Here is a 230,686-nt window from a genome sequence, read left to right on the forward strand (position 1 = left end):
GGAGGTCTTGATCACGGCTCGGTAGCGATGCTGCTCCCCCTTCCGAATACGCGGCGGGTTTTGGAGGCCAAGCCGTTGATAGAGGGTTTTGACCGCAGTCGGATCCGGGTGCTCGATCACGAACTCGACAAGTGTCAGGTCGAGGTTCGTCATCGTCATGGCAGGATGTCCTTGCGCCCCCCAATCGATAACTGATGGTGCGACGCCGTCCATCGGCAATGATCCGTCAGAAGGCATCGAGAAGGACCAGATACGCCCCCCGCGCGACACTCGTATTTTCTGCCCAAGGATAGCTCCATGAGCAGAAAGGACTGTGTCGATGTTACTCGTCCGGACGACCCATCCTCGAAGACGATGCCCGGCATCCCACGCATGTTTGACAACGGCCGGATCGCTCAAGTCAAACCAACGAGCGCGTCCGGGACCTTCCGCAGCCGGATCAATGGCTATGACCTCCAGGAACACATCATCGCCCAAGCGCACGAGCAGATTATGGGTTCCCATCTCTGGATGGTTGCCTCCGAACGGCATGTCGACACCAAGCAGATTGCGGACATGCTCAGCGCCTGCTTCCAGGGTGGGGGCAATGATTGTCAGGTGGTCGAGTTGCAATGGAGACTCCCTTTCGTGCGGCTTGCGAGCTTTCGCGGCATGCAGGGCAGCAGCTTGAGCATGCCCTGTCCGATGGCTCGATGGATCGCATCATCTCGCGCATCGTCAGCCAGACGACGGTGACAGTCGATCAAGCCTGAAGCGGTGATTGGCCGACGGATACCCGAAGCACTCGATGCGTGAGGCGAGAGCGTCATTTCTCGCCGACCTTACTTTCCCATGCGCGGGCATGAAGAACGTTGCATATTTGATAGTTGAAGCTGCTGAAGAACTTCGTGAAGCCAAGCCTTTTGGCTTCGATGTGCTCGGGATGGCTTTTCCATTCGCGAAGCGCCTCCTCGGATTCGAACTCCACGATGGTCACTCTTTCACCGTCCTCCCCGACAAACCCTTTGTGAGACACGTAGCCGGGAACGGTGCGCGCCAGCTCACCCATGCGCTTTGCCATCACGCCGTATTCTTCTTGAGCCTGCGCGTTGAGACGGGATCGAAAGACTGCGACGATCATGGAACATTAGCCTCTGCAAACGAAGTGAAAGCGCGGGCTCGCGTCGTCGCGATCTAGACCGCCTCCCTGCGCAACAAGCGCACTATTGGGGGGCAGAAAGGCATCAATCAAATGCATATTGCAGATTATGATTATGTTCTTCAATTATGATCGAGCTTGGCCTTCATCTCCTTCGCCAGCAGCTCGATCGCTGGGTCGAAGCGACCAGGAACCGCGTTCCGGATCAATGTCACCGTCGCGGATACTTGGAAGTCCGCCACGTTGAGGGCCTGCAGGTGGGTCCGGTATGGGCTTCGTTCAAATTGCCGGTATGGCACGAGCCCCAGCCCGCCACCGTGGGCAAGGAGCGACAGCTGGAGGTCTTCGCCGAAGACTTCAGCCGCTACCTGAATGAGGAGGTTGTGCCTGTCAAACGCCCGCTCCAGCGCGGCACGGCAGCCGCATCCGCGGGGATTGAGGAACCAGCCCTCTTCCGACAAATCACGCAGCCGCCAGGGGCTGCCGTCTCGCCTGTTCGAGGTTCTCGAAGAAGAGACGACGACCACCAGCTCGCTCCCCAGGGAAACGCGCAACAGGCTGGTTGGCACCGTATGTGCGTCCGTCAACAATCCAACGGCGCAATCGATCGCGCCGCCGCGGACTTCCTCGATCAAACCGACGCTCCAGTTTGAGCTGACCTGCATCCGAATCAGGGAGAACGATCGCCGCACGGCATCGAGCGGAGACGTCAGAACCATTTCGGCCAACCCGTGAGCCACGCCCACCCTCAGTTCGCCGGCAGGATTGGTGGCGCTTGTCGCGCACGCCTCCAGCTCCGCGACAGCGACGAGAACACGCCGACAATATTCGAGCACGTGGTTCCCATACGCTGTCAGAATCGCTGGCTTCACCGAGCGATCGAATAAAGGGTCTCCGCCGAGGGCGGCCTCAAAATTCTGAATACGTCGCGTTGTTGCTGGCTGCGTCAGATTGAGGCGGACCGCAGCACGATTGACCGAACCCGTCTCTGCCACCGCAACAAACGCTTGAATATCCTGAATGTTCATGAATGAAGAGCATAAACTGGCAATGTTTATGCGGCAAATGCATTATGGCGTTGCCTTCGTCGAGCGCGGCGTGGACGATCGCCACCAGTTCCGCTTCATCGTCTCGCCCGAGGACGGCGCGGACCTGTCCGACCTCACCGCCTATACACGCGACCTCATGGCCCAGGTGGAAACCGATCTCGGCACGAAGCTCGATTGGGTTGCGGTCAATCACCACAACACCGGCCATCCGCATGTCCATGTCATCGTGCGCGGCGTGGACGAGCTGGGCCAGAACCTCGTCATCAACGGCGACTATCTCGCCAACGGCATCCGCTAGCGGGCGAGCGATCTGGCGACGCTTGAACTCGGCCCCGTCACCGAGATCGAGCAGAGCCGCAAGCTCTCGGCCGAGATCGGTCAGGACCGCTACACGCACATCGACCGCGCCATGACCGAGGAAGCCGAGGACCGCTTCCTCGACCTGCGCCATGAGCCGGCCGATCATCGTCGCCAGTTCGACCGGACGCTTCGCCTGCGCCGTCTCGCCAAGCTGGAGAAGATGGGGCTCGCCACCGAGCACGCGCCGGGCGTCTGGGAACTCAGCGAGCGGATGGAACCGGCGCTGCGCGAGCTGGGCGAGCGCGGCGACATCATCCGAAACATGCACAAGGCGCTGAAGGCCGACGGCACGGAGCGCGATCCGATGACCTTCCAGATTCACGATGCCGCGCCCGAAGTCCCGATCACCGGCCGCGTCGTCGACAAATATCTGACCGACGAGCTGGGCGAGAACCTGACCGTCGCGGTCGACGGCATCGACGGGCGCACTCATTATGTCGCCGGCCTCGACCCGGCCCGCGTCGAGGATGCGCGGATCGGCAGCGTCGTCGAGATCGGCCCGGCCGAGAACGCGAGCCGCCCGTCCGACCGCACCATCGCGGGGATCGCCGAGGGCGGCGTCTATCGACCGAGCCGCCATCTTGAACAGGCAAAGTTCGAGGGCCGCGTTCCGGGCGGCGACTATGAAGGATATGTCGATGCGCATGTGCGCCGGCTCGAAGCCTTGCGCCGCGCCGGGATCGTCGAGCGGATCGACGCCGAGCAATGGCGCATCCCCAAGGACTTCGAGAACCGCGCCGCTGCCTATGATGCCGGTCGCAACCGGCAGGCCAATATCCGCATCCTATCGGTCGCCCGGCTCGAGCAGCAGATCGGCGCGGACGGCGCGACCTGGCTCGACCGGCGGCTCATGTCAGCGGAAACGTCCGACCTTGCGCCGACCGGATTCGGCCAGCAGGTGCGCGACGCGATCGACCGCCGCCGTGCGCATCATATCGACCGGCGTGACGCTACGCCCGGCCCCAACGGCGGGACGCTCTATCGGCGCAATCTTCTCGCTAAGGCGTCATCCGCGGATAACTACGTCGTAGGATCGGGATTTGGTTCGATGGTGTAGTTCCAGTCGCCGTGAAAGTCATGGCGTTTGAGCTTGATTGCCTGGAGCTCGGCATCCGAGACTTTGACGCCGGCCGGATAGGTGTTGGGATCGAGTTGGCAGCGTACGGTCAAGCCCGCCTCGGTGGTGGTCGCGGCGATCAGCTCGACGATGACCTTGTGACTGACCAGAGCCTTGCCGCGCCAGTTGGCGGTGATGAACGAGAACAGGCGGTGTTCGATCTTGTTCCACTTGCTGGTGCCCGGCGGCAGGTGACACACGGTGATCGGCATGTGCAGTTCGTCGGCGAGTTCCTGCAGTTGCAGTTTCCACGGGACTGTCAGGAATTCTGTGCGCGAGGCCCGTTTTCGTCACCGACCGACGAACCGTTCGCCGAAGACAATGGCGAATTGGGTCTTGGCCTCGAACCACTCGCGCGGCGGTCGTTTCCATTCCTCGGCCGCGTGGTTCAGAACCAGATATAGCAGCTTCATGGCGGCGTCGTCATTGGGGAAATGGCCCCGGGTTCGGACGGCGCGCCGCAGCTTGGAGTTGAGCGCCTCGATGGCGTTTGTGGTGTAGATGATGCGGCGCACGCCCTCAGGGAAAGCAAAGAACGGAATGACCTGTTGCCAATTGCGCCGCCAGCTCTGGGCGATCGCCGGGTAGCGCTGGCCCCAGTGACCGGCCTCGAACGCCTCCAGGGCCTGCAGGCCGGCCTCGGCGTCCATGGCCCGGTAGATCGCCCTGAGCGCCGGCACGACCGCCTTGCGGTCCTTCCACGACACGAACTCCAGGGAATGGCGGATCAGGTGCACAATGCAGGTCTGCACCACGGTCTGGGGAAAGACGGCGTTGATCGCCTCGGGAAAGCCCTTCAGCCCGTCGACGACGGCGATCAGGACGTCGCCGACGCCGCGGTTCTTCAACTCGTTCATGACGCGCAGCCAGAACTTGGCGCCCTCGGTCTGTTCGATCCAGATGCCCATGACCTCCTTGGTGCCGTCGGGCAGGATGCCGAGCGCGATGTAGACCGCCTTGTTGCGCACGAAGCCCTCGTCGCGGATCTTGACCCGAATGGCATCGAAGAAGACGACGGGATAGACCGCGTCCAGCGGCCGGTTCTGCCATTCGGCGACCTCCTCCAGCACCGCGTCGGTGACCGCCGAGATCAGGTCCGGCGAGACCTCGATGCCGTAGAGCTCCTCCAGATGGCCGCGGATCTCGCGCACCGTCATGCCGCGCGCATACATCGAGATGATCTTGTCGTCGAAGTCGGGAAACCGCCGCTGGTACTTGGCGACCAGCTTCGGATCAAAGGTGCCGGCCCGGTCGCGCGGGATCGCCAGCGTCATCTGTGACGTCCCCGTCAGCACCGTCTTCTTCGAATGCCCGTTGCGGCGATTGGCGTTGCCGTCGGCACCTTCGTCCGCCAGGTGCTCGTCGAGCTCGGCGTTCAGAATGCGCTCCGAAAGCGCCTTCTTCAGGTCGTCGAGCAGACCGTCCTTGGCAAACAAATCCCTCGGATCACGACCGGCAAGCAGCTGATCCAGCAGTTCTTTCTCGATAGCCATGTGATGATTCTCTCCTTTCCATCATCATGGCCTCACGCACAAAATTTTCGACACTCCCGTTTCCACAACCGCACCCGTGAGCCATTGCTGCCGCCCCCGTCGGCGGTGATCGTCAGGCGCGTAGCGTCGGGGTAGCGCTCGCGGCCCATTTGCACCCACCAACTGCGAATGGCGTTGATCGCGAAGGCCGCCGTGTCGTGATCGATGCCGACGCTGACCCAGCCGGTGTTGTCGGCAATATCGTAGACGCCGTAGGGGACGGTGCGCCCGAGCTCCGGGATGACGAAGTCGTGTACCCGCACCTGCGGCGGCGAGCCTTGGGGATGCCATTCGCGCCCGGCGTTCTTGAAGTCGCCGACCAGTTCCTTCTTCTTGGTGTCCACCGAGATCGCCGGTTCGCCGGCGGCCAGCGCCGCCTTCACCTGGTCGTTGATGTAGTGGAACTGGGCGTCGCGATCGGGATGGTTTGTCCCCTCGCGTGTCTTGCGGTTGGCCTGCAGCCGATAGCCGAGCTTGTGCAGGAGTTCCCACACCAGTGTGCGGCCGACCTGATGGCCCATGTCGCACAGCGCATGGGCGAGCTTGCTCAGGCTCTTGCAGGTCCAAAGCAGAGGTGACTGGGGATCGCCCCGCGTGTCGGGCTCGACCAGCGCCCGCAGATCGTCAATCAGGCTCGGATCCGTTGCGCTCTTCAATTTGCCGCCAGCCCCGGGCCGGCGCACCCGCCCAGGATCGATCACCTCGCCGTTGCGCACCTCGCGCAGCGCCCGGCCAATGGTGCTGGGGGCGATGCCGGTGGCGCGCGCCACCGCCGCGATCCCTCCGCGCCCCGCCGCCAGCGCCTCTGCCGCCGCAAAGCGCCGCCGAGACCGCTCGTCGAGCACTGGACGAAGCGTCTCAAACCGTTGGCGAATGGCTGATTCGTCGATCACACCGAGACGCTACAACCCGCTCCCCACAAACGGAATCCCACAACCAACCGCCCGTCATCACAATCGATTCATCAATCAACGAATGACGCCTAAGCTGCGCGCGCGGGAGATCGAACGCATCGGCGGCGAGCTGGCCGCGAGCAAGGGCCTGCCGTTCCGCGCCGCGACCGATGGCGAGACCGTCTCCGGCAAGTTCACCGGCACCGTGCAGCTATCGAGCGGCAAGTTCGCCCTGGTCGAGCAGAGCCATGAGTTCATGATGGTTCCGTGGCGGCCGGTCATCGACCGACAGCTCGGCCGGGAGGTCATGGGCGTTGTGCAGGGCGGCTCTGTGTCATGGCAATTGGGTCGCCAGAGAGGAATTGCCTTGTAGCGCCAACTCGAGGGAGCGCCTATGTCGAGATTCTCGCGCGCTGTGCGCTCACACGTGACCAGAAGCCGATTTCGAGCCGTCACTTCTCACAAAATTCATGCAGGTAAACGAGCAACTCGATGTCTGGCGCACCGGGCAAGAAGATTGGCCGATAATTTTCTCAGCCCCTTCAAACGCGCATCAGCCAATCGACAAAAGTATTCCCCGCGGCGACCTGCGCATTGTGGCCGTTGATATAGGCGGAACGCACTTCACTCGGCCTGAAACCATATCGCGCCTGGAATTGCCGGCTGAAGGCGGTGGCGTTGGTAAAGCCGTATTCGTAGGCGATCGAACTGATCAGCTTGCGCTCGCTCGATTTCGCCAGGGCATGCTGGCACGCCGCCAATCGGCGGTTCTTGATGAATGTTGCAACGCCGCCGTGCTTTTCGAAGAGATAGTAGAGATTGCGCCGGGATAGACCGAGGCGCGCGCAGATCATGTCCGGCGTGAGATCGGGCGATTTCAGATTCTCGGCGATGAAACGCCGTGCCCGATCGAACTGGATTGCCGCGATCGGCGCCCTGGCGGCCTCCAGGGTTGTCGGCGTCTGACGAACCATTGCCCTGACGAGTGCCCCGAAAGCCTCGGTCACGGCAGCCGCATCCGTGACCGTCAGCATGTGTGCTCGGTCTTTCACGGACAGGAGAAAATCGGCGATGATTTGAGACAGCGGCCCCATGACGCGCAATTGCGAGGCCCGGTCGAGCTCATCTGCAACATCCCAGAAGTCATCGCGACTGAAGAACAGGCTGGAATACTCCGCAACCTCCATTTTCGCGACAAAGGGTGTCGCGTAAGAGTAAAGAACGAGGTCATCGGCCTTCGATTCGAAGCCTTTTCGGTCGCTATCGACCGCAACACTTCCCCGGGTCACTACAGCCAAACACCAGTGATCAAGCTGTGACCGACGAACGACATTGCTACCATAGTCGACCATCATGGGCGGCAGCGCATAATTGCTCAGGAATATCGACCCCAATTGATAGAGTTCCGAGCTCGCAAGAAAGCCTGCGCTGCGCGGCCCGTCAGGTTCAAGATCGGCCATTCCCTTGCTGAACGCACACCAGGCGTCAAACTGTTCGTGCGGCCTGAAAGACTCTGTTGAGAATCTATGGCTCGAAATCGGCACACCTTCCTGCGTCATCTGCTTTTCAAGCTCATTAAAATAATCTGCCAGAGACAATCCATAAGAATTCGGCTTTGTGCGATCAGTTGATTTGCTACATCACTGATCCTGCTTCACGATTGCCGATTTTCAGCCCATCTTTCGTAAGTTAGATCATTCCCAAGATCACCACTATTGCTCGACATTGACGGCATGCTCCCTGAGCGCGATCCGGTATGGCTGTGCCAGCACCTGCGCCAATTGCCTTTGACGGGCGCCGACAATCGAACGGTCCTGCCACCGCGCTATAGCCGACGGAACATTGGTCGGACAACTCTTGAACGGGCGAGGTTTCCTTCCAGCAACACGGCCGGTCATACCTCCACCGAGGAAATCAGCGAGTTAGATAGCCACAGCCACGGTACTACGTGGAAACGACCGCCTCGACATCACGTCGTAACGCAAGGCCGCGCCTCCAGATGACGAAGGGCATGGTCAGTAACCAGGCAGTAATCGAATAGATGACGGCAGGCACGGTTGTGTCGGGCAAGCCGGCGCTTGTACCGGCGACCAGCAGTCCCACCGCAATCCCCAGAGACCCATTCTGGGTTCCTGACTCAATTGCGATGGTTGTTGCGTCCCTTGCACTCAACCCCGCGACATCGGCGGTGACTAAACCGATGGCGAGCAGGATTGCATTCAGTGCGACAAGTGCGGGCCCAAGAGACCAAATGTTGAGCGCGAACACATCCCAATTGGCGACAATGGCGGCCAGAATCAGAATAAGGAAAAGCCAGAAGGCAAGGCGGGAGATCCAGGGAGAAGCCGTTTCGACAAAGCGAGGGGAAGAGTGGGTCAATACCATACCAAGGCCGACGGGGAGCGCCGTTAGCAGGAATACCTGAACCCCGAGAGCCGTGACGTTGATGGGCGGCGCCTCAGCGCCGAGAAAATGGGCGGCGCTCAACGCCACCACCAGCGGCAATGTGACGATGGAAACCAGCGAGATCACCGCGGTGAGCGAGATGGACAACGGGACGTTGCCTTCGGCAAACTTGGCTGCAGCATTGACAGGACGCCTCCCGGACACGCTGCCAGGATCATAAGCCCGAGCGCCACCCCTGCTGGCAGATCGAAAAGCTTCGCAAGTGCGAAGGCCACGAGGGGAACCGCGATCAGTTGGTTCATTGCGCCGATGCTGAAGGCTTTGGGCTGTGCCGCTATAAGCGCGAAATCACGCGGTCTGAGACCGAGCCCCAGCGAAAACATGATGACGGTCAAAATGATCGGCAGGACAACTTCAATAAGCATGTCGACTCCCAAATAAAGTACATCATCGACGATTCTTCCAGTGAGGTCATCTACAGCGGCCTGATGAAGCCAACAAGCGGTCGTCAATCCAAGGATTGTTCCGCGTCCTCTCGGGGTAACCCCTCATGCTCTCGACGAGCAGGGAACGAGGATTCACGCTCGGTAACGGATTGGTTCTGGTCGCGCTTGCTTTGCTGTTGATCAGGCCACGCCTGCGCCTGGTGCGCAGAAGTGCGTTTGCACGCGCCGCCATGCTGGCGGTGCCGCCTATGCCGGCGAATTCCTGCTCGTTCCCGCTGCGGCCACGTCGCTGTTTTTTACCTGCCCGGTCATGAGCGTTGCCGACACTCTTCTGGAGTGGTGCGGCACCCGAAAGTGATCCGGCCGGCTAGCTGTCGGGCGTACCTTACTCTCGCTTCGATTCGCGGATTTTTGCTTATCAGCCAATGACCTGTCGGCGAAAATCGATACGCCGATGACGCGGCTCGACGCGCCAACTGACGTTGCGTGCATCTCTACTGCCATTGGGTGCAAACACCGCCTGCCCCCGTAGTGCGCTCCCCAGAACACCGCTTATCGAGGCAAGAATGCGCGCAGGCTGACACCCTGTTGCTTGCGCGCGGCTGTGGGTCCGCGCGCAGTTTTTGGGCGCTGCGTGGGCCGGAACGGCATTGAACACCGTGTGCCCGAAGGAATTCTTGTGAGCAGCACCCCGATTTTGAAAAGCCGAAGCATTCTCCTTGCTGCGTTGATGACCTCGACGGCGCTGGTGGGTATCGCCTCGATTGCGGCCCATGCGGCGGACAAGATCGTCGATGGCGGCGCGGTGGAAACCATCACGACTACCGAGACGTTCGATAACGTCACCGTCGGCGATACCGGCACCGGCACGCTGACCATCGAGAGCGGCGGCGCGGTGAGCAACGTTTTCGGCAGCATCGGCGATTCCGACGGTGGCACGGTGACGGTGACCGGCACTGGTTCCACCTGGGCCAATTCCGATGCCTTGCACATCGGCTTAGGCGGCACCGGCACGCTGACCATCTCGGATGGCGGCGCAGTGAGCAACGCCAATGGTTTCATCGGCACACTTACCGGTTCCGCCGGCACGGTGACGGTGACAGGCGCGAACTCCACCTGGACCAGTTCCGGGAATCTGATCGTCGGCAACCAGGGCACCGGCTCGTTGACCATCGCGGACGGCGGCGCGGTGAGCAACAGCACCGGCAGCGTCGGCAACAGCATCGGCACGGGCACAGTGACGGTGACCGGCACTGGTTCCTCCTGGACCAATTCCGGGTTCCTGTTCGTCGGTGACGAGGGCACCGGCTCGTTGACCATCGCGGACGGCGGCGTGGTGAGCAACACCATTGGCATCATCGGCAGCGACGACGGCATCATCGGCAGCGACAACAGCGGCACGGGCACGGTGACGGTGACCGGCGCCGGTTCCATCTGGACCAATTCCTCGAGCCTGACCGTCGGCAATGTCAGCACCGGCACGCTCACGATCGCTGACGGCGGCACGGTCAATGCGAATAACAATCCAGTGGTCATTGCCAATGAAAGTGGCTCCACCGGCACGCTCAATATTGGCGCGGCGGCGGGTGACGCGGCGGTGGCGGCGGGTACGCTGAACGCGACCACACTTTCCTTTGGCGATGGCACCGGCGCGCTCAATTTCAATCATACCGATGCCGGTTACGACTTCGACGCCGCAATCACCGGCGATGGCACGATCAACCAGATCGCTGGCGTCACCAACCTGACCGCCGACAGCTCCGGCTTTATCGGAGATACAAACGTCACCGGCGGTAAACTGGTTGTGAGTAAAGCGCTGGGTGGCTCCGTGGTGACCGTGAACGGCGGCACGCTCAGCATTGAAGGCGGCACACTGAGCAACGCCACTGGTTTCATCGGCAGAGTTAGCGAATCCTCTGGCACGGTGACGGTGACGGGCGCGAACTCCACCTGGACCAATTCCGGAAATCTGTTCGTCGGCAATCAGGGTGCGGGCACGTTGACCATCGCGGACGGCGGCGCGGTCAACAACGTCACTGGTCTCATCGGCAACGGCGGCTCGGGCATCGGCACGGTGATGGTGACCGGCACCGGCTCCGAATGGACCAATACCGGGTTCCTGCGTGTCGGCAACGAGGGCGCGGGCACGTTGACCATCGAGAGCGGCGGCGCGGTGAGCAACATCACTGGCATCATCGGCGATAACGACGGCGGTACGGGCACGGTGACGGTGACCGGCGCTGGTTCTTCTTGGACTAATTCCGATCTGTTCGTCGGCAACGGGGGTACGGGCACGCTGACCATTGCGGACGGTGGCGCGGTGACCAACACCACTGGCAGCATCGGCGATTCCACCGGCGGCACGGGCACGGTGACGGTGACCGGCGCCGATTCTAGCTGGACAAATTCCTTAAACCTGACCGTTGGCAATTTTGGCAACGGCACGCTGACCATCGAAAGTGGCGGCGCGGTGAGCAACACCCTTGGCATCATCGGACAAGAAGACGGCAACACCGGCTCGGTGACAGTGACCGGTACAGGTTCCATCTGGACAAATTCCGCGGGACTGCGCGTTGGCGGCTCGGGCACCGGCACGCTGACCATCGCGGACGGTGGCACGGTGAGCAGCAATATCAGTGGCTCCGGCACCAGTGGCTTCATCGGTACCTCCGACAACAGCACGGGGACGGTGATGGTGACTGGTGCCAATTCCAACTGGACCAATTCCGGAAACATAATCATCGGCAACTCCGGCACCGGCACGCTGACCATTGCCGATGGGGGTACCGTCACTGCGAACTCGGGCAACGGCACAGTGACCATTGCCGCTGGTTCTGGCTCCACCGGCACACTCAATATCGGTGCGGCGGCGGGGGGGGGCGGCGGCAAGCGCGGGTACGCTGAACGCTGCCACACTTGCCTTCGGCGCTGACACCGGCACGCTGGTCTTCAACCATACGGGAACGGATTATGACTTCGACGCGGTAATCACCTCTGGCGCAGGCACTGCTACGATCAACCATCTTTCGGGCGTCACCAATCTGACGGCTGATAGCTCCGGGTTTACCGGCGATACAAACGTCACCGGCGGCACGCTGGTGGTGAGTAACGCGCTCGGTGGCTCCGTGGTGACCGTGAACGGCGGCACGCTCAGCATCGAAGGCGGCGCGCTGAGCAATGCCACTGGCATCATCGGCGATTTCGACGGTGACACGGGCACGGTGAGCGTGACCGGCAGCGGCTCTACCTGGACCAATTCCGGGACCCTGACCGTCGGTTTTGAAGGCAACGGCACGCTAACCGTCTCGGATGGCGGCGCGGTGAGCAACGTCACCGGCTTCATCGCCAGAGAGGTCGGCTCCACCGGCGCGGTGACGGTAACCGGCACCGGCTCCAGCTGGACCAATTCCGGAACCCTGACCGTCGGCGGCGAAGGAGCAGGCACGCTGACCATTGCTGACGGCGGCGCGGTGGTCAGCAACGGAACTGGCCTCATTGGTGCCTCCATCAGCGGCACGGGCACGGTGACAGTGACCGGTGCCAATTCCATCTGGACCAATAACGGGAGCCTTTCCGTCGGCAACTTGGCCGCCGCTGGCACGCTGGCCATCGCGAACGGCGGCTTGGTGGAGAACACCTCTGGCACCATCGGCAGCGATAGCAGCACGGGCACGGTGACGGTAACCGGCGAGAACTCTACCTGGGCCAATACCTCGAGCCTGTTTGTTGGCAACCAAGGCACCGGTACGCTGACCATCGAGGACGGCGGCGCGGTGAGCAACGAGTCTGGCTTCATCGGCGATGGCGTCGGCAGCACGGGCACAGTGAAAGTGGCCGGCACCGATTCCAGTTGGACCAATACCGCACTGACTGTCGGCAACGAGGGTGCGGGCACGCTGACGATTGCCGATGGCGGCGCGGTGAGCAGCAGCTCTGGCTTCCTCGGCAACGAAAGCGGCAGCACCGGCACGGTGATGGTGACCGGCGCCAATTCCACCTGGATCAATACCGGGGAGCTGCGCGTCCGGCAATGCCGCCACCGGCACGTTCACGATTGCCGATAGTGGCGTTGTAAGCAACACCAGTGCCAGCATCGGCGGCGGGTCGAATAGCACGGGCACGGTGACGGTGACCGGCGCCGGTTCCAGATGGACCAATTCCTCGAACCTGACCGTCGGCGAATTCGGCACCGCTACGCTGACCATCGAAAGCGGCGGTTCTGTGAGCAACGCTTTCGGCAGCATCGGCAGCCGCACCGGCAGCATCGGCACGGTAACGGTGAACGGTACCGGCTCCTCCTGGAACAATGCCGGGCTCCTGTTCGTCGGCAGCGAGGGTGAGGGCACCCTGACCATTGCTGCCGGCGGCGTGGTGAACAACACCGCTGGCTTCATTGGCTCCGTCGGCACCGGCACGGTAACGGTGACCGGCATGGGTTCCGCCTGGACGAATTCCTCGGGCCTGTCCGTAGGCTTCGACGGCACCGCCACGCTGACCATCGCGGACGGCGGCTCTGTGAGCAATGCCATTGGCGTCATCGGCACGAATACCGGCAGCACGGGCACGGTGACGGTGACCGGCACCGGTTCCAAATGGACCAATTCGGGAAACATGCGCATCGGCAGCGACGGCACCGGCACGCTCACGATTGCTGATGGCGGCACGGTCGATGTGGTTTCGGGCGGTGGCGCGGTGGCCATTGCCTTTGCAGATGGCTCCACCGGCACGCTCAATATCGGTGCGGCGGCGACCGACGCGGCGGCAGCGGCGGGAACGCTCGAAGCGGCGACGCTTGCCTTCGGCACTGGCACCGGCATTCTTAATTTCAATCATACCGCAACGGCCTATGACTTCGACGCGGCAGTCTCCGGCTCCGGAACGATCAACCAGATCGCGGGCGTCACCAATCTGACGGCCGACAGTTCCGCCTTTACCGGCACAACGACCATCACCGGCGGATTGTTGAGCGTGAACGGCTCGCTCGGTGGCGCGGTGACCGTATCGGGCGGCACGCTCGGCGGTTCGGGCACGCTTGCGGGCTCTGTCTCCGTCACCAATGGCGCAATCGCCGCCGGCAATAGCCCCGGAACGCTGACCATCGGCGGCGATCTTACGCTTGCTTCTGGTTCGTCTCTCAATTTCGAGCTGGGCAGCCCCTCCGGCACGGCGGGTGTGGATAGCGATCTCATCAATGTCGGCGGCAATCTCACGCTCGATGGGACATTAAACGTCACCGATGCAGGCGGTTTCGGAGCCGGTCTCTATCGCCTTGTCAATTACGACGGTACGCTCACCGACAACGGGCTCGAGATTGGCGATGCGCCGAATGGCTTCGGCAGCTCCAACCTCACCGTGCAGACGGCGACGGCAAATCAGGTGAACCTGCTGGTCAATGCGCCGTTCGCCTCCTTCTGGGATGGTGCGAATACCAGCGCCAACAACGCCGTAGATGGCGGGTCGGGCACATGGAGCGTAACCGGCAATAACTGGACATTTGCGGACGGCAGCGTCAACGGCGTTTTCGATCCATCGGTGTTGCTGATCTTCTCGGGAACGGCGGGCACGGTGACGGTGGACGACAGCGCGGGCGCCATTTCCACCTCCGCCGGCATGCAGTTCGCCGCAGACGGCTACACGATTACCGGCGACGACATCGCGCTCACTGGTGCGACGGCCTTCCGTGTCGGCGACGGCACAAGCGCCGGGGCGGCGTTCACCGCCACCATCGCCTCCAACCTCACAGGTGCTGGTTCACTCAACAAAACCGACCTCGGCACGCTGGTTCTGACCGGCGCCAACACCTACACCGGCGGCACGACGATTTCGGCGGGCACGCTGATCGGCAACGCGACAAGCCTGCAAGGCGACATCGTCAACAACGCAGCACTGACCTTCGATCAGGGCACCGCCGGCACCTATGCAGGCGTCATCTCCGGCACTGGCGCGCTGACCAAGGCCGGCGCGGGCGCACTGACGCTGAGCGGCGCCAACACCTACACCGGCGGCACGACGATTTCGGCGGGTACGCTGATCGGCAACGCGACGAGCCTGCAAGGCGACTTCGCCAACAACGCAGCACTGACCTTCGATCAAGGCATCGTCGGCACCTATGCAGGCGTCATCTCCGGCACTGGCGCGCTGACCAAGGCCGGCGCGGGCGCACTGACCTTGAGCGGCGCCAACACCTACACCGGCGGCACGACGATCTCGGCGGGCACGCTGATCGGCAACACGACGAGCCTGCAAGGCGACTTCGCCAATAACGCTGCACTGACCTTCGATCAGGGCACCGCCGGCACCTTCGCAGGCGTCATCTCCGGCACTGGCACACTGACTAAGGCCGGCGCGGGCGCACTGACCCTGACCGGCGCCAACACCTACACCGGCGGCACGACGATCTCGGCGGGCACGCTGATCAGCAACACGACGAGCCTGCAAGGCGGCATCGCCAACAACGCTGCGCTGACCTTCGACCAGGACACGGCTGGAACCTTCGCTGGCGTCATCTCCGGCACCGGCGCGCTGACCAAATCCGGCACGGGTGCGCTAACGCTGACCGGAAACAGCTCAGCCTATGCGGGAACAACCGATCTCGCAGCGGGTCTTCTGGCTGTGAATGGTTCGCTCGGCGGCGCGGTGACCATATCGGGCGGCACGCTCGGCGGTTCGGGCACGCTGTCGGGCAATGTCTCCGTTACGAACGGCGCAATCGCCGCCGGCAACAGCCCCGGCACGCTGACCATCGGCGGCGACCTTTTGCTTGCCTCTGGCTCGTCACTCAACTTCGAGCTTGGCGGCCCCACTGGCACGGCGGGTGTGGATAGCGACCTGATCGTGGTTGGCGGTGGCCTCACCCTTGACGGCACGCTCAATGTCACCGATGCGGGAGGCTTCGGAGCGGGTGTCTATCGTCTCATCAACTATAGTGGTGCTTTGACCGATAATGGCCTCGATATCGGCACTAGGCCCGCCGATTTCCTTGCCAGCGACCTTACCGTGCAGACTTCGGTCGCCAGTGAGATCAACCTCATCGTCAGCGGACCGTCGGGCCTGTCATTCTGGGACGGTGCCAACTTGACTGCCAATGGCGCTATCGATGGCGGCTCAGGCACGTGGAACGCCACCGACACCAACTGGACGAATACCACCGGCACCACCAATGGCACTTTCAATGCCGGCGTGCTGCAGGTGTTCCAGGGAACGGGTGGAACCGTCATCATCGACAATACCGGCGGCGCGGTCACAACCTCTGCCATGCAGTTCGCCGCCGATGGTTACACCGTCGCCGGCGACGACCTGACGCTAGCCGGAGCCGCGACCGTCCGTGTCGGTGACGGCACGGCGGCCGGTGCAGGCTATACCACCACCATCTCCTCCAGCCTGATCGGGACCGGATCGCTGGAAAAGACCGATCTCGGTACGCTGATCCTGACCGGCGCCAACAGCTATTCGGGCGGCACGACCATTTCCGGCGGCACTCTGGTTGGCAACACGACGAGCCTGCAAGGCGATATCGTCAACAACGCTGCGCTGACCTTCGACCAGACGAGCACCGGCACCTATGCCGGTGTGATCTCCGGCAGCGGTGCGCTGACCAAGGCCGGTGCGGGTGAACTGATCCTGACCGGAAACAGCTCGGCCTATGCGGGCACGACCGATATTGCAGCGGGTCTGCTCACCATCAACGGCTCGCTCGGCGGCACGATAAACTTCTCCAGCGGCACGCTGGGCGGCTCCGGCACGCTGGGCAACGTCACCATCGCGTCGGGCGGCACGCTGGCGCCCGGCAACTCCATCGGCACGCTCAACGTCGTCAACATCACCCTTGATGCCGGTTCGACCTACACGGTTGAACTCGACGATGGCGGTTTTGTCGCTGGCACCAACAACGATCTTGTCAACGCCACCGGTAAAGCCACGATCAATGGCGGCACGGTGCATGTGACGCCCGAAAACGGAACCGACGACGGCACGACCTACACGCCCGGCACCTATACCATCCTGACGGCGGCGGGTGGCGTGACGGGAACGTTTGACGCGATCTCCGATGACTACGCCTTCCTCAATTTCGCACTCGGCTATGATGCGAACAATGTTTTCCTGACGTCCTCTCTTGCGACGGCGGGCTTCTGCCTCACCGGGATGACGGCCAATCAATGCGCAGCGGGCAACGGTGTTTTCTCGCTGGATAGCGGCAGTCTGTACACGGCGGTGCTGAACCTCTCCAACGCCGAGGTGTCCGGCGCTCTGGACCAGCTTTCCGGCGAAGTCCATGCCTCGGCAAAGACCGCAATGATCGAAGACAGCCGCTTCCTGCGTAACGCCGTCAATGATCGCATCCGCGCCGCCTTCGACGGCGTCGGCGCTTCCGGCGGGACGGTCACGACCTATGGCGATGGCGGGCTACAGGCGGCGGCGACCACGGATCGCTTCGCGCTCTGGGGCCAGGGCTTCGGCTCATGGGGGCATACCAACGGCGACGGCAATGCCGCGCGCCTCAGCCGTTCAACCGGCGGCTTCTTCATCGGCGCCGACGCTCCCGTCTTCGACACTTGGCGCTTCGGCGCGGTCGCGGGCTACAGCAGCACCAGCTTCGACGTGAAGGATCGCTTCTCTTCGGGCTCGAGCGACAACTACCATGTCGGGCTTTACGGCGGCACGACCTGGGGAGATCTCGCCCTGCGCACCGGCGTCGCGTACACTTGGCACGACATCTCGACCTCGCGCAACGTGTCCTTCACCGGCGTCAGCGACAGCCTGAAGGGCGACTACAACGCCAGCACCACGCAGGCGTTCGGCGAACTCGGGTACCGCGTTGCCCTTGGCAGCGTCGCCTTCGAGCCTTTCGCCAACCTCGCCTATGTGGGCCTCGATACGGATGGGTTCACAGAGAAGGGCGGGGTTGCGGCGCTGTCGGGGGCAAATGGCTCGACCGATACGACCTTCACCACGCTCGGCCTGCGCGCCTCGACCACGTTCGACCTGAACGGGGCCAGCCTGACAGCGAAGGGTATGCTCGGCTGGCGGCACGCCTTCGGTGATGTCGCCTCCGAGACGGCGATGCAGTTCGGTGGCGGCAACACCTTCACGATCGCCGGTGTACCGATCGCTCGTGACGCCGCGGTCGTCGAAGTCGGCCTCGACTATGCGATCTCGCCATTCGCAGGCGTCGGCGTCTCCTATTCGGGCCAGTTCGGCGACGACCTCGCCGACCAGTCCTTCAGGGCAAACTTCAACGTGAAGTTCTGAGGCACGCGGCCAATCGATAACAGAAGGCCCGCTGCGCTGACGCGGCGGGCCGGGTTCAACAATCGTGGTGCCTTGCGCCTCGACAAATTTCAGGGTGATCATGACCATGCCTGCTGACGTCCAGCCACTCCCGCTTTTCTACAGGGACCCCGTTCTCCTTCGGTTTGAGGAGCACGGCGATGTCGGCCTCGCGCCGACCGGCCATTTCGGCTTCACGCGCAAGGCCGTTGCCATTCCGCTCTGCATCGGCGAGTTCGCCGCCGCCATGCGTCACTTTCCGATCGTCTTCGCGATGGATGAGCAAGCCTCGCCAATCGCCCTGGTCGGCATCCGGCGCGACTATAACCTCTTCGTCGAACAGGACGGAGGCTGGAAGGCGGGCAGCTACGTGCCGGCCTATATCCGCCGCTACCCCTTCATCGTCACCGAGACCGCAGACAAGTCGCAGCAAATGCTCACCGTCGATCGCGCCTCTGAGCGCTATGTCCCATCGGTGTCCGAGCATCCCGACGCCGAGCGCGTGTTTAAAGAAGCTGGCGGACCAACGGCGACAGCGCAGTCGGCCATGGCGTTCTGCCAAGCCTATCACACAGACTATACCCGCACAGTCGCCTTCGGTCGGGCGCTGATGGAAGCCAAGGTGCTCGAGCCCTATCATGCCGACTTCCGGCTCCCCGATGGATCACAGCATCATGTAAACGGCTTCTACGCCGTTGATGAGAAAGCGTATCGCGCGCTTTCAGCCAAGACCCTCGCCGACTGGCACTCCAAGGGCTGGCTCGACCTCGTAACCCTTCATCTCGCCTCGCGACAGAGCTTTCAGAACCTGCTCGACCTCAACGCGCAGCGCGCCAACGAACGAAAGGCGCTCGCATGATGAGCAAGAAACGTGTTCTCGGTTTTTCCACGGTCGCAACGCTCCTGCTCGGCGGAGGCGTAGCGCTCTATGCCATGCCGGGGATCGCCGTTCCCGACGAGGCGCTGGCCGCCTCGACCAAGGGCCTGCTTGCCGATCCGGCCCCGCAACGGTTCGAGATCGCTCAAGCTCAGGCCACAGGAACCTCCACCCTGCCGGGCGGCGCGTCCTCGCTCAACGAAACCTATCGCGACTGGCGCGTCGCCTGCGCCCAGAAGGGCACGGCGAAGCAATGCGCCATGTCGCAGGCCCAGGCGCACCAGAATGGTCAGCGCGTGCTTGCCATCGAACTTGGTGCCCCGGCCGGCAACACCGTCTCTGGCACGCTCGTCCTGCCGTTCGGACTGGCGCTCGATTCCGGCGTGATCTTCCAGATCGACGACAAGCCGGCGATGCAGCCGGTTCGTTTCCGCACCTGCGTCCCGGCCGGTTGCCTCGTCAATATCAGCTTTGACGCGGCGACGATCGTCGCTCTTCGTGCCGGCACGGCCCTGAAGATCAAGGCGACCGCCGACGGCGGCGCGGCCACGCCGTTCTCCATCTCGCTCCAAGGGTTCGGCACCGCCCTAGACCGCGTGGCGACACTCGCACGCTGAAGGCGATCGAATCCTTGGAGAGCGAACCCCACCCCTACGCCTCCCAGGAAAGGCTCCCGCGATCCTGCTTCGGTAAAAGTCGCTGGAGCCTTTCGCTCGCGCGGTTCGGGTGAGCGACGATGCGGCGTCTCAACAAACTCTCGGAGACCTGGCAGGCACCCGCGCCAGTCGGAACCAATGGAACCGCCATGCCGGGCCTTCCCGGGTTTGATCTCGGTGGGCCGCAGGCCCAACCCACGGCGCAGGACAGGCAGCTCGCCTTCCTCAACGCCGCGACCGACCGGCGCACAGTCACGCCCGATCGCGTCACGCCGCCGGCATCGCCCTTCGTGCTTCAGGCCGGGGCGGTCATATCGGCCGCGCTCATCACCGGCATCCGTTCCGACTTTCCGGCCAGATCACCGCGCAGGTCACGGAACATATCTACGACAGCCCCACGGGGCGCATTCTGCTCGTGCCGCAGGGCACACGTATCATCGGCCAGTACGACAACAACGTGCAGTTCGGGCAGCGCCGTGTCCTGCTCGTCTGGAACAGGCTCATTCTGCCCAACGGCCGCTCCATCGTGCTCGAACGCCAGCCCGGCACCGACACGCAGGGCTATGCCGGGCTTGAAGATGGCGTCGATTATCACTGGTGGGATCTCGCCAAGGCCGCCGGCCTCTCGACGCTCCTCTCCGTAGGGGCCGAACTCGCCGTCGACGATCAGGACCGGCTGTTGCGCGCCATCCGCAACGGCGGCCATCGAGGACCGCTTGCTCGATCCCGACCGGCTGGAGAAGCTGCTTGGGACCGTCCTCGGCCGCCGTGAGGATCAGGCCGACCGACGCCGGCAGCACATCGCCGAACTGGAGCGGCGGGCGGTCGAATCGGACATGCGCCTCAAGCGCCTCTACGACGCCATAGAGGCCGGCGTTGCCGATCTCGACGACCCGGCGCTCAAGGAGCGCATCGCCGGCCTCAAGGTCATCCGCGATCAGGCGCGAGCCGATGCCGACCGGGCACAGGCGCTGCTCGACAGTCCCGGCCATAGCGCCATCACCCCGACGATGATCCTGGGCTTTGCCCGCCGTGCCCGCGAGCGCATCCGGGGCAGCGAAGGGGGCTATCGGCGGGATCATCTGCGCGCCTTGGCGCAACGTGTCGAAGTCGCGGACGACGCGATCCGCATCATGGGATCGAAGACGGAACTGCTAAGGACGCTTGCTGCTGGCCAAGTGCGGCAGTCGGCGGCTGCTGGCGTGCCCAGAAGCGGACTGAAGTGGCGGAGGGAGTGGGATTCGAACCCACGGTGGGGTCGCCCCCACGCCGGTTTTCAAGACCGGTGCCTTAAACCGCTCGGCCATCCCTCCAAGGTGTCATCCGCGTGCTGCATGGACACGAAGCAAAGTCGGCTCGATGTCCGTCTGCCTTCGAGCCACCTCGTGGCCTCGGCTTTAGCGCCCGCCCGATTGCTTCGTCAACCGTCGGCGTCGGTCCGTCGCGCAATCTGTCTGCAATCCGAGCGGTGAAGGGCGAATCGCGCCGGGACGCATGGGGCTTTGGGCGCAGTGCCCTATGCAACTAACAGGCTGCTTTGGTCGCCGCGTTGCATGTCGTTTTTGGAGATTTTTGATGAATCGAATGAAATATGCCGGCCCCAAGACGTAGGATCGAAGCAAAAACCATGCTCTTCAGAGGCGATAGAGCAGATAGTGCATGGACAGAAGGACATGACAGTCATACGTTATTTTCAAGGGGAAAGGCAGGCGATTCATCGAAAGGATGAACATTGGACGCTGTTTTCCTGTCGAACCAGATCCAGGGCATTGTCGAAAGGGAACTCGGCAATTGCGAAAGGGCAATCAAGCAAGGCAATACCAAGCGTGCCTTGTCCGACCTCGAGGAGATCAAGAAAAAGCTCCTGACCTTGTCTGCCCATATGCGCATGACCGCGAAGTAGTCAGCCCGGGTTTCACGCCTGGATTCGGGCGAGCCGAAAAGCGGGCGCCCTCCGCCGGATCGTCGCCGCGGGCAGGCTGGAGCAATTGCGGCGATACTTGCCACATTCTTGCCGGTTTCCCGCCATAGTCGATTAATAGGCTGCTAAACAATTCCTGCGCATCAAGAGAGATGGGGTGAGCGCAAGCAGCAGGAGCTTGTGTTCGAGTTGGACCGCGTTCGCGGTTGCGCCAAGGGAAATGCCCGGGGACGTTTTCGGCATGATTCCATCGACGCGCGGGCGTTTCTACCGCACTTCGTCTGTCATCGTATTTGCGGTTTCCGCGGCCTTCCTGGCCGGTTGTGCTGCGTCCACGACGAAGAGCATGACCAACACCAAGCGTTCCAAGGAGTACTTCTCCGAAACCGAATATGGCGTGAAGGCCAGCCCGCGCGTGACCGACAAGCGCTCGCGCCTTCCACGCGGCGGCGGCCGCGATCAGCTCGGCCGGCCATACAAGGTGCGCGGCGTCTGGTACTATCCCAAGGAAGACAAGAGTTACAAGAAGGTCGGCGGCGCCTCCTGGTACGGCGACGCCTTCCACGGAAGGCTGACGGCCAATGGCGAGATCTACGACCAGACCCACCTGACGGCGGCCCATCCGACCATGCCGCTGCCGAGCTATGCCCGCGTCACCAACATGAAGAACGGCAGCTCGGTCATCGTGCGCGTCAACGATCGCGGGCCCTATCACAGCGGCCGCATCATCGATCTTTCCCGGCGCGCCGCCGAGATGCTCGACTACAACCATGCCGGCATCGCCAAGGTGAAGGTCGAATATGTCGGCCGTGCTCCGCTCGACGGCCAGGACGAGCGGTACCTCATGGCTTCCTACCGGCCCGGCAACAAGGCGCCTGATCCGTCCGACGGCCTGCCGACCGGCGTCATGATCGCGATGAACGGCACGACGCCAAGCGGCGCGGGCGGCTCGACGGCGGCCTTCCCCGGAACGCTGACCGACGCCGCGCCGCAGCAGGCGCTGGCCGCGCTCCAGGAGCCCGCCGCTATCGGCCTCGCCTTGCCGGATCATGGCCCGATCGCGCCCGAGCGGCCGTACGATGCCGCGGCCGAGCCGCAGACGCAGGTCGCCTTCGCCGTGATGTCCTATGCCGACGAACGGGTGAAGGCGGCGAGCCAGGCATTTGCAAGGCTCGATGGCAGCGGCCCATCGAACGACCGGATCGTTGCGTCGTGGAAGATGCAGAGCGGTGCAGCGGCTGGCGAGGGCAGGCATGCGGCCTATGTCGCGGTCGGCACCTTCGCATCCCAGGGCGAAGCGGACAGGTTGACGAAGGCCCTCTCGGCCCATGGTCGCGCTTCGCTGGAGACGTCGGAGCTCGATGGCCGCGCCTGGTATACGGTCAACCTCTATGCCGACGGCCGGGCGTCGCTAGACGATCTGCTCGAGGCGGCATGGGCCAACGGGGCCCCGGATGCGATGACGATCCGCAACTGATCCGAGCCCTGGCCCGGGATCCGGGCAACCATCTCGCCGGCGTCGGACCAAGCCTGGGAGCCGTCGCCACAAGACGTTGATCCGCGCGTCACGCTTGCCAGCCTGACATGGCGCGGGCTATCAGTCTATCGACGGGCAGGACACGACTTCGCATGGCATTCTTCAGGATCGTCGCGTCCCGGGCGCTGGCTGTTCTTCTCGTGTCGCTTCTGCTCCTCGCGCCGGTCAGGGCGCAGCTCTTCGAGACGCGCGCCACCCAGGCCTTCATGATCGATGCCGACACAGGCACCATCCTGTTTTCCAAGGACCCCGACAAGCCGATACCGCCAGCCTCCCTTGCCAAGCTGATGACGATGGAAGTCACGTTCGATGCGCTGAAGTCGGGGCGTTACAAACTCGAAGACAGCTTTGTCGTCAGCGAGCATGCGTGGCGCACGGGCGGCGCTCCGTCCGGCACCTCCACGATGTTCGCGGCGCTGAAATCGTCGGTCAGGCTGGAGGATCTGATCCAGGGCGTGATCGTGCAGTCGGCCAATGACGGCTGCATCATCATCGCGGAGGGCATGGCCGGCTCGGAGGAGAACTTCGCCGCCATGATGACCGAGCGAGCGCGGACCCTCGGCCTGAAGACCTCGGTGTTCAAGAATTCCACGGGTCTGCCGGCGGAGGGCCAGGTGGTGACGGTTCGCGAGCTGACGCAACTCGCCCTCCACATCTGGAGCACCTATCCGGAATATTACAGATACTATTCCCAGCGGGATTTTACCTGGAACAAGATCTTTCAGCGCAACCGCAACCCGCTGCTGGCCATGGACATCGGCGCCGACGGTCTGAAGACCGGCTATACGGAAGAGTCGGGCTACGCGATCGTTGGCGCGGTCAGCCGCGGCGGCCGCCGCGTCTTCGCGGCCATGAGCGGCATGAGCAGCGATCGTGAACGCGCCGAGGAAGCCCGCAAACTGCTCGATTGGGGCATCGACGCCTTCGAGCGCAATCAGATATTCGATGATGGCGAGGTGGTCGGCGAGGCGCAGGTCTATGGCGGCGAGAAATCCACGGTGCCGCTCAAGGCCAGGGGGCCTGTCGCGATCCTGGTGCCGATCGCGAACCGCGACAAGATCATTGCGCGCATCGTCTATGAGGGCCCGCTTGCGGCGCCCGTCGGGCCGGGCGTCCGGGTCGGCTCGCTGAAAGTCTGGATCGGCGACAGTCTCAGCCAGGAAACGCCGCTCTATACGGCCGAAGCGGTGGGGCTGGGGTCGCTCCATCGGCGCGCCCTCGATGCGATCGCCGAACTGGCCATTGGTTGGATTCGGTAGGGTGGCGCGCCGTCGGGGCGCGCTCCGATCGTCGCCTCGACGGTGTGCGATCAGATCGACCGTGGACCTTTTGGCCTCATCCAACTAAGACACCACGATCGGAAGGGCGCCCCGTCACGAGCGGGCCGCTCCGCATCGAAGCTGGCTACCGCCCACGCGGCGGAAGCCGACCGGCATGAACGGGAAGGCCGCCTTGGCGCGAGGTTTCTTCATTACTTTCGAGGGCGGGGAAGGGGCCGGCAAGTCCACCCAGATCGCACGGCTCGCCGAGAGGCTGCGCGGCTGCGGCCATGCGGTGCTGGTCACTCGCGAGCCGGGCGGCTCGCCCGGGGCCGAGGCCGTGCGCCATGTGCTGTTGTCGGGCGCTGCCGAGGCCTTCGGTCCGATCATGGAAGCGTTCTTGTTTGCGGCCGCTCGCTCGGACCATGTCGAGCAGGTGATCCGGCCTGCGGTCGGCAACGGCGCGATCGTGCTCTGCGACCGGTTCCTCGACTCCTCACGGGTCTATCAGGGCGCCTCCAACGACCTCGACCAGGCCTTCATGGCCAGGCTGGAAGCGGTGGCGATCAACGGCATGATGCCGGATCTGACATTGATCCTCGACCTTGATCCGGAAGATGGGCTGAAGCGTGCCGCGGCGCGGCGCGGGCAGGGGGAGGTCGACCGGTACGAGAAGGAGACGCTCGATGTGCACCGCAAGCGGCGCGACGCCTATCTCGCGATCGCCGAGGCCGAGCCGGAGCGCTGCGTGGTGATCGACGCCGGCGGAAGCGCGGACGAGGTGGAGGCGGCTGTCGCTGCGACGGTATTCGCCAGGCTGGAGGCGCAGGGCGAGGGCAAGGCGGCGGTGGAGGCCTGATGTTCGAACGGATAGCTCCGGAACAGCATGACACGCTGGACGGCATCCCCGAACCCGCGGAGAACCCGGTGCTCGTCGGCCACCACGAGGCGCGCGACGCGCTGGCGTCGGCCTATCACGCCGGCAAGCTTCCGCATGCCTTGCTCTTCGTCGGCCCGCAGGGCATCGGCAAGGCGACGTTCGCCTTCCACTTCGCCTATCATCTGCTCAGCCATGTCGACCACCGCCTTGCGCCAAAGCGGCTGGTCTCGCCGGACGTCTCTTCGTCCCTATTCCGGCAGATCGCCAACGGCGCACATCCGTCGATCCTGCACCTGACGCGGCCGCTCAACGACAAGACCAAGAGCTACAAGAGCGCGGTGACCGTGGACGAGATCCGCAAGGTGAGCCGCTTCCTGTCGCTGACCTCGCATGACGGCGGCTACCGCGTCGTCATCGTCGATCCGGCCGACGACATGAACACCAATGCCGCCAACGCCTTGCTGAAGAATCTAGAAGAGCCGCCGGCGCGCACGCTTTTCGTGCTCATCGCCCATTCGCTCGGACGACTGCTGCCGACCATCCGCTCGCGCTGCCAGATCGTGAGGTTCAACCCGCTTGCCGACAACGAGGTGCTGGCGGTGCTCGGCGGCTTCGATACGGGCCTGCCGGCTTCGGAGACCGAGCGAACCGAGCTCCTGGCCAACGCGTCCGGCAGCCCGCGCACCGCGATTCTCCTCACCCAGTATGGCGGGCTGGAGATCGCCGGCGCGCTCGACCAGTTGTTGCGCGAGCCGAGAGTTCCGGTCGCGCAGGCGCACAAGCTTGCCGAAGCGGTGGCTGCGCGCGACCAGGCCATTGCCTTCTCGCTGTTCAACGACCACACCCTGGAAGTGGTCGCGACGGCGGCCACCGCCGCCGCGCGGGATGGGGAAATCGAGCGGGCGGAGAGATTTTCGCAGGCCTGGCAGGATTTGCGCATTGCGATGAGCGAGGCCGACACTTACAATCTCGACCGGAAACAACACGCGCTGAACATGATCTTTCGCCTGCACGACACGCTCCGAATGTGACGCCGCTTCCGGCGCGGGATGGCTATGGCCGTCCCGATGCGCTATCTCCCGCCCGATCGATTGACCGCCCTGCCAACGGCTTCACACATGTCACGCGAAAAATTCTATATCACGACCGCTATTTCCTATCCGAACGGCAAGCCGCATATCGGCCACGCCTATGAGATGATCGCTACCGATGCGCTCGCGCGCTTCCAGCGCCATGACGGCAAGGACGTGTTCTTCCTGACCGGCACGGACGAGCACGGCATGAAAATGGTGCAGACGGCCCGCAAGGAAGGCCTCACGCCGCGCGAGCTCGCGACGCGCAACGCCGCCGAGTTCAAGCGCATGGCCGGCGTGCTCGATATCTCCAACGACGACTTCATCCGCACGACGGAAGAACGCCACTATGCCGCCAGCCAAGCGATCTGGAAGGCGATGGCGGCCAATGGCGACATCTACAAGGGCGGCTATGCCGGCTGGTATTCGGTGCGCGACGAGGCCTATTACGGCGAGGAGGAGACGGAGCTGCGCGACGACGGCGTGCGCTGCGGCCCACAGGGCACGCCTGTGGAGTGGGTGGAGGAGGAGAGTTACTTCTTCCGGCTCTCGGCCTATGGCGACCGGCTGCTTGAGCTCTATGAGAAGCATCCCGGCTTCATCCGTCCCGCGGAACGTCGCAACGAGGTGATCAGCTTCGTCAAATCAGGCCTGAAGGACCTGTCGATGTCGCGCACGACGTTCGACTGGGGCGTGCCGGTTCCAGGCGACGAGAAGCATGTGATGTATGTCTGGGTGGATGCGCTGACCAACTACATCACCGGCGTCGGTTACCCCGACGAGAAGGCCGAGCGCTGGCGCTACTGGCCGGCCGACATACATGTCATCGGCAAGGACATCGTGCGATTCCACGCCGTCTATTGGCCGGCATTCCTGATGTCCGCGGGCATCGAGTTGCCGAAGCGCGTGTTCGGCCATGGCTTCGTCTTCAACCGCGGCGAGAAGATGTCGAAGTCGGTCGGCAACGTCATCGATCCCTTCGCCCTGGTCGACCACTACGGGCTCGACCAGGTGCGCTATTTCATGCTCCGGGAGGTGCCGTTCGGCCAGGACGGAAACTACAGCCATGAGGCGATCGTCAACCGGACAAACGCCGACCTTGCCAACGGCATCGGCAATCTGGCCCAGCGCTCGCTGTCGATGATCGCCAAGAACTGCGGCGGCGTCGTGCCGGAGCGCGGAGCCGTCACCGATGCCGACCGGGCGATCCTCGAACAGACCGGGGCGGCGCTCGTCGCTGCCCGCAAAGCGATGGCGGAGCAGGGCATCCATCTGGCGCTGGCGGGAATCTTCTCCGTCGTCGCCGAAGGCGATCGCTATTTCGCGGGCCAGGAGCCGTGGGCGCTGAAGAAGACCGACCCGGCGCGCATGGCGTCGGTGCTCTACACGACGGCCGAACTCGTGCGGCGGCTGGCCATATTGTGCCAGCCCTTCGTCCCGGGCTCGGCGGCGAAGCTGCTCGACCTGCTCGCCGTGCCGGCGGGGAAACGCGACTTCGCCCATGTCTCGGACGCCCATGCGCTGACGCCGGGGACGGCGCTGCCGACGCCCGAGGGCGTGTTCCCCCGCTATGTGGAGCGGCCGGAACAGGCCTGAGAAAGCATGCTCGTCGACAGTCATTGCCACCTCGACTTCCCCGATTTCGACAGCGAGCGCGACGCCATCATCGCGCGCGCTGCCGAGGCGGGTGTGGGCCGCATGGTCACCATTTCGACGAGGGTGCGGCGCTTTCCGGCGATCCGCGCGATCGCCGAACAACATGAGCCGGTCTATTGCTCCGTCGGCACGCATCCGCACAATGCCGGCGAGGAGGCCGACGTTACCACCGACGAACTGATCCGCCTTGCTGAGCATCCGAAGGTCGTGGCGATCGGCGAGGCCGGCCTCGACTATTTCTACGATCGTGCGCCGCGCGATGCGCAGGCCAAGGGGCTGCGTGTGCACATCGCGGCGGCAAGGGAGACCGGGCTGCCGCTCGTCATCCATTCGCGCGATGCCGACGACGACATGATCGCGATCCTGGAGCAGGAGACGGGGAAGGGGGCGTTTCCCTTCGTGCTGCACTGCTTCTCGTCCGGCCGGAAGCTCGCAGAAGCCGGCGTGAGGCTCGGCGGCTATGTGTCCTTCTCCGGCATCCTGACCTTCCGCAAGTCGGAGGAATTGCGGGCCGTGGCGAAGACCGTGCCGCGCGACCGGCTGCTGGTCGAGACGGACGCTCCCTACCTGGCGCCCATGCCTTTCCGGGGGAAGCGCAACGAGCCGGCCTTCGTCGCCCACACGGCCGGCGTTCTCGCCGACACGATCGGCGTCGACAGCGGCGAGATCGCCCGTCTCACCACCGACAATTTCTTCCGCCTGTTCAACAAGATGCCGCGCCCTGCGGAACAAGGCGCCTGAACATGGTCGCCGACCGCCTCCGCCTCACCATCCTCGGCTGCGGCTCGTCGCCGGGGACGCCGCGCATCACGGGCGACTGGGGGCGGTGCGATCCGGCCAACCCCAGGAACCGTCGCACACGGGCGTCTGCGCTGCTCGAACGCGTTTCGGCGTCGGGAGGCGTGACGCGCATCGTCATCGACACCGGTCCCGATTTCCGCGAGCAGATGCTGATGGCGGGTGTCAGGAACCTCGACGCTGCCGTCTACACGCACGCCCATGCCGACCATATCCACGGCATCGACGACCTGCGGGGCTATGTGCTCGAACAGCGCCGGCTGATGGACGTCTATGCCGACGGGCCGACCTCGCATCGCCTGTTCGAGGCTTTCGGCTATTGCTTCGAGACTCCGGCCGGCAGCGCCTATCCGCCGATCCTGCGCGCCAATCCGATCGACCATGACGAACCGGTGGTGATCGCAGGCGCCGGCGGCGCGCTCGTGCTGGAGCCGTTGCCGCAGATCCATGGCGATATCATCTCGCTGGGTTTTCGCGTCGGTGGCCTGGCCTATTGTCCCGATGTCAGCAATTTTCCCCCGACCACGGCCGAACGGCTGAAGGGCCTCGACCTGCTGGTCATCGATGCGCTGCAATACCGGCCGCATCCGAGCCATCTGTCCCTTGCCGAATCGCTGGAATGGATCGACCGTCTCGGCCCGAAGAAGGCCGTGCTCACGCATATGCATATACCGCTCGACTACGAAACGGTGCGCGCGGATACGCCCGACCATGTCGAGCCGGCCTATGACGGCATGGTTTTGGAGCTGCCTTGTGAATGACGGAAATGACGGCGGGCGCCGGAAACAGGCGAAATCGGGCAGCGTCGAGCGTGTGAGCGAGGCCGCGCGCGACGCCGGCCTGGACATCGAGATCCGCCGTATGGGCGCCTCGACCCGGACAGCGGAAGAAGCAGCCGCCCAATGCGGCTCGACTGTCGCGCAGATCGTCAAGTCGCTGGTTTTCCAGGGAGAGCAGAGCGGCAAGCTCTATCTCTTCCTCGTTTCAGGCGCGCGGCAGCTCGATATCGCCAAGGCTGGCTCGCTCGCCGGCGAGCCGCTCAAGCGCGGCGATCCGCGCCATATCCGCGACCTGACGGGCTTCGCCATCGGCGGGGTCTCGCCGATCGGTCATCTGATCGCGATCCCCGCCTTTGCCGACGAGACGCTGCTGGGCTTCGACCGCGTATGGGCCGCGGCGGGCGCCCATGATGCGGTGTTCGCCGCCGAGCCCAGGGCACTGCTGGCTGCCGCGGGGGCGACTGTCGCCGACCTCGCGGCCGTCGGCTGACAGCTTCCTCGGGAAACGTAGGTCGTCCCCGGGTGAGACGGACCGGTCACGTCTACGCATCGTCACCGATGGGTCGGTTGTCTGCGTCTCGACCACTTGGGAAAGCGCGCCCACTTCTTTCGCGGGCTTTCCCGGACAAGCTCCGTTCATGGATCGCCGTGGAAAGCTCGGCGCAAAGAAACGCACGAAAATCTCCGGGAGCGTCTTGTCTGTCCGGCGCGGAAATGACCACAATACGAAGCACCGTCGAAGCGACCGTTGCGCGCATCCTCGCCGAGAACCGCCAGAACCTGGGGAAACGCCATGTCCACCAGCCATGATCTCGATGGATTGATGAAATTCCTCCGCCGCGAGGAATGGAGCGAATGCTTCGACGAGATACTGGACGAGCATCTCGGGCCGGTTCTTGACGTCAGTGAGATCGAGGCCGAGGATCTCGCGGAAATCCTTGGCGAGGACTGGGCCGCGGCGATCTGGGGATGCGCCTTCGAAGATTTCCTCACCCAGGATTTCGACGTTGCCGGAGTTAATATCGTCGATGAATATCTGAAGCGCCGCGGCTGGAAGGAAAGCGCAATCGAAGGCCTATATGAAATCGCTCCGCTCTTCGGTCATGAGCCTTTACGAAGTCAGCGACGTGGTTCCGGGGCAAGCTTTCATGGCACGCGACCTCATTCGAGGCGGCGAGCGGATCGCCGTCAGCGAGAGATCGGCAACCAAATCCTTGAAACAATGGGACAAGCTCGCGGCCAGGATCGTACCCGTCATGGGGAAGAACGTTCTTGCCGGAGGTCTGTTACATTTCACGCCTACGGCCACCGATATTCTGTTGGACAGCTTGCGACGCGCGTTCGGCAAAAGGAACAGCAAGAAGCTGCCCGTCATAGAGGATGAGGACCTGCGGGCAGCCGCATCGATGTTCTCCCTCACATGGCTGACGGACACACTCGATCGCGTCCTGACCGACCCTACCGTTGAAAATTCGGACGGCGACGAAATCGAGTTTCACGACGTCCGCTTTCCGTTCGCTGCCGGCGTGACGCAGAAGGACGTGGCTGGTCGGCTGGATGCCATACCAGCATTGTCGAGGGAGAATGCGAATTTCTGGAATTGGCTGGAGGACGAACCAGCAAGTCAGACCGAAACAAGGCTCGGTGAAGGAGTGCGTCTCGACACCGCGATAGACAGCGGTCTGTGTGTCCTGGGCTATCTGGAGTTGAAGGACCGCTCGCTGCATCTGTCCACCAATTCGTCGGCGCGAGCTGCCAAAGGGACGGCCATCGTCCGGGAGGCTCTCGGAGATCTCGTCCGCACTCCGCTCACGGAGATTCGAACCGTCGCGCAGATGATGGCGGAGAGGCCCGCCGGCAATCCGCAACCAAAAACACCCGCCATTCCGCCTGAGATCGAAGAAGATGTCGTCCACCAGTTCCTGGACCGGCACTATCGCGAAACGCTCGACGAGCCTGTCGAAATGCTGGGCAACAAGACGCCCCGTCAGGCCGTGAAGACGCCAAGCGGCCGCAGGCAGGTTGCCGACTGGCTCAAATATCTCGAGAACCAGAACGCCAGACGACCCGATCCTTCCGACCCCATGGCGACATACAGTTTCGAATGGATGTGGGAGGAACTCGGCATCCAGGATCTGCGGCAGTAATCCCGTCCTGCCTTCGTGTCGCGGGGAAGCGGGCCGTCAGAAGGACAAGAACATTGAGACAGAGGGTCATCGTGTGCCCGGTCATTCAGAACGAGGGCGCCTACCTCCTGTGCAAGATGCCGCGCGACCGGGGCGTATTTCCAGGACAATGGGCGCTTTCTGGTGGCGGCCTCGAACCGGGCGAGACAGTCGAGGCGGCCCTGTTTCGCGAAATCCGCGAAGAGCTGGGCGAGGGGCTTCGAATAGAGAAGGTCGTCCCTTGGACGTTCAGGGACGACATCCGGAAGAAGACCTATGCGGATGGATCGATGGAGGAGATCTATATGATCTACCTCATCTTCGACTGCCAGGCCGGCAACCGCGATGTCCGTCTGAACGACGAGTTCGAGGACCATGCCTGGGTGCGGCCGGAGCAGATGAGAGATTACGATCTCAACGACGCGACCAGAACAACATTAGCCGCCAAAGGCCTTCTGTGATTTCCGGTTCAAACCGGATCTGTTGCTTGCGACCTCAAGCAGTGAAGGGTCATTCCGGGTGCACGGCTGGCCGTCGTTTTTTTAGAGTCCCCGATAGGGGATCAGGAAACCCCACGCCTTTAGGCGGCTGGGATGGTGCCGTTTCCGTTGTAGATTGGCCGGATGGAAGCGTACAAGCACGGCGACCACACGGTCTGGGACTGCAAATATCAGCTGTCTGGGTGACGAAGTATCGCTACGCGGCGCTTGGAGGTGGGCAACCGGTGCCGGGCGCTTCTGCGCGAGACGGCGCGCACGGGGTGGTCATTCATGCCGGGTCCATCAATCGCGACCATGTGCACATGCTGCTGTCGATCCCGCAGCGCCTAGCCCGCCCCCTCATGCCTATATCGTCGACCGACGGCTGGCCCGCGCGCTGATCGCCGCCTGCGCCGAAGATCTGAGCGCCGTCGCCTTTGCGACCGGCTTTTCCTCGCACGCGCATCTCGCCACCGCGTTTCGCCAGAGGCTCGGCCTGTCTCCAAGCGCCTTTCGCCGGAGCCTTGCCGGCGGTGGGGTCGCCGCGTCCCACGGGGCAGTGTTGCCGACCGGCCCGCGACCGGCTCGGTGATCCGGTAAAAGGGGACGTGCCGGGCAAGTTTTTGCCGAAGACGGCCGGACGATCGGCAAGATTCCGCCGACCGTCATGCGCAGCTTTCCCTCCGTTCATTTGAAAACAATCACTTAGAGTTGGCCCGTCTCTTGCTGGGTGGGCATCACGCGAATCCGTTCCGGAAGGAAGGCCGCGTCGATCATGCATGAATGGGAGGAATCTCTGTGAATCACATACTGAAACGCGCCGCCATCGCGGCAATCGCCAGCACGTCCATCGTCCTTTCCGCGGCATCGGCGAGGGCGGACGAGTTCATCAACATCCTGACAGGCGGCACGTCGGGCGTCTACTACCCGCTCGGCGTCGCTCTTTCCAAGATCTACGGCGAGAAGATCGAGGGTGCACGCACGCAGGTTCAGGCGACGAAGGCTTCGGTCGAGAATCTCAACCTGTTGCAGCAGGGGCGGGGCGAACTCGCCTTCGCGCTCGGCGACTCCGTCAAGCTCGCCTGGGACGGCAACACGGAAGCCGGCTTCCGGGCGCCGCTCGATAAGCTGCGCGGCATTGCCGCCATCTATCCGAACTACATCCAGATCATGGCGTCGAAGGAATCCGGCATCACGACTCTCGCCGACTTCAAGGACAAGAGCCTTTCCGTCGGCGCGCCGAAGTCCGGCACCGAACTGAACGCGCGCGCCATCTTCGCCGTCGCCGGCATGAGCTACGACGATCTCGGCAAGATCGAATACCTGCCCTTTGCCGAGTCGGTCGAACTGATGAAGAACCGGCAGCTCGACGCGACACTGCAGTCGGCCGGCCTCGGCGTTTCGTCTTTCAAGGATCTCGCAACCTCGGTCGAGGTGCAGATGGTCACGATCCCCGATGAGATCGCCGTCAAGCTCGGCGCGCCCTATGTCGCCGCGACCGTGCCGGCTGGCACCTACCAGGGGCAGGACAGCGACGTGAAGACGGTGGCGGTCGTCAACTTCCTCATCACCCATTCCGACGTTTCGGATGAAACGGCCTATCAGATGACCAAGCAGCTCTTCGAGAACCTGCCGGCTCTGGAGGCTGCCCACAAGGCCGCGGCGAATATCCGCATCGAGGATGCGCTTTCGGGCATGCCCGTTCCGCTCCATCCCGGCGCGGAACGCTTCTACAAGGAAAAAGGCCTGCTCTAACCGCGATGGGCGGCGTCTGCGTCCAGCGACGCCGCCCGCAGCTCGGATTTTCGGGAGGAATCCATGCTCGACAATACCAAAGACCAGAACCAGGCCGCCGGCGCGGCGCTGCATGGGCACGACGCGCTGACCCAGGCCTTTCCGAAGACCTGGGACGGCCGGATCCTGTTTGCGATCGCGCTTGCCTTCTCAATTTTCCAGATCGCCACGGCCGCGCACTTGGTCGACCTGCCGAGTCAGCTCGTGCGTGCGGTTCACGTCGGCTTCGTCACGGTGCTTGTGTTCCCCTTGCTGGCGGCGCTCGCCGGGCGGGGCGGGCTTGCGAAGACCTTTGCCTGGGCGCTTGCCTTGCTCGGCGCGGCGGTCGCCTTCTACCAGTGTTATGATTATACGGCCCTGCTCATGCGTGCGGGCGATCCCCTGCCGCGCGACATCGCCGTCGGCGTCGTCGCTATCGGCGTCGTCTTCGCCGCCGCCTGGGCGATCATGGGACCGGCGCTGCCGATCATTTCCGGCCTGTTCCTCGGTTATTGCCTGTTCGGCGAATACCTGCCGGCGCCGCTCGATCATCGCGGCTATGGCTTCGCCCAGGTGATCGATCACATGGCCTACGGGACCGAGGGCATCTACGGCATCCCGACCTTCGTGTCGTCGACCTATATCTTCCTCTTCATCCTCTTTGGCGCCTTCCTGGAGAAGGCCGGCATGATCCGGCTCTTCAACGATGTCTCTCTGAGCTTCGTCGGCAACCGACGCGGCGGCGCGGCCAAGGTGGCGATCATCTCGTCCGGCCTTATGGGCACCATCTCGGGATCCGGCGTGGCGAATGTCGTCACCACCGGCCAGTTCACGATTCCGTTGATGAAACGGTTCGGCTACCGGCCGGCCTTTGCGGGCGGCGTCGAGGCCACGGCCTCCATGGGCGGGCAGATCATGCCGCCGGTGATGGGCGCCGTCGCCTTCATCATGGCCGAAACGCTCGGCGTCGAATACCACGAGATCGTCAAGGCGGCGATCATCCCGGCCGTGCTCTATTTCGCTTCCGCCTTCTGGATGGTGCATCTGGAAGCCGGCAAGCACGGGCTGCTCGGCCTGCCCAAGGGCGAGTTGCCCTCGGCAGGGGCGGCGATCGCCGAACAATGGTACCTGGTCCTTCCCCTGGCGGCGCTCGTCTGGCTCCTGTTCTCGGGCTATACGCCGCTTTTCGCGGGCACGGTCGGGCTTGCCTTCACGACCCTGCTCATTCTCGGCAGTTCGGTCGCGCTCGGTCTTCCGGGCGGCGTCATCCGGGTCATCTTCTGGATCGGCCTCGGCCTGGTGGCGGCTTCCTTCTTCCGCTTCGGCATCGGCGTGGTCATCGGCGCACTGGCGCTCCTGATCGGCGTCAACGCGCTCTCGAAGGGCGGCCGTGCAACCCTCATGATCTGCCGGGACGCGCTTGCCGAAGGCGCCAAGACGGCCTTGCCGGTGGCGATTGCCTGCGCCCTCGTCGGCGTGATCATCGGCACGATGACGTTGACGGGTGCTGCCAACACCTTTGGCCAGTTCATCGTCTCCGTCGGCGGCAAAAGCCTCTTCCTGTCGCTGCTCCTGACGATGGTGACCTGCCTCGTCCTCGGCATGGGCATCCCGACAATTCCCAACTACATCATCACGTCGTCGATCGCCGGACCCGCCCTTCTGGAGCTCGGCGTACCGCTCATCGTCAGCCACATGTTCGTGTTCTACTTCGGCATTCTCGCGGACCTGACGCCGCCGGTGGCGCTCGCCTGTTTCGCCGCTGCGCCGATCGCCCGCGAAAGCGGGCTCAGGATCTCGATCCAGGCGATCAAAGTGGCGGCGGCCGGCTTCGTCATCCCCTTCATGGCCGTCTATTCACCGGCACTCATGCTCCAGGACGGCGGCTCCATGGCTGCGGCCGTCGGCTATCCGGCCGCCGTCGCATACATTGTCGTCAAGACAGGTCTTGCCATCGGTCTGTGGGGGGCGGCGGTGATCGGCTTCGTCGCTGTCCGGCTCTCGGTTGTCGAGCGGGTGCTCGCCGCCGCGGCCGCCTTCACTCTATTGGCGGCACTGCCCTTGACGGACGAGATCGGCTTCGCGCTTGCGGCCCTGTTCGCATTGCTGATCTGGTGCCGGGCGCGCTCGGGGAGCGGCAAGCCGGTGCCGGAAGCCGCGTGACCGCCCTGGTCTGCATTGTTGCCGGCGGCAAGGCTGTCGCCTTTGCCGCCGCCGTCTTCACGCTCGCCTGGACGCATTGGGTCGAGAAGAGCCGGTGGCAGGAGCGTTGGGTTTCCACGTCACAGGGCTTTGTCCTTGAGGAGGCGCGCGTCCAAGGTTCGGGTGCGGGCATGGAGCCTGGCGAAGACGCCTGCCGCGAGGGCGACTGGTGGGTCTGGACCCCGCGTCTTCCGCCGCTTCCCGAGCTGGTCCTTGCAGCCTCTGGCGCAACCGCCTCCGGCTGGACGCTCTGCGATGCCGATGAATGCCGTGAGCTCGGAGGGCGGGAACAGCAGCCGGTCGTCCTGCAGCACTGTGACAGGCAACGGCCGTAAGGATCTTGCGCGTCTCGTGTTCTCCCTTCAGACAGGAGGCGCTACATTCGATGCAACGGACAATTCCAAGGCAAGTCGGCCCGACAATGGCGCGCAACATCGGCAGGATGACGGTCCTGATGCTGGTCGTGACCAGCATTGCGCCATTCGTCGCCTACCACCTCGCAAGCGTCGCGGCAATCGGCGCCCTGGAGGGGCAGCTTCAGCGAAGCCTCGTCCTGACGAATAGGGCAATCGAGACCGAGATCGAGCGCTTCCGTTATCTGCCTCTGATTCTCGGCGAGGATGCCCGCATACGCGCTCTTGCCGAAGGCGAACGCAGCCCGGCCGTTCTTGAGGCCGCGAACCGTTATCTCCGGACCGTGGTGAAACAGGCCGGCGCAGCCGAGCTCTACGTCCTCGACGACCGCGGCATCGCGCTTGCCGCGAGCAATTTCGCGACGAGCGAAAGTTTCGTCGGTCACGACTACGGCTTCCGCCCCTATTTCCAGGACGCGCTTCGCACGGGAGAGGGGCGCTACTACGCGATCGGCGTCACAACCGGGAAGCCCGGCTATTTTCTCACCTCGCGGATAGACGTATCCGGTCATCCGCCGATCGTCGCCGTCGTCAAGGCTGATCTGCTGCCGCTCGAATTGACCTGGGAGGCCGCGGGCGTCCAGACGGCGATTGCCGACCGTTGGGGTATCGTCTTTCTCTCCGGCAACCCGGATTGGAAATACCGGCCGCTGACAGCGCTTTCCGGCGAGGCCGTCGAACGGCTCTCGAAGGAGCGAACTTACGAGGGCGCCAATCTCGCCGCGACGAAACCGATCCTGCCTTCGGGCGTCATCCCGCCCGCGGGCGAAGCGGACGCACCGGCGATTCAGGTGGAGGAGGGCGGGCAGCAACTCCTGGCGAAGTTCTCCGTGGTCGAGCCGGACGGTTGGCCGGTGCTGGTGGCAACGAGCATGCGGGACACCGGCAAGATCGCCGGCTTCTGGGCGCTTGCGGCGCTGATCGCCGGCCTCGTTTCGACCAGCACGCTATACTTCCTCCATCAGCGCGCGCTCATCATCCGGATGCGGCTGCGCCAGGGCGACATCCTGGAGCGGAAGGTCGCCGAGCGCACGCGGGACCTCGCCCGCGAGATCGACATGCGCAAGCGGACGGAGGACGAGCTTCGCCGCGCACAGGAAGGGCTCATCCATTCCGAGAAGATGGCAGCCCTTGGGCGGATGTCGACAGCAATCGTGCATGAGGTCAGTCAGCCGCTCGCGGCGCTTGAGGCGACGCTGGCGACGGCCGGCGTGCTGGCCGAGAAGGAGGAGGCGGGAAAGGTCGGCGCGATGCTCCTCGACGCGCGAGCCCTGGTCAAGCGCATGCAGCGAACTGTCAAGCACCTGAAGACCTTCGGCCGGAAGGGGGCGTCCGATCTCGAAGCGGTCGATATCGACGTCGTTATCCGCAACGCGCTCGATCTCGCCGCGCCCCGGGCCAAGACCCTCGGCGTCGTGCCGACCATCGATACGCCGGGGATAGCACCGGTCGTCGTTGCCGTCGCAGTGAAGCTCGAGCAGGTGATGCTCAACCTGATCTTGAATGCGCTCGATGCGGTCGAGGGCAGGCAGGCACCTTCGGTCACCGTCCGGCGGACCACGGAGGCCGGGCGAGTGAACGTCACGGTGATCGACAACGGGACCGGCATCGCACCGGAACACCGTGATCGTGTCGCCGAACCGTTCTTCACCACCAAGCTGACAGGCGAGGGGCTCGGCCTCGGCCTTTCCATCGCGACTGCCATCGTGCAGGAATTCGGCGGCGAGATAACCTTTGCGGAGGCTCCTGGCGGCGGTACGATGGCCACGGTTTCCATGCCGGTGGGCAAACGCTCCGCACGTCCACTCGAGGCAGCACAATGAGCCGCGGACATATTCTCCTTGTCGACGACGACCGCGATCTCCTGAAGGCGGCAACCAACTGGCTGGAGGTCAGCGGGTTTGCCGTTTCCGCCTTCCATCGGCCCGAAGAAGCCTATCAGCAACTGATGCGCGACGAGCCGGATGTCGTGGTGAGCGACATCCGCATGCCGGGCATAGACGGCATGACGCTTCTGAACTCCATCATCAAGATCCGCAGCGATGTGCCGGTCATCCTGATGACAGGCCACGGCGATGTTACGCTGGCGGTCAAGGCGATGAAACAGGGAGCGGAGGACTTCATCGAGAAGCCCTATGATGCCGAGCATCTGCTTTCGCTGCTCGACAAGGCTATCGAGAAGCGCCGGATGAAGCAGGAGATCGCCCGCCTTCAGGGCCTGGTCCATGAGGGGAGCGGCGGCTCGGAGATCATCGGCGACAGCCCGGCCATGCGCGATCTTCGCAGCCGCGTGGAGATGCTGGCGGATCTCGACATCGACGTCCTGGTCATCGGCGAGACCGGCTCCGGCAAGGAACTCGTCGCGCAGGCCCTGCATCGGCAAGGCCGCCGCCATGCCGGACCTTTCGTCGCGATCAACTGTGCCGCCTTGCCGGAGAGCATCTTCGAGAGTGAGGTCTTCGGCCATGCGAAAGGCGCCTTCACCGGCGCGCTCTCCGACCGGCAGGGCAAGTTTGAGCATGCCGACGGCGGAACCATCTTCCTCGACGAGATCGAGTCGATGCCCGTGGGACTGCAGGCGAAAATCCTGCGTGTGCTGCAGGAACGCGTGATCGAGCGGCTCGGCGAAAACCGCCTGCGGCCGGTCGATGTGCGCGTCGTCGCCGCAGCCAAGAGCGACCTATCTGGCGAAATCGCCGCGGGACGGTTCCGCGAGGATCTGTTCTACCGGCTTGCGACCGTCGATGTGCGCATTCCGCCGCTTAGGCAGCGCAAGGACGATATCGGCCTGCTCTTCGGTCACTTCGCCTCGCTCGCCGCCCATCGCTATGGTCGCGCCGAGCGAAGTATGTCCGCCGATCTCGTGGCGAGGCTGCGGCAGGAGGAATGGCGCGGCAACATCCGGGAGCTCAAGGCGCGCGCCGAGCGCTTCGCCCTGGGGCTTGATGGGGCCATATCAAGCGGGGAAGCCGAGCCGACCGACGATCCCCTGACCCTGCCCGAGCAGTTGGCCGACTTCGAAGGCGACCTGATCCGCCGGGCGATCGAGGACAGCGACGGCAATACGGCCAAGGCGGCGGCAAGCCTCGGGATTCCCCACCGCACCCTCAACGAGAAAATAGCCCGTCTTGGCCTGAGAGAACGGCGGGGAGAGCCTTCGAGCGAGGCTGCGAAATGATACCGGGCTTGCTCATGCGGCGTGCCCCTGGGTGAGCGAGCGAACGAGCATGAGGCCGGCGACGAGACCGAGGAGCGAAAGAGCGAGCGACGCGGCCGCGTAAATCGCCGCCATCAGCCCTTGTCCGCGCTCCCGGAGGCCGATGGTGTCGAGCGAGAAGGTGGAGAAGCCGAGCACGCCTGTCTGCAAACTCAAGCGCTTCAAGCGCCACGCCCAACGCTGCGAGAAGACGAAGCGAGACTTCGCATCCCTGGTCGCTCTCACCGCCGGCTTCATCTTGGCTTGATCCGTCCACACGGCCTGGCTTCAGACAACTGAAGCCCTGAGTTCCTCGACGGTCAAGCGGAGGATGTTGGACACTGTCTTGCCATTGAAAACGACGCCGACAATTCGAAACTGGGCTATCTCAGGCGCGAAGCGAATTACGGCCATATCCGCAATGTTGGTGGGCAGATGGCGTTCGGGCAGAATTGCCGCGCCCAATCCCATTTGAAGCAACGCGAGAACCGTTTCTTCCGAATTTGCCTGCGCGACGATCGCCGGTTCTGCTCCCGCGGCCGTGAGACTATCCCGAAACCACCGATAGCGTATGCAATGCGGTCGGTCGATCAGATCCAGGCCGTCAAACGCGTCCAATCCGATCTCCTTGCTGAACCGCAATGGGTGCGACGCTGGTACAGCGAGGACGTAGTCTTCGCGCCACAACTCGTTGAAGCCTCTACGCGATTGTCCAACTCCGATCGCGACAATCGACATGTCCGCCTCACCCTCGCTTGCGCAAAACGAGATACGCAAGCCGGGACGACGCCGACATAGGAAGTCGAGCAACGGACGGACTGCGGCAAGAATAATGTCCGGCTGCAGATGGAGTTTCAGAATCGTGTGGTCATTGGCCGAGTTGATCTCACGCTCGATAGCCCGGGCATGCGCGAGCAGATCAACACTGCGGCGATAAAGACGCTCGCCTTCCGGCGTGGGCGTGCAGCCACGGCGGTTACGTTCGAACAGGCGGCATCCGAGCCTGCCCTCCAGCGACTGCAACGCATTTGTGATCGACGGTTGCGCGATATGGCAACGCGTGGAGGCGGCGGTGATGCTGCCCTCTTCATAGGTGGCGACGAAGTAGGTGATCGCACGCAGGTCTAACATAACGATTTTATGGTCATATGATAGCAATAGCATATTTTATCGATACGTCAGGCTGAGGTAAACCCCTTCTGCCCCGCAGTGGCGGCCAGAAGGAAAGGAACCTTGTATGCCTGCAATCGATAACCTGCTGCGCGCATTCGAGCGCGGCGACCTGGAGAGTATGGATGCGGTAACGACAGATGATTTCGATCTTCGGATCGAGCACTATCGTGGTGACGACGTGGATGTCTCTTGGCAGCGCTGCCTCGGCCGCGCCGAATTCCACGCGGTCCTTCAGCGCCTGGCGAGCGAAGTGTTCGAGGGCGGGACACGCATCCTCTCTCTTGACACGCAGGAGCTCGGCAACGGTTGGACGCTTTCGAGTTTTCGTCAGCAGTTCCTTTATCCCGTGCGCAACCGCGAAGTCATTGGCCAGACTTGGATCCTCGCCCACGAAAGCGATGGTCGGATCGATTATTTCCGAGAGATTGCGACGCCCGTCGAGAATGTTCTCGCGTGATTGCAAGATGGTATCCGGGCATCTCGTCCGGATACCACGCAATCAGAAGCTGTCGAGATCCCCCTTGGGAACTGAGGCCGCAACGCCGGAAAGAGGTCGTGATGTGCCACGGCGTCGGCATCTACGGGGAAGGCCCCGCAGCCGGGCCGAGACGAAATCAATGTGCGTCGGCCCTCAACCTGGTCGTCACCGACATCATCATTCACTGAAACACGATCTATACCGGCCGCGTCGTCGATGCTGTGCGCGGGCAAGCCCGCGCTCGAGCTGCTGGCCCGTATTGAACGCGAACTCCCGGTCCGGCTCGATCGGGAAGTCGCCGACCGCGTCGTCCGTCATGGCGATCCCTGCATGCCGAACTTCATGGTTTCTCGTGCGAACCTCCGATGCACGGGCATGATCGATCTCGGGCGACTCGGAGGAGGGGACCGCTATGCCGATCTGGCCTTGATGGTTGCGAATGCCGGGGGGAACTGGACGATAAAGGCTCAGGCCGAGCAGGCTTTTTCAATCCTGTTCGACACTCTGGGGATCGCGAGACCGGACAACGAACGACTTGCCTTCTCTCTCCGGCTCGACCCGCTGACCTGGGGCTGATACTACATCGACCGTCCCAGCACCGCTTGGGCTCCAAGGGCCCATTGCAACGATTTGTGGAGGATGCGATCCTTCCGGGCATGAGCATCACTCTTAGGCAACTCCCGGGAGAATACGCGGTTTCGCGTCTGGAAAATCACCCTTCCAGTCCCATTGTGGGCCGATGGCGACGGGTTCGTCAGCATAAGCCGCACCGATGACGAACTATCCGTCGTGTGCCAGCGTGAGCGTGTGCCCGATGGCGTCAAGTTCGATGACGGCTGGTCGTGCTTCAAGCTTCAGGGGCCGTTCGGATTCGGCGAGACCGGCATCATCTTGTCGGTGATCGAGCCGTTGTCCTCGAACGGCGTCGGCGTGTTCGTCGTGTCGACCTTCGATGGCGACCATCTTCTGGTGAAGACGACGGACGCGGAAAAGACCCGCACGCTTTTGCGCCAGGCCGGTCACCTGCTCGTCTGAAGGGGAACGGTGGGCTGGTCCCGTCAGCAACGGCGGTTCAGATGGAAGCAGGCGCGGCCGCACGCATTTCGACGCGGCACGGGGCAAGCGCCTCGATCAGAACCGCCGTCTCTTCGCCAACAGAAACACCGCCAGTACGCAGCACAGCAGGCCAAGGAATGATGGCAGCCCCTGATGTCCGATCAGTTGCATCGCCAGTCCCGTCGCGGGCGAGCCCACGATGCCGCCGGTGCCCCATACGAACGCGAAGGCCGCTGTACCGGCGACCAAGGCTTGACCGGTGAAACGCTCGCCGAGCTGGATCAGCGACATGGTGTAGATCCCGAACGAGACCCCGCCCCAGACGAAAACGACCGGCCAGACGAGCCAGGTGTTGAAGATCGACGGCAGCAGCAGGCAGCCGGCCAGCGAAGCCAGGACACAGAATAACATCGTCCGCGTCGAGCCAGACTGTTCGGCCAGGCGCCCGAGCAGAATCTGCAGCGCGGCATTGCCTGCGATGAAACTGCCGATAAGCGAAGCCATACGCTCCTCGGCGCTGCCGAGCGCGGCGCCATAGACAGCGAACAAGGAAAGCAGGACCTGCTCGAAGGCGGCTGCTGCAAAAACCGCGAACAAGAGGAGCGGCGCCAGTGCGAAGAAGCCGACGACCGATGTTGCCCCGCCTTCATGCGGCATGCCAGGCAGGCGCGGTACGACCGCAAGCACGATCAGGCCGCAAAGAAGGAAGGACACGATGCCGATCATGAAGGGCGGCCAACCCTGCGTGCCGACCAGGCCGAGCGACAGCGGGCCGATGGCGACGCCGCCCGAAACGACCGACGAATAGAGGCCCATGATGCGGCCCCGGCGTGACGCGGGCGCGATCGAGATCAGCCAGGTTTCGCTGATAACGTAAAGCGGGTTGGCGAAGAAACCGAGCAGGAAGCGGAGCGGCATCCAGGCCCAGACGTCCTGCATCAGGGCAATCGCGATCAGGGTGAGCGCGGCCAGGATCGAACACAGGATCGCAAGCCGCGTCCCGCCCACTCGCCGCGCCAGCGCCGGAATGAGGGGCGCGGATACGACGAAACCCAGCGGCGTCATCGCCGCCGACAAACCGATCAGGCCTGATGTCATTCCCTGCCGCTCCAGGATGAAACTGAGCAGCGGATAGGTCAGCCCCTGTGCCACGGCGAACACCGTGACGGTCGCGATGATGCCCGCCATCGCGGCCCATGGCATCCGATTCTCTCGCGTCGCGCTTTCGGCAGACTTCGCGCCGCCAAATTCCGGCAAGAGCCGGCGAACCACCACGGCGCGCGGAAACTGGCGATCCCGTATCATTGGCCGCCTCATGCCTGCCAGAAGGGCTTGGCGATCTCCGCCTCGACCTGCCGTCTCGTCAGGCCGATATCGTCGATCAAATGGGGATTGGCCCGCGACATCTGCTCGAGGTCCCAGCGAAAGCGTTTCCGCTCTTCCCAGGTCGCGATAATGCTTCGCAGGGTTGCCAGGTGCCGACGCGACACTTCCGCCGGTCCCACGGGCGCTCCCGGCCGCGCTGCCTGGTGCGGGGCCGACGCGAGGGTATCGTTCATGGCAACCTCCATATGGTTTGAGGGTGCTGGGGCAGCCCCTCGCTCGGACAGAAGCTGCGGGATACGAACGGCGGCGTCATTAAGCTCGCCCGAATAGTTCCAAAAACTTCCAAACCGGCTATAGATGCGCCGCATGCAGGGATCGCGCTTTGCCTTTGGTCCGTTCGTGCTCGATCCGGGTGCCGGAACGCTCCTTCGGAACGATGTCCCCGTTGCCGTCGGCTATCGCGGGCTGAAGCTGCTTGCGGCGCTCGTCGGACGATCCGGCGAGATCCTGGCCAAGGTCGAGCTGATGGACGCGGCGTGGCCGGGCACGGCAGTGGAGGAAGGCAACCTCACCGTCCAGATTGCGGCGCTGCGAAAGCTGCTAGGTCCGGCCGCCGACGGCGGTGAATGGATCGCCACGGTTCCGCGCGTCGGCTACCGCTTCACGGGGGCAACGGAAACGCTCGGTGGCGCGAAGCGAAAGCATTTGCCGCTGCCGGACAAACCATCGATAGCCGTGCTGCCCTTCGTCAATGTCGGCAACGATCCCGAGCAGGAATCGTTCGTGGATGGGTTGACCGAAGACCTGATCACCGACCTCTCCAGGTCAGGCCTGTTCGTCATCGCGCGCAACTCGGCCTTCGCCTACAAGGGAAAGGCGATGGACGTGCGCGGAATCGCTGAGGAACTCGGCGTACGCTACCTGCTGCAGGGCAACGCACGACGCGCCGCGGGGCGCGTGCGCATCAATGCCCAACTGGTCGACGCAGCGAGTGGCGATCATCTCTGGGCGGAACGTTTCGATCGCAGCCTGGAGGATATCTTTGCCGTTCAGGACGAGGTCACGGGCAAGATCGTGGAGGCGTTGCTCGGACGGCTGCGCACACCGCCGCCGCGCAACCGGCCCAAAAATATCGAGGCCTATGATCTCTGCGTGCGGGCGCGCAAGCTGATGGATGATACGCCGCAGACGGCCCGGGAAGCGCATCTGATGCTCACGCGTGCGGTTTCGCTCGATCCGGGATATGCCGAGGCCCATCGCTGGCTCGCCATGAACCACTGGATGGGATGGGTGCATAGCGGCGGACCGGCCGAATCCAGCCGCAGGGTTGCCTTGGAACTGGCGCGCAAAGCCGTTGCGATCGATCCCAACGATGCAGGTAGCCGCTGGGTCCTGGCGTATCTGCTTGCCTATGAGCGCAGCTTCGCCGAGGCGGATGCGGAATTCGCCAGGGCGATCGAACTCGACCCGAACGAGGCCGACACCTGGGCGGCGTTATCCGACATTGCGGTCCTTGCCGGGCGGGTCGAGGAGGGCCTCGAGCACAGTCGCAAGGCGTTCCGGCTGAACCCGTTTCCGGCAAGTTGGTACTATCTGACGCTCGGCCAGGCGCAATATGCGGCCGGCGAATACGAGGCTGCCGTCGAGACACTGCGCAAGGACGAGACTTATCGTACGAGCTCACGCCGTTTCCTGGCGGCAAGCCTTGCCCAACTGGGCCGGCTCGACGAGGCGCGCGCAGAGGTCGAACTTTTTTTGGTCGCCAACCCGCATTTCACGACCCGCCACTGGGCCTCGACGGAGCCGTTCCGCGACGCTGCGACGCTCGAGCATTTCGTCGATGGCTTCCGCAAGGCGGGTCTTCCGGAATGACGCGCCGACCAGAGGGTAGGGCGCGGCAAAGTGCGACAGTGACGCGCCTTCCTGGTGCCGACCAGAGCCGACGATCGGGGCGTCAGCTGGTTGGGATTGCGCAAGCACGACCAGCCAACTTCCGGCTATAGCTCTGAGAGCCTGAAAGCGAGAGGCGGCCGGGTTTCAAACCTGCCTGACGATGGTGCCGATCACATTGACGAGAAGGCGCGCGGCGGTCAGGGCCGACAGGCCGTCAATGTCGGCGGGAGGATAGAGTTCGACAAGGTCGAATCCTGTGATCCTGGCCCGCCTGCCGAGGCCCGCGATCAGGTCGATCACCTGCGTGTAGGTGAGGCCGCCGGGCGTACGCCCAGCCACGCCCGGCATGATGCCGGGATCGAGGCCGTCGCAGTCGAGGGTGACGACGATCCGCGCTCCTTTCGGAATATGCCGGAGAGCGGCTTCGACGCCCTGGGCGTGAACCTCGCGGGCGGTCACGAAGCGGGCGCCATAGTGCCGCGCCGCTTCGATTTCAGTGAGACGTGCGCTGCCCACGCCACGGATGCCGACCTGCACGATGCCGGCGACATGTGGCATCTCGCTCGCTCGGCGCATCGGGTTCGAATAGCCGTAGCGTTCGCCATGCAACTCGTCGCGCCAGTCTATATGGGCATCGATCTGCAGGACCCAGACCGGGCCGTGATCCGCAAAGCCGGCGAGGAAGGGAATGGGCACGGAATCGTCGCCGCCGAGCAGGATCGGTACGGCCGCCAATGCCAGGACCTCGCGCGTCTTCGCCGCGATCCGGGCCCGGTTGCCGGCATTGTCATGCATGGTGGTCGGGATGTCGCCGGCGTCGACGCAGCAGACCGGCTTGCCGTCGAACAGCGGGCCGCCGAGATCGAAATCCCAGTGCTCGACGAGCGCGGCATCGATCTGGCTCGCGGCGCGGATAGCGTCGGCGGCCAAGGCATAGCCACTGCTGTCCTTGCCGGGATAAGTGCTGCCGTGACCGGCTCCGAAGATCACCGCACGGGGCATGCGGCCTTCCGCGAGGCGATCGGGAAAGCCGAGAAAGGAAGGTGAGGCGGTCATTTCTTGATTGGCCTTGATGATGGTTTAGCCGAAATTTCGGTGTTGCCGGTAAAACTTTATCTTGGTGAGAGGCCATCGAGCAGGAAGCCGAGGCCTTTCCGGAAAGCACCATCCCAATCGTCATCCAACAGCAGCCGGGAGCGTTCGATTGTCGCGTAGCGTTCGCTGAGGCGTGCAAGGCGCTGCTGCGCGGCGGCCCTGTCGTCGTCCGAGAGGTCGAAGCTCGCCCGGGTGATGGTGGCGCCCATCACATAGTTCCAGAGCGACCATATCGCGACGTTCAGATCTGCGTCCGCTACACCGGCTCTGGACAAGGTCTTGCTCAGCAGTTCCAGGCGACTGAGGATGTTCGGGCCGAGCGCACGGCGCGGCAACAGCGATGTCGACCAAGGATGGCGCAGCATGCTGGCGCGCCAGTCTTCGAGCATGTCAACGACTTCTCTACGCCAGTCTTGAGACTCAACCATTGGCGGCGGTCCGCGATAATCGAGCACAGAGTCGAGCGCCAGATCAAAGACATCCTCTTTGTTGTCGACGTGCCAATATAGGCTCATCACGCCCGAGCCGAGGCGATCGGCCAGCCGACGCATCGTCAATCCGCCAACTCCTTGAGCGTCCAGCAGTTCTACCGCGGTCGCCACGATACGCTCCCGAGAGAGAGGCGGCTCACTGCGCGGCTCCTGCACGGGCTGGAGCCACTCACTCATCCGTTGAGACCGTTTGCGCCGGGCGCCGCTACGTTTGGCTGCCATCCGTCTTCCTCGCTGTTCAGAACGTCGATTTTGACCGGCAACGCGACGAATGTCGATCTGGAACGATTGACTCGTACGTCGTACCATACGATGACTCGTACACCGTATGAGTCGTCGCATGGGCGATACGGTTTCAGGTTCAATCATGCCGACCGCGGGGGGCGCTCGCAGTCCGCAGAGCCAAGAGAAAATCATGTCACGCGCAATCGAGCATCTGTTTATCGGAGGGCTAATCATCATGACCCTGGGAGTTCCCACTGCCACGACGGCGAACGAGAATGATCGCAAGCTGACCATCGTCAATCCACAAGACCTCTACGACCCGTCGCCGAATGGCTACAGCACGGCGGTGATCACGCCCCGCGAAGCCCGGGTTGCCTACATCTCCGGACAGGGCGGCCAGGACAGCACGGGAGCCTTGTCGCCCGACTTCGCTCTCCAGGTTGAGCAGGCCTACGCAAATTTGCGCACCGCACTCGATGCACTCGGTGCCAGGCCGGATCAGGTCGCCAAGCTCACGGTCTTCGTGGTCGATCACGATATGTCCAAGCTCGAGGTGTTGACCAAGAGCGTCAAGGAAATGTTCGGCGAGGCGCTGCCGGCACAGACATTGATTCCCGTGCCCAAACTGGCGGTCGACGGCATGCTGTTCGAAGTGGAGGCCGTGGCCGTGCTTGATTAGCGGGGGCGGTGCGTCGGAATCATCGGCATCGCTTCGCTAGGGCAGGGTGATGCCGTCACGCCTCACCTCACTACAGCTACAAGTCGCATAAGATAGATTATGGAACTGAAAGCCGTGACCCTGGCTTGGTGCCAAGCCAATCGCCCTGGGTTTTTCTCCCGTGGCTCGACTGGTCGAACACGTGCTGCATGGCCAATGGTCGCTTCCAATAGGTCACGCGACCGTCGGCCGGTCGCGAGGTTGTGGTTTCTCGGACACAGAGAGCGCCGCGATCTTCTGCCAAATGGTTGGGCCGTATGCGGCGGGTCGATCTCGAAGGCCGATTACCGATCACCGCCAAACGGGCCCATCGGCGGCGATCGTGTCCGTTCGCAACATCAATTCGTCCGTAACCTTATTGTTGATCGACAAGGTATTGTTCATAGGCCACAATTTGGGCGTCATTGCCATAGGTCGCAAGATGCTGGCGCCGGTAGACCTGCCTTGAAGGAAGTGATTGCGCTGTCGTCCATAATTGCCTGAAAATACGACAAAAGTCCGATTCTCTAGACGGTACTGGCCGATCGGCTGCCGCGGATGACTTGGCTCGACCGGCGAGGGGTTGAGTACGGGCTTGCCGCCCTTCCCCGCACTCGCTGGCCGCGAAAGCCCGTCGGGAGCCCGCACACCCCGCGGACGGCAAGGAGCCTGCGGCTCTTCAGCGCGCGCTGATTTGGCGTTTGCGTGCGGAGGCAATCTTCTCTAGAGCCTCGCCGATCCGACCATCGAGGAATCCATTGATGACTGCCAGGACGCCAGAAAGCCGCGGTACGCTCGAGGTCAGCGTGCCGGTCTTGTCGAAGACCACCATGTCGATCTCGGCCAGGCGCTCGATGCCTGAACCGTCCCTCACCATGATCCCGTTCTCGAACAGGCGTCGTGCGGCCACGACCTGCACGATCGGGACGGCGAGGCCCAGGGCGCAGGGGCATGTGATGATCAGCACCGCGATGGCGACGCCGATCGATCGATGCCAGTCGCCGGTTGCCGCCATCCATCCCAGGAACGTCAGGAAGGCGGCGGCGTGGACGACAGGCGCGTAGAGCCGCGCGGCGCGATCGGCAAGCCGCCGGTAGCGCGCCCGCCCGCCTTCGGCGGCCTCCATGAGGCGGACCATCTCCGCGAGGAACGATACTTGCGCGCCGGCTTCGGCGACAATTGTCAAGGGCCCTGAGAGGTTCAGCGTTCCGGCGATGACCGGCGCGCCGACCGCAACGCGCTGCGGGCTGCTTTCCCCGGTCGCGATCGCGCAATCGAGTTCGGAGGCCCCCTCCTCCACCCTGCCGTCGACCGGCACGCGGTCGCCGATAGCAAGCCGGATGCGCATTCCAGGTCTTATCTCGTCGACAGGAAGATAGTCGAGGCTGCCATCCGCCCTCAGGACCGTTGCACCGCGCGGAGCCAGCCGCATCAGCCCGCGCACTGCAGCGCGCGCTTTCTCACGCATCATCTGATCAAGAACGCGACCGATCAACAGAAAGAAGATGAGGGATGTCGCCGCGTCGAAGTAAGCGTGCTCTCCATTGTGCATGGTGTCGTAGAGGCTGAGGCCGAAGGCCAGTACGACACCGATTGATATCGGCACGTCCATATTGGTGCGGCCCTTGCGAAGAGCGCCCCAGGCGGAGCCGAAGAAGATCGACCCGGAATAGAGGAGAGCTGGCAGGGCCAGGAGTGCCGATATCGAATGGAAGGCATTACGGGTCTCGGGGTCTGCACCGGACCACACGGAGACCGAGAGCAGCATGATGTTCATGGCGCAGAAGCCTGCGACGGCGAGCGCCCGGACCAGACGCGACAGCTCGGGATCGCCGGTTTCGGCGCTTGCGTCGAACAGATGCGCGGAATAGCCGAGCTCAGCCAGGGGCTCGATCAAGGGCGGAGGCTCTTCGCCGCGCCATTTGATCGCCACGCGTCGGGTCGACAAGTTCACCCGCACTTGGGCCACATCCGGCAAACGCCCGAGCCCGTTTTCGATCGCCCGGATGCAACTGGCGCAACGGACGCCGGGGACCGAAAGGTCGGTCTGCCTGAGGCCATCTTCGAGGGCGCGGCTTGCGAGCCGGATCTCCTCGCGCCGCGGCGCGCCGCCCAGATCGGCGCCGGCTTCGGCGCCAGGCGCGCAACAGCTCAATGGATCGCCCGGTAGCTGTGCCAGGTTGCGTGGCCGAGTAGCGGAAACACCACGATCAGGCCGAGCAATCCGGTCGCGACGCCGAGCAGGAACAGCACCAGCACGATGGCTCCCCAGGCGAGCATCACGGGCAGGTTGTTCCAGACCAGCGAGATGCTCGTGCCCATGGCGGTGAAGGCATCCGTCCGTTCGTCGAGCAGCATGGGCACGGCAAAGGTACTGATGGCGAAGGAGAAGGCGGCGAAGAGCCCGCCAACGACCGAACCGACGAGCAGCATGCCCCAGCCTTCCGGAGTCGTGAACAGCATGGCCGCGATATGGTCGAGGCCCGGGAACGGCCTCAGGCCGAAGAACAGGGCGTAGATGATCACGGCGGCGCGCATCCAGGTGAGCATCAGCAGGCAAAGGATCGCGCCGGTGTACCAGACCTGCGCGCCGGATGCGGCATTGACGAAGATCATGCGGCTCAGCGCGACCGGTGTGCCGGCTTCGATGTCACGGCTTTTCTGGTAGAGCCCGATGGCGAGCAGCGGCCCGACCACCATGAAGCCCGCAAGCGCGGGAAACAGGATGTAGTCGATCCCGAGCGCGAAAAGCCCCCATATGATGGCGATCGACACGGCAAAGACGGCCAGGCCGTAGAGAAGGCTCGGGCCGGGTTGCGTGGTCAGATCACGCCAGCCGGCACGCAGCCAGTCGAATGCGGCGCGAGCCGGCAGGTTCCGGCGCCGTCTCTCGCTGAGCGGCGGAAGCGCGGTACCGGTTTGATCGATGGTTCCCATGCCGTACTTCCTCCTAGCAGGCCGGCTTGGCCGCCCTGAAGGCGCCCGGCTCCCCGGCAACCTTCGCATGCGGCACGCAGTCGGGCTGCGAGCCGACCGCGACATAGACCAGATGCACATTCGCCCCGGCCACCAGGGCAATGCCGACGGCGGCGATCGCCAGGGCGAGCAGCCTCCAGTTGATCCGTGGCGAACCCGTTTCGGCCGGCGCGCTCATTTCGCCGCGCTTCCCAGCGTGCTCACATAGAGCGCCAGGATCTTGATATCGAGCGGCGAGAGGCGGCTTCCCCAATGGGGCATATGTCCCTGCCGTCCCGAATAGACCGACGTGTAGATGGACTGCGTGTCTCCGCCGTAGATCCAGTGGTCGTCGGTGAGATCGGGTGCTCCGACGTCCTGCTTGCCCTTGCCATCGTCGCCGTGGCAGGCGACGCAATTGGCAATGAAGACCTCCTGCCCGGCCTTGATCTGGTCCGTATCGCCTCCGCCTTGCGACAAGGATTGCACATATGCCACGACATCGCCGATCTGCCGTCTGTCGAGTACGCCGTCCTTGCCGAAGGCCATCATCTGCGAAACGCGAGTATCGGGATCGGTGGAATTGATACCGACCCGGATCGTTTCCGCGATCGCTTCCGGGCCACCGCCCCACAGCCATGCCTTGGCTGCCAGGGATGGGAAGCCGGGCCCACCGGTGGCGGCCACGCCATGGCAGACCGCGCAATTGTCGTCGAACAGCGTGCGTCCGGTCTCGCGCACTTTCTGCATTAGCGCCGGATCGGCTTCGATCTGGGCATAACCCTCCGCCGTGACGCGATCGGTCCACGCGGCGCGCTCAGCCGCGGCTTCCTCGACCTGCCTGGCCACGACTTCACGCTGGTCGTTTCCGAGCAGCCCCTTCGTATAGGTCGACCACAGTGGCCATGCCGGCATCAATATCCAGTAGATCACCGCAAAGAGCGTCCCCGCCGCGAGGAAGAACAGCACGATACGAGGCACCGGTGTGTCCAGTTCCTCGATGCCGTTCCATTCATGTCCCGTGGTCATGCGGCCAGTGACGGGATCCTGCTTGCCTAGCTCCACGGCTTGTCGTCCTTGTCCAGGATGCTGCGCTTGGCGCGGTCGAAGCGCTTTTTATTGGAAGGCCAGAATGCATAGACCAGCACGCCGATCGCCAGGGCGATCAGGTAGAAAAGGCCCCAACTCTTCGCGAAGCCGACGACGGACTCATGATCGATTTCCATGGCGTCATTCCTCCACCTTGGCGGCCTGACGCTGCGCGGCATCGGTCAGCCGACCGAGTATCTGGAGATAGGCCACGATCGCATCCATCTCGGTGACCTGCGCGGCATCGCCATCGAATGCGCGCACCGCGGTGGCTTCACCGTAACGTTCGGTGACCCCGCTGGAGAAATTGCTGTCAGGCGTCGCCTGACCGTAGGCGTCGTTGGCGGCACTGTCGATCATTTCCTGGGTGTACGGCACGCCGACCGCCCTCTGGGCGGCGAGATGCTCGCCCAGATCGTCGATCTTCAGGGGATTGCGCGCGAGCCAGCCATATTTCGGCATCACCGATTCCGGCACAACGTCGCGCGGGTTGATGAGGTGGGCGACATGCCAGGCGTCAGAATATTTGCCGCCGAGGCGGGCAATGTCGGGCCCGGTGCGCTTCGAACCCCACAGCATCGGATGATCATATTTGGATTCCACGGCCAGCGAGTAAGGACCGTAGCGTTCGACCTCGTCGCGCAGTGTGCGGATCATCTGCGAATGGCAGGCATAGCAGCCCTCGCGGATGTAGAGGTTGCGGCCGGCGAGTTCGAGCGGCGTATAGACGCGCATGTCGGGCGCCTGCTCGACGGTCTCATCGATGGTGAAGAGCGGCGCGATCTCGACGAGCCCGCCAATGGCGGACACGCCGACGATGGCCAGCACGAAGCCGATGGCGCTGCGCTCCAGCTTGCGATGGAATTCGGGCATCGCGGTCACTCCCCGGCCTGCAATGCGCCGGCGGGCGGCGCGACGGGTTCGTCGGGCTCGCCCTCGGTTGTCGCGAGATCGCCGCGGGCGCTGCGGATGGTCATCCACACATTGTAGGAGCCCACCAGCGCGCCGAGCAGGAAGAGCAGGCCGCCGATGGTCCGCGCAATGTAGTAGGGGTGCATGGCGACAAGCGAGTCGATGAAGGAGAAGGCCAGCGTGCCGCTCTCATTGTAGGTGCGCCACATCAGCCCCTGGATGATGCCGGAATTCCACATCGCGAAGACGTAGACGATGGTGCCGGAGAGCGCCAACCAGAAGTGGACTTCGACCAGCTTGGGAGAATACATCGCCTCCCGCTTCCACATCCACGGCACCAGGGCATAGATCGAGCCGAAGGTGATCATGGCGACCCAGCCAAGCGCGCCAGCGTGGACATGCCCGACCGTCCAGTCGGTATAGTGAGACAGGGAATTGACTGCGCGGATCGCCATGAACGAGCCTTCGAAGGTCGACAGGCCATAGAAGACCGCGGCCACCATCATGAAGCGCAGCGTGGCGTCGTCGCGCACCTTGTGCCAGGCGCCGTTGAGCGTGGCGAGCGCGTTGCCCGCCGACGCCCAGGACGGAACGAGCAGTACGACCGAGAACGTCATGCCGAGCGTCTGCACCCATTGTGGCAAGGCCGTGTAGTGCAGATGGTGCGAGCCGGCCCACATATACATGAAGGTGATGCCCCAGAAGCTGATGATGGAGAGCCGGTAGGAGAAGATCGGCCGGCCGGCGCGCTTCGGCAGGTAGTAATACAACATGCCGAGAAAGCCGGCGGTGAGGAAGAAGGCCACGGCATTGTGGCCGTACCACCACTGCGTCATCGCATCCTGCACGCCGGAGAAGAGCGAATAGCTCTTGGCATGGCTGAACGACACCGGCACGGCGAGATTGTTGACGATGTGCAGCACCGCCACCACCAGGATGAAGGCCATGTAGTACCAGTTGGCGACGTAGATGTGCGGTTCCTTCCGGCGCGCAAGCGTGCGTATGTAGATCAGGAAATAGACGACCCAGACGACCACCAACCAGATATCGGCATACCACTCCGGCTCGGCATATTCCTTGGATTGGGTGAGGCCCATCAGGTAGCCACTTGCGGCCAGGATGCAGAACAGGTTGTAGCCGAGCAGGACGAACCAGGGGCTGAGCTGGTCGGGCAGCCTTGCGCGCGAGGTGCGCTGCAGGACGTGGAAGGATGTCGCGATCAGGGCGTTGCCGCCGAAGCCGAAGATGACGCCACTCGTATGGACGGGCCGCAGGCGGCCGAAGCTCGCCCAGGCGGCGTCGATGGTCATGTCGGGCCATGCCAGCAGCGCGGCCACCCATACGCCGACGGCCATCCCGATCACGGCCCATATCATGGCCAGCACGATGCCGACTTTCGTCGGGTCGTCGTAGTAGCGCGACAGCCGTGTCGCGTCCGGCTCCGCAGCATAGTAGGCGGCCAGCACGACGAAAGCGACGATGCCGGCGAAGGCGAGCACGACGAAGCCGTGCGCTCCCAGCGGATCGTTGCGCCCGGCCGCGGCCATGGCCAGGCCGCCTAGTCCGAGAAGGGCGAGAACGACCAGCGCAAGCTGCCGTTCGCCGATCGTGAGCCGTGAGGCCATGGACATCCCTTCCCCTCCTCTCAAGCCGCGTGCGTGTCGATGCCGAGAAGTGTTTCCAGCGCCGTCCTGTTTCGGACGACGTCGGCAAGCGTGTATCTGTCGAGAACCGCGAGATAGGCGGACAGCGCCTCGCCGAACATGCCCTTGAGCCGGCAGGCCGGAGAGATGGCGCAGCAGCCTCCGTCCCCCTGAAGGCACTCGACGAGGGCAAACTCCTCCTCGGTGGCCCGCACCAGCGCACCGATGCTGATCTCTGCCGGGAGCTTGGCGATCCGGATGCCGCCAGCCCTGCCGCGGACCGTGGCGATCAGTCCGAGCTTGCGAAGCTTGAGCGCGACCTTGCGCAGGTGGTTGCGCGACAGTTGATAGGCCTCGGCGACGTCGCCGACCGTGGAGACGCGGCCAGGGCGCATGGCCAGATAGATCAGCATCCGAAGCGCATAGTCGGTGTGGAAGGTCATCCGCACGGCATGCTCTCCCCTCGATAAGCCGCCGAAGACGAAGCCGTCCGGACAACGCCGCTGAAATGAGAGCCGGACGGCCCAGTGAGCACACGAGACGGGAGCCATGCCGAATGGACGGCACAGAGGAACACGTTCAGCCTGCGGCCGCCAGCCAAAGTCCATGTTGCCTCTCCAAACAACCTGGATTGCGGTTCCCGACGACTGCCCGCCTTGCCGGCGCGCAACGGATTCGATGGAGATTGTGTCATCACGTCTTGCAGCTGTCGATGGCGATCCCGCGCGCGAATTTAAATGGTATTCTATTTACCACTTTTGGCGCGCCGACGGACTTTGGCCAGCGCGCAAAAGGTCGCATGCATCGACCCGGCGCGGGCGGCTCGACGTCTCAGGCCGACCCGGACGCACCGGCGGCGAATGGACTATGAGAGGTCAATCTGATCCGCTGGCAGCGCCATCTTCCAGCGCCTCAGGTCTCCGTGCCGAGGTCCTCGAAACGGCAGAAATAGGTGGTTCTGTCGGTCGTGTCGCCATCGAGCGGAATGCCGCGCAGGATGACCGTCACGATCTCGCCGCCCGGTTTCGCGATGACGGTGCCTTTGATCACGACATCCTCATGATCGTCCGGCGTGAGCTCGAACGGCGTCTCGCCGTCGCGCGTCTCGCCCAGCCTGACATCGCCGAAATCATAGTCGCCCTCGGCCGCATAGGTCGGTTCCATGCGCGTCGGCGACAAAAGCAGGAAGAAGGACCCCGCTGCCGGATCGTTCTGGGGGATGGTGCCCCACAGCGACATCTCCGCCTTTTCGCGGGTCGGCTGGACACGGGCGACAAGGTCGCGGCAATCCTGATCCGATTTCGGCCCGCCGGGCTCCGGATACCAGAGATAGGTGCCGACGGGCGAATTGCTCCCGGGCTGCTGGGCAACAGCGGAGCCGGGCAGGATAAGGGTTGCAAGCAGCATCGCGGCCAGGCGCCGCGAAGGGCCGCCCTGCCCTGATCTTTCTCCTTGCCTCACCGGCGGCCTCCTTCCCTCGGCGTCAACGGCCGTCGCGCGGCACCGCCTCGACGGGCACGGTCTTGTCGACGACCTTCTGCCGGTGGAAGATGAACAGGCCGGCGAAGACGATGACGCCCGACCCGATCAGGATCTGGGTATCTGGCACATCGCCGAAGAAGATCAGCCCGAACACGGCTGCCCATAGCAGCAGGCTGTATTGCAGCGGCGCGAGCGTCGAGGCCGGCGCGAGCTTCAGGGCACGCGTGATCATGAGATGCGCGGCGCAGGAAACGATGCCGAGCAGCAGCATCGCGAAGAGGTCGAGCGCCGTCGGCGTCCGCCAACTGCCGATGGTGAAGGCCAGTCCCGCCACAAGGGCGCCCAGCGTCTGCCAGGTGACCAGCGTCGTGTCGCTGGTCGCTCTCAGCACGCGGTTCATGACGAGGCTCAAGGCGAAGCAGAGACTGCCCACGAGGGCGAACAAGGAGGCGAGTGACAGCGACGCCGAGGACGGCCGCAGCGCGATCACCACGCCGCCGAATCCGGCCAGGATCGCCACCCAGCGGCGCCACCCGACCTTCTCGCCGAGGAACAGATGCGATATCGCCGCCACATAGATGGGGCCGGCCATGTAGAAGGTCATGACGTCGGCGAGCGGCAGATAGGCGACGGCCGTGTAGAACAATCCGGTGTCCGCCGTCGCGGCGACGACGCGCAGCAGTTGCAGGCCTGGACGTTCGACTTTGAACAGGGCGCTTCCGCTCTGCCGCGCGATCATCGGACAGAGCACGATGAAGGCGCCGATCGAACGGATCAGCAGCACCTGGCCGACCGAAAAGCTGGCGACCAGCCATTTGCCCATGGCGTCGTTCAGCGCGAACAGGAAGTCGCCCAAAAGCATCAGCAGGATGCCGGCGAGAACGACGTTTGAGCCGGCACGGAAGAACGGGGTACGCGCAATCATCATGTCGGGCCGGCGCTGTGTGAAAGACGGAGCGGCTTCGCCGCCGCGCCGCTTTGCCATCCCAGATACGCCGGGCCAAATCAAGGCATCTTTTTGCGATACTCGGCACGCCGCAGACCGGCGCGACGCGCGGCCAGACCGAGCCGCGATCGTCCGTGGAAACGCCGGCTCAGTCTCGAAGGGGCAGGCCTCGCTGCGGGGTTTGCCCGGCGGCGTGACCGTCGCCGGGCGATCGCGGGTCAGTGATGGTGCGCCGAAACGCTCTTCATGCATTCCGACAGCAGATCGCTGGGCGCCGCGCGGCTCAAGTCGCCCATGCTGAGCATGCCGACCATCCGCATGCTCTTGTTGATGACGGGCAGTCTGCGGATCTTGAGTTCTTCCATATGCCGGACGGCCTTGGCGAGATCGTCGTCCTCACGGCAGCAATGTATGCCCGAGGTCATGACGTCGCGCGCCGTGGCTTTCCGACCGTCGAAGTCTTCCTCCGCCAGCCCGTTGCAGACGATGTCCCGGTCGGTGACCATACCGATCAGCCGGTCGTCTTCTCCGATGGGGATTGAGCCGATATCCTGATCCCGCATCAGCTTTGCGAGCTCGGCGACCGGCGTTTCGGGGCTGACCCATTCGACGCCCCGATGCATTGCGTCCTTGACTTTCATGGCGGCTCTCCGTTGCAGGAGTTGATGTGCTGGATGCACTGCTTTCCGCCCTCTCCGTGCCAATCCTAACGCGGAGCGGCGGCGACGGCCAATGACAATTGGTTTCGGAAACCGTATTCCTCTTTCCCGACTGGCAGGGTGAATACGGGTGTCACAATAGCGTTAGAAAATCAGAGTGTTACCGCACCGCCGGTGTCTAACATCTCGTATTCACTCGAGCGGGGAGCGGATGCCGCAACCGCAACGCTAGCTGATCGGCAGCGCGAAGGGAGTTCCCTCGAAAGCCTCCGCTCCGCGGCCGATTGCGGCAATCGCAGCGACCATTCGGCCGTCGCGCCTCAGCAGATCGTCCGCCAGGTCGACCAGCAACAGATTGGGCGTCGCCGAAGGCGACAGCGCTCGCAGCGTGCGGGCGAGCTCGTGCTCGTCGCGCCCGGGCGCCAGCGCCGCGGCAACGATGTAGGCCGCGGCCGTCGAGCGGCTGATCCCGGCGAAGCAGTTGATCACCAGCGGCGCATCGCGATCCCAGCGCCGCGCGAAATCGAGCAGCGCCTCGACATGGGCGCGGCCGGGCGGTGTCAGGCCGTCCTCCGCCGCGACGATATCGTTCATGGTCAGCCACAGGTGGTTTTCGGCGGCGATCGAGGCCGGCCGCCCGAATTCTGTTCCTGCAGTAAGAAGCGAGACCAGATGCCGTGCACCTGAAAACGTCACGGTCCCCTCGACCCTCGTCATGGGACAGACGTGGATGGTGGCCGGCATTGCCATTGCTCCTTGTCCGGCGCGCCCATCGAACACGAAAGGGGCACCGATACGATGAACGGCCGCATCGTCGTCGCCGAAAACCGATTCCGATTCGCGGGCCGATACGGTAGAGGCCATTGATATGGCCCTTCATCGGCCGCACGGGAAGCAGGAACGAGAGGTAAACCGGGATCATGCAGCCATCGAAAGACATAGGCCGGCTCCTCGAGATCATGGCTGCCCTGCGCACGCCTGTCACCGGCTGCCCATGGGACGTCGAACAGACCTTCTCGACGATCGCGCCCTACACGCTGGAGGAGGCCTACGAGGTCGCCGATGCGATCGAACGCGGCGATATGGACGACCTGCGCGAGGAACTCGGCGATCTCCTGCTGCAGGTGGTCTTCCACGCCCGGATGGCCGAGGAGCAGCGGGAATTCGACTTCGGCGACGTGGTGAAGACGATCACGACCAAGATGATCCGTCGTCATCCGCACGTCTTCGGTGATGCCGAGGCGCGCGCCGCCGGCTCCGCGAAAGGCATGTGGGATCGCATCAAGGCCGAGGAGAAGGCCGAAAAACACGCTGCTCGTCTGGCGCGGGGCCGCGATCGGGAGGATCACGGCAGGGGGTACCTCGACGGCGTTCCCGTCGGACTGCCGGCCCTCACCCGCGCGCTTAAGCTGCAGCAACAGGCCGCACGCGTCGGTTTCGACTGGAAGGATGCAAAGCCGATCCTCGACAAGATCGAGGAGGAGATCACCGAACTGCGCGAGGCGATGGAGAAGGGCGATACGGCAGCCGTCACCGACGAATTCGGCGACGTGCTGTTTGCCCTGGTCAATTTCGGCAGGCATCTCGATATCGACGCCGAGACCGCCCTTCGCGGCACCAATGGGAAGTTCCGCTCGCGGCTGCACCATGTCGAGAGGGCGCTCGAGGCGCGGGGCAGCAGCCTGGAGGCGGCCGATCTCGATGAGATGGAAGCCCTCTGGCAGCAGGCAAAGAAGGCGAAGTAAGGCGACTTAGCCTCTGTTTTCCTTTCTCAATCGGCTTTCGATCTCGCTCCTGGCCATGGCTGTGGCCTTGAGCGATAGGGTCACGCTGCCGTCGTTGCCGTCCTTGCGTTTGATTACGTCGCCGTTGCGGTAGAGCCAGTCGATCAGCCCGAGCTGGTTTGGCGCGAGCTTCACCACCATCGGCTCGAGCGTGCCGGCGACACGCTCCTCGATTGCCGCAAGCAACGTGCCGATGCCCTCGCCCGTGGCTGCCGAAATCGCGACCGGAGGCGCGCCGCGTCCGCCGGCGGCCTCGGCGAGCAGCCTTTCACGATTGGCTTCGTCGAGGCGGTCGATCTTGTTCCAGACCTCGATGACGCGATTCGTATCGGAAGCGTCGACGCCGAGATCGGCAAGGATCTGCTCGACGTCCTCGGACTGCGCGGCCGTGTCGGGATCCGAGATGTCGCGAAGATGGATGACGAGTTCGGCCTCGACCACCTCCTCCAGCGTCGCCCGGAAGGCCGCCACCAGGTGGGTCGGCAGGTCGGAGATGAAGCCGACCGTGTCGGACAGGATCACGGTCGTGCCGTGCGGCAGCCGCAGGCGCCGCAGTGTCGGGTCCAGCGTCGCGAAAAGCATGTCCTCGGCCAGCACGCCGGCGCCGGTCAGTCGATTGAACAGCGTCGATTTTCCGGCATTGGTGTAACCGACGATGGCAACGACCGGAAACGGTACTTTCTTGCGCTTGGCGCGATGCAGGTCGCGCGTGCGGCGCACCGTTTCCAACTCGCGCTTCAGGCGAAGGATCTTCTCCTGCAGGATGCGGCGGTCGGCCTCGATCTGGGTTTCGCCCGGGCCGCCGAGGAAGCCGGCGCCACCGCGCTGCCGCTCCAGGTGGGTCCAGCTCCGTACCAGCCGGCCCTTCTGGTAATTCAGATGGGCAAGATCGACCTGGAGCGTGCCCTCCTTGGTGCGCGCCCGCCGGCCGAAAATCTCGAGAATGAGGCCCGTCCTGTCCAGCACCTTGGCGTTGAGCGCCTTTTCGAGGTTGCGCTGCTGCACCGGCGTCAGCGGATGATCGACGATGACCAGTTCCGCCTTGGTGTCCTTCACGATCACCGCGAAATCGTCGACCTTGCCGCTGCCGAGCAGAGTGGCCGGGCGCGGATCCGCGATCGCGACGATCGCCGTGTGAACTGGTTCGAGATCGATCGCGCGGGCGAGGCCGACGGCTTCGTCGTGCCTCGCCTCGGGGGAACGCGCCAGGCGGGGCCTGCTTTGCGAATCATCGGCGCGTCCCGGCCGCGTCAGGACCGGAACGATGACGACCGCGCGCGTGGTGGCGGCGGCGCCGGAAAGCTCCGCCGCCTCGCCGGCGCTCATGCGCCCGCCCGCGCCTTTTTCATCGACCAATCAAGCGTCCCGGCCGTTGTCCTCACCATCGAACATCTGAACCGGCTGGCTCGGCATGATGGTGGAAATGGCGTGTTTGTACACGAGCTGTGAGTGCCCGTCCCTGCGCAGAAGCACGCAGAAATTGTCGAACGAGGTAACGACACCTGTCAGTTTAACGCCGTTAATCAAGAAAATCGTAAGAGGGTTCTTGCTCTTACGAACCGAGTTCAGGAAGAGGTCCTGCAGATTTTGCGATCTTTCCGCCATTTTTTTCTTTCGCCATCCCCAAACGTCTTGCGGCTAGTAGCGACTCAATATCCTACCCATGTCAAGCACGCATGTCCTGCGCGGCGCGAGCCAGACAAGCAAAACGTGATGGTATGTGTCCCTGCCACCTAAGCGGTTATCAGGCCTTGATTTTTTCCGCAATGTCAAAAAACGCGTGACGCAATGAAAGTGCAACTGAGCCGGGATGGCCGTTGGCGACGGGCGTGCCGTCGATGGTCACGACCGGCATCACGACCATGGTCGCGGCGGTGATGAAAGCCTCCCTTGCCTGCTTGGCCTCGGCCACGGTGAAGGCCCTTTCCTCGACCTCGAGACCGAGCTTCGCGGCGACGTCGATCACCGTTGCGCGCGTGATCCCGCGCAGGATCCCGTGGTCGGCCGGTCGCGTGACGAGGCGGCTGTCCCTGGTCACGATCCACACATTGGTGGACGCGCCTTCCTTCACGGTTCCGTCCGGATCGACGAACCAGGCCTCCTGGGCACCGACGGACCTCGCCTGCTGGCGGGCAAGCACATTCGGCAGGAGGCCGACTGTCTTGATATCGACACGGTCCCACCGGTTCTCCGGCACGGTGATGACGGCGAGCCCGGTCTCCGCCTTCTTCGCGGCCGCGGCCGGATCGCTGCGTTTTGCCGTCACCACCAGCGCGGGCTTTACGCCGGGCGCCGGAAAGGCGTGATCGCGGGGCGCGACGCCGCGCGTCACCTGCAGATAGACGAGGCCGTTGACCACGCGGTTCCTGCGCACCACCTCGCGCATGACCAGTTGCAACGCCGACCGCGTCATTGGCCAGGCGATCTGGAGCTCGGACAAGGATCGGTTCAGCCGGTCCAGATGCCTCGTCATGTCGACAATATAGCCGCGCGCCACTTCGCAGACCTCATAGACGCCGTCGGCGAACTGGTAGCCGCGATCCTCGATGTGAACGGCCGCCTGCGCATGGCGGATATAGCGGCCATTGACATAGGCGATGCGCGGCATGGGCGTTCCTTCTCGTGGCGCGGGGGTTTCGACCCTGTGGTAAGGCGATTCGGGCGGCGGGTGCGCGTTAAAAACGAGCGCTCAGAAAAACTCCAGGCTGACCCGGAACAACTGCTCAACCTGTTTCACCTCGTCGGCCAGGGCGAAGATGACGACCCGGTCCTTGGGCTTGATGCGGACAGCGCCGCTGGGCTTGATGACCTCGCCGCCGCGATAGATCGCACCGATACGCACGCCATGCGGCAGTTCGAGATCGCGGAGCAAGGGACCGACCAGCGGCGAGGTCTCGAGCGCCTCGGCCTCGATGATCTCGGCTGCCCCCTTCTGCACGCTGTGCACGGCGCGGATGCGGCCCCGGCGCACGTGCTGGAGCACGCGGGAGATCGTGACCGCGCGCGGATTGACATAGGCGTCGATCCCCAGCGTCCTGGTGATGTCGTGGAAGGCGGGATTGTTGATCAGCGCGAGATTGGCCTTGCAGCCCAGCCGCTTGGCCATGGCGCTGGCAAGGATGTTGACCTGGTCGTTGTTGGTGAGTGCGACCATCAGGTCGGCATCATGGATGTCGGCTTCCTGCAGCAGCTTCTGGTCGAGGGCGCTGCCTTGTAGCACGACCGAGCGCCTCAGTTCGTCGGCGATCGCGACCGCGCGCTCGCGCCCGCTCTCGATGATCTTCACGCGCGTGCGGCTCTGGCGCTGCTCCAGGGTTCGCGCGACATGCAGTCCTATATTGCCGCCACCGGCGATCACGATGCGTGTCGCTTCCTGCTCCTCGTGGCCGAACAGCCCGAGAGTGCGGCGGACCTGGTCCTTGGTGGTCACGACATAGGCAAGGTCGCCGGCGACCAGTTGGTCGGACGAGCGCGGGACGAACAGCGTGCCGTTGCGCGTGACGCCCACAACCGTCGTGGGAAGGTCCGGGAACAACTCGCTCAACTGCGCGAGCGGCGTGTTGATGACGGGGCATTCGTCCTGGCATTCGATCGCCAGCATGGCGATCTTGTTGTCCGCGAATCCGACGACGTCGGTCGCCCCGGGCAGCGCGATGCGGCGAAGCACCATCTCGGCCACTTCCAGCTCCGGCGAGATGATCACGTCGATCGGCAGGTGCTCGCGGGAGAACAGGTTCTGGTAGTGCGGACGCAGATAGGATTGCGCGCGGATTCGGGCGATCTTGGTGGGAACGTTGAACAAGGCGTGCGCGACCTCGCAGGCGACGATGTTCACCTCGTCATAGAGCGTCACCGCGATCAGCATGTCGGCCTGCTGGGCGCCGGCCAACTCGAGCGTGTCCGGGTGGGCGCCGTGGCCCACGAAGCCGCGCACATCGAGCGAATCGCGAATCGCCCGGACCAGTTCGGGCGACGTGTCGATGACGGAAACGTCGTTCTTTTCCGCCGCAAGGCGTTCGGCGATGCCGTAGCCCACCTGCCCCGCGCCGCAGATGATGACCTTCATGGCAAGCTAACCCGCATTGTTTCCTCTGGCCCCGCCGGCTCGCGACGTCGGTAGCGCGACGCGGAGCGTCGGGCAAGGACGCCGACAAGCCGCCCGAGTGTCATACGCCCAGCGACTTCAGCTTCCTGTGGAGCGCGGAGCGCTCCATTCCGATGAACTCGGCCGTGCGGGAGATGTTGCCGCCGAAGCGGTTGATCTGGGCGATCAGATATTCCTTCTCGAACAACTCACGGGCCTCGCGCAGCGGCAGGGCCATGATGTGCTGGTCGGACTGGCTGGGCGCGCGGGGCATGACGTCGCCGATCTCCGAGGGCAGCAGGTCGGCCGTGATCGGCGTCTCGACGTCGTCGGCGCGCACCAGGATCATCAGTCGTTCGATGTTGTTGCGCAACTGGCGAATGTTGCCCGGCCAGTTGTGTGCCTGGAGTACGGCCAGCGCATCGTTGCCGATGCGGCGCGGCTTGATGCCGGCCTGCCGCGCGATCTGCCGCATGAAATGGTCGACGAGAAACGGGATATCCTCGCGTCGTTCGGAGAGCCCCGGCACCGTCACGGGTACGACGGCGAGGCGGTGGTAGAGATCCTCGCGGAACTGGCCTTCGGCGATCATGGCTTCGAGGTTCTGGGCGGTCGAGGAGATGATGCGCACGTCGACCTTGACGCGTTTCGTGCCGCCCACCCGTTCGAATTGCTGGTCGACGAGCACGCGCAGGATCTTGCCCTGCGTCTCGCGCGGCATGTCGGCGACCTCGTCGATGTAGAGAATGCCGTGATGCGCCTCCTCCAGCGCTCCGACTTTGCGCTCGCCGCCGTTGGATTCGGTGCCGAAGAGCTCGATTTCCATGCGCTCGGGCGTGATTGTCGCGGCGTTGAGCGTCACGAACGGCCCGCTTTGGCGGGTGGACGCGGCATGGATCGCGCGCGCCACCATCTCCTTGCCGGAGCCGGACGGTCCGATGATCATGATGCGGCTGTTGGTGGGCGCGACCCGCTCGATCGTCTGGCGCAACTGGCTCATGGCGACGGAAGTGCCGATGAGATCGAAAGTCTCGCCGCTGCGCTGCTTCAGGTCTGAAACCTCGCGTTTCAGCTTCGACGTCTCGAGAGCGCGTTCGGCGATCAGGATCAGCCGGTCGGCCTTGAAGGGCTTCTCGATGAAGTCGTAGGCGCCGCGACGGATCGCCGAAACGGCGGTTTCGATGTTGCCGTGGCCCGAGATCATCACCACGGGCAGCTCGGGGTGGATCGCCTTGATCTGATCGAGCAGCGCCAGGCCGTCGAGCTTGGAGCCCTGCAGCCAGATATCGAGGAACACCAGTCGCGGCACCCGTCCGGCGATCGACGCCAGCGCGCTGTCGCTGTCATGCGCGGTGCGGGTTTCATGGCCCTCGTCGCTCAAAATGCCCGCGACGAGCTCTCGGATGTCTTCTTCGTCATCGACGATAAGGATGTCAGACGCCATTGTCGACCTTTTCAGCTTCCTTCGGGCCGACCGATCCGGCCTCGCCGTTGCCCGGCTGGGCGGCGGCGGCAGGCAGAACCATGCTGATCATGGCCCCTCTCCCGTCGTAAAAATCCTGGGGCGCATCGTGCAGTTCGAGTCGCCCACCATGGTCCTCGACTATCTTTTTGACGATAGCGAGGCCGAGGCCTGTGCCCTTCTCGCGCGTCGTCATATAGGGCTCCAGCAGCCTCTGCCGGTTCTCGCGCGGCAACCCCTTGCCGTTGTCGATCACGTCGACGCGGATCATGTTGCCCTGTCGGGCGGCGCGGATGCAAATCATGCCCGGCTCGGCGCTCTCGCGCCCGGCCGCCTCGATTGCCTCGGCCGCGTTCTTGATGACATTGCCGAATGCCTGGCTCATTAGCCGGCTGTCGAAGGTGCCCATGAGCGGCTCGGTGCCGAAGCTGCGCTCGAATGCGATGTCGGAGCGGCTGACCTCGACGAGGAAAGAGGCCTCGCGCAGCGCCTCCCGGAGGTCCAGCACCTGCATGTCGGGCTTGGGCATGCGGGCGAAGGCCGAGAACTCGTCCACCATCCGTCCGATGTCCTCGACCTGGCGGATGATCGTGTCGGTGCATTGGTCGAAAACCTCACGGTCCTCGGTGATCACCTTTCCGTAGCGGCGGCGGATCCGCTCCGCAGCAAGCTGGATCGGCGTGAGAGGATTCTTGATTTCATGGGCGATGCGGCGGGCGACATCGGCCCATGCTGACGAGCGCTGCGCCTGCACGAGGTCCGTGATGTCGTCGACGGTCACCACGCGCGACTGAGAGTCCGTTTCGGTCTCCGCGTCACCTTGCTCGATCGTGACCTGCACGTTGAAGGTGCGTTCTGCGCCGCCGCGATAGAAAGTGACCTGCTCGCGATAGACCGGCCGCCGCGAGTTGCGGCCGATCTCCAGCACCCGGCCGACATGCGGCAGGATGGTGGAGAGGTTCTTTCCGACCGACGCCTCGGCCGAAATCGCCAGCATTGTCTCGGCCGACCGGTTGACGATCGTTACGATGCCGTCGGGATCGACGCCGATGACGCCGGCGGTCACGCCGGCCAGCACGGCTTCCGAGAAGCGCCGGCGTTCGTCGACGAGGTCCTTGGCGGTCAGGATCTCGTCCCGCTGCGATTTCAGCTGCAAGAGCATCTTGTTGAACGTGTCGCCGAGCGAGGCCACGTCGCCGTCGCTGGCGCGGACCGGGACCGAGACGTCGAGATTGCCGGTTGCGACCTCGTCTGCGGCTCCGATCAGCTGGCGGATCGGTCGGACAAGCCGGTCGGCGACCGCGATGCCGGTCCAGATCGCCGACAAGACCACGACGAGCGTAAGACCGAGATAGAGCATGGCAAAGGCGAGTTGCGTGGTGCGCCGGTTCGCTTCGAGCCCCCGATACTCGTCGGTGTTTGCGCGCACGATCTGGCGGGCACGGATCACCTCGGGGTCGACCAGCCGGATCGTGTAGAGATAGGTGTCGGGGATTTCGCGCAGCTTGACGATCGCGCCGACGATGTTTCGGGTTCGCGGCTCGATCAGCACCGTTTCGCCATTGCCGGCCTGTTGCGCCGCCCCCGACGGCGGATCCGGCATCGGAAAATCTGCATTGGTAAGAGCGGCCATCACCAGCGAGCCGTCTTCCGTGATCAAGGCGGCATGAGCGAGCGCGCGGCCGATCGCCTGCTGGGTCAACAATTCCCGGAAGCCGGTCCGGTCGAGATTGTAGAGGGCTCTCGCCCTGTCGAGGTCGTTGGCCATCGACAGCGTCGTGCCCTGCAGGTTGCGGGCGTTCTCCTGCACATAGGCTTCCGCGATCGATAGCGACGAGTTGATGATGGCCTTGGTGCGCAGTTCGAACCAGCGATCTAGCCCGATATCCAGCGTAATCGAGGCGATGATCGCGACCATCAGCGCGGGGATAGCGGCCACGAGCGAGAACATCGCGACGATGCGCACATGCAGCCGCGATGCGGCCTTGCCGCGCTTGCGCGCAGCCGAGATGCGATGGACCTCGCGTGCGATAAGGCCGACCAGCAGCAGGATGAAGACGGCGTTGATGCCGATCAGCGACAGAGTGGTCGCCTCATCGGGCACGATCGGCGTGACCCCGACCAGGATGGCGAAGGACACGGCCGCGGTGACCAGCGCGGCGACGATGGTCACGACACCAGGCAGCGCCAGAAGGCGGCGCCCCTCGGTCGTCGCCGATCCGGGGATGCCCGGTCCGGGAATCGTCTGCATATCGGTCGTCATTCCGCCAATCGAACCCTCACCAGCGTTGGATGTATGCAACGCATTGTGGCGATTGTGCAACATCTGCGCCATCGCGACGAAATCTCGTACGCTCCTGTCCGTCCCCGTGCCCTCAGCCGGGGCCCTGGTGCGTCGGTCGGGGAAACGCATGGCGTCGACGTCACGGCCAACGCACCTCTTCCCGAGAGTGTTCAGCGGTTTCTGGAAACAGAGACGTGCGCCGAAATCAAGGAGCCGGCAGGGTATCGCGCGGATTTGGGCTGGGGGCGCCTCGTAGTGCGGCCTCAGGCCGATCTCGAGGCCCGGTAGACGTTCACGCCGAGCTCGCGGATCTTCTTGCGCAACGTGTTGCGGTTCAGGCCGAGCAGTTCCGCGGCCTTGATCTGGTTGCCGCGGGTGGCGGTCATGGAGGCGAGCACCAGCGGATACTCGACCTCGGCCAGGATACGCTGATACAGCCCCGGCGGCGGCAGGTCGCCGGGAAACGAGGCGAAATACCGCTGCAGATAGTGTTCGACCGCCTGGCTGATCGACAGATCCTCAGGCAGCAGATTGCCGCCTGGCGCGACGGGCGAATCGACCGTCCTCAACTCGGATTCGATTATCTCCTGCGCGATCTCGTCCTGGGGATAAAGCGCGGCCAGGCGGCGGATCAGATTCTCCAGCTCGCGCACATTGCCCGGCCATGGATAGCGCTTCATCAGTTCGATGCCGCCGCTCGAAATGCGCTTCTTCTGCAGCCCTTCGCTCTCCGCCTGCTTGAAGAAATGACGAACCAGATCGGGAATGTCCTCGGAGCGTTCCCGCAGGGCCGGCAGGCGAAGCGGCACGACGTTCAGGCGATAGAACAGGTCCTCGCGGAACAGGCCCTGGCCGATCAGGTTGCGCAGGTCCTTGTTGGTGGCCGCCACGATGCGAACGTCGGTCTTGATCGGTGTCCGGCCGCCCACCGTGGTGTATTCGCCCTGCTGGAGCACGCGCAGCAGCCGGGTCTGCGCCTCCATCGGCATGTCGCCGATCTCGTCCAGGAACAGCGTGCCGCCGTCAGCCTGTTCGAAGCGGCCGGTCGAGCGATGCTGCGCGCCGGTGAAGGCGCCCTTCTCGTGGCCGAACAGTTCCGATTCGATCAGGTCGCGCGGAATGGCCGCCATGTTGATGGCGACGAAGGGACCGTTCCGCCGCCGGCCGTATTCGTGCAGCGCCCGCGCGACCAGCTCCTTGCCGGTGCCGGACTCGCCGGTGATCATGACGGTCAGGTCCGTCTGCATCATGCGGGCGAGCATGCGGTAGATGTCCTGCATGGCGCCGGAGCGGCCGACCAGCGGCATGGCCTCGAGCTGTTCCTCGCCGCGCTGATCGGCGAGCGGACGCCGCGGCTCGGACAAGGCGCGGCTGACGATGTTCAGCAGCTCGGTGAGGTCGAAGGGCTTCGGCAGGTATTCGTAGGCGCCCGTCTCGGAGGCGCGTATCGCGGTCATGAAGGTGTTCTGCGCGCTCATGACGATGACGGGCAGCTCCGGCCGCGCCTTCTTGATGCGCGGCAACATGTCGAAGGCGTTCTCGTCGGGCATCACGACGTCGGTGATGACGAGATCGCCCTCGCCCGCCGCCACCCAGCGCCACAGCGTGGCGGCGTTCGAAGTGACGCGCACCTCGTGGCCCACCCGCGACAGCGCCTGGTTGAGCACGGTCCGGATCGCCGCATCGTCGTCGGCGACGAGAATATGTCCGCGAGCGGTCATCGTGCGGGGCTCCCCTCGGCGTCGTTGTGTCCGGCGGCTTCCTTCCAGGCGGGCATCAGGATGCGGAAGGTCGTGCCGCGCGGCGTGGAATCGCATTCGATGACGCCGCCATGTTCGCCGACGATCTTGGCCACCAGAGCGAGACCAAGGCCGGAACCGTTCGGCTTGGTGGTGATGAAGGGATCGAAGAGGATCGGCAGGATGTCGGGCGGCACGCCGTGACCGTTGTCGTGGACGCGGAATTCGAGCGGCAGCGACACGCGGTCCTGCGTTCCGGGCACCGAAACCCGGATGCCGGGCCGGAAGGCGGTCGAAAGCGTGATCTCGCCGGGGACGTCCCTGTCGATCGCCTCGGCCGCGTTCTTCACCAGGTTGAGAAAGACCTGGATGAGCTGGTCGCGATTGCCGTGCACCGGCGGCAGCGACGGGTCGTAGTCCTCGATGAAGCGGATGTTCCGGGCGAAGCCGTTCCGGGCGATGGCCTTCACATGGTCGAGCACGACATGGATGTTGACGGGATGGCGGTCGATCGGGCGTTCGTCGGAGAACACCTCCATGCGGTCGACCAGCGACACGATGCGGTCGGTCTCGTCGGTGATCAGCCGGGTAAGGGCGCGGTCATCGTCCGACACGGCGCTTTCGAGGAGTTGGGCAGCGCCGCGGATGCCCGACAGCGGGTTCTTGATCTCATGCGCCAGCATCGCCGCTAGCCCGGTGACGGAACGCGCCGCGCCGCGATGCGTCATCTGGCGGTCGATCTTGTCCGCCATAGAACGCTCCTGGAACATCACCACGACCGATCCCGGCAACTCGGCCACCGGCGAGACATGGATGTCGACGATCTTGTCCGCGCCGAGGCGCGGCGAGGATATGTCGACCCGATATTCGTTCACGGGAGCATGGCGTTCGCGCACCTGCTCGACCAGTGCCAGCAAGGGGCTGCCGAAAGGCGCAAAGCGCTCCAGCGTGTTGCGCGCCAGCACCGCTGCGCTCGACCGGAAGAAATCCTCGGCGTCGGCATTGGCATAGGTGATCGCGCCGTCAGGCCCGATCATGATCACCGGATGGCGGATCGTATTGAGCACCAACTGGGCGGGGTCGAATGTCGGTGCTCTCTGGGCGGCGGCTATGCTCATGCGACTTTCCTCAACTGACCGTTTTCCGCCGCGCGGCCGAAGACCCTGCGCAGCCCGGCGACGACATCGGCGGGGTCGGTGCCCGTCATGATCCTCGCGCGTTGATCATCCGATACATTTCCGGCATGGCGGCCGAGATACCAGCCGAGATGTTTCCGCGCCTGGCGCAGTCCGCTCTCGGTGCCGTAAAGCGCGAGCATGTCCTCGTAGTGGGCGACCACATAGGGGGTCATGTCTTCCGCCGCGGGGATGTTCGGCTCGATTTCGGCGCCCGCCGCATGCGCGATCGATCCGGCGAGCCAGGGCGCGCCGTAGTGCCCGCGCCCGACCATCACGGCGTCGGCGCCCGATTGCTCCAGAACGGCCGCCGCGTCCTGCGGCGTCGTGACGTCGCCATTGGCGACGACGGGGATCGATACTGCCTGCTTGACCCGCGCGATGGCGCGCCAGTCGGCCTTGCCCTGATAGAACTGGCAGCGGGTGCGCCCGTGTACCGTCACCATGCGCACCCCGGCTTGCTCGGCGCGCCGGGCGAGCATCGGCGCATTCAGCGCCCCCTCGTCCCAGCCGAGCCGCATCTTGACCGTGACGGGAACATCGACGGCGCCGACGACGGCGTCGATCAGGGACAGCGCATGGTCGAGGTCCCGCATCAGGGCTGATCCGGCGAGGCCGCCGGTCACCTTCTTGGCCGGGCAGCCCATATTGATGTCGATCACGTCGGCGCCCTCGCCCGCCGCGATCCGCGCGCCCTCGGCCATATGCTGGGCCTCGCGCCCGGCGAGCTGGACCATGTGAACCGGCAGGCCCGAATGGCGCAGGCGCTGGCCCGCCCCCGCCCGGCCCCTGGCGAGTTCGCCGCTTGCCACCATTTCGGACACGACGAGACCAGCGCCGTGGGCGTGGGCCCGCAGCCGGAAAGGCTCGTCGGTAACCCCTGACATGGGCGCCAGGAACACCCGGTTTCGGATCGTCACGCCCCCGATGTCGAGCGGTTTCGTCAGTTTTTCCAGATCAGCCATGCACAATTTCAGGGCAGTTCGGTTGCCTGCACGTTTTCTAGACAGTTTCGATTTTTTGTGCAACTGCGAACTACGCAGGTTTCGGAAAAGTGTCTCGCGGTTTTCCGACGAGAACCTGCGGCAGGACTCGCTGCCAGGCAGGCGACGCGTGGGCGAAACCACACAAGCCTGCCTGGCTCGAAAATGCGGCGAATTCGGGTTTGCGCTGGCCTTTCCACGATCGCCGAACTAAGCCTCACGTCATGAACGGGAAAGCAGACCTGAGCCGCGGCGAAGTCGCGGTGGTGATTGTGGCCGCGGGCCGCGGAGAACGTGCCGGACAGTCGGCCGAGGGGCCGAAGCAATACCGCAGGATCGGCGGACGTCCGATCATCGCGCGCACCATCGAGGCCTTTGCCGGCCATCCGGGCATCGGCCCGATCGTTGTGGCGATCCACGCCGACGATGGCGCGATGTTCGCCGAAGCCGTCGGGCCGCTGGCGAAACGCGTCGCGACCGTGGAAGGCGGCGCCACGCGTCAGGAATCGACGCGGCGCGCGCTGCTCGCCCTGGCCGAGGCGCATCCCTGGGCCGTGCTGATCCATGACGCCGTTCGGCCCTTCGTCGACGCCGAACTGATCGACCGCACGATCGAAGCGATGTCGGATGCGTCGGGTGCATTGCCGGCGGTTCCCGTCTCCGACACGCTGAAGCGCGAGGCGCCCGGCGGGACGGTTCTCGAGACGGTTCCCCGCGCCGGGCTGCATTCGGCCCAGACTCCGCAGGGATTTCCGTTCCGGAAGATACTCGATGCCCATGAGAAGGCCTTCATGGCCGGCCGGAGCGACTTCACCGACGATGCTGCGATCGCCGAATGGGCAGGTATTGCGGTGCGGCTGGTTCCCGGCTCACCCGACAACGTAAAGCTCACCTGGGCAAAGGATATCGCCTTGGCGGATCAAAGACTTTCAGGGCCGCAGGCCGCCTTCCCCGACATTCGCACCGGCAACGGCTACGATGTCCATGCCTTCGAGCCGGGGGATCATGTCGTTCTTTGCGGCGTTAGGATTCCCCACGGCAAATGCCTTTCCGGCCATTCCGATGCCGATGTCGGGCTTCATGCGCTGACCGACGCGCTGCTCGCGACTTGCGGTGCCGGCGACATCGGCACGCATTTCCCGCCCTCCGATCCGCAATGGCGCGGGGTGGCTTCGCGCCTCTTCGTGGAGCATGCGGTTCGGATCGTGCGCGAGCGCGGCGGCCGCATCGCCAATGCCGACATCACCCTGATCTGCGAGGCGCCGAAGGTCTCGCCGCATCGCGCGGCCATGACCGAGGCCCTCGCTTCCATGCTCGGCATCACGCCCGACAGGATCTCGGTCAAGGCCACCACCAATGAGCGGCTGGGCTTCGTCGGCCGCGAGGAAGGTATCGCGGCGATCGCGACCGTGAGCGTGGCCTATCCCGGCAGCGTGCCGGCATGAGTGGCCGGCGCGAGCTTGCGGAGAAACTGCTTGAGGCCTGCCGCGCGCACGGGATCATGCTGGCCACGGCCGAATCCTGCACAGGTGGCCTGATCGCCGGCGCGCTGACCGACATAGCCGGCTCGTCCGACGTCGTCGACCGTGGCTTCGTCACCTACTCCAATGCCGCGAAGATGGAGATGGTCGGCGTTTCCGCCGCGACGCTCGATGCGTTCGGCGCCGTTTCCCGCGAGACGGCGGTGGAGATGGCGGCGGGCGCGCTTGCGCGTTCCCATGCCGGCATCGCGATCGCGGTGACCGGGATCGCCGGGCCCGGAGGCGGATCGGCGGAAAAGCCGGTCGGGCTGGTGTGGTTCGGTATCGCTTTGCGCGGCCGGGCCGTTGCGGCGGAGCAGCGGCTGTTCGAGGACAAGAGCCGCGATTATATCCGCGAGGAAACGGTGAAGGCGGCGCTTGCCCTGGCTATCGCCGCCCTGGATGGGCTTCACCCGCAGTGACGGACCGGGATTGCCGGCAGCCAGATCTCCATGGCTTCCCGTCGCTGGGTCGGAGATGCGGTAGTCGCGCTGCGCTGCGAGACGCTCGGCAACGGCGGGAGCGAACTGGCCGCCGCGACGAATGTCCACCGGGAAAACGCGATGGTCGAGCGCCATCTCCTTCAGCGCAAAGGCTGCCTTGCGGGCCATCGGAGGGCCTCCCGGTCTGTGGGAAGCGATCATGGTTCGACCCGTTCGGCCGCTGTCCAGTCCAGGTTTGGCGCCGCCGACAGGCGATGCCTTGCGTTGTCCGCGATGCGCGCGATGATCGCGGCGGCGGGCAAGGCCTCGCGCACAAGGTCGACCGCCTCGCCGACGATAACCGCGGCGGTGTCGGTGTCGCCTGCTGCCGCCGCGCGGGCATAGCGCGCACGTTCGTCGGGTCCGATCCCCGTGGGATCGGACCGCCAGCGCTCGTGGAAGGCGTTACGGCGGGCACGAAGCGTCCAGGGCGCGGGCCAGGCGATTCCACGCGCGGCGTCAAAGACCGAACTGCGCGCGGTCTCGTCTCCGACCGTTCGCAGCGTGGTCGCCTTGGCGCGTGGATGGGCAAGCGACTCCTCCGCAGCGTAGAAGGCTGTGCCGCAGAGCACTGCGTCCGCTCCGAGCACGAGCGCGGCGGCCATCGTTCGCCCGTCGGCGATGCCCCCTGCCGCCACGAGCGGCAAATCGCCGATCGCATCGCGCACGGCCGGTAGGAGTGCCAGCGTCCCGCGCGCTGCGCCATGACCACCGGCCTCGCCGCCCTGTGCCACGATCACGTCGGCGCCCTGCGCTGCTGCCTCGCGCGCTCCGGCGACGGTCTGGATCTGGGCGAAAAGCGGGATACCGGCGGCGCGGATGCGCTCGGCGAAAGGCGCAATGTCCCCGAACGACAAAAAGACCGCGCGCGGCCTGTGCCGCATGACAGCGTCGAGGAGGGCCGGCCGCTCCGCCAGCGCCCAGGTGATGAAACCGACCCCGACCGGCGTGTCGGCGGCGGCCTTCAATTCCTGCGCGACCCAGTCCGGGTCGCAATAGCCCCCGCCGATGAAGCCAAAGCCGCCAGCGCGACTCACGGCGGCAGCGAGCGCTCCGCCGCTGACCTGAGCCATGGGCGCAAGCAGGATCGGCACGGAGAGGCCGAGGCGCCGCGTCAGCACCGCCGCGCGCGTCATGAGCCGTGCGCCCGGCGCGCTTCGGCCGCCGATCTGCGGCGGAACTCCTCCACCGGAAGCCCACCGATGCCCCAGTTGGCCATCTCGACTTCGTCGATCACGACGACGGTCGTGGCGGGGTTCTTGCCGAGCACCTCGACCAGAAGCTCGCTCGCCCCCTTGATGAGCCGCGCCTTCTGCTCGGCGGTGGCGCCGTCGCGGGTGATCTTGATGTTGACATAGGGCATGGGTCACTCCGTGTCCGAGGCGAGGTTTGGCAGCGTTTCGTAGTGGAAGACCTTGGCGACGATCCGCCAGCCCGCCGCCGTGTGGATGAAGCTGAGGAAGTCGCTGAAATGACGCTCGCCGATCGCACAGCGTGCCTGGACGAGAGCCGTTTTCTCCCCGGCGAAGGTTATTGCGACCACTTCGTCGCGTCGCGCCTCGCCGCGGGCGGCCGGAGGTTCCCGCGCCGCGACGATCGGGAAATACTCCTTCATGCCTAGATTGATGGCCTCCTCGCCGGTCGCGCAGACGTAACGAGCGGCGGGGTCGAAGACCTTCGCCAGCCGGTCCACGTCGCTCAGATAGAGGCCGTCGAAGTAAAGCTGCATCTGCGCCTCGATGCGCGCGCGTGCCTGTTCCATCTGGCAGCTCCCGGGGGGTTGGTGCGGTCCGCCCGGAGCGGTGGGATCTGCTCGTGCAATCATGCCGCCAGCCCCTCGCGCTCCAGCACCTCGCGGACCTTCGGCCGGTCGGCGATCCGCGCTATGTAGTCGCGCACCCTCGGTCGCGAGGAAAGGTCGAAGTCGATGATTTTCGCCCAGGAGACGACGACGAAGGTATAGGCGTCGGCCACCGTGAAGGTTTGCCCCATGATGTAGGGCCGCCCGTCCGCGAGCCGCTTCTCGAGCGCGTCGAAGCGCTTGGCCAGCTTTGCCAGCGCCTGGTCCTTCAGCGCCCCCTCGGGCTTCACCGGGGCGAAGAATGGGCCGAAGGATTTGTGCAACTCGGAGGCGGTGTAGTTCAGCTCCGCCTGCAGCCGGACACGGTCGAGCGTTCCGTTCGCCGGCGCGAGCCCCGTCTCGGGTTTCAGGTCGGCCACGTATTGCAGGATCGCGGGGGCTTCGAGCAGCACCTCGCCTTCGTCGAGCTCGAGTGCGGGCACATAGCCCAGCGGGTTGATTTTGCCGTAGTCGCCGCCTGTCTCGGTCGTCTTGTTCGTCAGGTCGACCTTCTCGATGCTGTGGGCAAGGCCCGCCTCGTTCAGCGCGATATGCACAGACTGCGAGCAGACCCCGGGGCTGTAATAGAGTTTCATCGGCGTTTCCTTTCCTGTTCCGGCCCTGTCGGCCATGGAGCTTTAGTAAGGAAATCAGGTTTTCTTTGTAAACGTGCTATCCTTGTGATACCTCGCTTTCGAGTTTCCGATCGGTAACCCCGGAGGTGCCGCCATGGCCTTGAAGATGCGGAAGAACAAGGCGCCGAAGGTGCCCGAGGCCTGTCCGCTGCTGGAGTGCATGGCGATAATCGGCGGCGCCTGGACACCGAACATCATCTGGTATCTGCGTGGCGGGCCGCGGCGGTTCAGCGAACTGCGCGCCGACATCCCCCAGGTTTCTCCCAAGGTGCTGACGACGCGCCTGCGCGAGCTCGAGGAATGCGGCGTGATCGAGCGCCGGGTGATGCCGACCTCGCCGCCGTCGGTTGAGTACGAACTGAACGAGCTCGGCCAAAGGCTGGTGCCGGCGATCGAGGCGATTGCGCAGGTTGGCGAGGAGCTCAAGCGCCGGGCGGCCGCCGTCGTTCCAGCGGTCGCCGGGACCCCGCGGCTGAAGCACTTCCGGGCGAGCCGCGCCGCCCCTGGCGCCGATGCTGCCGAATGATGGCAAGGGCCCGGCGGCGCCGCCGCCGGGCCGCTTCCTCAGCCTGCCCGGGCGCGACGGGCGGGAAAGTCGATGTCGGTGGCGGCGACATGGTTGAGGTAGTTGGTGAAGATGTTTGCCACTACGTTGCCCACCGTCTCGACGATGTCGGCGTCCGACAGGCCCGCCTTGCGCGCCGCCCTCAGATCGGAGTCCGCAACCATCCCCCGTTCGGCGGCGATGGCAACCGCCAGCCCTAGGATCGCCGCCGTGTGCGGATCGTCCGACCGGCCCGCGAGATGCGCCTCGATCGCCTCGGGCGGGACCTTCAGCCCGGCCGAGATCGCGGCATGGGCAGAGGCGCAGTAGTCGCAAGCATTGGCGCCGGCCACCGCCAGCGCGACCGCCTCGCGGGTTCGGGTATCGAAGCGGCCTCGACCGAGCGCCTCGCCGAGCCCGAGCAGGGCGTTCAGGACGGCGGGCTGGTTTGCCGCGACGCGGTAGAGGTTCGGCACCATGCCGATCTTGCCCTTGATGGCGGAAAATAGCGCCGCTGCCTCGGGGCCGGCGGTGCTGTCGGAGACTTGCGTGATGCGTGCCATGGATATGTTCCTTGCTTGGTCTTTTTTGCGGATCAGGCCGAGGCCATGACGGTTTCGGGCTTCGACAGCGCGACGACGGTCACGACCGCGACGCCGTTCAGGTAGTAGTAGGCGGCGTCGAGTCCGGAAAAGCCGAGCGCGGAGGGCAGAGCGAGGAACAGCACCCCCACCGCCAGATCGACGGCGAGATGCAGCCGATACGGCAGCAGCCGGATCAGCCCGAACTGATGGTCGGTGAACACGGTCAGCAGCAAGGCCGCGACGCCGACAATTGGCGAGACCACGAGGGCAAGCGAGTTCGAGGCGCCGAGGCCGAGCAGGAAAGGCAGTGCGATCAGCGCTGCCGCGACCGGATAGTCGAGCCAGGCATGGATGGTTTTGGTGACGAAGCGCATGGCGCGGGTCCTTTCGACGGAGTTTCAATCAGGGCGAGTCATTCGCCGCGCCACCTGATTACGTCGAACAGACCGGACGATGAATTTCAGAAAGTCCGCTGGATATTGCAGATCGTCCGAAAGATGGAACGGTCGATCAAGCCGCTCGGGGCCTGCCCTGGCTCGTCTGCCGGAAAGCGGCAGGGGGCAGTCCGATTTCCTTGCGGAACACCCGGCTGAAGGCCGACTCCGAGGCATAGCCCGACACTTCGGCCGCCTCGGCGACGCTGAGTCCCCGTGTTGTCAGCGCCTCGCGCGCGATCTGCATCCGCCAGGACGTGACATAGCCCATCGGCGTGACGCCAAGCCGCGTGGTGAAACGCTCGGCGAAGCCGGTACGCGACAGTCCCGCCTCCCGGGCAAGCGCTGCGACGGTCCAGTCGGCGGCAGGCTGCCGATGGAACGCCGTCAGCGCCCGCGCAAGGTGGGGGTCGGCGAAGCCGGCGATGCCGTTTTCGGGGCCCTGGGCCTGCTCGATATATGCCCGGATCGCCTGGGCGAAGATCGCCTCGGACATCTTGAGCGCGATCAGGTCGCCGCCGAGCCGCGCGCCCCCGGCCTCGGCGCCGATCACCTTGAGCGTCGCCTCGAGCCATGGGCCGGCCTCCTCGCCATAGCCCCTTAAGTGGATGAAGGGCGGCAGCCTTTCGAACAGCAGGTGCCGCGAGCCCTCGGCCAGTGCGAAATGTCCGCAGATGAGCTGGGTGTCCTGCGGGTTTTCCTCGCCGCCCCAGACGAGCGTGCCATGTCCGGGAAAGCCGGAGCGCGCGAGCACATCGTCGAGCGGCAGCGCCTCTTCAGGGCCCGCATACCGGCAGGACAGCACATGTGCGGTCCCGTGTGGGATGACGATCAGGTCGCCCTGCGCCAGGTGGACGGGCATGCGCTGCCCGTCTATGCGCACCAGCGCCTCGCCCCGGTGCGCGAAGTGAAAGCGTGCCACGTCGCGGAAGGCAGGCACACGCACGCCCCAGGGTTCGGTGAAGCTCGTGCGGAAGTGGAGCGTGCCGCGGAGCGAGAGCCGGGTGAGGATGTCGCTGAGGAGGTCCAACATGCAGCCAGGGACTATACAGGGTTGTGCGCAGTCGTCCAGATGCTTGGACGAACTCGCATCCATTGCGGGCTTATGGGCATCAACAAGCCAACACATTCGGCCGGCGATGCGTTGGCCCCGCCCGCGGCGGGCCACTTGCGCCTGAGGCCGGACCTCGGTTCGCGCTGCAGGGACTTCGGCGCTCTTCCTGTGGCACGTGGGAGCGACCCCGGCTCGCCTCCAAGCCCGCATGAGTGCCCCCTTCGGCCCCGGAATGCTCGCACGCCGAAAGTCGACATGCCGGAGACGGCTCGCGCCCCCTCCATCCACGATGGTGTTCCGGGGCCGGGCGATCTGTCTCACCCGGGATTCGCCGAAATCGGCAGGCTGCGTTTGCGCCATCGAAGATAGGGGATCGAGACGAGCACCGAGGCGACCACATAGGCTGCAAGGATCACCATCGTCTTCGGCCCCCTGAAGGTCGTCGCGACGATCACGGCGATGCCGACATGTCGGGTCACGCAGGCGATGGCGAGTGCCGTCCGATCACCCGGTTCGGGGCCTCCGAACAGGTGGCCGATCGCAAGCGCGATCAGCATCAGCGCAACCAGCGCAGACATCCCCGTCGCCTGGATTTCGAGCATAAGCCGCCAGTGGAGCACGAGCAGCAGTACGCTGGCTGCAGTCAGCCCTCCCCCGGCGATGATCGTCGCCCTGTCGGCATAGCGCGCCGTCAGGTCAGGCAGGAGAGCCCCCAGAGCCATCCCCGCCGCCAACGGCAGCAGGAACGACTTTGCCAGCGACGTGGCCACGTCGAGGGAGGAGATATCCGCCGCGACGTCGAAGTAGCTGGCGAGTGCGGCCACCCACAGGGGAACGACCACGATCGCCAGAAGCGAGGTCGTTACGACGAGGCTGAACGAATATTCCGGACTGCCGAACTTTTCGAGCTTGCGGGGCAGCAGCGGCGCGCCTGCCGAAACGGCCAGCACCAGCAATGCGGCCTTGGCGCCGGGAGCCAAGGGCCATGATACGGCGATCAGCCAGGCCGCCAGCGGAACCATCACGAACATCGCTACGAGCGAACGCATCAACAATGCCGGTCGCCTTGCGAGATAGAGGATGTCGGAGAGCCTGGCGCCCATTCCGATCGCCAGGATAAGAACCGCCATTGCGGCCTTGATCAGCAGCAAGAGGGTCAAGGTCATGGTGAAATCAGCTCCCGTTTGCCGCTTGCGGCGCAACGCCCCGGAAGCCGGGACGGGACATCGGCAGATCGGGCGGCCGCGGCCAACCCGCCCGAGGTTGGGAACGCCGGCCGACACCGCCGGTGCCTACGACACGCTCCCGCAACGAGCAAATCAACGAACCGGCGAGCAGGAATGCGGCCTGCCGATTCCTGCCCGGCACATTGCGTTCGGCTGGATCGGCATTGCCCGCCGTCACCCGCATGGCTGCCACCGTCCTTTCTTCCGGATCCAGGCTGCTCTGCATGATTAGTCGATCGCGAAAGCCGCGCAAGAACCGCTGCCTGCCGAGTCCCGCAACGATCGGCCGTCGCTTCAAGAGATGAAACGCAACTCCAAGGCTTTCGTGGAGATGAACCCCTCGGATCGAAAGTGATCGCGTTGTGCGAGAGACCTGGTGCGAGAGACCTGCTCAATGCCGGCTTCCATTGCCCCTAAGTCCAACTTCCGGAGCGTGGCTTTTTCACTAGCATGGCCCGGACGGTATCGGCCGATTGCGTCGCGCGATTTGCACTGGCCCACAGCCAGCCGCCACAATCAGGAGGATGGCATTGTCACGCACGACATCTCGCTTGACCATCACCGGCTCTCGTACGCCGGCAGTGGTTGCCGTCAACTCGTCCGCGGACGGACGGCCGGTTCATGCGATCTTGTCCGCGCGACTGAAAAGTGACGGTTCGGCAGAGGCAGGTGCGTCCTCCATCTGTATGAACCTCAGCGAGGTATTGAGGCTGAGCTCTATTGGAGGCCGGCTGCGATGCTGATTGATATTCTTGTGATCAACGCTAGTATTTATGTGGCGATCGGCAAGTTGGCGAACACGGCGGCCAAGGGGCGAGGTTCACCATGACACGTTGGGGTTTGGTATTGCGGGTGGCGGCTGCCTCCGCGGGTCTGGTCTTTGCAGCCGTGCCGTTTTCAACCGTCTTTGCGCAGCAACAGGCGGCAACGGCCGATGCCACGGCCGACACGTCCGCGCCGGCTCCACTCTCCGAGGACGAGTTGGAGGTTCTCGTGGCGCGCATCGCGCTTTATCCGGACGAGCTGATCGCCGTGATTTCGGGCGCTTCGCTCTATCCGCTGCAGATCGTCGAGGCCGAGCGCTATCTCGAGCAGTATGCCAAGGACAAGAGCCTGAAGCCCAAGGATACTTGGGATGGAAGCGTGGTTTCGCTGCTCAACTATCCCGAGATCGTCAAGATGATGAGCGACGATCTCGACTGGACCCAGCAGTTCGGCGATGCCCTCGCCTACCAGCAGAAGGATGTGCTGATCGCCATCCAGCAACTGCGTGAGGAGGCGGTCGCCAAGGGCATCATCAAGACCGACGACAAGGTCAAGGTGGTCGAGGAGAACGACAACATCGTCATTCAGTCGGCGAGCACCGAAAAGGTCTACGTGCCGCGCTACGAGCCGGAGATGCTCTACGAACCGGGCTATGCCGTCGCGCCGATCTCCTACTATCCCGAGCCCTACCCCAGCTACTGGTATCCGACAGCGACCTTCTTTGCCGCGGCTGTGACAGGGGCGGCCTGGGCCGCAGTCGTCGATTGGGACGATTGGGGCGTGTGGGGCGGCCGCTGGGGCAACGACGTCGACATCGACTGCAACGGTTGCTTCAACAACCGCGATTTCAACGGCAAGGTCAATTTCAACGATGTCGACTGGAAGAATGTCGATCGCTCTAAGATCAACATCGACCGCAACCAGTTCGCCAAGTTCGACCGCACCAACGTCAAGAACCGCATCGAGAAGAACAGCACGAACAGCATCCGCAACCGGGCGTCGAACATCAGGAACGAGCGCAAGCCTGGGGGCGCGGGCAGGACCGCCAACGTGCAGGATGTCCGCAAGAGCACGCTCGAGGGCTTGAAGGCCAAGCCGGATCTGAAGAGGCCCGACGGGGGCAATATCAAGAGGCCCGACGGCAAAAGGCCTGACGCCTCGAAGGCCAATCTGAACAGGTCGAGTGTCAAGAAGCCGACCAATGTCAAGCGGTCTTCGGGCAAGGCAAAGCCGGCAGCTCGTGCAGATAACCGGCCCAAGAAGCCGTCCGGTCTTGGCCATGTCGGTTCCGGGAAAAAGCAGAAGATCGCCTCGAACCGCGGCGCCAAGGCCATGGGCGGCGGCGCACGCGGCGGGCACAGAGCGGCACCGCGCGGCGGTGGCGGGCGCCAAATGGCCGGGCCACGCGGTGGCGGCGGCCACAGGTCCGTCCATCGTGGCGGCGGCGGACGTCGGCGCTGAGCAGGAGGACATGACCATGAACGCCACCCGCATGTTGCTTCGCTCGCTGACGGCCACCGCCCTCGTTTCCTTGCCGTTGGCGTTCGGCTCCGTCGTGTCCTTCGCGCAGCAGGACGACGGCATATCGTCATTCGCCGCGGCTATGGAGCCGCCGCTTTTCGACACGCCGTCGGCCGCGATCGAAGCCTTCAAGGCATCGCTCGCGGTCGACGATTTCGACGGGCTTGCAAAACTGCTCGGCCTCGACGCGGCCAAACTGAAGGCGGAGGAAAGCACGAAGGAGACCTTCGAACAGATCCGGCAGGGCGCGGCCAGGCAGGTGGTTGTCCAGGATCTGGGCGACCGCCAGTTGCTCCAGATCGGCGACAGGCTCTGGCCGCTGCCCTTTCCGATCGTGAAGGACGACGACGGCAAATGGTATTTCGATACCTATGCGGGGCTGGAGGAGATCATCAACAGACGCGTCGGCGAGAACGAGCTGGAAGCGATTTCGACGCTGCGCGCCCTTGTCGAGGCGCAGGAGGAATATTCCGCCGACGACCACGACGGCGACAGCGTGCTCGAATACGCCCAGAAGCTGATCAGCAGCGAGGGCGCCACCGACGGGCTTTACTGGCCGCCCGACCAGGGCGACGGCGAAAGCCTGATCGGCGAGTTCGCCGACCAGGCGGCATTGGGTAAGGCCAGGCAAGGCGAAGGCTATTTCGGCTATCGCTTCCGCGTTCTGACCGGCCAGGGCGACAATGTCGCCGGGGGGCGTTACGACTACGTCATCAACGGCAACATGATCGCTGGGTTCGGGCTGGTGGCCTGGCCGGTGAAGTACGGCGAAACGGGCGTCCACACTTTCGTCGTCAACCGGAACGGCGTCGTCTACGAGGCCGATCTTGGCGAGGAGACCGAAACCATCGCGACAGGGATCAAGCGGTTCAACCCCGACCAGAACTGGGACGTCGTCGCGGATTGACCAGTCGCGACTCGACGGTCACGCATTAGATTGTGGCGCCGGACATGTCGCAAGAAACATTTCGACCTGTCCGGGCGGCACGGCGCTTCGGTCAACCTTTCTCTGGGTCCAAGGTCGATCGTCTCCTTCCCTGCTTGAGGGCGTAGCGTTGGGTTCCCACGGAACAACGCCAAGGGAGATCAGACCGAGAATACGAGACAGATAGACGAATATCAGCCTTTCGCTACCTTTCCGGCCATCCTCTCGACGGAAACCTCGTGGTTCGCACAGCCGCAATCGGCGAATGCGCTGATATTCGCGATGGTGGTCTCCGCGATGTTGGTACCCTTGTGAAGAAAGCCTGATGGCCCGTGACAAGGACGTTGGGAAAGGTGAGTAGGCGCGCGAAAACGTCATCCGGGATGAAACGGTCGGAAAGGTTCTCGAAGAACAGGTCGCCTTCCTCCTCGTAGACGTCCAGCCCGAGGCTGCCGATGATCCCCTCCTTCAGTCCCTTGATCACGGCGCGGGTGTCCACCACGGCGCCGCGGCTGGTATTGATCAGCATCACGCCGCGTTTCAGTTGCGGCAGCGTATCGCTCCTGATCATGTGATGGGTTTCCGGCGTGAGAGGGCAATGCAGACTGAGGATGTCGGATCGCGCGAAGATTTCCGCACGCGAAATATACTCCGCACCCAGCGTCTCGCAGGCTGGATTAGGCATGAGGTCGTTTGCAAGCAGCCTGCAGCCGAATCCTGCCATGATCCCCGCGAATGCTTCGCCGATCTTGCCGGTTCCAACAATGCCGACTGTCTTGCCGTGAATGTCGAATCCCAGCAGCCCCTCCAGGGCGAAATTCCCCTCGCGAACCCGGTTGTAGGCACGGTGGGTTTTGCGGTTCAGGGCAAGGATCAACGCCGTCGTGTGCTCGGCAACGGCGCAAGGTGAATAGGCTGGAACGCGTGCCACCCTGATGCCCAGACGGCGGGCTGCTTCGAGATCGACATTGTTGAAGCCAGCGCTGCGCAACGCCACGAGTCTGATACCGAGATCTGCGAGGGCCTGAAGGACCGGATTGCCGAGATCATCGTTGACGAAGGCGCAGATCGCTTCGGCGCCCTTTGCCAAGGCAGCGCTATTGGAGGAAAGCCGGACTTCAAGAAACTGCAGGTCGTGTCCAACGCTGTTGTTCGCCGCTTCGAGGAATTCGCGATCGTAGGATTTGGTGCTGAACACTGCAACTTTCATAACGGTGGCCTCTGAAAGTTTTCCTTGGCGAACAGACCGGCATTTGTGTTGGCCGAGCCGCTATCGAAGAACGCTCGCCGCGTCGGGGCCCCCTGGCGATCGTTTCCTGTCGCCTTTCAGACTGCATGGCCGGCAACACCCGTTGAACCCGACCTGTAGGCACCACTGACACTTCCTGCAGTACCGCAGAGTTCCTTTCTTGGAACCTATAGAGGCCTTAGCAACAACCGCTCGGCAAGATCGACGTCACTTGAGCCAGCCGCCAGTGAACCCGGCACGACGCAATCCGGCAACAACATAGGGGCACTCGCGCATCAACCGCCACAGAACACCGGTCCGATGGTTCTCGATCATCAGTACGATAGGACCCTGATTGAGTCCGAAGTGCCAGGGCGACACCCACCAGCCATAGGGGTTTCCCGGCTCGCCCGGGTGCGTCGGATTGAAGGCTGCCTTGAAGCCGTATTTGTTGAACATTGTCAATTTGGCCTGATGGACGCAAAAGTCGATCGCCTCCAAGACGATTTCAGGGGCGAACGGCAGGGAGGCAACAACTGCCCACGGCGCAAGCGTGCCGTCGTCTGGCCCATAAGGGACGCCTCGTGCGGCATAGTCGTAAAACTCCCGCTGGATGCCGTTGAGCTTAAGAGTGCCAGGGCCGGGCCCCTCGCTCGCCGTTATGCCCCAGCAACATTCGCGGTAACCCTTGAACTTGCGTGGGTTTTCGATCGCGTAACATCGCTGGACATAAGTTGCGCGGCGGCTGTTCTCGAAATAGTCGATGCCCTTCTCGCGCATGAAAGCGTCCCGGATCCCGCGGAAGTCGATCCAGACATGGGACAACTGGTGAGTGAACAGCGGGCCGGCATAGAGGTACTCATAGCCGTAACAGTTCTCCCAGCGATAGGTCGACGTCCAGGCAGCATAACTGCTTTCCGGGAGCGGGTGGGTGGGCGAGCCAAGGCCCAGGATGTAGAGCATCAGAGCTTCGTCGTAGCCCTCCCAACGATACTTGAGAAAACCACTCTCGGGTGTCCAGCCATGCGTCACCGTTGATCCCTGGTTCTGCGCCCACTGCCAGTCGGCCCGGCGATAGAGACCGTCGGCAAGCGCGTGGATTTCCTGTTCGGCGTCGACTTCGGCACCGAAATAGGCCGCCGCCGCCAAAGCGCCCGCTAACAGAAAGGCGCTATCGATCGTCGACAGTTCGCATTGCCAGGCGCGCCGACCGGTCTGCATATCGAGGAAGTGATAGTAGAAGCCATGGTACCCGGTGGCGTCGGGTTCCGGTCCCTGGGCGCTGGTCGAGAAGAAGCGCAGCGTGGTAAGGATCCTTGCAACGGCGTCGGGTCGCGTCATCAATCCGCGTTCGACAGCGACGGGATAGCAGGCAAGAGCGAGGCCCGTCGCGGCGATGCTGGCCGGCCAACCCGCGGCGGTCTTGTCAAGTATAAGGCCGTTGGCCGGGTTCACCTCGTTGAGGAAATAGTCGAAGGTCTCGCGCTGCAGCAGTCTAAGCGGGAGTGTCGAAAATTTTGTGCGTGAGGCCATGATGATGGAAAGGAGAGAATCATCACATGGCTATCGAGAAAGAACTGCTGGATCAGCTGCTTGCCGGTCGTGATCCGAGGGATTTGTTTGCCAAGGACGGTCTGCTCGACGACCTGAAGAAGGCGCTTTCGGAGCGCATTCTGAACGCCGAGCTCGACGAGCACCTGGCGGACGAAGGTGCCGACGGCAACGCCAATCGCCGCAACGGGCATTCGAAGAAGACGGTGCTGACGGGGACGTCACAGATGACGCTGGCGATCCCGCGCGACCGGGCCGGCACCTTTGATCCGAAGCTGGTCGCCAAGTACCAGCGGCGGTTTCCCGACTTCGACGACAAGATCATCTCGATGTATGCGCGCGGCATGACGGTGCGCGAGATCCGCGGCCATCTGGAGGAGCTCTACGGCATCGAGGTCTCGCCGGACCTGATCTCGGCGGTCACCGACGCGGTGCTGGAGGAGGTCGCCGAATGGCAGAACCGGCCGCTGGACGCGGTCTATCCCGTCGTCTTCTTCGATGCCATTCGGGTCAAGATCCGCGACGAGGGCTTCGTGCGCAACAAGGCGGTCTACATCGCGCTCGGCATCCTGCCCGACGGCACCAAGGAGGTCATGGGCATCTGGATCGAACAGACCGAGGGCGCCAAGTTCTGGCTGCGCGTCATGAACGAGTTGAAGAACCGCGGCGTCGGCGACGTCCTGATCGCCGTCGTCGACGGGCTGAAGGGCTTTCCCGAGGCGATCAACGCCGTCTTTCCCCAGACCGTGGTGCAGACCTGCATTGTGCACCTGATCCGCCATTCCCTGGAGTTCGTGTCGTGGAAGGACCGCAAGGCGGTCGTGCCGGCGCTCAGGGCGATCTACCGGGCCATGGACGCCGAGGCCGGCCTGCAGGCCCTGGAGGCGTTCGAGGCCGGTCACTGGGGCCAGCGCTACCCGGCGATCGCCCAGAGCTGGCGGCGCAATTGGCAACAGGTCATTCCGTTCTTTGCTTTCCCTGAGGGCGTGCGCCGCATCATCTACACCACAAACGCCATCGAGGCGCTCAACTCCAAGCTGCGGCGCGCCGTCCGAACCCGGGGCCATTTCCCCAATGACGACGCCGCCATGAAGCTGCTATATCTGGTTCTGAACCACGCGGCCGAGGAATGGAAACGACCGCCGCGCGAGTGGTTCGAGGCCAAGACCCAATTCGCCATTGTCTTCGGCGAACGGTTCGTCGGTCGGTGACGAAAACGGGCCTCGCGCACAGAATTCCTGACAGTCCCGTCTAAGCTCTTCCTCAGCCGAGTTTCGCTTCATTGTCATGGCCCACGTCCCATAGCTTGCGCCGACTCCCCTCCGGCGCGAAAGTCACTCGCCGCCACGGCAGGGGTCCTACCGCACCTGCCGCTCGGCCACGGCAACCCCGTCCTTGACCCGGTCGCTCGCATGCAGCACGACGCGATCTCCGGCGCCAAGACCGGCCAGCACCACTGCTGTCCGGTCGTTCCGCCGGCCGATCTTGACCGCTATTGTGCGTGCACGCCCATCCTTGACCACAAAGACGGCCCAGTCCTCTCCCTGCCGAAACAGGGCCGCCACCGGCACGGTCAGAACATCCTCAGCCCTCCAAGTGGTGATGTGCACGATCACTCGAAAATCGTGCCCGAGCGACGACCACGCTTCGGGTGGGTCGACAAAGTCGATGGTCGTTTGAACCCTTTGTTCCTCGATACCGAGGGCGGAGACCTTGAGAAAGCCCGCCGGGTCGACGCGGGTCACCCGGCCCTTGATGGGTGGGCCACCCCAGCCATCGATCCGGACGGGTGCACCGGGCTTGATCCGGACGGCGTCGGTCGAGAGCAGGTCTGCCACGATTTCGAGATCAAGCGGATCGCCGATCGCTATCAGAGGATCACCTGCCTGCACGACCGTTTCGCTCTCCTGAACGATCCTCAGAATGCGTCCCGTAACGGGAGAGCGCAGCTGGATGCAGCAGCTGGGATTCTCTCGCGAAGCTGCTTTTGACGGTTCGCCGAGGCGCGCGGCGACGCTGGCTCGCTCGTTTCGCCGGACTTCGAACTGCGCCTTGGCGCTGGCCAATACAGCCTCATTGGTTTCGACGTCCAGCTTCGCCTTGTCCAGGAATTGGAGCGAGATAGCCTCGGTGCGCATGAGCGCTTCTGCTCGCTTCAACTCCGAGCGCGAAAATCCGAGTGCAGCCTCGATCCGGCGGACTTCGGCTTGCGCAAGCGTCACCGCCGCGTCGGCCGCTGCCAATGCCGCCTGCAGTTCTTCATGGGTTCGGGCATCATGAAAGCTCGGCACGGTCGGTTGCATCACCGCCACGACGGTTTCATCATCGATGACCTGGTCCCCCACATGGCGCGGCGGTGAGATCCTAAGCACCTTTCCAGTGATCGGTGCCGACACCGTGTAGACGTGCCGCACTTGCGTCTTGCCCTCATCGTCGATGGTGACCTCCATAGGACCTTTCGTGATTGTCGCGAGGTCGACTGGAAGCGGTCGTGGCCATGCGAACCAGACGGCGCCGGTGACCAAGACACCCAGAGCCGCAACCCAGGCAGGTCGCTTCATCCATTTCGTGTGCATGGCTCAGTCTCGCGTTTTCAGGATCTCCACAATGTCCAATCGGTTTACGCGCTCACGAACGACGAGCGCGGAGAACAATGCCGCGGCAGCCACCATTGCGCTGGCAACGACATAGGTGGACGGCTCAACGACCAACGGAGCCCGCATCAACTCGCCGGCCATGTTTTCCTCCAGCGTCCAGGCGAGGCCGTAGCCGATGGCCCAGCCCATGGGCTGCGCGAGCAGCGTGAGTAGAGCAAGCTCAAGCAGAAGGATGCGCAGCACGCCGCCTTTCGTGAAGCCGAGTACGCGCAAAGTGGCCAGTTCGCGCGCCCGCTCCGACAGCGAAATCCTCGCGGTATTATAGACCACCCCGAAGGCGATCACAGCCGCGAGCCCGGTGTAGATGTTTGCCATCGTGGTCACCAGCACGGCCAGCGCTTCACGGAAGTTCGCAAGCGATACCCGCTGCAGAGCTATGCCGCTGACCGCCGGCAGCCGCCTGACGGCATCGTAAAATTGGTCACGTGCGTTCGGATCGAGGCTTACGCTCACGGTGTTGACTGCCGGCGCCTCCCGCATCAAGCGAGCCAGCGCATCGGCCTCCATTATTCCCTGGATGCCGAAATAGTCCTCGATCAACGCGGTCACCGGCAGCGAAACGGTCCGGCGTTGCCCTTCCAGCAGATCGACTTCGACGAAGTCGCCGACGCCTGTCCCGAGAACCTGCGCAAGCCAGCTCGAGATTGCCAGCCCGGTCCCGGGAAGGACCACGGGATTGAGGTGCGTGTCGATGATCCGGCTAAGGTCGGAATCGTTCGGCCTGCCGCTGATCGTTGCTCGGCGCTCGATGTTTCCTTTCCGTATCCGGGCGGGAACTTCCCGATAGGGCTCAGCCGCGAGGACGCCGGGCAGCCGCGCAATTTGATTGACGACGTTCCGCGGGCGTCGCTCCACGAAGCTCACGACGGCATCCTGGCGGTCCGACATGAAATAGGTCACGTCGATCAACGCCTCCATCGAGCCGTTAAGGAAAAGAGAGGCGATCAGGATTCCTGTCGATAGCGAGATCCCGGCCATCGTGAACATCGTCCGGATCGGGTGGCTGGCAATATCGCGCGCCATCATCACGGCCGACTGTGACAGAACCTTGTGGACAGCAAAGGTCGGCGGCAGGAGACGACGGAAGCGCGGCGGCGCCGGTGGCTGCATCGCGATGGCTGGCGGCAATGTGACGACATCGCGCACGGCGCGCGCCGCGCCGACGATCGCGGCTCCGAGGCTCAGCGCCGCAGCCGCGACGTAGACATCCGGGCTTTGGGCGAAGACAAGGAATGGGAACCGATAAAACTCGCCATAGAGCCTCGTTACATAGGTGCCCAGCCAAGCTCCAGCCATGCCGCCGACAACGATGCCGATTGCGACAAGGGCGATGACGAATTTGACGTAGTGCCAGGCAACGGTAGCGTCCCGATAACCAAGGGCCTTCAGCAGACCGATCTGCTCGCGTTCGAGCGAGACGATACGGCTGAGCGTCATGTTGATCAGGAATGCGGCCACCAGAAGAAAGATCGGCGGCAGCGTCCGGCTCATGTTCCTCAGCATATCGAGCCCATGATCGAGGTAGGCGTGCGAGGTCTGGTCTCTGCGCCCGTAGGCGGCCTGGCCGCCGTAGCGGTCGAGCAGCGCATCGAGGCGCTTGATGACGTCGCGCTCGGAAGCTTCGCGCAGCAGCTTGAGACTGACGGAGGAGAATGCGCCATCGAGGTCGTAGGCCGTCGCAAGCGCTTTCTCGGGCATCCAGACGATGGCGAAACGCCGCTCGTCCGGCATGCGGTCGCCTGGCCCTACCGCGTAGACGTATTCCGGCGAGAGCGCGATCCCAACGATGATGAGCTCTCGCTTGCGGCCATTGAGAATGGCAGTGAAGTGCGACCCTGGCGGGAATGCGTGCGCCTTGGCGAAACCCTCAGTGACGACAACCTCATCGACGCTCCCGGGATCGGGCATCCGGCCCATGCGCAAGTGGAGCCGATTAAGGATGGGCCGACCCGACTCGGGAAGCGATACGAATTGGCCTGTGACGGGTTCGCGAAGCTGAGGAATATCGAGCAGGGCGAGCTTCGTGATGCGGCCCTCCACGGCGGCGACGCCGGGAATCTCTGCAATCTGGTCGAGCAGCGTCTTCGGCGCACGCCTTGCCAAGGCAAAGACATCCGCAAACGCGTATCGTTCGTAGTAGGCAATTCGCGTCTCCTCCAGGGAGCGCAGGGAGCCGACGGCAAGCACGACCGTGGAGACCCCTCCCGCGACCACAAGCGCGATGGCAAGCGATTGGGCCCAGAGCCGGCGCAAGTCACGCAACAACTTGGTGTCCAGGACGGCCATCGGGTCACCAGACGAGTTCGGCGGCTGTTCGGCGTGCCTCGTTCTTGCGGATTCTGGAGATTTGACCGTCCGCGAAAAACAGTACGCGGTCGGCAACGGCCTGAATGCTGGCGTTATGCGTGATGACGAGGGTCGTGGTGCCGAACTGCGCGTTGACGCCCAGCAACGCTTCGATCACTCGAATTCCGGTCTTGGAATCCAGCGCTCCGGTCGGCTCGTCGCAGAGCAGCACGTCCGGCCGCTTCGCAACGGCGCGGGCGATCGCGACACGCTGCTGTTCGCCGCCGGAGAGCTGAGCCGAGAAGTGGTTCATCCGCGCATCGAGCCCCACCAGTGCCAAGGCCTCGTCCGGACGCATCGGATCGTCGGCGATCTCCGTGACCAGCGCGACGTTCTCGTAGGCCGTCAAACTCGGCATGAGGTTGTAGAACTGAAACACGAAACCGACATGCTGGCGGCGATAGGCAGTCAGCCCTCGATCGTCGAGGCTGGTCAACTCCTGGCCACGAAAGAACAGTTGGCCGCTCGTGGCATGATCGAGCCCTCCCATGATGTTGAGCAGGGTCGACTTCCCGCTACCGGAGGGCCCAAGCAGCACGACGACCTCTCCTGCCGGAATCTCGAGGTCGACTCCGCGCAGAGCGCACACCTCGGCCTCACCAGTGACATAGGTCTTGGTCAGGGACTCTGCGCTGAAGACGACGGCGGGCATTGCCGTTACCGTTGACCGTGACGCGGCTCGGTGCTGAGCCTGCGCCATCGCGGGAGGAACGCCGGCACCTCCGCCATATACGATCGATAGGTGTCGCCGAACTCAGCGAGCGCTTCGCGCTCTTCCGTGCGCGCAAGCCTCACATACATGACGATCAGCAACGGAAACATCACAAGCGTCAGCAGCGTCGGCCACTGCACGAAGAAGCCCAGCAGAACCAGAATGAACCCGACATATTGCGGATGACGGATGTGGCTGTATGGGCCGGTTGTCGCCAATGCCCGCCGCTGCCGGGCGTCGTAGAGAATGCGCCAGGCTGACGCGATCAGCCAGAACCCGCCGCCGATGAGGACGAAACTCAGGAGATGGAACGGCCCGAAGTGCGGATTCGCCTTCCAACCGAATGTCATCTCCAGGAGATGGCCCGCATCATGGGAGAACCAATCGACTCCCGGATAGCGGGACTGAAGCCAGCCAGATAGGAAGTATATGGTCAACGGGAAGCCGTACATCTCCGTGAACAGCGCGACGAGGAAGGCGCTGAACGCGCCGAACGACCGCCAATCGCGAGTGGTCTGCGGTTTGAAGAAGCTGTAGGCAAACAGGATGAAGATAATCGAATTGACGATTACCAGGCTCCAAAGGCCATAGGCTGATGTCTCGGCGCTCAAAACGGCCTCCTCTCGTTACGGTGGTTGCCATGGCCACCGCGTCCTCCATGCAGGAACAGGTGCATGAGCAGGCAGCCGAAAGGCAGCAGCCACACCAATACTCCGAGGACATGGGCGCGGTGCTCGGTCAGCAGCAGAGCGCCGGCGATGACAAGGAAGCCGAGCAGGACCAGGCCCGTTCGCGAAGTCAGAAGCCTCTTCTCGGGCAGGTCGTGATCACGCAGCATATGCATGGCCTCCGCTTGATGGTCTTTGCTGAGCAATTGAGCGCAAATGATCCTTGACCTCCGGCGGTTGCATGAGGTCACGACCGCAACTCATGCAGAACGGCTTTGGCGTCTCCGTTCCGCATTTGGGAGCGACTGGCTCCAGCTTGCCACTTGCGCCATTGTGTCGGTCGTGATTGGTCATTTGTAATCGCGTGGTAGGGGTGGCGGCCGTGACGGCGCGACAGTTGCTTGGCTCCTGAATTTGTCCTCGTCACGCAGAAACGGCAGGTTCTGCACTTCAGGGGTAGTGCAAGGACGCAGCCTCGCCCGTTCCCAAGGCCAACAGCCGTCGAGTTCGACGTCGATAGAAAAGCTCAAGAACGTCCGAATCCCGATCAGCGCGGCGAGGACCGCAAGGCTCATCAGTGACTGTTCGAGCACCAGTGATCGCAGGATGTCGGCAGCAATGAGCAGTTCGAGGGCAATAAGGATTGTGCGGGCAACATTGCGCCGGAGGTCAACGTATCGGTCGGACTTCACGCCTCTCGTGGCGGCAAGTATCGACGTCGTCGCACTTGCACCGAAGCCCAGAACGATCGTGGCGAGTGCCGCCATCTCCAACCCGTGCACCGTCCATTTGACCATGATTTCCATCGCCGTTTCCCAGTCGCGGTCACTCGACGATAAGCCTCCCACGGAACATGCCCATCGGGCATCCAAATCCGAACTCGCCTGGTTCCTTCGGCATCAGTTCGATCGGTACCGTCTCGCCCGTCGGCAGGTGGGCGCTCTTTTGGAAGTCGGCAAAGATGACCTTGTCCGAGCAGGACGCCGTCTCTTCCCTGCGAAAGTTCAGCCGAACCGGGCGTCCGCTGCGCACGATGATTGTATCCGGCGTGTATCCGCCCTTCACCAGGATCATTGCCTCCTGGTAGCCGCCGCTCGTCTCCGCAGCGCGCACGCCTGTCGAACGCTTGAGCCAGAAGAACCAGACGATGAAAGCGATGAGCGCGAGTCCGGCAATGGTGACAATCATACGGTCCGGGGTCATGGGTTCGACCTCCTCGGCTGGAAGAAGCGCAGGCGGTTGGCGTTGGTGACGACGGTCACGGAGCTGAATGCCATGGCCGCAGCGGCAATAAGCGGCGAAAGCAGAAGCCCGATGAAGGGATAAAGCACCCCCATTGCGACGGGGATACCGAGCGTGTTGTAACCAAAGGCGCCGACCAGGTTCTGCCGCACGTTGCGCATCGTCGCCCTGCTGATCTCGATCGCAGTCACGACACCCGTCAGGCTCCCTTTGATCAGCGTCACGTCGCTCGCCTCGATGGCTACATCCGTCCCCGTCCCGATGGCGAACCCGACATCGGCCTGGGCGAGTGCCGGCGCGTCGTTGACCCCGTCGCCGACCATGCCGACCGATTTGCCTTCGAGCTGCAGCTTCTGCACCTCGTGCGCCTTCTCGTCGGGCAGCACCTCGGCCAGAACGCGATCGATGCCGACCTCACGCGCGATGGCGCGGCCGGTGCGCTCGTTGTCGCCGGTTAGCATCACGACCTCGATGCCAAGGCCTTTCAGCACAGCAATTGCTGCCTTGGAATCAGGCTTCACTGTATCGGCGACGGCCATGAGCGCCACTGCCTTCCCGTCAAGCGCCACATACATCGGTGTCTTGCCCTCGGCGGCAAGACGCTCCCATTGCGCCTCAAGCATCTCGGCCGGGATGCCGCGATCGCGCATCAGTTTGGCATTCCCGAACAGCACGTCGCGGCCGTCGATCCGACCGCTCACGCCTTGACCGGGGATGGCCGCGAAACCTTCGGCGTCGAAGAGCGGAATTTGCCGCGCTTCAGCGCCTTTGACGATCGCGGAAGCCAGCGGGTGCTCCGAGCCGCGTTCGAGTGAGGCCACGAGGCGCAGGACCTCGGCCTCGTCCTGGCCGGGCGCAAGGACGATATCTGTAAGTGCCGGCTCACCCTTCGTGATAGTGCCCGTCTTGTCGAGAATGATGGCGTCAAGTTTCTCGGCGGCCTGCAGGGCATCGCCGGAGCGGATCAGAATGCCGTTCTCCGCGCCCTTGCCGACGCCTACCGTCAGCGAGGTCGGCGTGGCCAGGCCAAGAGCACATGGGCAGGCAATTATGAGGGTAGTGACGAAGACGACCGTGGCATAGATCAGCCGCGGTTCGGGCCCGACGTCGTACCAGACGATGGCTGCCAGAACGGCGAGGATCATGACTGCGGGCACAAAATAGCCCGAGACGGTATCGACGACGCGCTGGATGGGCGCCTTCGAGCCTTGCGCATCTTTCACCATCCTTATGATATTGGCGAGAGCGGTATCCTTGCCGACCTTGGTTGCCTTGAACCTGAAGCTGCCGGTCTTGTTGAGGGTTCCCCCGATCACCTCGTCGCTGATCTGCTTCTCGACCGGCATTGACTCGCCGGTGATCATCGATTCATCCACCGCGCTGGACCCGGCGGTCACCTGTCCGTCGACAGGAACCTTTTCGCCCGGCCGAACCACAACGGTATCGTCGACCAGCACTTCCTCAACCGGTAGATCGACCTCCCTGCCGTCGCGGACCACGCGAGCGGTTTTTGCCTGTAGCCCGATCAGTTTCTTGATTGCCTGCGACGTCCGGCCTTTGGCCTTGATCTCCAGGGCAAGACCGAGAACGACGAGAGCGACGACAACGTCAGTCACGTCCCAAAAAACCTCGGCGAGCGCCATATCGGGAAAGACGCCAGGCCACGCGACTGCGACGACTGAATAGAGAAACGCCGCCGAGATACCGATTGCGATTAGGGTGTGCATGTTGGCGGCGCGATGCTTGAGCGCATCCCACATCCCGAGAAAGAACTGCGACCCGGACCACAACAGCACCGGCAGGCTCAGCACGCCGAGCAACGTCCAGATGATCCGTCGTGTTTGGCTGCCCATCGGCATCCAGTCACGCAAGCCGGGGATCAGATCGGGGTAGCTAAGGGCCATTACCGGAAGTGAGACGAGCGCGGCGAACCAGAACTTCCGCATCAAGGCGCGGTATTCCTGCACATTCGCTGCCTCTGCCGGATCGAGCACCTCGGTTGTGGGTTCGATCTTCGGTTCGGCAACCCGGTAGCCTGCGGATTCGATTGCCTTCCGAATCTCGTGGAAATCCGTCCGCTCGGGCTGGTATTCGATATCGACCGCATTTGGCCCGACACTGGCGCGCGCCGCCACAACGCCCGGTGTCGTCTGCAACGCCAGTTCGACGCGAATGGCGCAGGAACTGCAATGCATATTGTGTATCGGAACACGCATGGTGGCAGTCCCGGCCGTGTAACCGCTCGAGCGGATGCTCCGCAGAATGTCTGTGACCCTTGCGCGCGCCGGATCGTAGGCCACACTCACCGACCCGGTCGCAATGTTCACGGATGCCGCCGTTACCCCGGGCAACGCGCGAAGGGCCTTCTCAATTGTTGCCGGACAATGCGGGCAGGTCATTCCACCGATGCGCAGATCGAGGGAGTTCCGCATTTGGGCGAATTCTTGAGACGCGCTGTCCCGAGCCGGACGCGGACGTGGGTTTGCTGACGTCTGCATGTTCATAGGAATTTCTCCTCGGAAGGTGCCGTTTCTCGCCGAGGTCAGTCTGTCCTCAGTGAGCGCTTGGCTTGACCCGGCGAGAAAGATATCGCTCGCCGAGCCGGCCTCAGAGAAGCGGCCGAGGGGGGCGGAAAACAGCGTTTGGCTTGCTCAGTGCCAAGCCCAACTGCTCTGCAAAGGTGCGGATGCAGGCTCCTTCGTTATGGCATTGACTGAAGGTGGTGAACGGAACAGCAAGCGAATACCCGGAGCAGCTTCCGCCCACGCAGGTACCGCAGTGCCCGTGGATTACCTCTTCGGGGCACCCGGGATCGTCCGAAACCGAGGCATTGGCAAAGATTGCCTCCGTTGAGGCCGCGGTCGCCTGCAATGTTGCCCTTGCGTCCGCCTGCCCGCGCGATCCCTTCGGCTGAGCGCTCTGTTGCCTCGTGATGGTCGTCAAGTCGACGTTAAGACTTCCGGCGACGGCGCGCGTCTGACCAAGCATCGGAGTCATCAGGAGCGCAAGCGTCAGCATGAAAACGGCTGTGCCGATGCACCCTGCAATCCGGCATCCTTGCGGCCAAACTGTCCATGATCTGACGGACATGGTGCGAAACTCCTCACATGCCACAATCTGACAAACCGGGGGACAACACATTGACGCAAATCAATCGCAGCTGCGAAATCGCCTTTTCGGAGTTGCGCGGCGCGGATCAGCCCGTTCGTCTCTGAAATACGGGTGGCACAGTGGCTAAAGGCGCGCTTGGCCATCTTGCCTCGACGTATCAAAGCTTGCCTGACTGCGCTATTGCCCGCACGAGCCGGATAGTGAACCAGAGCGCGATGAGGTACGCGAACGCCGCCAGCAGCGGGAAGTCGCCGAAGATGCGCGGCCCTATGCTGTGCTGCATCAGCAGCGACCCGGCGACATAGAGCCCCAGCGTGACAAGGCCGAGTGCCAGCCGATTGCTGCTTCGGTCTATATGCTCATTGAGATCCTTGAGCTCGCGGACGTGCAAACTCAGACTCAGACCGCCACCCTCTTCCATCAGTTGCCGAACCCAACTCCTGAGCATGGGCGGCAGGTCTTGCGTCGCGGTGAGCATGTCGAGCTTCAGGCGGTCGAATGTGCCCATCCAGTTCGCCTGCTCCATCGCGGCGTTGAGCACCTCCGGACCCTTGGCCTGCAGGGTTTCAAGCAGCTGGAATTCCGGGTCGAGAATGCGCACTGCATGTTCGGCAAGAAACAAGGTTCGCATCAGGATGAGGAGATCGAGAGGGACGAGGACATTTTGCGCCCGCCCGAGCCTTGTGATGCGCAGGAAGGCCTCGGCAAGTGACCAGTCCTTGAGCGGCAGGCCGGCGTAGTCGGCAAGGATTTCTGCCAGCCCCCGCCGAAACACGCCGCGATCCATTTCGCCGCCCAGCACACCCAGATCAATCGAGGCGTCGAGAAGCCAATCGGCGTCCTGGTGGATGAAGGCACTGGTGAAGGCGGCAAGCTTGCGGCGCGTGGCCCGGTCGAGAAAGCCGATCAGTCCGAAATCGTGAAAACAGATGCGCCGATCTTTGGTGATGAAGAGATTACCGGGATGCGGATCGCCGTGGAACACACCCAAAACGAAGATCTGATGCAGATATGCCTCGACGAAATTCCGAGCAAGGCGAGGTCCGTCCGGTCTGGCTGCAGGGTCCTCGATCCGCAATCCGCCGCTCCGCTCCTGGACAATCACCGTCTCGCAGAAGAGATCTTCGACGACATCTGGAATTTTGAGCGTAGGCCACTCGGCGAAAGCCGCGACAAAGCGTTTGACGTTTTGCGCTTCACGGCGGAAGTCGATTTCCCTGGCGAGGTTGCCCCGGATTTCACTGATGATTCGTAGGGGCTGATAGTGCCTCAGCCGCGGGATAGCCATGATTGCGAGGCGCGCGAACCACTGAAGGGCGCGCATATCAAGATCAATCTGGGTCTTAGGCGTCATTCGTTGATTGATGAATCGATTGTGATGACGGGCGGTTGGTTGTGGGATTCCGTTTGTGGGGAGCGGGTTGTAGCGTCTCGGTGTGATCGACGAATCAGCCATTCGCCAACGGTTTGAGACGCTTCGTCCAGTGCTCGACGAGCGGTCTCGGCGGCGCTTTGCGGCGGCAGAGGCGCTGGCGGCGGGGCGCGGAGGGATCGCGGCGGTGGCGCGCGCCACCGGCATCGCCCCCAGCACCATTGGCCGGGCGCTGCGCGAGGTGCGCAACGGCGAGGTGATCGATCCTGGGCGGGTGCGCCGGCCCGGGGCTGGCGGCAAATTGAAGAGCGCAACGGATCCGAGCCTGATTGACGATCTGCGGGCGCTGGTCGAGCCCGACACGCGGGGCGATCCCCAGTCACCTCTGCTTTGGACCTGCAAGAGCCTGAGCAAGCTCGCCCATGCGCTGTGCGACATGGGCCATCAGGTCGGCCGCACACTGGTGTGGGAACTCCTGCACAAGCTCGGCTATCGGCTGCAGGCCAACCGCAAGACACGCGAGGGGACAAACCATCCCGATCGCGACGCCCAGTTCCACTACATCAACGACCAGGTGAAGGCGGCGCTGGCCGCCGGCGAACCGGCGATCTCGGTGGACACCAAGAAGAAGGAACTGGTCGGCGACTTCAAGAACGCCGGGCGCGAATGGCATCCCCAAGGCTCGCCGCCGCAGGTGCGGGTACACGACTTCGTCATCCCGGAGCTCGGGCGCGCCGTCCCCTACGGCGTCTACGATATTGCCGACAACACCGGCTGGGTCAGCGTCGGCATCGATCACGACACGGCGGCCTTCGCGATCAACGCCATTCGCAGTTGGTGGGTGCAAATGGGCCGCGAGCGCTACCCCGACGCTACGCGCCTGACGATCACCGCCGACGGGGGCGGCAGCAATGGCTCACGGGTGCGGTTGTGGAAACTGCAACTGCAGGAACTCGCCGACGAACTGCACATGCCGATCACCGTGTGTCACCTGCCGCCGGGCACCAGCAAGTGGAACAAGATCGAACACCGCCTGTTCTCGTTCATCACCGCCAACTGGCGCGGCAAGCCTCTGGTCAGTCACAAGGTCATCGTCGAGCTGATCGCCGCGACCACCACCGAGGCGGGCTTGACCGTACGCTGCCAACTCGATCCCAACACCTATCCGGCCGGCGTCAAAGTCTCGGATGCCAAGCTCCAGGCAATCAAGCTCAAACGCCATGACTTTCACGGCGACTGGAACTACACCATCGAACCAAATCCCGATCCTACGACGTAGTTATCCGCGGATGACGCCTTAAGGCCAGCACGGCGAACCTTGACGATGACTTCCCGTCCATCATGGAGACGTGCTGTATGGACTTGCGCAACGGAGGCGGCCGCCAGCGGATTCTCGTCGAATTCCGCAAAAACTTGAGCGATAGGACGCCCGAGGCCGGTTTCGATCTCCTGAATTGCATCTCGCGTGGGGAATGGGGAGACGCGATCCTGCAGCGACTGCAGGGCCAGGATGTACTTGTCGGGCAATAGGTCTCGGCGCAGGCTCAGTGCCTGGCCGAACTTGATGAAGGTGGTGCCCAGCCGTTCGAGAGCGTGCCGCAACCGCTCGGGTGGCCCTGGCTTCGCGGGAAGCAAACGAAGCCGGCGCAAGGCATCCCCCATCACGAATCTCAGGACCTCGAAGGCGATGCGAAAGAGCCGAAATATTGGCATCGAAGCCATCAACCGCGGTGTTGTCTCCGGCGCGTTACTGCAGGTGCCGATGGGCGAGGGTGATCCGCGCTGGAGAGTTTCGACCGGGAACCGTGATGTCGAGCGTTACGTCGTAGCGGTCATTGCTCGCAAACATGACGATCAGCCTGACCGGCGAAAAAGCGCTGGCTGCGCTAAGGGGGGCACCCTTTCCCACAAAGGATCCTTTCTGACACGAAGGCCAGCTGCGCAACCCAATGCCCAGCGGCGGAAGTCTGCCACACCTCAATGGACAGTTTGTCCGACCGGTATGTTGAACATTTCAGCGTCGTCACTTTCAGGAAACTTCACATACAGTTCAATCTTGTACGGCCCCTTGATATCGTGTTCGCCGCTTGCTTGAAGAACGGTGCCTTCAGCTATTGGTGAAAGAAAGCGAACGACCTCCTTGTCCCATTCTCTGTCGTCTTCGGGGATGATCCTGTAAGACGCTTGAAAACGCCCCACACTGATCGGCTCGGTGAAGGCGTTGTATATAAAGAGCAGCATACCGCAATCCTCCGAATACTTAGCCTCCAAATGATTGATTTTGTTCGGGGCCATGAAGAACACACCTCCGTGCTGGCCTATGTGGACTTCGTGCGCGCCAGCCATTCCAGGCATCGCAGCCTTAGGTTCCGGTACAACATCAGCGCTTTCGAGCGGTCCTTCGTACGACGCTCCACCCAGGCGTTTCTCGGCTTCCTCCGTGACATGAATCGTTACGTCACAGGAGCCGTACGCGTCCGGCGGGGATGCATCCGCCCGCGCATGAGACAATGGCGCGGCAGCAAAAACCGAGAGCTGGGCCAAAATGATCACGGCACTGGCTTTCATATCGCTCATCTTGCGTCCTCCGATACCTTCGGACCAGTTTGCGAAGGACCATTTAACCCGAACGGGAACGGAAACACTTTGAGAGAGATCAAATCCACGGTGCGAACTGCCCTCATTCGCCAGATCCCAAGACAAGTTCACCGGCGGTTTCGGGTGGCGGCTCGGCGCTCGGCCATGCCAGAAGCGTATGGGAGAATGTCGGCAGCTGACTGACATGCTTGTTTCCCTTTGCCAGACACGCCGCCTGGGAGCGGCGGCCAGACGACAGTGTCGCTTTGGACCGCGTCGGTCCATCGGACCAGATTGTGCTGACAACGTTGCGCGGCTCTCCGCGCGCAACGGCTTTCGGCGGCAAGACGCTGGCTCACGCGTTGCAGGCGAAGGTCGTCATCATTTGCCAGGCGGAGCAATTGATCTAACGCAACTTCGCCCTATCGCCTTTCGCCTATGCTGGAGCTTGTCAGTGGAATGTATCGCCAGACTGCTAGCTGGCGAAGAACCACGAACCAATCAGGCCGCGAGCCGCTGCCAATGACCTGGTGGCTCTAGAATAGGGAGAATCCAATGACGTCGATCTCACTGATGCGCGTGGCCGCACTTGCCACTGCTATCTCTGCCGGGATGTCGATTGCGGCGGTCGCGCAAACGACCGCGACCGATCCCCACCACCCCGATGCGGCGCTCGCACAGGCGGCGCCACCGGCTACGGCCGAACAGAGTGCGCAGCCCGGCCAAGGCGGCATGATGCCTCCCGGGATGATGGCCCAGGGCATGATGGGCCAAAGTATGATGGGTGGCATGATGCAGCCCGGCATGATGGGGGGCATGCCGATGATGCCCATGCGCGGGCAGATGATGAAGATCGGGTTCGCCATCGCCGACACGAATGGAGACGGTGGGATTTCCTTCGATGAATTGACGACCATCCACAAGCGGATATTCGACAAAGTGGACGTCGACAAAGACGGCAGGGTGACGCCCGAGGAAGTTCAGACATTCATGCGGGAGTAGCTGCACGGCCCGCCGTCAGTTCACCCCAGGGCCCATCCCCCGCTCTACCGACGTCGCGCCGGGAGAAGCTTGGCACGGCTCGATCGGGCACCAAACGGTGGAGAGGCGCGAACTGAGCATCCGGAGATCCCGGCACCTTGAAATCGGAAATGCTGGTCAGCGGCAGAACTGCACGCGGAAACGTAGGTCTCCCATGGGCCGACGGTCATCGCTCCCGGGGAACGATGTGCGCCGTCGCGATTGAACTACATGATAGGGGGCGCCGCCGTGTAGGGCGATGGCGAAGGCCTGATCGGCGAGTTCGCCGATCAGGCGGCATTGGGTAAGGCGAGGCAGGGCGAAGGCTATTTCGGCTATCGCTTCCGCGTTCTGACCCGCCAGGGCGACAATCGCCGAGGGCGTTACGACTACGTCATCAACGGCAACATGATCGCCGGGTTCGGGCTGGTGGCCTGGCCGGTGAAGTATGGCGAAACGGGTGTCCACACTTTCGTCGTCAACTGGAACGGCGTCGTCTACGAGGCCGATCTTGGCGAGGAGACCGAAACCATCGCGACAGGGATCAAGCGGTTCAACCCCGGCCAGAACTGGGACGTCGTCGCGGATTGACCGGGCCCGCCGTCAAGCATGGCCGATTGTGGCGCCGGACAGGCCGCAAAAGCGGCGACCTTTCCGGGCGGGGCGGCGTCTTGATCGACCGTCTTTGGGTCCAGGGTCGCTTTTGCTTCCCTCCCTCGGAGAAGAATGGCGCCGTGTTTCGGCGGGACGTCCCTGACGCCGTCTGCGGCTATCGGCCGATTTTCACATTTTGATGACCCACCGGTTTGCCGCGTCGGTTTGCCGTTGACATTCTCCTCCGGCCGGCGGAATTTCCGACGCTCAGTTTCACTTTGAGAGAATTGCGCCTGTCCGGCAGAATTTGTGTCGGCACCGTTGGCTTTGTGCTTTGCTTTGCACTCGTGCCGGAACGGCCAACATGGCAGTTGTCCTGCAAAAATCCAGTTCTTTACAGGACGCGGGCTTTGCGGAGGATGCTACTGGCAGGTTCCGGGCGTCGGACGCTTGGTGGTGGAATTGGTGCCGGCCATGGGCTCGCGCGAAGCGAAGGCCCGATCGGATCAGGCCGGCGCGCCGTAGATCGCGTTGGCACGTTTCTCGAAGGCGTCGGTGAACATGCGGAAGGCACGGTCGAACATGGCGCCCATCAGCGCGCCGAGCACCCGGCTCTTGAACTCGTATTCGATGTAGAAATGCACGTCGCAGCCCGACGGCGTCGCCGGGGTGAAGGCCCATGTGTTGGTGAGGTATTTGAAAGGACCCTCGAGATATTTCACCTCGATCGACTTCTCGTCCGGCTTCAGCAGCACCTGCGTCGAGAAGGTCTCGCGGATCGCCTTGTAGCCGACCGTCATGTCGGCCACGAGCATGACCCGGCCGTCGCGCTCGCGCCGGGACCGCACCGTCAGCGCTTCGCAGAGCGGCAGGAATTCGGGGTAGCTTTCGATGTCCGCGACCAGCGCGAACATCTCATCCACAGTGTGTCGGGTGTTCCTGACGGTTTCGAATTGCGGCATGAAAAGAAGGCTTTACATGCTTTTCTTCAGCTGCGCTTCACGCGCCGCCCTAAGCTTGGCGAAATCGTCTCCGGCATGGTGCGAGGAGCGAGTCAACGGGCTTGAAGCGACGACGAGGAAACCCTTGGTATAGGCGATCGTCTCATAGGACTTGAACTCGTCGGGCGTGACGAACTTCTTCACCGGGTGGTGCTTCTTGCTCGGCTGCAGGTACTGGCCGATGGTCATGAAGTCGACACCGGCCGTGCGCAGGTCGTCCATGAGCTGCAGCACCTCGTTGCGCTCCTCGCCGAGCCCCACCATGATGCCCGATTTGGTGAAGATCGACGGGTCGATCTCCTTCACGCGCTGGAGCAGCCGGATCGAATGGAAGTAGCGCGCGCCGGGGCGCACCGTCAGATAGTTCGACGGCACGGTCTCCAGATTGTGGTTGAAGACGTCGGGCTTGGCCGCCACGACCACTTCCAGCGCGCCGTCCTTGCGCAGAAAGTCGGGCGTCAGGATCTCGATCGTGGTGCCGGGTGCGGCCGCACGGATGGCGTGGATGACGTCGGCGAAGTGCTGAGCGCCGCCGTCGGCCAGGTCGTCGCGGTCCACCGAGGTGATGACCACATGGGAAAGCCCCATCTTGGCGACCGCCTTGGCCACGCTGTCCGGCTCGTTGGGATCGAGCGGCGTCGGAATGCCGGTCGCCACGTTGCAGAAGGCGCAGGCCCGCGTGCAGATCTCGCCCATGATCATGAAGGTGGCGTGCTTCTTGTCCCAGCACTCGCCGATGTTCGGGCAGCCGGCTTCTTCGCACACGGTCACGAGGCCATGCGACTTCACGATCTCGCGGGTTTCCTGATAGCCGCGCGACACCGGCGCCCTGACGCGAATCCAGTCGGGCTTTCGCAGCACTTCCTGGTCGGGCCGGTGGGCCTTTTCCGGATGCCGCGGCCGCGGCCGGTTCAACGTATCGAGGAGCGTTACCATGTCAGTCCTGTTGGGGCCGGCTCGATTGCGAGCGCCCGAAGAGCCAGAGAATGAGGATCGCGCCGACGATCGCCACGATCAGGCTGCCGAGGAATCCGTAGAACCGGATGCCGACCAGGCCGGCAAGCGTGCCGCCGACGAAGGAGCCGGCAATGCCCACCAGAATGTTGGTCAGTACCCCGTGGTCCCGATTCATCGTCCGTTCCGCAACCCAGCCGGCCAGGAAGCCGATCACGAGCATGCCGAAGAAGCCGACACCCGGCATGGCGAGAATGCCGTAGCTTTGTTCCACGAGGTGCCTCCTTGTCCGCACTTTCCCGCATATAGTTCATAACGGCGATGCGAAACAGACCTCCAAATGCGCCCGGCCTATGCGTTGAGCACACGCCCGTAGGCGTCGAGCACACTCTCTTTCATCATTTCCGACAACGTCGGATGCGGGAAGACCGTATGCATCAACTCTTCCTCGGTCGTTTCGAGGTTCATCGCCACGACGAAACCCTGGATCAGTTCGGTGACTTCGGCGCCGATCATATGCGCGCCCAGCAACTGGCCGGTCTTCTTGTCGAAGATCGTCTTGACGAAACCCTGGTCCTCGCCGAGCGCTATCGCCTTGCCGTTGGCGCCGAACTGGAAGCGGCCGACGCGTATGTCGCGACCCTCGGCCTTCGCCTTCTGCTCGGTCAGGCCGACGGATGCGACCTGCGGGTTGCAATAGGTGCAGCCGGGGATCACCGACTTGTCGAGCGCGTGCACGCCGGGCACATTGGCGATCTTCTCGACGCAGATCACGCCTTCATGCTCCGCCTTGTGGGCGAGCAAGGGCGGGCCTGCGACGTCGCCGATCGCGTATATGCCGGGGACGCTCGTCCGGCCGTAGCCGTCGGTGACGACGGCGCCGCGGTCGGTCTTCACGCCGAGCGCCTCCAGGCCCAGATTCTCGATATTGCCCTGCACCCCCACCGCAGAGATCATCCGGTCGGCGGTGATCTTCTCGATCTTGCCGTCCTTCAGCTCGACATGGGCGGTAACCGAGTTGGCGCCCTTGTCGACCTTGGCGACCTTGGCCTCGAGCAGGATCTTCATGCCCTGCTTCTCGAACTGCTTCCTGGCGAAGGCCGAAACTTCCGCGTCCTCGACAGGCATGACGGCCGGCAGCACTTCGACGACGGTCACTTCGGCGCCCATGGTGCGATAGAAGGATGCGAACTCGATACCGATCGCGCCGGAGCCGACGACCAGCAGCGACTTCGGCATCTCCTTGGGCACCATCGCCTCGAAATAGGTCCAGATCAGCTTGCCGTCCGGTTCCAGGCCGGGCAGCACGCGCGGCCGGGCGCCGGTGGCGAGAATGATGTGCTTGGCCGTGTAGGTGCCCTCGCCCTTGGTGCTCTTGGGCGCGGCCGGCTGCGGCTCCATAGGCTTCTTCGCCGTCTTGGAGACGACGATCTCATTGGGCTTGGTGAGCTTGGCCTCGCCCCAGATCACGTCGACCTTGTTCTTCTTCATCAGGAAGGCGACACCGCCGTTGAGCCGCAGGGAGACCTTGCGCGAGCGGTCTACGACGGCGGCGACGTCGGCCGACACCGTGCCGTCGATCTTCAGGCCGTAATCCTTCGCGTGCTCGGCATAGTGCATGATCTCGGCCGAACGCAGCAGCGCCTTTGTCGGGATGCAGCCCCAGTTGAGGCAGATGCCGCCCAGATGCTCGCGCTCGACGATCGCCGTCTTGAAGCCGAGCTGGGCCGAGCGCACCGCGGTCACGTAACCGCCAGGCCCCGAACCGATGATGATCACGTCGTAGTTTTCGGCCATGATGCTTCCTGTCTCCGTCTATGCGGGGTTTCGGGTGAGCAGCACCCAGTCATGTCTTTTGTGGTCCGCGGAAAGCGGGACGGCAGCCGCGCGCGACACTTCGAGAAAACCGCTCGATCGATAGAGCGACAGGGCAGTCTCGTTGTGGTTTTCGGTGATCAGGCTGGTCGGCACCTCTCCCGACTCGCGAAGCTCCTGGGCGAGCAGGGCTCGACCGATGCCCTTGCCGCGATGCTCGCGGTAGACGCCGAGGCTGTCGACGAAACGGTTGCCGATCACCTGCCGCTGCAGCGCAAGGATGGGCTCCACGACCGGATGGGGCGCGGGCATGTCGCGCAGGCTCTCGCCGATCTGATAGGCGATCAGGGCACCCGCGAGGTCGCCCTTCCATTCGGCGACCACCGCGCCCTGCCATCCTTCCGCCGGATCGTCCCGCATCCTCATGCGGCCCTTCTCCATCGCCGTGTCGAGACTGCCGTCCAGCACCGCCCCGTACCAGAACCAGGAGGCGAAGCCGTGCGAGGCGATATCGACCAGGATCGCCAGTTCGGCCGCGTCGCGCCTTTCGGCGCGCCGCATGATGAGCTCTCCCGCCAAGATCAGAGGTCCAGCGCGCGGCGCACCAGCGGCGCCAGCGCCTTGCCGATGGCGCGCGTGTTCTCGGCGTCCAGATGCACGCCGTCGAGCGGCGTCGTCCGGGCGACAGTGCCGGCGTCGAAGAAATCGCAGCCGATTTCCCGCGCGAGCGCCGCGTACTGGGTTGCCAGATGCTGCGACGCGCCTTCGCCGCCGGCGAAGGCCTGCGCGAAATCGACGTTATCCGTACGCGACACGGCGGGCGGGGAGACGATGATCAGCTTCGGAGCGGGCGCGGCAAGCTGATAGGGGTGCGTACGAACGATCTGGGCAAGCCGGGCCATGCCGTGCCTGGAGACGAAGGCGTTGCCGTGGATCCACGGCTTCATGTCGTTGGCGCCGAGCATGATGATCACCAGGTCGAGCGGCGAATGGGTACCGAGCGCGACCGGCAAGGTACGCGCGCCGTTGCGATCCTCGCCGGCGAGATTGTCATCGAAGGCCGTCGTGCGGCCGTTGAGGCCGTCAGGGATGACGTGCGCGCTGGTGCCGAGCTCCGCCTGCAGAACGCTCGGCCAGCGATCCTGATAGGCATGCCTGGACGGGCCCTCGGCATTGTAGCCCCAGGTCAGCGAGTCCCCGTAACACAGAACCGTCTTCATCGTCCGAACTCCCCCTCGATCCGATCCTTGGGCCGCCGCGTCGGGCCGCTGCGGAAAAGACATAAGAGCCGCCGTTGCGGTCCGGCGCAAGCGGTGGACGCTGTCGGGCGTTGCCACGAAAACCGGGCGCGGAGGAGGCCGCGCCGGCGGAGCGGTCCGGAGCTCGGACCGCCGCGGCAGCGCCCCGTCCTAGACCAGCATTCCCATGGGGCTCTCGATGTAGCGCTTGAAGGCTCCGAGAAGCTCGGCGCCGAGCGCGCCGTCGACGGCGCGATGGTCCGTCGAGAGCGTGACCGACATCATGTTGGCGACCTTGATCTCGCCATTCCGGACGACAGCCCTCTCCTCGCCTGCGCCGACCGCCAGGATCGTCGCATGCGGCGGGTTGATGACGGCAGCGAAATCCTTGACGCCGAACATGCCGAGATTGGAGACCGCGGTCGTGCCGCCCTGATATTCCTCGGGCTTCAGCTTGCGGGTTTTCGCCCGGGCTGCGAGGTCCTTCATCTCGTTGGAGATGACCGACAGGGTCTTCTGGTCGGCCTTGCGCACGATCGGCGTGATCAGTCCGCCGGGAATGGACACGGCGACGCCGACATCGGCACGCTTGTGCTTCACCATCGCGCCTTCCGTCCACGACGCATTGGCATCCGGCACGGCCATCAGCGCCATCGCCATCGCCTTGATGATCATGTCGTTGACGGAAAGCTTGTAGGCTGGAGCGTCGCCCTTCTCCGTCTTGACCATCGGTGCGGCGTCGTTGAGCTGCTTGCGCAAGGCGAGCAGCGCATCGATTTCGCAGTCGAGTGTCAGGTAGAAATGTGGAACGCTGCTCTTGGCCTCGACCAGACGGCGCGCGATGGTCTTGCGCATATTGTCGTGCGGCACGAGCTCGTAGGAGCCGGGCTCGAACAGCTTCAGGACCGCTTCGTCCGACATCGGCTTCGCCGCGGGCGCAGGGCTCGGAACCGGCGCAGCGGCGGGAGCCTTGGCCTCGGCGGCGGGCCTGGCGCCGCCACCGGCGATGGCGGCTTCCACGTCGGCCTTCACGACGCGACCGTGCGGTCCCGACCCGGCGATCGCCGAAACGTCGAGGCCGGCGTCCTTGGCGATGCGGCGAGCCAGGGGCGAGGCGAAGACGCGATTGCCGTCGCCGCTCGATGCCGCAGGCTTGGCGGCCTCGACCGGACCTGCCGCGCCGTTGCCGGCCGGCTTGGCCGCAGGCGCCGGAGCTTCAGCCTTGGCCGGCTCGCTTTTGGCGGGCTCGGCCTTGGCGGGTTCGGCGGCTGGCTTGGCCGCGCCGTCACCCTTCGCGGCCGCGCCCGCATCCTCGCCCTCGCCGGCGAGGATGGCAATGAGCGCATTGACCTTGACGCCTTCCGTGCCTGCCGGAACGACGATCCTGGCGACGGTGCCCTCATCGACCGCCTCGACTTCCATAGTGGCCTTGTCCGTCTCGATCTCGGCGATCACGTCGCCCGGCGAGACATGGTCGCCTTCCTTGACCAGCCATTTTGACAGGTTGCCCTCCTCCATCGTGGGCGAGAGGGCGGGCATGGTGATGTTGATCGGCATGGCTCCCTCCCCGGGCCTAGCGGTAAGTGACGGCTTTCACCGCCGCGACAACCTCGCCGACATTTGGCAAAGCGAGCTTTTCCAGGTTCGCCGCATAGGGCATCGGCACGTCCTTGCCGGCGACGGTGATTACCGGGGCGTCGAGATGGTCGAATGCGCGCTGCGAAACCTGGTTGGCGATGAAGTCGCCGACGGAGGACTGCGGGAAGCCCTCCTCGACAACGACCAGGCGGTTGGTCTTCTTGACCGACGCCACGATCGTGTCGAGATCCATCGGCCGGATCGTCCGCAGGTCGATGATCTCGGCGTCGATCCCCATCCCGCGCAGTTCAGCTTCGGCCTTGACGGCATAGGTCATGCCGATGCCGAAGGAGACGATCGTCACGTCCCTGCCCGGCTTGTGGATGCGCGCCTTGCCGATCGGCAGCACGAAATCGTCGAGCTTCGGCACCTCGAAGGTGTGACCGTAGAGGATCTCGTTCTCGAGGAAGATCACCGGGTTGGGATCGCGGATCGCGGCCTTGAGCAGGCCCTTGGCGTCGGCCGCGCTGAAAGGCACCACGACCTTGAGGCCGGGGATGTGCCCGTACCAGGCGGCATAGTCCTGGCTGTGCTGGGCCGCGACGCGGGCGGCCGCGCCGTTGGGGCCGCGGAAGACGATCGGCGCGCCCATCTGGCCACCGGACATATAGAGCGTCTTGGCCGCGGAATTGACGATCTGGTCGATCGCCTGCATGGCGAAGTTGAAGGTCATGAATTCGACGATCGGCTTCAGGCCGGCCATCGCCGCGCCGACGCCGACACCGGCAAAGCCGTGCTCGGTGATCGGGGTGTCGACCACGCGCTGCGGTCCGAACTCCTGCAACAGCCCCTGCGTGATCTTGTAGGCGCCCTGGTATTCGGCGACCTCCTCGCCCATCACGAAGACATCGGGATCGCGCCGCATCTCTTCGGCCATGGCGTCGCGCAGCGCCTCGCGCACGGTCATGGTCACCATCTCCGTTCCGGCGGGAACGTCGGGATCCGCCGCCGCGTCCACCTTGGGAGCCGCCGGAACAGGCGCGGGCGCCTTCCCCTCGGCGGCGGGGGGCGCCGCTTCAGGCTTGGCCAGCGCGGCTTCCGGCGCCTTGGCCTTGCCGATGTCGCCGACGGCCTCGCCATCCTGCAGCAGCACGGCGATCGGCGTGTTCACCTTGACCCCTTCGGCGCCGGCCGGCACCAGGATCTTGCCCAGGGTGCCCTCGTCGACGGCTTCGACTTCCATGGTGGCCTTGTCGGTCTCGATCTCGGCGATGACGTCACCGGCGGTGATCTTGTCACCCTCGCTTTTCAGCCATTTCGACAGGTTGCCCTCTTCCATCGTCGGCGAGAGCGCGGGCATCAGAATTTCGATCGGCATATCCCTGCCTCCCTCAGAGCGTCACGTCGGTCCAGAGCTCGGATGCATCCGGCTCCGGATCAGTCTGAGCGAAATCGGCGGAATCGGCCACGATGTCGCGCACCTCCTTGTCGATGGCCTTGAGGTCGTCCTCGCTGGCCCATTTCTTGGCGATCAGCCGCGCCTTCACCTGCTCGATCGGATCATGCTCGGAGCGCATCTTCTGCACTTCGTCCTTCGACCTGTACTTGGCCGGGTCGGACATCGAATGGCCGCGATAGCGATAGGTCTGCATTTCGAGGATGATCGGACCGGCGCCGGAGCGGCAATGCTCGAGCGCCAACTCGCCCGCGGACTTGACCGCGCGCACGTCCATGCCGTCGACCTGGATGCCGGGAATGCGGAAGGAAGCGCCGCGGTGGGAGAAGTCCGTCTCGGCCGACGAGCGGGCAACCGAGGTGCCCATGGCATAGCGGTTGTTCTCGATGACGTAGATGACGGGCAGCTTCCACAGAGAGGCCATGTTGAAGCTCTCATAGACCTGGCCCTGGTTCGCCGCGCCGTCGCCGAAGAAGGTCAGCGACACGTTCTTGTTCTCGCGATAGCGGTTGGCGAAGGCGAGTCCGGTGCCGAGCGAGACCTGGGCGCCGACGATGCCATGACCGCCGTAGAAGTTCTTCTCCTTGGAGAACATGTGCATGGAGCCGCCCTTGCCCTTGGAGTAGCCACCCCTGCGGCCGGTCAGCTCCGCCATCACGCCGCGCGGCGACATGTCCATGGCGAGCATGTGGCCATGGTCGCGATAGGCGGTGATCATCTGGTCGCCGTCGACCATCGCCATCTTCAGGCCGGTCACCACGGCCTCCTGGCCGATGTAGAGATGGCAGAAACCGCCTATGAAGCCCATGCCGTAGAGCTGGCCGGCCTTCTCCTCGAAGCGCCGGATCAGCAGCATCCCGCGATAGGCGGAAAGCTCTTCCTGCTTGGTGAACTCGGCCGGTTTCGGCGCTGAAAGCGCGGTTGAGGACTTCGCGTCCGGCTTGGATTTCGCCGGCGCCTTCTTAGCGGCAGTCGCCATTCATCACTCCCTGTGACTGTCTCTTCGCGGACATGGCGGGGAGATCGAAGATCATGTCCTCCCCACAGATCTGAGGGAAAGCTAACATGCCGGCCGCACTTCGGCCATGCGGAAAATCGCATGGCTGATATGCGCGCTAAGTGTTTATAATTGCAGGGATAATTAGACTTAATCAGATTTCAGTTAATTCGCGCCCGGGCGAGGCCGCATGATGGTTATCTCGTCGGCATGCGAAAGGTTCAGAGCCCGTCGGGCCTGCTCGTCGAGCATGTCCTTCTCGAGGGTCCCGTCATGCAGGAGCTGAACACGGCGCTCGAGCTCGACGCGGCGAGCCTTCAAGGCGTCCAGCTGCGCCTGCAACTCGACGGTGCGAGCCTCGAGCCGGTAGCGGGAGTAGATGCCGAATTCGCCATTATAGGCATGGAAGCCGAAATAGGCGAGGAAGGCGGCCGAGATGGTCGGGACGATCAGCCTGCCGGTGTTTCTCTTCTTGTGCTGGCGTGTCCACATAGGCGCATCCTTTTCGGCGCCATCATTGCCTCGTCATGATTAATGGCAGGTTACGAGGTCGAGGGGGCCCTTGTTTCGGATAGACGGCGAGCAGAACCTGCCAAAGGAAACGGGGCGCCTCAGCGCCCCTTTGAAAGCCTCACCAGCCCTGCGAGCAAGGGCAGACTGCAGCCCTCACCCTTTCAGGATGCTCGTGCCCGCGTAGCGCGCCTGGTTGCCGAGCTCCTCCTCGATGCGGATGAGCTGGTTGTATTTCGCCAGCCGGTCGGAGCGTGCGAGGGAGCCCGTCTTGATCTGTCCGCAATTGGTCGCGACGGCAAGGTCGGCGATGGTGGAATCCTCGGTCTCGCCGGACCGGTGCGACATCACCGCCGTGTAATTGGCCTTGTGCGCCGTCTCGACTGCGTCGAGCGTCTCGGTCAGCGAGCCGATCTGGTTGACTTTGACCAGGATCGAATTACCGACGCCCATGCGGATGCCGTCGCGCAGACGCGCGGAATTGGTAACGAAGAGGTCGTCGCCCACGAGCTGGGTCTTCTTGCCGACGAGGTCGGTCAGCGCCTTCCAGCCGTCCCAGTCGTCCTCGGCCATGCCGTCCTCGATCGAAATGATCGGATAGTCGGCCGCGAGCTTGGCAAGATATTTGGCCTGCGCCTTCGGGTCGCGCGTCTTGCGCTCGCCCTCATAGACATAGTTGCCTTCCTTGAAAAACTCCGTTGCCGCGCAGTCCAGCGCCAGCGCCACCTGTTCGCCGGGCTTGTAGCCGGCGCTGTCGATCGACTCCATGATGAAATCGAGCGCCGCCTGTGCGCTCTTCAGATTGGGCGCGAAACCGCCCTCGTCGCCGACATTGGTATTATGGCCGGCCTCCTTGAGGCGCTTCTTCAGCGTATGGAATATCTCGGAGCCCCAGCGCACGGCGTCGCGCAGCGTCGGCGCTCCCACCGGCATGATCATGAACTCCTGGAAATCGATCGGGTTGTCGGCATGCGCGCCGCCGTTGATGATGTTCATCATCGGCACCGGCAGCACGCGAGCGTTCGGTCCGCCGACATAGCGATAAAGCGGCAGGCCGGACGCCTGCGCGGCGGCTCGCGCCACCGCAAGCGAGACGCCGAGAATGGCGTTCGCGCCGAGTCTGCTCTTGTTGGCGGTCCCGTCCAGCTCGATCATGGTCTGGTCGATATGAATCTGGTTCTCGGCCTCCATGCCGCCGATCGCCTCGAATATCTCGCCGTTGACGGCCTCGACCGCGCGCTCCACGCCCTTGCCCAGATAGCGCGGCCCACCGTCGCGCAACTCCACCGCCTCGTGGGCGCCGGTCGAGGCGCCGGAGGGAACCGCGGCGCGGCCCATCGAGCCGTCTTCGAGCATCACATCGACTTCCACTGTGGGGTTCCCACGGCTGTCCAGGATCTCGCGTCCTACGATCTCGATAATGGCAGTCATATCAAGGAAATCCCCTCATTGAAGCAGATGGAAGGCCGGGCCCGTCTTAGACAATGCAGCGCAAAAGGCAATCAGCGGTGCGAGATTTATTGTCGTATGCGCTCGCAAGGCCCTAGGCTGAAAAGGTTCATGAGTCGCCGATGAGGGAGGCGGGATTGCGTCGGGCCGCGCGGGCTTTTTCAACCACGATCCTGATGCTGGCCGTGGCCGGCATCACTGTCTGGGCCGCGCTGGCCCTGTGGTACCGGCTGCCTGCTTCCGAGCCCGTCAATGGGCTGGCCGCCGGCCTCGCCGGCTTGTTCGGACTCGGCACGGTCGCCGCGCTTTTCAGTCGTCTTCGCTTGCCGATGCTCGTCGCCTTCGCGATCGCCTTCGGTGCCCTGCTTCTCTGGTGGAGCAGCATCAAGCCACCGGCACAGGGCGACTGGGCGCCCGAAGTCGCTCGTCAGGTTACCGGCACCGTCGATGGCGACGTCCTGACGCTGACCAATGTCCGCGACTTCGCGTGGCACAGCGCAACGGACTTCACGCCCCGCTGGGCCACGCGCAGCTACGACCTCGGCAAGCTGCGCACCCTCGATCTCTTCCTGTCCTACTGGGCGGGACCGGAAATGGCCCATGTCATACTGAGCTTCGGCTTCGAGGGTGGAGACTATCTCGCCTGGTCGATCGAAGTGCGGCGCGATACGGCAGGCAAGTTCTCGCCGGTCGGCGACCTGTTCAAGAGCAATCCGCTCGTCATCGTCGCCGCGGACGAGCGCGACGTGGTCGGCGTTCGGTCGAACTTCCGCAAGGAAGACGTTCAGCTCTACCGGCTGCGGGTCCCTCCACAAGCCGCGAAGGCACTTCTCCTCGAATATGTGGGCGACTCCAACGAGCTTGCCACCGAACCCCGATTCTACAATTCGATCACGACCAACTGCACGACGACGATCGTGAAGATGATGCGCGCGGTCGGCGACACCGTGCCCTTCGACTGGCGGCTCATCGTGAACGGCTATTTGCCCGACTATGCCTATGACAGGGGCGCCCTGACGGGCGGGCTGTCGCTCGAGGCGCTGCGTGCGGCCTCCCACATCGACTCGCGCGCCCAGGCGGCCGGGCTTTCGCCCGATTTTTCGCGGATTGTCCGCATCGGTGTGCCCTCCCCGTATCCATTGTCCGACTGACGGCCGTCAACGCCGGCTCTGGGCTCGATTCACGAAAGGAAACCCGACGACACCACAATTTATCGGTGTGCAGGCGACGTTGGGCGCTATCATCAGATTCGCGTGGGGCGAAACCGAGGGAGTTTCGCCATGTCCGAGTTGAGCGGCATTCTGAGTTTGATTTTCATCGCGGCGGCATTCCTGACGTCGTGCGATCCACAACCTTCTCAAGGTTCACTGCCGATATCGGTGATTCAGCCTCACGACTGAACGCGGCACACGGAACGGCCCCGTCAAGGGCCGTTTCCGTGGGCATTCCAACCTTACTGCCAGTATGGCTTCACCTTGTAGTAGGCGAAGGATGCGTCGCGAGCCATATGGCCGTCGTCGCGGGTAAGCTCGTTGATGTCATAGGCGGGAGCCGCCTCGAGCTGTTCGCGGGTGAGCGGCACGACATAGCCGCCCATACTCCTGTCGTAGTCCAACATGGACCACGGGACGGCGTGATATTTCTCGCCGATGCCGACGAAGCCGCCAAAGCCGATAACGGCAAACATGATACCGTTCGACATTTTTTCGAGCATGATGTCCTCGATCGTGCCGATCTGCTTGCCCTCGGTGTTGTAGACATTCGTGCCCATGACCCGCGAGGCGGTGATAGCGTCGGTATGTCCGGAAAGCGTTGTCATGCTTTGCTCCTCTTGTCCGTTTTGTCAGTGGGGACAATGGAGACGCGGCCGGATGGTTCCGACAATTCGGCCGCCTTGGCCGAACGCGATTTCAGTCGACGAGGATGAAGGTGACCTTCATGTTGACGCGGTACTCGGCGATCTTGCCACCCTCGACCACGACTTTCTGATCCTGGATCCAGGCGCCCTCGACATTCTTGAGCGTCTTGGCGGCGCGGGCGATGCCCTCTTCGATGGCATCCTCGAAACTCTTCTTCGACGACGCGGTGATTTCGGTAACCCGGGCGACGGCCATCGCTGTGCTCCTCCGCTATGGCTGCAGGGAACGAAAGACTACCGCCGCACGAAGAGCGGCTCAAGTACCGCCAAGAATATTCGCGTCATGCCTTTGCGACCCGGTCGAAAGCCATAAGTCTTTCAAGCAAAGCTGGCATCTCGTGGAGGGGCACCATGTTCGGGCCGTCCGATGGCGCGTTGTCGGGATCCTGGTGGGTCTCGATGAAGACACCGGCGATGCCGACAGCCACCGCGGCGCGTGCAAGCGTCTCGACGAAGCGGCGTTCACCGCCCGTGGAGCCGCCCTTGCCGCCCGGTTGCTGCACGGAATGCGTGGCGTCGAAGATCACCGGAGCGCCGATCTCGGCCATGATCGGCAGCGAACGCATGTCGGAAACCAGCGTGTTGTAGCCGAAGGAAGCGCCCCGTTCGGTGACCAGAACGTTCGGATTGCCGGAGCCGGTGACTTTGGCCACGACGTTCTTCATGTCCCAAGGCGCCAGGAACTGGCCCTTCTTTACATTGACGATCTTGCCGGTTTCGGCGGCAGCCACCAAGAGATCGGTCTGGCGCGACAGGAAGGCCGGGATCTGCAGTATGTCGACGACGTCGGCGACGATGGCGCACTGCTCCGCAGTATGGACGTCCGTCAGCACCGGCAGGTCGAATTCCTTGCGCAGATCGGCGAAAACAGTCAGGGCGGCGTCGAGCCCGGCGCCACGCTGCCCTGAGAGCGACGTGCGGTTGGCCTTGTCGAAGCTGGTCTTGTAGACGAAGCCTATGCCCAGCCGGCCGGTCATGTCCTTGATCGCCCCCGCCATATCGAAGGCGTGCTGCCGCGATTCCAGCTGGCAGGGCCCGGCGATGAGCGCCAGCGGCGCATCATTGGCGAAAACGACATTTCCTGCGGAGACGTTCTTGTTGGGATTGGTCATGTTGCCTCGAATGCGCATCACGGCGACCCTGCTTGGCCGCCAATGACGCGCTTGCCCTGTGGTTGCGGTCGTGCCCGGCTTTTATCCCCAGCCGGGCCATTTGTCATGCCGGCTGCTCGCGCCGTTCTGCCTGCTTCGCGACAACCCAACCGAGAATGGCACCGGCCAGCAGCACCCCCGCCGCGATCAGGAACGATGCGCCCGCGTAGGGAAGCCAAGAGTCTGTACGCAGGCTGAACGCGTAGACCGCACCGAAGAACAAGGGCGAGACGACGCCGGCGACGCTCGCCACGCTCATATTGGCGCCCTGCAGCTGACCTTGCTCCGATTCCGAGACGCGCTGGGTCATCAGCGACTGGATCGTCGGCATCGCCAGGCCCCACAAGGCGTTGGGCACCATGGAGAGCGTGAACAGAATCCCGGTCGGCGCAAGGCCCATGCAGGCGACACCGACGGCGCCGCCGAACAGGCCGAACACCATGACCGCCCGATCGCCGAAACGTTTCACCGCGGGGCCGACCAGAACGCCCTGGACCGTCATGTCGAGAGCCCCGACCAGCGCAAGAAGCGCACCGACCTGCCATGGCCCCCAGCCATAGCGGTACGCGGCATAGAGCACGAACACCGCCGAGAAGACGTGGTGGGCGAAGTGCAGAAGGAAGTTGACCGTCGCCAGGCCGGTGAGCTCGGGGTGCGAACCGAGCAGCTTCACGGCGCCGAAGGGATTCGCCCGCCGCCAGGAGAAGGCCATCCGCTTTTCTGGCCGCAGCGATTCCGGCAGGATCAGCAGACCGTAGAGGAAGGCCACGCCCGAGAGCCCTGCCGCAAACCAGAAGGGCGCGCGCGGCGAAATCTCGCCGAGGAATCCACCGACCAGGGGACCCAGGACGAAGCCGCCCGAAAAGGCCGCGCCTATGAGCCCGTAACCGCGCGCACGGTCTTCCGGAGCGGTAATGTCGGCCATATAGGCGAAGACGGTGGTGAAGCTCGACGAGGTGACGCCGGCGACAAGCCGGCCGAGCGCCAGCCACCACAGGCTGGGCGCCAGTGCCATCAGCACATAGTCCGCGGCGAGCCCGGCGCAGGACAAGAGGATGACGGGTCGGCGGCCATAGCGATCCGAGAGCGAGCCGATAACAGGCGAAGCCACGAACTGCATGCCGGCCCACAGCGCTACGAAGACGCCGTTGATCCAGCCGGCCTCGGCGTTTGAGCCGACGAACTCCTCGATCAGCGAGGGAAACACCGGGATGATGATGCCCATCGCCACGATGTCGAGCACCGCGGTGACGAAGATGAATGCTATGACGGCCCTGCGACGGGATCCGGACAAGATGGACATGGCTTGCAGCTCTCTGCTTGCGACGGCCTGGCAACCAGGCGGCCTCCGGAAAACGCGAAGCCGGACCGGCAGCTTGAGGTCCCTGGCAGTCGAGAACGAATGCCGACGCCCGCGGGGAGCGGCCTTATAGTCCGGCCGCCCTGTCCTGGCTACCCGTCACACCGAGCCTCCTGCCAGCAGTCTGTCAGGAGGCTGCTGACATCTGGCCGGCAGGCGTCGCTCGCCAATTGCGGACGGCACTCCGGTCCCGGCAATTGCCGTAGGTTGCAGCCGAAAGAGCTAGATATTTCATGGATGCTATACTTCGCCGGATGGAGGTCCACCAACGTCTGAACCGACGGATATCCGCTACTCCCAACGTAGCGGTATCGCGGTGCGAATTGTGACATATTCTGTGAACCGCCTCACGAAGGCTAACAGGCGCAGTGCCATCCCCGCCCCGCGGGCACTGACTGGGTCCCCGCCAAAAAAGCCCGGTGCCTGCAGCGGCTGCAGACGTTTCGGGTCGCCTGTTAATCTGGCCTTGGGATCGGGGCACCGCCAGCTTTGCTCGTCAACCGCCCTTAGGCGCCGCCCCGTCGCGCTAGAGCAGGCGGCTTCTTTCTCGCAATGGCCCGGAGCCACCGGGTTTCGAAGCGCTGAAAATCGATCGCGGTGCAGGCAATTCTTGACGCGAGCCCAATTCGCACGTTAACGGGCTTGTCACATCGCCGCGCGCGGACGGGAAGGTCGCCAGTATATGGAAATCTTTACCACTGCTGGCCTGTCGGCGCTCCTTCAGGTCATTGCCATCGATCTTGTGCTTGCCGGCGACAATGCGATTGTCATCGGTCTGGCGGCGGCCGGGCTGCCGTCCAGCCAACGCAAGAAAGCCATCCTGATCGGCATCGGAGCCGCGACCGTGCTGCGCATCGGGTTTGCATTGATCACCACATGGCTGCTGAAGATCGGGCCGATGCTCCTTATCGCCGGTGGGCTCCTGCTGCTCTGGGTATGCTGGAAGATGTGGCGCGAACTGCGTGTCACCTACGAAGCCGAACACGATGCTACCGAAGCCCTCTCCGACGCGGATCTGAATGCAGACGGAGCCGTGGGCGGCAAGCCGCCGACAAAGACCTTCGCCCAGGCCGCGTGGCAGATCGTCATCGCCGACGTGTCGATGTCGCTGGACAATGTGCTGGCAGTGGCGGGTGCGGCGTTGGAACATCCGACTGTGCTGATCTTCGGCCTCGCCCTCTCCGTGGCGCTGATGGGCTTCGCCGCATCCTTCGTGGCCCGGCTGCTCCACAAATATCGCTGGATCGCCTATGTCGGCCTGCTGATCGTCCTCTATGTCGCGCTGAGGATGCTGGCCGGCGGTGCGGTGGAGCAGTTTCCCGATCAGTTCGGCTTCCTGAGCCCCTGGCTAGGGTCGAAAAGCGGCGGCCACTAAGAGCGGCGGACGCAGCGATGGCCGGCCACGATTGGGCCGCATTGTTTCGGCAAGGGGCCCCTTCGGCTGCGGTTGGGAGAACAGCTTCGCCGCCGCGCCCCTGATCGCATTCCTGACCGGATCGGTACGCGCTCGCGTCATTTGGCGCGCTCGCGACGATACCATTCCGGTTTGAACTGTGTTACGCCGCCGCCGTTTCATCGACAAAGCCGGAACCGAAGAATGTCCGCCGCAGCCCCTCGCGTCAGTTTCGTCAGCCTCGGATGCCCGAAGGCGCTCGTCGATTCCGAGCGCATCATCACCCGCCTTCGCGCCGAGGGGTACGAGATCTCGCGCAAGCACGACGGTGCGGACCTCGTGGTGGTCAACACCTGCGGATTCCTCGACTCCGCGCGCGACGAGTCGCTCAACGCCATCGGCGCGGCGCTGTCGGAGAACGGCAGGGTCATTGTCACCGGCTGCCTCGGAGCCGAACCGGAGGTGATCCGCGAAAAGCACCCCAACGTGCTCGCCATCACCGGGCCGCAGGCTTATGAGAGCGTCATGGCGGCCGTGCACGAGGCGGCGCCGCCGGCGCATGATCCCTTCGTCGATCTGCTGCCGCCGCAAGGTGTGAAGCTGACGCCCCGGCACTACGCCTATCTGAAGATTTCCGAGGGCTGCAACAATCGGTGCAGCTTCTGTATCATCCCTGCCCTGCGCGGCGACCTCGTTTCACGGCCCGCGGCCGACGTTCTTCGCGAGGCGGAGAGGCTGGCCGCGGCCGGCGTGAAGGAGATTCTGCTCATTTCCCAGGACACCAGCGCTTATGGTATCGACCTGAAATACCAGGCGAGCCGCTGGAAGGATCGCGAGGTGCACGCCAAGTTCCTCGATCTCAGCCGTGAGCTGGGCGAACTCGGGATCTGGGTCCGTTTGCACTATGTCTATCCCTATCCGCATGTCGACGAGGTCATTCCGCTGATGGCGGACGGCAAGATCCTTCCCTATCTGGACATACCCTTCCAGCATGCTTCCCCGCAGGTGCTGAAGAACATGCGCCGTCCGGCTCATCAGGAAAAGACGCTGGATCGGATCCGGCGCTGGCGCGAGATCTGCCCTGATCTTGCGGTTCGCTCCACCTTCATCGTGGGCTTTCCCGGCGAGACCGACGAGGATTTCGAGATGCTGCTCGACTGGCTCGACGAGGCCAGGATCGACCGTGCAGGCTGCTTCAAATACGAGCCGGTCAAGGGTGCGCGATCCAACGATCTCGGACTTGCCGAGGTCCCGCAGGCGATCAAGGAGGCGCGCTGGCACCGGTTCATGCAACGCCAACAGAAGGTCTCTGCTGCTCAGTTGCAGAAGAAGGTGGGGAAGCGCCTGCCCGTCCTCGTCGACGAGGCGCATGGCACCGCCGGCAAGGGCCGCACCAAATATGACGCGCCGGAGATCGACGGTTGCGTCCACATCCAGTCACGACGTCCGCTCAGGGTCGGCGACATCGTCACGGTCAAGGTCGACCGCGCCGATGCCTACGATCTCTACGGGACGGCCGTCTGAGGGGCGATCCGGCGAGGCCTGCCCGGGTTAGAATGCGATCGGGGTCACCTTGTGGATGAGCTCGGCGTCCTTTGCCATGTACCGCCCGAAGGCCGGGCGTTCGCTCACCCGGGCGAGATAGTCCTGAAAGACCGGACGCTCGGGCAGCACCTTCAGGATGTTCATCACGAAATGGATGCCGCTGCCGAACTGCGTGTCGGCGGCTGTAAATTTGTTTCCTGCGATATACGGGTGCTTCGCCAGGCGCTTCTCAAGATTTCTCACCATGTCGTCGAAGCTGCCGAAGGAGAAAGCGCTGGGGCGGTATTCCCAGCCCTGGGCACGTGCGGCGGCGGCGGGGTCGAATACTGAATCGGAATAGACGAGCCAGGTCAGGAAATCAGCACGGTTTGCATCCCCGGGCTTCGGGGCGAGCCCGGCCTCCGGAAAAACCTCGGTCAGATAGAGAACGATCGCCGCCCTTTCGGTGACGATGGTTCCGTTGTGGTCGATCGCCGGCACCTTCTTGTTTGGCTGGATATCCCGATAGGCTTCCGGAACGCCGCCCGGTGCCCTGATGTCGACGAGTTCGATCTCATAGGGTTGCCCGATCTCCTCCAGCAGCCAATGGATGCCCGCCGAGCGCGACCAGGGTGTGTGATAGAACTTCAACATCGGGCTACCTCCTTCATGAAAGCTGCCGCGACCTTATCAGGCGGATCCTGACAGCCGCCTGTCAGGAGGTTTGGCAGGAGGTCGAGGCCCCGGCGAAGCACGCCGAGAATAGCGACAAAGGGCGCCTGGTCACGGACGCCCTTTGTGCAAGAACCGCTGCGCCGATTATTGAGGCAGCTTGTCGTCGACGCCTTTCACGTAGAAATTCAGTCCGAGCAGCGTGCCGACATCGGCTATTTCGCCGGCCTTCAGCCATTCGCTGCCGTCCTGCTTGCTGATCGGGCCGGTATAGGGGTCGAATTCGCCCGACTTGATCTTGCCTTCGATGGATGCAGCCAGCGCCTTCACGTCATCAGGCATGTTTGCGTAAGCCGCCATGACGACATGGCCTTCCTTCATGCCACCCCAGACATCCTGCTGTTTCCAGCTACCGTCCATCACGGCCTTGACCCGTTCGGTATAATACGGCCCCCAATTGTCCACGATCGAGGTCAACTGCGTCTCGGGTCCGAATTTGATCATATCGGAGGCCTGGCCGAAGGCCTTGATGCCGCGCTCGGTCGCCACTTGCATCGGCGCGGTGGAGTCGGTGTGCTGGGTGACGATGTCCACACCCTGGTCGATCAGCGCCTTGGCCGCATCGGCTTCCTTGCCGGGATCGAACCAGGTGTTGGCCCACACGACCTTGACCTTGAAGTCCGGGTTCACCGACTGCGCGCCGAGCACGAAAGCATTGATGCCCAGCACCACTTCGGGGATCGGGAAGGAAGCGATGTAACCTGCGACGCCCGCCTTCGACATCTTCGCCGCGATCACGCCCTGGACGTAGCGGCCTTCATGAAACTTGGAATTATAGGTCGAGACGTTCGGATGCTCGCGTTTGTAGCCGGTCGCGTGCTCGAACTTTACGTCGGGGAATTTCGCCGCGACCTTGTTGGTCGGGTCCATATAGCCGAAGGACGTCGTGAAGATGATGTTGCAGCCGGAACGGGCAAAGCGTTCGATCGCGCGTTCGGCGTCGGCACCTTCGGGCACACTTTCCAGGTAGGCCAGTTCGACATTGTCCTCGCCGAGATTCTTCTGCATCTCGAGCGCGCCCTGATGATGCTGATATGACCAGCCGAAATCGCCGATCGGCCCGACATAGATGAAACAGGCCTTCGTCTTGGCTTCGGCCGCCATCGTGCCGAATGCCAGCACCGCCGCCGCGGCGGCATATGCCAGAATGGTTTTCTTCATGGTGTTCGTCCTCTTTCGGTTGTTGCCTGGGGCGCTGTCCCGTCCCTTGTGGTCAGCGATCTGGCACAAACGGCAGCCCCAGAGAAGCCGGTGTGTTGACCATGGTCGATCGTCTGTTGCGCGAGATTAGAACAAGCACGACGATGGTCGCCAGATAGGGAAGCGAAGAAAGCAACTGCGAGGGAACGCCTATCCCCAGCGCTTGCGCGTGAAGCTGGCCAATCGAGACCGCGCCGAACAGGTAGGCTCCGGCCAGTACCCGCCAGGGGCGCCAAGAGGCGAAGACGACAAGCGCCAGCGCGATCCAGCCACGTCCCGCGGTCATGTTCTCAATCCACTGCGGCGTGTAGACGAGCGACAGATAGGCGCCGGCAAGCCCCGCGCAGGCGCCGCCGAACATGACAGCCAGATAGCGGATCCCGATAACGCTGATCCCGAGCGCGTGGGCCGAGGCATGATTGTCGCCGACAGAGCGCAAGGTCAAGCCGACCCGCGACCGGAACAGGAACCAGGCGACCGCGGCGGTCAGAATGATCGAAATATAGAAGACGGGGTCTTGCCCGAACGCCAACTGACCGACCAACGGCAGGTCGGAGAGATAGGGGATATGGATGCTGGTCAGCTTGATGCCCGGCAATCCGACGAAGGCTTCGCCGAGCATGCCCGAAAGACCGAGGCCGAGCAGCGTCAGGGCGAGGCCGGTCGCGACCTGGTTCGTCACCAGCGTCAGGGTGAGGAAGCCGAAGAGCAGGGAAAACGCCGCACCGACCACGATGGCCGATCCGACCCCGAGCCAAGGCGATCCGGTCGCATAGGCGACGCCGAAGCCGGTAACCGCGCCCATGATCATCATGCCTTCAACGCCGAGGTTGAGCACGCCCGAGCGTTCGACGACCAGTTCCCCCATTGCGGCGATCAGCAGCGGCGTTGCGGCCGTCGCGATTGTGATCAGGATGTCTTCAAGCATTTTGCGTTGCCTCCCCAGTCTTCGCGGTCACGCCGACGAAGCGGATGCGGTAGTGGATGAGCGTGTCGCAGGCGAGCACGAAGAAGAGCAGCATGCCCTGGAACGCGCGTACCACCTTGTCCGAGACGCCGATCGAGATCTGCGCTGCCTCGCCGCCGAGATAGGAAAGCGCCAGGACCAGACCCGCGGCGACGATGCCGAGCGGATTGAGGCGGCCAAGGAAGGCGACGATGATCGCGGCAAAGCCGTAGCCGGGCGAAATGACAGGCCGAAGCTGACCGATCGCGCCGGACACTTCTGATATCCCGGCGAGGCCCGCCAGAGCGCCCGACACCAGGAAAGCGAAGAAAACCATGCGCGCCGAGGAGAAGCCGGCGAAGCGCCCTGCCCTCGGGCTCTGGCCGAGGACCTTGACCTCGAAGCCGCGCAGCGTCTTGGACAACATGAACCAGAGGGCGACAGCGGCGATCAGGGCAAAGACGAACCCCCAATGAGCTCGACCCGAATCCGGCCAGATCTCCGGCAAGATGGCATAGCCGTGGAAATTGCGCGTCTCCGGGAAGTTCATGCCCTCCGGATTCCGCCAAGGGCCACGCACCATCCAGTCGAGGAACAACTGCGCCACATAGACGAGCATCAGGCTGGTCAGGATCTCGTTGGTGTTGAAGCGTGTCTTGAGCCAGGCGGGAATCGCGGCGTAGGCGGCGCCGCCGGCCATGCCCATGATCAGCATCAGGGGCAGCACGATCCACGACTGGAAGGCCGGAAAGACGACCGGCAGGATGGAGCCCGCTATGGCGCCGATGATGAGTTGGCCCTCGGCGCCGATATTCCAGTTGTTGGAAAGATAGCAGATCGACAGTCCGACCCCGATCAGGATCAACGGCGCGGCCTTCACCGCCAGTTCGTGCAGCGACCAGACCTCGCGAAGCGGATCGATGAAGTAATAGAAGAGCGCGTCGGCGGGGTTCTTGCCGAGGGCCGAAAACATGATGGCGCCGGCGACGAGCGTCAGCGCGAGAGCGATGAAGGGCGACAGCGCGCTGAACAGCGCCGATTGCTGAGGCCTCTTGACGAGTTCGATGCGCATCAGGCCGTCTCCGGAGTGTGTTCGATATGGCCGGGCTCGGCACCGCCCATCAGCAGGCCGATCTTCTCGAAGGTCGCCTCGGCGCGAGGAATGGGGGCGGACAGTTCGCCATTGTGCATTACGGCGATCGCGTCGGAGATCTCGAACAACTCGTCGAGGTCCTGGCTGATCACCAGCACTGCGGAGCCGTTGCGTGCAAGCTCGATCAGCGCCTGGCGGATTCGCGCCGCAGCGCCCGCGTCGACGCCCCAGGTCGGCTGGTTGACGACCATCACTGCCGGCTGCCTGTCGAGTTCGCGGCCGACGATGAACTTCTGCAGGTTGCCGCCCGACAGGGAGGCCGCCTCAGGGTCCACGGCGCTCTTGCGCACGTCCATCACCTGAATGATGCGTTGCGCGGCGGCAGCGATCGCGCTCGTCTTGATGATGCCGGCAGCACCAAGATAGCTCCTTGCGTCGGTGGCGTGGCGCGACAGGAGCAGGTTCTCCGAGAGCTTCATGCGCGGCGCCGCGCCATGGCCCAGTCGCTCCTCGGGCACGAAGGCGGCGCCAAGGATCCTGCGGCCGGAGATCGGCAGACGGCCCGCGTCCTTGTTGCGGATGCGGATCGTGCCCGGCTCCTTCTGCAGCACCTCGCCGGACACGGCCTCGAAGAATTCGCCCTGGCCGTTCCCGGCGACGCCGGCAATTCCGATCACCTCGCCGGCGCGCACATCGAGATTGATGTCGCGCAGCGGAATCGAGAACGGTGTCGCCGGGGCGCGGTTGAGCTTGCGGATCTCGAGCAGGGCTTCGGTGCGCCCGGTGTCCGGAGCAGGCGCACGAACGACCGCCTGCACTTCGCTACCGACCATCAGCCGGGCGAGCGAGGCGGCGGTCTCCTTGCGCGGGTCGCAGTGGCCGACCACCTTCCCGTGGCGCAGCACGGTGGCACGATCGCACATGCGCTTCACCTCTTCGAGGCGATGCGAAATATAGAGGATCGACTTGCCTTCGGCCCGCAACCGTTCCAGCGTCTCGAACAGCTTGTCCGCTTCCTGCGGCGTAAGCACGGAGGTTGGTTCATCCAGGATGATCAGTTCGGGCGTCTGCAGCAGGCAGCGGATGATCTCGATGCGTTGCCGCTCGCCGACCGACAGGTCGCCGACCAGCGAATAGGGGTCGAGCGGCAGGCCGTAGCTGTAGGATAGTGCCTTCGCCTTGGCAGCGATCGTGCCGATCGGCGTGTCGTCATCGAGCGACAGGGCGATGTTCTCCGCCGCGGTCAGAGCCTCGAACAACGAAAAATGCTGAAAGACCATGCCGATGCCGAGCTTGCGCGCAGCATGGGGATTGGAAATTCGGACCGGCTCGCCTTTCCAGCGGATCTCGCCGGAATGGGGCTCGAGGGAGCCGAACAGCATTTTTACCAGCGTCGACTTGCCGGCGCCGTTCTCGCCCAGAAGAGCGTGTATTTCGCCCTTGCCGATTGTGAGGTCGATATTGTCGCAGGCCTTGAGCGTGCCGAATATCTTCGTCAGGCCCCGGACCTCGAGCAGGTTCTCGGTAGCGTCGTTAGCACTCACAGTGCCTCCCGGTCTGCATTCGGCAGACGTGTTCTATGTTCCCGAAACCATGGTAGGCGCGACTGGCCGACAACGCAAAGCGGCACGCATCTTGAAAGAGCTTCAAGAAAATCAGCAGGTGGCCGGGGCGCTTTTCATCGAAAGCAGCGGTGCCGTACCTGCCACCGTGCGGGTCGGGATCCGTTCGAATTCCCGTCACGGAATGAGGATTGTCGCTCCGGACGTCTTCCGGGCCTCCAGGTCTGTGTGCGCCTTCGCCGCATCCTTCAGCGCATACCGCTGATTGATCCTGACATCGATGACCCCGGCTGCAACGAGGTCGAAGAGAGCCTTGGCTCCAGCTTCGAGATCGGTTCGTTTCGCGATGTAGGTGAAGAGGGTCGGCCGCGTGGCGTAGAGCGATCCTTTCTGCGACAGGAGCGCCATGTTGAATGGCGGGATCGGACCGGACGACTGGCCGAAGCTGACGAACATGCCGAGCGGCTTCAGGCAGTCGAGCGATCCCGGGAAGGTGTCCTTGCCCACGGAATCATAGACCACATCGCACTTTGCTCCCGCCGTGATCTCGTTCACCGCGGCGACGAAGTCTGTGTCACGGTAGTTGATCACATGGTCGTAGCCATGCTGCCCGGCCAATGCCACCTTTTCGGCGGAACCGGCGGTGCCGATGACGGTGGCGCCGATGTGCTTTGCCCACTGGCCGGCGATCAGGCCGACGCCGCCGGCCGCGGCATGGAAAAGAACGGTGTCGCCCGGCTTCACCTTGAAGGTGCGGCGCAAAAGATATTCCGCCGTCAGGCCCTTCAGCATCAGCGCGGCAGCCTGCTCGTCCGAGACACCGTCGGGGATCATGACGAGGCGCTCGGCCGGGACGACGCGCTCTTCGCAGTAGGCGCCGGTCGGTATCGTGTAAGCGACGCGGTCGCCGGGCTTCAGCCAGTCGACGCCCTCGCCCGTTTCCAGCACGGTGCCCGCCGCTTCGCCGCCCGGCACGAGCGGCAGGCCGTTCGGCGCCGGATAGAGGCCGCTGCGGAAGTAGGTGTCGAGGAAGTTGAGGCCGATCGCCCGGTGGCGGATCAGCACCTGGCCGGCACCCGGTTTGTCCGCGTCGACGTCGTCATAAGACAGCACCTCCGGACCGCCGTGGGCGTGGATCCTGACAGCTTTGGACATGTTCAGCTCTTCTTCAGACCGAGATTGGGGAATGCCTGCATCACGCCGCCGATGACGAACAGATAGATGCCTGTGATGGCGATGCCGATCTTGACGAACTGCGCCGCATGCATGTCCTGGATCAGCGCGATGCCGCCGAAGAGACACCACAGCAGCGTCATCGGCAGGTTGATGACGCGCAGCCGGACGACACGGACCGGATGCAGGAAGTTCATGGGCACGAAGGTCAATATGCCGGCGATGACGACGACCGCGAAGGACACCTGCTCGCCCGGTTCGATGACGAACAGAGTGAACACGATCATGTTCCAGACAACGGGGAAACCCTTGAAGAAATTCTCCTTGGTCTTCATTCCGGTGTCGGCATAGTAGATGGCGCTCGACACGACGATGATCGCCGCCGACAGGAACGACAGGCCCTCGCCCATGAAGCCGCGCTGATAGAGCGCGAAGGCCGGGATGAGGACATAGGTCATGTAGTCGATGATGTTGTCGAGCAACTCGCCTGACCAGGTCGGCAGGATTTCCTTGACCTGAAGCTTGCGCGCGATCGGCCCGTCGATGCCGTCGACGAGCAAGGCGAGCCCCAGCCACCAGAACATCGCCGTCCAGCGCTGCTCGCTGGCGGCCACGACAGACAGGAAAGCAAGAAACGAGCCGGAAGCCGTCAGCAGGTGAACCGAAAAGGCTCGGGCCTGCGGCCAGGTTACTTTTTGTTTCCTCAGGTTCACGGGCCGCGCCAGTCCAGCTTGCAGATCTCGGCCGAACGGCCGGCGAAGTTCCAGTTGCGCCCGAAGGCGCGCATCCGGCTCTTGTCGGAGCGGGCGACGATGACCTCCGGCGCGATCCAGTATTCGGAGTTGGTGATCACGGTGTCCTTGTCGCGGTCCTTGCCCGAGATCGGCGTTACCGCGCCGTCGATGATCTTCGGAATCTGGAAGATGCGTGTCTTGTCGCGGACCTCGTAGGTGATCGGGACCTGCTCGATGCCGAGGAACTTGCCGACCAGGATCGACAGCAGCGACGTCGTGCCGCCAGCCTTGCCCGAGAAGATCTTGCCGATCGCCTTGGTCGCGTAGATAGAGGCGCGCTCGTCCACGAACAGGCCGGCCGTCCAGTTGCCGCGGCTCATATAGCCGGGGATTTCCATGACCAGGCCGAGATTGAGCCCGGAGAGGTCGACATCGCCGAAATGACCGGCGTCGATGCGGAAGCCTGCCCAGGTCTGGCAATAACCCTCGGTGGGCGGATGGTTGCCGAGCGACAGCACGCAGGGGCAGAAGACGGTGCAGTTGCAGGACAGCACCAGCTCTCCCTTCATCGCCCAGCTTTGGTCGGCCATCGATAGCGTCTCCGTTACACGGCAATTAATAGCAGGGCAGCACCCCACACAAGGAGTATCGCACCGGCCGCCATGGTCGGAAGCCGGCCCGGAACCTGTCTTTCCACGATGGTGAACAGTGCGATGAGAGCCATCCAGAAAAGGTTCATGATGCCGACGGCGAACATCACCAGCATGAGCGCCCAGCAGCAGCCGAGGCACCACAGCCCCTGCTCCATGCCGAGCGTGAAGATGCGGGATGGCCGCCGGCTCCAGCGCGAGAAAAGGATGTTGAAAGGATTGCGGCATTTCCTGAGGCAGGCATCCTTGAAACCGCTGAACTGGTAGAGCCCGGCAAAAATGAGGGCTGCTGCCGCCGCGCCTCCGCGAAGCGGCTCCGCGACGCTGCCGACCGGGCCGGCGTTCACGGCGATCGTAAGCCCGGCGAAAACAAAGGAAGCCGCCAGCCACACCGTGAGATACCCGCCGACCAGAACCATCGGATGCACCGCGCCCCCGCCCTTGGCGGCGGCCGTATCGGCGATCTCGCAATAAGTGCGGATCATCGGCACGGCCGACGGAAGCATCATGGCAAGCGCCATCAAGAGCCACATTGCCGTGAGCGCTGCGAACTGGCCGCCATATGCCGCGTCCAATGGAGCGGATGTCACGCAAAGCCGGAAGAAGGCGTCGAGGAACGCCGGCCACGGCAGCGAGGAAAGCGATTCGGCGAGACCCGCGCCCGGAGCGGCAGGTCCCGGCGTCAGCATCACGCTTCTCGCGGCCATGAGGGCCAGCAGGATCCAGGAGAGACACACTGCCGCGCCCAACAGGGAATAGACCGTCCGGCGCGGCCGCACGGCGAGGGCCGCCAGCGTCCGCCCGGCGACATCGAGATTGCCGAAGTCTTCGTCCTTGCCCGCCACAGTCGATACGCCACGTTGATCGCGGTTGCCACATTGCCATATACCGGGGCGGTGACGGATTTGAAGTGCCTGGTATCAGCAATTGACCGGCATGAACGTCATTCGCCCGATCGAGGTCAGCCGGCGGCCTGGATCCGGCATCGGTGGCGTCGGCGCTTTTTGATCGGAAACGGCATCTTGGACAGACAGGTCGAAAACGGGATTCTCATCGCGGGCACCGGGCCTGTCGGGCTGATCGCAGCGCTTGGCCTGGCGAGGAGCGGCTTCGCGGTGACCCTGGCCGGTCCCGAAGTGCGCAGCGACGACCGCCGCACGACAGCGCTCATGACGCCGGCGTTGAAATACCTGAACTCGCTCCACGTCCTGGCCACGATAGAATCGGATGCGGCGCCGCTCAGCGTCATGCGCATCGTCGATGGAACCAGCCGGCTGATCCGCAGCCCGGTGGTCACCTTTCGCGCGGCCGAGATCGGAGAACGCCATTTCGGCCTCAATATACCGAACCGCATCCTGAATGCCGCGCTCGAGCAAGCGGTACGGGCGGAACCGCTGATCGACTGGAAGAAGTCGCTGGTCTCGCGCTGGAATCTTGCTGGATCCGAGGCTGCGGCCGAACTGGCTGATGGGACCAGGCTTTCGGCCGCGCTGGCAGTGGCCGCTGACGGGCGCGCCTCGCCGGCCCGCGAGGCCGCGGGGATCCGTACGACGATGCACGACTATCCGCAGGCGGCACTCGTTCTCAATTTCGGCCACAGCCGTGGCCACGGCTTCACCTCAACCGAGTTCCACACCGAGACCGGTCCGTTCACCCAGGTGCCTCTACCGGGCGACCGGTCCAGTCTCGTATGGGTCGTAAGGCCTGAAACGGCGGACGAGCTCGCCGCGCTCGACGATGCGACGCTGTCGATGAGGGTCGAGGAGAAGATGCAGTCGATGCTCGGCCGGGTGACTGTCGAACCCGGCCGCCAGATCTATCCGCTGTCCGCGACATTGCCCGCACGCTTCGCGCAGAACCGTGTGGCCCTGATCGGAGAGGCGGCACATGTGTTTCCTCCCATCGGCGCACAAGGTCTGAACCTCGGCGTCAGGGATGTCATCGACCTGGTCGAAACGGCTGCTGCGAACCGAGCCGACCCCGGCAGCGGGGCGACGCTGGCGGCTTATGACCGCAAGCGCCGGCCCGACATCCTGGCGCGCACCGGCGCGGTCAATCTACTCAACATGTCGCTCCTGTCGAACATGCTCCCGGCGCAGATGGCACGAAGCGCCGGCCTTGGTTTCCTGCGCGGCTTCGCGCCCGTTCGGGCATTCTTCATGCGCGAGGGCATGCAGCCGGGCAGCGGCCTGGCGTCAGCCCTGGCCGGCCTAAGGGAACAGATCCGGCGGTAGGACGCCGCTCTTGATGGCATAGAGCAGCGCTGTCACCGTTCCGACCGAGATGACTGTGGTGAGCAACACGCTTGCCGAAGCGCGCTGTACCCATACGCCGTATTGCTGGGCTATGACGAACACGTTGGTCGCCGTAGGCAGTGCAGCAAGAAGCACCGCCGAGAACAACCAGGTCGGCGGGTAGTCGCCGACCCAGCTCAGCACCAGGTAGCAGAGCAGCGGATGCACGACGAGCTTCAGTGCAGCGATCGGCGCGAGTTCCACCGGCACACGCTTCAACGGTCGCAGCGCGAGAGTGACGCCCATGGCGAACAGCGCACAAGGTGCTGCCGCGCGCGACAGATATTCGAGGAAGCGTTCGATCGGCACCGGTGGACGGAACTCGAAATAGGCGCCCGCGACGCCGACCGCCGTGGCGATGATGAAGGGATGGAACACGATCTTCCTGACGACGCCGAGCGCCAACGCGCCGGGGCTTGCCGCACGGTCGGCGCCCGACAGCGCCATCATCATCGGCGCGACCGCGAAATGGATGATGTTCTCGAAGCAGAAGATCAGGGCGACGGGCACCGCCGCCTCCTCACCGAAAGCAAGCAGCGCCAGCCCCGGTCCCATATAGCCGATGTTGCCATAGGCGGCGGCGAGGCCTTTGACGGTCGATTCCGCGATCTCGCCGCGGGAGATGAGGTAGGACGCCACGAACATGATCAAGAAGATCACGTAGGTCGACAGGACGGCTCCGAAAATGAAGCCCCATTCGGTCAGACGTTCGAAGGGCGTCTTGGCCAGGAGTTGGAAGAACAGAGCCGGAAGCGCGACATAGATGATGAAGGTATTCATCCAGCCGAGCGCTTCCAGCGGCTGCCGGGTGATGCGCGCCACCAGGTAGCCCATGAAGATCAGGCCGAAGAAGGGCAGTACGAGGCCGATTACGTCAGACATCTGCGACCGCCTGGGCTGCCTTTGGGCGGTGCGTCAAAGGCGCACGGGATTGAATTGTGCGCTGCACTGCGCCAAATAGGGGGCGAGGTAGAGTATGATGACAGGCGTTAAGACAGCGAAGTTCCGGATCGGCCAGGTGGTGCGTCACAGGCTGTTTCCCTTCCGCGGCGTGATCTTCGACGTGGACCCGGAATTCGCCAATACCGAGGAATGGTATGAGGCCATTCCCGCGCAGGTCCGCCCGCGCAAGGACCAGCCCTTCTATCACCTGCTGGCGGAGAACGCCGAGACCGAATACATCGCTTATGTATCGGAGCAGAACCTGCTCGAGGACGACTCCGGCGAGCCGGTACGTCATCCGCAGTTGAAGGAAATGTTCGACGCCCTGCCCGATGGCGGCTACGAGCCCAAGGGCCGGGCGCATCATTGAAGAGAGCGAGTAGCGAATAGCATGTAGCGAATAGGGGGAATTTGCCGCTCCCTATTCGCTACCGACTATTCGCTATTCGCTCCTTAGTTCCCCGCTTTCGCCTTGTCCTGCTCTTCCTTGAGCTTCTTAGCGAAGTCCTCGTTGTTCTTGGTCACGAACTCCTGCAGCTTCTTCTGGCGGTCCTCGATGTCGGACTGCTGCATGGGCGGGCCGTCGTAGACGCCGGTGAAGCCCTGAAGGCTGACCTTGATCGGGTTAGGCTGATTCTGGAAGTTGACCGAGGTGAGGGTCAGCTCGGAGCCCTTCTTGAAGGAGTTGACGAGCTGGTCGGAAAGCTGCGTCTCGGCCACGCAACGGTCGGGAAAGCAGATCACATAGTCGAGCTTCTGCGTCTTGCCGCCGTCGATCTGCAGGCCGATGCCCGGGGGCACCATGCGTCCGCTCGGCACGGAGACCTGGAAGACCTTGCGGTTCACCTTGCCCTTGAGCTCGATCAGGCTGATGCCGGTGATCATCTGACCCGTGTCGGCGACGACGATGTTCTGCACGTTGCAGATATCGACGTCTTCCTGCTTGGAACAGGCCTTGAACCAGCCCTGAGGGATCTGCGGCTGCTGCGCCGCGGCCGGAACAAGGCCAGCGGCCAGAACGCCGGCCGCAGCGGCAGCCATGACGGAAAGACGGGAAGCGTTTATCGTCACGCTCGTCATATTGATCGAATCCTCTCATATGTCGCCAGACCCGGCGCCCGAGTCGGTTGGCCGCTTGGTGTTGCCCAAATGAGGCAACAGAATGACTGTCGGGGGCGTGTTACACCGCGTCGTCTGTCAAATCCAGCCCGGATTGCCGCAAATCCCGCATCCTTTCCGATGTTTGCGGCGGGCGTGATAGGGTGGCAGCGAATCACGCGCGCGAGACGGAAACCAGGAGCCACCACGATGCGGCGATCGCTTTCGGCTGTTCTAGCCGGACTCCTTTGCCTGGCCGGGGCCTTCGGACCGGCGGTCGCCGAACCGAAGCATGCGATCGCCATGCATGGCGAGCCGGCGCTGCCCGCCGACTTCAAGCATTTCCCCTACGTCAATCCGGATGCTCCCAAGGGCGGAAGGATCGACTATGCCTGGTCGGGCACCTTCGACAGCATCAACCCCTTCATCGTCCAGGGCAGTGCGGCCCGCGGCACGCTCGACCTCGTGTTCGGCTACAACGTCTTCGACAGCCTGATGCAGCGCTCCAGCGACGAGCCGTTCACCCTCTATCCGCTACTGGCCAAGACCGTCGAGACCGACGACGACAGAACCTTCGTCGAGTTCACGCTCGACGAGCGGGCGCGATTTTCCGACGGACAGCCGGTCACCCCGGAGGACGTGATCTTCACCATCGAACTCCTGCGCGACAAGGGTCATCCGCGCTACGCCGTGACCGCCAAGAAGATCGGCAAGATGGAGAAGGTCGGAGAACGCGGCTTGCGCATCACCTTCAGGCAGCCCGACCGCGAACTGCCCCTGATCTTGGGGTTGATGCCGATCCTGCCGAAGCAGGCCACCGATGCGGAGCGTTTCGACAAGTCGACGCTGAAGCCGATGATCGGCAGCGGCCCCTACCGGCTGGAATCGGTGCGCCCGGGAGACAGCATCACGCTGCGGCGCAACCCGGACTATTGGGCGAAGGACATCCCTTCAAAAGTCGGCTTCGACAATTACGACGAGATCCGGCTGACCTATTTCCGCGACGAGAACGCGATGTTCGAGGCCTTCAAGAAGGGCCTCGTCGATGTCTTCATCGACGGAAGCAGCGGGCGCTGGAAGCACGACTACGACTTCGCTGCCGTGAAGCGCGGCGATGTGGTGCAGGAGACGTTCAAGACACAGCTCGCCTCGGGAATGTTCGGTTTCGTCATGAACAGCCGGCGTCCGCAGTTCCAAGATCGCGCCTTGCGCGAGGCGCTGGTATCGCTGTTCGACTTCGAATGGGCGAACCGTAACCTTCTGTCCAGCGCCTATACACGCACCAAGAGCTTCTATGACAATTCCGAGCTTTCATCCTTCGAGCGCCCGGCGAGCGAGGCGGAAAAGGCCCTGCTGGCCCCCTTCCCTGATGCGGTGACTCCCGAGGTCATGGCAAACGGCTGGCGACCGCCGGCTTCGGACGGCAGTGGGCGCGACCGCGACTTCCTGAGGGTCGGCTTCGACAAGCTCAAGGCCGCCGGCTACACCATCGAGGACGGCCGCATGGTCGACAAGAACGGCGCGCCGCTCGCCTTCGAGGTCATGCTGAAGGGCCAGGACAGCCAGCAACTCGCCATGGCCTGGCAGCAGACGCTTGCCAGGCTCGGCATCGACGTCACCATCCGCTCGGTCGACGCCGCGCAGTATCAGCAGCGCCTCAATCAGTTCGATTTCGACGTCATCGCTTTCGCCTATCCCTCGTCGCTGTCGCCCGGCGTCGAGCAGGTGGCACGCTGGGGATCGGCCGCACGCGACCAGCAAGGCACGTGGAATTTCGCCGGGGCCGCCAATCCGGCTGCCGATGCGCTGATCGATACGCTGCTGAAGGCACGCGACCGCGATTCCTTCATCCAGGCCGTGCGCGCCTATGACCGCGTCCTGATGAGCGGGTCCTATGTGGTCCCGCTCTATTTCCTGCCCGAACAATGGGTGGCGCGGTGGAGCCGTATCAAACATCCGGAAAAGACGCCTATATATGGCTATCAGCTGCCGACCTGGTGGCGCGAGGAAAAGTAGTCATCCTTTCGAATGGAGCAGCCGATGAGCGCCAAGCAATCCATAACGGTCGACGTCGTGTCCGACGTCGTCTGCCCCTGGTGCTTCATTGGACAGAAGCGCCTCGACAAGGCGGCTGCCGCCCTGTCCGACATCGATGTCGACATACGCTGGCGGCCCTACCAGCTCGATCCGACGATCCCGCCCGAGGGCAAGGACCGCCGACAATACATGATCGACAAGTTCGGCAGCGAGGAGCGCATCCGGCAGATCCATGAAAGGATCGAGGGGCTCGGAGCCGTCGAGGGGATCGATTTCGCATTCGACGCTATCAAGGTCGCGCCCAATACGCTGGACGCGCATCGCGTCATACGCTGGTCCGGACCTGCCGGTCCCGATATCCAGAACCGCCTCGTGCGCCGCCTGTTCCAGCTCAATTTCGAGCAAGGCGCCAATGTCGGCGACCATGCCGTGCTGATCGACGCCGCGCGCGAAGCGGGCATGGACGCATCCGTCGTCGAGTCCCTCTTGCCGACGGATGCCGATGTCGAGGCCGTGCGCGCCGAGATCGCGACCGCCTCGCGCATGGGCATTACCGGTGTGCCGTGCTTCCTGCTGGAAAGCAAATATGCCGTCATGGGCGCCCAGGAGGCCGAGACGATCGCCGATGCCATCCGCCAGGTCGCCGCGGCCAAGGCGCGTGGCGAACTCGACGCAAGCTGACGGCGTACCCGATGTCAGCGCGAGTTTTCCACCCGCGGCGGTGCGACCAGCGCGCCGGCAAGTCGTCTGGCGATCGGCAGCGCTATCTGCAGGCTCGGAAACGCTACGACCCAGGAAAACGCCCAGGACGGTGGCCAGGACGCCACGAAGTCCGCGCTCAAACCTTTGTGGACCAGGGTCATCACCGCGGAAATGATGCCCGACATGATGATGGAGAGGACAAAGGACAGAGCGAGGCCGAAATGCCTGTGCGGGAGTCTCGGGAGCATGATGTGACGGTTCCAACAATTTGATCGGAAGGTTGAGCGGCGCGAACCTCGCCGCCGCGCCTATCATCTAGATCGTCCCTTTGGCTGTGATAATATCCATTATCTCAAACAGATTCTCACGGAGTTCGAGAGAATTAATGGATCGCATCCACGATCTCGAGGCATTCATCGAAACGGTCGAGCAAGGCAGCCTCACGGGCGCGGCCCGCAAGCTGGGGCGTTCCCTTCAGTCGATAAGCCGCTCGCTGATGGCGCTTGAGCAGAGCCTTGGCGTGGAACTCCTTCAGCGCACGACGCGCAGGTCCAGGACCACCGACGCGGGTCAGGCCTTCTTCGAACGGGTCCAGCCGGCCGTCGCAGAGCTTCTCGACGCGCGGGACGCCGCAGCAAGCCTGCGCTCGTCGCCGACCGGATGCCTGAGGGTCAGTGCGCCGACCCTGTTCGGGCCGGCATTCGTGATGCCGATCCTGAGCAAATTCATAGATTTGTTTCCGGACGTTGATGCCGAACTCCAGCTATCGGATCGGATCGAGAACTTCACCGAAGGTGAAATCGATCTCGCCATCCGCGCCGGCGAGTTGCCGGATTCCGACCTCAAAGCAATACGACTGGGCGCCCTGCGCAGGGTTTTCTTCAGCTCCCCGCAATACCTCGCCGCGCACGGAACGCCGAGCCATCCGAGGGAGCTCGCCGACCATGCCTGCGTGACGCGGGTTGTCGACGGCAGGACGGCGAGCTGGTCCTATCGGGCCGAGGGCAAGTCCAGGGAGATCAAGGTAGCCGGGCGGCTGAGGAGCAACAACTCGACGGCTCTTTATGCGGCGGTGCTGGCCGGGGCGGGCATCAGCTATGCGCCGCTCTTCCAGATCCGCGATCTGGTCGAGGCCGGGCGGCTTAAAGTGATCCTGGCCGAGTACGAGACCGCCCCGGCTCCCCTGCACGCCGTGTGGCCTAATATGCGACGGCCCCCGGCGAAAACCCGGGCGTTTCTCGACTTGCTCATCGAGGAAGTGCCGCGGCTCCGGCTCGAATAGCGCTTGGTCACGCCGCCGATTTGTCTGCCAATCTGGCGAGCTGGGTTATGACCACGGCGGAACCTGCGAGGCGCTTTTCAGCGTTCGGCCAATCCCGGATGAAGACCACGCTCTGGTCGGGCCGGATCCTGGCCAGCGAACCCTGCTCGCCTATGAAACGCACAAGCCCGGCCGGGTCGGCGAATTCCTTCTTGCGGAACTGGACGACCACGCCCTTGGGGCCCGCATCGAGCTTTTCGACGTTGGCCTTGCGGCAAAGCGCCTTGATGAAGACGATCTTCAGCAGGTGCTGCACTTCCTCCGGCATCGGCCCGAAGCGGTCGATCAATTCGGCGCCGAAGGCGTCGATCTCCTCCGTCGCTTCGATATCGCCGAGCCGCCGGTAGAGAGCCAGTCGCAGTTGCAGGTCCGGCACATAGCTTTCGGGGATCATGACCGCGGTGCCGATGGTTATCTGAGGCGACCAGCTGCCGTCGCTCACCTCGCCGGTGCCGCGGATCTCGGCGACGGACTCTTCGAGCATCTGTTGGTAGAGCTCGAAGCCGACCTCCTTGATGTGGCCCGACTGTTCCTCGCCGAGAAGATTGCCGGCGCCGCGTATGTCGAGGTCGTGGCTGGCGAGCTGGAAGCCTGCGCCCAGCGTGTCGAGCGACTGCAGCACCTTGAGCCGCCGGTCGGCATTGGCCGTCAGCGTGCGGTTGGCGGGCAATGTGAACAAGGCATAGGCGCGCACCTTGGAACGCCCCACCCGGCCGCGAAGCTGGTAGAGCTGGGCGAGGCCGAACATGTCGGCACGATGCACGATCAAGGTGTTGGCGGTCGGGATGTCGAGACCTGATTCCACGATCGTGGTCGACAGGAGCACATCGTACTGGCCGTCGTAGAAGGCATTCATGATATCGTCGAGCTCGCCGGCCGCCATCTGGCCGTGAGCAACGGCGACCTTCAGCTCGGGCACCGATTCGCGAAGGAAATCATGGATTTCCGACAGGTCCGAAATGCGCGGCACGACGTAGAAAGAGTGGCCTCCCCGGTAACGTTCGCGCAGCAGGGTTTCGCGGATGACGAGCGGATCGAAAGGCGAGATGAAGGTGCGCACCGCCATGCGGTCGACCGGCGGCGTGGTGATGAGCGACAGCTCGCGCACACCGGTGAGCGCAAGCTGCAATGTGCGCGGGATGGGCGTCGCCGAAAGCGTGAGCACATGCACGTCACTCTTCAGCTCCTTCAGCCGCTCCTTGTGCTTGACCCCGAAATGCTGCTCCTCGTCGATGATGAGCAGGCCGAGGTTCTTGAAGCCGATCGCAGAGCCGAGCAGAGCATGCGTGCCCACCACGATGTCCACGGTGCCGTCGGCGATGCCTTTCTTGGTCTCGGCCAGTTCCTTCGAGCCGACCAGCCGTGAAGCCTGCCTGACCGTGATCGGCAGGCCCGAGAAACGTTGGGAGAATGTCTTGAAATGCTGACGCGCCAGAAGCGTGGTCGGCACCACGACCGCGACCTGGAAGCCTTCCATCGCCGCCAGGAAGGCCGCCCGCAGCGCGACCTCCGTCTTGCCGAAGCCAACGTCGCCGCAGATCAGCCGGTCCATGGGTTTGCCGAGCGACAGGTCGTCGACGACGGCGTCGATCGCCGTTTGCTGGTCGTCGGTCTCCTCATAGGAGAAGCGGGCGGCGAATTCGCCGTAGAGCCCGTCGGGAGGCATCATGACGGGCGCCTCGCGCATCTGGCGCTCGGCGGCCAGCCGAATGAGAGCGCCGGCCATCTCGAGCAGGCGCCGCTTCAGGCGTGCCTTGCGCGATTGCCAGGCGCCACCGCCCAGCTTGTCGAGCGTCGCCTCGGCCGATTCCGAACCGTAGCGCGACAGGAGTTCGATGTTCTCGACCGGCAGGAACAGCCGGTCGTCGCCGGCATAGTGCAGTTCCAGGCAGTCATGCGGCGCGCCGGCGGCCTCGATCGTGCGCAACCCGATGAACCGGCCGATGCCGTGATCGGCATGCACGACGATGTCGCCGGAAGACAGCGCTGCGACCTCGGCGATAAAATCGGACGCGCGCTTGCGCTTCTTCGACCGCCTGACCAGGCGATCGCCGAGAATATCCTGCTCGGCGACGACGACCAGCCTTTCCGTCTCGAATCCGGCTTCCAGCGGCAACACCGCGAGCCCCGCCTGTCCCGCCTCCAGCCGGGCGACTTCGTCGAGGGTGGAGACGCGCTTCAGATTGCCGAGGTGGTGCTCGGCGAGAATCTGTGCGAGACGGTCGAGCGAACCCTCGGTCCAGCCGGCGACGACGACCTTGCGTCCCTGCGCGCGCACGCCGCCGATATGGCTGACAACCGAGTCGAAGACATTGGCCGAGGGATCGGTTCGCTCCTGCTCGAAGCTGCGGCCTGCCCTGGCGCCGGCGTGACGGACGTAGCTGGACGGCAGATCGGGCGCGTCGAAGGGCGTGAATTCCCCTGCGACCTTGTCCGCGATCGCGCCGGTCACCTCATCGGGCGTCAGATAGAGCAGCGCAGGCGCAGCCGGCTTGTAGGGCACGGCGTCCTTCAGGGCGCCGTCCGCCTGCCGCTTGCGGGCCTCGTAGTGGTCGAGAATGAGTTCGTGCCGCTCGCTCAGCGCCTCGCGCGCGAGATGGTCGAACACGACGGGAGCTTCCGGCAGGTAGTCGAACAGGGTCGCGAGCTTGTCGTAGAAGAAGGGCAGCCAGTGTTCCATGCCGGCGAAACGACGGCTTTCGCTGACGGCGGCATAGAGTCCGTCGTCGCGCGACGGAGCGCCGAAGGCTTCAATGTAGTTGCGGCGGAAGCGGCTGACCGTCTCGGGCGTCAGCGCCACCTCGCTCATGCCCTGCAACTGGAACGATTTGCGCTGACCAGTGGTGCGCTGGGTCGCCACGTCGAAGGCGCGGATCGATTCCAGCGTGTCGCCGAAGAAGTCGAGCCGCAGCGGCTCCGGCGAACCCGGCGCGAAAAGGTCGAGAATGCCGCCGCGTACGGCGAATTCGCCTACGTCGCGGACAGTGGGCACCCGTTCGAAGCCGGATGTCTCGAGCCGTCCGATCAGCACTTTCATGTCGATCTGGTTGCCCGGCTTGGCGCGCAAGGTCTGCGCCTCGATGATCCCGGGCGGCGGAATGCGCTGGAGCACGGCATTGGCGGTGGTCAGGATCACGGCGCGGTGCGACGTCCTGGCCAGCGCGATCATCGCGGCGAGCGCATCGAGGCGTCGCGCGGCGGCGTCGGAGCCGGGCGATACGCGGTCGTAGGGCAGACAATCCCAGGCCGGGAGCTCCAGGAGCGGCAGATCGGGTGCGGCGAAGGCCAGCGCCTCCATGATCGAAGGCAGACGCTGACCGTCCCGGGCGACGAAGATCAGCGGCCGATCCCTGGCGATCTCGCCGGACAGCGCCGCGAGCGCGAAAGCCTCGTAGCCGTCCGCCACGCCGTCGATCGTGACGAAGCCGCCGGTGTCGGGACGGATGGCGATTTTTTCGATCAGGGACATGGTTGGTCAGAAGGTCTCGGGTCGGTCAAAAAGTTATGGCTTGGCGGAACGCGAGGACACGCCGCAGGATCGGACTGTCCTGGTCGGCGGGGATCGGCCGTTCGCCGGTGATCCAGGGGAGGAGCTTGGTGTCTGGAATGTCGAGGAGCCCCTCATATTGGTCGATTTCGATCTCGGTCAAGGCGCCGATCTCGGCATCGGCGAATGTGCCCAGGATCAGGTCCATCTCGCGCATGCCGCGGTGCCAGGACCGGAAGAGAAGCTTGCGCCGCCGTGCATCGAGGCCCTCGCTGGATCGTGTCGTTCCGGTCATGGTGGATGGTCCTTTCGCCGAGCGCGGCATATAGCGTGGATAGAACTGCCTGTCAGCCTTGCAACGGCCTCGGTCGGGCTTAACATCTGCGGCGATGCGTGACCCGAACCTCCTCTCCCGCCGGCCCGACGGGCCATGGTGCTTGCGCCTGCCGGTGCATCGCTGATGCGTCCTTCGCTGCTCGATCCGCTTTTTGCACCGATCACCGCGCTCGACGGCGTCGGTCCCAAGGTCGCCGGGCTGATCGAGAAGGTGGTCGCGACCGACATAAGCGATCGCGGTGCCCGTGTCGGGGATCTCCTCTTCGTGCTGCCGCATTCGGTGATCGATCGGCGGAACCGGCCGGGCATCGCCTATGCCGCCGAGGGCGCCATCGTCACGCTGGAATTGCGGGTCGACCGCCATCAGCCGCCGCCGCGCGGCAACAGATCGGTGCCCTATCGGGTCTACGCCCATGACGACACTGGCGAGATTGCGCTGACCTTCTTCCATGCCCATGCCGAGTGGCTGGCGAAGGCGCTGCCCGAAGGCGAGCAGGTGGTCGTCAGCGGACGGATGGAATGGTTCAACGGCCGCCCTTCAATGGTCCATCCCGACCATATCGCCAGGGCCGGCGACGCTGAAGGGTTGCCGCTGGTGGAGCCCGTCTATCCGCTGACGGCCGGGCTTTCGGTCAAGGTGTTGCGGCGTGCCGTCGGCCAGGGGCTGTCGCGCCTGCCGCAACTGCCGGAGTGGCTGGACGCCGACATCGCGCGCCGCCAGAGCTTCCCGACCTTCCACGACGCCCTGGATCGAATTCATCATCCGGCCGATCCGATCGACCTGTCGCCGGACAGTGTGGCATGGCGGCGGCTCGCCTATGACGAGTTCCTCGCCGGCCAGCTTTCCCTGGCCTTGGTCCGCAACCGCGTGCGCCGGCTCTCGGGACGGCCCCTTTCCGGCGACGGCAGCATCGTCGAAAGGGTGCGGGCCGCGCTGCCCTACAGGCTGACCGGCTCGCAGGAGACCGCGATTGCGGAGATCCACGCCGACCTGGCCGAGCCGGAGCGCATGATCCGCCTGCTTCAGGGCGATGTCGGTTCCGGCAAGACGGTGGTGGCGCTGCTGGCGATGGCGCGCGCCGTCGAAGCGGGCGGCCAGGCCGCGTTGATGGCGCCGACGGAGATTCTTGCCCGCCAGCATCTTGCCTCGCTGGCGCCGCTCGCTGAGCGTGCCGGCATTCGCATCGCCATCCTGACGGGGCGGGAGAAGGGCCGCGAGCGGACCGATACGCTGAAAGGGCTGGCCGACGGGTCGATTGATATCGTGGTGGGCACGCACGCGCTGTTCCAGGAGCCCGTCGTCTATCACGATCTCGTGCTGGCGATCGTTGACGAACAGCACCGATTCGGCGTGCATCAGCGGCTTGCCATCACCGCCAAGGGCGACGCTCCCGACATGCTGGTGATGACGGCGACGCCAATTCCACGCACTTTGGTGCTGACGGCGTTCGGCGACATGGATGTCTCGCGCCTGACGGAAAAACCGGCAGGCCGCCTTCCGATCCGAACCGTCACCTTGCCGCTCGAGCGGCTCGACGAGCTCATCGTCCGCATGCGCGACGCGATCCGCGACGGCCAGAAGGTTTACTGGATCTGCCCGCTGGTCGAGGAGTCCGACGAGATCGAGCTGATGTCCGCCGAGGACCGTTTCGCCATGCTGAAGCCGGCCTTCGGCGGCAATGTCGGCCTTGTCCACGGGCGCATGAAGGGAGCGGAGAAGGATGAGGCGATGCGCGTCTTCAAGGATGGAGAGACGCGCATCCTGGTTGCGACGACCGTCATCGAGGTGGGTGTCGACGTTCCCGATGCCACGATCATCGTGATCGAACATGCCGAGCGATTTGGGCTCGCCCAGTTGCATCAGCTGCGCGGCCGTGTCGGACGCGGCTCCAAACCGTCGACCTGCGTGCTGCTTTACAAGTCTCCGCTCGGCCAGACCGCCAAGCGCCGCCTTTCCGTCATGCGCGAGACCGAAAACGGGTTCGTCATCTCAGAGGAGGATCTGAAGCTGCGCGGCGAAGGCGAGCTCCTGGGCACGCGACAATCGGGCACCCCGGGTTTCCAGGTGGCGCGGATCGAGCACCACGCCGACCTCCTGGAGACAGCGCGCGACGATGCGCGCCAGTTCCTCGCCGAGGATCCCGAGCTTCAGTCCGAACGCGGCGCGGCCCTGCGACTGCTTCTCTATCTCTTTGGCCGCGACGAAGCGGTGCGGCTCCTGCGCGCAGGGTGACTTGGCCTCGGGAAAACCTGACGGCCCTCTTTCGCTAAGGCTTCGTCCGCCAGCGCCCTCGTCGTGGCCTCGTATTCGGGACCGACCAGCCCGGCCGATATCAGCAGCTTTGCAGCATCCTCGACGCTCATCTCGAGCGGAATGAGATCCTTCTCGGGCACATAGAGCAGATAGCCCGTGGTGACGTTGGGCGTGATGGGCCGGAATACCGCCACCGTCCTGCCCTCGCGAGGTTCCAGGGCGGCGTGGATCTCGTTGTCCTCGTGGGATGCGATGAAGACGATAGACCAGGCCCCCTTGCGCGGATATTCGAACAGCGCAACCTTGTTGAACAGATCCGCCCGATTGGCGAGCACCGTTTCGAAGATCTGCTTGAGCCCGCTGTAAAGGGTCCGCACCAACGGCATGCGATTGAGCAGCCTCTCGCCGAAGGACACGATCGACCGGCCGATGATATTGGCGGTAAGGAAACCGATTAGGGTGATCAGTACCAGCGCGACGAGCAGGCCGAAACCGGGCACTGCGAAGGGCAGATAGTTGTCGGGGTTGTAGCTCGACGGGATGTAGGGTTTCACCCACGAATCGACCCAGCCGATCAGGCTCCATACGAGATAGGCGGTGATCGCGAGCGGTGCGCAGACGACCACCCCTGTGAGGAAATAATTCCTCAGCCTTGTCATGCCGGAAAGCGACTTCGAGGGATCGGACATGGACTGCGCGGCGTTGGCGGACCCGCGCTATATAGGCGGGTTGCGGGCGACGCGGCAAGCCGTCGCTGCCTCCCCCGTGGCGCGAAAGCCGGCTGCGGCTATTCGACCGTGACCGACTTGGCGAGATTGCGCGGCTGATCCACGTCGGTACCCATGAAGACGGCCGTGAAATAGGCGAGCATCTGCACGGGCAGCGCATAGATCATCGGCGTGATGAACTCCGGCACGTCGGGAAGAACGATCGTTTCCATGGTCTTGATCGACGCCCGCTCGGCGCCCGCGCGGTCGGTGATCAGGATGATCCTGCCGCCGCGCGCAGCCACTTCCTGCATATTGGACACCGTCTTGTCGTAAATGCGGTCATGCGGCGCGATGACGATCACGGGCATGGACTCGTCGATGAGTGCAATCGGCCCGTGCTTCAGTTCGCCCGCAGCATAACCCTCGGCATGGATATAGGAGATCTCCTTGAGCTTCAGCGCGCCTTCCATGGCCAGGGGGTAGTTGGTGTCGCGGCCGAGATAGAGAACATGATCGACCTTCGCGAGTTCGCGCGCCACCTTCTCGATCTGCTCCTCGAGCTTCAGCACCTGGCTGGCGAAGCGCGGCGCCTCGGAGAGCTGCCGGATCAGTGCCTTTTCCTGCTCCGCCGAGACCGTGCCGCGCGCCACGCCGGCACGGACCGCAAGCGAGGCCATGACCGAGAGCTGGCATGTGAAGGCCTTTGTCGAGGCGACGCCGATCTCCGGCCCGGCGAGCGTGGGGAATATGACGTCGGATTCGCGCGCGATGGTGGATTCGCGGACATTGACGACCGCGGCGATCGGAACGCCTTCCTTGCGGCAGTAACGCAGTGAGGCGAGCGTGTCGGCCGTCTCGCCCGACTGAGACACGAACAGCGCGGCGCTCTTCCTGGATAGCGGCATCTCGCGGTAGCGGAATTCCGAGGCGATATCGATGTCGACCGGGAGGCGTGCGTAGCGCTCGAACCAGTATTTCCCGATCAGCCCAGCCAGATAGGCCGTGCCGCAGGCGGAGACCGCCAGGCGATCGAGCGACCCGAAATCGAACGGCAGATCGAGCGGCCGCGACGTGCCTTGCGTGAAGTCGATATAGTGGGCAAGCGTGTGGGAGATCACTTCCGGCTGCTCGTGGATCTCCTTCTCCATGAAGTGCCGGTGGTTGCCCTTGTCGACCATGAAGCTGGTGCCGATCGACTGCTGGCGCGGGCGCTCGACCGGCGCGCCACCCATGTCGTAGATCTGGACGCGATCCCGGCGCACGACAGCCCAGTCGCCATCCTCGAGATAGGTGATCGAGTTGGTGAACGGGGCGAGCGCGATCGCGTCGGATCCGAGGAACATCTCGCCATCGCCGTGGCCGACCGCCAGCGGCGGACCGTTGCGGGCGCCGACGATCAGGTCTTCGTCGCCTCGGAACATGATGGCAAGCGCGAAGGCGCCTTCCAAGCGTTTCAGGGCTTTGTAGGCCGCGTCGACGGGCGGTGTGTCGCGCTTCAGTTCACGCGAGATCAGGTGCGCCACGACTTCGGTGTCGGTCTGCGTGGCGAACTCGTAGCCGTCGCGCTTCAATTCCTCGCGCAGCTCGGCGAAGTTCTCGATGATCCCGTTGTGGACGATCGCCACGCCATCGCCAAAATGCGGATGGGCATTGGTCTCGTTGGGCACGCCGTGCGTAGCCCAGCGTGTGTGCCCGATGCCGATGGTGCCGTCGAGGGGCTCAGTCTTCAGCCGGCGTTCCAGATTGATCAGCTTGCCTTCGGCGCGCCGCCGCGCCAACTCGCCACGCTCGATCGTGGCGACGCCGGCGGAGTCGTAGCCGCGATACTCGAGTCGCTTCAGCGCATCGACGATAAGGGCGGCAACCGGCTCACGGCCGACGATCCCGACGATCCCGCACATTCTAGCACCCCCAGATGGACACCGCCCTGCGCGACATCGCAGGCAATTCAGCCGTCATTTAGGCCCGATCCGGGCCCGGTGAAAGTCACATATCGTGTCGTACCCATCGGCCATTGGGATGTCCATGGCAGCCGATCGGGTCATGAATGTCCGCTTCGGTCCGTCAGTCGGACTTGGCTATGGAGGCCGCGGCGGCCGCCGCCTGCTGCTCCCGCAACTGCTTTCCCCTGCCGGGCAGGGTCGCCTGGCGCGCTCGGCCGAAGGCCAGGGCGTCCTGCGGCACCTCCGACGTTATGACGCTGCCCGACGCGACATAGGCACCGTCGCCTATGCGAACCGGCGCGACCAGCGACGAGTTCGAGCCGATGAAGGCGCCGGCGCCGATCTCGGTGACGAATTTGTTGTAGCCGTCATAGTTGCAGGTGATCGTCCCGGCCCCAATATTGGCCTTTGCGCCGACGAAGGCGTCGCCGATATAGGTCAGGTGGTTGACCTTGGCGCCGGCGTCGATGACCGCCTTCTTGACCTCGCAGAAATTCCCGACCTTGGCCTTTTCCCTGAGGTCGGCGCCCGGGCGCAGCCGCGCATACGGGCCCACCTGGCAGCCTTCGGCGACCGCCGCCCCCTCCAGGTGCGAGAAGGCATGGATCACAGCGTTGGCGGCAACTGTGACGCCGGGACCAAACATGACATTGGGCTCGATGACGGTGTCGGCGCCGATCGTCGTATCGAAGGAAAAGAAGACGGTTTCGGGCGCGATGAGCGTCACCCCATCGAGCATCGCCTGACGACGACGGATCTTCTGCCAGATCGCCTCCGCCTCGGCGAGCTCGACCCGGTTGTTGATCCCCAGCACATTCTCGAACGGCGCTTCCGTTGCCACGGCCCGCAGCCCGGAGGCTTGCGCGATCTCGACGATGTCAGTGAGATAATATTCGCCCTTGGCGTTGGCATTGCCGACGGCGTCGAGCAGGCGCAGGACATCGCGACCCGCGATCGCCATCAGGCCGGCATTGCAGAAGGCGATCTCGCGCTCCTCGTCCGAGCAGTCTCGCTCCTCGCGAATCGCGAGCAGCGTGCCGTCCTTCTCGATTAGTCGCCCATATCCCGTCGGATTGGGTGGCCTGAAGCCGATCACGGCAACGGCGGCACCTTCGGCGAGCCTCTGGCGGGCCGTGCGCAGCGCCTCGTCGCTGACCAGCGGCGTGTCACCGAACAGCACCAGGATGTCGTCATAGCCACGCTCGATGGCTGCCCTGGCCGCCAGCACGGCATGCGCTGTTCCAAGCCTTTCCGCCTGCACGAAGGCTTCGGCTTCGGGCGCGAAAGGCGTTACCGCCTTCCTGACCGCCTCCGCGCCGCGACCTGCCACGATCGCTATATCGCCTGCGCCCGCCGCCCGGGCGGCCCGCACCACATGCGCCACCATCGGCAGGCCCGCGATCGGATGCAGCACCTTCGGCAAGGCGCTCTTCATGCGTGTGCCTTCGCCCGCGGCGAGGATGATCGAGAGGCAGGTTCTTTCGGTCATGACGGCTGTCGTCCGGCTGGGGGAAAGAGGCAGATGGAAACCGAGCCCATGCTGCCTCATTGCGGTTAAATTTCGGTCATGGCGGGTATAGCGGCAGTTCGATCGTTCGTCATCTCAGCCGGATGGGCGATTTCGATCTTGCTCCCGCCGCTCAGCCGAGGCGCCCCAGCGCCGGGAAGGTCTCCAGCAGCCAATAGGAGAACTGGGTCATGCCGCCGGTGACGAAAAGCACGCCGGCGATCACGAGCAGGCCGCCGATCACCTTCTCGACGCGGCCGAGATGCACGCGGAACCTGCCCAGGAAGCGCATGAACGCGCCGGAAAAAACGGCCGCGACAAGGAAGGGGATGCCGAGCCCGAGCGAGTAGGCGGCAAGGAGCAATGCGCCCTCGCCGACGGTCTCGCGCCCGCCGGCGAGCGTGAGGATGGGTCCGAGCACCGGACCGATGCAGGGCGTCCAGCCGAAGGCGAAGGCGAGGCCCATGACATAGGCGGCGACCATGCTCGCCGGCTTGCCCCTGGCCTGGAACCGCGCCTCGCGGGACAGCAGCGGGATGCGGATCAACCCGAGGAAGTTCAGGCCCATCAGGATGATGAGGATTCCGGCGGCCATCGCCAGCGGCTCCTGCCAGACCCGCAGCAGCCGGCCGATCGTCGAGGCGCCGGCACCCAGAGCAACGAAGACGGTGGAGAAGCCGAGCACGAAGGCGACCGACGAGACGATCAGCGCCTTCTTGACATGGGTGGATTCGGAGACGGCCTTCTGCTCGCGGAAGTCGTCGACCGACACGCCGGCCATATAGCAGAGATAGGGCGGCACCAAGGGCAGCACGCAAGGCGACAGGAAGGAGAGTGCCCCCGCCCCTACAGCGCTCAGATAGCCTACATCGATCGCCATTCGCCCACCATCCCTTGCCGGAGCCGATCTCCGGGCAGTTCCGCGGGCAGCATATAGACGGGAGGGCTACAGGGCTCCAATCACCATTGCGTGGCAAAGGGTCGCGAGTCGAAAACCTGAACCTGATTGTCGGATTTATTGGTGGTGAGCGCACTGGGACTCGAACCCAGGACCTACTGATTAAAAGTCAGTTGCTCTACCGGCTGAGCTATGCGCTCCCGAAGGGCGTCGCCCGCCCCGGAAATTGCGGCGGACCATAGGGAGAGAGGTTCTTTCGGTCAACCGGAAAAACACGGCTGTTCACCGCCGATCGATCGGCTGCGCAACGCCGGCCGCAGGTCGGACGGAAAAGGCGTGGCGGCCCGGGCCTTCAGCGATGGCCTTCGAGCTTCAGGTGCTGGATGAGCATGATCGTCTTGACGTCGATGATGCGCCCGTCGCGCGTCGCAGCCAGCGCTTCGTCTAGCGGCATCTCGATCACCTCGATGTCCTCGCCCTCATCGCGATGACCGCCGCCGTCGGAGACACGGTCGGCCGGTGCGTAGTCAGCCGTGAAGAATGACAGCCGTTCGGTGAGGCTGCCGGGGCTCGTATAGGCCGTATAGAGATGCCTGACGTCGCGGAGCCGGTAGCCGAGTTCCTCCTCGGCTTCGCGCCGGATCGCCGTTTCGGGGTCGTCCGCATCCAGCAATCCTGCACAGGCTTCGATCAGCGGGTCGGGGTGGCCGGTGACATAGGCCGGATAGCGGAACTGTCTGATGAGGAGCACGGTGTCGCGCCCGGGATCGTACGGCAGAATCACCGCGCCATCGCCCCGATCGAAGGTCAGCCGCGTCTGCGTTTCCCAAGCGCCGTCCCGCCGACGGTAGTCGAATACCGACTTCTTCAGCACGGCCCAGTCGTCGGCGAGCACTTCGACGGATTTGATCCGAACTCTTTCCTGCATTAGAATCCTCCACGCGTTCCCCGGCCGACTAAGCCCGATCGCTATCGCTTTGCAATAGTGGCCGAAGATGCTCGGTAAGCCGTGAGCGTGCGCGGCGATTGCGGAACCAATGCCCGGTCGGCGCGTTTCGCGTTCGATATTTGGCTTTTACGGGGAGAACCGTGATGAGGAAGCTGTTGTCTGGCCTGTGCGCCTCCTTGTTGGCGGCATCCTTCGCGCTTTCGAGCGCCGTGCCGCTGAATGCCGCGCCGACTTTCGCTCCCAAAAACCCAGCCGCAGTCATAGGCGGGCAGCAGGGCGACATACAGTACGTCAGGGACCGCCGCGGCGGCAGAAACTATGGCGGCCGCTGGGCCGGACGTGGTCCGTGGGGCGGAACCGACATGCCCTACTACAATCGCGGCCGCGGCGGGCCCCGCTATGACGGCTGGCGCGGCAGAGGATGGCGTGGCGATCGCTATTGGCGCGGCGGCGGCGGTCGAAACTGGGCCTATTACAATGGCTATCGCGGTTACCGCTACTACAGGCCTGGCTATCGCTACTACAACGACTATTGGTTCCCGGGCGCGGCCTTTATCGCCGGCGCACTGATCACGGGCGCGATCGCCAATTCCGGGCCGCGCTACTACAGCGGCGGTGGAAGCGCGCATGAGCGCTGGTGCTACAACCGCTACCGCTCATATCGCGCCTGGGACAATACCTTCCAGCCTTACAACGGTCCGCGCCGCCAGTGCATATCGCCCTATTGACGGGTGATCGGCGGTCGATGCCCGTGTGAGCAAGGGCACGGATAGGCTGGCATCTCAATGGTTCGTCAGGGTGCGGCGCACAGCGTCGCGCCAGCCTTTCAGCTTCCGGCGCCGTTCCGCATCCTCCATAACGGGCTCGAACCGACGGTCGAGCGCCCAGGCTTTGGCGAATTGCCGGGCCTTCGGCCAGACGCCTGCCTTCGATCCGGCGAGCCAGGCGGCGCCCATCGCCGTCGTCTCCAGGATCGTCGGGCGGTCGACCGGCGCGTCGAGAATGTCGGCAAGGCGCTGCATCGTCCAGTCCGACGCCACCATGCCGCCATCGACACGCAGCACGGTCTTGGCCTTGCCGTCGCGCCAGTCCTTCTTCATCGCGTCGAGCAGGTCGCGTGTCTGGAACGCGACGGAATCGAGCGTAGCGCGCGCGAATTCCGCGGGTCCCGTGTTACGGGTGAGGCCGAAGATCGCGCCCCTCGCCTCCGCATCCCAATGCGGCGCCCCCAGGCCAACGAAGGCCGGGACGAGATAGACGTCCTGCGTCGGGTCGGCCTTCGCCGCCAGTTCGCCGCTGTGCTGCGCGTGGCCGATCACCTTGAGCCCGTCGCGCAACCATTGCACGGCGGCGCCGGCGACGAAGATCGAGCCTTCCAGCGCATAGGTGGTCTTGCCGTTCAGCCGGTACGCGATGGTCGTCAGCAGCCTGTTCTTCGAGCGGACCAGATCGGTGCCGATGTTCAGCAGCGCGAAGCAGCCGGTGCCATAAGTCGACTTCATCATCCCCGGCTCGAAACATGCCTGGCCGATCGTCGCGGCCTGCTGGTCGCCGGCGACGCCGAGGATTCTTATCGGGGCGCCGAACAGGCCGGCATCGGTCGTGCCGAAATCGGCGGCGCAGTCCTTCACCTCGGGCAGCAGCGCGGCCGGGATGCGCAGGATCTCGAGAAGCTCGGGATCCCAGGCATTGGTCGCGATGTTGTAGACGAGGGTGCGCGAGGCGTTGGTGGCATCAGTGGCGTGGACCTTGCCGCCCGTCAGCCGCCAGATCAGGAAGCTGTCGATGGTGCCGGCCAGCAGTTCGCCCTTTTCGGCGCGCTTGCGCGCGCCCTTAACATTGTCGAGCAGCCAGGCGATCTTGGTTGCGGAGAAATAGGGGTCGAGCAAAAGGCCCGTCTTCTTCGTGAAGACTTTTTCCAACCCCTGCCTCTTGAGCCTGGCACAGAGCGGCGCGGTACGCCGATCCTGCCACACGATCGCCTTGTGGATCGGCTTGCCGGTGGCCTTCTCCCAGATCACCACGGTTTCGCGCTGGTTGGTGATGCCGATCGCGGCGATCTCGCGAGCCTCCCGACCGGACGCATCGATCGCCGCCCTGCAGGTCGCAATGACGCTTTCCCAGATTTCCTCGGGGTCATGCTCCACCCAGCCGGATGCGGGATAGAACTGCTTGAACTCCTTCTGGCCGGCGCCGACGACCTTCAAGGCGCCGTCGAACACGATCGCCCGGCTCGATGTGGTTCCTTGGTCAATCGCGAGGATCAATCCGGTCATATATCCCTCTTCCTCCACATGAACAGGGGAGCCGGCCTGACGCCGCCTCCCCTGACTTCGCATCGGCTGGCGCGTTCCGCTACTTGCTCCAGCTCTTGACCAACTCGTCGTAGTTGACGGTGATCGGCTTTTCCTTCTCGTTCTCGACCTTGAGCTGCGGCGCAAGATTGCCGGCCTTCACTGCTTCGGCATTCCAATAGGCCAGATCGTGCTCCTCCGCCATCTTCGGGCCGATGTCGCCCTGGACGCCGGCGCGCTCGAGGCGTTCCAGCACCTTCTCCTGGTCGGCGCAGAGCGAGTCCATCGCCTCCTGCGCGGTCTTGGCGCCCGACGAGGCATCGCCGATCGCCTGCCACCAAAGCTGCGCCAGCTTCGGGTAGTCCGGCACATTGGTGCCGGTCGGGGTCCACTGCACCCGCGCCGGCGAGCGATAGAACTCGATCAGGCCGCCGAGCTTGGGCGCACGGTCGGTGAAGCTCTTGTGCTGCAGGGTCGATTCGCGGATGAAGGTCAGGCCGACGTGACTCTTCTTGACGTCGACAGTCTTCGACGTGACGAATTGCGCGTAGAGCCAGGCGGCCTTGGCGCGATCGTCCGGCGTCGACTTCATCAGCGTCCACGAGCCGGCGTCCTGGTAGCCGAGCTTCATGCCGTCCTTCCAGTAGACGCCATGCGGCGACGGCGCCATGCGCCACCTCGGCGTGCCATCGGCATTGACGACAGGCAGGCCATCCTTGACCATGTCGGCGGTGAAGGCGGTGTACCAGAAGATCTGCTGTGCGATGGCGCCCTGCGCCGGCACCGGGCCGGACTCCGAGAATGTCATGCCCTGGGCTTCCGGCGGAGCGTAGGCCTTCATCCAGTCGAGATATTTCTCGATCGAATAAACGGCCGCCGGGCCGTTGGTGTCGCCGCCACGCGCCACGCAGGAGCCGACCGGCCGGGAGTTCCCATCGACCTTGATGCCCCATTCGTCGACCGGCCGTCCGTTGGGGATGCCCTTGTCGCCATTGCCGGCCATCGACAGCCAGGCGTCGGTAAAACGCCAGCCGAGCGAGGGATCCTTCTTGCCGTAGTCCATGTGGCCGTAGATCTTCTTGCCGTCGATTTCCTTGCCGGTGAAGAACTCGGCGATATCCTCATAGGCCGACCAGTTGACCGGGACGCCGAGGTCGTAGCCGTATTTGGCCTTGAAGTCGGCCTTGTTCTTCTCGTCGTTGAACCAGTCGTAGCGGAACCAGTAGAGGTTCGCGAACTGCTGGTCGGGAAGCTGGTAGAGCTTGCCGTCCGGCGCGGTCGTGAAGGATTTGCCGATGAAGTCGTCGACGTCGAGATTGGGGTTGGTGACGTCCTTGCCCTCGTTGGCCATCCAGTCGGTCAGGCTGCGGGCCTGCTGGTAGCGCCAGTGGGTGCCGATCAGGTCGGAATCGTTGATATAGGCGTCGTAGATGTTCTCGCCCGACTGCATCTGGGTCTGCAGCTTCTCCACCACGTCGCCTTCGCCGATCAGGTCATGCGTGATCTTGATGCCGGTGATGTCGGAGAACGCCTTGGCCAGCACCTTGGATTCGTATTCATGGGTGGTGATGGTTTCCGAGACGACCTTGATGTCCATGCCGGCAAACGGCTTGGCGGCATCTATGAACCACTGCATCTCGGCTTCCTGCGCTGCCCGGTCGAGCGTCGACATGTCGCCGATCTCGCCGTCGAGGAAGGCCTTGGCCTCGTCCATTCCGGCATAGGCCTGGCCGGCGCCGATCAATAGCGCAAGCGCCGTCGTCGATGTTAATATGTGCCGTCGCATTTCGTTTCCTCCCTATCAAAGGTTGCAAGTGCGATCGGAGCGGTCGCCGGCACGCGGCCGCTCCGGCATTTCCCTCCCTAGACGAACCGGAATACGCCGACGGCGTACAGGATCGAGAGGGCGAGAGCCCACCACAGGTTGGGCCCGACGAGGCCCAGCCAAGCGAGATGGATGAAGGCGCTGCCGAGCAGCGACAGGAACAGGCGGTCGCCGCGGGTCGTTTCGAAGCGCAGCAGCCCAACGCGCGGATTGCCGCCCGGCGAGACATATTCCCACACCGCCATGGCCGCCAGCAGCAGGAAGATCGTGGCGAAGAAGATCGCCGTCGGCCACGTCCAGGCCATCCAGGAGAAGTTCATGATCAGACCCTCCCCAGGGCGAAGCCCTTGGCGATGTAGTTGCGAACGAACCAGATCACCAGCGCGCCCGGGATGATGGTCAGCACGCCGGCTGCCGCGAGCACGCCCCAGTCCAGGCCGGAGGCCGAAACCGTGCGCGTCATGATCGCGGCGATCGGCTTGGCGGCGGTGGTGGTCAGTGTGCGGGCGATCAGCAGCTCGACCCAGGAGAACATGAAGCAGAAGAAGGCGGCAACGCCGATACCGGATGCGATCAGCGGCACGAAGATCTTCACGAAGAAACGCGGGAAGGAATAACCGTCGATATAGGCGGTCTCGTCGATCTCCTTGGGCACGCCGGACATGAAGCCTTCCAGAATCCAAACCGCGAGCGGCACATTGAACAGGCAGTGGGCGAGTGCAACGGCGATATGGGTGTCGATCAGGCCGAAGGCGGAATAGAGTTGGAAAAAGGGCAGCGCGAACACAGCCGGCGGCGCCATGCGGTTGCTGAGCAGCCAGAAGAACAGGTGCTTGTCGCCGAGGAAACGGTAGCGCGAGAAGGCGTAGGCCGCCGGCAAGGCCACGGCGATCGAGATCACCGTGTTCATGACGACATAGATGATCGAGTTGATGTAGCCAGAATACCAGGACGGGTCGGTGAAGATGACCATGTAGTTGCGCAGGGTCGGGTTCTGCGGCCACAGCGAGAAGGTGCCGAGAATCTCCTGGTTGGTTTTGAAGCTCATGTTGACGAGCCAGTAGATCGGCAGCATCAGGAAGATGATGTAGAGGGTCGGAACCAGCCACCAGAAGCGGGACTCCTCGCCGCGCCGACGCATCCGCCGCGCCAGCGCATCGTCCGCCACAGTCGCCGAAGGTGCCGTCCTGGCTTCGGCAGTGTGCATCAGGCGCTCGGCCGTGGTATCGGCGGTCTGATCCTTGATCGACGTCATGTCACTTCTCCACGCCGACATTGGTCATGACGGTGTAGAACACCCATGACAGCAACAGGATGATCAGGAAGTAGACGATCGACATGGCCGCGGCCGGGCCGAGATCGAACTGTCCCACCGCCATCTTGACCAGGTCGATCGACAGGAAGGTGGTGGAGTTGCCCGGCCCGCCGCCGGTGACGACGAAAGGCTCGGTGTAGATCATGAATGAGTCCATGAAGCGCAGCAGCACGGCAATCAGCAGCACGCGGTTCATCTTGGGCAGTTGGATGTAGCGGAAGATGGCCCAGCGCGAGGCGCCGTCGATCTTGGCTGCCTGGTAGTAGGCGTCGGGGATCGAAACCAGACCGGCATAGCAGAGCAGCACCACGAGGCTGGTCCAGTGCCAGACGTCCATGACGATGACCGTCACCCACGCATCGAACGGGTCGTTGACATAGTTGTAGTCTATGCCGAGAGCCGAGAGCGTGTAGCCCAGCAGGCCGATGTCGATGCGACCGAACACCTGCCAGATGGTTCCAACGACGTTCCACGGGATGAGCAGCGGCAACGCCATCAGCACCAGGCAGACCGGAACGCCCCAGCCCCTGCGCGGCATGTTCAGCGCGATCAGAATGCCGAGCGGGATCTGGATGGCCAGGATGATCGCCGAGAAGATCAGGTTGCGGCCCATGGCCGCCCAGAAGCGATCGGAATGCAGGATCTCCTCGAACCATTCCGAGCCCACCCAGAAGAAGACGTTGTTGCCGAATGTGTCCTGCACCGAATAGTTGACCACCGTCATCAGCGGGATGACCGCCGAGAAAGCCACCAGCAGCAGAACCGGCAGCACCATGAACCAGGCCTTGTTGTTCCAGGTCTTTTCCATGGTCAGGCTCCGAGCTCGACACGCCAGGAATCGGCGTAGAGATTGATGCCGGCAGGATCGAAGCCGACGCGCGGATCGGCGGGCACTTCCTCGTCCTCGCCGACGATGGCCGCGATCGGGCGCCCCTCGAGCGACGCGCGCACGATCTTCTGACGGCCGATATCCTCGACCTTGGTGATAGAGACGGGCATGCCTTCCCGGCCGAGGCGAATGAATTCGGGCCGGATGCCGAGTTCGATCCTGCCGCCGGGAACGGTCCTGGGGGATGCAGGCAGCGCGATCGCCTGCCCGCCGAGGCGCGCCGTGGTGCCGTCGAGTGTGACCGGCAGCACGTTCATGCCCGGCGAGCCGATGAAATAGCCCACGAAAGTGTGCCTAGGACGCGCGAAGAGCTCGTCCGGCGTGCCGATCTGCACGATGCCGCCGTCATACATGACCACCACCTGCTCGGCGAAGGTCAGCGCCTCTGTCTGGTCGTGGGTGACGTAGACCATGGTGAAGCCGAAACGGCGGTGCAACTGCTTCAACTGCGACCGCAATACCCATTTCATATGCGGGTCGATGACCGTCAGCGGCTCGTCGAACAGAATGGCGTTGACGTCGGAGCGTACCAGACCTCGGCCGAGCGAGATCTTCTGCTTCTGGTCGGCGGTCAGCCCCTGTGCCTTGCGCTGCGCCCTTTCGGCAAGGCCGATCATGTCGAGCGTCTCGCGCACCTTGCGATCCACCTCGGCCTCCGGCACGCCGCGATTGCGCAGCGGGAAGGCAAGGTTGTCGTAGACGCTCATCGTGTCGTAGACGACCGGGAACTGGAACACCTGGGCGATGTTGCGCTCCTGCGTCGACAGGTGGGTGACGTCGCGGCCGTTGAAAGACAGCGACCCGTGCGAGGGACGCAGAAGACCCGAGATGATGTTGAGCAGAGTGGTCTTGCCGCAGCCCGACGGTCCCAGCAGCGCATAGGCGCCGCCGTCGTCGAAGCTGTGATGCACCTCCTTCAGCGCAAAATCGGCGTCCGAGCGCGGGTTCGGCATGTAGGCATGGCGGATATGATCGAGGTCGATGCGTGCCATTGTCCCTGCCCTCAAGCCGCCATTTTGGGCGCGGCCGCAACCGCGCAACCGGCCTCGTCGAACACCATGATATGGCGATGGTCGATGAAGACCTCGATCCTGTCGTCGGGGGCGAAGGCTTTGATGCCCGGCGTCAGCATCACCCAGCGCGCATCGGCGAAATCGAGATGGACGAAGCTCTCCGAACCGGTGATCTCCGTGACCGACACTTTTGCCGTCACCGAGACGGCGTCGGTGCTGGGTCGCGCCAGGGAAAGATGGTGGGGCTGGAAGCCGATCGTGTAGATGCCGTCGGCAATACCGGCGACATCCGCCGGCACCGGGAGATCGACCCCGCCGTCGAGCCGGAAGCTGGCGCCTGATTTGCGCAGCGCGATGGTGTTGAGCGGCGGGTCGGAAAAGGTCAATGCGGTGACCAGGTCGACAGGCCTGCGATAGACCTCGACGGTAGGCCCGAACTGCGTGACCCGTCCTTCCGACAGGGTGGCCGTGTTGCCGCCCAAAAGCAGCGCCTCGTGCGGCTCGGTGGTGGCATAGACGAAGATCGCCCCGGTCTCGGCGAAAATCCTGGGCAACTCGGCGCGCAATTCCTCGCGCAGCTTGTAGTCGAGATTGGCGAGCGGCTCGTCGAGCAGCACCAGCCCGGCATTCTTGACGATCGCGCGCGCCAGCGCCGTGCGCTGCTGCTGGCCGCCGGAGAGGTTGAGCGGCGTGCGATCGAGATAGGGCGTCAGCTGCAGGAGATCGGCGGCGCGCCGCACTTCGCGGTCGATCCGGTCGCGCGCCGCGCCCGCGACCCTCAGCGGCGAGGCGATGTTCTCGTAGACCGTCATCGCCGGATAGTTGATGAACTGCTGGTAGACCATGGCGATGTTGCGCTTCTGTACCGGCATGCCGGTGACGTCGCGACCGTCGAACCAGACTGAGCCGGAGGTCGGCACGTCGAGACCCGCCATCAGCCGCATCAGCGACGTCTTGCCCGACAGCGTCGGGCCGAGCAGCACGTTGAGCGAGCCGTGCTGAAGCGACAGCGAAACGTCGCGGATGTGATCCGCTCCCGCCATCGTCTTCGATACGTTCCTCAGTTCCAGCATGCCCCCTCCAATATCCTGGGCTACTCTGCCGCTGCGTTCCGGGAGCCGGCGCCCCCGCGCATGAAGCGGTCGAGCGCGGCCGCCTCGTCGCGGCTCAGGCGAAGCCCCCGTTTCGTACGACGCCACAGGACGTCGTCCGCCGTCTCCGCCCATTCGTGGTTCATCAGATAACGCAGTTCCGCCTCGTAGAGGTCGGCGCCGAAATTGCGGCCGAGGTCGGCCGCCGACCGCGCCTCTCCCAGAACGGTCTTCGCGCGGGTTCCGTAGAGGCGGACCAGCCGTCGCGCATGGGCGGCTTCCAGGAATGGATAGGCCGCGGCGAGTTGCCGGACCTGGTCGGCGAACGAACCGGCCGGGAAATCGCCGCCCGGCAAGGCCGCATCGGCTGTCCATGGGGCACCTTTCCTGCCAAGGAAACCCTCGATCTTCTCCAGCATGGCTTCCGCCAACCGGCGATAGGTCGTGATCTTGCCGCCGAAGACGTTGATGATGGGTGCCCTGCCCTCGCCGCCATCCACCTTCAGCACATAGTCGCGGGTCGCTTCCTGCGCCTTGGACGCGCCGTCGTCATAGAGCGGCCGAACGGCCGAATAGGTCCAGACGATATCCGCGCGCCGGACCGGGGCCGAGAAATACTCGCTCGCGGCATTGCAGAGATAGTCGGTCTCGGCGTCGCTGATGTGCACTTCATGCGGGTCGCCGCCAAAGTCGCGGTCGGTCGTGCCGATCAGGGTGAAATCGTCTTCATAGGGGATGGCGAAGATGATCCGGCCATCCCTGTTCTGGAAGAAGTAGGCGCGCGGATCATCGAACTTCTTCGAAACGACGATATGGCTGCCCTGAACCAGGCGCACGTTGTGGACATTGTTCTGGCCCAGCGCGCCCGCGAGAACATGATCGATCCAGGGGCCGCTGGCGTTGACCAGAAGCCTGGCCTTCACCTGCTCGACCGCATGGGTCCTCAAATCCTCCAGGTCGATGGTCCAGTGGGCGTCCTCTCGCCGCGCGCCGACCACCCTCGTGCGGGTGCGGATCACAGCGCCACGATCGGCCGCATCGCGTGCGTTCAGCACGACCATGCGTGCATCGTTGACCCAGCAGTCCGAATATTCGAAGGCGCGCGTGAAGAGCGGCTTCAGCGGCTTTCCGGCAGGATCGCTGCGCATATCGAGCGACCGCGTCGCCGGCAGGAGCCTGCGGCCGCCGATGTGGTCGTAGAGGAAAAGCCCGAGCCTGAGAAGCCAGGCAGGGCGAAGGCCGACGGCATGAGGGAGCACGAAGCGCATCGGCCAGATGATGTGCGGCGCGTTCTTCCAGAGGACCTCGCGCTCCATGAGGGATTCGCGCACCAGCCGGAACTCGTAATGCTCGAGATAACGCAGCCCGCCGTGGATCAGCTTGGTGGAGCCGGACGACGTGCCGCTGGCCAGATCGTCCATTTCGACGAGATAGACCGAATACCCGCGACCGACGGCGTCACGCGCAATGCCGCAGCCATTGATGCCTCCGCCGATGACGAAGACGTCGTGGATCACAGGTCGATCCAAGCGCTCCCTCCCACTTTCGCAGCGCAGCATGATGCTGTTCTTTTCGAAAACGTTTCGGGATTATTTCGAAATCATTACGAATGTCAAACGAAATATGTCCGCCAGCGCCGGTCCCTGTCGGAGCCGGCGAGGTTCACCGTATCGTCTCGATCATCTGGACCTCGGCCTCCTCGCAGATCTTGCGAACCGACGCGATGTCGCAGCGATCGGTGATGAAAGTGTCGACCTGGCTGAGATGGCCGATGCGGACCGGCGCCGTGCGCTCGAACTTGGTGGCGTCGGACACCAGGATGACATGGCGCGAATTGGCGATGATCGCCTGCGCTACCTTCACCTCGCGAAAATCGAAATCGAGCAGCGCCCCGTCATGGTCGATCGCAGACGCGCCGATGACGGCATAATCAACCTTGAATTGCTTGATGAAATCGACGGCGGCCTCGCCGACCACGCCTCCGTCCGAGCCGCGCACGACGCCGCCCGCGATCACCACCTCGATCGAAGGATAGACGCGCATCCTATTGGCTACATTGATGTTATTGGTGATGACCATCAGCCCGTGATGATCGAGCAATGCCTTGCTGACCGCCTCGGTCGTGGTGCCGATATTGATGAAGAGCGAGGCGTTGTCGGGGATCAGTCGTGCCGCCGCCCGCCCGATCGCATCCTTCTCCTCCGCGGCGATCTTGCGCCGCGCCTCATATTCCATGTTCTCGATACCCGAGGGGAAGAGCGCGCCGCCGTGGACGCGGGTCAGAAGACGCTGTTCGCAAAGGTCGTTGAGATCCTTGCGGATCGTCTGAGGCGTGACGTTGAAATGCGTCGCGAGTTCATCGACCAGGACGCGGCCATTGTCCTTTGCCATCTGGATGATCTCGGTGTGGCGCGGCGACAAGAACACGGTCGGATCCTTTCGTTTTCGTTTTTTGCTGCTTCATTCGAAAACGAAAGCACGCGGGTGTCAATCCTCGTTAGGCTCGATCGGTTCTGTAATCCACCCGGCATCGCCCGACTTCGCCAGGACCCGGCGTCGGCAGGCCGGACCGTATCCGGCAGGACATTCCGGATACGCTCGGCGAGCCCGGTCCGCACCGCTGGCTGACGATCGCCTTCGTCGCCCGGCCGGCATGGACGCGAGCGCGGAGTGTTAGGAATACAACTTCAGTGTTGACTGATGTGGTATTGCTAACATAGCCTCGCCGCTGGTGATGAAACACCGACGCAACGGGAGGAAGGAATGGCACATCTTAAGGGTGCCCGCGCGTTCGCCGCGGGAATGATGCTGGCTTTGTCATCGGCCGCGGTTCTCCCGGCGTCGGCAAGCGATTTCATTCGCATCGTTTCGCCCTATCCGACGACGACGCTCGATCCGATGCGCTCCGCAGCGGCCGGAAACATCGAGACCTACGGTCAGCTTTACGCCAGGCTCCTGCAGCGCAATCCGGCGTCGGGAGCGCTGGAACCGGCGCTTGCCGAGAGCTGGCACATTTCCGGCGACAACCTCACCTACACATTCCATCTGCGCGACACGCAGTTCTCCGACGGCTCGCCGATCACTGCCGATGACGTTGTCTTCAGCCTCGAGCGCATCCGCACCGACAAGCAGGCTGCCTATTCGGCGCCGCTGAGCGCGGTCGAATCCGTGGCGGCAGCCGATCCGAAGACGGTCGTGATCAAGCTGAAATCGGCTTTCGCTCCCTTCCTCGGCAATCTCGAGATCTGGAACATGGGCATCGTGTCCAAGGCCAGCGTCGAGAAAGAGGGAGCGGAAAAGGCGTTCTCGGCCATTCCGGTCACTTCGGGCCCTTATGCGGTGAAGGAATGGAAGCCGAACGAGAAACTCGTGCTGGTTCCCAACCCGCATTACTGGCGCCAGGGATATCCGAAGTCGGACGCGACCGTCGAACTCATCGAGATCGCATCGCCCGACACCCGCATCGCCATGCTTAAGGCCGGCGAGGTCGATGTCGCGCGGGCGGTGCAGTGGACGCAGATCGAGGATCTCAGGGCGGCCGAGGATGTCGAGGTGCGGTTCGAGCCCTCGACCATCATCAACATGACACTGCTCAACAACAGGCGCGAACCGTTCTCGAATGTGAAGGCGCGGCAGGCGGCGGCTTCCGCCATCGACAACAAGGCGATGACCAAGGCGATCACACTCGGCTATGCCAAGCCCGCCAACACCACCTTGCCCGGAGGCGTCGATTTCCACGACAAGGATCACCCCGGCATCCCGTATGATGTCGCCAAGGCGAAACAGCTGTTGTCGGAGTCCGGCATGCAAGGCCGCGAGGTGAAGATCCTCGCCACGACGGGCACAGTCGAGCAGCAGACCGCGCTGCTCCTCCAGGCTCAGTGGCAGGCCATCGGTCTGAAACCGGTCATCGTCAATGTCGATTCCGGCGCCTGGTGGGACGCGACCGGAAAGGGCGAATACGACGCCGCGGCGACCTGGTGGTACAACGAGGTTCCCGATCCGGACCTTGCCGTGCGCTGGGCGCTCTGCGGGAGCTGCGGCTCCAATTCCTTCAACACCTTCTACGAGAACAAGAAGGTAGACGAACTCGTCGAGATGGGAACGAAAGAGACCGATCCCGGCAAGCGAGCCGAGATCTACAAGGAGATCCAGAAGATCAGCACGGAAGAGGTCTCGCAGATCCCTCTCTACTATCCGCCGAACGCGGTCGCGTATTCGAAGCGCCTTGAGGGGATCAAGCTGCTGCCGACGCTGCAGTGGACGCTGGAGGACGCGACGATCGTCAAGTGATCCGGAACGGCGTGCCGCCTGCCGCACCGGTGGCGGGCGCATGGTGTCGCGGTCCTGAAGTTCTCGACAGCTCGATATCCGGAGGATCGGATGAGCTTCCTACCAATCCTTGTCCGCCGGCTACCGCAGTTGTTCGGCGTGTTGGCCGGCATCTCGGTGGTGACGTTCCTGCTGCTGCACATGGCACCGGGCGACCCGGCGCGTCTACTCGCCGGAGACCGCGCGAGTGCGGAAACGGTGGCTGCGATCCGCGTGCAGTACGGACTGGACCTGCCGCTGTGGCGGCAGTTCGTCACCTATGTCCTCAATCTCCTCGGCGGAGATCTCGGCCAGTCGCTTCGCTTCCAGCGGCCGGTCGGCGAACTCATCCAGCGTTTCATGTGGCCGACCTTGTTCCTGACCGGCTATGTCGTCTGTCTTACAGTGCCGCCCACTATCGTGCTTGCGATCACCAGCGCCCGCCGCCCCGGCGGAACGGCCGACCAGATCATCCGTGTGCTCGGCATCGCGGGACTCACGATACCCGTCTTCTGGCTCGGCATCATGATGTTGCGCCTCTTCGGCGTCGCGCTCGGCTGGTTTCCCGTCTCAGGCTACGGGCAAGGCTTCTTCGGTCATCTGCATCACCTTTTTCTGCCAGCGCTCTCGACCGCGATCTGGCTCGTGCCGGTGCTGACCCAGAGCTTGCGAGCCGCGCTGATCGAGCGCGCGACCGCGGATTTCGTGACGGCCGCGCGGGCTCAGGGCGCCAGCGAAAGAGAGATCTTCTGGGGTACCATCCTGCCCAACGCCGTCCTGCCCACGCTCAACCTGTTCGGCGTCATGGTGGCTTTCATGATCGGCGGCGCCATCATAGTGGAGACGGTCTATGCCGTACCCGGCCTGGGTTCCCTGATGATCAGCGCGTTGCTAGGGCGGGACTATTATGTGGTGCAAGGCCTCACCCTGATCTTCGCGGTTGCGACCGTCGTCATCACCCTGGTCGTCGACATCATCACGGCCTTCATCGATCCGCGCGTCCGCTTCTGAGGAAAGCAGCGATGTCGAATGCCTTGCCTGAAGCCTTGCCGCACCGTGCCCGCCCGGCATTCACCATGGCGGTGGCGATCGCCCTACTGGGAGGATGGCTGTTTCTGGCGCTCTCGGCCCCCTTGATCGCCCCTTATGAACCCGATGCGGTGGATATCCTCAACATGCTCGCCCCGCCGAGCGCCGGGCATTGGTTCGGGACGGATCAGGTCGGTCGCGACGTCTTCTCGCGTGTGCTATTCGCTGCGCGCGTCGACCTGTTCCTCTGTGTCATGGGCGTGCTGCCGCCGCTCCTCATCGGAACGGCGGTGGGTCTCGCCAGTGGCTATTTCGGCGGTCTCACCGACGGTGTCTTCATGCGCCTCTACGATCTCACGGTCGCGTTCCCGTTCTTCGTCCTGGTGCTTGCCATCGTCGGCGTGCTCGGGCCCGGCCTCGTGAATTTCGTGATCGCGCTCGCCCTGGTGGGCTGGGTGAGTTATGCGCGTCTCGTGCGGGCCGAGGTGCTGACCGTACGCGAGAGCGAATATATCCAGGCCGCTCAATGCCTCGGTTATCCGCGGCGCGCCATCCTGCTGCGCCATGTCTTGCCGAACGTCATCGGGCCAGTCATCGCCTATGCCGTCAGCGATGCCGTGCTGGTGATGCTGGCCGGGGCATCCTTCGGTTTTCTCGGCATGGGTGCGCAGCCGCCAACGGCCGAATGGGGCGTGATGATCGCGGACGGTCAGGCTTTCGTACAGCAAGCCTGGTGGATCTGTCTGTTTCCGGGGCTCGCTGCCATCTCGCTTGGCCTTGGCTTCGCCTTTCTGGGCGACGGGCTCGGCCAGATGCAACGCCGACAGGCTGCAGCATGACCGAAAAATCGAGCGTGGAGCCGTCATTGCTGCAAGTCGAAAACCTCTCGATCGGCTTCGGCCGGGTCCCGACGGTCAGGGGCGTTTCCTTCGCCTTGGGCGCCGGCGAAATTCTCGGGATCGTCGGCGAAAGCGGCTCGGGCAAATCGATAACCTGCCGGGCGCTGATGGGACTGCTCCCCGCGACCGCGGCGGTTGCCGGGCGGATAAGCCTCGAAGGACGCGATCTGCTCGATCTCGGCGAGCGCGACTGGTGCGGCATTCGTGGCCGTGACATGGCCATGATCTTCCAGAATCCGGGCTCGCATCTCGATCCGCTTCGCCGTATCGGCAACCAGGTCGCCGCGCCTGTGGTGCGCCACCTCGGCATCAGCCGGCGTGAGGGGCTGCAGCGCGCGGTCGAACTGCTGGACGATATCGGCATCCGCGAGCCGGAGGCGCGCGCCAGTTCCTATCCGCATGAGTTCTCCGGCGGCATGAAACAACGCGCCATGATCGCTGCGGCGATCGGCTGCGGTCCGAAGCTTCTCATCGCCGACGAGCCCACGACGGCGCTCGACGTGACCGTCCAGGCGCGCATCCTGAAACTGCTCAAGGATCTCAACCAGCGGCACGGGCTCGCCATCATCCTGGTCTCGCACGATCTCGGCGTGATCGCCGACATCTGCTCCCGCGTGGTCGTCATGCGGCACGGTGAAGTGGTTGAGCAAGGTCCGATCGACGACGTGATCCATCGCCCGCGGCACCCCTATACGAAGCTGCTGATAGAGTCCCAGCCCGGCCGTCGCGGCCTCCCTTCCCGGCCGGCGGCAGAGTATGCGGCACCCTTGCTCAGCGTCGAGAAGCTCTCCGTTTCCTTCCCCGTCAAGGGCAGCCTGGCCGGTGGATTGAGCGGTGGCTCCTTCCTCGCGCTCGACGGTATCGAACTCCAGGTCGCTGCCGGCGAAACGGTCGGGATCGTCGGTGAAAGCGGATCGGGCAAAAGCACCCTCGCCCGAACTATCATCCGGCAGAACCGGCCGAGCAACGGCACGATCCGCCTTGACGGGCAGGATGTCCATGCGCTCGGCGGCGAAGGGCTGCTACGCTTCCGGCGCCGCGTGCAGATGGTGTTCCAGAACCCCTATGACTCCCTCAATCCGCGCATGACGATCGCGGAGGCTGTCGCCGAACCAATCTGGAGGCACGGCCTTGCCGATCGCCGGGCGGCGAGGAATCAGGCCGACGAACTGCTCGACATGGTCGAGCTTCCCGCTGCGCTGCGCGAGCGCAAGCCGCGCCAGCTTTCCGGCGGGCAGTGCCAGCGCGTCGGACTGGCCCGGGCGCTCGCGCTGCAGCCTGAAATCCTCATCGCGGACGAGATCACTTCGGCGCTCGACGTGACTACGCAGGCACAGATCCTGGAGCTTCTGGTCCGCCTGCAGCGTGAACGGTCCCTTACTTTGCTCTATATCTCCCATGATCTTTCAGTGGTGAGCAGCTTCTGCCAGCGCGTCTATGTATTCAAGACCGGACGTGTCGTGGAGAGCGGGCCGGCGCGCCAGGTCCTGACCACCCCTCAGGCTCCCTACACCCAGGAACTGGTCGGCTCGCTCACGCAGCTGTTGCCTGTCTCCCATCCAGTTCCCGCAACGGTGTGATCAATGCGTCTCGACGAATATGTGACCTATGACGGAACCGGTCTTGCCGAGTTGCTCGCCAGGGGCGAGGTCACGCCCAACGAATTGGGCGTGTGCGTGCAGGCAGCCGTCGCTGCGGTCAACCCCGAGATCAATGCCGTTGTCGAACTCTACCGCGACGCGCTCGAGGCCCTTCCGTCCGCTCCGCTCGGCGGGCCGCTTCACGGCATCCCGACCCTGACGAAGGATTTTCCGGTCGAGGCCGGCCGGCCGGCCGAGTTCGGGAGTCGCCTCGCCCAGGGTTTCCGAACCCCCCACGACGCCTGCTATTGGACACGCCTGCGCAAGGCGGGGCTCTTCAATGTTGGCCGGACGACCAGTTCGGAGTTCGGCGTGCCGGCCACGACCGAGACGCTGCTCTACGGCGCGACCCGCAACCCTTGGGATACGGCGCTCGGCGTCTCGGGATCGAGCGGCGGGGCGGCAGCGGCCGTTGCGGCAGGCATTGTTCCTTTTGCGCAGGGCAGCGACGGCGGCGGGTCGATCCGAAACCCGGCGTCGTTCTGCGGACTGATCGGGCTGAAGCCGTCGCGCGGCCGTATCACCGGCTCGCCCGGATCGAACGCGCCGCTCCTCGGGCTGGCGACAGGCTTCATGCTCACACGCTCGGTGCGCGACACGGCCCTTCTGCTCGACCTCTGTCACGGCCCGGATGCGGGCGACGGCTACGAGATCGTCCGACCGGAAGGTGCCTATCTCGAAGCGATCACCCGGCCACCGAAGCGGTTGCGCATCGCGCTCGTTACGCGGTCCTGGTCGGAGACGACGGTCGATCCTGAGGTGGCGGCGGTGGTGGCTGCGACCGGCGCCAGGCTGGAGCGCCTGGGGCACTACGTGGACATCGCCGCGCCTTCGTTCGACTATATTACCTTCCTGGCCGCGCAGAAGTCCATCTGGGCGGCCGATAGCGCGGCCGGCTTGCCTTTGATGGCCGCACGAATGGGACGAGAGATCGACAATGGGACGCTTGGCGCAAGTGTGCTCGCGCTCTATCGCCACGGGCTGACACTAAGCGGCGCGCAGTTCATGACGGCGCTTGGTGTCTATGATGCGCTGACCAGGGAAATCGGCAGGTTCTTCGAGCGCTACGATCTGCTGCTCACCCCGACCAGTGTCATTCCACCCGAGCCGTTGGGGACATATGATCCGGCCCGACCGGGCATTGACGTGGACGACGTCTTCGCGGATCTGGAGCCGAAAGAGACTTTCACGGCATTGTTCAACGCGACCGGCCAACCGGCGATATCTCTGCCGACCGGCCGCACCCGCAACGGACTGCCGATCGGCGTCCAGTTCGCCGCACGCTTTGGGCGTGAGGATCTGTTGCTTGCCCTCGCCCGCGAGTTCGAAGAGGAATTGAGCGACGGCCCAGGCATATGGAGCCAGGGGCGGCCCCGGTGCATGCCGGCAATCACCAGGGATAAAGAGCTTTGAGCAAGACGCGAGACGGCACGTCGACGAAACCACGCAGCGAGTGGAGCAAGATCGACATCGAGGAGCTCCTGCGCGCACGCATGGATACGTTCTCGCCATCGGAACAGAGCCTAGCAGCACATCTGCTCGACAACATCCATATCCTGCCGTTCGAAACCGGCACGAGCATCGCCCAGGCCGTCGGCGTGAGCGAGATGACCGTGACGCGCTTCATCCGCGGCCTCGGCTTCGACAATCTACGAGACCTCAAGAACCGGCTGCGCGACGCCACGGCCGACAAGGACAGTGACATCGACGACTACATGACCCGTTTCCAGGTACGGAACGGCCGGCAACAGGTCTTGCAGGAGAGCCTGCGCCTGGAGCTCGACGCAATCGTCAAGGCCTATGCTTTGACCGCGACCGAGGTTTGGGAGGAGGCGACCGAGGCGTTGGCGACGACACGCACGATCTACGTCGTCGGATTCCAGGCTTCAAAGGGGCTCGCCATGGATTTCGCCAGCCGCCTGCTCTGGGCCCGGCCCAATGTCGTCTTCATCGACAATGCCAGCGGAACCTTCGGCGAGATCGTCAACGCCGATCCCAAGCACAGTCTGGTCGTGCTGGTGGACACGGCCACCTATGCGACGCGGGGCATAAGGCTCGTCGAAAAGCTGAAGTCTCTCGACCTGCCGCTCGTCATCGTGACCGACAAGTTCAGCCATTGGGCCTACGCCTATACGCGTTTCGTCTTCGAGGCGCATACGCATGTGAAGACGTTCTGGGATTCGACCGCGAGCCTCAGTGTGATCCTGAACCTGCTGATCGACACCGTCGCCATCAAGCTCGGTCCGAAGGCCAAGCGCAACTTCTCGATGATGAGCGATCTCGGCAACCTGTTCGGGGAGTTCGTCGGCGGCAGCTATCTGCGCCGCAAAAACTGAACCTCGCTCGACAACCTCCAGCGAAAGAACACGGCATGAGCAGCGACGGCGTTTCCCACTTCCGCGATCCGACAGCCTCCGGCGCGCCGGTCATTCCGCGCGCGGAATGGGATCGCGCCCCCTGGAACCGCTGGACCTTCCAGCACGTGCGCCACTTGCTGCCGACCGCGCAGGTGTGGCGCGGTGAAGGGCCTGCGTCGCCCCTGCCCGTCGCGCTGCGCGACATCGATGATGTCGGCTTCGACATCGACGGGCGCTACGAGACGATCGAGACGTTCCTGCGCACGAGCTATGCCGATGGTTTCCTCGTCCTGCATCGCGGCGCGGTCGTCGCCGAGCGATATCTCAACGGCATGACGGCGCGAACGCCTCATTTGTCCCAGTCGGTGGCGAAATCGATCGTCGGCACGGTTGCCGGCATCCTCGCTGGCCGTGGCGTGGTCGATCCGGCGGCGCCGGTCACCGCCTACCTGCCGGAACTCGAAGCGACGGCCTACCGCGGTGCGACCGTGCAACATGTGCTCGACATGACCAGCGGCGTCCTGTTTGACGAAACCTATACCGCGCTCGATTCCCATATGGCCCGGCTCGATGTCGCCTCCGGCTGGAAGGACAGTTCCGACCCATCCTGGCCCGGAACGGTGTGGCAGCTCATCCTCGGCCTCACGGAAGCGGAATGCCCGCACGGCGCCTCCTTCCGCTATCGGTCGATCGAAACCGACGTGCTCGCTTTCGTCCTGCAGAGGGCCGCGGGAACCTCGATCGCCGAACTCGTCAGCCGGGAGTTGTGGGCGCCGATGGGGGCGGAGGAGGACGCCTATTTCACCATCGATCCGGCAGGATACGGGCTCGCCGATGGCGGCTTCAACGCGACGCTTCGGGATTATGCCCGTTTCGCCCTCATGCATCTCGACAACGGCCGGATCAACGGGCGGCACATCGTGCCCGCGGACTGGCTCGCGGAGACACGGGCGGGCGCGCGCGCCGACCGGTTCGGCGGCGTCTATCACGACGTGCTGCCCAAAGGCGCCTATCACAACCAGTTCTGGATCGAAGACGGCGAACGGCGCGCCTACATGGCGCGCGGCGTGTTCGGGCAGATGATCTATCTCGACCCCGAGGCGTCCTTCGGCGCAGTGGTGTTGTCGAGCTGGCCGGAATTCGTGAGCGCGCAGCGCACCCGAACCGCGCTCGCCGCCCTGCATGCCGTGCGTGCGGCCTTGGCTTGACTCCATTGTGTCACAAAGCTGGTCTCAAGAGGGTCGTTGACAGCACGGACATCGAGCGAGGTTATGCGTCAAGAGGACGGCGAGGCGCTTTGGCAGGCTTCATACATGATGCCGAGGCCGCACGCATTGCCGCTCAACAGGCCCGGCTCATCGGCGCGCTTCTGCATCCGCTCGCCGACGACCGGACGGCCCCGGCCTCCTTGCGGGCACACTCGCGCCGACCCATGACCGGCTGAAGCAGGCACTTGGGAACTGAGCCCCGCGCAAGCCCGGGGATGCGGATCGGTGCCGCCGAACTCGCGGAGATCAGCCTTTGCCCAACCTTGCCGCCACCTCGACGATCACGTCGAATGCGGCGTCGACATCGGCTTCGGTCGCTTCGAACTGGCCTGCCTGGAAACGGACAGCCACTTTTCCATCGACGCGAGTCTGCGTCAGATAGATGCGGCCATCATCATTGATTTCGTTGACCAGCCGCAGATTGTGGGCGTCCGCATCCTCGCCGGGATTCGGCGCATGCCGAAACGAGAACAGCGACAGCATCGGCTCCGTTACGATCTCGAAGCCGGGCTTCTCCGCGAGGCGGCCTGCCAGCGCGGCACTCCAGGCGACATGGTTGCGGATCATCGTCCGCAGCCCTTCGAGGCCATGCGCGCGCAGCAGGAACCACAGCTTCAGGGCGCGGAACCGGCGGCCGAGCGGCACGGACCACTCCGAATAGTTGACTATGCCGTCCTTGCCATGTGTCTTGAGATATTCCGGCTGGATGGCAAGTGTCTTCACCAGGCTTTCGGGATCGCGGACGAACTGCACCGAACAGTCGAACTGTGCGCCGAGCCATTTGTGCGGGTTGAAGACGATCGAATCCGCTTCGTCCACTCCCGCCCAGAAATGCCGGAACTCCGGGCAGATCATCGCGGCGCCGGCCCAGGCGGCGTCGACATGGACGTAGAGGCCTTCACGTTTCGCCAGCGCCGTCACGGCGCTGATGTCGTCGGTGCCGCCCACGCTGGTTCCGCCCACGCAGGCGACGATCCCGGCAGGCAGGAGGCCGGCCGCCCTGTCGGCGAGGATCGCCCGCTCCAGCGCATCGACGTCGATGCCCCGCCAGCGGCCGGCCGTCGGGATGCGGACATGGTTGTCGGCGCCTACGCCGGAGACCCAGATTGCCCTGTCGACCGAAGTATGTACCTGATCCGACGAGTATATCCGCACCGGCCTCTGCCCCGCCAGGCCCTTGGCGTTTCCCTGCCAGGACAAGGCGCGCTCCCGCATGGTGAGGACGGCTGCAAGGGTTGCAGACGACGCCGAGTCCTGGATGACGCCCGAGAAGCCTTGCCGCAGGCCGAGCGCCTGGCGCAGCCAGTCGATCATCACAGTCTCGAGTTCGGTCGCGGCAGGCGAGGTCTGCCAGAGCATGCATTGGGCAGCCATCGTCGTGACCAGATATTCCGCAACGACTGACACGGGTGCGGAATTGGCGGGGAAGTAGGCGAAGAAGCGGGGATGCTGCCAGTGCGTCATGCCCGGGACGATCTTCTGCTCGAAATCGGCGAAGATCCTTTCCATAGGCTCGGCCTGTTCCGGCGGGGAGGTCTCGATCAAAGCAGCAATATCACCCGGTTGGGTGCGTGGCCGGACGGGGCGATCGCGCAGGCCCTGCCTGTAGTCCGCGCCCCAGTCAGCGGCCCTCCTCGACCAATTGCGGAAATCGTTACCGTGCATGTCTTCACCTCCCTCCCTTCATTCGGTCGATGAGACCGTTCCTGGATCGATTTAATTAACGCGTGAAATATCTATAGCGTACTTCGCCACCGCGATCCAGCGTCTCTTGTCAAAGGCAACCAGCCATAACGACCGAACAAACCTTTATTCCGGGAAATCCGGCAGGCTCGCGAAAGCGGACTTCAGGGCGTCTGACCACCCCTCCGTCACGGTCCTGTAATAGGGATCGTCCTGGCTGATGCGCTTCTTCAGCTTCACGGCGAAGCTGTCGCGCTCGTAGAATAGGAGGTCGAGCGGCAGGCCGACGGAAAGGTTGGAGCGCAAGGTGGAATCGAACGAGACCATCAGCAGCTTGGCGGTCTCGGCGAAGCTCATCTGGCGGTCAAAGGCCCTCACGATGATCGGCTTGCCGTATTTCGTCTCCCCGATCTGGAAAAACGGCGTGTCGTCACTCGCTTCGACGAAGTTGCCTTCCGGATAGATCATGAACAGGCGAGGCTCGCTGCCCCGGATCTGGCCGCCGAGAATGAAGGATGCGTTGAAGGCGGCATCCGCCCTCTGTCCGTCCGGCGAGGAACTGGCAATGACCTCCTTGACCGTGTTCCCGACGAGCCTGGCCGTCTGATACATGGACGGCGTCTCCAAGAGCGTCGGTGCCCTCTCGGAAACCGCCTTCGTACGCTCGTCGAGCAGGCTGACGACGGCCTGCGTGGTAGCGAGGTTCCCGGCGGACATGAGCACGATCAGGCGCTCTCCGGGTTCCTCCCACACATGCATCTTGCGGAAGGTCGATATGGAATCGATGCCGGCATTGGTGCGGGTGTCCGACATGAACACCAGTCCCCGGTCGATCTTGAGCCCAACGCAATAGGTCATCGCATTCCGTCTGAAATAGTCGCGGCCGGGGCAATTACTGCTCTACGGTTATGCGGACTGCAAGGCGTTCTTCGGCCTGCCCCAACAGAATTCCGGAGACGGGCGCAGCCTCGCGATAGTCACGGCCAGTGGCCAGCCTTACGTAACGCTCGTCCGGCGAGATGCCGTTGGCGGCGTCGAATGCCACCCAGCCGAGATTGTCGACATGCGCTTCGGCCCAGGCGTGGCTTGCCGCCTGCTCGCTCGTCCCTTCCATCATCAGATAGCCGCTGACGTAGCGCGCGGGATAGCCGAGATGGCGTGCTGCGGCGATGAAGATGTGAGCGTGATCCTGGCAGACGCCGGTCTTCTGGGCGAGCGCGCCCTCCGCCGGCGTCGCCGCGTCGGTGCTGCCCGGCACGTATTTCACATGCTCGCCGATCAGACCCATCAGTCGGTGTAGCCGGTCGATCTGGCCGCCGCTCGATCCTGTCTCGCCGGCGAGCGCCGCTATGCCTTGTCCGGCCTCGGTCAGCGGCGTCTCCCGTGCGAACAGCCAGAGCGGCGTGAAGCCGCGATGTGGGCCGGTGACACCGGCCTTGTCTGATGTCTCGACCTCGCCGGAGGCTTCGACGCTGATGACGTGCGGCTCTCCCTCGACGCTGATCAGCCGGGTGTCGTTGCCGAAATGGTCGATGAAGCGAAGCTCCTCGCGCGCGCCGTCGATCGAGAGGTTCCAATGCCCGATGATCTGTGTCGGCCCGGCCAACGGCACAAGCCGCAGCCGCTGCAGCGCGTAGAGGATCGGAACGTCGTAGCGGTACTCGGTGCGGTGCGTGATCTTGAGACGCATGTCGAAGAGCCTCCGCTAATAGAACCGATAGTCCGCAGCGATCTCCTCGCCGAAGCGGTTGTTGCTCCTGACAAAGGCGTCGAGGAACTCGTGCAGGCCGGTGTCGAAGATCTCCTTGATCTCGCTGCTCTTGAGCTGGGTCAGCGTCTTCTCCGCAGTTCCGTGGCATGGCAGCCTCAACCCGTATTCGGCTGCCCTGAAGCCGAGATGCTCGACAATGAAGCGGTAGCAGAAAGTGAGCGAGCGCGGCATGCGGCCGTTGAGGATCAGGTAGTCGGCGATGTTGGTCGGCTTGTAGTCGCCTTCGTAGACCCAGCGATAGGACCGGTGCGCCGCGACCGAACGCAGGATGGATTCCCACTGGTAGTTGTCGAGCGACGATCCCACCCAGGAGATCGAAGGCAGAAGCACGTAATATTTCACGTCGAGGATTCGGGCGGTGTTGTCGGCTCGCTCGACATAGGTGCCGATCTGGGCGAAATCGAAGATCTCGTTGCGCAGCATGGTTCCGTAAAATGCGCCGCGGATCAAAGCCGTCTCGCGCTTGATCGTGTCGAGCGCCTTCGGCAGGTCGCGCTCGTCGATCGGCCCGGCGAGCATGCGTTTCATCGCCATCCAGGCTTCGTTGATGCTCTCCCAGGTCTCGCGGGTGAGCGCGGTCCGCACCATGCGCGCGTTCATGCGGGCCGTCTCCATGGCCGCCATGGCGCTCGACGGGTTACTCATGTCGCGAAGCAGGAAGTCGGAGACGGTCGCGGCGGAATATTCGCTGTGTCTCTCGCAAAAGGCTTTTTCGGCGGCCGCGCTGATGACGACCGACGTCCACTCCTCGGAGGCGTTGTGCGAGCGCGTCAGGGCCATTCTGAGCCCGGCATCGACCAGCCGGGCCATGTTCTCCGCCCGCTCGATATAGCGGTTCATCCAGTAGAGGCCGTTGGCGGTGCGTCCGAGGAGCATGTCAGATACCCATCGGAGAGAGCGAGTAGCGAGTAGCGAATAGCGAATAGGGGAAGAGGCGAAGTGATTTCATCGTGGTTCTGCTACCCTCCTCTTGCCCTACTCGCTATTCGCTACCCACTATTCGCTGTCTCTAGTCATCCAACACCCACGTATCCTTGGTGCCGCCGCCCTGCGAGGAGTTGACGACCAGCGATCCTTCCTTGAGCGCGACACGCGTCAAGCCGCCCGGCACGATCTGGATACGGTCCGAGACGAGCACGAAGGGGCGCAGGTCCACGTGACGGGGCGCAAGGCCCTTCTCGGTCAGGATGGGGCAGGTCGACAGCGAAAGTGTCGGCTGCGCGATGTAGTTGGACGGCCTTGCGGCGAGCTTCTTCGCAAAAGCCTCGCGCTCCTTCTTCGATGCCGTCGGTCCGACCAGCATGCCATAGCCGCCAGAACCGTGAACCTCCTTCACCACAAGTTCGTCCAGATGCTCGAGCACATATTTCAGGTTGTCGGGTTCGGAGCAGCGGAAAGTGCGGATGTTCTCCAGGATCGCCTTGCGACCGGTGTAGAACTCGATGATTTCCGGCATGTAGGAATAGATCGCCTTGTCATCGGCGATTCCCGTGCCGGGCGCATTGGCGATGGTGATGTTGCCCGCGCGGTAGACATCCATGATGCCGGCGACGCCGAGCGCCGAATCCGGACGGAAGCTGAGCGGATCGAGGAACGCGTCGTCGACACGGCGGTAAAGCACATCGATGCGCTTGTAGCCCTCCGTGGTGCGCATCGCGACATGGCCGTCGACCACTCGGAGATCAGTACCCTCGACCAGTTCCACGCCCATCTGGTCTGCGAGGAAGGCGTGCTCGAAATAGGCCGAGTTGAAACTGCCGGGGGTCAGCACCGCGATGCAAGGCGCGTCCTTCACGCCGTTCGGGCGCACCGCTGCCAGCGACTGGCGCAGGAGCTGGGGATAGTTTTCGACCGGCCGCACCTTGACGCGCTGGAAGAGCTCCGGGAAGAGCTGCATCATGGTCTCGCGGTTCTCCAGCATGTAGGAGACGCCCGACGGAGTGCGGGCATTGTCCTCCAGCACGTAGAACTCGTTCTCGCCGGTCCTGACGATGTCGACCCCGATGATGTGAGTGTAGACGCCGGCCGGGGGTCTCACTCCGATCATTTCAGGCAGGAAGGCTTCGTTCGCGGCGATGAGCTGCTTCGGTATGCGCCCGGCGCGCAGGATCTCCTGGCGGTGATAGATGTCGTCGAGAAAGGCGTTCAGCGCCTGTACGCGCTGCTCGATGCCCTGGGTGAGGCGGCGCCATTCCGAGCCCGAAATGATGCGCGGTACGATGTCGAAGGGAATCAGCCGTTCCGCCGCCTCCTCCTCGCCATAGACGGCGAAGGTGATGCCGGTCTTGCGGAAGACGCGTTCGGCGTCGCTGGTCTTTTCGGTGAGGCGTGCCGGATCCTGCTCCTGAAGCCAGCTGTCATAAGCCGAGTAAGGCTTTCTAAGGCCGGTATCGCCCGGCTTCATTTCGTCGAACGCAACCACGCGCGCACTCCCTCTTGGCCCCATTTGAAGATGGGTCGAAGAAGAAAAGCAAGCGCAATCGCATGGTTGCTGCGCGAGAGTTCAGCCGTGCTCAGGGCATGGGCAGAAGATCGCCGATCGGTGCAGTCCATGCCTGCAGCTGCGGCACATGTCGGGGCCGGTCAGAACGCCCGGAACGTCACCGTGGTGAACGTGTCCTTGATTCCGGGAATCGAATGGACCTTCTGGTTGACGAAATGACCGACATCCTCGTTCTCGTCGACATAGAACTTCACCAGCAGGTCGTAGTCGCCGGCCGTCGAATAGACCTCGGATGCGATCTCGGCATCGACGAGCGCGGCCGCGACCTCATAGGCCTTGCCCAGTTCGGTTTTGATCTGCACGAAAAACGCCTTCATGGCCTGTCCCTGGTTCTGCAGCGGTCCGCAGGAGGCCGCGCCGATATGGTGGATGCGAAGGCCTCTGATGGCATGGCCGGCAAGGAACTTCAAACCCAAACAACGTTTGGCCCCACCACCACTGCATCGGGAAGCCGAGGGCCGGCCCTGAAACCGTTTCGGACTTCGGCCCGTATGTTATGTTATCGTCGGACGTGCCGAGCCGAGCCCGCACAATGGAGTTGGGCCATGCGCAGCTACGTGATTGCCGCCGCCATTCTCCTGCTGTCGGCCGTGCCGGGCCTGGCCGGGGACGCCGAAGTCAGAGCGGCCCAATCCACGATCGACAGCCAGTTGAGGGCATTTCTCGCGGACGACGGTGCGCTGGCCTATTCCTTCGCCGCGCCGAATGTGAAGCGTATCTTCCCCACGGTCGAGAGCTTCATGGACATGGTCACCAACGGCTACATGCCGGTGCGTCGGCCGCGCAACTACGCCTTCGGCAAAGTCGAGCAGTCGAGCCCGACATCGATCATCCAGCAGGTGTTGATCACCGGACCCGACGGCAAGGAATATGAGGCGGTCTATACGCTCGAACTCCAGCCCGACGGCACGTTCCGCATCACCGGTTGCAGCCTGAGGGCATCCAACACCTTGAGCACGTAGTTCTTGCCGATATCCTTCTGGCTTCCGCGCTCGAAGCTCACCGTGCCGGCAGGTCGCCGCGTTGCCAGTCCTCGGTGATGAGCGCGGAGCGTTCAGCGAACACCTCCGCCTCGATCGCGTCGCGGATGTCCCGCATCAGACGCTGATAATAGGCGAGATTGTTCCAGGTGAGCAGCATGGCGCCGAGTGCCTCGCCCGACTTCACCAGATGGTGCAGATAGGCGCGGGAATAGTCGCGCGCGGCCGGGCAGTCGCTTTCCTCGTCCAGTGGGCGCGGATCCTCGGCATGACGGGCGTTGCGCAGATTGACCTTGCCGCGCTTCGTATAGGCCAGGCCGTGGCGCCCTGCCCTTGTCGGCATGACGCAGTCGAACATGTCGATGCCCCGCGCCACGGATTTGAGGATATCGTCAGGCGTGCCCACCCCCATCAGATAGCGCGGCTTATCGGCCGGCAGCTCGGGACATGTGGCCTCCAGCATGTCGAGCATCACAGCCTGTGGCTCGCCCACCGCCAAACCGCCGACGGCGTAACCCTTCAGCCCCATTGCCGAGAGAGCCTGGGCGGAACGGATGCGCAGCCGGGCGACGTCGCCGCCCTGGACGATGCCGAACATCGCCTTGCCTGGCTGGTCGCCGAAGGCCGCCTTGCAGCGCTCGGCCCAACGCAGCGACAACTCCATGGCGCGCTCGACGTCGTTCTCCTTTGCCGGCAGCGCCACGCACTCGTCGAGCTGCATCTGGATGTCGGAATCGAGCAGGCCCTGGATTTCGATCGAACGCTCCGGCGACATCTCATAAGGGGCGCCGTCGATGTGGGACCGGAAGGTGACGCCCTGTTCGGAAAGCTTGCGCAGCTGCGCCAGCGACATCACCTGGAATCCGCCGGAATCGGTCAGGATCGGGTAAGGCCAGCGGGCGAATTCATGCAGGCCGCCCAGCCGCCCGATGCGTTCGGCGCCCGGCCGAAGCATCAGGTGATAGGTATTGCCCAGGATGATGTCCGAGCCGAGCGCCCGGACCTGGTCGAGATACATGGCCTTCACCGTACCGCCGGTTCCGACGGGCATGAAGGCCGGCGTCCGCACCGTGCCGCGCGGCATGGTGATTTCGCCGCGCCGCGCCTTGCCGTCGGTCGCGATGAGACGAAACGAAAACTGGTCAGCCATCGAATTCCTGGTCATGAATGGGAGCGCCCGGGGCTTGCCGGTCGAGCGATTGGCGGTAGCGGATGCAGCCGCGCATGAATTTCGGCCAGGGCGGCACGGCGATTGCCGGATCGGTCTTCTCCGGCAGCAGGGCCCATAGATCAGGATGATGCCAGCACAGGTCATGGCCGGTCGAGTCGCGGTGCTCGCGAATGCCTGCACGCAATTTCCTGATCTCCGCGATCAATGCTGCGCGGTCCATGGTGTCGAGATCGTCATCCATCGCTCTCCTCCTTGCGGAACAGCAGACTTGCGTCGCCATAGGAGTAGAAACGATAGCCGTTTTGAATGGCATGGGCATAGGCCGCCCGCATCGTGTCGAGACCGGAGAAGGCCGAGACCAGCATGAACAAGGTCGAGCGCGGCAGATGGAAATTGGTCATCAGCAGGTCGGCCGTGCGGAACCGATAACCCGGCGTGATGAAGATGTCGGTCGCGCCCGACCATGCCTGGATCGTGCCGTCGTCCCTGGCCGCACTTTCCAGGAGCCGCAGCGAAGTGGTGCCGACGGCGACGATGCGACCGCCCTTTCGCCTGACCGCGTTCAATGCGGCAGCGGTCGCTTCACTCACCACGCCCGTCTCCGCATGCATCTTGTGCGCGGCCGTGTCCTCAGCCTTCACCGGCAGAAAGGTGCCGGCACCGACATGGAGCGTGACGAAGTGCCGTTCGACGCCGGCCCGGTCGAGGCGGGCCATCAGGTCCGGCGTGAAGTGCAGACCCGCAGTCGGAGCGGCGACGGCTCCCTCCTCGCGTGCATAGATCGTCTGGTAGTCGTCGCGGTCGCGCTCGTCGTCTGCGCGCTTCGAGGCGATGTAGGGCGGCAGCGGGACATGGCCGACCGCGTGCAGTGCTTCGTCGAGCAGAGGTCCGGAGAGATCGAAGACCAGCAGGACCTCGCCGGCATCGTGCTTTTCAGCGACCGTGGCGTCGAGCGTGCCGAGGAAACAGGCATTGCCGCCATGACCGAACTGGATGCGATCGCCTGGCATGACGCGCTTGGCGGGGCGCATGAAAGCCAGCCAGCGATCAGGGGCGACACGCATATGCAATGTCGCGTCGACCTGGGCCGCGGCGTCGTCGCGCCGGCGAATGCCGGAAAGCTGCGCCGGGATCACCTTGGTGTCGTTGAAGACCAATGCGTCTCCCGGACGCAACAGGCCGGGCAGATCGGAGACGCGCCCGTCGCCGAGGGCCTCGCCCGGCCTCACGAGCAGCATATGGGCAGCGTCGCGCGGATCGGCGGGCCGCAAGGCAATCCGGTCTTCGGGCAGGTCGAAGTCGAACAGGTCTACGCGCATCGTATCAGTAGAGCCGGATCATCAACGCGCCGGCTGCGCGCATCATAGCTCCGGCCAGCGACGGGGAATCCCATTGCCTGGCCCGACTGAGAATTGATCGGCGCATGAAAGGCGACGACCCGCCGGGCGGCGACTCCATGGCAGGGACCAGAAAACGCCGCCCACGGGCTTCACCTCAGGCCGCCACGTCCGCGGCCACTTTCATGGACACGATCTTGTCGGGGTCGACGACCGGCTCGCCGCGCTTGATCTTGTCGACATTCTCCATGCCTTCGATCACCTGGCCCCACACCGTGTACTGGCGATTGAGGAAGCCGGCGTCCTGGAAGCAGATGAAGAACTGCGAGTTGGCGGAATTCGGATCCTGCGCACGAGCCATGGAGCAGGTGCCGCGGCTATGGTTCACGTTGGAGAACTCGGCTTTCAGATCTGGCTTGTCGGAGCCGCCCATGCCAGCTCGACCGGGGTTAAACGAGGATTTGGTCGAATTGCCGTACCGAACGTCGCCCGTCTGAGCCATGAACCCGTCGATCACGCGATGGAAGACGACGCCGTCATAAGCACCTTCGCGCGCCAACTCCTTGATGCGCGCGACATGTCCCGGGGCAAGGTCGGGCAAAAGTTCGATGACCACATTGCCCTTTGTGGTTTCCATGATGAGCGCGTTTTCGCGATCCTTGATCTCGGCCATTTGCCTGGTCCTTCTCTGGAGGTTTACTTCGGGTCGGCCGCGATGCGGACCTTGACCATGCGGTCGGGGTCGGTGACGAGGCCGTTGTTGTTGGCGTCGCCTTTCTTGATCCCGTCGACGAATTCCATGCCGCTCTCCACCTTGCCGACGATCGTGTACTGGCCGTCAAGTGAAGACGCCGGCGCGAACATGATGAAGAACTGCGAGTTCGCCGAATTGGGATCCTGAGCGCGCGCCATTCCGACGACGCCGCGCGTGAAGTTCTCGCCGGAGAATTCGGCCGGCAGATCCGGCTTGCTCGATCCGCCCATGCCTGCCCTGTCGGCATCGTAGTCCTTGGCGAGGTTGCCGAATTGTACGTCGCCGGTCTGCGCCATGAAGCCGTCGATGACCCGGTGGAAGGCGACGTTGTCATAAGCGCCTTCACGCACCAGCGCCTTGATCTGTTCGACGTGCTTCGGCGCCAGGTCGGGCCTCAGCGCGATGGTCACGTCGCCCTCCTTCAGCGTGACGATCATGGTATTCTCGGGATCGGCCGCAAACGACGGGGCCGAGACGCCGACCGCCATCAAAAGGAAGGCGGCGAAGGCGGCAAGCCTTGCGAAAGTCATGGATGTCTCCTCGGACCTCTACGATTTGAACTTGTCGACGAGCGCTATGGCGACGGGCGCCGGCACGAACGGGCGGATGTCGCCGCCCATCGAGGCGATCTGGCGGACAAGCGTGGCGGTAATGGTTCGCACCGAAGGGCTCGCCGGCAGGAACACCGTCTGCAGATCGGGCGCCATGGTCTCATTCATGCCCGCCATCTGCATCTCGTAGTCGAGGTCGGTGCCGTCGCGCAGGCCGCGGATCATGATCGAGGCGCCGTGCCTGCGCGCCGCATCGACGACCAGCCCATCGAACGAGACCACCTTGATGCGGCTCGCATCCGGCCCGAATTCCGCCGCCGAAACCGATTCGATCAGAGCGACGCGCTCATCGAAGCTGAATAGCGGCTTTTTCGCCGCCTGGATGCCGATCGCGGCGTAGACGACATCGGCGACGGCCAGCGAGGCCTTCAGCACATCGAGATGGCCGTTTGTCAGCGGATCGAAGGATCCGGCATAGATGGCGATGCGTTCTTTCATGGCTGCTGCTTCTAGCGGCCCGGCCCGGCAAAGGCAAATCGCTTCAGCCTGGTTTCGCCTGACATGAACATGGAATGAATGAGCCGATCACGGAAAGTTCACGCATCCGCCTCTACGATCGGCCTTCGAAGGTTGAAACCAAATCCCCATGTAACCGTTGTTGGGTGCAGGAGTACGAAACCATGATGATCTTCATGCTCGCCGCCGCAATGACAATAGCGATGCTGATCGCGACTGCGTTCGGCGTCCATCAGGAAGCGCAGCAGGTTCGCTTCGACGACCGGAAGAACAAGTTCGATCGTTTCGGTCCGCGCTGAGCTTCTCCAATGACTCGCGGTATCCAGCCGCCGGGCATTTTCTTCGCCATATCCACAATCATCCAGCCGGGACGATCGGTGTGGGCCGTAGGCCGGTCTCGCGTCAGCCGAACGTCTGGTAGAGCGTGATGTTGCGAATGCGCGGGGCGCCATGCCTGACCGCCACCGGCGCTGCCTGACCGCCACCGGCGCTGCGCCGAGTGCCGGTAGACAGGGCACATAAGCCATTTCGGGGGCGGCCACGGCCCGAGATCGGTCGCATCCGCGAGGTGGATGTAGCGTTGCCGGCCTACGCAGCCGGCATCAGGCCTCGCCGGTCCCGCCGGGCGTTCCTGCGTCGGAAGCGCCGGTCTCCACCAATCCCCCATTGCCGTCATCCTGCGGCTCGGAGATCCTCTCGACCGAAACGACCTTTTCACCCTCGGCGGTGTTGAAGATTGTGACGCCCTTGGTCGCGCGGCTGGCAATGCGGATGCCGCCGACGGGCACGCGGATGACCTGTCCACCGTCGGACACCAGCATGAGCTGATCCTCGGCACCCACCGGGAAGGTCGCGACCAGCCGGCCGATCTCGTCGGTCTTGGAGACGTCGGTCGCCCGGATGCCCTTGCCACCGCGGCCGGTGAGCCGGAAATCGTAGGAAGAGGATCGCTTGCCGTAGCCATATTCGCTGACGGTGAGAACCATCTGCTCATGCGCCTTCAGGAAGTCGTAGCGTTCCTGCGGCAGGGTCGTCTCTTCGCCGACCTCCTCGTTGGTGAGCGCGATCTCTTCCTCGTCGGCCCCGGCCATCTTCCGCTCGGCGACGGCCTGCTTGAGATAGGCGGCGCGTTCCGCCGGGGTCGCGTCGACATGCTCGAGGATAGCCATGGAGATGACGCGGTCGCCCTCGCCCATCGAGATGCCGCGGACGCCGAGCGAATCCCGACCCTTGAAGACCCGGACGTCACTGACCGGGAAACGGATGCACTGGCCGGAATCGGCCGTGAGCAGCACGTCGTCGGTTTCCGTGCAGGTCTCGACGCCGAGGATGGCATCCCCGGCCTCGTCGAACTTCATGGCGATCTTGCCGTTGCGGTTGACTTGCACGAAGTCGGACAGTTTGTTGCGCCGCACCGTGCCGCGCGTGGTCGCGAACATGACGTCGAGCTCGCCCCACTGCGCCTCATCCTCGGGCAGCGGCAAGATGGCCGTGATGCGGTCTCCGCTCTCGATCGGCAGGAGATTGATGAGGGCCTTGCCGCGAGATTGCGGTGTGCCGACCGGCAGCCGCCAGACCTTCTCCTTGTAGACGATGCCACGCGACGAGAAGAACAGGATCGGCGTGTGAGTGCTGGCGACGAACAGCCGGGTTAGGAAGTCCGTGTCCTTTGTGGACATGCCGGTCTTGCCCTTGCCGCCGCGATTCTGCGTTCGGTAGACCGAGAGCGGGACCCGCTTGATGTAGCCCTCGTGGGTGACGGTGACGACCATGTCCTCGCGCTGGATGAGGTCTTCCTCATCCATGTCGGTGCCGGCATCCGAAATTTCGGTGCGGCGGTGCGTGCCGAACTCGTCACGCACCGCGGCCAGTTCATCCTTGATGATCTGCTGGATCCGGGCCCGCGAGCCGAGGATATCGAGATAGTCGGTGATCTCCAGTCCGATCTTGTTCAACTCGTCCGCGATCTCGTCCCGGCCAAGCGCGGTCAGGCGCGACAGCTGCAAGGCGAGGATGGCGCGCGCCTGCTCCTCGGAGAGATTGTAGGTCCCGTCCTCGTTGATGCGGTGGCGCGGATCGTCGATGAGCAGGATCAGCGCCTCGACGTCGCCAGCCGGCCAACGCCGCTCCATCAACTGCTCGCGCGCCGTCTGGGGGTCGGGCGCATTGCGGATGGTGCGGATGACCTCGTCGATATTGGCGACCGAGATCGCCAGGCCGACCAGGATATGGGCGCGCTCGCGCGCCTTGCGCAGCAGATATTTGGTGCGGCGGCTGACGACCTCCTCGCGGAAGGCGATGAAGGCCTTCAGCATGTCGACCAGCGTCAAGAGTTCGGGCTTGCCGCCGTTGAGCGCCACGACGTTGGCACCGAAGGAGGTCTGCAGCGGCGTATACCGATAAAGCTGGTTGAGCACGACGTCGGCAACGGCGTCGCGCTTCAGTTCGATCACGACCCGATAGCCCTGGCGGTCGCTCTCGTCGCGAATGTCGGAGATGCCCTCGATGCGCTTCTCGCGCACCAGTTCGGCCATCTTCTCGATCATTGCCGCCTTGTTGACCTGATAGGGCACCTCGGTGACGACGATCGCCTCGCGGTCGTTGCGGATATCCTCGAAATGGACCTTGCCGCGCATCATGATCGAGCCGCGACCTGTCGAATAGGCGCTGTAGATACCGGAGCGACCGAGGATAAGGCCTCCAGTCGGGAAATCCGGGCCCGGGATGATCTCCATCAGCGACGGCAGATCCATCGCCGGATTGTCGATGAGCGCGATCGTGCCGTTGACCACTTCGGCGAGGTTGTGCGGCGGAATGTTGGTCGCCATGCCGACGGCGATGCCGCCCGAACCGTTGACCAGAAGGTTCGGGAAGCGCGCGGGGAGGACTTTCGGCTCTTCGGCGCTGGCGTCGTAGTTGTCCTGGAAATCGACGGTTTCCTTGTCGATGTCCTCCAGAAGCTCGTGAGCCACCTTTGTGAGACGGGCCTCCGTGTAGCGCATCGCTGCGGGAGGATCGCCGTCGATCGAACCGAAATTGCCCTGTCCGTCGATGAGCGGCACGCGCATCGACCAGTCCTGGGCCATGCGCACCAGGGCGTCATAAATGGAGGCGTCGCCGTGCGGATGGTATTTACCCATCACGTCGGCGACGGGCCTGGCCGACTTCACATATTTGCGGTTCCAGTGATAGCCGCTCTCGTGCGAGGCATAGAGGATGCGCCGATGCACGGGCTTCAGGCCGTCGCGCACATCTGGCAAGGCGCGGCTCACGATCACGCTCATGGCGTAATCGAGATAGGAGCGCTGCATCTCCTCGATGATGGATATCGGCTCGATGCCGGTCGGGCCGCCATCCGGCCCGCGGGGTGTCTTCTGGTCAGTCAATATGGATCACGATCAGATTGGGAATCACTTCTGTCTTATATAGGAAAGCGGGCCGCCACTCCAATCGGATCGTGGGACAACGGCGCGGAAACGCCCTTTTTGCCGGGCCTATTTTTCCTTTCGTTTCAACGTGATATTGTCAGGTGTCAAAAGGCCGCGGCAGCGGCCGGAGGGAACAGTCGCGATATTGTTCGGAAAACGACCGACCGGCACTCGTTCCACCGTTCGTCCTGAGGTTGCCGGCGAACCGTTCGATGCGATCGCGAACATGGGAGCACCATACACCCGACGGCTCGTCCGTCGACCGTATTCTACTGCTCGCCCGATGTTCAGTGGATGTTTCCTCAGGGCTTCCGGTCCGGGCCGGCTGGCGCCTTTCGTCGGCGATAGTCGCTCGGCGTGGCGCCCATGATGCGCCGGAAACGCCGGTTGAAGGTCGAAAGATCGCCGAAACCGGCATCGAAGGCGATCGACGCGACGGGTTCGTCCGACGTGCGCAGCCGCACGGCGGCGCGCTGCAACCTGGTCCGCAACAGATACTGATACGGCGTCATGCCGGTCACAGTGCGAAAGCTGCGCAGAAAGTGATAGGGGCTGGTCGCCGTCTCGCTGGCGAGCCCGTCGATGGAGATCGTCTGGTCGGCATCCGCCTCGATGCGCCGCAGCGCCTCGCTGACGCGCTTTTCGTCCCGCGTGCTGGGTGCCCGGTCCCGCTTCGGCTCGTGGTTGGCGATGCTGACGGCTGCCCCTGACAGGCGCAGTCCGAGTTCCTCGAAGGCCCCTATGTCACCGTCGTCCCGCGCTGCCTCGGCATCGGCAAGCAGTGGCGCCAGCGCCGCCACCGGCGGCAGCCTCGGCGTCCCGAAGCCCAACCGCGACACGCCGGGAAGCTCGGCGGCGACCGCCTCGATATAGCTGGGCGAGAAATGGAACGAGAGGCAACGGTCGCCGGCGGAATGATCGTGTCCGCATTCGAAGCAGGTACCAGGGTTGCCGAGTAGGAGTGCCCCCGGTGCCATGATCGCGGTGCCGAGCGAGGCGCGGTATCGGAAAGTCCCGTGCGTGACGGCCGCCACGCAGAAGCTGCGGTGCTGTTCCTCGAAAGGCCTATCACCAACGCCCGCCGCGCAGACGATGTCCGAAACCTGCCAGCCGGGACCGGAAGCCAATATCGAAGCCGTCACCGTCATATGTCGAAAATAGCAATTTTTCCCAAGCGTCAAAAGCGGGACCCGGCCAGACTGGCGGCATCTCCTGACACAAGGATATCCATCATGACCACTTTTCCCTCCTTTCCGGCGGCGCTCCATGCGGATGGTGCAGACCGCGACCGGGCCGACAAGTCGGGACTGTATGGCTGGCTGATCGGCACTTGGGACATGGATGCCGTCCGCCATTTCGATGACGGGACGACGCGGAAGTCGCCTGGCGAAATCCATTTCGGCTGGGTTCTGGGCGGTCGCGCCATCCAGGACGTCTGGCTTGTCCCTGCTGCGAAAGGCGAGATGCCGTCATTGTTCGGCACGACCTTGCGAGTCTACGACCCCGGCATAGACTCTTGGCACATCATCTGGGTCGACCCGGTCGGGCAGAACCATCTGCGCCAGATCGGCCGGGCCGACGGCAACGACATCGTCCAGCACGGGACCGACGCCACTGGAGCGCCGGTGCGCTGGCGCTTCACCGAAATTACACCTCGGAGCTTCCACTGGCTGGGGGAACGATCGCCCGACCAGGGCGCGACGTGGCGTCTGCAGGTGGAGTTCTTTGCCCGCCGCCAGGACTGACAATTATCAGGAAAGGAAAAGCCATGTTCGACCACGTATCCATCGGTGTCAGGGACGCCGCCTCCTCCAAGGGCTTCTACGATGCCGTTCTGTCGCCACTCGGCTATAGCTGCCTTAGCGAAGGGCCTGGCTCGCTCGGCTATGGGCGTGACGTTGTCGCATTCTGGGTGAACGAGGCTGCGCGACCCGTTCCGGCTGACCGGGACTCCGGCCTGCATTTCTGTTTCTCCGCACCGACGCGCGACGCGGTCGCGGCATTTCATGCCGCTGCGCTTGGTGCGGGAGGCAAGGATAATGGCGAACCCGGCTTGCGTGCCGATTATGGCGAGCACTACTACGCCGCCTTTGTCGTCGATCCCGACGGCTACCGGCTCGAGGCCTATTGCGGCAAGGAGCAGGCCTGAGACCGGCTCGTTCCCTGTCTCCTCCGTTTCACAGCAGGGTCGCAAAGCTTGCCGTGTCCGCGCCGCGCCCGCTGGCGTCTGGGGGAAGGTTGCGATACGACTTTCCCCTGACACGGGGGGATGCTTGATGCCGAACTACGACAGTCTGTTCAACGCTTTCGTCACCATCCTCGTCACCATAGACCCTCCCGGCCTCGCTCCTCTGTTCCTGGCCTTGACGCGCGGCATGAACCGCGAACAGCGTCAGCAAGTCGGGTTCAGGGCGTCTCTCATCGGTTTTCTTGTGCTTGCCCTTTTTGCGGTCGCCGGGGCGGGCATCCTGTCGGTGTTCGGCATCACGCTGCCTGCCTTCCGGGTTGCCGGTGGCCTGCTCCTGTTCTTCATCTCCTTCGAGATGATTTTCGAGCGGCGACAGGAGCGAAAGGAGAAAAGCGCCGACGCCGCGATCACCAAGGACCAGATCCACAACATCGCCGCCTTTCCCCTGGCTATCCCGTTGATAGCCGGCCCCGGCGCGATCTCTGCCGTGGTGCTGCTCTCGGCCTCGCTGCCCGGCATCGGCGGTCAGGCGACGCTGGTTGGCGTCATCTTGGTCGGCATCATCCTGACCTACCTGGTGTTTCTGGTCGCCGAGCGCGTCGACAAGTTCCTCGGTCAGACGGGGCGGTCGATCCTTACGCGGCTGCTGGGCGTGATCCTGGCCGCGCTGGCCGTTCAGTTCGTGGCCGACGGCGTCAAGGCCCTGACGGCGGGATGAGCCGCGCCGAGGCTCGGCCGATCAGCCGATCGTGCTTCAAGCCGCCTCCATGGCGGCCGAACGGTCAGGCACCAGACGTAAGGTTCCCGGCCGGCGTCAGCGGTAGCATCACACGCAGCACTGGCGGCCCGGCGAGGTCGAAGTCGGCAGGGTATTCTTCGCGGTGATGCAGGATCGAGACGTCCCGCTCTTGTCCTTCGGTCTCGATCCAGTCGATCATCCGGCCATAGTGCTTTACGACATCGCCATCGTCGGGACCGTGCCAGACGCAGGCGAAACGCATCGCAGGCAATGAGAGGAGCCGGTGCCCGGCGGCCGGAGCCATGTATTCCGCCGCCTCGATCCCGACGAAGTAGCGGAACCCGTCCGGCCGGTCGTTCCATGAAATCCCGATGATCATACGGGACCAAGGATCGTCTTCGGCGGCCGCGGCGATCTTCATCTCCTCGATGAGCGGATGGATCGCCCCCGCCGCCGCTTCGGCGTAGGTGCCTTCCCAGACCAGGCCGCGAAGACGCTGCGGCGCCCGCTCGGCGATGGCGAAGCGATGGCTGCCGAACTCGCCGCAGCGGGCACACATCGTCAGCGGTCAGAATGGGATCTCGTCGTCGAGATCGCGCGACGAGCCGCCGCCACCGCGTCCGAAACCGTCATTCGGGCCGGATTGGCCGAAGTCCGATCCGCGCTGGTGGTCGGAGCCGCGGCCACCGCCGCCATAGCTCCCCTGACCTTCACCACCTTGCCCGCGGGCGTCGAGCATCTGCAACTCGCCCCGGAATTTCTGCAGCACGACCTCGGTCGTGTAGCGGTCCTGGCCGTTCTGGTCCTGCCATTTGCGGGTCTGGAGTTGACCCTCGACATAGACCTTCATGCCCTTCTTCAGGAACTGCTCGGCGACCTTGGCCAGATTGTCGTTGAAGATGACGACGCTGTGCCATTCGGTCTTCTCCTTGCGCTCGCCGGAGACCTTGTCGCGCCACGTCTCAGATGTCGCAATCCTCAGATTGACGACCGGATCGCCGGAGTTCAGCCGCCGGATTTCGGGATCGGCGCCCAGATTCCCCACCAGAATGACCTTGTTGACGCTACCCGCCATGAAACTTCTCCGCGCTCGTCCGAAACCAATGCTTGTTCGCGGCGCACTTTAACCGATCACCCTCGGCGGTGCGCCGCGCCGCCGGTCAATTCAGCGTCCTGTCCACAACAGTTTTTGTTCTCTTTATGTTCTACACGCCATCGCAGGAGATGGCAAGAGCGTCGGGAAATGCGGCCGGTCGTTCAGCCCTATGTCGCACACATATGGCCGGGAGCCGGCCGTCGCAGGCCAACCGCCGGGTCAACAATATCGTGACTTGGCGTTGACGCCGGAGCGCCCTATACAACCGTCATGATGACGACATCCCGACTGCTTCGCTTCGCCGCTACGGGCATGGCCGCGTCTCTTGCGGGATTCCCTGCGTTGGCGGATCAGCGCCCAGCCGGATCAGCCTCCGAAAAGCTTCCCGGCGTCGAGGGCGCCTACAGCATCGTGGCGCCTGCCCCCGAACCCCTCGAAGCGCCGTCGGAAGGGGGCGGTTACACCTTCAAGGCCGGCAACACCGATATCAGGATTTCCGGCAGCGTTTCCGTCGAGATCGGATTCGGCCCCGAGATCGCAGGCGAGGATCGCCGGTAGCCATCCCGGCCCGTAGCTGCCGGGCACAAAGAAACGGCCCTGCCGCCACTGGGAGCTCGCAGGGCCTTTTTCTCGAACTTCTGATTCGATTGCCGGAGTTCTAGCTGCCGGCTTTCATTTCGGATGCGACGCGGCTTTCTGCCGACGATCCGACTATGGTCTCTGATTGTAGGGGATTTACGTCAGATCAGCGTTGCCCCACGGGCAACGTTACCTGGCGCGGCTCCACACGCAGTGGAGCCAATCTGGACTGTCCGGTGGGGTCATGCCTCCGCTCCTCTGTCCGTTGCTCCAATGTCTTCCGACGCGCTAATCCGCTGTTCACGGCGTCTCGCGAACGGCCCGGCGGCCACGAAGAGCGCCCTGTGAGCGCTCGGCTTCGGGTGACTGTCGAAGTTTGCCCCCTGCCTCGCCCGGCGTCAACCTTTCCCTGGCCCGAACGGAAAAATGTGATCGCGGCCGCCTCGTCGTACGGGTTTTTCCACACGCTGTTTGTCAGGAGCGTGTTCGGCCTTTGTTCTTTTTGCTTGCCCTTACGGGCGCAACCCGGCTAGACCACAATTTCGACGAGGTGGCCGGCGGATCCGGCGCCGGCCTCGACGTAGCGACAAACGTGCTTACATAAGGGCCTGGCCGGAGCGACCCAGCCACCCGAACTCCACAAGACAGGCGGCGGACCGGCCATGGCCGATCACAAATACATCTCCATTCGCGGTGCGCGTGAGCACAATCTGAAGAATGTCGACCTCGACCTGCCGCGCGACCGGCTGATCGTGATGACGGGCCTGTCTGGCTCGGGCAAGTCGTCGCTGGCTTTCGATACGATCTACGCGGAAGGCCAGCGGCGCTATGTCGAGAGCCTTTCGGCCTACGCCCGCCAGTTCCTGGAGATGATGCAGAAGCCGGATGTCGACCAGATCGACGGCCTGTCTCCGGCAATCTCGATCGAGCAGAAGACCACGTCTCGCAATCCGCGGTCCACTGTCGGCACGGTGACCGAGATCTACGACTACATGCGTCTGCTCTATGCGCGCGTCGGCATCCCCTATTCGCCCGCCACGGGCCTGCCGATCGAAAGCCAGACGGTGTCCCAGATGGTCGACCGTGTCCTGGAACTCGACGAAGGCACGCGCCTCTATCTGCTGGCGCCGATCGTGCGAGGCAGGAAAGGCGAGTACAGGAAGGAACTGCTGGAGCTTCAGAAGAAGGGCTTTCAGCGCGTCAAGGTCGACGGCGTCTTCTATGAGATCGCCGACGTTCCCGCGCTCGACAAGAAGTACAAGCACGACATCGACGTGGTGGTGGACCGCATCGTCGTGCGACCGGACCTCGCGGCGCGGCTCGCCGACAGCTTGGAGACGGCGCTGAAGCTGGCCGACGGGCTCGCCGTTGCCGAGTTTGCCGACAAGCCGTTGCCGGCCGAAGCCACAGCGGAGGAATCCGCCAACAAATCGAAGAACGAGACGCATGAGCGGATCCTGTTCTCCGAGAAGTTCGCCTGCCCTATTTCCGGCTTCACCATTCCCGAGATCGAGCCGCGTCTGTTCTCGTTCAACAATCCGTTCGGCGCTTGCCCGTCCTGCGACGGCCTTGGCAGCCAGCGCGCGATCGACGCCGACCTCGTCGTGCCGGATGAGAACGTCTCGCTGCGCGACGGTGCCGTCAGCCCCTGGGCGAAATCGACCTCGCCCTATTATGCCCAGACGCTCGAGGCGCTCGGGAAGGTTTACGGCTTCAAGCTCGGCGATCGCTTCAAGGATCTGTCCGAGGAGGCGAAGCAGGCCATCCTGCGCGGCACGGGCGAGCGCGAAGTCACCTTCCAGTATGACGACGGCCTGCGCTCCTACAAGACGACCAAGACGTTCGAAGGCGTGATCCCCAATCTCGAGCGCCGCTGGAAGGAGACGGAATCGGCCTGGATGCGCGAGGAGATCGAGCGCTTCATGTCGTCCACGCCCTGCCCCGCCTGCAAGGGCTATCGCCTGAAGCCGGAAGCGCTCGCGGTGAAGATCGCCGGCAAGCATATCGGCCAGATCACGGAGCTCTCGATCCGCGCCGCCGACCGCTGGTTTACGGATCTTCCGGGCCAGCTCAACGCCAAGCAGAACGAGATCGCCCTGCGCATCCTGAAGGAGATCAGGGAAAGGCTGCGCTTCCTGAACGATGTCGGCCTCGACTATCTGACGCTGTCGCGCAATTCAGGAACGCTGTCGGGCGGCGAAAGCCAGCGCATCAGGCTCGCCTCGCAGATCGGCTCGGGTCTGACGGGCGTGCTCTATGTGCTCGACGAGCCTTCGATCGGCCTTCATCAGCGCGACAATGCCCGGCTGATCGATACGCTCAAGCATCTGCGCGACATCGGCAACACGGTGATCGTCGTCGAGCACGACGAGGACGCGATCCTGACCGCGGACTATGTGGTCGACATTGGCCCGGCCGCCGGTATCCACGGCGGAACGATCATCGCCGAAGGCACTCCGCAACAGGTCATGGCAAACCCCAACTCGATCACCGGAAAGTATCTGACGGGCGAGTTCGAGATCCCAATGCCGTCCGCCCGGCGCGAGTTCAAGAAGAAGAAGTCCATTAAAGTGGTCGGCGCACGCGGCAACAATCTGAAGGATGTCAGCGCGGAAATTCCGCTCGGTACCTTCACCTGCGTCACAGGCGTCTCGGGCGGAGGCAAGTCCACCTTCCTCATCGAGACGCTGTTCAAGGCGGCCTCGCGGCGCATCATGGGATCGCGCGAGCATCCGGCCGAACACGACCGCATCGAGGGCCTGGAGTTCCTCGACAAGGTCATCGACATCGACCAGTCGCCGATCGGCCGCACGCCGCGCTCCAACCCGGCCACTTATACCGGCGCCTTCACGCCGATCCGTGACTGGTTCGCCGGCCTGCCGGAAGCCAAGGCGCGCGGTTATCAGCCGGGGCGCTTCTCCTTCAACGTCAAGGGTGGCCGCTGCGAAGCATGCCAGGGCGACGGCGTCATCAAGATCGAGATGCATTTCCTGCCCGACGTCTACGTCACCTGCGACGTCTGCCACGGCAAGCGCTACAACCGCGAGACGCTGGAAGTGCTGTTCAAGGGCAAATCGATCGCCGACGTGCTGGAGATGACGGTCGAGGAAGGCGTGGAGTTCTTTGCGGCGGTGCCGGCGGTGCGCGACAAGCTGGAGACGCTGGCCAAGGTCGGACTCGGCTATATCCACGTCGGCCAGCAGGCGACCACCCTTTCCGGCGGCGAGGCGCAGCGCATCAAGCTCGCCAAGGAGCTGTCGCGCAAGGCGACCGGCAAGACCCTTTACATCCTGGACGAGCCGACGACCGGCTTGCATTTCCACGACGTAGCCAAGCTGCTCGAAGTGCTGCACGAGCTCGTCGATCAGGGCAACACGGTGGTCGTCATCGAGCACAATCTGGAAGTGATCAAGACCGCCGACTGGATCCTCGATCTCGGCCCCGAGGGCGGGGACGGCGGGGGCGAACTGGTCGCATCCGGCCGGCCAGAGGACGTCATGCGCGAGCCGCGCAGCTATACGGGCCAGTATCTAAAGGAACTGCTCGCGCGGCGTCCGCGCGGCAAGCGGGAAGCGGCCGAGTGAGGCTGCAAGCCGGCTGCGGAAGCCCGACTACCGCTCAAGTGCACCGAGGGAGGATGGGATGAGCGAATCCGGAACGATCCGCGCAGGCATGGGCGGCTGGACCTTCGAGCCGTGGGACACCTCCTTCTATCCGGACAAGCTTCCGAAGACGAAACAGCTCCAATATGCGTCTCGGCAGGTGCCGACGATCGAGGTCAACGGCACCTACTATTCGAGTTTCAAGGAGCCGACCTTCGTCAAATGGGCGAACGAATCGCCGGAAAGCTTTGTTTTCTCGTTGAAAGGAAATCGCTTTGTCACCAATCGGCGAGTGCTGGGTGAGGCAGGCGAATCGATGATGCGCTTCCTTGGTTCGGGCATCACCGCGCTCGGCGAAAAGCTCGGACCGATCCTGTGGCAGTTCGCCCCGACCAAGAAGTTCGACGCCGACGATTTCGAAGCCTTCCTGAAGCTGCTGCCGCCGAGGCAGGACGGGGTCGCGTTGCGCCACGCGGTCGAGGTCCGGCACGCGTCCTTCGCCGTGCCGGAATTCGCCGCCCTGCTGCGCGGGTACAAGGTGCCGGTGGTCTATGCCGACCACGCCACCTATCCCGCTATCGCCGACGTCACGGGCGATTTCGTCTATGCACGGCTCCAGACCGGCAGCGACGACAATCCAGACTGCTATACGCCGGAGGCGCTCGACGCGTGGGTCGCGCGCGCAAAGGCGTGGGCGCAAGGTACGGAGCCATCCGATTTGCTCCGTGCCGATCCGTCCCAAGCAGCGCAGAGCAAGCCGCGCGACGTGTTCGTCTACTTCATCACCGAGGGCAAGGTCAGGGCGCCGCATGGCGCTATGGCCTTCATGAAGCGGGTCGGCTAAATCCCGCCTGCCCGATCAAAGGTGATGTCCATGAAAGCCGTCCTGTTCGTCGTTCCTTTGCTGCTTCTCGTCGGTTGCGGCGGTTCGCCCATGTCGGTCGAGACGCGGGACCCGAACTGGGTATCGCCGACTTCCGCCCGGGACGCGGCGCAGGCCGAGCGGCTCCGCCGCAAGCATCGCGAAGGCAACGCTTCTCCCGGAAACATGTAACCCCTGGAAGACTTGCTGGCCCAGTCGAAACCCGCAGCCGAGGGTTGCGGCGACAACTTGCGGCAGTCACATAGCTGCTGATGGAACAGGCACTGTCGAACTCCAGAGCGGCGCTGTGGATGGCGGGTTCGATCTCGTCGTTCCTCGCCATGTCGGTCGCAGGACGCGCCACGACCGCGTCGCTCAACGTATTCCAGGTCATGGAGATGCGCTCCGTGATAGGCTTTGTCATGCTGCTGCCTCTGGTATTCGCCGTCGGCGGTTTTCCTGCAATGCGTACGAAGCGCCCGCTTCAGCATCTCGGGCGCAACGTCGTCCACTACGCCGGGCAGGCGGCGTGGCTCTACGCCCTGACCTTGATCCCCCTTGCGGAACTGATCTCGATCGAATTCACGACGCCCATCTGGGGCGCGCTGCTCGCGGTCGTGTTCCTGAGAGAAAAGGTGAATGTCCGGAAAATCCTGGCGATCGTGCTCGGCCTGATCGGGGTACTGGTCATCGTTCGACCGGGAGTGGCCGAGATCAAGGAAGGCCATCTGGTGATGCTGGCCGGCGCCGTGGCATTCGGCATCTCGATCGTCATGGTGAAGTCGCTCACCCGCACCGACAACGTGGTGCGCATCATCTTCTGGATGCTTGTCATCCAGTCGGCGATCGGCCTGGCGCCTGCGATCCAGACCTGGCAGACTCCGTCAACGGAGCTCTGGCCGTGGATCCTGCTCATCTCCTTCACCGGCATGTCGTCGCATTTCTGTCTCGCCCGCGCGCTCGCCCATGCGGACACCACCGTCGTTATGCCCATGGATTTCCTGCGTTTGCCGCTATCGGCGCTCATCGGCTGGCTGCTCTATCAGGAGCAGATCGACGTCTTCACCGGCGCGGGCGCCCTGCTCATCCTGGGCGGCAATCTGGTCAACCTTCAGCGGCGGCGGGCGGCTGACGCTACCATGATTCAGCCCTGACGATCTCCACATCGACGCGGCCTTGGCGGACGCTGTGGCATCACAAGAAGATGTCGTATGCCGCAGGCAGCGCCAGCGACGCACCCGACAGGAACAGGAGCACGAACGCCAGGCGCCGCATCGTCAGGCTGGAGAGCGGCGGCGGCCACCTCCTCGCCGTGATCGTGGTCACAATGACGACTGGAATTGTCAGAAGGGTCCACCAGAAGCCCGCCGACGGCATGGCCCCGACGGACGCCACCACGCCGAGCCGCACGACGGCGTTGACCGCGAAGACGGCGACAAGCGTCTCCCGGATGACGACGGGATGCAGCGGCTGGCGATAAAGGTGATAGACCAGCGGCGGTCCCGACGTGGAGAACAGCCCGCCCATCAGTCCGGCAATGGCGCCGAAGAAGAGGAAGGACGCAGTGGACGAAAGCCGCGCCAACTGCGTCGGCTTCATGGCGAGTTGGAGGCTCGACGTGACGATGACGCCGCCTAGCACGAGCTTCAGCCAGTCGATCGATGCGGCCGCCATCACCCCGAGCAGCGCGTAGCCGGCAAACAGCATGGCAAGGCTCGACACGATGATCGGCACGAACTGGCGGAGCGCGACGTCGCGCCAGCCTTTGGCCAGGACCAGGACGGCGTTCACGAATGTGAGACAGCTCACCAGCACTGCTGCATCGGGCAAAGCGATCACGCCGGTCAGACCGACGCCACCCATGAGGATCAGGCCGAGGGCGAAACCGGTGAGCGTCTGGGTGTAGGCCGCCACGGCCGCAAGGCAAAGCAGAATGGCCAGGCCGCCGGCATCCATTGCTAGCCGTCCCACGTCATGGCGGAGCTTGCCGTGACACCGCCGGCTTCGCCGACCCAACTTTCCGGATATTCGACCAATCGGTTCCCGTCCCAAAATCGCTGCAGCCGGTCTGTCTATCCGATGATCTCCGTGTTGTAGGGCCAGCGATACGGTATCGATTGGCGCGGGGACAGATGATGGCCTTGAGGGGACACCGGGCGGCTAGACCAGTTCGACTTCGACGACGCCAGGCACGGCGCGCATGGCGGACGCGACCTGCGGCGAGATGCGGCAGCGGTTCGGCAGTTCGATCTCGACCTCGCCTGCCCCGCCTTCCTTGATCACGACGAAGCTCACCTGGCCTTCGCCACGCGTCGACAATTGCGAGGACAGCGTATTTAGCGGCGCGGCGTCGCGCAGATAGATGCGCAGCGCCTTTTGGACGCGCGATGCCTCGTCCTCCAGCGACTGCGCGGTCTGGATGCGCATGTTGATGCCCTCGGGCCGATCCTCCGCCGACACGGTGATGACGACGGACGTGCCGGGCTCCAGGACGTCGCGATATTGCGCCAGCCCTTCCGAGAACAGCACGGCCTCGTACTGTCCTGTGGTGTCGGAGAGCTGGATCACACCCATCTTGTTGCCGGTGCGGGTCTTGCGCTCCTGCTTGGAGGTCACGGTTCCAGCCAGTCGACCGGCAGAAGCGCCGCGTTTGACCGCCACGGAGAATTCGGCCCAGGTCTGCACCCGCATCTTCTGCAGCGCAGCCTTGTATTCGTCGAGCGGGTGGGCCGAAAGGTAGAAGCCGACGGCCTGAAACTCGCGATGCAGCCTTTCGGCCGGCAACCAGGGATCGGCCTGCGGAAGATGAAGCGTGGGCGCCTCGCCCGAAATCGCCGCACCGAAGATGTCGGTCTGTCCGGAGACGGCATTCTGTTGGGCGCGCTGGGCCATGCCCATCATGCGCTCGACGCCGCCCATCAGCGTGCCGCGGTCGTGACCGAAGCAATCCAGTGCGCCCGCGGCGATCAGGCTTTCGAAGACGCGCTTGCCGACGATCTTGGGGTCTACGCGCTCGCAGAAATCCGCGAGGCTCGCAAACGGCTTTTCCTTGCGCTTCGCCACGATGTGCTCGACGGCGGCATCGCCGACACCCTTGATGGCCGCGAGTGAATAAAAGATGCGGTTCTCGCCGACTTCGAAGGGTCGATAGGACGACATCACAGAAGGCGGCACCACATCGATGCCGAGGCGCATGGCGTCCTGGCGGAAGTCCGACAGTTTCTCCGTGTTCGACATGTCGAGCGTCATCGACGCTGCAAGGAACTCGACCGGGTAATGCGCCTTCAGATAGGCGGTCTGGTAGGATACGATCGCGTAGGCGGCCGCGTGGCTCTTGTTGAAGCCGTAGTCGGCGAACTTGGCCAGGAGGTCGAAGATGAAATTGGCCTGCGCCTTGCCGACCCCGCGCTCGACCGCGCCGGAAACGAAGCGCTCGCGCTGCTTGTCCATCTCGGCGCGGATCTTCTTGCCCATGGCGCGGCGCAACAGGTCGGCCTCACCGAGCGAGTAGCCCGAAAGCTCCTGGGCGATCTGCATCACCTGCTCCTGGTAGACGATGACGCCCTGCGTCTCCTTCACCAGGTGGTCGATCTTGGGATGGATCGATTCGATCTCCTCCTCGCCGTGCTTGCGGGCATTGTAGGTGGGGATGTTTTCCATCGGGCCGGGGCGATACAGCGCCACCAGGGCGATGATGTCCTCGATACGGTCCGGCCGCATGCCGATCAGAGCCTTGCGCATACCAGCGCTTTCGACCTGGAACACGCCGACCACTTCGCCGCGCGACAGCATCGCATAGGTGTCGGGGTCGTCGATGGGGATCTTGGCAAGGTCGATCTCGACGCCGCGCCGGCGGATCAGCTTCACCGCCGTTTCGAGCACGGTGAGCGTCTTCAGGCCGAGGAAGTCGAACTTCACCAGGCCGGCCTGTTCGACATATTTCATGTTGAACTGCGTCACCGGCATGTCGGATCGCGGGTCGCGGTACATCGGCACCAGTTCGGACAGCGGCCGGTCGCCGATCACGATGCCGGCGGCGTGCGTCGATGCGTGGCGATAGAGCCCTTCCAGCTTCTGCGCGATGTCGAGCAGGGTCTGGACGATCGGCTCTTTTTCGGCCTCCTCGGCAAAACGCGGCTCGCCTTCGATGGCCTTGGGCAACGGCACCGGATTCGCCGGGTTCTGCGGCACCAGCTTGCACAGCCGGTCGACCTGGCTGTACGGCATCTGGAGGACGCGCCCGACGTCGCGCAACACGGCGCGGGCCTGCAGCGTTCCGAAGGTGATGATCTGGCCGACCTGGTCGCGACCATATTTGCCCTGCACGTAGCGGATCACCTCTTCGCGGCGGTCCTGGCAGAAGTCGATGTCAAAGTCAGGCATCGACACGCGCTCGGGATTGAGGAAGCGCTCGAACAGCAAGGAGAAGCGCAGCGGGTCGACGTCGGTGATGGTGAGCGCGTAGGCGACCAGCGAGCCAGCGCCGGATCCGCGGCCCGGACCGACGGGAATGTCGTGGGCCTTTGCCCACTTGATGAAGTCCGAAACGATCAGGAAGTAGCCAGGGAACTTCATGCGCTCGATGATGCCGAGCTCGAAATCGAGCCGTTCGGCATATTGCTCGGCCGTGTAGCCCTCCGTCAGCCCACGTGTGGCGAGCCGCTGGGCGAGACCCTCGCGAGCCTGTCTGCTCAATTCCTCGGCTTCGGCCTTCACGGCGGCGGCGGCATCGGCGATGTCGCCGCCGGTGAAGCGCGGCAGGATCGGGCTGCGGGTCTTGGTGTAGTAGGAACAGCGCTGGGCGATCTCGATCGTGTTGTCGATAGCCTCCGGCAGGTCGGCGAACAGAGCCGACATCTCCTCCTGGGTTTTCAGATAGTTGTCCGGGGTGAGGCGCCGACGGTTGTCTTCCGCGATCACCGATCCCTCGGCAATGGCGATGAGGGCGTCATGCGCCTCGAAGTCCTCCCTCTTGGGAAAGAAGGCTTCATTTGTTGCGACCAGCGGCAGCTCATGGCGATAGGCGAGCTCGATCGTCGTGGCCTCCACGGTCCGATCGTAGCCTTTCAGGCGCTCGATCTCGACATAAAGCCGGTCGCCAAACAGTGACTTGAGCGAGAGCAGGCGTGCTTCGGCGAGTTCCGCATGGTCTGCCCTGGCGGCGGCGCCGATCGGCCCGCACGGCCCGCCCGACAGGCAGATCAGACCATCCACGGCTCCGTTCATCCAGCCGAGCTCGATGTGGACAGGTTCGCCCGGCAGCGTTTCCAGATAGGCGCGGCTGATCAACCGCACGAGATTGGCATAACCCAGCTCGGTTGCCGAGATGAGGAGTATCGGGAAGAGATCGGGCCCCTGCCTCTTCGCATTGCCGCGGTGGGCGCTTTCGCCGGCGTCGCCGAAGTCGACGTCTATCTGGCATCCGATGATGGGCTGGATGCCTTCCTTAACTGCCTTTTGTGCGAACTCCAGAGCGCCGAAGAGATTATTGCTGTCCGTTACCGCGATCGCCGGCGCCTGGTCCTTCACAGCGTGTGCGATGACCTTGCCCAGCGGCAACGCGCCCTCGAGCAACGAATAGGCCGAATGCACGCGCAAATGCACGAAAGGTCGCGCCGGCGCATCGGGCACCTCCTCCCTGGCCGCCGCCTCGCGCAGAATCGGGTCGCGTGGTGGCCTGTCGCTCGCCATGATTCCAAGCCGCTCCTATGAATCTGTCTCTCGTGTCCTGAGGAGATGTTTATCGTCCGGCCGCATCCGATGCGAGTCCGACCGAAGGGCACCCACAGGCGCTGTGGACATCCCGCTGCCCCGGCGCGGCCACCCTTCCTTGCCGTTTGCGTCGATCTTGTTAGAACGCGTCAAGGACAAGGACACAGGAGACGCGAGATGAGCGAGTTGCAGAACGAAGTGGGCGAGATCGAGACGGTCATCCGCAACTATCTCGACGGCATGGTGTTCGCCGTCGCCGCGAAGCTGCGCAAGGCCTTCCATCCGGGCGCCTGCGTCATCGGCCATTTCGGCGCCGATCTCGAATGGCTCTCGCTCGAAACCTTCATCTCCGGCTGCGAGAAAGCCGGCTCTGCCCCCGCGAACGAGCCCTACTACTGGGAAATCCTTTCGGCAGACATCACCGGCGATGTCGCCGTGATCAAGCTCGCGGACGACTACATGGGCAAACGCTTCACCGACTATCTGAGCCTGCTCAGGCATGAGGGCCAGTGGCAGATCGTCAACAAGACGTTTTTCGTGCACCCCTGACCCTGCCAGCGCCCATACCGGCGGCGCGCTTAGAGCAATTCCAGCAAAAGTGCGTAGCGATCTTGCGCCCGGAATCTCGCAAAAAACAAAATGCTCTATGCAAACTCCAGAATCACGGCATCGACGGCCAGGCTGTCGCCCGGCTTGGCGTTGACCTTGGCAATGGTAACGTCGCGCTCGGCACGCAAGACGTTCTCCATCTTCATGGCTTCGACCACTGCCAAGGTTTCGCCGGCCTTCACCTCCTGGCCCTCGCTCACGGCGACGGAGACGACGAGGCCAGGCATCGGGCACAGCAGCATCTTCGACGTATCGGGCGGCAGCTTCACAGGCATCAGTCGGTCGAGTTCCGCGATGCGCGGCAGCATCGGCCGCGCAACCACGGCAATCCCTTTCCAGGCGATGCGGATGCCGTTGAGCTGCGGCCGGATCTGAGCCGAGACCCTCTTGCGGTCGACGAAACCGTGCCAGACCGCCTCACCCGGCCGCCATTCCGAGCTGACGGTCAGCGGCGCGGCACCACGGATCGAGACGTCGACCTCCATCGGGATCGAGATCATGCCCTCCGTGATCGACACCGGCACATAGTCGTCTCCGATGCGAACTTCCCAATCGCGTTTCAGTGCTCCGGAATGCGGCGCGAGGCGGCCGGTCAGGCGATCCAGGCGGTCGCGACGCAATAGTTCGACGGACAGTGCGATCGCAGCGAGCACGCCGTTGTCGCTCTCGTCAGGCGTGATCGGGGCAAAGCCGTCCGGATACTCTTCGGCGATGAAGCCGGTCGAAAGGCGTCCCTCGCGCCAGCGGGGATGCTGCATGAGTGCGGCCAGGAATGGGATGTTGTGCTCGATGCCGTCAACCACGAAACTGTCGAGCGCGTCCGACATGGCGTCTATCGCCTGGGGCCTGGTCGGCGCCCAGGTGCAGAGCTTGGCGATCATCGGATCGTAATACATCGAGATCTCGGAGCCCTCGGCCACCCCCGTATCGTTGCGGATGACGGCATCGCCGACCGGGCCTTCTTCGGGTGGACGGTAACGTGTGAGGCGACCGATCGACGGCAGGAAATTGCGATAGGGATCTTCCGCATAGAGGCGGCTTTCGACCGCCCAGCCCTGCAGCCTCACGTCACCTTGCCTGATCGTGAGCGGCTCGCCGGCCGCGATGTGGATCATCTGCTCGACCAGATCCACGCCTGTGACGAGCTCCGTGACGGGATGCTCGACCTGCAGGCGGGTGTTCATCTCGAGGAAGTAGAAATTGCGGTCCTTGTCGACGATGAACTCGACCGTTCCGGCGCTCTGGTAGTCGACGGCCCTGGCGAGCGCCACGGCTTGTTCACCCATGGCCTTGCGCGTCCTCTCGTCGAGGAAGGGCGACGGCGCCTCCTCCACGACCTTCTGGTTGCGGCGTTGGATCGAGCATTCGCGTTCGCCGAGATAGATGGCGTTGCCTTGCGAATCGGCCAGCACCTGGATTTCGACGTGGCGCGGCTCGACTACGAACTTCTCGATGAACACGCGGTCGTCGCCGAAGGAGCTTTTTGCTTCCGAGCGCGCCCTGTCGAAGCCGTCGCGCACCTCCGCCTCGTTCCAGGCGATGCGCATGCCTTTGCCGCCACCTCCGGCCGAGGCTTTGATCATCACGGGGTAGCCGATCTCGCCGGCGATCGTCTCCGCATGATCGGCGTCCTCGATGACGCCGAGGAAACCCGGGACAGTATTCACCTCGGCGGCATTGGCAAACTTCTTCGATTCGATCTTGTCGCCCATCGCCTCGATGGCCTTGGGTTTCGGACCGATAAAGACGATTCCCTGCTTTTCCAGCGCGGCGCAGAAGGAAGCACGTTCGGAAAGGAAACCGTAACCGGGGTGAACCGCTTGCGCGCCGGTCTGCTTGCAGGCCTCGATGATCTTCTCGGCGACGAGATAACTCTGGGCCGCGGCGGCCGGTCCGATATGCACCGCTTCGTCGGCCATCTCCACATGCATGGCGTCCCGGTCGGCGTCGGAGAAGACCGCCACGGTCGCGATTCCCATCTTCCTGGCGGTCTTGATCACACGGCAGGCGATCTCGCCCCGGTTGGCGATCAGTATCTTCTTGAACATGCGGGCGTTCTTCCTCCGGCTTTCCCAACTCTTTTATGGAGTTCGCGCGGCACGCTCAAGCGCGCAAATCCGCGGCTCGGGCCGGATTTCCGCTGAGACATCGTTATCCAGGGAACTGCGCTCGAGTGCTGTCTCAAGGCCGATGCCGGGTTGATTGCGCTATCGAAACCTGAAAGTTTGAGCGTCTATTTCTGCGCTTGGAGACATGTCGATGAAGACCCGCGCCGCCGTTGCCGTCGCTGCCGGAAAGCCGCTCGAAATCATGGAGGTCGACCTTGACGGGCCGCGCGAGGGCGAGGTGCTGGTCGAGGTCAAGGCGACCGGCATCTGCCACACCGACGAGTTCACCTTGTCCGGCGCCGACCCCGAGGGCATCTTCCCCGCCATTCTCGGCCATGAGGGCGCCGGCATCGTCGTCGATGTCGGCAGAGGAGTGACCAGCCTGAAGAAGGGCGACCATGTCATTCCGCTCTACACGCCCGAATGCCGGCAGTGTCCGTCCTGCCTGTCGCGCAAGACCAATCTGTGCACCGCCATCCGCACCACCCAGGGCCAGGGCCTGATGCCCGACGGCACCAGCCGCTTCTCGATCGGCAAGGACAAGGTGTTCCACTACATGGGCTGCTCGACCTTCTCCAACTTCACCGTGCTGCCGGAGATCGCGCTGGCCAAGGTCAATCCCGACGCGCCGTTCGACAAGATCTGCTACATCGGCTGCGGCGTCACCACCGGCATCGGCGCCGTCATCAACACCGCCAGGGTCGAGGAAGGCGCCACCGCGATCGTCTTCGGCCTGGGCGGCATCGGCCTCAACGTCATCCAGGGGCTGCGGCTGGCCGGCGCCGACATGATCATCGGCGTCGACCTCAACGACGACAAGAAGGCCTGGGGCGAGCGCTTCGGCATGACGCATTTCGTCAATCCGAAGGAGGTCGAGGGCGACATCGTCCCCTATCTCGTCAACCTGACCAGGCGCGGCGCCGACCAGATCGGCGGCGCCGACTACACCTTCGACTGCACCGGCAACGTCAAGGTGATGCGCCAGGCCCTCGAGGCGTCGCATCGCGGCTGGGGCCAGTCGATCATCATCGGCGTCGCCGGCGCCGGCCAGGAGATCGCGACGCGGCCGTTCCAGCTGGTCACCGGCCGGGTGTGGAAAGGCACCGCCTTCGGCGGCGCGCGCGGCCGCACCGACGTGCCGAAGATCGTCGACTGGTACATGGACGGCAAGATCGAGATCGACCCGATGATCACCCATACCCTGACGCTCGACGAGATCAACACCGGCTTCGACCTCATGCATGAGGGCAAGTCGATCAGAAGCGTCGTGGTCTACTAGGAACCGGCCGATCGGCTGATGGGCGATCCCGCTTCCGTCCCGGCGCCGGCGATTTATGTCGACGCCGACGCCTGCCCCGTCAAGGACGAGGTGACGCGAGTGGCCGAGCGGCTCGGGCTCGTCGTCACCTTCGTGTCCAATGGCGGGTTGCGGCCCTCGCGCGATCCGATGATCCGCAATGTCGTCGTGTCCAAGGGGGCGGATGGCGCTGACGACTGGATCGTCGAACACGCCAGGCCCAACGACATCGTCGTGACGGCCGATATCCCGCTTGCTGCACGTGCCGTGGTCCTCGGCGCCCATGTGCTCGGGCCGACCGGGCGGCCGTTCACGCCCGAGACGATTGGCATGGCGGTCGCGATGCGTGATCTGAAGCAACATCTTCGCGAGACCGGGGAGATCAAGGGTCACAATGCCGGCTTCTCCCGCGAAGACCGCTCGCGCTTCCTCGGCGCACTCGATCAGATGGCGCGGCGAGCGGTAAGGGCCGTGGCCTGACCGGACTGTCGGGCGGCCGAAGGCATGGTATGCTGACGAACTTGCCGCGGACCTGAGGCCATGCGGATGAAGTGGGCGGACGGCGTGACATGAGCATGGTCTGGCACTCTCGACGCCACCTTCCGTTCTATTCGGCGGCCATCTGCGGCATCCTCGTGCTGGCCACGGCGTATCGTCTCCCGTGGAATCTCGTAGCGGTCGCCGCGGCGAACACATTCTTCCTCGTCTATCTCGTCCTCAGCGGCATGAAGGTTCCCCGCCTCACCGCCAGCTTCCTGAAAAGACACGCTGCCGAGGCGGATGAACCGTTCTGGATCCTGCTCGGCGTCAGCATCGGCACCATCCTCGTGGCGGCCGGTTCACTGGTCATCCTTTTCGTGGTGATCAACAGCGAACGCGACCCGGTTGTGGCGCCATGGCTGCTCGGCTTCTCCTTCATCGCCGTCTGGCTGGCCTGGTTGACCATCCATACGATGGCCGCGCTGCACTATGCCCATAAATATTGGGAGCCGGAGGAAACGACCGGCGGCGCGACGCCAGACGAACCGTTTCCCCGGCGCGGCCTCGGCTTCCCGCATACGAAGGACCCGGAGGGCTTCGATTTCCTCTATTTCGCTTTCGTGATCGGTATGACGGCCCAGACATCCGACACGGAGGTCACCACCAAGGCGATGCGCAAGCTCACCCTGCTCCATGGCATCGCCTCGTTCTTCTTCAACACGGTGCTGGTCGCGGCCGCAGTCAATCTGGCGGTCTCGCTGGGGCAGCAGCCTTGAACACTCGCCTTCGGCCTGCATGCGCCACGCAGCGGGAGAACCGCCATCAGCGGCGTCGGCGCCATTTGGGGTCGCGTCGATTTGGCGTGGTGGGGAGGTGACAAATCCGTCGCCTTGGTCTAGCGTCCCGACTCGTCGAGGGCTTCGGCCCTGCCGGTCTGCGGGAGAGAGCAACGTTCGTTTGCCGCCGAAGGGGAAATCGCCCGAAATCTCTCAGGCAAAAGAACCGTTGACGGGTAAGACAACTCTGGAAAGTCGGGGCGAGAGCTCCGCGCCGAAGGTGTAAGCGCCGCCGACAGGGTTCCGGTTGCGCGAGTCTCTCAGGCTTCAGACAGAGGGGCACGAACCGGCTGCATTGGGCGGCCGTTTCAGTGCTGTTCTGGAGAAGCAATTGACGGGCACCGATCTAAGCCATCTTCCTCTCGAGGGTCTGCATGCCGCGGCAAATGCGCGTTTCGGCGCGTTCGCCGGCTGGCATATGCCGATCACCTACCCCGCCGGCGTGATGAAGGAGCACCTTCACACGCGCGAACATGTCGGGCTCTTCGACATTTCCCATATGAAGCTGTTCGAGGTTTCAGGCAGCGGCGCGGTGGGCCTGCTCGATCGCGCCTGCCCACTCGACGCCGCGGCTCTGGCGACATCGCAGTCGAAGTATACCTTCCTCCTCAACGACAAGGCGGGGATCATCGACGACCTGATCGTCACCCGACTCGGAGAGCACCGCTTCATGGTCGTTGCCAACGCCGGCAACGCGGCGACCGACGAAAAGCATCTGCGCAGCCTCGCCGCCGCTTTCGACGTCACGATCAAACCGCTCGACCGGGTCTTTCTCGCGATACAGGGGCCCGAAGCCGAAGCGGTGCTCGCCCGTGCCGGTGTCGAGTCAAGGGGGCTGACCTTCATGACGGGCATCGAGCCCAGGGCGGATTGGTTCATGAGCCGCTCCGGTTACACAGGCGAGGACGGCTTCGAGATCGGGCTGCCGGAGCAGGACGCCCGTCCGCTGGTCGCGAAGCTCTTCGAGGACGAACGGGTGATGTGGATCGGGCTCGCCGCCCGCGACAGCTTGCGGCTGGAGGCCGGGCTCTGCCTACACGGTCAGGACATCACCGAAGAGTTCGACCCCGCAAGTGCCGGTCTCATGTGGGCCATCCCGAAGCAGGTCCGCGAGACCGGTGCTTTTGTCGGGGCCGCGGCGCTGCGCGCCGTCCTGGCCGCCGGACCATCGCGCAAGCGCGTTGGTCTCAAGGCCGAGGGCCGGCAGCCGGTGCGTGCAGGGACCAGCCTGATCGACGGGGACGGCAAGGTTGCCGGCTTCGTCACCTCTGGCGGTTTCGGCCCTTCGGCCGGCAGCCCGGTCGCCATGGGTTACGTCGCGGCGCCGCTCGCCAAGCCGGGCACCCGTCTCTACGCTGAGGTGCGGGGCCAGCGCATTCCCGTCGACATCCACCCCCTTCCCTTCACGCCGCATCGCTACCGCAAAGGATGAATTCCATGGCGACGACCTACTACACCGAAGACCACGAATGGATCCGCGTCGAGGGCGGGGTGGCGACGGTTGGCATCACCGACTATGCCCAGGAACAGCTCGGCGACCTCGTCTTCGTCGAACTCCCCGAGGCAGGACGTGTCGTGAAGAAGGGCGACACGGCCGTGGTCGTGGAGTCCGTGAAGGCGGCTTCCGACGTTTACGCACCCGTCGACGGCGAGATCGTCGAGGCGAACACCGCCCTGTCGGCGGATCCCGCGCTCGTCAACTCGGCTCCGACCGGCGACGGCTGGCTCTGGAAGATGAAGCTGGCCGACGCAAGCCAGCTTGCCGGCCTGCTCGACGAAGCCGGCTACAAGGCCATCGTCGGCTGAGGAAGGAAACCATGACCGACAACGCATCCACATTCGCTGGCCGGCACATCGGACCGGGCCCCGGCGACGTAAGGGCCATGCTGACCACGCTCGGCCTGCCCTCGATCGAAACCCTCATTGCCCAGGCTGTGCCGAAATCGATCCGCCTTGGCCGCGCGCTCGACCTGCCGGGTCCGGCGACCGAGGCCGAGGCGCTGGCCGAACTGGCCGCCAAGATGAGCGGCAACACGGTCCTGAAGAGCTTCATCGGCCTGGGTTATCACGGCGTCTACGTGCCGCCGGTGATCCAGCGCAATCTCTTCGAGAACCCGGCCTGGTATACGGCCTACACTCCCTATCAATCCGAAATCAGCCAGGGCCGGCTCGAGCTGCTGTTCCATTTCCAGACGCTCGTAACCGAGCTGACCGGGCTGCCGGTCGCGTCCGCCTCGCTGCTCGATGAGGCGACGGCTGCGGCCGAGGCCGTCGGCATCGCCTGGCGGCATCACCGCGAGAAACGGGCCGATGTCGTCGTGGCCGGGGCTCTGCATCCGCAGACGCTCGACGTCGTCCAGACCCGCGCCGAACCGCTCGGCATCAGGATCGGCGCCGAGACGATCGGCGAAAACACGGCGGCTCTCATCGTGCCGTGGCCGGACACTTCAGGCGTCTATCACGACCAATCGGCAATGATCGCCAAAGCGAAGGCTGCTGGGGCCGTGGTCATCTTCGTTGCCGATCCGCTGGCGCTGACGCTGACGGAGGCGCCCGCGAAACTCGGCGCCGACATCGCCGTCGGCTCGATGCAGCGTTTCGGCGTGCCGATCGGCTTCGGCGGACCGCACGCCGCCTATTGCGCCGTCGCCGACAAGCTCACCCGGCTGATGCCCGGCCGCCTCGTCGGCCAGTCGACCGACGCCCATGGCCGGCCGGGCTATCGCCTAGCCCTGCAGACGCGCGAGCAGCACATACGCCGCGACAAGGCGACGTCGAATATCTGCACGGCGCAGGCGCTGCTGGCCAATATGGCCGTTTCCTATGCCATCTGGCACGGCCCGCAGGGATTGCAGGCGATCGCCCGGCGGGTGCAGACGCTTGCGTCGCGCTTGGCCGCCTCGTTGAAGGAGGCCGGGCTGACGCTGGCGGGAACCCGGTTCTTCGATACGGTGACTGTCTCCGTCCCCGGCAAGGCGAAGGAGATCGCTGCGGCCGCCGAGGAAGGCGGTCGCCTGCTTCGGGTGATCGACGCCGACAGGCTCGCTGTCAATTTCGACGAGACCTCGACCGAGGCCGACCTCGAGGCGATCGTGGCCCTGTTGGGCGCCAAGGTGGTCGGCACTGCAGGCGAGACGCTGCCAGGCAAGGCACGGGACAAGAACTTCCTGTCGCAGCCGGTCTTCCACGAAAACCGCTCGGAAACGGACATGATGCGTTTCCTGCGGAGGCTGGCCGACAAGGATCTCGCGCTCGACCGCGCCATGATCCCGCTCGGCTCCTGCACGATGAAGCTCAATGCGGCCGCCGAGATGATGCCGGTGAGCTGGACAAGTGTGGCCAATCTGCATCCCTTCGCGCCCGCCGGCCATTCGACCGGCTACCGAGCCGTGATCGGCGATCTCGAGCGCTGGCTGGGCGAGATCACCGGTTTCGACGGGGTGTCGCTGCAGCCGAACGCCGGAAGCCAGGGCGAATATGCCGGGCTGCTGGCGATCCGTCGCTACCACCAGTCGCGCGGCGAAGGTCATCGCAATGTCTGCCTCATCCCGTCTTCGGCTCACGGCACCAACCCGGCGAGCGCGAGCATGGCGGGGATGAGCGTCGTGGTCGTGAAATGCACCGAAGCGGGAGACATCGACCGCGTAGACCTGAAGGCCAAGGCGGAATCGCATGCCGACAAGCTCGCAGCCCTGATGATCACCTATCCGTCGACGCACGGTGTCTTCGAGGAGGGTGTGCGGGAGATCTGCGCCACCGTCCACGATCGTGGTGGACAGGTCTATCTCGACGGCGCAAACCTCAATGCTCTGGTCGGACTGGCGCGGCCGGGCGATCTGGGCGCCGATGTCTGCCATATGAACCTGCACAAGACCTTCTGCATCCCGCATGGCGGCGGCGGCCCCGGCATCGGGCCGATCGGCGTAAAGTCCCACCTGCAGCCGTTCCTGCCCGGCCACGTGTCGGGCGACACCAGCAATGCCGTGTCGGCGGCACCCTATGGCAGCGCGTCGATCCTGCCGATCACCTGGATGTATATCAGGATGATGGGCGCATCGGGCCTTAAGCAGGCGACGGAGACCGCGATCCTCAACGCCAATTACATCGCCGAGCGGCTCAACGGCTTTTTCCCCGTGCTCTACAAGGGCCACAACGGGCGCGTCGCCCATGAATGCATCCTGGACACGCGCTTCCTCAAGGACACTGCAGGTGTCACTGTAGAAGACGTCGCCAAGCGACTGATCGACTACGGTTTTCATGCGCCGACCATGTCCTGGCCGGTGGCGGGCACGCTAATGGTCGAGCCGACCGAATCGGAGCCGAAGAAGGAGATCGACCGGTTCTGCGAGGCGATGATATCGATCGCGCGCGAAGCCGAGCGGGTGGCCAAGGGCGAATGGCCGGGGACCGACAATCCGCTGGCCAACGCGCCGCACACGGCGGCGGAGGCTTTGGCCGATGCCTGGGATCACCCTTATTCGCGCATGGTCGCCGCATATCCCAGTGGCAACGCCGATGCCGCGGCGAAATACTGGCCGCCGGTTTCGCGCGTCGACAATGTCGGCGGCGACCGCAACCTCGTCTGCTCCTGCCCCCCGATCGAGGCGCTGGCGAGTTGACCTCGAAATCGGCCTCGGCCCTTCCAACATTCGGCCGGCGTCGGATCGACGCCGGCCGAAAGTTATCCGGAAAAGACGCCGTTCCTTAAGGAAACGGGAACCTCGAGGGTTCAAAATTGCTTTGAAATCCGGACTCTGGGTTATTGAAACATCGCACCGGACATCGTAGGGCTACGGCCCAAACTCCTGAACGGAACGGGAACCTCTGTCGCTCCGCCTGCAAAGCGTGGCAGTATCGTGGAGCGATTCGCAACTGAGAGACGCCCTTGGACGACCGCGACGATCTCTTTTCCAAACTCGACAGCACGCCCCAGCCGGCACGGACTCAGACGCGTCCAGTGGATCCGATCGTGCGTGCGGCCGCAACAGCAAAGCGCCCGCCGGCTGCCCGCGACGGCAGTGAGGGCTATGACGCCAGCCACATCGAAGTGCTTGAAGGGCTGGAGCCGGTCCGGCGCCGCCCCGGCATGTATATCGGCGGCACCGACGAAAAGGCGCTGCACCACCTCTTCGCCGAGGTGATCGACAACTCGATGGACGAGGCAGTGGCCGGCCATGCCACATTCATCGAGGTCGAACTGGACGCGGATGGCTACCTCACCGTTACCGACAACGGCCGCGGCATTCCGGTCGATCCGCATCCCAAGTTCAAGAACAAGTCGGCACTCGAAGTCATCATGACGACGCTTCACGCCGGCGGAAAGTTTGATTCCAAGGTCTATGAGACTTCGGGCGGCCTGCATGGCGTTGGCGTATCGGTGGTCAACGCTCTCTCCGACTATCTTGAGGTCGAGGTGGCACGCGGCCGTCAGCTTTACCGGCAGCGGTTTTCGCGTGGCATCCCGCAAGGCGGACTGGAAAGCCTGGGTGAGATTCACAACAGGCGCGGCACCAGGGTCCGCTTCCATCCCGATGCCGAGATTTTCGGCAAGGGTGCGGCCTTCGAGCCGGCGCGCATCTACCGCATGGCGCGCTCGAAGGCGTATCTCTTCGGCGGCGTCGAGATCCGCTGGTCGTGTGATCCCTCGCTGATCAAGGAAAAGGACCCGACTCCCGCCAAGGCGGCCTTCCACTTCCCGGGCGGGCTGAAGGACTATCTCGCCGCATCGCTGGGCGACGACTTCCAGGTCACGCGCGAGATCTTCGCCGGCAAGAGCGACAAGCAGGGCGGCCACGGCTCCCTCGAATGGGCGGTGACCTGGTATGGCGGCGACGGTTTCCTGAACTCCTACTGCAACACCATTCCCACTCATGAAGGCGGCACGCACGAGACGGGCTTCCGCAACGTCCTGACGCGCGGCCTGAAGGCATATGCCGAACTGACCGGCAACAAGCGCGCCTCGATCGTCACCTCCGAAGATGTGATGATCTCGGCGGCGGGCATGCTTTCCGTCTTCATCCGCGAGCCGGAATTCGTGGGCCAGACCAAGGATAGGCTCGCCACCATCGAGGCCGTTCGCATCGTCGAACAGGCGATCCGCGATCCCTTCGACCATTGGCTGGCCGACAATCCGCAGGAAGCCTCGAAACTGCTCGACTGGGTGATCGCGCGCGCCGACGAGCGCGTGCGGCGGCGCCAGGAGAAGGAGGTCAGCCGCAAATCGGCGGTGCGCAAGCTCCGTTTGCCGGGAAAGCTGGCCGACTGCACGCAGAACGCGGCGGCCGGCGCGGAACTTTTCATCGTCGAGGGCGACTCGGCCGGCGGCTCCGCCAAGCAGGCGCGCGATCGGCAGTCGCAGGCCGTACTCCCCCTGCGTGGCAAGATCCTCAACGTCGCCAGCGCCGGTCAGGACAAGCTCTCCGGAAACCAGCTGATCGGCGACCTCATCCAGGCGCTCGGCTGCGGCACGCGCTCGAAATACCGCGAAGAGGATCTGCGCTACGACCGCGTGATCATCATGACCGACGCCGACGTCGACGGCGCGCACATAGCCTCGCTGCTGATCACCTTCTTCTATCAGGAGATGCCGCAGCTCATCCGCGGCGGCCATCTCTATATGGCGGTGCCGCCGCTATACAGCATCAGACAGGGCGGCAAGGTGGCCTATGCGCGCAACGATGCCCACAAGGACGAACTCCTCAGAACGGAGTTCACGGGCCGCGGCAAAGTCGAGATCGGTCGCTTCAAGGGTCTCGGCGAGATGATGGCGTCACAGCTCAAGGAGACCACGATGGACCCGAAGAGGCGCACGCTGCTTCGGGTCGAGGTGCTCGACGAAGAATCCGCAACGAAGTCGGCCGTCGACGCCTTGATGGGAACCAAGCCCGAAGCGCGCTTCCGGTTCATTCAGGAACGTGCCGAGTTTGCCGAAACCGAGGAACTCGACATCTGACACGCAGCTTGACGTGGTCGTCAGGCCGCAGAGATCGCCAGGGCATGGCCGCGCGCATTGGCGCGCAGCGCGTCGAGGTGAATTGACCTCAGCAGGCGAGCGAGATCCCCGTCTGCCGCTTGCCCGCCGAGTTGTTCGAGCATCAGCCGCGAAACCTCCTGGGCGCCGGCCAAACGCTTGCCGTTCGCGACTTCCCGCCAGACCTTCAGGGCGCACAGGATGACGTCGTGCATGGCGGGCGCCAGCCCGGCGGCGCGAAACAGGGCCGACAAGGCGACGTCGCGCCCACCGGCAAGCAATGACTTCACGCGCCCTTCGCCATGGGTGGTGAGGGCGATCAGGACCGATCCGAAGAAGTCGATCTTGCCGTGGGCGACGAGCCGCACGATGAAGGCGGCCGTCAGGTCGCCGCGAAGCCGCAAATGTTCGACCAGCGCTGCATGCTCCTCCAGGCTGATCGTGTCGACCAGCGTCATCGATGCCTTGATGCAGGCTTCCCGAGTGACGCGCTCGGCGCGCCCCGAGCCGATCAGGGCCGACACCAGCGGAGACTGGCGCAGCGCCTCGCCCACCTTGACCAGCAGGGCGTGGCGGCAGTCGGACGGCAGGCGGGCATCGGCCAGCAGCGCATTGCGAACCTTCGCCAAGTCGCCGAAACGCTCAGTGATGCGTCGAAAGGTCAAGGAAGCGATGTCGGCCCCCGCATTGGTGATGAGCGCTGTGCATGCCTCCGGCTCGCCGATCTCGGCGATTGCCGCCGAGAGAGCCATCGATACGAAAGGCCGGCCGGCAATAACTGCCTGGACCTGGCCGACGGACGCGGCGACGCGGTCGATCAGGTCCGCGTCGGTGAACAGCGGCGAGCGGGCCAGCACGAGCGAGGCGATCTCGGGCTGGTCCGCTGCCAGCGCGGCCATCACCTGCGGCGGGGCATGCCGGCTCATCGACAGCGCCTCGGCCAGGGCCAGCCGAACCTTCGACGATGGGTCCTCGAGCAACAGCGTAAGTGCCGATTCTGCCGCGCAACGATCCTTGAACGGCAGCTGACTGTCCACATAGGCCCTCGCGAGGGCACTTGCCGCCGCCGCACGTTCCGGCACCCGTGCCGTGTGGACCCATTTCAGGAAATGCCCGACAACCATCACCCAGCAAGCTCCCCAGCCCTGTTGGTACCAACGTAGCCGGCAATGGTTTACGAACGGTTCACCATATCCGTTAACCTGCTTGCCGCAGCGCTGCCCGGCGCCTATCAAGCGGCTGCGTCGCTCGCTGGCCAGAGTAGCTGCCGCGGGTGGGGTTTGGAGCCTGAAGTCGTGGAGGGAGATGATGCCAGGACTGTATCTCGACGAGTTCATGGTGGGTCAGGTGATCGACCATCCACTGCGCAAATCCGTCACCGAGAGCGACAACATGATGTTCTCGGTCATGACGCTCAATCCGCAACCGCTGCACATCGACTTCGACTTCGCGGCGAAGAGCGAATGGGGCAAGCCTCTGGTCAATTCACTCTTCACGCTCGGCCTGATGATCGGCATCTCCGTGCACGACACGACCCTCGGCACGACGGTTGGAAATCTCGGCATGACCGACACCGTGTTTCCACATCCCGTCTTCCACGGCGATACGATCCGGGTCGAGACGGAAGTCAAATCCGTGCGGGAATCAAAGTCGCGTCCCGACCGCGGCATCGTCGAGTTCGAGCATCGCGCCTATAATCAGGACGGGAAGCTCGTGGCGAAATGCACGCGCCAGGCCATGATACTGAAGAAGGGCGAGGCCTGATGCGTTCCCTGCTCTTCGTTCCAGGCGATTCGGAGAAGAAGCTGGAGAAAGGCTTCCAGTCCGGCGCGGACGTCGTCATCGTTGATCTTGAGGATTCCGTCGCTCCGGCCAACAAGGCCGCCGCGCGCGACATCGCTGCGTCCTTCATCGTGGCGCGGCGTCAGGAGTCGAGGTGCGCGGTCTATGTGAGGGTGAACGACCTCTCGACGGGTCTCACCGACGACGACCTGCGCGGCATCATGCGCGCGGCCCCCGACGGCATCATGCTGCCGAAGTCCAACAGCGGCGCTGACGTCACGCATCTGTCCGCGAAGCTGCGGGTGCATGAGGCCGAGAACGGTCTTGCCGACGGCAGCACCCGCATCATCCCGCTGATCACCGAGACAGCAGCCGGCGTGCTCGCCGCCGGAACCTATCAGCCGTCGCCCAGGCTTGCCGGCCTGACCTGGGGTGCCGAGGATCTGTCTGCCGCCGTCGGCGCACGGACGGCCCGCGACGGCAACGGCCTCTATACCGACGTCTTCTGCCTTGCGCGCACTCTTACGATCCTCGCAGCATCGTCTGCAGAGACGGTCGCGATCGACACGGTGTTTCCCAATTTCCGGGATCTCGACGCCTTCCGGCAGGAATGCATCGAGGCCGAGCGGGATGGTTTCACGGCCAAGATGGCGATCCACCCGGCGCAGGTGCCTGTCATCAACGAGGTGTTCACGCCGTCGTCGGAAGCAGTCGCGCATTCGCAGGCCGTCGTGGACGCCTTTGCCGCTGCCGGCAACCCGGGGGTCGTCGCGATCGGCGGCAAGATGTACGACCGCCCTCACCTCAGGCTCGCCGAGCGCTTGCTGGCGCGCGCCGTCAAGGCCGGCTGATCTTACCCAATGGCCGATCTATCGACCATTGAAGCGCGCGACCGCGTGGCCATGCCTGTTGGCGCGAAAACCAGGCGGCCTGGATGGGGGCGCCTGCGACCGAGGCCGTGCGGATGCGTCAGCGTCCGGGCCCGCCGGTAGTCAGTCGGCTTTCCATCGCGGGCGGCGCATCGAGAACGTCTCGGTCACCGATGCATAGTCCATATAGCCGAGACGCGCGACATTGCCGGCCTTCACCGCATCGAAGAGGCCGTCGGTCAGCATAGCGTCGTCGATATGCACGCCGACCACCTCTCCGGCCACGACCACGCTGCCGGAAAGGCTGCCGTCCAGGGCCTTCGGCCTGAAGATCTCCGTCACCTTGCATTCGAGGGCGGCCGGTGCTTCGGCCACACGCGGAGGTGCGACGAGACGCGATGGAGCCGGCGTCAATCCCGCATAGCCGAATTCGTCGACGCCGCGCGGCGCATCGACTGAACTCGCATTCATCCTCTCGGCGAGCTTGCGCCCGACAAGATTGGCGACGAATTCGCCGGTATCACCGGCGAAGGCGACGCTGTCCTTCTCGCCCTCCGAAGAGAACCAGACCAGGAAGGGATGCGTGGAGATGGCGTTGAAGAAGGAATAGGGCGCAAGGTTCACCGCGCCGTCGCGGCTTATGCTGGAAATCCAGCCGATCGGCCGCGGCGCGACGATCGCTTTGAACGGGTCATGCGGCAGGCCGTGGCCTTTGCTCGGCTCGTAGAACACCTATTCCCTCCAAGGGCCCGAATAATCAGCGTAGAGCGCAGCAACATCGGGCCGCGGCCGCTCCGGCGCAACGCCCGAATAGGTGCCGATATGGATGAAGCCGACGACACGCTCGTGGGGTGCAAGGCCGAGGATTCGACGCCCCTCCTCTACATCGGAATACCAGTTGGTGATCCAGTTGGTGGCATAGCCCAGCGCATTGGCGGCGATGACAAGGTTCATGGCGGCGGCGCCACCGGAGAGGAACATCTCCCACCGGGGGATTTTCGGATTCTCCTTGGGGCTGGAAACGACGCCGATCACCAGGGGCGCTCGCGAGAACCGCGCCAGTTCCTGCTGCCGGCGCCCTTCCGTCAGTGGCCCCTCCCGCTCCTCCGCCAATGCGGCGAGCTTCTCGCCGATCCGGACGCGGGCGTCGCCGCGATAGAGGATGAAACGCCATGGAGCGAGCCTGCCGTGATCGGGCACGCGTGTTGCGATCCGGATCATCGTTTCGATCTCGGCATTTGTGGGCACCGGCTCCCGCAACTCGGGGATAGGCGCTGAAATCCGGTTCAGCATGAAGTCTATGACAGGGCTGGTCACGGTCGAACTCTCCTTCGGCGATCTGGCTGAAGCGGACACGGAGGGGAGGTCGGTACGCTCGGCTGGGACGAATCGTCGGCGGCTCCCGCCGGCACGATTAAGCCTTGAAATTGCCACCGCCTTGGGCTTCAAGGCAAGGGATGATCGCCGGTCGCAGCAGACTGTTAGCCCCGATACTCCTGACGGCCGTGCTGGTGGCGGGGCCGCGACACGCATTTGCCCAGGATCCCCGCAAGTCCGGCAAAGGCGACTTTCCCGGCGTGACGAGCTATGCCCCGACGCGGCCCGACAGGCCGCTCGCCCGGGGGGAAGGCAAGATCACCGTTGCCGCCAAGCTGACCGATGATGCGCCTGATCTGAAGCGCGGGCTCGTATGGCGGATTTTTCAGCCGGATCCTGGCCCGGACGGCAAGCTGCCCTTGGTCGCGTCCGCGCAGGGCGGCACGATCGAGTTCGAGCTTGAACCCGGCAGCTATCTCGTCCACGCCTCCTTCGGCCGGGCCGGCGCGACCAAGAGAATCAGCGTCGGCCGTGAAGCCAAGCGGGAAAGCCTCGTGCTCGACGCAGGTGGGCTCAAGCTCGACGGGGTGCTATCCGGCGACCTCAGGATCCCGCCGGACAAGCTGAGCTTCTCGATCTACGAAGCCACGGCCGATGCCGACGGCGATCGCGCCCTGATCGTTCCCGACGTCAAGCCTAACAGGGTGGTGCGGCTGAACGCGGGCACCTATCACGTCGTCTCGACCTACGGCTCGGTCAATGCGGTCATCCGCTCCGATATCCGCGTCGAGGCCGGCAAGCTCACCGAGGCGACCGTGGAACACCATGCAGCGGAGATCACCTTGAAGCTGGTGCGCGAGCCCGGCGGCGAGGCGATCGCCGACACATCGTGGTCGATCGTCAGCGATTCGGGCGATCCAGTGCGCGAGAGCGTCGGCGCCTATGCCTCCATGGTGCTCGCGGAAGGCGAGTACACGATCGTGGCCAAGAATCGCGACCGTATCTATCAGCGCGATTTTACCGTCGTTCCCGGCCGCAACCAGGAGGTCGAAGTGCTCGCCACGGACGGCACGTCCGCGACCGCCGCCCAGGACCAAGCCGACTGAGGCCCTCCTGCCCCCAAGCGCCAAATTCACCTTCGAAATCGACGAAAAACGGCTTGCACGGATCGGCCGCTCCAGACCAGGCGGCAACAGGCAGCCGGTCGGGGCGGGAAAACTCCCCCGCCCCTTGACCTTCTCCGTCAGGCCGCCTTGGCGAGCCGCTTGCGCCGAAGGTCGGGCGCGAGCGCCTCGTCGGCTAGTGCCGTGACCGCCGCTTCGAGGGTCTGCGACTGCTGGTCGCGCGAGCCCAGCCGCCTGACGTTGACGGTGCCCTCTTCCGCCTCGCGCTTTCCACAGACGAGGATGACGGGCACCTTGGCCAGCGAGTGCTCGCGGACCTTGTAGTTGATCTTCTCGTTGCGCAGATCGGCTTCGGCCGAGAGGCCCGCGGCCTTCAGCCGTTCGACCACCGAGCGGGCATAGTCGTCGGCATCGGAGGTGATGGTAGCGACGACCACCTGCAGCGGCGCGAACCATAGCGGGAAATGACCGGAATAATTTTCGATGAGTATGCCCAGGAAGCGTTCCATCGAGCCGCAGATGGCGCGATGGACCATCACGGGCTGCTTCTTCTCCGAATCCGAGCCGATATAGAAGGCGCCGAAGCGCTCCGGCAGGTTGAAGTCGACCTGGGTCGTGCCGCACTGCCATTCACGGCCGATGGCGTCGCGCAACACATACTCGAACTTCGGACCGTAGAACGCGCCCTCGCCCGGATTGATCGACGTCTTGATCGTGTTCGACTGCGCCTTGATGGTGGCGAGCACGCCGCTCATGATGTCTTCGGCATGATCCCAGGCCTCGTCGGAACCGACACGCTTGTCGGGCCGCGTGGAGAGCTTCACCTCGATCTGGTCGAAGCCGAAATCGGCATAGGTCGAGAGGATCAGATCGTTGATCTTCAGGCATTCCTCGGCGAGTTGTTCCTCGGTGCAGAAGATATGCGCATCATCCTGCGTGAAGCCTCGCACGCGCATCAACCCATGCAGCGCTCCGGATGGCTCATAGCGATGCACATTGCCGAATTCCGCGAGCTTTATCGGTAGATCGCGGTAGGACTTGAGGCCATGCTTGAAGATTTGCACATGGCCCGGGCAGTTCATGGGCTTGAGCGCGAAGACGCGGTCGTCCTCGGTCTCGTCGCCGGCCGACTGCACCTTGAACATGCTTTCCTTGTACCAGCCCCAGTGGCCGGAGGTCTCCCACAGCGACTTGTCGAGCACCTGGGGTGCATTGACCTCCTGATAGTCGAGATCCGCGAGGCGGCGGCGCATGTAGGACACCAAGTTCTGGAACATCTTCCAGCCCTTGGCGTGCCAGAAGACGACGCCCGGTCCCTCTTCCTGAAAGTGGAACAGATCCATCTCGCGGCCGAGACGGCGGTGATCGCGCTTCTCGGCCTCCTCCAGCATGTGGAGATAGGCGTCGAGCTGCGCCTGATCGGCCCAGGCTGTACCGTAGATGCGCGTCAGCATCGGGTTGTTGGCGTCGCCGCGCCAATAGGCGCCGGCCACCTTCATCAGCTTGAAGGCGTTGCCGATCTGGCCGGTCGAGACCATGTGCGGCCCGCGGCAGAGATCGAACCAGTCGCCCTGGGCGTAGATCTTGAGCTCTTGATCCTCGGCAATCGCATCGACCAGTTCGACCTTGTAGGCCTCGCCCTTGTCGCGAAACACCTGCCTGGCCTTCTCGCGCGTCCAGACCTCCTTGGTGAGGGGCCTGTTGCGGGCGATGATCTCCCGCATCTTCTTCTCGATCGCGGGAAAATCTTCCGGCGTGAAAGGCTCGTTGCGGGCGAAGTCGTAATAGAAGCCGTTCTCGATGACTGGTCCGATGGTCACTTGGGTTCCCGGCCACAGTTCCTGCACGGCCTCGGCCAGCACATGGGCGGCGTCGTGGCGGATGAGTTCCAAGGCGCGCGGGTCGTCGCGAGTCACGATCTCGATCGCGCCGGACTGGCCGATCGGGTCGGAGAGATCGCGCAAGGTCCCATCGAGCGCATAGGCGACCGCCTTCTTCGCGAGCGACTTCGATATCTGCTCGGCGAGCGTTGCGCCCGTCGTCGCCGCATCGCAAGGGCGGACAGAACCATCGGGAAATGTGAGGGAAATGCTGTTGGCCAAGGTCTTACTCCAATCCAGTCCCGCAAACGAGCGCGGGTGGTGTTTGCCGGAATCCGGCGGCGCGGCGTTTCTAGTGGCGAAATGCGGGGTCGTAAACAGTAATGAAGGCCGCAGGGGCGGAGATTTTCGTCCGCGGTTCTTCGACCGCATCAGGCTCGGCTGCTATCCAACCCCATGGTCCCGGGCGCGCTTGCGGCCGATTCCCCAATATCGCCAGGGAAGATACCAGCGGTAGCGATCATCGAGCTGCTCCGGGACGCGGTCGATGCCGTGGGTGCCGCCTGGCCCGCAACGGGCGACCCTGAAGAGCGCCATCCAGCCACCCGCCCAGAGCCCGTGGCGGGCGATAGCCTCGTATGCATATTCCGAGCAGGTCGGCAGATGTCGGCAGGAGTTTCCGACGAAGCCTGAAAGGGTCAGCTGGTAAAGCCGCACCGATGCGGTCCCCGCGAGTCGGCCCGGCGTCTTGGGCCAGGGGCCGGACCAGTTGCGACCCTGCCCCGTGCCGCGCCCGGGCCTGGCATGGTGGTCGTGCGTCATCGAAAGGACCGCCGTCGCGAGGGCTCCATTCCCCTTAGATGTCGCCTCAGCCTCGAATCCGCAATGGCCTCCCTGCCTACTTACTCGAAGCGTTTGCGCCGGGGCCCGTGGCCGGCACCCAGCTTGCGGTCACCGTCCGTGGACCGATCCTCGCGACGAGCGGGATCGTTCTCCCAGGATCGATCCAGTCTCTCCTGGAAGGTGAGCAGCCGGATCACCTCGGTCATGATCTCAAGGTACTCCTTCATTTGTACTTGCCTCCTTGCTCGGAGGAGTAGAGCGCCACTGGCATCGGCGCTCAAACGAGTATAATTTCCAGGTCGGATAACATGGTGTTATGCGAATGAAGCGTGGGCGGCTGCCGTTGACGGCCCTCAGAAGCTTCGAGGCGGCAGGGCGACATCTGAGCTTCAGCCGTGCCGCGGAGGAGCTGTTCGTCTCGCAGGCGGCGATCAGCCGGCAGGTGCGCGAACTCGAGGCTTTCGTAGGACATCCATTGTTCGAACGGCTGCACAGGCGCGTTGAACTGACCGAAATCGGATACAAGCTGATCGACCGGCTGACGCGCAGCCTCGACGAGATCGACCATTGTCTGAGTGAGATCCAGGCGACACCGATGCAGAGCCTCGTGAAGGTCAGCGTGGAGCCGTCTTTTGCCGGCTCATGGCTCGTGCCGCGGCTCAACCAGTTCCGCACACTTCGGCCCGACATCGACGTCTCGGTCGATGTCGATCCTCAATTGGTGGAATTTCGCACCCACGAGGCCGAGATCGCAATCCGCCACAGCCTCACCGAGCGCTCCTGGCCGCGGACGCAGTCGGTGCATCTGTTCGATACCTCGGTGACGCCGGTTCTGTGTCCCGCCCTGCTCGCCTCGGGGCCGCCTTTGATGGAGCCGGCCGACCTTCGGCACTACACGCTGCTGCACGAAGAGAACCGCGACGGCTGGCTATGCTGGTTCGAGGAAGCGGGTATGGCCGAAGCCAGCCCCGCGCGTGGTCCCATCTTTCCCGACGGCGCGCTTGCCGCGCAGGCAGCCTTGCTCGGCCATGGCGTGGCGCTGATCGACCCTCTGATGGTCAGCCGCGAACTGCGGGAGGAGGACCTCGTCCAGCCGTTCGAAGTCGAGGTGCCCTGGGGCGCCTACTGGCTGGTCGCTCCGGACCTTGCCGCGCTCAGCGAACCGGCAAGTGCTTTTGCAGCCTGGCTGAAGGAGGAACTGGGAGTGGCACAGGCAAAGCCGACATGACCGTCGGCTCCGCGTTGCGCGCCGCGATCAGGCGGCTTCGCCGGCGCGCTTCTTCTGGATCTGGCCGATGGCGTCGACGACCGCGTCGAAGGTGAGCATGGTCGAGGCATGCCGTGCCTTATAGTCGCGCACGGGCTCGAGATATTTCAGGTCGGCGAACCGGCCGTCGGGCGGCGGCCCGTTTTCCTTGAGCATCCGGCGCATGGTCTCTCGAACCTCGCGCAACTCCGCTGCCGTGGAGCCGACGACGTTCTGCGCCATGATCGATGACGAGGCCTGCCCAAGCGCGCAAGCTTTCACGTCATGGGCGAAATCGGTCACCGTATCGCCGTCCATCCTGAGGTCGACGGTCACCGTCGACCCGCACAGCTTCGAATGCGCCATAGCCGTCGCATCCGGATTGTCGAGCCGGCCGATGCGCGCGATATTTCCGGCGAAGCCGAGAATTTTCGTATTGTAGACGTCGCTGATCATCTTTTTCCACTCAGCCGCCGTTTCGCGAACAGGCGTTGCCGCCGGCGTGTCTTTCAATCGCGTATCCAGCGCATATATAATGGTCCGGCTCCAGCATCGGCAAGGCGGGAACCTTGACATGCAGGAGCCAGAACATGCCGCTTTCGGGTACTGGACATGACGTTCGCGCAACCCGTAACAGGCAGTGGTCCGTTAAACTCGTTCCTCCGCAGAGTGGAACTACGGGAGACGCCTTTATGGATGCCGTCATCAAGAAGCTCATGCCCAAGTCCGACTACATGGAAAGGGTGGTGGGCGATCGCCCGACCCAGGAAGAGGTCGAGGCGGCGGTTCGTGTCCTGCTTCGCTGGACGGGCGACAATCCCGAGCGCGAGGGTCTGAAAGACACTCCCACGCGCGTTGCCAAGGCCTATCGCGAAATGTTCGCGGGCTACGACATGAACCCGGCCGAGGAGCTCGGCCGGACCTTCGAGGAAGTCGCCGGCTATGATGACCTCGTTCTGCTCAAGGACATCGAGTTCCATTCGCATTGCGAGCATCACATGGTGCCGATCATCGGGAGGGCGCATGTCGGCTATCTGCCCGACAACAAGGTTGTTGGCCTCTCCAAGCTGGCACGCGTAGTCGACATCTTCGCGCAACGCCTGCAGACACAGGAAGCAATGACCGCGCAGATCGCCAATGTGATCCAGGAAGTTCTCAACCCCCGCGGCGTCGCCGTGATGATCGAGGCCGAGCATATGTGCATGGCCATGCGTGGCATCAAGAAACAGGGCTCCTCGACGCTGACGTCGACCTTCACCGGGGCGTTCAAGGCTCCGGAGGAGCAGGTCCGCTTCGTCACCATGGTCCGTGCCGGCATTCGGAGCGGAAACTAGCGCTGCCCGCCAGTCGAAACCTCTAGCGGAACGGTGGCTTCACGCTGTTCTCACGGTCCTTCCCTAAGGAATTGGACATGCAGACGATCGTTTTTCCAGAACCGGCCGGCGACAAGGCCCTGCTCGAACAGGGCAGCGTCTTTTCGCCGCGGTTCGACGCCAACGGCCTCATTACGGCCGTCGTCACCGACGCGGGCGATGGCATGTTGCTGATGGTCGCCCATATGAACGCCGAGGCGCTCGCCCTAACCATAAAGTCCGGAATCGCGCACTATTGGTCGCGTTCCAGGGCATCGCTGTGGAAGAAAGGCGAGACCTCGGGAAACGTGCAGCACGTGGTGGAAGTCCGGACGGACTGCGACCAGGATGCGATCTGGCTTAAGGTGAAAGTCGCAGGACACGACGCAACTTGTCACACAGGCAAACGTTCTTGCTTCTACAGGGTAGTTGAAGCCGGAGCCGATGGAATAGGACTGAGAAACGATGGAAGCGAAGCCCTGTTCGATAGTTCAAGCGTCTATCATGCAAAGAGATGACGCGTTGATGATTTGAAAACCACGTAGATTCATCGTTCCTATACGATAAAGCTGTATCAGGAAGGGTGGGACACAAGGGGAGAGTGCGATGCTCGAATGGGCGTCGATGCGCAGCAGGGCCGATGTGAGGGAAGCGAACGACTTCTCCTCATTGGGCGGGGCACCCGAAGCAAAGCCGGTAGGGAAGTCGGGCATCTCGCTCGCCCTGGGTGGCGGCGCCGCGCGTGGCTGGGCACATATCGGCGTGCTTCGCGCCCTTGATGAAGCCGGCATAGAGATCAACATGATCGCGGGCACCTCGATCGGTGCACTGGTCGGCGGTTGTTACCTGGCGGGAAAGCTCGACGAACTCGAGGAATTCGCCCGCAGCCTCACCAAGCGTCGGATATTCGGGCTTCTCGATCTGCAATTCGCCGGCAACGGCCTTTTCGGGGGTATGAAGCTCAATGCGCGGCTGCAGCAGCACCTCGCCGGGATGACCTTCGACGACCTGCCGAAGCCTTTCGTCTGCGTCGCGTCCGAGATCCGCACCGGCCACGAAATCTGGCTGTCGAGCGGATCGCTGATCACTGCGATGCGCGCATCCTATGCCCTGCCCGGCGTGTTCGAGCCGGTGACCTGCAACAAGCGCGTCCTGGTCGATGGCGCATTGGTGAACCCCGTGCCGGTGTCGGTCTGCCGCGCCTATGAGCAGCCACTGGTCGTGGCAGTGAACCTTCACTACGACCTCTATGGCAGGGCCGCCGTCATCAAGCACAGCGCCGGCGAACTCGTCGTCGAGCGGGACGCCGAACGCAGCGGCCGGTCGAGCAGCGAGCTAACGTCCAGGGAGTCTCGCCTCGGCATCACCGGCGTCATGGTCGAAGCCTTCAACATCATCCAGGACCGCATCTCGCGGGCGCGCCTCGCGGGCGACCCGCCGGATCTTTCACTCCAGCCGAAGCTCGGCCATATCGGCCTTTCGGAGTTCCATCGCGCCGATGAGGCGATCAATCTCGGCTACGAGGCGACGAAGGCCCAGATCGCCGATCTGACGCGGCTGCAGACCGTGCTCGCCTGACTGGCGGGATCACGCTGGCGCGGCATCGATGATGCGGAACTGCACGCTGCGCGCGCCGTTCCAATAGTTTCCCGACAACGCGCCGGCGACATGAACAGTCGCGCCGCGATGCTTGATCAGGAACTGGCCGAGATCGGTTCCGTCCGCGCGGAATGCGATTGCCTGAATCCTGCCGCCTCCCTCCGACTTCAGGTCGGCGCGGATGTGATTGGTGCCGATCAGCCGCGCGTCGGCCAGACGATGTCGAGGCAGCACCAGGACAGGCGCCGGGTGGCCCGCACCGTAGGGCCCGGCCCGCTCCAGCGCGTCCAGAAGGTCCTGCGTGGCTCCGTCGGCCGAGAGCGCGGCGTCGATCTTGAGGCTCTCTTCGTCGCGCAGCCGCATCACCTCGGAGGCGGCCTTCGCCTCGAAGAAAGCACGGAGGGCGCCAAGCTTCGACCGCTCCACGGTGATGCCGGCGGCCATCGCGTGGCCTCCACCCTTGACGATCAGGCCCTCGGCCGCAGCCTCCCGCACCAGCCGGCCGAGATCGAAGCCGGAGACGGAACGTCCCGAACCGGTTCCGATGCCGTTCGCGTTGAAGGCTATCGCAAAGGATGGACGTCGGGCGTGGTCCTTGAGCCGCGACGCCAGCAGCCCGACGATGCCGGGATGCCATTTTTCGCTTGCCGTCACCAGGACGCCCGGCCCGGCCCCGCCGAGCAGTTCGGCGTCGGCCTCGGCGCGAGCTTCGGCAAGCATTTCCTGTTCCATTGCCTGCCGCTCCTGGTTCAGCCGGTTGAGCGTCTCGGCGATCGCGTCGGCCTCGGCCTGCTCGTCGGTCGCCAGCAAGCGGCTTCCCAAGGCCGCGTCGCCGATGCGTCCGCCCGCATTGATGCGCGGCCCGATCAGGAAAGCGAGATGGAAGGCATTGACAGGCTCGCCGATGCGCGACACGCGCGCCAGTGCTGCGAGGCCTGGATTGTTCTGCTGTCGGATGGCGATCAGGCCTTTCACCACAAAGGCACGGTTGACGCCGACGAGCGGGACGACGTCGCAAACCGTGGCCAGCGCCACCAGGTCGAGCATCGACAGCAGGTTCGGAGCGGCGGTGCCGGTATTGTGGGCGCGCAGCAACTTGGCGGTCTGGACCAGGGCAAGGAACGTGACGCCGGCCGCGCACAGATGCCCTTGGCCCGACAGGTCGTCGTCCCGGTTGGGATTGACGACGGCCGTCGCCGCGGGCAGCGGCCCACCCACCTGATGATGATCAAGCACGACGACATCGGCGCCAGCCGCCTTTGCGGCTTCGATCGAGGCCGCGCTGTTGGTGCCGCAATCGACGGTGACGATGAGGCTCGCGCCGCGCGCGACCAGTTCCCGCATCGCGTCCGGATTGGGACCGTAGCCCTCGAAGATGCGGTCCGGGATGTAGATGTCGGCCGACACGCCGTAATGCGCCAGGTAGCGCCTGAGCAGCGCCGAGGAGGCCGCTCCGTCGACGTCGTAGTCGCCGAAAATCGCCACCTTCTCGCGGCGCAGGACCGCCCGGGCGATCCGATCCGCGGCCGCCTCCATATCGGTGAGCGATGCGGGATCGGGCAGCAGGTCGCGGATCGTGGGATCGAGGAAACGCCCGGTCGAGTCGCTGGTAACGCCCCTGCCGGCGAGTACGCGCGCCAGGAGATCGCCGGTGCCATGGCCCTGCGCGATCGCGAGTGCGGCCATCTCCTGCCGCTCGTTCAGCCGGTGCTCCCAGGCGATACCGGTCGCGGAACGTCTGACGTCGAGGAAGAAACGCTTGTCCAGGGTCATCCGTGGACACCTCGCGCCGGCAACAGGCCGCCGGAGCCTTTGGGGTCCAGCGGCCGTCTTTCGAAGCGATGTGCCGTCGCGATCTTTCGTCCACACATGATTCGAGGACGATAGCCGAGGCCGCCGCGCTTGCGCAAAGGCTTGCCCGTCAGAACTTGTCGAGATCCTGATGCCTGGCTTTGATCTCACGCACCGTCTGGGACGACGAGCGCATGACGATCGTGTGGGTCTGGATCGAGTGGCGTCCGAACTTCACGCCAGACAGCATGTTGCCGTCGGTGACTCCGGTGGCCGCGAACAGCACGTCGCCGCGCGCCATCTCGTCCATGCGGTAGACCTTGTTCGGATCAGCAATTCCCATCTTGGCCGCGCGCGCGATCTTCTCGTCGGTGTTGAGCTGCAGGCGCCCCTGCATCTGGCCGCCGATACAGCGCAGCGCGGCCGCCGCCAGCACGCCTTCCGGCGCGCCGCCGATGCCGAGATAGATGTCGATGCCGGTCTCGTCCGGATCGGTGGTGTGGATGACGCCGGCGACGTCGCCGTCGCCGATCAGCCGGATCGCGGCGCCAGTGGCCCGGACGTCCTCGATCAGGCGCGCGTGGCGCGGGCGGTCGAGAATGCAAGCCGTGACCTCCGAGACCGGAACTCCCTTGGCCTTGGCGAGATTGGCGATGTTCTCGGCGGCAGAAGCGTCGATATCCACGATGCCCGCGGGATAGCCCGGTCCGATCGCGATCTTGTCCATATAGACGTCAGGCGCGAAGAGCAGGCTGCCCTTTTCGGCGATGGCGATGACGGCCAGCGAGTTGGGCAGGTTCTTGGCGCAGATCGTGGTGCCTTCCAGCGGATCGAGCGCGATGTCGACATCCGGCCCCTCCCCGGTGCCGACCTCCTCGCCGATATAGAGCATCGGCGCCTCGTCGCGTTCGCCCTCGCCGATAACCACCGTGCCCTTGATCGGCAGCCGGTTGAGTTCCGAACGCATCGCGTCCACCGCCACCTGGTCGGCCGCCTTCTCGTCGCCCCGACCCCTCAGCCGCGCCGCGGCCACGGCTGCGCGTTCTGTGACGCGCACCAGTTCGAGGGTGAGGATCCGGTCCAGACCACCGGTTGTCGCGCCTTTCGCCATCTGTGGTTCCTGCTGAAATTCATTGTCGTTTCGGCGCGCGTCGCGCCTGCGGGCTCTCCTTTTGTCAAAGTGAAATGACAACGGCAAGACCTTCGGCGGGCTTTGCCGGGCCGGCCAAACATATCAATCGATTAAGTTTTTCGGCTGGCGGGACGCGGCGCGGAAAGGCGCCGCGCAAGCGGGATCGGTCGCCTTGTCGCGTGCTATTCCGCGCGCTCGATGCGGATCACCTGCGGCTTGTCGGTGAGGTGGCCATCCTTGGTGATCCCCTCGACGGCCTTCCGTACGGCAGCCTCGGTCGTCTCATGGGTGACGAGAACGACCGTCTTTTGCGAACCGGCCTCGGGACCCGCCGAATGCTGGACGATCGATTCCAGCGATATCTCGTTGTCGGCCATACGCTTGGCGATCGCCGCGAAGACGCCGATCCGGTCGTGCACGGTGAGCCGGATGAAATAGCCGCCGGCGTGGGAGCGCATCTGGGCCTTCTTGTAGGGCCTGAGTTCCCGGGCGGGACGGCCGAAGACCGGGCCGTGCTGGAAGCCCGGGCGGCTCTTGGCGATGTCGGCGATATCGCCGACCACCGCCGATGCGGTCGCATTGCCTCCGGCACCGGGACCGGACAGCAAAAGTTCGCCCAGGATGTCGGTCTCGATCGCCACGGCATTGGTGACGCCGTGCACCTGGGCGATAACAGACGAGGTCGGCACCATGGTCGGATGCACACGCTGTTCGATCCCGCTTTCCGTCTTCTGGGCGACGCCCAGCAGCTTGATGCGGTAACCGAGTTCGCCCGCGGCGCGGATATCGGCCTGGGTGATGTTAGAGATGCCTTCCAGGTAGATGTCGTCGGCCGCGATGCGGCTGCCGAATGCCAGGCTCGTCAGGATCGACAGCTTGTGCGCTGTGTCGTGACCCTCGATGTCGAAGGTCGGATCGGCCTCGGCATAGCCGAGGCGTTGCGCCTCCTTCAGGCAGGCATCGAAGGACAGCCCTTCGGCCTCCATGCGCGTCAGGATGTAGTTGCAGGTGCCGTTGAGTATGCCGAAGACGCGCGTGACCGAATTGCCGGCCATCGCCTCGCGCATCGTCTTGATGACCGGAATGCCGCCGGCGACCGCCGCCTCGTAGTTGAGCAGCACTCCCTTCTTCTCGGCGATCTCGGCCAGTGCGACGCCGTGCCTGGCGAGCAGCGCCTTGTTCGCGGTGACCACATGGCGGCCGGCTTCGAGCGCCGCCTTGACTGCCCCCAGCGCCGGTCCATCCTCACCGCCGATCAGTTCGACGAACACATCGATGTCGGCCTTGCGCGCGAGCTCGGCCGGATCGTCGAACCATTGCGCCTTACCGAGATCCACCCCGCGGTCCCTGCCCCGGTTGCGGGCCGAGACGGCGGTCACGACCAGGTCGCGGCCGCACTGACGCGTCAGTTCTGCCGCCTTGTCGGCGAGCACGCGCGCGACCGAGGCACCCACGGTGCCCAAGCCGGCAATTCCAACACGCAAAGCTTCGGCCATGACCGTATCGTCCCTCGATCGCCGCGGCATCGGCCCGAAAATCGGAACCGACTTTCGGAAAGCTCGACGCGCAAATCTAAAGTCTTGGAGCGTCCCCAGCGCGTCCGAGGGACGCGGGGTGCTCTGGTGAAAAAACGTTGCCGCGCGATCAGCGCCGCGCGGCGAGCGAAACCACATTGTCGGCAGGCCCCTCCGCCGACGACAGGAAACGCTTGATGTTGCGCGCCGCCTGACGGATGCGGTGCTCGTTCTCGACCAGGGCGATACGGACGAAATCGTCGCCATACTCGCCGAAGCCGATACCGGGTGCGACGGCGACATCCGCCTTCTCGATCAGAAGCTTCGAGAACTCCAGCGAGCCAAGCCGCTTGAACGGCTCCGGGATCGGCGCCCAGGCGAACATCGACGCCGGTGGCGCTGGAACGTTCCAGCCGGCTCGGCCGAGGGAGTCCACCATCACGTCGCGACGCTTGTGATAGACCTCGCGCACCTCGGCGATATCGGATCCGTCACCGTTGAGCGCCGCCGTCGCGGCCACCTGGATCGGCGTGAACGCGCCATAGTCGAGGTAGGATTTGACCCGCGTCAGCGCCGCGATCAGCCTTTCATTGCCGACGGCGAAGCCCATGCGCCAGCCGGGCATGGAGAAGGTCTTCGACATGGAGGTGAACTCGACGGTGATGTCGATGGCGCCGGGAACCTCGAGGACCGAGGGCGGCGGCGGGCAGTCGAAGTAGATTTCGGAATAAGCGAGGTCCGACAGGATGATGATGTCGTTCTTCTTCGCGAAGGCGACCACATCCTTGTAGAAATCCAGCGACGCGACCAGCGCAGTCGGGTTGGAGGGATAATTGAGGATCAGCGCCAGCGGCTTGGGGATCGAGTGGCGGATGCCGCGCTCCAGCGCCGGAATGAAGCCGTCGTTCGGCTCGACTTGAAGCGAACGGATGACACCGCCCGACATGATGAAGCCGAAGGCGTGGATCGGATAGGTCGGATTGGGGCAGAGCACCACGTCGCCAGGCGCCGTGATCGCCTGCGCCATGTTGGCGAAGCCCTCTTTCGATCCCAGGGTCGCGACGACCTGGGTGTCGGGATCGAGCTTCACGCCGAAGCGTCGTGCGTAATAGTTGGCCTGTGCGCGGCGCAGCCCCGGTATGCCGCGCGAGGACGAGTAGCGATGGGTGCGCGGGTCGCGCACGACCTCGCACAATTTGTCGACGATGGCCTTCGGCGTCGGCAGGTCCGGATTGCCCATGCCGAGGTCGATGATGTCGGCGCCGCGCGATCGTGCGCTGGCCTTCAGCCGATTGACCTGCTCGAACACATAAGGCGGGAGCCTGCGGACTTTGTGAAATTCTTCCATCTCGGTCGGTTCCAGGGGGGCGGAGCAACAGCGCGGGCGCGATATACACCCAATTGCCACGAGGGTCGATAGATCAGGGCCCGGCCTTTCCGAAAAGACTTCGAAAATCGAACCGCCTCAGCCTCGATCGTTCCGGCAAGATCGACCGACCGCGCGAATCGAGCCCGCGAAGGTACAGTTGCCGGCGCGCCGAGCGACCGTCCGGCGCAGCTATTCGCCCTCGATCTGCTTCAACGCGTCCTGGGCGTGGCTTTGCGCAAGCTTCTTCAATTCGGCCGTGTTGGCGGTCGGCTTCGCCGTCGCTCCCTCGGCCGTCAGCTGCTGCTTCTCGGCCTTGAGCTGAGCCAGCCTGGCCGCCTTTTCCTCGGGCGTGATCTGCTCGGCCGCGACCTTCGGCGGCACGTTGAGGTTCGGAAAGGTCCCGGTATTCATGCCCTTGCGCTCCGCTCCGGCGGACGCGGTCCGGGACGTCGCGCTGTCGGGGGAGGCACAGGCGCTCAGCGTTGCAATCACCGCAATGCCCACGAGACCTCGGGTCAAGTTGCGAAAACCGCGGAGAAAGCCGATACGCTGTGTCATATTCTTTCCCCATCGGGCGCTGTAGGTAGGTGTTGGACCCTCTTCGAGGTCCCGTGATAACATGTCAACAAAAGGGCCCATGGGAGGACAGGAGCAGCATGTCTAAACCCGACGATTCTGGCAAGACCGATGCGGCGTCGCCGGTCGAGCAGTACATCGTGAAGGATCCTGAGCGCTTCGCACTCAATCTGGCGCGGATGATCGAGGAGGCGGGCAAGGCCGCAGCGGCCTGGGCCGGTCCGCGGGAGCGTGGCGAGGTTCGCGACAGCGTCGCCGAGCCGGTCGCCGACATGATCAAGACCTTCTCCAAGCTCACAGAGTACTGGCTGTCCGACCCGCAGCGCGCGCTCGATGCGCAAACCCGCCTGTTTTCCGGCTATATGAACGTCTGGGCCAACGCGATCCGCAAGATCGGCGGCGAGGCGCCCGAGAATGCGGTGAAGCCCGACAGCGGCGACAGGCGGTTCCAGGATCCGGACTGGGGACGCAACGCCTTCTTCGACTTCCTGAAGCAGGCCTATCTGGTGAGTTCGCGCTGGGCGGCCGATCTCGTCGAGCACGCCGAGGGGCTCGACGAGCACACCCGCCACAAGGCCGGCTTCTATGTGAAGCAGATCAGCCACGCCGTCTCGCCGTCCAACTTCATCCTGACCAATCCCGAGCTGTTCCGCGAAACCGTGGCGAGCGACGGCGAGAACCTGGTGCGGGGCATGCGCATGCTGGCCGAGGACATCCATGCCGGCAAAGGCGACCTGAAGCTGCGTCAGGCGGACTACTCGCGGTTCGAGGTCGGCAAGAACATCGCCGTTTCCCCGGGCAAGGTGGTGGGCAAGAGCGATGTCGCCGAGATCATCCAGTACGAACCGACGACACAGACCGTACTGAAACGGCCGCTGCTGATCTGCCCGCCCTGGATAAACAAGTTCTACATTCTCGATCTCAACCCCGAGAAGTCGTTCATTCGCTGGGCGGTCGAGCAGGGCCACACCGTGTTCGTGATCTCCTGGATCAATCCCGACGAGCGCCACGGCACCAAGAGCTGGGAAGCCTATATACGCGAGGGCATCGAATACGGCCTCGACACGGTCGAAGCGGCGACAGGCGAACGCGAGGTCAACGCAATCGGCTATTGCGTCGGCGGCACGCTGCTCGCAGCCGCCCTTGCCCTGATGGCCCAGGAAGGCGACGACCGCATCCGTTCGGTCACCTTCTTCACGACGCAGGTTGATTTCACCTATGCCGGCGACCTCAAGGTCTTCGTCGACGAGGACCAGATCGCCGCTCTCGAACGCGCGATGAACGAGAAGGGCTATCTCGAGGGCACGAAGATGGCGACCGCCTTCAACATGCTGCGCTCGGGCGACCTCATCTGGCCCTATGTCGTCAACAACTATATGCGCGGCAAGGAGCCGATGCCGTTCGACCTGCTCTACTGGAACGCGGATTCGACGCGGATGGGAGCCGCCAACCACTCCTACTACCTGCGCAACTGCTATCTGGAGAACAACCTGTCCCAAGGCCGCATGCAACTCGCCGGACACACCGTCTCGCTGGGCGACATCGCGATCCCCGTCTACAATCTGGCGTCACGCGAGGATCATATCGCCCCGGCGCGCTCCGTGTTCCTCGGTTGCCGCTATTTCG

Annotated in this window: 203 protein-coding genes, 2 tRNA genes, 10 pseudogenes and 1 riboswitch (2 of these 216 only partly in view); of the genes and pseudogenes, 83 read left to right on the top strand and 132 right to left on the bottom strand. The window is 63.9% G+C overall.

Going from position 1 to position 230,686, the window contains the following annotated elements:
• The 3 genes from JN302_RS23500 to JN302_RS23510 all read right to left on the bottom strand — a co-directional run.
• Positions 1-612: the 5' portion of a VOC family protein gene (locus JN302_RS23500; protein ID WP_202329332.1), read on the bottom strand. Its footprint begins 24 nt before the window's first position; the window shows 612 of its 636 coding nt (coding positions 1-612); it begins with the start codon at positions 610-612; its stop codon lies off the left edge, out of view.
• Between the two features lie 193 nt (positions 613-805).
• A complete protein-coding gene (locus JN302_RS23505; RefSeq protein WP_202305744.1) occupies positions 806-1,120 on the bottom strand; it encodes an antibiotic biosynthesis monooxygenase family protein in 315 nt (104 codons plus the stop codon).
• Positions 1,121-1,260: 140 nt separating this feature from the next.
• Positions 1,261-2,166: a LysR family transcriptional regulator gene (locus JN302_RS23510; protein ID WP_202305745.1), complete on the bottom strand. Its 906-nt coding sequence runs from the start codon at positions 2,164-2,166 to the stop codon at positions 1,261-1,263.
• 46 nt (positions 2,167-2,212) lie between these two features.
• On the opposite strand from JN302_RS23510, the pseudogene JN302_RS23515 reads away from it, so the two are divergent.
• Positions 2,213-3,547: pseudogene (locus JN302_RS23515) on the top strand (relaxase/mobilization nuclease domain-containing protein); the annotation flags it as partial.
• A gap of 20 nt (positions 3,548-3,567) precedes the next feature.
• Here the strand turns inward: JN302_RS23515 and JN302_RS23520 are convergent.
• The 3 genes and pseudogenes from JN302_RS23520 to JN302_RS23530 all read right to left on the bottom strand — a co-directional run.
• Positions 3,568-3,915: pseudogene (locus JN302_RS23520) on the bottom strand (ISAzo13-like element transposase-related protein); the annotation flags it as partial.
• 39 nt (positions 3,916-3,954) lie between these two features.
• On the bottom strand, positions 3,955-5,157 hold the full coding sequence (locus JN302_RS23525; protein ID WP_202310163.1) for an IS256 family transposase: 1,203 nt from the start codon (positions 5,155-5,157) through the stop codon (positions 3,955-3,957).
• 44 nt (positions 5,158-5,201) lie between these two features.
• Positions 5,202-6,089: pseudogene (locus JN302_RS23530) on the bottom strand (ISAzo13 family transposase); the annotation flags it as partial.
• On the opposite strand from JN302_RS23530, the gene JN302_RS23535 reads away from it, so the two are divergent.
• Positions 6,070-6,462, top strand: a complete 393-nt coding sequence (locus JN302_RS23535; RefSeq protein WP_244845841.1) for a DUF3363 domain-containing protein — start codon at positions 6,070-6,072, stop codon at positions 6,460-6,462. The pseudogene JN302_RS23530 and the gene JN302_RS23535 overlap by 20 nt on opposite strands.
• 169 nt (positions 6,463-6,631) lie before the next feature.
• On the opposite strand, the gene JN302_RS23540 is transcribed toward JN302_RS23535, so the two are convergent.
• On the bottom strand, positions 6,632-7,648 hold the full coding sequence (locus JN302_RS23540) for a helix-turn-helix domain-containing protein (RefSeq protein WP_202329333.1): 1,017 nt from the start codon (positions 7,646-7,648) through the stop codon (positions 6,632-6,634).
• 385 nt (positions 7,649-8,033) lie between these two features.
• Positions 8,034-8,920, bottom strand: a pseudogene (locus JN302_RS23545) (bile acid:sodium symporter family protein).
• Positions 8,921-9,620: 700 nt separating this feature from the next.
• On the opposite strand from JN302_RS23545, the gene JN302_RS23555 reads away from it, so the two are divergent.
• The 6 genes and pseudogenes from JN302_RS23555 to JN302_RS23580 all read left to right on the top strand — a co-directional run.
• Positions 9,621-11,873 (top strand): beta strand repeat-containing protein, encoded by a 2,253-nt coding sequence (locus JN302_RS23555; protein WP_202329336.1) that lies wholly within the window; start codon positions 9,621-9,623, stop codon positions 11,871-11,873.
• Entirely contained in the window at positions 11,764-13,005 is a 1,242-nt protein-coding gene (locus JN302_RS23560) for a hypothetical protein (RefSeq protein WP_202329337.1), read from the top strand. Before JN302_RS23555 ends, JN302_RS23560 begins: the two co-directional genes overlap by 110 nt.
• 28 nt (positions 13,006-13,033) lie before the next feature.
• Positions 13,034-18,190, top strand: coding sequence for an autotransporter domain-containing protein (locus JN302_RS23565; protein ID WP_274609285.1), 5,157 nt, complete (start codon positions 13,034-13,036; stop codon positions 18,188-18,190).
• A 100-nt stretch (positions 18,191-18,290) separates the two neighbouring features.
• Positions 18,291-19,067: a SapC family protein gene (locus JN302_RS23570; protein ID WP_202329339.1), complete on the top strand. Its 777-nt coding sequence runs from the start codon at positions 18,291-18,293 to the stop codon at positions 19,065-19,067.
• Complete coding sequence (locus JN302_RS23575) at positions 19,067-19,702, top strand: invasion associated locus B family protein (protein ID WP_244845843.1); 636 nt, start codon at positions 19,067-19,069, stop codon at positions 19,700-19,702. Before JN302_RS23570 ends, JN302_RS23575 begins: the two co-directional genes overlap by 1 nt.
• A gap of 179 nt (positions 19,703-19,881) precedes the next feature.
• Positions 19,882-20,444: pseudogene (locus JN302_RS23580) on the top strand (TrbI/VirB10 family protein); the annotation flags it as partial.
• 520 nt (positions 20,445-20,964) lie between these two features.
• Here JN302_RS23580 and JN302_RS23585 read toward each other — a convergent pair.
• A tRNA-Ser gene (locus tag JN302_RS23585) sits at positions 20,965-21,054 on the bottom strand.
• A gap of 419 nt (positions 21,055-21,473) precedes the next feature.
• Here JN302_RS23585 and JN302_RS23590 point away from each other — a divergent pair.
• The 17 genes from JN302_RS23590 (at position 21,474) to JN302_RS23670 (ending at position 39,854) form a co-directional block, all read left to right on the top strand.
• Positions 21,474-21,644, top strand: a complete 171-nt coding sequence (locus tag JN302_RS23590; protein ID WP_202329340.1) for a hypothetical protein — start codon at positions 21,474-21,476, stop codon at positions 21,642-21,644.
• Positions 21,645-21,903: 259 nt separating this feature from the next.
• Complete coding sequence (locus JN302_RS23595) at positions 21,904-23,139, top strand: septal ring lytic transglycosylase RlpA family protein (RefSeq protein WP_202329341.1); 1,236 nt, start codon at positions 21,904-21,906, stop codon at positions 23,137-23,139.
• 152 nt (positions 23,140-23,291) lie between these two features.
• Positions 23,292-24,458 (top strand): D-alanyl-D-alanine carboxypeptidase family protein, encoded by a 1,167-nt coding sequence (locus tag JN302_RS23600; protein WP_202329342.1) that lies wholly within the window; start codon positions 23,292-23,294, stop codon positions 24,456-24,458.
• Between the two features lie 193 nt (positions 24,459-24,651).
• Entirely contained in the window at positions 24,652-25,317 is a 666-nt protein-coding gene (gene tmk / locus JN302_RS23605) for a dTMP kinase (RefSeq protein WP_202314995.1), read from the top strand.
• Complete coding sequence (locus JN302_RS23610) at positions 25,314-26,369, top strand: DNA polymerase III subunit delta' (protein WP_202334418.1); 1,056 nt, start codon at positions 25,314-25,316, stop codon at positions 26,367-26,369. Before tmk ends, JN302_RS23610 begins: the two co-directional genes overlap by 4 nt.
• A gap of 87 nt (positions 26,370-26,456) precedes the next feature.
• A complete protein-coding gene (metG, locus tag JN302_RS23615) occupies positions 26,457-28,007 on the top strand; it encodes a methionine--tRNA ligase (RefSeq protein WP_202305756.1) in 1,551 nt (516 codons plus the stop codon).
• A gap of 6 nt (positions 28,008-28,013) precedes the next feature.
• Positions 28,014-28,808: a TatD family hydrolase gene (locus JN302_RS23620; RefSeq protein ID WP_202305757.1), complete on the top strand. Its 795-nt coding sequence runs from the start codon at positions 28,014-28,016 to the stop codon at positions 28,806-28,808.
• 2 nt (positions 28,809-28,810) lie between these two features.
• The gene (locus JN302_RS23625; RefSeq protein ID WP_202329343.1) at positions 28,811-29,626 is read left to right on the top strand and encodes an MBL fold metallo-hydrolase; all 816 of its coding nucleotides are present in this window, start codon (positions 28,811-28,813) and stop codon (positions 29,624-29,626) included.
• The gene (locus JN302_RS23630) at positions 29,619-30,134 is read left to right on the top strand and encodes a YbaK/EbsC family protein (RefSeq protein WP_244845845.1); all 516 of its coding nucleotides are present in this window, start codon (positions 29,619-29,621) and stop codon (positions 30,132-30,134) included. Before JN302_RS23625 ends, JN302_RS23630 begins: the two co-directional genes overlap by 8 nt.
• Before the next feature lie 766 nt (positions 30,135-30,900).
• Positions 30,901-31,791: a hypothetical protein gene (locus JN302_RS23635; protein WP_244845847.1), complete on the top strand. Its 891-nt coding sequence runs from the start codon at positions 30,901-30,903 to the stop codon at positions 31,789-31,791.
• 53 nt (positions 31,792-31,844) lie between these two features.
• On the top strand, positions 31,845-32,270 hold the full coding sequence (nudI, locus tag JN302_RS23640; RefSeq protein ID WP_244845849.1) for a nucleoside triphosphatase NudI: 426 nt from the start codon (positions 31,845-31,847) through the stop codon (positions 32,268-32,270).
• Positions 32,271-32,424: 154 nt separating this feature from the next.
• Positions 32,425-32,880, top strand: coding sequence for a helix-turn-helix domain-containing protein (locus JN302_RS40005; protein WP_202329346.1), 456 nt, complete (start codon positions 32,425-32,427; stop codon positions 32,878-32,880).
• Between the two features lie 218 nt (positions 32,881-33,098).
• Positions 33,099-34,043 (top strand): TAXI family TRAP transporter solute-binding subunit, encoded by a 945-nt coding sequence (locus JN302_RS23650; RefSeq protein WP_202334420.1) that lies wholly within the window; start codon positions 33,099-33,101, stop codon positions 34,041-34,043.
• A 63-nt stretch (positions 34,044-34,106) separates the two neighbouring features.
• A complete protein-coding gene (locus JN302_RS23655; protein ID WP_202329347.1) occupies positions 34,107-36,224 on the top strand; it encodes a TRAP transporter permease in 2,118 nt (705 codons plus the stop codon).
• Positions 36,221-36,598, top strand: a complete 378-nt coding sequence (locus tag JN302_RS23660) for a DUF1850 domain-containing protein (RefSeq protein WP_202329348.1) — start codon at positions 36,221-36,223, stop codon at positions 36,596-36,598. The genes JN302_RS23655 and JN302_RS23660 overlap by 4 nt, the downstream gene beginning before the upstream one ends.
• 50 nt (positions 36,599-36,648) lie before the next feature.
• Complete coding sequence (locus tag JN302_RS23665) at positions 36,649-38,499, top strand: ATP-binding protein (RefSeq protein ID WP_202329349.1); 1,851 nt, start codon at positions 36,649-36,651, stop codon at positions 38,497-38,499.
• Positions 38,496-39,854, top strand: coding sequence for a sigma-54-dependent transcriptional regulator (locus JN302_RS23670; protein WP_202329350.1), 1,359 nt, complete (start codon positions 38,496-38,498; stop codon positions 39,852-39,854). The genes JN302_RS23665 and JN302_RS23670 overlap by 4 nt, the downstream gene beginning before the upstream one ends.
• Positions 39,855-39,866: 12 nt before the next feature.
• Here JN302_RS23670 and JN302_RS23675 read toward each other — a convergent pair whose 3' ends face one another.
• Both JN302_RS23675 and JN302_RS23680 read right to left on the bottom strand, forming a co-directional pair.
• Positions 39,867-40,130: a hypothetical protein gene (locus JN302_RS23675; protein ID WP_342215858.1), complete on the bottom strand. Its 264-nt coding sequence runs from the start codon at positions 40,128-40,130 to the stop codon at positions 39,867-39,869.
• 30 nt (positions 40,131-40,160) lie between these two features.
• Positions 40,161-41,003 carry a LysR family transcriptional regulator gene (locus JN302_RS23680; protein ID WP_202305767.1) on the bottom strand — a complete coding sequence of 281 codons (843 nt, stop codon included), beginning with the start codon at positions 41,001-41,003 and terminating at the stop codon, positions 40,161-40,163.
• Positions 41,004-41,109: 106 nt separating this feature from the next.
• Between JN302_RS23680 and JN302_RS23685 the strand changes: the two genes are divergently transcribed.
• The 3 genes and pseudogenes from JN302_RS23685 to JN302_RS40010 all read left to right on the top strand — a co-directional run bounded on the left by JN302_RS23685 (position 41,110) and on the right by JN302_RS40010 (position 42,558).
• Entirely contained in the window at positions 41,110-41,502 is a 393-nt protein-coding gene (locus JN302_RS23685; protein WP_202329351.1) for a hypothetical protein, read from the top strand.
• Positions 41,503-41,757: 255 nt separating this feature from the next.
• Positions 41,758-42,099: pseudogene (locus JN302_RS23690) on the top strand (phosphotransferase); the annotation flags it as partial.
• 213 nt (positions 42,100-42,312) lie between these two features.
• Positions 42,313-42,558, top strand: a complete 246-nt coding sequence (locus JN302_RS40010) for an ACT domain-containing protein (protein ID WP_446720767.1) — start codon at positions 42,313-42,315, stop codon at positions 42,556-42,558.
• A gap of 96 nt (positions 42,559-42,654) precedes the next feature.
• Here the strand turns inward: JN302_RS40010 and JN302_RS23700 are convergent, their stop codons facing one another.
• A complete protein-coding gene (locus JN302_RS23700; protein WP_244846695.1) occupies positions 42,655-43,767 on the bottom strand; it encodes an MFS transporter in 1,113 nt (370 codons plus the stop codon).
• Positions 43,768-43,892: 125 nt separating this feature from the next.
• Entirely contained in the window at positions 43,893-44,138 is a 246-nt protein-coding gene (locus tag JN302_RS23705) for a DUF1127 domain-containing protein (RefSeq protein WP_244845851.1), read from the bottom strand.
• A 133-nt stretch (positions 44,139-44,271) separates the two neighbouring features.
• Between JN302_RS23705 and JN302_RS23710 the strand changes: the two genes are divergently transcribed.
• Positions 44,272-45,777 carry a winged helix-turn-helix domain-containing tetratricopeptide repeat protein gene (locus JN302_RS23710; protein ID WP_202329354.1) on the top strand — a complete coding sequence of 502 codons (1,506 nt, stop codon included), beginning with the start codon at positions 44,272-44,274 and terminating at the stop codon, positions 45,775-45,777.
• Positions 45,778-45,942: 165 nt separating this feature from the next.
• Here JN302_RS23710 and JN302_RS23715 read toward each other — a convergent pair whose 3' ends face one another.
• Both JN302_RS23715 and JN302_RS23720 read right to left on the bottom strand, forming a co-directional pair.
• Positions 45,943-46,854, bottom strand: coding sequence for an agmatinase (locus JN302_RS23715; protein WP_202329355.1), 912 nt, complete (start codon positions 46,852-46,854; stop codon positions 45,943-45,945).
• A gap of 56 nt (positions 46,855-46,910) precedes the next feature.
• The gene (locus JN302_RS23720; RefSeq protein ID WP_202329356.1) at positions 46,911-47,606 is read right to left on the bottom strand and encodes a TetR/AcrR family transcriptional regulator; all 696 of its coding nucleotides are present in this window, start codon (positions 47,604-47,606) and stop codon (positions 46,911-46,913) included.
• A gap of 193 nt (positions 47,607-47,799) precedes the next feature.
• Between JN302_RS23720 and JN302_RS23725 the strand changes: the two genes are divergently transcribed.
• The gene (locus tag JN302_RS23725; protein ID WP_202334423.1) at positions 47,800-48,288 is read left to right on the top strand and encodes a RidA family protein; all 489 of its coding nucleotides are present in this window, start codon (positions 47,800-47,802) and stop codon (positions 48,286-48,288) included.
• 799 nt (positions 48,289-49,087) lie between these two features.
• On the opposite strand, the pseudogene JN302_RS23730 reads toward JN302_RS23725, so the two are convergent.
• From JN302_RS23730 to JN302_RS23785, 12 genes and pseudogenes are all read right to left on the bottom strand, one after another.
• Positions 49,088-50,461 (bottom strand): annotated as a pseudogene (locus JN302_RS23730) (heavy metal translocating P-type ATPase); the annotation flags it as partial.
• The gene (locus tag JN302_RS23735; RefSeq protein WP_202305782.1) at positions 50,458-51,243 is read right to left on the bottom strand and encodes a DUF2189 domain-containing protein; all 786 of its coding nucleotides are present in this window, start codon (positions 51,241-51,243) and stop codon (positions 50,458-50,460) included. The pseudogene JN302_RS23730 and the gene JN302_RS23735, both read right to left, overlap by 4 nt.
• Before the next feature lie 13 nt (positions 51,244-51,256).
• Positions 51,257-51,460 (bottom strand): hypothetical protein, encoded by a 204-nt coding sequence (locus JN302_RS23740; RefSeq protein ID WP_202305783.1) that lies wholly within the window; start codon positions 51,458-51,460, stop codon positions 51,257-51,259.
• Positions 51,457-52,326, bottom strand: coding sequence for a cytochrome-c oxidase, cbb3-type subunit III (ccoP, locus tag JN302_RS23745; RefSeq protein WP_202305786.1), 870 nt, complete (start codon positions 52,324-52,326; stop codon positions 51,457-51,459). Before ccoP ends, JN302_RS23740 begins: the two co-directional genes overlap by 4 nt.
• Positions 52,317-52,487 (bottom strand): cbb3-type cytochrome c oxidase subunit 3, encoded by a 171-nt coding sequence (locus tag JN302_RS23750; RefSeq protein WP_202329358.1) that lies wholly within the window; start codon positions 52,485-52,487, stop codon positions 52,317-52,319. The genes ccoP and JN302_RS23750 overlap by 10 nt, the downstream gene beginning before the upstream one ends.
• Before the next feature lie 4 nt (positions 52,488-52,491).
• The gene (gene ccoO / locus JN302_RS23755; RefSeq protein WP_202305794.1) at positions 52,492-53,223 is read right to left on the bottom strand and encodes a cytochrome-c oxidase, cbb3-type subunit II; all 732 of its coding nucleotides are present in this window, start codon (positions 53,221-53,223) and stop codon (positions 52,492-52,494) included.
• A 5-nt stretch (positions 53,224-53,228) separates the two neighbouring features.
• Complete coding sequence (gene ccoN, locus JN302_RS23760; RefSeq protein WP_202329359.1) at positions 53,229-54,887, bottom strand: cytochrome-c oxidase, cbb3-type subunit I; 1,659 nt, start codon at positions 54,885-54,887, stop codon at positions 53,229-53,231.
• Between the two features lie 20 nt (positions 54,888-54,907).
• On the bottom strand, positions 54,908-55,348 hold the full coding sequence (locus JN302_RS23765; RefSeq protein WP_274609286.1) for an RrF2 family transcriptional regulator: 441 nt from the start codon (positions 55,346-55,348) through the stop codon (positions 54,908-54,910).
• 469 nt (positions 55,349-55,817) lie between these two features.
• Positions 55,818-56,366 (bottom strand): hypothetical protein, encoded by a 549-nt coding sequence (locus JN302_RS23770; RefSeq protein WP_202329361.1) that lies wholly within the window; start codon positions 56,364-56,366, stop codon positions 55,818-55,820.
• Between the two features lie 22 nt (positions 56,367-56,388).
• Positions 56,389-57,312 carry a DMT family transporter gene (locus tag JN302_RS23775; protein WP_202334424.1) on the bottom strand — a complete coding sequence of 308 codons (924 nt, stop codon included), beginning with the start codon at positions 57,310-57,312 and terminating at the stop codon, positions 56,389-56,391.
• 239 nt (positions 57,313-57,551) lie between these two features.
• Positions 57,552-57,974, bottom strand: a complete 423-nt coding sequence (locus tag JN302_RS23780) for a CBS domain-containing protein (protein ID WP_202305810.1) — start codon at positions 57,972-57,974, stop codon at positions 57,552-57,554.
• Positions 57,975-58,220: 246 nt separating this feature from the next.
• Positions 58,221-58,736 (bottom strand): tyrosine phosphatase family protein, encoded by a 516-nt coding sequence (locus tag JN302_RS23785; RefSeq protein ID WP_202329362.1) that lies wholly within the window; start codon positions 58,734-58,736, stop codon positions 58,221-58,223.
• 176 nt (positions 58,737-58,912) lie between these two features.
• Between JN302_RS23785 and mazG the strand changes: the two genes are divergently transcribed.
• A complete protein-coding gene (gene mazG / locus JN302_RS23790) occupies positions 58,913-59,737 on the top strand; it encodes a nucleoside triphosphate pyrophosphohydrolase (RefSeq protein ID WP_202329363.1) in 825 nt (274 codons plus the stop codon).
• A gap of 6 nt (positions 59,738-59,743) precedes the next feature.
• Here mazG and hflX read toward each other — a convergent pair whose 3' ends face one another.
• From hflX to dusB, 9 genes are all read right to left on the bottom strand, one after another.
• Positions 59,744-61,102, bottom strand: coding sequence for a GTPase HflX (hflX, locus tag JN302_RS23795; protein ID WP_202334425.1), 1,359 nt, complete (start codon positions 61,100-61,102; stop codon positions 59,744-59,746).
• Positions 61,103-61,132: 30 nt separating this feature from the next.
• Positions 61,133-61,381: an RNA chaperone Hfq gene (gene hfq / locus JN302_RS23800; protein WP_202305829.1), complete on the bottom strand. Its 249-nt coding sequence runs from the start codon at positions 61,379-61,381 to the stop codon at positions 61,133-61,135.
• Positions 61,382-61,520: 139 nt separating this feature from the next.
• Complete coding sequence (locus JN302_RS23805; RefSeq protein ID WP_202329364.1) at positions 61,521-62,384, bottom strand: D-amino-acid transaminase; 864 nt, start codon at positions 62,382-62,384, stop codon at positions 61,521-61,523.
• 81 nt (positions 62,385-62,465) lie between these two features.
• On the bottom strand, positions 62,466-63,842 hold the full coding sequence (gene trkA / locus JN302_RS23810) for a Trk system potassium transporter TrkA (RefSeq protein WP_202305833.1): 1,377 nt from the start codon (positions 63,840-63,842) through the stop codon (positions 62,466-62,468).
• 100 nt (positions 63,843-63,942) lie between these two features.
• A complete protein-coding gene (gene ntrX / locus JN302_RS23815) occupies positions 63,943-65,304 on the bottom strand; it encodes a nitrogen assimilation response regulator NtrX (RefSeq protein ID WP_202305835.1) in 1,362 nt (453 codons plus the stop codon).
• Positions 65,294-67,585 (bottom strand): sensor histidine kinase NtrY-like, encoded by a 2,292-nt coding sequence (locus JN302_RS23820; RefSeq protein ID WP_202329365.1) that lies wholly within the window; start codon positions 67,583-67,585, stop codon positions 65,294-65,296. Before JN302_RS23820 ends, ntrX begins: the two co-directional genes overlap by 11 nt.
• Before the next feature lie 284 nt (positions 67,586-67,869).
• Complete coding sequence (gene ntrC / locus JN302_RS23825) at positions 67,870-69,327, bottom strand: nitrogen regulation protein NR(I) (protein ID WP_202305839.1); 1,458 nt, start codon at positions 69,325-69,327, stop codon at positions 67,870-67,872.
• Positions 69,324-70,463, bottom strand: a complete 1,140-nt coding sequence (locus JN302_RS23830; protein WP_202305840.1) for a two-component system sensor histidine kinase NtrB — start codon at positions 70,461-70,463, stop codon at positions 69,324-69,326. The genes ntrC and JN302_RS23830 overlap by 4 nt, the downstream gene beginning before the upstream one ends.
• Positions 70,460-71,485, bottom strand: coding sequence for a tRNA dihydrouridine synthase DusB (gene dusB, locus JN302_RS23835; protein WP_202329366.1), 1,026 nt, complete (start codon positions 71,483-71,485; stop codon positions 70,460-70,462). The genes JN302_RS23830 and dusB overlap by 4 nt, the downstream gene beginning before the upstream one ends.
• A 242-nt stretch (positions 71,486-71,727) precedes the next feature.
• Here dusB and JN302_RS23840 point away from each other — a divergent pair, with 242 nt between their 5' ends.
• Positions 71,728-72,948, top strand: coding sequence for a bifunctional 2-C-methyl-D-erythritol 4-phosphate cytidylyltransferase/2-C-methyl-D-erythritol 2,4-cyclodiphosphate synthase (locus tag JN302_RS23840; protein WP_202329367.1), 1,221 nt, complete (start codon positions 71,728-71,730; stop codon positions 72,946-72,948).
• Positions 72,945-73,445 carry a CinA family protein gene (locus JN302_RS23845; RefSeq protein ID WP_202329368.1) on the top strand — a complete coding sequence of 167 codons (501 nt, stop codon included), beginning with the start codon at positions 72,945-72,947 and terminating at the stop codon, positions 73,443-73,445. The genes JN302_RS23840 and JN302_RS23845 overlap by 4 nt, the downstream gene beginning before the upstream one ends.
• Before the next feature lie 218 nt (positions 73,446-73,663).
• Here the strand turns inward: JN302_RS23845 and JN302_RS23850 are convergent, their stop codons facing one another.
• From JN302_RS23850 to gstA, 4 genes are read right to left on the bottom strand one after another with little or no spacing between them, the layout of a single operon-like run.
• A complete protein-coding gene (locus JN302_RS23850; RefSeq protein WP_202329369.1) occupies positions 73,664-74,641 on the bottom strand; it encodes a nitronate monooxygenase in 978 nt (325 codons plus the stop codon).
• A complete protein-coding gene (locus JN302_RS23855; protein ID WP_202305846.1) occupies positions 74,638-74,868 on the bottom strand; it encodes a tautomerase family protein in 231 nt (76 codons plus the stop codon). The genes JN302_RS23850 and JN302_RS23855 overlap by 4 nt, the downstream gene beginning before the upstream one ends.
• Before the next feature lie 3 nt (positions 74,869-74,871).
• The gene (locus JN302_RS23860) at positions 74,872-75,267 is read right to left on the bottom strand and encodes a nuclear transport factor 2 family protein (RefSeq protein WP_202329370.1); all 396 of its coding nucleotides are present in this window, start codon (positions 75,265-75,267) and stop codon (positions 74,872-74,874) included.
• Between the two features lie 59 nt (positions 75,268-75,326).
• Positions 75,327-75,941: a glutathione transferase GstA gene (gene gstA, locus JN302_RS23865; protein ID WP_202329371.1), complete on the bottom strand. Its 615-nt coding sequence runs from the start codon at positions 75,939-75,941 to the stop codon at positions 75,327-75,329.
• 133 nt (positions 75,942-76,074) lie between these two features.
• Here gstA and JN302_RS23870 point away from each other — a divergent pair, with 133 nt between their 5' ends.
• Positions 76,075-76,506: a winged helix-turn-helix transcriptional regulator gene (locus JN302_RS23870; protein WP_244845853.1), complete on the top strand. Its 432-nt coding sequence runs from the start codon at positions 76,075-76,077 to the stop codon at positions 76,504-76,506.
• A 38-nt stretch (positions 76,507-76,544) separates the two neighbouring features.
• Here the strand turns inward: JN302_RS23870 and JN302_RS23875 are convergent, their stop codons facing one another.
• From JN302_RS23875 to JN302_RS23890, 4 genes are all read right to left on the bottom strand, one after another.
• A complete protein-coding gene (locus JN302_RS23875) occupies positions 76,545-77,087 on the bottom strand; it encodes a carboxymuconolactone decarboxylase family protein (protein ID WP_202329372.1) in 543 nt (180 codons plus the stop codon).
• Between the two features lie 32 nt (positions 77,088-77,119).
• Positions 77,120-77,482, bottom strand: coding sequence for a hypothetical protein (locus tag JN302_RS23880; protein ID WP_202329373.1), 363 nt, complete (start codon positions 77,480-77,482; stop codon positions 77,120-77,122).
• 136 nt (positions 77,483-77,618) lie between these two features.
• Positions 77,619-78,575: an AraC family transcriptional regulator gene (locus JN302_RS23885; protein ID WP_244845855.1), complete on the bottom strand. Its 957-nt coding sequence runs from the start codon at positions 78,573-78,575 to the stop codon at positions 77,619-77,621.
• A 338-nt stretch (positions 78,576-78,913) separates the two neighbouring features.
• Positions 78,914-79,762, bottom strand: a complete 849-nt coding sequence (locus tag JN302_RS23890; protein WP_202329374.1) for a bile acid:sodium symporter family protein — start codon at positions 79,760-79,762, stop codon at positions 78,914-78,916.
• An 885-nt stretch (positions 79,763-80,647) separates the two neighbouring features.
• Here JN302_RS23890 and JN302_RS23895 point away from each other — a divergent pair.
• Positions 80,648-82,048, top strand: a complete 1,401-nt coding sequence (locus JN302_RS23895; protein WP_202305856.1) for a DUF3300 domain-containing protein — start codon at positions 80,648-80,650, stop codon at positions 82,046-82,048.
• A 10-nt stretch (positions 82,049-82,058) separates the two neighbouring features.
• Positions 82,059-83,015, top strand: a complete 957-nt coding sequence (locus JN302_RS23900) for a DUF2950 domain-containing protein (protein WP_202329375.1) — start codon at positions 82,059-82,061, stop codon at positions 83,013-83,015.
• Positions 83,016-83,227: 212 nt separating this feature from the next.
• Here the strand turns inward: JN302_RS23900 and JN302_RS23905 are convergent.
• Together JN302_RS23905 and JN302_RS23910 are read right to left on the bottom strand one after the other, a co-directional pair.
• A pseudogene (locus JN302_RS23905) lies at positions 83,228-84,243 on the bottom strand (2-hydroxyacid dehydrogenase).
• A gap of 246 nt (positions 84,244-84,489) precedes the next feature.
• The gene (locus JN302_RS23910; protein ID WP_202329376.1) at positions 84,490-85,794 is read right to left on the bottom strand and encodes a glucoamylase family protein; all 1,305 of its coding nucleotides are present in this window, start codon (positions 85,792-85,794) and stop codon (positions 84,490-84,492) included.
• A gap of 26 nt (positions 85,795-85,820) precedes the next feature.
• Between JN302_RS23910 and JN302_RS23915 the strand changes: the two genes are divergently transcribed.
• Positions 85,821-87,023, top strand: a complete 1,203-nt coding sequence (locus JN302_RS23915; RefSeq protein ID WP_202310163.1) for an IS256 family transposase — start codon at positions 85,821-85,823, stop codon at positions 87,021-87,023.
• Positions 87,024-87,170: 147 nt separating this feature from the next.
• Here JN302_RS23915 and JN302_RS23920 read toward each other — a convergent pair whose 3' ends face one another.
• The 9 genes from JN302_RS23920 to JN302_RS23960 form a co-directional block, all read right to left on the bottom strand.
• Positions 87,171-88,262, bottom strand: coding sequence for an efflux RND transporter periplasmic adaptor subunit (locus JN302_RS23920; RefSeq protein WP_342215859.1), 1,092 nt, complete (start codon positions 88,260-88,262; stop codon positions 87,171-87,173).
• 129 nt (positions 88,263-88,391) lie between these two features.
• Positions 88,392-90,755, bottom strand: coding sequence for an ABC transporter permease (locus tag JN302_RS23925; RefSeq protein ID WP_202329378.1), 2,364 nt, complete (start codon positions 90,753-90,755; stop codon positions 88,392-88,394).
• Positions 90,756-90,759: 4 nt separating this feature from the next.
• On the bottom strand, positions 90,760-91,467 hold the full coding sequence (locus JN302_RS23930) for an ABC transporter ATP-binding protein (RefSeq protein ID WP_202329379.1): 708 nt from the start codon (positions 91,465-91,467) through the stop codon (positions 90,760-90,762).
• Between the two features lie 5 nt (positions 91,468-91,472).
• Positions 91,473-92,138 carry a methyltransferase family protein gene (locus JN302_RS23935; RefSeq protein WP_202329380.1) on the bottom strand — a complete coding sequence of 222 codons (666 nt, stop codon included), beginning with the start codon at positions 92,136-92,138 and terminating at the stop codon, positions 91,473-91,475.
• Positions 92,135-92,371 (bottom strand): DUF2933 domain-containing protein, encoded by a 237-nt coding sequence (locus JN302_RS23940; RefSeq protein WP_202329381.1) that lies wholly within the window; start codon positions 92,369-92,371, stop codon positions 92,135-92,137. The genes JN302_RS23935 and JN302_RS23940 overlap by 4 nt, the downstream gene beginning before the upstream one ends.
• A gap of 174 nt (positions 92,372-92,545) precedes the next feature.
• Positions 92,546-93,001, bottom strand: coding sequence for a DUF1622 domain-containing protein (locus tag JN302_RS23945; protein WP_202329382.1), 456 nt, complete (start codon positions 92,999-93,001; stop codon positions 92,546-92,548).
• A gap of 19 nt (positions 93,002-93,020) precedes the next feature.
• Positions 93,021-93,398 carry a cupredoxin domain-containing protein gene (locus tag JN302_RS23950; protein WP_202329383.1) on the bottom strand — a complete coding sequence of 126 codons (378 nt, stop codon included), beginning with the start codon at positions 93,396-93,398 and terminating at the stop codon, positions 93,021-93,023.
• Positions 93,395-95,869 (bottom strand): heavy metal translocating P-type ATPase, encoded by a 2,475-nt coding sequence (locus tag JN302_RS23955; RefSeq protein WP_202329384.1) that lies wholly within the window; start codon positions 95,867-95,869, stop codon positions 93,395-93,397. The genes JN302_RS23950 and JN302_RS23955 overlap by 4 nt, the downstream gene beginning before the upstream one ends.
• A gap of 836 nt (positions 95,870-96,705) precedes the next feature.
• A complete protein-coding gene (locus JN302_RS23960) occupies positions 96,706-97,902 on the bottom strand; it encodes an ABC1 kinase family protein (protein ID WP_244845858.1) in 1,197 nt (398 codons plus the stop codon).
• Positions 97,903-97,984: 82 nt separating this feature from the next.
• Here JN302_RS23960 and JN302_RS23965 point away from each other — a divergent pair, with 82 nt between their 5' ends.
• A complete protein-coding gene (locus tag JN302_RS23965) occupies positions 97,985-99,199 on the top strand; it encodes an ISAzo13 family transposase (protein ID WP_202329386.1) in 1,215 nt (404 codons plus the stop codon).
• 17 nt (positions 99,200-99,216) lie between these two features.
• Here JN302_RS23965 and JN302_RS23970 read toward each other — a convergent pair.
• Positions 99,217-99,582, bottom strand: a pseudogene (locus tag JN302_RS23970) (AarF/UbiB family protein); the annotation flags it as partial.
• A gap of 315 nt (positions 99,583-99,897) precedes the next feature.
• Entirely contained in the window at positions 99,898-100,497 is a 600-nt protein-coding gene (locus JN302_RS23975; protein ID WP_202329387.1) for a hypothetical protein, read from the bottom strand.
• A gap of 555 nt (positions 100,498-101,052) precedes the next feature.
• Between JN302_RS23975 and JN302_RS23980 the strand changes: the two genes are divergently transcribed.
• Positions 101,053-101,499: an EF-hand domain-containing protein gene (locus JN302_RS23980; RefSeq protein ID WP_202329388.1), complete on the top strand. Its 447-nt coding sequence runs from the start codon at positions 101,053-101,055 to the stop codon at positions 101,497-101,499.
• A gap of 273 nt (positions 101,500-101,772) precedes the next feature.
• Positions 101,773-102,108: pseudogene (locus JN302_RS23985) on the top strand (DUF2950 family protein); the annotation flags it as partial.
• A 509-nt stretch (positions 102,109-102,617) separates the two neighbouring features.
• Here JN302_RS23985 and JN302_RS23990 read toward each other — a convergent pair.
• From JN302_RS23990 to eno, 11 genes are all read right to left on the bottom strand, one after another.
• A complete protein-coding gene (locus tag JN302_RS23990) occupies positions 102,618-103,073 on the bottom strand; it encodes a type II toxin-antitoxin system RatA family toxin (RefSeq protein ID WP_202305860.1) in 456 nt (151 codons plus the stop codon).
• Positions 103,074-103,085: 12 nt separating this feature from the next.
• Complete coding sequence (gene lipA, locus JN302_RS23995) at positions 103,086-104,048, bottom strand: lipoyl synthase (RefSeq protein ID WP_202305861.1); 963 nt, start codon at positions 104,046-104,048, stop codon at positions 103,086-103,088.
• Between the two features lies 1 nt (position 104,049).
• Positions 104,050-104,340, bottom strand: coding sequence for a GlsB/YeaQ/YmgE family stress response membrane protein (locus JN302_RS24000; RefSeq protein WP_202305862.1), 291 nt, complete (start codon positions 104,338-104,340; stop codon positions 104,050-104,052).
• Between the two features lie 77 nt (positions 104,341-104,417).
• Entirely contained in the window at positions 104,418-105,863 is a 1,446-nt protein-coding gene (gene lpdA / locus JN302_RS24005) for a dihydrolipoyl dehydrogenase (protein WP_202329389.1), read from the bottom strand.
• Positions 105,864-105,881: 18 nt separating this feature from the next.
• On the bottom strand, positions 105,882-106,460 hold the full coding sequence (locus JN302_RS24010) for an N-acetyltransferase family protein (protein WP_446720674.1): 579 nt from the start codon (positions 106,458-106,460) through the stop codon (positions 105,882-105,884).
• Between the two features lie 2 nt (positions 106,461-106,462).
• Positions 106,463-107,101 carry an SGNH/GDSL hydrolase family protein gene (locus tag JN302_RS24015; protein ID WP_202329391.1) on the bottom strand — a complete coding sequence of 213 codons (639 nt, stop codon included), beginning with the start codon at positions 107,099-107,101 and terminating at the stop codon, positions 106,463-106,465.
• Between the two features lie 189 nt (positions 107,102-107,290).
• Positions 107,291-108,676 carry a pyruvate dehydrogenase complex dihydrolipoamide acetyltransferase gene (locus JN302_RS24020; RefSeq protein ID WP_202329392.1) on the bottom strand — a complete coding sequence of 462 codons (1,386 nt, stop codon included), beginning with the start codon at positions 108,674-108,676 and terminating at the stop codon, positions 107,291-107,293.
• A gap of 16 nt (positions 108,677-108,692) precedes the next feature.
• On the bottom strand, positions 108,693-110,075 hold the full coding sequence (locus JN302_RS24025) for a pyruvate dehydrogenase complex E1 component subunit beta (RefSeq protein WP_202329393.1): 1,383 nt from the start codon (positions 110,073-110,075) through the stop codon (positions 108,693-108,695).
• A 13-nt stretch (positions 110,076-110,088) separates the two neighbouring features.
• Positions 110,089-111,132: a pyruvate dehydrogenase (acetyl-transferring) E1 component subunit alpha gene (gene pdhA / locus JN302_RS24030; protein ID WP_202329394.1), complete on the bottom strand. Its 1,044-nt coding sequence runs from the start codon at positions 111,130-111,132 to the stop codon at positions 110,089-110,091.
• Between the two features lie 183 nt (positions 111,133-111,315).
• Positions 111,316-111,642, bottom strand: coding sequence for an FtsB family cell division protein (locus JN302_RS24035; RefSeq protein WP_202329395.1), 327 nt, complete (start codon positions 111,640-111,642; stop codon positions 111,316-111,318).
• 174 nt (positions 111,643-111,816) lie between these two features.
• Positions 111,817-113,091 carry a phosphopyruvate hydratase gene (gene eno / locus JN302_RS24040; protein ID WP_202305875.1) on the bottom strand — a complete coding sequence of 425 codons (1,275 nt, stop codon included), beginning with the start codon at positions 113,089-113,091 and terminating at the stop codon, positions 111,817-111,819.
• 155 nt (positions 113,092-113,246) lie between these two features.
• On the opposite strand from eno, the gene JN302_RS24045 reads away from it, so the two are divergent.
• A complete protein-coding gene (locus JN302_RS24045) occupies positions 113,247-114,260 on the top strand; it encodes an Lnb N-terminal periplasmic domain-containing protein (RefSeq protein WP_446720675.1) in 1,014 nt (337 codons plus the stop codon).
• Positions 114,261-114,562: 302 nt separating this feature from the next.
• Here the strand turns inward: JN302_RS24045 and JN302_RS24050 are convergent, their stop codons facing one another.
• The 4 genes from JN302_RS24050 to JN302_RS24065 form a co-directional block, all read right to left on the bottom strand.
• Positions 114,563-114,928, bottom strand: coding sequence for a PRC-barrel domain-containing protein (locus JN302_RS24050; protein WP_202329396.1), 366 nt, complete (start codon positions 114,926-114,928; stop codon positions 114,563-114,565).
• A gap of 91 nt (positions 114,929-115,019) precedes the next feature.
• On the bottom strand, positions 115,020-115,223 hold the full coding sequence (locus JN302_RS24055; protein WP_202305878.1) for a dodecin family protein: 204 nt from the start codon (positions 115,221-115,223) through the stop codon (positions 115,020-115,022).
• An 85-nt stretch (positions 115,224-115,308) separates the two neighbouring features.
• Entirely contained in the window at positions 115,309-116,139 is an 831-nt protein-coding gene (gene kdsA, locus JN302_RS24060) for a 3-deoxy-8-phosphooctulonate synthase (RefSeq protein ID WP_202305880.1), read from the bottom strand.
• A 103-nt stretch (positions 116,140-116,242) separates the two neighbouring features.
• The gene (locus JN302_RS24065; protein ID WP_202329397.1) at positions 116,243-117,481 is read right to left on the bottom strand and encodes a TCR/Tet family MFS transporter; all 1,239 of its coding nucleotides are present in this window, start codon (positions 117,479-117,481) and stop codon (positions 116,243-116,245) included.
• 739 nt (positions 117,482-118,220) lie between these two features.
• Between JN302_RS24065 and JN302_RS24070 the strand changes: the two genes are divergently transcribed.
• Together JN302_RS24070 and rimO are read left to right on the top strand one after the other, a co-directional pair.
• Positions 118,221-118,913 (top strand): TerC family protein, encoded by a 693-nt coding sequence (locus JN302_RS24070; RefSeq protein ID WP_202329398.1) that lies wholly within the window; start codon positions 118,221-118,223, stop codon positions 118,911-118,913.
• A gap of 222 nt (positions 118,914-119,135) precedes the next feature.
• Entirely contained in the window at positions 119,136-120,455 is a 1,320-nt protein-coding gene (gene rimO / locus JN302_RS24075) for a 30S ribosomal protein S12 methylthiotransferase RimO (RefSeq protein ID WP_202305886.1), read from the top strand.
• A gap of 27 nt (positions 120,456-120,482) precedes the next feature.
• Here rimO and JN302_RS24080 read toward each other — a convergent pair whose 3' ends face one another.
• From JN302_RS24080 to JN302_RS24120, 9 genes are all read right to left on the bottom strand, one after another.
• Positions 120,483-121,109 (bottom strand): glutathione S-transferase family protein, encoded by a 627-nt coding sequence (locus tag JN302_RS24080; RefSeq protein WP_202305888.1) that lies wholly within the window; start codon positions 121,107-121,109, stop codon positions 120,483-120,485.
• A gap of 165 nt (positions 121,110-121,274) precedes the next feature.
• Positions 121,275-122,348, bottom strand: coding sequence for a BMP family ABC transporter substrate-binding protein (locus tag JN302_RS24085; protein ID WP_202329399.1), 1,074 nt, complete (start codon positions 122,346-122,348; stop codon positions 121,275-121,277).
• A gap of 52 nt (positions 122,349-122,400) precedes the next feature.
• Positions 122,401-123,315, bottom strand: a complete 915-nt coding sequence (locus JN302_RS24090; protein WP_202305892.1) for an ABC transporter permease — start codon at positions 123,313-123,315, stop codon at positions 122,401-122,403.
• On the bottom strand, positions 123,308-124,405 hold the full coding sequence (locus tag JN302_RS24095) for an ABC transporter permease (protein ID WP_202329400.1): 1,098 nt from the start codon (positions 124,403-124,405) through the stop codon (positions 123,308-123,310). The genes JN302_RS24090 and JN302_RS24095 overlap by 8 nt, the downstream gene beginning before the upstream one ends.
• Positions 124,405-125,970, bottom strand: coding sequence for an ABC transporter ATP-binding protein (locus JN302_RS24100; protein WP_202329401.1), 1,566 nt, complete (start codon positions 125,968-125,970; stop codon positions 124,405-124,407). The genes JN302_RS24095 and JN302_RS24100 overlap by 1 nt, the downstream gene beginning before the upstream one ends.
• A 195-nt stretch (positions 125,971-126,165) precedes the next feature.
• Positions 126,166-127,143: a quinone oxidoreductase family protein gene (locus JN302_RS24105; RefSeq protein ID WP_202329402.1), complete on the bottom strand. Its 978-nt coding sequence runs from the start codon at positions 127,141-127,143 to the stop codon at positions 126,166-126,168.
• 2 nt (positions 127,144-127,145) lie between these two features.
• Positions 127,146-127,868 (bottom strand): phosphatidylcholine synthase, encoded by a 723-nt coding sequence (gene pcsA, locus JN302_RS24110; RefSeq protein WP_202315009.1) that lies wholly within the window; start codon positions 127,866-127,868, stop codon positions 127,146-127,148.
• A 2-nt stretch (positions 127,869-127,870) separates the two neighbouring features.
• Positions 127,871-128,485 (bottom strand): DUF1326 domain-containing protein, encoded by a 615-nt coding sequence (locus JN302_RS24115; protein WP_202305898.1) that lies wholly within the window; start codon positions 128,483-128,485, stop codon positions 127,871-127,873.
• A 14-nt stretch (positions 128,486-128,499) separates the two neighbouring features.
• Positions 128,500-129,390: a DUF2182 domain-containing protein gene (locus JN302_RS24120; protein ID WP_202329403.1), complete on the bottom strand. Its 891-nt coding sequence runs from the start codon at positions 129,388-129,390 to the stop codon at positions 128,500-128,502.
• Positions 129,391-129,567: 177 nt separating this feature from the next.
• Here JN302_RS24120 and JN302_RS24125 point away from each other — a divergent pair, with 177 nt between their 5' ends.
• On the top strand, positions 129,568-130,779 hold the full coding sequence (locus tag JN302_RS24125) for a UbiH/UbiF family hydroxylase (RefSeq protein ID WP_202329404.1): 1,212 nt from the start codon (positions 129,568-129,570) through the stop codon (positions 130,777-130,779).
• Here the strand turns inward: JN302_RS24125 and JN302_RS24130 are convergent.
• Positions 130,756-131,721 (bottom strand): AEC family transporter, encoded by a 966-nt coding sequence (locus tag JN302_RS24130; protein WP_202305901.1) that lies wholly within the window; start codon positions 131,719-131,721, stop codon positions 130,756-130,758. The two genes, JN302_RS24125 and JN302_RS24130, sit on opposite strands and share 24 nt — an antisense overlap.
• A gap of 94 nt (positions 131,722-131,815) precedes the next feature.
• Between JN302_RS24130 and hspQ the strand changes: the two genes are divergently transcribed.
• Positions 131,816-132,151, top strand: coding sequence for a heat shock protein HspQ (gene hspQ / locus JN302_RS24135; protein ID WP_202305905.1), 336 nt, complete (start codon positions 131,816-131,818; stop codon positions 132,149-132,151).
• Between the two features lie 83 nt (positions 132,152-132,234).
• Here the strand turns inward: hspQ and JN302_RS24140 are convergent, their stop codons facing one another.
• Positions 132,235-132,861, bottom strand: a complete 627-nt coding sequence (locus tag JN302_RS24140) for an invasion associated locus B family protein (protein WP_202305906.1) — start codon at positions 132,859-132,861, stop codon at positions 132,235-132,237.
• Between the two features lie 228 nt (positions 132,862-133,089).
• On the opposite strand from JN302_RS24140, the gene JN302_RS24145 reads away from it, so the two are divergent.
• Both JN302_RS24145 and JN302_RS24150 read left to right on the top strand, forming a co-directional pair.
• Entirely contained in the window at positions 133,090-134,895 is a 1,806-nt protein-coding gene (locus tag JN302_RS24145; protein WP_202329405.1) for an extracellular solute-binding protein, read from the top strand.
• A gap of 24 nt (positions 134,896-134,919) precedes the next feature.
• The gene (locus JN302_RS24150) at positions 134,920-135,597 is read left to right on the top strand and encodes a DsbA family oxidoreductase (protein WP_202329406.1); all 678 of its coding nucleotides are present in this window, start codon (positions 134,920-134,922) and stop codon (positions 135,595-135,597) included.
• 14 nt (positions 135,598-135,611) lie between these two features.
• Here the strand turns inward: JN302_RS24150 and JN302_RS24155 are convergent, their stop codons facing one another.
• The gene (locus JN302_RS24155; protein ID WP_202305909.1) at positions 135,612-135,866 is read right to left on the bottom strand and encodes a DUF2798 domain-containing protein; all 255 of its coding nucleotides are present in this window, start codon (positions 135,864-135,866) and stop codon (positions 135,612-135,614) included.
• Between the two features lie 137 nt (positions 135,867-136,003).
• On the opposite strand from JN302_RS24155, the gene JN302_RS24160 reads away from it, so the two are divergent.
• Positions 136,004-136,900 (top strand): LysR family transcriptional regulator, encoded by an 897-nt coding sequence (locus JN302_RS24160; protein ID WP_202329407.1) that lies wholly within the window; start codon positions 136,004-136,006, stop codon positions 136,898-136,900.
• 7 nt (positions 136,901-136,907) lie between these two features.
• Here the strand turns inward: JN302_RS24160 and mfd are convergent, their stop codons facing one another.
• Both mfd and JN302_RS24170 read right to left on the bottom strand, forming a co-directional pair.
• Entirely contained in the window at positions 136,908-140,408 is a 3,501-nt protein-coding gene (mfd, locus tag JN302_RS24165) for a transcription-repair coupling factor (protein ID WP_202329408.1), read from the bottom strand.
• A gap of 25 nt (positions 140,409-140,433) precedes the next feature.
• Entirely contained in the window at positions 140,434-140,721 is a 288-nt protein-coding gene (locus tag JN302_RS24170; RefSeq protein ID WP_202329409.1) for an FAD assembly factor SdhE, read from the bottom strand.
• Between the two features lie 165 nt (positions 140,722-140,886).
• On the opposite strand from JN302_RS24170, the gene recG reads away from it, so the two are divergent.
• On the top strand, positions 140,887-142,995 hold the full coding sequence (gene recG, locus JN302_RS24175) for an ATP-dependent DNA helicase RecG (protein ID WP_202329410.1): 2,109 nt from the start codon (positions 140,887-140,889) through the stop codon (positions 142,993-142,995).
• Here the strand turns inward: recG and JN302_RS24180 are convergent.
• The 6 genes from JN302_RS24180 to JN302_RS24205 form a co-directional block, all read right to left on the bottom strand.
• Positions 142,947-143,705, bottom strand: a complete 759-nt coding sequence (locus JN302_RS24180; protein WP_202305916.1) for a DUF502 domain-containing protein — start codon at positions 143,703-143,705, stop codon at positions 142,947-142,949. The two genes, recG and JN302_RS24180, sit on opposite strands and share 49 nt — an antisense overlap.
• Positions 143,706-143,803: 98 nt before the next feature.
• The gene (gene glmS / locus JN302_RS24185) at positions 143,804-145,627 is read right to left on the bottom strand and encodes a glutamine--fructose-6-phosphate transaminase (isomerizing) (RefSeq protein WP_202305917.1); all 1,824 of its coding nucleotides are present in this window, start codon (positions 145,625-145,627) and stop codon (positions 143,804-143,806) included.
• 163 nt (positions 145,628-145,790) lie between these two features.
• Complete coding sequence (gene glmU / locus JN302_RS24190) at positions 145,791-147,158, bottom strand: bifunctional UDP-N-acetylglucosamine diphosphorylase/glucosamine-1-phosphate N-acetyltransferase GlmU (RefSeq protein WP_202305918.1); 1,368 nt, start codon at positions 147,156-147,158, stop codon at positions 145,791-145,793.
• Positions 147,159-147,309: 151 nt separating this feature from the next.
• Positions 147,310-148,056: a cytochrome c biogenesis CcdA family protein gene (locus tag JN302_RS24195; protein ID WP_202305919.1), complete on the bottom strand. Its 747-nt coding sequence runs from the start codon at positions 148,054-148,056 to the stop codon at positions 147,310-147,312.
• A 142-nt stretch (positions 148,057-148,198) separates the two neighbouring features.
• Positions 148,199-148,274: transfer RNA gene (locus JN302_RS24200), tRNA-Lys, on the bottom strand.
• A 152-nt stretch (positions 148,275-148,426) separates the two neighbouring features.
• Positions 148,427-149,002: an NUDIX domain-containing protein gene (locus tag JN302_RS24205; protein WP_202305920.1), complete on the bottom strand. Its 576-nt coding sequence runs from the start codon at positions 149,000-149,002 to the stop codon at positions 148,427-148,429.
• A gap of 164 nt (positions 149,003-149,166) precedes the next feature.
• On the opposite strand from JN302_RS24205, the gene JN302_RS24210 reads away from it, so the two are divergent.
• Positions 149,167-149,751, top strand: coding sequence for a BA14K family protein (locus tag JN302_RS24210; RefSeq protein WP_202329411.1), 585 nt, complete (start codon positions 149,167-149,169; stop codon positions 149,749-149,751).
• A gap of 54 nt (positions 149,752-149,805) precedes the next feature.
• On the opposite strand, the gene glpK is transcribed toward JN302_RS24210, so the two are convergent.
• The 9 genes from glpK to JN302_RS24255 form a co-directional block, all read right to left on the bottom strand.
• Entirely contained in the window at positions 149,806-151,299 is a 1,494-nt protein-coding gene (gene glpK / locus JN302_RS24215; protein WP_202329412.1) for a glycerol kinase GlpK, read from the bottom strand.
• A 79-nt stretch (positions 151,300-151,378) separates the two neighbouring features.
• Complete coding sequence (locus JN302_RS24220) at positions 151,379-153,103, bottom strand: ABC transporter substrate-binding protein (RefSeq protein ID WP_202329413.1); 1,725 nt, start codon at positions 153,101-153,103, stop codon at positions 151,379-151,381.
• Positions 153,104-153,180: 77 nt separating this feature from the next.
• Complete coding sequence (locus JN302_RS24225; protein WP_202305927.1) at positions 153,181-153,462, bottom strand: DUF2160 domain-containing protein; 282 nt, start codon at positions 153,460-153,462, stop codon at positions 153,181-153,183.
• Positions 153,463-153,464: 2 nt separating this feature from the next.
• On the bottom strand, positions 153,465-154,349 hold the full coding sequence (locus tag JN302_RS24230; protein WP_202334430.1) for a carbohydrate ABC transporter permease: 885 nt from the start codon (positions 154,347-154,349) through the stop codon (positions 153,465-153,467).
• Between the two features lie 49 nt (positions 154,350-154,398).
• Positions 154,399-155,265 carry a carbohydrate ABC transporter permease gene (locus JN302_RS24235; RefSeq protein WP_202305928.1) on the bottom strand — a complete coding sequence of 289 codons (867 nt, stop codon included), beginning with the start codon at positions 155,263-155,265 and terminating at the stop codon, positions 154,399-154,401.
• Positions 155,266-155,267: 2 nt separating this feature from the next.
• Positions 155,268-156,338 (bottom strand): ABC transporter ATP-binding protein, encoded by a 1,071-nt coding sequence (locus JN302_RS24240; RefSeq protein ID WP_202329414.1) that lies wholly within the window; start codon positions 156,336-156,338, stop codon positions 155,268-155,270.
• A gap of 11 nt (positions 156,339-156,349) precedes the next feature.
• Positions 156,350-157,432, bottom strand: a complete 1,083-nt coding sequence (locus tag JN302_RS24245) for an ABC transporter ATP-binding protein (RefSeq protein WP_202305930.1) — start codon at positions 157,430-157,432, stop codon at positions 156,350-156,352.
• A gap of 20 nt (positions 157,433-157,452) precedes the next feature.
• Positions 157,453-158,979 (bottom strand): glycerol-3-phosphate dehydrogenase, encoded by a 1,527-nt coding sequence (glpD, locus tag JN302_RS24250; protein ID WP_244845863.1) that lies wholly within the window; start codon positions 158,977-158,979, stop codon positions 157,453-157,455.
• A 133-nt stretch (positions 158,980-159,112) separates the two neighbouring features.
• The gene (locus JN302_RS24255; RefSeq protein WP_202305932.1) at positions 159,113-159,877 is read right to left on the bottom strand and encodes a DeoR/GlpR family DNA-binding transcription regulator; all 765 of its coding nucleotides are present in this window, start codon (positions 159,875-159,877) and stop codon (positions 159,113-159,115) included.
• 336 nt (positions 159,878-160,213) lie between these two features.
• On the opposite strand from JN302_RS24255, the gene JN302_RS24260 reads away from it, so the two are divergent.
• The 7 genes from JN302_RS24260 (at position 160,214) to JN302_RS24290 (ending at position 168,894) form a co-directional block, all read left to right on the top strand.
• Positions 160,214-161,743 carry an ABC transporter substrate-binding protein gene (locus tag JN302_RS24260; protein WP_202329416.1) on the top strand — a complete coding sequence of 510 codons (1,530 nt, stop codon included), beginning with the start codon at positions 160,214-160,216 and terminating at the stop codon, positions 161,741-161,743.
• A gap of 90 nt (positions 161,744-161,833) precedes the next feature.
• Positions 161,834-162,772 carry an ABC transporter permease gene (locus tag JN302_RS24265; RefSeq protein WP_202329417.1) on the top strand — a complete coding sequence of 313 codons (939 nt, stop codon included), beginning with the start codon at positions 161,834-161,836 and terminating at the stop codon, positions 162,770-162,772.
• 65 nt (positions 162,773-162,837) lie between these two features.
• On the top strand, positions 162,838-163,629 hold the full coding sequence (locus tag JN302_RS24270) for an ABC transporter permease (protein ID WP_446720768.1): 792 nt from the start codon (positions 162,838-162,840) through the stop codon (positions 163,627-163,629).
• Positions 163,626-165,269 (top strand): dipeptide ABC transporter ATP-binding protein, encoded by a 1,644-nt coding sequence (locus tag JN302_RS24275; protein WP_202329419.1) that lies wholly within the window; start codon positions 163,626-163,628, stop codon positions 165,267-165,269. The genes JN302_RS24270 and JN302_RS24275 overlap by 4 nt, the downstream gene beginning before the upstream one ends.
• A 3-nt stretch (positions 165,270-165,272) precedes the next feature.
• Positions 165,273-166,742 carry an amidase gene (locus JN302_RS24280; protein WP_244845865.1) on the top strand — a complete coding sequence of 490 codons (1,470 nt, stop codon included), beginning with the start codon at positions 165,273-165,275 and terminating at the stop codon, positions 166,740-166,742.
• The gene (locus JN302_RS24285; RefSeq protein ID WP_244741992.1) at positions 166,739-167,665 is read left to right on the top strand and encodes a MurR/RpiR family transcriptional regulator; all 927 of its coding nucleotides are present in this window, start codon (positions 166,739-166,741) and stop codon (positions 167,663-167,665) included. The genes JN302_RS24280 and JN302_RS24285 overlap by 4 nt, the downstream gene beginning before the upstream one ends.
• A 35-nt stretch (positions 167,666-167,700) precedes the next feature.
• A complete protein-coding gene (locus JN302_RS24290; protein WP_202329420.1) occupies positions 167,701-168,894 on the top strand; it encodes a serine hydrolase domain-containing protein in 1,194 nt (397 codons plus the stop codon).
• A 306-nt stretch (positions 168,895-169,200) separates the two neighbouring features.
• Here the strand turns inward: JN302_RS24290 and JN302_RS24295 are convergent, their stop codons facing one another.
• The 6 genes from JN302_RS24295 to JN302_RS24320 all read right to left on the bottom strand — a co-directional run bounded on the left by JN302_RS24295 (position 169,201) and on the right by JN302_RS24320 (position 175,228).
• Complete coding sequence (locus JN302_RS24295; protein WP_202329421.1) at positions 169,201-170,619, bottom strand: pyridoxal phosphate-dependent decarboxylase family protein; 1,419 nt, start codon at positions 170,617-170,619, stop codon at positions 169,201-169,203.
• Positions 170,620-170,763: 144 nt separating this feature from the next.
• On the bottom strand, positions 170,764-171,495 hold the full coding sequence (locus tag JN302_RS24300) for a proteasome-type protease (protein ID WP_202329422.1): 732 nt from the start codon (positions 171,493-171,495) through the stop codon (positions 170,764-170,766).
• A 34-nt stretch (positions 171,496-171,529) separates the two neighbouring features.
• Positions 171,530-172,327 carry a transglutaminase family protein gene (locus tag JN302_RS24305; RefSeq protein ID WP_202329423.1) on the bottom strand — a complete coding sequence of 266 codons (798 nt, stop codon included), beginning with the start codon at positions 172,325-172,327 and terminating at the stop codon, positions 171,530-171,532.
• A 15-nt stretch (positions 172,328-172,342) separates the two neighbouring features.
• Positions 172,343-173,284, bottom strand: a complete 942-nt coding sequence (locus JN302_RS24310) for an alpha-E domain-containing protein (RefSeq protein ID WP_202305942.1) — start codon at positions 173,282-173,284, stop codon at positions 172,343-172,345.
• A 133-nt stretch (positions 173,285-173,417) separates the two neighbouring features.
• Positions 173,418-174,830, bottom strand: a complete 1,413-nt coding sequence (locus JN302_RS24315) for a circularly permuted type 2 ATP-grasp protein (RefSeq protein ID WP_202305943.1) — start codon at positions 174,828-174,830, stop codon at positions 173,418-173,420.
• A gap of 161 nt (positions 174,831-174,991) precedes the next feature.
• Positions 174,992-175,228, bottom strand: a complete 237-nt coding sequence (locus tag JN302_RS24320) for an Lrp/AsnC ligand binding domain-containing protein (RefSeq protein WP_202315012.1) — start codon at positions 175,226-175,228, stop codon at positions 174,992-174,994.
• A gap of 228 nt (positions 175,229-175,456) precedes the next feature.
• Between JN302_RS24320 and JN302_RS24325 the strand changes: the two genes are divergently transcribed.
• Positions 175,457-175,873, top strand: a complete 417-nt coding sequence (locus tag JN302_RS24325) for a DUF4864 domain-containing protein (protein WP_202329424.1) — start codon at positions 175,457-175,459, stop codon at positions 175,871-175,873.
• A 37-nt stretch (positions 175,874-175,910) separates the two neighbouring features.
• On the opposite strand, the gene tgt is transcribed toward JN302_RS24325, so the two are convergent.
• The 6 genes from tgt to coaD all read right to left on the bottom strand — a co-directional run bounded on the left by tgt (position 175,911) and on the right by coaD (position 180,202).
• Positions 175,911-177,041 carry a tRNA guanosine(34) transglycosylase Tgt gene (gene tgt, locus JN302_RS24330; RefSeq protein ID WP_202329425.1) on the bottom strand — a complete coding sequence of 377 codons (1,131 nt, stop codon included), beginning with the start codon at positions 177,039-177,041 and terminating at the stop codon, positions 175,911-175,913.
• Positions 177,034-177,303, bottom strand: a complete 270-nt coding sequence (locus JN302_RS24335) for a hypothetical protein (protein WP_202329426.1) — start codon at positions 177,301-177,303, stop codon at positions 177,034-177,036. Before JN302_RS24335 ends, tgt begins: the two co-directional genes overlap by 8 nt.
• The gene (gene queA, locus JN302_RS24340; RefSeq protein WP_202329427.1) at positions 177,296-178,381 is read right to left on the bottom strand and encodes a tRNA preQ1(34) S-adenosylmethionine ribosyltransferase-isomerase QueA; all 1,086 of its coding nucleotides are present in this window, start codon (positions 178,379-178,381) and stop codon (positions 177,296-177,298) included. The genes JN302_RS24335 and queA overlap by 8 nt, the downstream gene beginning before the upstream one ends.
• 175 nt (positions 178,382-178,556) lie before the next feature.
• Entirely contained in the window at positions 178,557-179,072 is a 516-nt protein-coding gene (locus JN302_RS24345; protein ID WP_202305951.1) for a peptidylprolyl isomerase, read from the bottom strand.
• A gap of 23 nt (positions 179,073-179,095) precedes the next feature.
• On the bottom strand, positions 179,096-179,683 hold the full coding sequence (locus tag JN302_RS24350; protein WP_202305952.1) for a peptidylprolyl isomerase: 588 nt from the start codon (positions 179,681-179,683) through the stop codon (positions 179,096-179,098).
• Between the two features lie 18 nt (positions 179,684-179,701).
• On the bottom strand, positions 179,702-180,202 hold the full coding sequence (gene coaD, locus JN302_RS24355; protein WP_202305953.1) for a pantetheine-phosphate adenylyltransferase: 501 nt from the start codon (positions 180,200-180,202) through the stop codon (positions 179,702-179,704).
• 74 nt (positions 180,203-180,276) lie between these two features.
• On the opposite strand from coaD, the gene JN302_RS24360 reads away from it, so the two are divergent.
• Positions 180,277-180,519, top strand: a complete 243-nt coding sequence (locus tag JN302_RS24360; protein WP_202334597.1) for a hypothetical protein — start codon at positions 180,277-180,279, stop codon at positions 180,517-180,519.
• A 303-nt stretch (positions 180,520-180,822) separates the two neighbouring features.
• Here JN302_RS24360 and gyrA read toward each other — a convergent pair whose 3' ends face one another.
• Both gyrA and JN302_RS24370 read right to left on the bottom strand, forming a co-directional pair.
• Positions 180,823-183,606 (bottom strand): DNA gyrase subunit A, encoded by a 2,784-nt coding sequence (gene gyrA / locus JN302_RS24365; protein WP_202329428.1) that lies wholly within the window; start codon positions 183,604-183,606, stop codon positions 180,823-180,825.
• Positions 183,607-183,950: 344 nt separating this feature from the next.
• Positions 183,951-184,796, bottom strand: coding sequence for a helix-turn-helix domain-containing protein (locus tag JN302_RS24370; protein WP_202305958.1), 846 nt, complete (start codon positions 184,794-184,796; stop codon positions 183,951-183,953).
• Between the two features lie 84 nt (positions 184,797-184,880).
• On the opposite strand from JN302_RS24370, the gene JN302_RS24375 reads away from it, so the two are divergent.
• The 3 genes from JN302_RS24375 to JN302_RS24385 all read left to right on the top strand — a co-directional run bounded on the left by JN302_RS24375 (position 184,881) and on the right by JN302_RS24385 (position 186,554).
• Positions 184,881-185,393, top strand: coding sequence for a hypothetical protein (locus JN302_RS24375; protein ID WP_202305960.1), 513 nt, complete (start codon positions 184,881-184,883; stop codon positions 185,391-185,393).
• 23 nt (positions 185,394-185,416) lie between these two features.
• Entirely contained in the window at positions 185,417-185,797 is a 381-nt protein-coding gene (locus JN302_RS24380) for a VOC family protein (RefSeq protein WP_202329429.1), read from the top strand.
• A 127-nt stretch (positions 185,798-185,924) separates the two neighbouring features.
• Positions 185,925-186,554 (top strand): MarC family protein, encoded by a 630-nt coding sequence (locus JN302_RS24385; protein ID WP_202305964.1) that lies wholly within the window; start codon positions 185,925-185,927, stop codon positions 186,552-186,554.
• Positions 186,555-186,618: 64 nt separating this feature from the next.
• Here JN302_RS24385 and JN302_RS24390 read toward each other — a convergent pair whose 3' ends face one another.
• On the bottom strand, positions 186,619-187,134 hold the full coding sequence (locus tag JN302_RS24390) for a GyrI-like domain-containing protein (RefSeq protein WP_202305965.1): 516 nt from the start codon (positions 187,132-187,134) through the stop codon (positions 186,619-186,621).
• A 9-nt stretch (positions 187,135-187,143) separates the two neighbouring features.
• Complete coding sequence (gene ssb / locus JN302_RS24395; protein ID WP_202305966.1) at positions 187,144-187,650, bottom strand: single-stranded DNA-binding protein; 507 nt, start codon at positions 187,648-187,650, stop codon at positions 187,144-187,146.
• Positions 187,651-188,013: 363 nt separating this feature from the next.
• On the opposite strand from ssb, the gene JN302_RS24400 reads away from it, so the two are divergent.
• The 5 genes from JN302_RS24400 (at position 188,014) to JN302_RS24420 (ending at position 193,868) form a co-directional block, all read left to right on the top strand.
• The gene (locus JN302_RS24400; RefSeq protein WP_244845868.1) at positions 188,014-188,229 is read left to right on the top strand and encodes a hypothetical protein; all 216 of its coding nucleotides are present in this window, start codon (positions 188,014-188,016) and stop codon (positions 188,227-188,229) included.
• 683 nt (positions 188,230-188,912) lie between these two features.
• Entirely contained in the window at positions 188,913-191,834 is a 2,922-nt protein-coding gene (gene uvrA / locus JN302_RS24405; protein WP_202329431.1) for an excinuclease ABC subunit UvrA, read from the top strand.
• A 58-nt stretch (positions 191,835-191,892) separates the two neighbouring features.
• A complete protein-coding gene (locus tag JN302_RS24410) occupies positions 191,893-192,696 on the top strand; it encodes a DUF72 domain-containing protein (RefSeq protein WP_202329432.1) in 804 nt (267 codons plus the stop codon).
• A gap of 30 nt (positions 192,697-192,726) precedes the next feature.
• Positions 192,727-192,906, top strand: coding sequence for a hypothetical protein (locus JN302_RS24415; protein ID WP_202329433.1), 180 nt, complete (start codon positions 192,727-192,729; stop codon positions 192,904-192,906).
• An 80-nt stretch (positions 192,907-192,986) separates the two neighbouring features.
• Positions 192,987-193,868 carry a DMT family transporter gene (locus JN302_RS24420; RefSeq protein ID WP_202329434.1) on the top strand — a complete coding sequence of 294 codons (882 nt, stop codon included), beginning with the start codon at positions 192,987-192,989 and terminating at the stop codon, positions 193,866-193,868.
• A 40-nt stretch (positions 193,869-193,908) separates the two neighbouring features.
• On the opposite strand, the gene JN302_RS24425 is transcribed toward JN302_RS24420, so the two are convergent.
• Both JN302_RS24425 and dnaE read right to left on the bottom strand, forming a co-directional pair.
• On the bottom strand, positions 193,909-194,670 hold the full coding sequence (locus JN302_RS24425) for a TSUP family transporter (protein WP_202329435.1): 762 nt from the start codon (positions 194,668-194,670) through the stop codon (positions 193,909-193,911).
• A 204-nt stretch (positions 194,671-194,874) separates the two neighbouring features.
• Complete coding sequence (gene dnaE, locus JN302_RS24430) at positions 194,875-198,405, bottom strand: DNA polymerase III subunit alpha (protein WP_202329436.1); 3,531 nt, start codon at positions 198,403-198,405, stop codon at positions 194,875-194,877.
• Positions 198,406-198,603: 198 nt separating this feature from the next.
• On the opposite strand from dnaE, the gene JN302_RS24435 reads away from it, so the two are divergent.
• A complete protein-coding gene (locus tag JN302_RS24435) occupies positions 198,604-198,975 on the top strand; it encodes a nuclear transport factor 2 family protein (RefSeq protein ID WP_202329437.1) in 372 nt (123 codons plus the stop codon).
• Between the two features lie 95 nt (positions 198,976-199,070).
• On the opposite strand, the gene JN302_RS24440 is transcribed toward JN302_RS24435, so the two are convergent.
• Positions 199,071-201,083, bottom strand: a complete 2,013-nt coding sequence (locus JN302_RS24440; RefSeq protein WP_202329438.1) for an acetyl-CoA carboxylase biotin carboxylase subunit — start codon at positions 201,081-201,083, stop codon at positions 199,071-199,073.
• Positions 201,084-201,294: 211 nt separating this feature from the next.
• On the opposite strand from JN302_RS24440, the gene JN302_RS24445 reads away from it, so the two are divergent.
• The 7 genes from JN302_RS24445 (at position 201,295) to parE (ending at position 210,708) form a co-directional block, all read left to right on the top strand.
• Positions 201,295-202,422, top strand: coding sequence for an S-(hydroxymethyl)glutathione dehydrogenase/class III alcohol dehydrogenase (locus JN302_RS24445; RefSeq protein ID WP_202329439.1), 1,128 nt, complete (start codon positions 201,295-201,297; stop codon positions 202,420-202,422).
• Positions 202,423-202,440: 18 nt separating this feature from the next.
• Positions 202,441-202,920, top strand: a complete 480-nt coding sequence (locus tag JN302_RS24450; protein ID WP_202329440.1) for a YaiI/YqxD family protein — start codon at positions 202,441-202,443, stop codon at positions 202,918-202,920.
• 95 nt (positions 202,921-203,015) lie between these two features.
• Positions 203,016-203,696: a DUF1345 domain-containing protein gene (locus tag JN302_RS24455; RefSeq protein WP_202334431.1), complete on the top strand. Its 681-nt coding sequence runs from the start codon at positions 203,016-203,018 to the stop codon at positions 203,694-203,696.
• A gap of 151 nt (positions 203,697-203,847) precedes the next feature.
• A riboswitch (glycine riboswitch) is annotated at positions 203,848-203,935 on the top strand.
• Positions 203,936-204,087: 152 nt separating this feature from the next.
• Complete coding sequence (gene gcvT / locus JN302_RS24460) at positions 204,088-205,188, top strand: glycine cleavage system aminomethyltransferase GcvT (RefSeq protein WP_202329441.1); 1,101 nt, start codon at positions 204,088-204,090, stop codon at positions 205,186-205,188.
• Between the two features lie 5 nt (positions 205,189-205,193).
• Complete coding sequence (gene gcvH / locus JN302_RS24465; RefSeq protein ID WP_202305987.1) at positions 205,194-205,562, top strand: glycine cleavage system protein GcvH; 369 nt, start codon at positions 205,194-205,196, stop codon at positions 205,560-205,562.
• 11 nt (positions 205,563-205,573) lie between these two features.
• Positions 205,574-208,375, top strand: a complete 2,802-nt coding sequence (gcvP, locus tag JN302_RS24470; RefSeq protein WP_202329442.1) for an aminomethyl-transferring glycine dehydrogenase — start codon at positions 205,574-205,576, stop codon at positions 208,373-208,375.
• A gap of 266 nt (positions 208,376-208,641) precedes the next feature.
• Positions 208,642-210,708, top strand: coding sequence for a DNA topoisomerase IV subunit B (gene parE / locus JN302_RS24475; protein WP_202305990.1), 2,067 nt, complete (start codon positions 208,642-208,644; stop codon positions 210,706-210,708).
• 20 nt (positions 210,709-210,728) lie between these two features.
• Here the strand turns inward: parE and JN302_RS24480 are convergent, their stop codons facing one another.
• The gene (locus tag JN302_RS24480; protein ID WP_202334432.1) at positions 210,729-211,850 is read right to left on the bottom strand and encodes a DUF2336 domain-containing protein; all 1,122 of its coding nucleotides are present in this window, start codon (positions 211,848-211,850) and stop codon (positions 210,729-210,731) included.
• Between the two features lie 184 nt (positions 211,851-212,034).
• Between JN302_RS24480 and JN302_RS24485 the strand changes: the two genes are divergently transcribed.
• Together JN302_RS24485 and JN302_RS24490 are read left to right on the top strand one after the other, a co-directional pair.
• Entirely contained in the window at positions 212,035-212,490 is a 456-nt protein-coding gene (locus JN302_RS24485) for a MaoC family dehydratase (protein ID WP_202334433.1), read from the top strand.
• Positions 212,490-213,359 (top strand): HpcH/HpaI aldolase/citrate lyase family protein, encoded by an 870-nt coding sequence (locus tag JN302_RS24490; protein ID WP_202305995.1) that lies wholly within the window; start codon positions 212,490-212,492, stop codon positions 213,357-213,359. Before JN302_RS24485 ends, JN302_RS24490 begins: the two co-directional genes overlap by 1 nt.
• Before the next feature lie 141 nt (positions 213,360-213,500).
• Here the strand turns inward: JN302_RS24490 and JN302_RS24495 are convergent, their stop codons facing one another.
• Together JN302_RS24495 and JN302_RS24500 are read right to left on the bottom strand one after the other, a co-directional pair.
• Positions 213,501-214,109 (bottom strand): flavin reductase family protein, encoded by a 609-nt coding sequence (locus JN302_RS24495; RefSeq protein ID WP_202305997.1) that lies wholly within the window; start codon positions 214,107-214,109, stop codon positions 213,501-213,503.
• Positions 214,110-214,694: a nitroreductase family protein gene (locus JN302_RS24500; protein ID WP_202305999.1), complete on the bottom strand. Its 585-nt coding sequence runs from the start codon at positions 214,692-214,694 to the stop codon at positions 214,110-214,112.
• A gap of 140 nt (positions 214,695-214,834) precedes the next feature.
• Between JN302_RS24500 and JN302_RS24505 the strand changes: the two genes are divergently transcribed.
• A complete protein-coding gene (locus tag JN302_RS24505) occupies positions 214,835-215,800 on the top strand; it encodes a hypothetical protein (RefSeq protein WP_202306001.1) in 966 nt (321 codons plus the stop codon).
• A 137-nt stretch (positions 215,801-215,937) separates the two neighbouring features.
• On the opposite strand, the gene thrS is transcribed toward JN302_RS24505, so the two are convergent.
• The 3 genes from thrS to JN302_RS24520 form a co-directional block, all read right to left on the bottom strand.
• Positions 215,938-217,920 (bottom strand): threonine--tRNA ligase, encoded by a 1,983-nt coding sequence (gene thrS / locus JN302_RS24510; protein WP_202329443.1) that lies wholly within the window; start codon positions 217,918-217,920, stop codon positions 215,938-215,940.
• 162 nt (positions 217,921-218,082) lie between these two features.
• Positions 218,083-218,460, bottom strand: a complete 378-nt coding sequence (gene yidD / locus JN302_RS24515) for a membrane protein insertion efficiency factor YidD (protein WP_202329444.1) — start codon at positions 218,458-218,460, stop codon at positions 218,083-218,085.
• 80 nt (positions 218,461-218,540) lie between these two features.
• Positions 218,541-218,708 (bottom strand): hypothetical protein, encoded by a 168-nt coding sequence (locus JN302_RS24520; protein WP_202306004.1) that lies wholly within the window; start codon positions 218,706-218,708, stop codon positions 218,541-218,543.
• 95 nt (positions 218,709-218,803) lie between these two features.
• Between JN302_RS24520 and JN302_RS24525 the strand changes: the two genes are divergently transcribed.
• A complete protein-coding gene (locus JN302_RS24525) occupies positions 218,804-219,709 on the top strand; it encodes a LysR substrate-binding domain-containing protein (protein WP_202315017.1) in 906 nt (301 codons plus the stop codon).
• A 27-nt stretch (positions 219,710-219,736) separates the two neighbouring features.
• On the opposite strand, the gene JN302_RS24530 is transcribed toward JN302_RS24525, so the two are convergent.
• Positions 219,737-220,183, bottom strand: a complete 447-nt coding sequence (locus JN302_RS24530) for an iron-sulfur cluster assembly scaffold protein (RefSeq protein ID WP_202334434.1) — start codon at positions 220,181-220,183, stop codon at positions 219,737-219,739.
• Between the two features lie 236 nt (positions 220,184-220,419).
• On the opposite strand from JN302_RS24530, the gene folE reads away from it, so the two are divergent.
• The 3 genes from folE to JN302_RS24545 all read left to right on the top strand — a co-directional run bounded on the left by folE (position 220,420) and on the right by JN302_RS24545 (position 222,657).
• On the top strand, positions 220,420-221,061 hold the full coding sequence (gene folE, locus JN302_RS24535) for a GTP cyclohydrolase I FolE (protein WP_202306005.1): 642 nt from the start codon (positions 220,420-220,422) through the stop codon (positions 221,059-221,061).
• A gap of 77 nt (positions 221,062-221,138) precedes the next feature.
• Positions 221,139-221,597 carry a phosphoribosyl-AMP cyclohydrolase gene (hisI, locus tag JN302_RS24540; protein ID WP_202306007.1) on the top strand — a complete coding sequence of 153 codons (459 nt, stop codon included), beginning with the start codon at positions 221,139-221,141 and terminating at the stop codon, positions 221,595-221,597.
• A gap of 88 nt (positions 221,598-221,685) precedes the next feature.
• Entirely contained in the window at positions 221,686-222,657 is a 972-nt protein-coding gene (locus JN302_RS24545) for a patatin family protein (RefSeq protein WP_202329445.1), read from the top strand.
• A gap of 9 nt (positions 222,658-222,666) precedes the next feature.
• On the opposite strand, the gene recJ is transcribed toward JN302_RS24545, so the two are convergent.
• The 5 genes from recJ to JN302_RS24570 all read right to left on the bottom strand — a co-directional run bounded on the left by recJ (position 222,667) and on the right by JN302_RS24570 (position 228,895).
• Positions 222,667-224,451, bottom strand: a complete 1,785-nt coding sequence (recJ, locus tag JN302_RS24550; protein WP_202329446.1) for a single-stranded-DNA-specific exonuclease RecJ — start codon at positions 224,449-224,451, stop codon at positions 222,667-222,669.
• A 148-nt stretch (positions 224,452-224,599) separates the two neighbouring features.
• Complete coding sequence (gene glpX, locus JN302_RS24555) at positions 224,600-225,580, bottom strand: class II fructose-bisphosphatase (RefSeq protein ID WP_202329447.1); 981 nt, start codon at positions 225,578-225,580, stop codon at positions 224,600-224,602.
• 203 nt (positions 225,581-225,783) lie between these two features.
• On the bottom strand, positions 225,784-227,097 hold the full coding sequence (locus JN302_RS24560; RefSeq protein ID WP_202329448.1) for a homoserine dehydrogenase: 1,314 nt from the start codon (positions 227,095-227,097) through the stop codon (positions 225,784-225,786).
• Positions 227,098-227,245: 148 nt separating this feature from the next.
• A complete protein-coding gene (locus JN302_RS24565; RefSeq protein WP_202329449.1) occupies positions 227,246-228,463 on the bottom strand; it encodes an LL-diaminopimelate aminotransferase in 1,218 nt (405 codons plus the stop codon).
• A 210-nt stretch (positions 228,464-228,673) separates the two neighbouring features.
• Entirely contained in the window at positions 228,674-228,895 is a 222-nt protein-coding gene (locus JN302_RS24570) for a hypothetical protein (RefSeq protein WP_202329450.1), read from the bottom strand.
• A gap of 245 nt (positions 228,896-229,140) precedes the next feature.
• Between JN302_RS24570 and phaC the strand changes: the two genes are divergently transcribed.
• Positions 229,141-230,686, top strand: partial view of a class I poly(R)-hydroxyalkanoic acid synthase gene (phaC, locus tag JN302_RS24575; protein WP_202306022.1) — the 5' portion only. Its footprint extends 278 nt past the window's final position; 1,546 of the gene's 1,824 nt are visible here — the first part of the coding sequence; the start codon lies at positions 229,141-229,143; its stop codon lies beyond the right edge, outside the window.

The organism is Mesorhizobium sp. L-8-3 (assembly GCF_016756615.1).
Classification (GTDB): domain Bacteria; phylum Pseudomonadota; class Alphaproteobacteria; order Rhizobiales; family Rhizobiaceae.

Coding starts and splice junctions, on each gene's coding strand:
- JN302_RS23505 (WP_202305744.1), bottom strand. CDS start 1,120: ATGATCGTCGCAGTCTTTCGATCCCGTCTCAACGCGCAGGCTCAAGAA.
- JN302_RS23510 (WP_202305745.1), bottom strand. CDS start 2,166: ATGAACATTCAGGATATTCAAGCGTTTGTTGCGGTGGCAGAGACGGGT.
- JN302_RS23525 (WP_202310163.1), bottom strand. CDS start 5,157: ATGGCTATCGAGAAAGAACTGCTGGATCAGCTGCTTGCCGGTCGTGAT.
- JN302_RS23535 (WP_244845841.1), top strand. CDS start 6,070: ATGGCTGATTCGTCGATCACACCGAGACGCTACAACCCGCTCCCCACA.
- JN302_RS23540 (WP_202329333.1), bottom strand. CDS start 7,648: ATGACGCAGGAAGGTGTGCCGATTTCGAGCCATAGATTCTCAACAGAG.
- JN302_RS23570 (WP_202329339.1), top strand. CDS start 18,291: ATGACCATGCCTGCTGACGTCCAGCCACTCCCGCTTTTCTACAGGGAC.
- JN302_RS23575 (WP_244845843.1), top strand. CDS start 19,067: ATGAGCAAGAAACGTGTTCTCGGTTTTTCCACGGTCGCAACGCTCCTG.
- JN302_RS23595 (WP_202329341.1), top strand. CDS start 21,904: ATGATTCCATCGACGCGCGGGCGTTTCTACCGCACTTCGTCTGTCATC.
- JN302_RS23600 (WP_202329342.1), top strand. CDS start 23,292: ATGGCATTCTTCAGGATCGTCGCGTCCCGGGCGCTGGCTGTTCTTCTC.
- metG (WP_202305756.1), top strand. CDS start 26,457: ATGTCACGCGAAAAATTCTATATCACGACCGCTATTTCCTATCCGAAC.
- JN302_RS23620 (WP_202305757.1), top strand. CDS start 28,014: ATGCTCGTCGACAGTCATTGCCACCTCGACTTCCCCGATTTCGACAGC.
- JN302_RS23625 (WP_202329343.1), top strand. CDS start 28,811: ATGGTCGCCGACCGCCTCCGCCTCACCATCCTCGGCTGCGGCTCGTCG.
- JN302_RS23635 (WP_244845847.1), top strand. CDS start 30,901: ATGGGGAAGAACGTTCTTGCCGGAGGTCTGTTACATTTCACGCCTACG.
- JN302_RS23655 (WP_202329347.1), top strand. CDS start 34,107: ATGCTCGACAATACCAAAGACCAGAACCAGGCCGCCGGCGCGGCGCTG.
- JN302_RS23665 (WP_202329349.1), top strand. CDS start 36,649: ATGCAACGGACAATTCCAAGGCAAGTCGGCCCGACAATGGCGCGCAAC.
- JN302_RS23670 (WP_202329350.1), top strand. CDS start 38,496: ATGAGCCGCGGACATATTCTCCTTGTCGACGACGACCGCGATCTCCTG.
- JN302_RS23675 (WP_342215858.1), bottom strand. CDS start 40,130: ATGAAGCCGGCGGTGAGAGCGACCAGGGATGCGAAGTCTCGCTTCGTC.
- JN302_RS23680 (WP_202305767.1), bottom strand. CDS start 41,003: ATGTTAGACCTGCGTGCGATCACCTACTTCGTCGCCACCTATGAAGAG.
- JN302_RS23685 (WP_202329351.1), top strand. CDS start 41,110: ATGCCTGCAATCGATAACCTGCTGCGCGCATTCGAGCGCGGCGACCTG.
- JN302_RS23700 (WP_244846695.1), bottom strand. CDS start 43,767: ATGGCGGGCATCATCGCGACCGTCACGGTGTTCGCCGTGGCACAGGGG.
- JN302_RS23705 (WP_244845851.1), bottom strand. CDS start 44,138: ATGAACGATACCCTCGCGTCGGCCCCGCACCAGGCAGCGCGGCCGGGA.
- JN302_RS23710 (WP_202329354.1), top strand. CDS start 44,272: ATGCAGGGATCGCGCTTTGCCTTTGGTCCGTTCGTGCTCGATCCGGGT.
- JN302_RS23715 (WP_202329355.1), bottom strand. CDS start 46,854: ATGACCGCCTCACCTTCCTTTCTCGGCTTTCCCGATCGCCTCGCGGAA.
- JN302_RS23720 (WP_202329356.1), bottom strand. CDS start 47,606: ATGGCAGCCAAACGTAGCGGCGCCCGGCGCAAACGGTCTCAACGGATG.
- JN302_RS23725 (WP_202334423.1), top strand. CDS start 47,800: ATGTCACGCGCAATCGAGCATCTGTTTATCGGAGGGCTAATCATCATG.
- JN302_RS23735 (WP_202305782.1), bottom strand. CDS start 51,243: ATGGGAACCATCGATCAAACCGGTACCGCGCTTCCGCCGCTCAGCGAG.
- JN302_RS23740 (WP_202305783.1), bottom strand. CDS start 51,460: ATGAGCGCGCCGGCCGAAACGGGTTCGCCACGGATCAACTGGAGGCTG.
- JN302_RS23750 (WP_202329358.1), bottom strand. CDS start 52,487: ATGGAAATCGATCATGAGTCCGTCGTCGGCTTCGCGAAGAGTTGGGGC.
- ccoO (WP_202305794.1), bottom strand. CDS start 53,223: ATGCCCGAATTCCATCGCAAGCTGGAGCGCAGCGCCATCGGCTTCGTG.
- ccoN (WP_202329359.1), bottom strand. CDS start 54,887: ATGGCCTCACGGCTCACGATCGGCGAACGGCAGCTTGCGCTGGTCGTT.
- JN302_RS23765 (WP_274609286.1), bottom strand. CDS start 55,348: ATGACCTTCCACACCGACTATGCGCTTCGGATGCTGATCTATCTGGCC.
- JN302_RS23775 (WP_202334424.1), bottom strand. CDS start 57,312: ATGATTGCGCGTACCCCGTTCTTCCGTGCCGGCTCAAACGTCGTTCTC.
- JN302_RS23780 (WP_202305810.1), bottom strand. CDS start 57,974: ATGAAAGTCAAGGACGCAATGCATCGGGGCGTCGAATGGGTCAGCCCC.
- JN302_RS23785 (WP_202329362.1), bottom strand. CDS start 58,736: ATGCCGGCCACCATCCACGTCTGTCCCATGACGAGGGTCGAGGGGACC.
- mazG (WP_202329363.1), top strand. CDS start 58,913: ATGCAGCCATCGAAAGACATAGGCCGGCTCCTCGAGATCATGGCTGCC.
- hflX (WP_202334425.1), bottom strand. CDS start 61,102: ATGAGCGCCGGCGAGGCGGCGGAGCTTTCCGGCGCCGCCGCCACCACG.
- hfq (WP_202305829.1), bottom strand. CDS start 61,381: ATGGCGGAAAGATCGCAAAATCTGCAGGACCTCTTCCTGAACTCGGTT.
- JN302_RS23805 (WP_202329364.1), bottom strand. CDS start 62,384: ATGCCGCGCATCGCCTATGTCAATGGCCGCTATATCCGCCATGCGCAG.
- trkA (WP_202305833.1), bottom strand. CDS start 63,842: ATGAAGGTCATCATCTGCGGCGCGGGGCAGGTGGGCTACGGCATCGCC.
- ntrX (WP_202305835.1), bottom strand. CDS start 65,304: ATGGCGTCTGACATCCTTATCGTCGATGACGAAGAAGACATCCGAGAG.
- JN302_RS23820 (WP_202329365.1), bottom strand. CDS start 67,585: ATGACGACCGATATGCAGACGATTCCCGGACCGGGCATCCCCGGATCG.
- ntrC (WP_202305839.1), bottom strand. CDS start 69,327: ATGACCGCTCGCGGACATATTCTCGTCGCCGACGACGATGCGGCGATC.
- JN302_RS23830 (WP_202305840.1), bottom strand. CDS start 70,463: ATGAGCATAGCCGCCGCCCAGAGAGCACCGACATTCGACCCCGCCCAG.
- dusB (WP_202329366.1), bottom strand. CDS start 71,485: ATGGCTGATCTGGAAAAACTGACGAAACCGCTCGACATCGGGGGCGTG.
- JN302_RS23840 (WP_202329367.1), top strand. CDS start 71,728: ATGAACGGGAAAGCAGACCTGAGCCGCGGCGAAGTCGCGGTGGTGATT.
- JN302_RS23845 (WP_202329368.1), top strand. CDS start 72,945: ATGAGTGGCCGGCGCGAGCTTGCGGAGAAACTGCTTGAGGCCTGCCGC.
- JN302_RS23850 (WP_202329369.1), bottom strand. CDS start 74,641: ATGACGCGCGCGGCGGTGCTGACGCGGCGCCTCGGCCTCTCCGTGCCG.
- JN302_RS23855 (WP_202305846.1), bottom strand. CDS start 74,868: ATGCCCTATGTCAACATCAAGATCACCCGCGACGGCGCCACCGCCGAG.
- JN302_RS23860 (WP_202329370.1), bottom strand. CDS start 75,267: ATGGAACAGGCACGCGCGCGCATCGAGGCGCAGATGCAGCTTTACTTC.
- gstA (WP_202329371.1), bottom strand. CDS start 75,941: ATGAAACTCTATTACAGCCCCGGGGTCTGCTCGCAGTCTGTGCATATC.
- JN302_RS23870 (WP_244845853.1), top strand. CDS start 76,075: ATGGCCTTGAAGATGCGGAAGAACAAGGCGCCGAAGGTGCCCGAGGCC.
- JN302_RS23875 (WP_202329372.1), bottom strand. CDS start 77,087: ATGGCACGCATCACGCAAGTCTCCGACAGCACCGCCGGCCCCGAGGCA.
- JN302_RS23880 (WP_202329373.1), bottom strand. CDS start 77,482: ATGCGCTTCGTCACCAAAACCATCCATGCCTGGCTCGACTATCCGGTC.
- JN302_RS23885 (WP_244845855.1), bottom strand. CDS start 78,575: ATGTTGGACCTCCTCAGCGACATCCTCACCCGGCTCTCGCTCCGCGGC.
- JN302_RS23890 (WP_202329374.1), bottom strand. CDS start 79,762: ATGACCTTGACCCTCTTGCTGCTGATCAAGGCCGCAATGGCGGTTCTT.
- JN302_RS23895 (WP_202305856.1), top strand. CDS start 80,648: ATGACACGTTGGGGTTTGGTATTGCGGGTGGCGGCTGCCTCCGCGGGT.
- JN302_RS23900 (WP_202329375.1), top strand. CDS start 82,059: ATGACCATGAACGCCACCCGCATGTTGCTTCGCTCGCTGACGGCCACC.
- JN302_RS23910 (WP_202329376.1), bottom strand. CDS start 85,794: ATGGCCTCACGCACAAAATTTTCGACACTCCCGCTTAGACTGCTGCAG.
- JN302_RS23915 (WP_202310163.1), top strand. CDS start 85,821: ATGGCTATCGAGAAAGAACTGCTGGATCAGCTGCTTGCCGGTCGTGAT.
- JN302_RS23920 (WP_342215859.1), bottom strand. CDS start 88,262: ATGGAGGTCACCATCGACGATGAGGGCAAGACGCAAGTGCGGCACGTC.
- JN302_RS23925 (WP_202329378.1), bottom strand. CDS start 90,755: ATGGCCGTCCTGGACACCAAGTTGTTGCGTGACTTGCGCCGGCTCTGG.
- JN302_RS23930 (WP_202329379.1), bottom strand. CDS start 91,467: ATGCCCGCCGTCGTCTTCAGCGCAGAGTCCCTGACCAAGACCTATGTC.
- JN302_RS23940 (WP_202329381.1), bottom strand. CDS start 92,371: ATGCATATGCTGCGTGATCACGACCTGCCCGAGAAGAGGCTTCTGACT.
- JN302_RS23945 (WP_202329382.1), bottom strand. CDS start 93,001: ATGGAAATCATGGTCAAATGGACGGTGCACGGGTTGGAGATGGCGGCA.
- JN302_RS23950 (WP_202329383.1), bottom strand. CDS start 93,398: ATGACCCCGGACCGTATGATTGTCACCATTGCCGGACTCGCGCTCATC.
- JN302_RS23955 (WP_202329384.1), bottom strand. CDS start 95,869: ATGCGGAACTCCCTCGATCTGCGCATCGGTGGAATGACCTGCCCGCAT.
- JN302_RS23960 (WP_244845858.1), bottom strand. CDS start 97,902: ATGACGCCTAAGACCCAGATTGATCTTGATATGCGCGCCCTTCAGTGG.
- JN302_RS23975 (WP_202329387.1), bottom strand. CDS start 100,497: ATGAGCGATATGAAAGCCAGTGCCGTGATCATTTTGGCCCAGCTCTCG.
- JN302_RS23980 (WP_202329388.1), top strand. CDS start 101,053: ATGACGTCGATCTCACTGATGCGCGTGGCCGCACTTGCCACTGCTATC.
- JN302_RS23990 (WP_202305860.1), bottom strand. CDS start 103,073: ATGCCGCAATTCGAAACCGTCAGGAACACCCGACACACTGTGGATGAG.
- lipA (WP_202305861.1), bottom strand. CDS start 104,048: ATGGTAACGCTCCTCGATACGTTGAACCGGCCGCGGCCGCGGCATCCG.
- lpdA (WP_202329389.1), bottom strand. CDS start 105,863: ATGGCCGAAAACTACGACGTGATCATCATCGGTTCGGGGCCTGGCGGT.
- JN302_RS24015 (WP_202329391.1), bottom strand. CDS start 107,101: ATGAAGACGGTTCTGTGTTACGGGGACTCGCTGACCTGGGGCTACAAT.
- JN302_RS24020 (WP_202329392.1), bottom strand. CDS start 108,676: ATGCCGATCAACATCACCATGCCCGCCCTCTCGCCCACGATGGAGGAG.
- JN302_RS24025 (WP_202329393.1), bottom strand. CDS start 110,075: ATGCCGATCGAAATTCTGATGCCCGCGCTCTCGCCGACGATGGAAGAG.
- pdhA (WP_202329394.1), bottom strand. CDS start 111,132: ATGGCGACTGCCGCTAAGAAGGCGCCGGCGAAATCCAAGCCGGACGCG.
- JN302_RS24035 (WP_202329395.1), bottom strand. CDS start 111,642: ATGTGGACACGCCAGCACAAGAAGAGAAACACCGGCAGGCTGATCGTC.
- eno (WP_202305875.1), bottom strand. CDS start 113,091: ATGACTGCCATTATCGAGATCGTAGGACGCGAGATCCTGGACAGCCGT.
- JN302_RS24050 (WP_202329396.1), bottom strand. CDS start 114,928: ATGACAACGCTTTCCGGACATACCGACGCTATCACCGCCTCGCGGGTC.
- JN302_RS24055 (WP_202305878.1), bottom strand. CDS start 115,223: ATGGCCGTCGCCCGGGTTACCGAAATCACCGCGTCGTCGAAGAAGAGT.
- kdsA (WP_202305880.1), bottom strand. CDS start 116,139: ATGACCAATCCCAACAAGAACGTCTCCGCAGGAAATGTCGTTTTCGCC.
- JN302_RS24065 (WP_202329397.1), bottom strand. CDS start 117,481: ATGTCCATCTTGTCCGGATCCCGTCGCAGGGCCGTCATAGCATTCATC.
- JN302_RS24070 (WP_202329398.1), top strand. CDS start 118,221: ATGGAAATCTTTACCACTGCTGGCCTGTCGGCGCTCCTTCAGGTCATT.
- rimO (WP_202305886.1), top strand. CDS start 119,136: ATGTCCGCCGCAGCCCCTCGCGTCAGTTTCGTCAGCCTCGGATGCCCG.
- JN302_RS24080 (WP_202305888.1), bottom strand. CDS start 121,109: ATGTTGAAGTTCTATCACACACCCTGGTCGCGCTCGGCGGGCATCCAT.
- JN302_RS24085 (WP_202329399.1), bottom strand. CDS start 122,348: ATGAAGAAAACCATTCTGGCATATGCCGCCGCGGCGGCGGTGCTGGCA.
- JN302_RS24090 (WP_202305892.1), bottom strand. CDS start 123,315: ATGCTTGAAGACATCCTGATCACAATCGCGACGGCCGCAACGCCGCTG.
- JN302_RS24095 (WP_202329400.1), bottom strand. CDS start 124,405: ATGCGCATCGAACTCGTCAAGAGGCCTCAGCAATCGGCGCTGTTCAGC.
- JN302_RS24105 (WP_202329402.1), bottom strand. CDS start 127,143: ATGTCCAAAGCTGTCAGGATCCACGCCCACGGCGGTCCGGAGGTGCTG.
- JN302_RS24115 (WP_202305898.1), bottom strand. CDS start 128,485: ATGGCCGACCAAAGCTGGGCGATGAAGGGAGAGCTGGTGCTGTCCTGC.
- JN302_RS24130 (WP_202305901.1), bottom strand. CDS start 131,721: ATGTCTGACGTAATCGGCCTCGTACTGCCCTTCTTCGGCCTGATCTTC.
- hspQ (WP_202305905.1), top strand. CDS start 131,816: ATGATGACAGGCGTTAAGACAGCGAAGTTCCGGATCGGCCAGGTGGTG.
- JN302_RS24140 (WP_202305906.1), bottom strand. CDS start 132,861: ATGACGAGCGTGACGATAAACGCTTCCCGTCTTTCCGTCATGGCTGCC.
- JN302_RS24145 (WP_202329405.1), top strand. CDS start 133,090: ATGCGGCGATCGCTTTCGGCTGTTCTAGCCGGACTCCTTTGCCTGGCC.
- JN302_RS24150 (WP_202329406.1), top strand. CDS start 134,920: ATGAGCGCCAAGCAATCCATAACGGTCGACGTCGTGTCCGACGTCGTC.
- JN302_RS24155 (WP_202305909.1), bottom strand. CDS start 135,866: ATGCTCCCGAGACTCCCGCACAGGCATTTCGGCCTCGCTCTGTCCTTT.
- JN302_RS24160 (WP_202329407.1), top strand. CDS start 136,004: ATGGATCGCATCCACGATCTCGAGGCATTCATCGAAACGGTCGAGCAA.
- mfd (WP_202329408.1), bottom strand. CDS start 140,408: ATGTCCCTGATCGAAAAAATCGCCATCCGTCCCGACACCGGCGGCTTC.
- JN302_RS24170 (WP_202329409.1), bottom strand. CDS start 140,721: ATGACCGGAACGACACGATCCAGCGAGGGCCTCGATGCACGGCGGCGC.
- recG (WP_202329410.1), top strand. CDS start 140,887: ATGCGTCCTTCGCTGCTCGATCCGCTTTTTGCACCGATCACCGCGCTC.
- JN302_RS24180 (WP_202305916.1), bottom strand. CDS start 143,705: ATGTCCGATCCCTCGAAGTCGCTTTCCGGCATGACAAGGCTGAGGAAT.
- glmS (WP_202305917.1), bottom strand. CDS start 145,627: ATGTGCGGGATCGTCGGGATCGTCGGCCGTGAGCCGGTTGCCGCCCTT.
- glmU (WP_202305918.1), bottom strand. CDS start 147,158: ATGACCGAAAGAACCTGCCTCTCGATCATCCTCGCCGCGGGCGAAGGC.
- JN302_RS24195 (WP_202305919.1), bottom strand. CDS start 148,056: ATGGCGATCGATGTAGGCTATCTGAGCGCTGTAGGGGCGGGGGCACTC.
- JN302_RS24205 (WP_202305920.1), bottom strand. CDS start 149,002: ATGCAGGAAAGAGTTCGGATCAAATCCGTCGAAGTGCTCGCCGACGAC.
- JN302_RS24210 (WP_202329411.1), top strand. CDS start 149,167: ATGAGGAAGCTGTTGTCTGGCCTGTGCGCCTCCTTGTTGGCGGCATCC.
- glpK (WP_202329412.1), bottom strand. CDS start 151,299: ATGACCGGATTGATCCTCGCGATTGACCAAGGAACCACATCGAGCCGG.
- JN302_RS24220 (WP_202329413.1), bottom strand. CDS start 153,103: ATGCGACGGCACATATTAACATCGACGACGGCGCTTGCGCTATTGATC.
- JN302_RS24225 (WP_202305927.1), bottom strand. CDS start 153,462: ATGAACTTCTCCTGGATGGCCTGGACGTGGCCGACGGCGATCTTCTTC.
- JN302_RS24230 (WP_202334430.1), bottom strand. CDS start 154,349: ATGCACACTGCCGAAGCCAGGACGGCACCTTCGGCGACTGTGGCGGAC.
- JN302_RS24235 (WP_202305928.1), bottom strand. CDS start 155,265: ATGGAAAAGACCTGGAACAACAAGGCCTGGTTCATGGTGCTGCCGGTT.
- JN302_RS24240 (WP_202329414.1), bottom strand. CDS start 156,338: ATGGCACGCATCGACCTCGATCATATCCGCCATGCCTACATGCCGAAC.
- JN302_RS24245 (WP_202305930.1), bottom strand. CDS start 157,432: ATGCTGGAACTGAGGAACGTATCGAAGACGATGGCGGGAGCGGATCAC.
- JN302_RS24260 (WP_202329416.1), top strand. CDS start 160,214: ATGGCACATCTTAAGGGTGCCCGCGCGTTCGCCGCGGGAATGATGCTG.
- JN302_RS24265 (WP_202329417.1), top strand. CDS start 161,834: ATGAGCTTCCTACCAATCCTTGTCCGCCGGCTACCGCAGTTGTTCGGC.
- JN302_RS24270 (WP_446720768.1), top strand. CDS start 162,838: ATGGCGGTGGCGATCGCCCTACTGGGAGGATGGCTGTTTCTGGCGCTC.
- JN302_RS24275 (WP_202329419.1), top strand. CDS start 163,626: ATGACCGAAAAATCGAGCGTGGAGCCGTCATTGCTGCAAGTCGAAAAC.
- JN302_RS24280 (WP_244845865.1), top strand. CDS start 165,273: ATGCGTCTCGACGAATATGTGACCTATGACGGAACCGGTCTTGCCGAG.
- JN302_RS24290 (WP_202329420.1), top strand. CDS start 167,701: ATGAGCAGCGACGGCGTTTCCCACTTCCGCGATCCGACAGCCTCCGGC.
- JN302_RS24295 (WP_202329421.1), bottom strand. CDS start 170,619: ATGCACGGTAACGATTTCCGCAATTGGTCGAGGAGGGCCGCTGACTGG.
- JN302_RS24300 (WP_202329422.1), bottom strand. CDS start 171,495: ATGACCTATTGCGTTGGGCTCAAGATCGACCGGGGACTGGTGTTCATG.
- JN302_RS24305 (WP_202329423.1), bottom strand. CDS start 172,327: ATGCGTCTCAAGATCACGCACCGCACCGAGTACCGCTACGACGTTCCG.
- JN302_RS24310 (WP_202305942.1), bottom strand. CDS start 173,284: ATGCTCCTCGGACGCACCGCCAACGGCCTCTACTGGATGAACCGCTAT.
- JN302_RS24320 (WP_202315012.1), bottom strand. CDS start 175,228: ATGAAGGCGTTTTTCGTGCAGATCAAAACCGAACTGGGCAAGGCCTAT.
- JN302_RS24325 (WP_202329424.1), top strand. CDS start 175,457: ATGCGCAGCTACGTGATTGCCGCCGCCATTCTCCTGCTGTCGGCCGTG.
- tgt (WP_202329425.1), bottom strand. CDS start 177,041: ATGGCTGACCAGTTTTCGTTTCGTCTCATCGCGACCGACGGCAAGGCG.
- JN302_RS24335 (WP_202329426.1), bottom strand. CDS start 177,303: ATGGATGACGATCTCGACACCATGGACCGCGCAGCATTGATCGCGGAG.
- queA (WP_202329427.1), bottom strand. CDS start 178,381: ATGCGCGTAGACCTGTTCGACTTCGACCTGCCCGAAGACCGGATTGCC.
- JN302_RS24345 (WP_202305951.1), bottom strand. CDS start 179,072: ATGGCCGAGATCAAGGATCGCGAAAACGCGCTCATCATGGAAACCACA.
- JN302_RS24350 (WP_202305952.1), bottom strand. CDS start 179,683: ATGACTTTCGCAAGGCTTGCCGCCTTCGCCGCCTTCCTTTTGATGGCG.
- coaD (WP_202305953.1), bottom strand. CDS start 180,202: ATGAAAGAACGCATCGCCATCTATGCCGGATCCTTCGATCCGCTGACA.
- JN302_RS24360 (WP_202334597.1), top strand. CDS start 180,277: ATGAATGAGCCGATCACGGAAAGTTCACGCATCCGCCTCTACGATCGG.
- JN302_RS24370 (WP_202305958.1), bottom strand. CDS start 184,796: ATGACGGTGACGGCTTCGATATTGGCTTCCGGTCCCGGCTGGCAGGTT.
- JN302_RS24375 (WP_202305960.1), top strand. CDS start 184,881: ATGACCACTTTTCCCTCCTTTCCGGCGGCGCTCCATGCGGATGGTGCA.
- JN302_RS24380 (WP_202329429.1), top strand. CDS start 185,417: ATGTTCGACCACGTATCCATCGGTGTCAGGGACGCCGCCTCCTCCAAG.
- JN302_RS24385 (WP_202305964.1), top strand. CDS start 185,925: ATGCCGAACTACGACAGTCTGTTCAACGCTTTCGTCACCATCCTCGTC.
- JN302_RS24390 (WP_202305965.1), bottom strand. CDS start 187,134: ATGTGTGCCCGCTGCGGCGAGTTCGGCAGCCATCGCTTCGCCATCGCC.
- ssb (WP_202305966.1), bottom strand. CDS start 187,650: ATGGCGGGTAGCGTCAACAAGGTCATTCTGGTGGGGAATCTGGGCGCC.
- uvrA (WP_202329431.1), top strand. CDS start 188,913: ATGGCCGATCACAAATACATCTCCATTCGCGGTGCGCGTGAGCACAAT.
- JN302_RS24410 (WP_202329432.1), top strand. CDS start 191,893: ATGAGCGAATCCGGAACGATCCGCGCAGGCATGGGCGGCTGGACCTTC.
- JN302_RS24415 (WP_202329433.1), top strand. CDS start 192,727: ATGAAAGCCGTCCTGTTCGTCGTTCCTTTGCTGCTTCTCGTCGGTTGC.
- JN302_RS24420 (WP_202329434.1), top strand. CDS start 192,987: ATGGAACAGGCACTGTCGAACTCCAGAGCGGCGCTGTGGATGGCGGGT.
- JN302_RS24425 (WP_202329435.1), bottom strand. CDS start 194,670: ATGGATGCCGGCGGCCTGGCCATTCTGCTTTGCCTTGCGGCCGTGGCG.
- dnaE (WP_202329436.1), bottom strand. CDS start 198,405: ATGGCGAGCGACAGGCCACCACGCGACCCGATTCTGCGCGAGGCGGCG.
- JN302_RS24435 (WP_202329437.1), top strand. CDS start 198,604: ATGAGCGAGTTGCAGAACGAAGTGGGCGAGATCGAGACGGTCATCCGC.
- JN302_RS24440 (WP_202329438.1), bottom strand. CDS start 201,083: ATGTTCAAGAAGATACTGATCGCCAACCGGGGCGAGATCGCCTGCCGT.
- JN302_RS24445 (WP_202329439.1), top strand. CDS start 201,295: ATGAAGACCCGCGCCGCCGTTGCCGTCGCTGCCGGAAAGCCGCTCGAA.
- JN302_RS24450 (WP_202329440.1), top strand. CDS start 202,441: ATGGGCGATCCCGCTTCCGTCCCGGCGCCGGCGATTTATGTCGACGCC.
- JN302_RS24455 (WP_202334431.1), top strand. CDS start 203,016: ATGGTCTGGCACTCTCGACGCCACCTTCCGTTCTATTCGGCGGCCATC.
- gcvH (WP_202305987.1), top strand. CDS start 205,194: ATGGCGACGACCTACTACACCGAAGACCACGAATGGATCCGCGTCGAG.
- gcvP (WP_202329442.1), top strand. CDS start 205,574: ATGACCGACAACGCATCCACATTCGCTGGCCGGCACATCGGACCGGGC.
- JN302_RS24480 (WP_202334432.1), bottom strand. CDS start 211,850: ATGGTTGTCGGGCATTTCCTGAAATGGGTCCACACGGCACGGGTGCCG.
- JN302_RS24485 (WP_202334433.1), top strand. CDS start 212,035: ATGCCAGGACTGTATCTCGACGAGTTCATGGTGGGTCAGGTGATCGAC.
- JN302_RS24490 (WP_202305995.1), top strand. CDS start 212,490: ATGCGTTCCCTGCTCTTCGTTCCAGGCGATTCGGAGAAGAAGCTGGAG.
- JN302_RS24505 (WP_202306001.1), top strand. CDS start 214,835: ATGATCGCCGGTCGCAGCAGACTGTTAGCCCCGATACTCCTGACGGCC.
- yidD (WP_202329444.1), bottom strand. CDS start 218,460: ATGACGCACGACCACCATGCCAGGCCCGGGCGCGGCACGGGGCAGGGT.
- JN302_RS24520 (WP_202306004.1), bottom strand. CDS start 218,708: ATGAAGGAGTACCTTGAGATCATGACCGAGGTGATCCGGCTGCTCACC.
- JN302_RS24525 (WP_202315017.1), top strand. CDS start 218,804: ATGAAGCGTGGGCGGCTGCCGTTGACGGCCCTCAGAAGCTTCGAGGCG.
- JN302_RS24530 (WP_202334434.1), bottom strand. CDS start 220,183: ATGATCAGCGACGTCTACAATACGAAAATTCTCGGCTTCGCCGGAAAT.
- folE (WP_202306005.1), top strand. CDS start 220,420: ATGGATGCCGTCATCAAGAAGCTCATGCCCAAGTCCGACTACATGGAA.
- hisI (WP_202306007.1), top strand. CDS start 221,139: ATGCAGACGATCGTTTTTCCAGAACCGGCCGGCGACAAGGCCCTGCTC.
- JN302_RS24545 (WP_202329445.1), top strand. CDS start 221,686: ATGCTCGAATGGGCGTCGATGCGCAGCAGGGCCGATGTGAGGGAAGCG.
- recJ (WP_202329446.1), bottom strand. CDS start 224,451: ATGACCCTGGACAAGCGTTTCTTCCTCGACGTCAGACGTTCCGCGACC.
- glpX (WP_202329447.1), bottom strand. CDS start 225,580: ATGGCGAAAGGCGCGACAACCGGTGGTCTGGACCGGATCCTCACCCTC.
- JN302_RS24560 (WP_202329448.1), bottom strand. CDS start 227,097: ATGGCCGAAGCTTTGCGTGTTGGAATTGCCGGCTTGGGCACCGTGGGT.
- JN302_RS24565 (WP_202329449.1), bottom strand. CDS start 228,463: ATGGAAGAATTTCACAAAGTCCGCAGGCTCCCGCCTTATGTGTTCGAG.
- JN302_RS24570 (WP_202329450.1), bottom strand. CDS start 228,895: ATGAATACCGGGACCTTTCCGAACCTCAACGTGCCGCCGAAGGTCGCG.